Annotated in this window: 223 protein-coding genes, 1 tRNA gene and 2 pseudogenes (2 of these 226 only partly in view); 88 read left to right on the plus strand and 138 right to left on the minus strand. The window is 56.3% G+C overall.

All coding sequences use genetic code 11. The features are described 5' to 3' along the window. Together PuT2_RS05965 and PuT2_RS05970 are read left to right on the plus strand one after the other, a co-directional pair. A protein-coding gene (locus tag PuT2_RS05965) for an ABC transporter substrate-binding protein (protein WP_093970150.1) crosses the window boundary here: on the plus strand, positions 1–419 show its 3' portion. Its footprint begins 736 nt before the window's first position; 419 of the gene's 1155 nt are visible here — the last part of the coding sequence; its start codon lies beyond the left edge, outside the window; it ends in the stop codon at positions 417–419. Between the two features lie 137 nt (positions 420–556). After that, positions 557–979: a universal stress protein gene (locus PuT2_RS05970; RefSeq protein WP_093970151.1), complete on the plus strand. Its 423-nt coding sequence runs from the start codon at positions 557–559 to the stop codon at positions 977–979. A gap of 14 nt (positions 980–993) precedes the next feature. On the opposite strand, the gene fumC is transcribed toward PuT2_RS05970, so the two are convergent. From fumC to PuT2_RS05985, 3 genes are read right to left on the minus strand one after another with little or no spacing between them, the layout of a single operon-like run. Further along, complete coding sequence (fumC, locus tag PuT2_RS05975; RefSeq protein ID WP_093970152.1) at positions 994–2409, minus strand: class II fumarate hydratase; 1416 nt, start codon at positions 2407–2409, stop codon at positions 994–996. Between the two features lie 32 nt (positions 2410–2441). Continuing rightward, a complete protein-coding gene (locus PuT2_RS05980; protein ID WP_093970153.1) occupies positions 2442–3479 on the minus strand; it encodes a type I glyceraldehyde-3-phosphate dehydrogenase in 1038 nt (345 codons plus the stop codon). Between the two features lie 10 nt (positions 3480–3489). After that, positions 3490–4263 (minus strand): SDR family oxidoreductase, encoded by a 774-nt coding sequence (locus PuT2_RS05985; protein WP_093970154.1) that lies wholly within the window; start codon positions 4261–4263, stop codon positions 3490–3492. Positions 4264–4358: 95 nt separating this feature from the next. Here PuT2_RS05985 and PuT2_RS05990 point away from each other — a divergent pair, with 95 nt between their 5' ends. Continuing rightward, on the plus strand, positions 4359–4967 hold the full coding sequence (locus PuT2_RS05990) for a glutathione S-transferase family protein (RefSeq protein ID WP_093970155.1): 609 nt from the start codon (positions 4359–4361) through the stop codon (positions 4965–4967). A gap of 143 nt (positions 4968–5110) precedes the next feature. Here the strand turns inward: PuT2_RS05990 and PuT2_RS05995 are convergent, their stop codons facing one another. The 6 genes from PuT2_RS05995 to PuT2_RS06020 all read right to left on the minus strand — a co-directional run bounded on the left by PuT2_RS05995 (position 5111) and on the right by PuT2_RS06020 (position 10865). Beyond that, positions 5111–5677, minus strand: a complete 567-nt coding sequence (locus tag PuT2_RS05995) for a VUT family protein (RefSeq protein ID WP_233574916.1) — start codon at positions 5675–5677, stop codon at positions 5111–5113. After that, positions 5674–6513: a pyrroline-5-carboxylate reductase gene (gene proC, locus PuT2_RS06000; protein ID WP_093970156.1), complete on the minus strand. Its 840-nt coding sequence runs from the start codon at positions 6511–6513 to the stop codon at positions 5674–5676. The genes PuT2_RS05995 and proC overlap by 4 nt, the downstream gene beginning before the upstream one ends. A 36-nt stretch (positions 6514–6549) precedes the next feature. Continuing rightward, a complete protein-coding gene (locus PuT2_RS06005; RefSeq protein WP_093970157.1) occupies positions 6550–7506 on the minus strand; it encodes a LysR substrate-binding domain-containing protein in 957 nt (318 codons plus the stop codon). A 36-nt stretch (positions 7507–7542) separates the two neighbouring features. Continuing rightward, positions 7543–9579, minus strand: a complete 2037-nt coding sequence (gene recG / locus PuT2_RS06010) for an ATP-dependent DNA helicase RecG (protein WP_093970158.1) — start codon at positions 9577–9579, stop codon at positions 7543–7545. Between the two features lie 39 nt (positions 9580–9618). After that, positions 9619–10005 carry a Rid family detoxifying hydrolase gene (locus tag PuT2_RS06015; protein ID WP_093970159.1) on the minus strand — a complete coding sequence of 129 codons (387 nt, stop codon included), beginning with the start codon at positions 10003–10005 and terminating at the stop codon, positions 9619–9621. Positions 10006–10088: 83 nt separating this feature from the next. Further along, a complete protein-coding gene (locus PuT2_RS06020) occupies positions 10089–10865 on the minus strand; it encodes a ferredoxin--NADP reductase (protein WP_093970519.1) in 777 nt (258 codons plus the stop codon). 267 nt (positions 10866–11132) lie between these two features. Between PuT2_RS06020 and PuT2_RS06025 the strand changes: the two genes are divergently transcribed. The 3 genes from PuT2_RS06025 to PuT2_RS06035 are packed head-to-tail and all read left to right on the plus strand — an operon-like array spanning position 11133 to position 14710. Then, on the plus strand, positions 11133–12173 hold the full coding sequence (locus PuT2_RS06025; RefSeq protein WP_093970160.1) for a Fe(3+) ABC transporter substrate-binding protein: 1041 nt from the start codon (positions 11133–11135) through the stop codon (positions 12171–12173). 55 nt (positions 12174–12228) lie between these two features. Next, a complete protein-coding gene (locus PuT2_RS06030; RefSeq protein ID WP_093970161.1) occupies positions 12229–13911 on the plus strand; it encodes an iron ABC transporter permease in 1683 nt (560 codons plus the stop codon). Positions 13912–13924: 13 nt separating this feature from the next. Then, complete coding sequence (locus tag PuT2_RS06035) at positions 13925–14710, plus strand: ABC transporter ATP-binding protein (protein ID WP_093970162.1); 786 nt, start codon at positions 13925–13927, stop codon at positions 14708–14710. An 84-nt stretch (positions 14711–14794) separates the two neighbouring features. Here the strand turns inward: PuT2_RS06035 and PuT2_RS06040 are convergent, their stop codons facing one another. From PuT2_RS06040 to PuT2_RS06050, 3 genes are all read right to left on the minus strand, one after another. After that, entirely contained in the window at positions 14795–15748 is a 954-nt protein-coding gene (locus PuT2_RS06040; RefSeq protein WP_093970163.1) for an SPFH domain-containing protein, read from the minus strand. Between the two features lie 62 nt (positions 15749–15810). Next, a complete protein-coding gene (locus PuT2_RS06045) occupies positions 15811–16236 on the minus strand; it encodes an NfeD family protein (protein WP_093970164.1) in 426 nt (141 codons plus the stop codon). A gap of 122 nt (positions 16237–16358) precedes the next feature. Then, a complete protein-coding gene (locus PuT2_RS06050; protein WP_254046960.1) occupies positions 16359–16985 on the minus strand; it encodes a methylated-DNA--[protein]-cysteine S-methyltransferase in 627 nt (208 codons plus the stop codon). Positions 16986–17046: 61 nt separating this feature from the next. On the opposite strand from PuT2_RS06050, the gene PuT2_RS06055 reads away from it, so the two are divergent. After that, on the plus strand, positions 17047–17733 hold the full coding sequence (locus tag PuT2_RS06055) for a TetR/AcrR family transcriptional regulator (RefSeq protein WP_158214018.1): 687 nt from the start codon (positions 17047–17049) through the stop codon (positions 17731–17733). 43 nt (positions 17734–17776) lie between these two features. Here PuT2_RS06055 and ppsA read toward each other — a convergent pair whose 3' ends face one another. After that, on the minus strand, positions 17777–20140 hold the full coding sequence (ppsA, locus tag PuT2_RS06060) for a phosphoenolpyruvate synthase (RefSeq protein ID WP_093970165.1): 2364 nt from the start codon (positions 20138–20140) through the stop codon (positions 17777–17779). A 159-nt stretch (positions 20141–20299) separates the two neighbouring features. Between ppsA and PuT2_RS06065 the strand changes: the two genes are divergently transcribed. After that, complete coding sequence (locus tag PuT2_RS06065) at positions 20300–21133, plus strand: pyruvate, water dikinase regulatory protein (protein ID WP_093970166.1); 834 nt, start codon at positions 20300–20302, stop codon at positions 21131–21133. A gap of 49 nt (positions 21134–21182) precedes the next feature. Here the strand turns inward: PuT2_RS06065 and PuT2_RS06070 are convergent, their stop codons facing one another. The 16 genes from PuT2_RS06070 to rpsB all read right to left on the minus strand — a co-directional run bounded on the left by PuT2_RS06070 (position 21183) and on the right by rpsB (position 36717). Continuing rightward, positions 21183–21959: an RNA methyltransferase gene (locus PuT2_RS06070; protein ID WP_093970167.1), complete on the minus strand. Its 777-nt coding sequence runs from the start codon at positions 21957–21959 to the stop codon at positions 21183–21185. Next, positions 21956–22591, minus strand: a complete 636-nt coding sequence (gene rnhB, locus PuT2_RS06075) for a ribonuclease HII (RefSeq protein WP_233574915.1) — start codon at positions 22589–22591, stop codon at positions 21956–21958. The genes PuT2_RS06070 and rnhB overlap by 4 nt, the downstream gene beginning before the upstream one ends. Continuing rightward, positions 22563–23753 carry a lipid-A-disaccharide synthase gene (gene lpxB / locus PuT2_RS06080; protein ID WP_093970168.1) on the minus strand — a complete coding sequence of 397 codons (1191 nt, stop codon included), beginning with the start codon at positions 23751–23753 and terminating at the stop codon, positions 22563–22565. Before lpxB ends, rnhB begins: the two co-directional genes overlap by 29 nt. Continuing rightward, positions 23750–24544: an acyl-ACP--UDP-N-acetylglucosamine O-acyltransferase gene (lpxA, locus tag PuT2_RS06085; RefSeq protein ID WP_093970169.1), complete on the minus strand. Its 795-nt coding sequence runs from the start codon at positions 24542–24544 to the stop codon at positions 23750–23752. Before lpxA ends, lpxB begins: the two co-directional genes overlap by 4 nt. Then, on the minus strand, positions 24544–24996 hold the full coding sequence (gene fabZ / locus PuT2_RS06090; protein WP_093970170.1) for a 3-hydroxyacyl-ACP dehydratase FabZ: 453 nt from the start codon (positions 24994–24996) through the stop codon (positions 24544–24546). Before fabZ ends, lpxA begins: the two co-directional genes overlap by 1 nt. A 48-nt stretch (positions 24997–25044) precedes the next feature. Continuing rightward, complete coding sequence (gene lpxD / locus PuT2_RS06095) at positions 25045–26139, minus strand: UDP-3-O-(3-hydroxymyristoyl)glucosamine N-acyltransferase (RefSeq protein WP_093970171.1); 1095 nt, start codon at positions 26137–26139, stop codon at positions 25045–25047. 6 nt (positions 26140–26145) lie between these two features. After that, positions 26146–26706: an OmpH family outer membrane protein gene (locus tag PuT2_RS06100; RefSeq protein WP_093970172.1), complete on the minus strand. Its 561-nt coding sequence runs from the start codon at positions 26704–26706 to the stop codon at positions 26146–26148. An 83-nt stretch (positions 26707–26789) separates the two neighbouring features. Beyond that, the gene (gene bamA, locus PuT2_RS06105; RefSeq protein ID WP_093970173.1) at positions 26790–29126 is read right to left on the minus strand and encodes an outer membrane protein assembly factor BamA; all 2337 of its coding nucleotides are present in this window, start codon (positions 29124–29126) and stop codon (positions 26790–26792) included. A 52-nt stretch (positions 29127–29178) separates the two neighbouring features. Continuing rightward, positions 29179–30513, minus strand: a complete 1335-nt coding sequence (gene rseP, locus PuT2_RS06110; RefSeq protein WP_093970174.1) for an RIP metalloprotease RseP — start codon at positions 30511–30513, stop codon at positions 29179–29181. 192 nt (positions 30514–30705) lie between these two features. Beyond that, the gene (gene ispC, locus PuT2_RS06115) at positions 30706–31914 is read right to left on the minus strand and encodes a 1-deoxy-D-xylulose-5-phosphate reductoisomerase (RefSeq protein ID WP_093970175.1); all 1209 of its coding nucleotides are present in this window, start codon (positions 31912–31914) and stop codon (positions 30706–30708) included. A 4-nt stretch (positions 31915–31918) separates the two neighbouring features. Beyond that, positions 31919–32764, minus strand: coding sequence for a phosphatidate cytidylyltransferase (locus PuT2_RS06120; RefSeq protein WP_093970176.1), 846 nt, complete (start codon positions 32762–32764; stop codon positions 31919–31921). A 14-nt stretch (positions 32765–32778) separates the two neighbouring features. Then, the gene (gene uppS / locus PuT2_RS06125; protein ID WP_093970177.1) at positions 32779–33543 is read right to left on the minus strand and encodes a polyprenyl diphosphate synthase; all 765 of its coding nucleotides are present in this window, start codon (positions 33541–33543) and stop codon (positions 32779–32781) included. Positions 33544–33580: 37 nt separating this feature from the next. Continuing rightward, positions 33581–34141 (minus strand): ribosome recycling factor, encoded by a 561-nt coding sequence (gene frr, locus PuT2_RS06130; RefSeq protein WP_093970178.1) that lies wholly within the window; start codon positions 34139–34141, stop codon positions 33581–33583. 13 nt (positions 34142–34154) lie between these two features. After that, positions 34155–34871, minus strand: coding sequence for a UMP kinase (gene pyrH / locus PuT2_RS06135; RefSeq protein WP_093970179.1), 717 nt, complete (start codon positions 34869–34871; stop codon positions 34155–34157). 131 nt (positions 34872–35002) lie between these two features. Next, positions 35003–35875 carry a translation elongation factor Ts gene (tsf, locus tag PuT2_RS06140; RefSeq protein ID WP_093970180.1) on the minus strand — a complete coding sequence of 291 codons (873 nt, stop codon included), beginning with the start codon at positions 35873–35875 and terminating at the stop codon, positions 35003–35005. 89 nt (positions 35876–35964) lie between these two features. After that, the gene (gene rpsB / locus PuT2_RS06145) at positions 35965–36717 is read right to left on the minus strand and encodes a 30S ribosomal protein S2 (protein WP_093970181.1); all 753 of its coding nucleotides are present in this window, start codon (positions 36715–36717) and stop codon (positions 35965–35967) included. Between the two features lie 330 nt (positions 36718–37047). Here rpsB and map point away from each other — a divergent pair, with 330 nt between their 5' ends. The 4 genes from map to PuT2_RS06165 all read left to right on the plus strand — a co-directional run bounded on the left by map (position 37048) and on the right by PuT2_RS06165 (position 42688). After that, complete coding sequence (gene map, locus PuT2_RS06150) at positions 37048–37857, plus strand: type I methionyl aminopeptidase (RefSeq protein ID WP_093970182.1); 810 nt, start codon at positions 37048–37050, stop codon at positions 37855–37857. Positions 37858–37975: 118 nt separating this feature from the next. Then, positions 37976–40555, plus strand: a complete 2580-nt coding sequence (locus tag PuT2_RS06155) for a [protein-PII] uridylyltransferase (protein WP_093970183.1) — start codon at positions 37976–37978, stop codon at positions 40553–40555. Between the two features lie 178 nt (positions 40556–40733). After that, positions 40734–41213: a disulfide bond formation protein B gene (locus PuT2_RS06160; protein WP_093970184.1), complete on the plus strand. Its 480-nt coding sequence runs from the start codon at positions 40734–40736 to the stop codon at positions 41211–41213. A gap of 377 nt (positions 41214–41590) precedes the next feature. After that, positions 41591–42688 (plus strand): porin, encoded by a 1098-nt coding sequence (locus PuT2_RS06165; protein ID WP_093970185.1) that lies wholly within the window; start codon positions 41591–41593, stop codon positions 42686–42688. Between the two features lie 379 nt (positions 42689–43067). Here the strand turns inward: PuT2_RS06165 and PuT2_RS06170 are convergent, their stop codons facing one another. From PuT2_RS06170 to PuT2_RS06225, 12 genes are all read right to left on the minus strand, one after another. Next, positions 43068–44027 carry a VOC family protein gene (locus PuT2_RS06170; RefSeq protein ID WP_093970523.1) on the minus strand — a complete coding sequence of 320 codons (960 nt, stop codon included), beginning with the start codon at positions 44025–44027 and terminating at the stop codon, positions 43068–43070. 79 nt (positions 44028–44106) lie between these two features. Then, on the minus strand, positions 44107–45606 hold the full coding sequence (locus tag PuT2_RS06175) for an aldehyde dehydrogenase (protein WP_093970186.1): 1500 nt from the start codon (positions 45604–45606) through the stop codon (positions 44107–44109). Positions 45607–45627: 21 nt separating this feature from the next. Beyond that, complete coding sequence (locus PuT2_RS06180; RefSeq protein ID WP_093970187.1) at positions 45628–46446, minus strand: aspartate dehydrogenase; 819 nt, start codon at positions 46444–46446, stop codon at positions 45628–45630. A 9-nt stretch (positions 46447–46455) separates the two neighbouring features. After that, entirely contained in the window at positions 46456–48141 is a 1686-nt protein-coding gene (locus tag PuT2_RS06185; protein ID WP_093970188.1) for a thiamine pyrophosphate-binding protein, read from the minus strand. Further along, positions 48134–48925, minus strand: a complete 792-nt coding sequence (locus PuT2_RS06190) for an SDR family oxidoreductase (protein ID WP_093970189.1) — start codon at positions 48923–48925, stop codon at positions 48134–48136. The genes PuT2_RS06185 and PuT2_RS06190 overlap by 8 nt, the downstream gene beginning before the upstream one ends. 23 nt (positions 48926–48948) lie before the next feature. Further along, positions 48949–49926 carry an IclR family transcriptional regulator gene (locus tag PuT2_RS06195; RefSeq protein ID WP_093970190.1) on the minus strand — a complete coding sequence of 326 codons (978 nt, stop codon included), beginning with the start codon at positions 49924–49926 and terminating at the stop codon, positions 48949–48951. After that, positions 49923–50774 (minus strand): alpha/beta fold hydrolase, encoded by an 852-nt coding sequence (locus PuT2_RS06200; protein ID WP_093970191.1) that lies wholly within the window; start codon positions 50772–50774, stop codon positions 49923–49925. Before PuT2_RS06200 ends, PuT2_RS06195 begins: the two co-directional genes overlap by 4 nt. A gap of 13 nt (positions 50775–50787) precedes the next feature. After that, on the minus strand, positions 50788–51321 hold the full coding sequence (locus tag PuT2_RS06205; RefSeq protein ID WP_093970192.1) for a cupin domain-containing protein: 534 nt from the start codon (positions 51319–51321) through the stop codon (positions 50788–50790). 16 nt (positions 51322–51337) lie between these two features. After that, positions 51338–52123 (minus strand): SDR family oxidoreductase, encoded by a 786-nt coding sequence (locus tag PuT2_RS06210; protein ID WP_093970193.1) that lies wholly within the window; start codon positions 52121–52123, stop codon positions 51338–51340. A 12-nt stretch (positions 52124–52135) separates the two neighbouring features. After that, positions 52136–52912, minus strand: a complete 777-nt coding sequence (locus PuT2_RS06215) for an ABC transporter permease (RefSeq protein WP_233574914.1) — start codon at positions 52910–52912, stop codon at positions 52136–52138. A gap of 77 nt (positions 52913–52989) precedes the next feature. Beyond that, the gene (locus PuT2_RS06220) at positions 52990–53985 is read right to left on the minus strand and encodes an ABC transporter substrate-binding protein (protein ID WP_093970195.1); all 996 of its coding nucleotides are present in this window, start codon (positions 53983–53985) and stop codon (positions 52990–52992) included. Positions 53986–54068: 83 nt separating this feature from the next. Then, positions 54069–54851, minus strand: coding sequence for an ABC transporter ATP-binding protein (locus PuT2_RS06225; RefSeq protein WP_093970196.1), 783 nt, complete (start codon positions 54849–54851; stop codon positions 54069–54071). Positions 54852–55250: 399 nt separating this feature from the next. On the opposite strand from PuT2_RS06225, the gene PuT2_RS06230 reads away from it, so the two are divergent. From PuT2_RS06230 to PuT2_RS06250, 5 genes are all read left to right on the plus strand, one after another. Beyond that, positions 55251–55571, plus strand: coding sequence for a hypothetical protein (locus PuT2_RS06230; protein WP_093970197.1), 321 nt, complete (start codon positions 55251–55253; stop codon positions 55569–55571). Then, positions 55572–55808 (plus strand): recombinase-like helix-turn-helix domain-containing protein, encoded by a 237-nt coding sequence (locus tag PuT2_RS06235; protein WP_093970198.1) that lies wholly within the window; start codon positions 55572–55574, stop codon positions 55806–55808. A 19-nt stretch (positions 55809–55827) separates the two neighbouring features. Then, a complete protein-coding gene (locus tag PuT2_RS06240) occupies positions 55828–56865 on the plus strand; it encodes an aromatic ring-hydroxylating dioxygenase subunit alpha (protein ID WP_093970199.1) in 1038 nt (345 codons plus the stop codon). Continuing rightward, a complete protein-coding gene (locus PuT2_RS06245) occupies positions 56866–57300 on the plus strand; it encodes a RidA family protein (RefSeq protein WP_093970200.1) in 435 nt (144 codons plus the stop codon). A 108-nt stretch (positions 57301–57408) separates the two neighbouring features. Next, positions 57409–58227 carry an IclR family transcriptional regulator gene (locus PuT2_RS06250; RefSeq protein ID WP_093970201.1) on the plus strand — a complete coding sequence of 273 codons (819 nt, stop codon included), beginning with the start codon at positions 57409–57411 and terminating at the stop codon, positions 58225–58227. Here the strand turns inward: PuT2_RS06250 and PuT2_RS06255 are convergent. The 9 genes from PuT2_RS06255 to aceE form a co-directional block, all read right to left on the minus strand. Further along, positions 58204–58977 (minus strand): IclR family transcriptional regulator, encoded by a 774-nt coding sequence (locus PuT2_RS06255; RefSeq protein WP_093970202.1) that lies wholly within the window; start codon positions 58975–58977, stop codon positions 58204–58206. The genes PuT2_RS06250 and PuT2_RS06255 overlap by 24 nt on opposite strands. A gap of 3 nt (positions 58978–58980) precedes the next feature. Next, positions 58981–60117 carry an FAD-dependent monooxygenase gene (locus PuT2_RS06260; RefSeq protein WP_093970203.1) on the minus strand — a complete coding sequence of 379 codons (1137 nt, stop codon included), beginning with the start codon at positions 60115–60117 and terminating at the stop codon, positions 58981–58983. Between the two features lie 241 nt (positions 60118–60358). Then, positions 60359–61861 carry an amidophosphoribosyltransferase gene (gene purF / locus PuT2_RS06265; protein ID WP_093970204.1) on the minus strand — a complete coding sequence of 501 codons (1503 nt, stop codon included), beginning with the start codon at positions 61859–61861 and terminating at the stop codon, positions 60359–60361. 21 nt (positions 61862–61882) lie between these two features. Continuing rightward, positions 61883–62371 (minus strand): CvpA family protein, encoded by a 489-nt coding sequence (locus tag PuT2_RS06270; RefSeq protein ID WP_093970205.1) that lies wholly within the window; start codon positions 62369–62371, stop codon positions 61883–61885. Continuing rightward, positions 62368–63213, minus strand: coding sequence for an SPOR domain-containing protein (locus tag PuT2_RS06275; protein WP_093970206.1), 846 nt, complete (start codon positions 63211–63213; stop codon positions 62368–62370). The genes PuT2_RS06270 and PuT2_RS06275 overlap by 4 nt, the downstream gene beginning before the upstream one ends. 17 nt (positions 63214–63230) lie before the next feature. Then, positions 63231–64541: a bifunctional tetrahydrofolate synthase/dihydrofolate synthase gene (folC, locus tag PuT2_RS06280; protein ID WP_093970207.1), complete on the minus strand. Its 1311-nt coding sequence runs from the start codon at positions 64539–64541 to the stop codon at positions 63231–63233. A 30-nt stretch (positions 64542–64571) separates the two neighbouring features. Then, the gene (gene lpdA, locus PuT2_RS06285; RefSeq protein ID WP_093970208.1) at positions 64572–66383 is read right to left on the minus strand and encodes a dihydrolipoyl dehydrogenase; all 1812 of its coding nucleotides are present in this window, start codon (positions 66381–66383) and stop codon (positions 64572–64574) included. A gap of 8 nt (positions 66384–66391) precedes the next feature. Further along, positions 66392–68134 carry a dihydrolipoyllysine-residue acetyltransferase gene (gene aceF, locus PuT2_RS06290; RefSeq protein ID WP_093970209.1) on the minus strand — a complete coding sequence of 581 codons (1743 nt, stop codon included), beginning with the start codon at positions 68132–68134 and terminating at the stop codon, positions 66392–66394. A 13-nt stretch (positions 68135–68147) separates the two neighbouring features. After that, positions 68148–70859 carry a pyruvate dehydrogenase (acetyl-transferring), homodimeric type gene (aceE, locus tag PuT2_RS06295; RefSeq protein WP_093970210.1) on the minus strand — a complete coding sequence of 904 codons (2712 nt, stop codon included), beginning with the start codon at positions 70857–70859 and terminating at the stop codon, positions 68148–68150. 236 nt (positions 70860–71095) lie between these two features. Here aceE and PuT2_RS06300 point away from each other — a divergent pair, with 236 nt between their 5' ends. From PuT2_RS06300 to PuT2_RS06320, 5 genes are all read left to right on the plus strand, one after another. Then, entirely contained in the window at positions 71096–72850 is a 1755-nt protein-coding gene (locus PuT2_RS06300) for a PAS domain-containing sensor histidine kinase (protein WP_093970211.1), read from the plus strand. Further along, positions 72847–73470: a response regulator transcription factor gene (locus PuT2_RS06305; RefSeq protein ID WP_093970212.1), complete on the plus strand. Its 624-nt coding sequence runs from the start codon at positions 72847–72849 to the stop codon at positions 73468–73470. The genes PuT2_RS06300 and PuT2_RS06305 overlap by 4 nt, the downstream gene beginning before the upstream one ends. Continuing rightward, positions 73467–74327 carry a bifunctional methylenetetrahydrofolate dehydrogenase/methenyltetrahydrofolate cyclohydrolase FolD gene (folD, locus tag PuT2_RS06310; protein ID WP_093970213.1) on the plus strand — a complete coding sequence of 287 codons (861 nt, stop codon included), beginning with the start codon at positions 73467–73469 and terminating at the stop codon, positions 74325–74327. Before PuT2_RS06305 ends, folD begins: the two co-directional genes overlap by 4 nt. A 73-nt stretch (positions 74328–74400) precedes the next feature. Continuing rightward, entirely contained in the window at positions 74401–76488 is a 2088-nt protein-coding gene (locus PuT2_RS06315) for a M3 family metallopeptidase (RefSeq protein ID WP_093970524.1), read from the plus strand. Between the two features lie 53 nt (positions 76489–76541). Further along, on the plus strand, positions 76542–77213 hold the full coding sequence (locus PuT2_RS06320; protein WP_093970214.1) for an SCO family protein: 672 nt from the start codon (positions 76542–76544) through the stop codon (positions 77211–77213). Between the two features lie 114 nt (positions 77214–77327). On the opposite strand, the gene PuT2_RS06325 is transcribed toward PuT2_RS06320, so the two are convergent. From PuT2_RS06325 to xth, 11 genes are all read right to left on the minus strand, one after another. After that, positions 77328–78719, minus strand: a complete 1392-nt coding sequence (locus tag PuT2_RS06325) for a dihydrolipoyl dehydrogenase (protein WP_093970525.1) — start codon at positions 78717–78719, stop codon at positions 77328–77330. After that, on the minus strand, positions 78716–79288 hold the full coding sequence (locus PuT2_RS06330) for a nitroreductase (RefSeq protein ID WP_093970215.1): 573 nt from the start codon (positions 79286–79288) through the stop codon (positions 78716–78718). Before PuT2_RS06330 ends, PuT2_RS06325 begins: the two co-directional genes overlap by 4 nt. A gap of 17 nt (positions 79289–79305) precedes the next feature. Beyond that, positions 79306–80040 carry a pyridoxine 5'-phosphate synthase gene (locus PuT2_RS06335; RefSeq protein WP_093970216.1) on the minus strand — a complete coding sequence of 245 codons (735 nt, stop codon included), beginning with the start codon at positions 80038–80040 and terminating at the stop codon, positions 79306–79308. Beyond that, on the minus strand, positions 80037–81506 hold the full coding sequence (locus PuT2_RS06340) for an efflux transporter outer membrane subunit (protein WP_093970217.1): 1470 nt from the start codon (positions 81504–81506) through the stop codon (positions 80037–80039). The genes PuT2_RS06335 and PuT2_RS06340 overlap by 4 nt, the downstream gene beginning before the upstream one ends. Beyond that, entirely contained in the window at positions 81503–84670 is a 3168-nt protein-coding gene (locus tag PuT2_RS06345; RefSeq protein WP_093970218.1) for an efflux RND transporter permease subunit, read from the minus strand. The genes PuT2_RS06340 and PuT2_RS06345 overlap by 4 nt, the downstream gene beginning before the upstream one ends. 60 nt (positions 84671–84730) lie before the next feature. Then, positions 84731–85966, minus strand: a complete 1236-nt coding sequence (locus PuT2_RS06350; protein ID WP_093970219.1) for an efflux RND transporter periplasmic adaptor subunit — start codon at positions 85964–85966, stop codon at positions 84731–84733. A 183-nt stretch (positions 85967–86149) separates the two neighbouring features. Continuing rightward, entirely contained in the window at positions 86150–86944 is a 795-nt protein-coding gene (locus PuT2_RS06355; protein WP_093970220.1) for an ABC transporter ATP-binding protein, read from the minus strand. Between the two features lie 4 nt (positions 86945–86948). Continuing rightward, positions 86949–87839 (minus strand): ABC transporter permease, encoded by an 891-nt coding sequence (locus PuT2_RS06360; RefSeq protein WP_093970221.1) that lies wholly within the window; start codon positions 87837–87839, stop codon positions 86949–86951. Between the two features lie 39 nt (positions 87840–87878). Then, positions 87879–88844, minus strand: coding sequence for an ABC transporter substrate-binding protein (locus PuT2_RS06365; RefSeq protein ID WP_371596452.1), 966 nt, complete (start codon positions 88842–88844; stop codon positions 87879–87881). Positions 88845–88897: 53 nt separating this feature from the next. Continuing rightward, positions 88898–89668 (minus strand): spermidine synthase, encoded by a 771-nt coding sequence (locus tag PuT2_RS06370; protein ID WP_093970222.1) that lies wholly within the window; start codon positions 89666–89668, stop codon positions 88898–88900. Then, positions 89665–90456 (minus strand): exodeoxyribonuclease III, encoded by a 792-nt coding sequence (gene xth, locus PuT2_RS06375; protein WP_093970223.1) that lies wholly within the window; start codon positions 90454–90456, stop codon positions 89665–89667. Before xth ends, PuT2_RS06370 begins: the two co-directional genes overlap by 4 nt. A gap of 92 nt (positions 90457–90548) precedes the next feature. On the opposite strand from xth, the gene PuT2_RS06380 reads away from it, so the two are divergent. The 4 genes from PuT2_RS06380 to PuT2_RS06395 are packed head-to-tail and all read left to right on the plus strand — an operon-like array spanning position 90549 to position 94080. Further along, positions 90549–90872 carry a hypothetical protein gene (locus PuT2_RS06380; RefSeq protein WP_093970224.1) on the plus strand — a complete coding sequence of 108 codons (324 nt, stop codon included), beginning with the start codon at positions 90549–90551 and terminating at the stop codon, positions 90870–90872. A 38-nt stretch (positions 90873–90910) separates the two neighbouring features. Continuing rightward, complete coding sequence (gene gmk, locus PuT2_RS06385; RefSeq protein WP_093970225.1) at positions 90911–91546, plus strand: guanylate kinase; 636 nt, start codon at positions 90911–90913, stop codon at positions 91544–91546. Positions 91547–91583: 37 nt separating this feature from the next. Next, on the plus strand, positions 91584–91787 hold the full coding sequence (gene rpoZ, locus PuT2_RS06390; RefSeq protein WP_093970226.1) for a DNA-directed RNA polymerase subunit omega: 204 nt from the start codon (positions 91584–91586) through the stop codon (positions 91785–91787). A gap of 13 nt (positions 91788–91800) precedes the next feature. Then, complete coding sequence (locus tag PuT2_RS06395) at positions 91801–94080, plus strand: bifunctional (p)ppGpp synthetase/guanosine-3',5'-bis(diphosphate) 3'-pyrophosphohydrolase (RefSeq protein WP_093970227.1); 2280 nt, start codon at positions 91801–91803, stop codon at positions 94078–94080. A 13-nt stretch (positions 94081–94093) separates the two neighbouring features. On the opposite strand, the gene PuT2_RS06400 is transcribed toward PuT2_RS06395, so the two are convergent. The 3 genes from PuT2_RS06400 to PuT2_RS06410 all read right to left on the minus strand — a co-directional run bounded on the left by PuT2_RS06400 (position 94094) and on the right by PuT2_RS06410 (position 96557). Further along, positions 94094–94933, minus strand: coding sequence for a peptidoglycan DD-metalloendopeptidase family protein (locus PuT2_RS06400; RefSeq protein WP_371596455.1), 840 nt, complete (start codon positions 94931–94933; stop codon positions 94094–94096). Further along, positions 94933–95796: a DMT family transporter gene (locus tag PuT2_RS06405; RefSeq protein ID WP_093970228.1), complete on the minus strand. Its 864-nt coding sequence runs from the start codon at positions 95794–95796 to the stop codon at positions 94933–94935. The genes PuT2_RS06400 and PuT2_RS06405 overlap by 1 nt, the downstream gene beginning before the upstream one ends. An 80-nt stretch (positions 95797–95876) precedes the next feature. Continuing rightward, positions 95877–96557 carry an ABC transporter ATP-binding protein gene (locus PuT2_RS06410; protein WP_093970229.1) on the minus strand — a complete coding sequence of 227 codons (681 nt, stop codon included), beginning with the start codon at positions 96555–96557 and terminating at the stop codon, positions 95877–95879. Here PuT2_RS06410 and PuT2_RS06415 point away from each other — a divergent pair. Beyond that, positions 96556–97218, plus strand: coding sequence for an arylesterase (locus tag PuT2_RS06415; RefSeq protein ID WP_093970230.1), 663 nt, complete (start codon positions 96556–96558; stop codon positions 97216–97218). The genes PuT2_RS06410 and PuT2_RS06415 overlap by 2 nt on opposite strands. 63 nt (positions 97219–97281) lie before the next feature. Here the strand turns inward: PuT2_RS06415 and PuT2_RS06420 are convergent, their stop codons facing one another. Further along, on the minus strand, positions 97282–99246 hold the full coding sequence (locus tag PuT2_RS06420) for a SurA N-terminal domain-containing protein (protein WP_093970231.1): 1965 nt from the start codon (positions 99244–99246) through the stop codon (positions 97282–97284). Positions 99247–99381: 135 nt separating this feature from the next. Between PuT2_RS06420 and PuT2_RS06425 the strand changes: the two genes are divergently transcribed. Next, positions 99382–100269, plus strand: coding sequence for a 23S rRNA (adenine(2030)-N(6))-methyltransferase RlmJ (locus PuT2_RS06425; protein ID WP_093970232.1), 888 nt, complete (start codon positions 99382–99384; stop codon positions 100267–100269). Between the two features lie 83 nt (positions 100270–100352). Here the strand turns inward: PuT2_RS06425 and PuT2_RS06430 are convergent, their stop codons facing one another. The 6 genes from PuT2_RS06430 to PuT2_RS06455 all read right to left on the minus strand — a co-directional run bounded on the left by PuT2_RS06430 (position 100353) and on the right by PuT2_RS06455 (position 104769). Then, positions 100353–101084, minus strand: coding sequence for a pseudouridine synthase (locus PuT2_RS06430; RefSeq protein ID WP_093970528.1), 732 nt, complete (start codon positions 101082–101084; stop codon positions 100353–100355). Between the two features lie 91 nt (positions 101085–101175). Continuing rightward, entirely contained in the window at positions 101176–101910 is a 735-nt protein-coding gene (locus tag PuT2_RS06435; protein WP_093970233.1) for an amino acid ABC transporter ATP-binding protein, read from the minus strand. Between the two features lie 15 nt (positions 101911–101925). Next, a complete protein-coding gene (locus tag PuT2_RS06440) occupies positions 101926–102615 on the minus strand; it encodes an amino acid ABC transporter permease (protein WP_093970529.1) in 690 nt (229 codons plus the stop codon). 7 nt (positions 102616–102622) lie between these two features. Continuing rightward, positions 102623–103363 (minus strand): amino acid ABC transporter permease, encoded by a 741-nt coding sequence (locus tag PuT2_RS06445; protein ID WP_093970234.1) that lies wholly within the window; start codon positions 103361–103363, stop codon positions 102623–102625. 18 nt (positions 103364–103381) lie between these two features. Further along, complete coding sequence (locus PuT2_RS06450; protein ID WP_093970235.1) at positions 103382–104287, minus strand: amino acid ABC transporter substrate-binding protein; 906 nt, start codon at positions 104285–104287, stop codon at positions 103382–103384. A gap of 143 nt (positions 104288–104430) precedes the next feature. Beyond that, positions 104431–104769 (minus strand): P-II family nitrogen regulator, encoded by a 339-nt coding sequence (locus PuT2_RS06455; RefSeq protein ID WP_093970236.1) that lies wholly within the window; start codon positions 104767–104769, stop codon positions 104431–104433. 126 nt (positions 104770–104895) lie between these two features. Here PuT2_RS06455 and argH point away from each other — a divergent pair, with 126 nt between their 5' ends. Then, a complete protein-coding gene (gene argH, locus PuT2_RS06460; protein ID WP_093970237.1) occupies positions 104896–106320 on the plus strand; it encodes an argininosuccinate lyase in 1425 nt (474 codons plus the stop codon). Positions 106321–106372: 52 nt separating this feature from the next. On the opposite strand, the gene rlmD is transcribed toward argH, so the two are convergent. The 6 genes from rlmD to surE all read right to left on the minus strand — a co-directional run bounded on the left by rlmD (position 106373) and on the right by surE (position 111583). After that, positions 106373–107683, minus strand: a complete 1311-nt coding sequence (gene rlmD, locus PuT2_RS06465) for a 23S rRNA (uracil(1939)-C(5))-methyltransferase RlmD (RefSeq protein ID WP_093970238.1) — start codon at positions 107681–107683, stop codon at positions 106373–106375. A gap of 66 nt (positions 107684–107749) precedes the next feature. Next, positions 107750–108319 (minus strand): Spy/CpxP family protein refolding chaperone, encoded by a 570-nt coding sequence (locus PuT2_RS06470; RefSeq protein ID WP_093970239.1) that lies wholly within the window; start codon positions 108317–108319, stop codon positions 107750–107752. 86 nt (positions 108320–108405) lie between these two features. Next, positions 108406–109191, minus strand: a complete 786-nt coding sequence (locus PuT2_RS06475; RefSeq protein ID WP_093970240.1) for a 3'-5' exonuclease — start codon at positions 109189–109191, stop codon at positions 108406–108408. Beyond that, the gene (locus PuT2_RS06480; protein ID WP_093970241.1) at positions 109188–109985 is read right to left on the minus strand and encodes a peptidoglycan DD-metalloendopeptidase family protein; all 798 of its coding nucleotides are present in this window, start codon (positions 109983–109985) and stop codon (positions 109188–109190) included. Before PuT2_RS06480 ends, PuT2_RS06475 begins: the two co-directional genes overlap by 4 nt. A gap of 12 nt (positions 109986–109997) precedes the next feature. After that, positions 109998–110840: a protein-L-isoaspartate(D-aspartate) O-methyltransferase gene (locus PuT2_RS06485; RefSeq protein WP_093970242.1), complete on the minus strand. Its 843-nt coding sequence runs from the start codon at positions 110838–110840 to the stop codon at positions 109998–110000. Then, positions 110825–111583 carry a 5'/3'-nucleotidase SurE gene (surE, locus tag PuT2_RS06490; protein ID WP_093970243.1) on the minus strand — a complete coding sequence of 253 codons (759 nt, stop codon included), beginning with the start codon at positions 111581–111583 and terminating at the stop codon, positions 110825–110827. The genes PuT2_RS06485 and surE overlap by 16 nt, the downstream gene beginning before the upstream one ends. Before the next feature lie 120 nt (positions 111584–111703). Between surE and plsY the strand changes: the two genes are divergently transcribed. Continuing rightward, a complete protein-coding gene (plsY, locus tag PuT2_RS06495) occupies positions 111704–112357 on the plus strand; it encodes a glycerol-3-phosphate 1-O-acyltransferase PlsY (protein WP_093970244.1) in 654 nt (217 codons plus the stop codon). Positions 112358–112426: 69 nt separating this feature from the next. Here the strand turns inward: plsY and tsaD are convergent, their stop codons facing one another. Further along, positions 112427–113458: a tRNA (adenosine(37)-N6)-threonylcarbamoyltransferase complex transferase subunit TsaD gene (gene tsaD / locus PuT2_RS06500; protein WP_093970245.1), complete on the minus strand. Its 1032-nt coding sequence runs from the start codon at positions 113456–113458 to the stop codon at positions 112427–112429. A 160-nt stretch (positions 113459–113618) separates the two neighbouring features. On the opposite strand from tsaD, the gene PuT2_RS06505 reads away from it, so the two are divergent. Both PuT2_RS06505 and trxA read left to right on the plus strand, forming a co-directional pair. Continuing rightward, on the plus strand, positions 113619–114914 hold the full coding sequence (locus PuT2_RS06505) for an NCS2 family permease (RefSeq protein WP_093970246.1): 1296 nt from the start codon (positions 113619–113621) through the stop codon (positions 114912–114914). A gap of 101 nt (positions 114915–115015) precedes the next feature. Next, complete coding sequence (gene trxA, locus PuT2_RS06510) at positions 115016–115393, plus strand: thioredoxin (RefSeq protein WP_093970247.1); 378 nt, start codon at positions 115016–115018, stop codon at positions 115391–115393. Between the two features lie 132 nt (positions 115394–115525). On the opposite strand, the gene PuT2_RS06515 is transcribed toward trxA, so the two are convergent. From PuT2_RS06515 to PuT2_RS06535, 5 genes are all read right to left on the minus strand, one after another. After that, a complete protein-coding gene (locus PuT2_RS06515; protein ID WP_093970248.1) occupies positions 115526–116122 on the minus strand; it encodes a YigZ family protein in 597 nt (198 codons plus the stop codon). A gap of 9 nt (positions 116123–116131) precedes the next feature. Next, a complete protein-coding gene (locus PuT2_RS06520; RefSeq protein ID WP_093970249.1) occupies positions 116132–117733 on the minus strand; it encodes an ABC-F family ATPase in 1602 nt (533 codons plus the stop codon). Positions 117734–117831: 98 nt separating this feature from the next. Further along, positions 117832–118794 carry an LD-carboxypeptidase gene (locus PuT2_RS06525; RefSeq protein ID WP_093970250.1) on the minus strand — a complete coding sequence of 321 codons (963 nt, stop codon included), beginning with the start codon at positions 118792–118794 and terminating at the stop codon, positions 117832–117834. A 90-nt stretch (positions 118795–118884) separates the two neighbouring features. Next, positions 118885–119454 (minus strand): tRNA adenosine(34) deaminase TadA, encoded by a 570-nt coding sequence (tadA, locus tag PuT2_RS06530; protein ID WP_093970530.1) that lies wholly within the window; start codon positions 119452–119454, stop codon positions 118885–118887. 46 nt (positions 119455–119500) lie between these two features. After that, positions 119501–120349 (minus strand): HAD family hydrolase, encoded by an 849-nt coding sequence (locus PuT2_RS06535; protein ID WP_093970531.1) that lies wholly within the window; start codon positions 120347–120349, stop codon positions 119501–119503. A 119-nt stretch (positions 120350–120468) separates the two neighbouring features. Between PuT2_RS06535 and PuT2_RS06540 the strand changes: the two genes are divergently transcribed. Then, positions 120469–121299 (plus strand): universal stress protein, encoded by an 831-nt coding sequence (locus PuT2_RS06540; RefSeq protein ID WP_093970251.1) that lies wholly within the window; start codon positions 120469–120471, stop codon positions 121297–121299. Here the strand turns inward: PuT2_RS06540 and PuT2_RS06545 are convergent. Continuing rightward, on the minus strand, positions 121296–122807 hold the full coding sequence (locus PuT2_RS06545) for an NAD(P)H-hydrate dehydratase (RefSeq protein ID WP_093970252.1): 1512 nt from the start codon (positions 122805–122807) through the stop codon (positions 121296–121298). The two genes, PuT2_RS06540 and PuT2_RS06545, sit on opposite strands and share 4 nt — an antisense overlap. 77 nt (positions 122808–122884) lie before the next feature. Here PuT2_RS06545 and PuT2_RS06550 point away from each other — a divergent pair, with 77 nt between their 5' ends. Both PuT2_RS06550 and PuT2_RS06555 read left to right on the plus strand, forming a co-directional pair. After that, entirely contained in the window at positions 122885–123835 is a 951-nt protein-coding gene (locus tag PuT2_RS06550) for an ABC transporter ATP-binding protein (protein WP_370318050.1), read from the plus strand. Beyond that, positions 123832–124593 (plus strand): ABC transporter permease, encoded by a 762-nt coding sequence (locus PuT2_RS06555; RefSeq protein ID WP_093970254.1) that lies wholly within the window; start codon positions 123832–123834, stop codon positions 124591–124593. Before PuT2_RS06550 ends, PuT2_RS06555 begins: the two co-directional genes overlap by 4 nt. A 65-nt stretch (positions 124594–124658) precedes the next feature. Here PuT2_RS06555 and PuT2_RS06560 read toward each other — a convergent pair whose 3' ends face one another. The 3 genes from PuT2_RS06560 to PuT2_RS06570 are packed head-to-tail and all read right to left on the minus strand — an operon-like array spanning position 124659 to position 126234. Continuing rightward, positions 124659–125141, minus strand: a complete 483-nt coding sequence (locus tag PuT2_RS06560) for a YajQ family cyclic di-GMP-binding protein (RefSeq protein WP_093970255.1) — start codon at positions 125139–125141, stop codon at positions 124659–124661. A 17-nt stretch (positions 125142–125158) separates the two neighbouring features. Further along, positions 125159–125884 carry an LrgB family protein gene (locus PuT2_RS06565; protein ID WP_093970256.1) on the minus strand — a complete coding sequence of 242 codons (726 nt, stop codon included), beginning with the start codon at positions 125882–125884 and terminating at the stop codon, positions 125159–125161. Further along, on the minus strand, positions 125881–126234 hold the full coding sequence (locus PuT2_RS06570) for a CidA/LrgA family protein (RefSeq protein WP_093970532.1): 354 nt from the start codon (positions 126232–126234) through the stop codon (positions 125881–125883). The genes PuT2_RS06565 and PuT2_RS06570 overlap by 4 nt, the downstream gene beginning before the upstream one ends. 159 nt (positions 126235–126393) lie before the next feature. Here PuT2_RS06570 and PuT2_RS06575 point away from each other — a divergent pair, with 159 nt between their 5' ends. Next, positions 126394–127593: an MFS transporter gene (locus tag PuT2_RS06575; RefSeq protein ID WP_093970533.1), complete on the plus strand. Its 1200-nt coding sequence runs from the start codon at positions 126394–126396 to the stop codon at positions 127591–127593. A gap of 16 nt (positions 127594–127609) precedes the next feature. On the opposite strand, the gene PuT2_RS06580 is transcribed toward PuT2_RS06575, so the two are convergent. Continuing rightward, positions 127610–128995 carry a GGDEF domain-containing protein gene (locus PuT2_RS06580; protein WP_093970534.1) on the minus strand — a complete coding sequence of 462 codons (1386 nt, stop codon included), beginning with the start codon at positions 128993–128995 and terminating at the stop codon, positions 127610–127612. A gap of 210 nt (positions 128996–129205) precedes the next feature. On the opposite strand from PuT2_RS06580, the gene pyp reads away from it, so the two are divergent. Further along, positions 129206–129592, plus strand: coding sequence for a photoactive yellow protein (gene pyp / locus PuT2_RS06585; protein ID WP_093970257.1), 387 nt, complete (start codon positions 129206–129208; stop codon positions 129590–129592). An 8-nt stretch (positions 129593–129600) separates the two neighbouring features. Then, the gene (locus PuT2_RS06590; protein WP_093970258.1) at positions 129601–130827 is read left to right on the plus strand and encodes an AMP-binding protein; all 1227 of its coding nucleotides are present in this window, start codon (positions 129601–129603) and stop codon (positions 130825–130827) included. Here the strand turns inward: PuT2_RS06590 and PuT2_RS06595 are convergent. After that, positions 130820–131197 (minus strand): hypothetical protein, encoded by a 378-nt coding sequence (locus tag PuT2_RS06595; RefSeq protein ID WP_093970259.1) that lies wholly within the window; start codon positions 131195–131197, stop codon positions 130820–130822. The genes PuT2_RS06590 and PuT2_RS06595 overlap by 8 nt on opposite strands. Positions 131198–131566: 369 nt before the next feature. Between PuT2_RS06595 and PuT2_RS06600 the strand changes: the two genes are divergently transcribed. Further along, positions 131567–131821 (plus strand): hypothetical protein, encoded by a 255-nt coding sequence (locus tag PuT2_RS06600; RefSeq protein WP_143516116.1) that lies wholly within the window; start codon positions 131567–131569, stop codon positions 131819–131821. Positions 131822–131911: 90 nt separating this feature from the next. Here PuT2_RS06600 and PuT2_RS16110 read toward each other — a convergent pair. The 3 genes and pseudogenes from PuT2_RS16110 to PuT2_RS06610 all read right to left on the minus strand — a co-directional run. Further along, positions 131912–132028: pseudogene (locus tag PuT2_RS16110) on the minus strand (VapC toxin family PIN domain ribonuclease); the annotation flags it as partial. 44 nt (positions 132029–132072) lie between these two features. Beyond that, positions 132073–133143 carry a YhcG family protein gene (locus PuT2_RS06605; protein ID WP_093970261.1) on the minus strand — a complete coding sequence of 357 codons (1071 nt, stop codon included), beginning with the start codon at positions 133141–133143 and terminating at the stop codon, positions 132073–132075. 657 nt (positions 133144–133800) lie between these two features. Next, on the minus strand, positions 133801–134595 hold the full coding sequence (locus tag PuT2_RS06610) for an IclR family transcriptional regulator (RefSeq protein WP_093970262.1): 795 nt from the start codon (positions 134593–134595) through the stop codon (positions 133801–133803). Positions 134596–134767: 172 nt separating this feature from the next. Between PuT2_RS06610 and PuT2_RS06615 the strand changes: the two genes are divergently transcribed. From PuT2_RS06615 to glmM, 13 genes and pseudogenes are all read left to right on the plus strand, one after another. Beyond that, the gene (locus PuT2_RS06615) at positions 134768–135961 is read left to right on the plus strand and encodes an ABC transporter substrate-binding protein (protein WP_093970263.1); all 1194 of its coding nucleotides are present in this window, start codon (positions 134768–134770) and stop codon (positions 135959–135961) included. A 12-nt stretch (positions 135962–135973) separates the two neighbouring features. Continuing rightward, positions 135974–136837, plus strand: a complete 864-nt coding sequence (locus tag PuT2_RS06620; protein WP_093970264.1) for a branched-chain amino acid ABC transporter permease — start codon at positions 135974–135976, stop codon at positions 136835–136837. Positions 136838–136840: 3 nt separating this feature from the next. After that, positions 136841–137830, plus strand: a complete 990-nt coding sequence (locus PuT2_RS06625; RefSeq protein WP_093970265.1) for a branched-chain amino acid ABC transporter permease — start codon at positions 136841–136843, stop codon at positions 137828–137830. Further along, positions 137827–138591, plus strand: a complete 765-nt coding sequence (locus PuT2_RS06630) for an ABC transporter ATP-binding protein (protein WP_093970266.1) — start codon at positions 137827–137829, stop codon at positions 138589–138591. The genes PuT2_RS06625 and PuT2_RS06630 overlap by 4 nt, the downstream gene beginning before the upstream one ends. Then, positions 138584–139294 carry an ABC transporter ATP-binding protein gene (locus PuT2_RS06635; RefSeq protein WP_093970267.1) on the plus strand — a complete coding sequence of 237 codons (711 nt, stop codon included), beginning with the start codon at positions 138584–138586 and terminating at the stop codon, positions 139292–139294. The genes PuT2_RS06630 and PuT2_RS06635 overlap by 8 nt, the downstream gene beginning before the upstream one ends. Positions 139295–139312: 18 nt before the next feature. Next, positions 139313–140467 carry an iron-containing alcohol dehydrogenase gene (locus PuT2_RS06640; protein ID WP_093970268.1) on the plus strand — a complete coding sequence of 385 codons (1155 nt, stop codon included), beginning with the start codon at positions 139313–139315 and terminating at the stop codon, positions 140465–140467. A 2-nt stretch (positions 140468–140469) separates the two neighbouring features. Continuing rightward, entirely contained in the window at positions 140470–141966 is a 1497-nt protein-coding gene (locus tag PuT2_RS06645; protein WP_093970269.1) for an aldehyde dehydrogenase, read from the plus strand. Positions 141967–141994: 28 nt separating this feature from the next. Then, positions 141995–143200, plus strand: a complete 1206-nt coding sequence (locus tag PuT2_RS06650) for an FAD-dependent monooxygenase (RefSeq protein WP_093970270.1) — start codon at positions 141995–141997, stop codon at positions 143198–143200. Positions 143201–143225: 25 nt separating this feature from the next. Then, entirely contained in the window at positions 143226–143771 is a 546-nt protein-coding gene (locus PuT2_RS06655) for a VOC family protein (RefSeq protein WP_093970271.1), read from the plus strand. Then, entirely contained in the window at positions 143771–144787 is a 1017-nt protein-coding gene (locus PuT2_RS06660) for a fumarylacetoacetate hydrolase family protein (protein ID WP_093970272.1), read from the plus strand. Before PuT2_RS06655 ends, PuT2_RS06660 begins: the two co-directional genes overlap by 1 nt. Next, entirely contained in the window at positions 144784–145428 is a 645-nt protein-coding gene (gene maiA, locus PuT2_RS06665) for a maleylacetoacetate isomerase (RefSeq protein WP_093970273.1), read from the plus strand. Before PuT2_RS06660 ends, maiA begins: the two co-directional genes overlap by 4 nt. A 517-nt stretch (positions 145429–145945) precedes the next feature. Beyond that, positions 145946–146761: a sulfonamide-resistant dihydropteroate synthase Sul2 gene (gene sul2, locus PuT2_RS06675; protein WP_001043260.1), complete on the plus strand. Its 816-nt coding sequence runs from the start codon at positions 145946–145948 to the stop codon at positions 146759–146761. A gap of 86 nt (positions 146762–146847) precedes the next feature. Next, positions 146848–147090, plus strand: a pseudogene (glmM, locus tag PuT2_RS06680) (phosphoglucosamine mutase); the annotation flags it as partial. Between the two features lie 235 nt (positions 147091–147325). On the opposite strand, the gene PuT2_RS06690 reads toward glmM, so the two are convergent. The 3 genes from PuT2_RS06690 to PuT2_RS06700 all read right to left on the minus strand — a co-directional run bounded on the left by PuT2_RS06690 (position 147326) and on the right by PuT2_RS06700 (position 149988). Next, the gene (locus tag PuT2_RS06690) at positions 147326–148819 is read right to left on the minus strand and encodes an IS91-like element ISVsa3 family transposase (protein ID WP_001120888.1); all 1494 of its coding nucleotides are present in this window, start codon (positions 148817–148819) and stop codon (positions 147326–147328) included. A 210-nt stretch (positions 148820–149029) separates the two neighbouring features. Continuing rightward, complete coding sequence (locus PuT2_RS06695) at positions 149030–149254, minus strand: hypothetical protein (RefSeq protein WP_000743213.1); 225 nt, start codon at positions 149252–149254, stop codon at positions 149030–149032. Further along, positions 149251–149988: a recombinase family protein gene (locus PuT2_RS06700; RefSeq protein ID WP_001366550.1), complete on the minus strand. Its 738-nt coding sequence runs from the start codon at positions 149986–149988 to the stop codon at positions 149251–149253. The genes PuT2_RS06695 and PuT2_RS06700 overlap by 4 nt, the downstream gene beginning before the upstream one ends. 147 nt (positions 149989–150135) lie before the next feature. On the opposite strand from PuT2_RS06700, the gene PuT2_RS06705 reads away from it, so the two are divergent. From PuT2_RS06705 to PuT2_RS06725, 5 genes are all read left to right on the plus strand, one after another. Further along, entirely contained in the window at positions 150136–150468 is a 333-nt protein-coding gene (locus PuT2_RS06705) for a helix-turn-helix transcriptional regulator (RefSeq protein ID WP_000447876.1), read from the plus strand. Then, positions 150465–151232, plus strand: a complete 768-nt coding sequence (arsH, locus tag PuT2_RS06710) for an arsenical resistance protein ArsH (protein ID WP_001239389.1) — start codon at positions 150465–150467, stop codon at positions 151230–151232. Before PuT2_RS06705 ends, arsH begins: the two co-directional genes overlap by 4 nt. Then, on the plus strand, positions 151229–151735 hold the full coding sequence (locus tag PuT2_RS06715; RefSeq protein WP_000140066.1) for an arsenate reductase ArsC: 507 nt from the start codon (positions 151229–151231) through the stop codon (positions 151733–151735). Before arsH ends, PuT2_RS06715 begins: the two co-directional genes overlap by 4 nt. Further along, entirely contained in the window at positions 151732–152799 is a 1068-nt protein-coding gene (gene arsB / locus PuT2_RS06720; protein ID WP_001272375.1) for an ACR3 family arsenite efflux transporter, read from the plus strand. Before PuT2_RS06715 ends, arsB begins: the two co-directional genes overlap by 4 nt. Positions 152800–152913: 114 nt before the next feature. Then, positions 152914–153117, plus strand: coding sequence for a hypothetical protein (locus tag PuT2_RS06725; protein WP_000131871.1), 204 nt, complete (start codon positions 152914–152916; stop codon positions 153115–153117). Between the two features lie 36 nt (positions 153118–153153). Here PuT2_RS06725 and PuT2_RS06730 read toward each other — a convergent pair whose 3' ends face one another. The 23 genes from PuT2_RS06730 to PuT2_RS06845 form a co-directional block, all read right to left on the minus strand. Further along, positions 153154–153378, minus strand: a complete 225-nt coding sequence (locus tag PuT2_RS06730; protein WP_000211355.1) for a type I toxin-antitoxin system ptaRNA1 family toxin — start codon at positions 153376–153378, stop codon at positions 153154–153156. Between the two features lie 63 nt (positions 153379–153441). Beyond that, complete coding sequence (locus PuT2_RS06735; protein ID WP_000213809.1) at positions 153442–153690, minus strand: hypothetical protein; 249 nt, start codon at positions 153688–153690, stop codon at positions 153442–153444. A 4-nt stretch (positions 153691–153694) separates the two neighbouring features. After that, positions 153695–155122 (minus strand): P-type conjugative transfer protein TrbL, encoded by a 1428-nt coding sequence (gene trbL, locus PuT2_RS06740; protein WP_001405816.1) that lies wholly within the window; start codon positions 155120–155122, stop codon positions 153695–153697. A 10-nt stretch (positions 155123–155132) separates the two neighbouring features. Then, the gene (trbK, locus tag PuT2_RS06745; RefSeq protein ID WP_000718002.1) at positions 155133–155369 is read right to left on the minus strand and encodes an entry exclusion lipoprotein TrbK; all 237 of its coding nucleotides are present in this window, start codon (positions 155367–155369) and stop codon (positions 155133–155135) included. 12 nt (positions 155370–155381) lie between these two features. After that, the gene (trbJ, locus tag PuT2_RS06750; protein WP_000836966.1) at positions 155382–156161 is read right to left on the minus strand and encodes a P-type conjugative transfer protein TrbJ; all 780 of its coding nucleotides are present in this window, start codon (positions 156159–156161) and stop codon (positions 155382–155384) included. A 140-nt stretch (positions 156162–156301) separates the two neighbouring features. Then, entirely contained in the window at positions 156302–156490 is a 189-nt protein-coding gene (locus PuT2_RS06755; RefSeq protein WP_000024442.1) for a stabilization protein, read from the minus strand. Between the two features lie 1032 nt (positions 156491–157522). After that, positions 157523–158404, minus strand: coding sequence for a replication protein C, IncQ-type (repC, locus tag PuT2_RS06760; RefSeq protein WP_000743064.1), 882 nt, complete (start codon positions 158402–158404; stop codon positions 157523–157525). Continuing rightward, positions 158391–159218, minus strand: coding sequence for a helicase RepA family protein (locus PuT2_RS06765; RefSeq protein ID WP_001162384.1), 828 nt, complete (start codon positions 159216–159218; stop codon positions 158391–158393). Before PuT2_RS06765 ends, repC begins: the two co-directional genes overlap by 14 nt. 4 nt (positions 159219–159222) lie before the next feature. Next, on the minus strand, positions 159223–159444 hold the full coding sequence (locus tag PuT2_RS06770; RefSeq protein WP_001179606.1) for an AlpA family transcriptional regulator: 222 nt from the start codon (positions 159442–159444) through the stop codon (positions 159223–159225). Between the two features lie 147 nt (positions 159445–159591). Continuing rightward, a complete protein-coding gene (locus PuT2_RS06775; RefSeq protein WP_000954590.1) occupies positions 159592–160794 on the minus strand; it encodes a site-specific integrase in 1203 nt (400 codons plus the stop codon). 304 nt (positions 160795–161098) lie between these two features. Next, positions 161099–162685 carry a glutamine-hydrolyzing GMP synthase gene (guaA, locus tag PuT2_RS06780; protein WP_093970274.1) on the minus strand — a complete coding sequence of 529 codons (1587 nt, stop codon included), beginning with the start codon at positions 162683–162685 and terminating at the stop codon, positions 161099–161101. Between the two features lie 20 nt (positions 162686–162705). Further along, a complete protein-coding gene (gene guaB, locus PuT2_RS06785) occupies positions 162706–164166 on the minus strand; it encodes an IMP dehydrogenase (protein ID WP_093970275.1) in 1461 nt (486 codons plus the stop codon). 42 nt (positions 164167–164208) lie between these two features. Next, positions 164209–168255 carry a phosphoribosylformylglycinamidine synthase gene (gene purL, locus PuT2_RS06790; RefSeq protein WP_093970276.1) on the minus strand — a complete coding sequence of 1349 codons (4047 nt, stop codon included), beginning with the start codon at positions 168253–168255 and terminating at the stop codon, positions 164209–164211. 47 nt (positions 168256–168302) lie between these two features. Continuing rightward, positions 168303–168875, minus strand: a complete 573-nt coding sequence (gene greB / locus PuT2_RS06795) for a transcription elongation factor GreB (RefSeq protein WP_093970277.1) — start codon at positions 168873–168875, stop codon at positions 168303–168305. Positions 168876–169207: 332 nt separating this feature from the next. Beyond that, on the minus strand, positions 169208–170080 hold the full coding sequence (locus PuT2_RS06805) for a type II secretion system F family protein (RefSeq protein WP_093970279.1): 873 nt from the start codon (positions 170078–170080) through the stop codon (positions 169208–169210). A gap of 40 nt (positions 170081–170120) precedes the next feature. After that, complete coding sequence (locus PuT2_RS06810; RefSeq protein WP_093970280.1) at positions 170121–170963, minus strand: type II secretion system F family protein; 843 nt, start codon at positions 170961–170963, stop codon at positions 170121–170123. After that, positions 170963–172738, minus strand: a complete 1776-nt coding sequence (locus tag PuT2_RS06815; protein ID WP_093970281.1) for an ATPase, T2SS/T4P/T4SS family — start codon at positions 172736–172738, stop codon at positions 170963–170965. Before PuT2_RS06815 ends, PuT2_RS06810 begins: the two co-directional genes overlap by 1 nt. Beyond that, positions 172738–174204, minus strand: coding sequence for a type II and III secretion system protein family protein (locus PuT2_RS06820; protein ID WP_093970282.1), 1467 nt, complete (start codon positions 174202–174204; stop codon positions 172738–172740). The genes PuT2_RS06815 and PuT2_RS06820 overlap by 1 nt, the downstream gene beginning before the upstream one ends. Continuing rightward, positions 174201–175232: a Flp pilus assembly protein CpaB gene (gene cpaB, locus PuT2_RS06825; RefSeq protein WP_254046961.1), complete on the minus strand. Its 1032-nt coding sequence runs from the start codon at positions 175230–175232 to the stop codon at positions 174201–174203. Before cpaB ends, PuT2_RS06820 begins: the two co-directional genes overlap by 4 nt. 1 nt (position 175233) lies before the next feature. Further along, a complete protein-coding gene (locus tag PuT2_RS06830; protein WP_093970283.1) occupies positions 175234–175929 on the minus strand; it encodes a hypothetical protein in 696 nt (231 codons plus the stop codon). After that, positions 175926–176639, minus strand: coding sequence for a hypothetical protein (locus PuT2_RS06835; protein WP_093970284.1), 714 nt, complete (start codon positions 176637–176639; stop codon positions 175926–175928). Before PuT2_RS06835 ends, PuT2_RS06830 begins: the two co-directional genes overlap by 4 nt. After that, on the minus strand, positions 176636–177958 hold the full coding sequence (locus PuT2_RS06840) for a hypothetical protein (protein ID WP_254046962.1): 1323 nt from the start codon (positions 177956–177958) through the stop codon (positions 176636–176638). Before PuT2_RS06840 ends, PuT2_RS06835 begins: the two co-directional genes overlap by 4 nt. A 2-nt stretch (positions 177959–177960) precedes the next feature. Then, positions 177961–178227, minus strand: a complete 267-nt coding sequence (locus PuT2_RS06845; RefSeq protein ID WP_093970285.1) for a hypothetical protein — start codon at positions 178225–178227, stop codon at positions 177961–177963. A gap of 209 nt (positions 178228–178436) precedes the next feature. Here PuT2_RS06845 and PuT2_RS06850 point away from each other — a divergent pair, with 209 nt between their 5' ends. The 7 genes from PuT2_RS06850 to PuT2_RS06880 all read left to right on the plus strand — a co-directional run bounded on the left by PuT2_RS06850 (position 178437) and on the right by PuT2_RS06880 (position 187086). Further along, positions 178437–179150 (plus strand): TetR/AcrR family transcriptional regulator, encoded by a 714-nt coding sequence (locus tag PuT2_RS06850; protein WP_093970286.1) that lies wholly within the window; start codon positions 178437–178439, stop codon positions 179148–179150. A gap of 64 nt (positions 179151–179214) precedes the next feature. After that, positions 179215–180228 carry an aromatic ring-hydroxylating dioxygenase subunit alpha gene (locus PuT2_RS06855; protein WP_093970287.1) on the plus strand — a complete coding sequence of 338 codons (1014 nt, stop codon included), beginning with the start codon at positions 179215–179217 and terminating at the stop codon, positions 180226–180228. Further along, the gene (locus PuT2_RS06860; RefSeq protein WP_093970288.1) at positions 180221–181387 is read left to right on the plus strand and encodes an FAD-dependent oxidoreductase; all 1167 of its coding nucleotides are present in this window, start codon (positions 180221–180223) and stop codon (positions 181385–181387) included. Before PuT2_RS06855 ends, PuT2_RS06860 begins: the two co-directional genes overlap by 8 nt. A 57-nt stretch (positions 181388–181444) precedes the next feature. Beyond that, on the plus strand, positions 181445–182452 hold the full coding sequence (locus PuT2_RS06865) for an ABC transporter substrate-binding protein (protein WP_093970289.1): 1008 nt from the start codon (positions 181445–181447) through the stop codon (positions 182450–182452). Between the two features lie 248 nt (positions 182453–182700). Beyond that, positions 182701–184335, plus strand: coding sequence for a PAS domain-containing methyl-accepting chemotaxis protein (locus PuT2_RS06870; protein ID WP_093970290.1), 1635 nt, complete (start codon positions 182701–182703; stop codon positions 184333–184335). 98 nt (positions 184336–184433) lie between these two features. Beyond that, on the plus strand, positions 184434–185798 hold the full coding sequence (gene pcaB, locus PuT2_RS06875) for a 3-carboxy-cis,cis-muconate cycloisomerase (RefSeq protein WP_093970291.1): 1365 nt from the start codon (positions 184434–184436) through the stop codon (positions 185796–185798). Between the two features lie 28 nt (positions 185799–185826). Beyond that, positions 185827–187086, plus strand: coding sequence for an alpha/beta fold hydrolase (locus tag PuT2_RS06880; RefSeq protein ID WP_093970292.1), 1260 nt, complete (start codon positions 185827–185829; stop codon positions 187084–187086). A 21-nt stretch (positions 187087–187107) separates the two neighbouring features. On the opposite strand, the gene pcaQ is transcribed toward PuT2_RS06880, so the two are convergent. Continuing rightward, complete coding sequence (pcaQ, locus tag PuT2_RS06885; RefSeq protein WP_093970293.1) at positions 187108–188040, minus strand: pca operon transcription factor PcaQ; 933 nt, start codon at positions 188038–188040, stop codon at positions 187108–187110. Between the two features lie 116 nt (positions 188041–188156). Here pcaQ and pcaH point away from each other — a divergent pair, with 116 nt between their 5' ends. Together pcaH and pcaG are read left to right on the plus strand one after the other, a co-directional pair. Next, complete coding sequence (gene pcaH / locus PuT2_RS06890; protein WP_093970294.1) at positions 188157–188897, plus strand: protocatechuate 3,4-dioxygenase subunit beta; 741 nt, start codon at positions 188157–188159, stop codon at positions 188895–188897. Next, positions 188897–189529 carry a protocatechuate 3,4-dioxygenase subunit alpha gene (gene pcaG / locus PuT2_RS06895; protein ID WP_093970295.1) on the plus strand — a complete coding sequence of 211 codons (633 nt, stop codon included), beginning with the start codon at positions 188897–188899 and terminating at the stop codon, positions 189527–189529. The genes pcaH and pcaG overlap by 1 nt, the downstream gene beginning before the upstream one ends. A 93-nt stretch (positions 189530–189622) precedes the next feature. Here pcaG and PuT2_RS06900 read toward each other — a convergent pair whose 3' ends face one another. After that, positions 189623–190441 carry an IclR family transcriptional regulator C-terminal domain-containing protein gene (locus PuT2_RS06900; protein ID WP_093970296.1) on the minus strand — a complete coding sequence of 273 codons (819 nt, stop codon included), beginning with the start codon at positions 190439–190441 and terminating at the stop codon, positions 189623–189625. Between the two features lie 200 nt (positions 190442–190641). On the opposite strand from PuT2_RS06900, the gene PuT2_RS06905 reads away from it, so the two are divergent. Then, on the plus strand, positions 190642–191340 hold the full coding sequence (locus tag PuT2_RS06905; protein ID WP_093970297.1) for a 3-oxoacid CoA-transferase subunit A: 699 nt from the start codon (positions 190642–190644) through the stop codon (positions 191338–191340). An 11-nt stretch (positions 191341–191351) separates the two neighbouring features. Further along, the gene (locus PuT2_RS06910) at positions 191352–192014 is read left to right on the plus strand and encodes a 3-oxoacid CoA-transferase subunit B (protein ID WP_173862515.1); all 663 of its coding nucleotides are present in this window, start codon (positions 191352–191354) and stop codon (positions 192012–192014) included. Positions 192015–192175: 161 nt separating this feature from the next. Here PuT2_RS06910 and PuT2_RS06915 read toward each other — a convergent pair whose 3' ends face one another. After that, positions 192176–193156, minus strand: a complete 981-nt coding sequence (locus PuT2_RS06915) for a helix-turn-helix domain-containing protein (RefSeq protein ID WP_093970298.1) — start codon at positions 193154–193156, stop codon at positions 192176–192178. 206 nt (positions 193157–193362) lie between these two features. Here PuT2_RS06915 and pobA point away from each other — a divergent pair, with 206 nt between their 5' ends. Further along, positions 193363–194544, plus strand: a complete 1182-nt coding sequence (gene pobA / locus PuT2_RS06920; RefSeq protein WP_093970538.1) for a 4-hydroxybenzoate 3-monooxygenase — start codon at positions 193363–193365, stop codon at positions 194542–194544. A 144-nt stretch (positions 194545–194688) separates the two neighbouring features. Here pobA and ppa read toward each other — a convergent pair whose 3' ends face one another. From ppa to recA, 11 genes are all read right to left on the minus strand, one after another. Further along, the gene (ppa, locus tag PuT2_RS06925) at positions 194689–195222 is read right to left on the minus strand and encodes an inorganic diphosphatase (protein WP_093970299.1); all 534 of its coding nucleotides are present in this window, start codon (positions 195220–195222) and stop codon (positions 194689–194691) included. A gap of 59 nt (positions 195223–195281) precedes the next feature. Then, on the minus strand, positions 195282–196775 hold the full coding sequence (locus PuT2_RS06930) for a heme biosynthesis HemY N-terminal domain-containing protein (RefSeq protein ID WP_093970300.1): 1494 nt from the start codon (positions 196773–196775) through the stop codon (positions 195282–195284). Positions 196776–196778: 3 nt separating this feature from the next. After that, a complete protein-coding gene (locus PuT2_RS06935; protein WP_093970301.1) occupies positions 196779–198233 on the minus strand; it encodes a uroporphyrinogen-III C-methyltransferase in 1455 nt (484 codons plus the stop codon). Positions 198234–198275: 42 nt separating this feature from the next. After that, positions 198276–199172: a uroporphyrinogen-III synthase gene (locus PuT2_RS06940; protein ID WP_093970302.1), complete on the minus strand. Its 897-nt coding sequence runs from the start codon at positions 199170–199172 to the stop codon at positions 198276–198278. 8 nt (positions 199173–199180) lie between these two features. Continuing rightward, positions 199181–200131, minus strand: coding sequence for a hydroxymethylbilane synthase (gene hemC / locus PuT2_RS06945; RefSeq protein WP_093970303.1), 951 nt, complete (start codon positions 200129–200131; stop codon positions 199181–199183). Between the two features lie 110 nt (positions 200132–200241). Further along, positions 200242–200961: a TerC family protein gene (locus tag PuT2_RS06950; RefSeq protein ID WP_093970304.1), complete on the minus strand. Its 720-nt coding sequence runs from the start codon at positions 200959–200961 to the stop codon at positions 200242–200244. Between the two features lie 102 nt (positions 200962–201063). Continuing rightward, positions 201064–201945: a succinate--CoA ligase subunit alpha gene (sucD, locus tag PuT2_RS06955; protein ID WP_093970305.1), complete on the minus strand. Its 882-nt coding sequence runs from the start codon at positions 201943–201945 to the stop codon at positions 201064–201066. A 21-nt stretch (positions 201946–201966) separates the two neighbouring features. Next, positions 201967–203127, minus strand: a complete 1161-nt coding sequence (sucC, locus tag PuT2_RS06960) for an ADP-forming succinate--CoA ligase subunit beta (RefSeq protein ID WP_093970306.1) — start codon at positions 203125–203127, stop codon at positions 201967–201969. 55 nt (positions 203128–203182) lie between these two features. Next, positions 203183–203815, minus strand: coding sequence for a DUF2889 domain-containing protein (locus PuT2_RS06965; RefSeq protein WP_093970307.1), 633 nt, complete (start codon positions 203813–203815; stop codon positions 203183–203185). 75 nt (positions 203816–203890) lie between these two features. Next, on the minus strand, positions 203891–204421 hold the full coding sequence (gene recX / locus PuT2_RS06970; RefSeq protein WP_093970308.1) for a recombination regulator RecX: 531 nt from the start codon (positions 204419–204421) through the stop codon (positions 203891–203893). A gap of 25 nt (positions 204422–204446) precedes the next feature. Beyond that, positions 204447–205544, minus strand: coding sequence for a recombinase RecA (gene recA, locus PuT2_RS06975; RefSeq protein ID WP_254046963.1), 1098 nt, complete (start codon positions 205542–205544; stop codon positions 204447–204449). Between the two features lie 191 nt (positions 205545–205735). On the opposite strand from recA, the gene PuT2_RS06980 reads away from it, so the two are divergent. Next, positions 205736–206638, plus strand: coding sequence for a recombination-associated protein RdgC (locus PuT2_RS06980; RefSeq protein WP_093970309.1), 903 nt, complete (start codon positions 205736–205738; stop codon positions 206636–206638). Positions 206639–206712: 74 nt separating this feature from the next. Here the strand turns inward: PuT2_RS06980 and PuT2_RS06985 are convergent, their stop codons facing one another. Beyond that, the gene (locus PuT2_RS06985) at positions 206713–208008 is read right to left on the minus strand and encodes an aspartate carbamoyltransferase (RefSeq protein WP_093970310.1); all 1296 of its coding nucleotides are present in this window, start codon (positions 208006–208008) and stop codon (positions 206713–206715) included. A gap of 189 nt (positions 208009–208197) precedes the next feature. After that, entirely contained in the window at positions 208198–208782 is a 585-nt protein-coding gene (locus PuT2_RS06990; protein WP_173862516.1) for a hypothetical protein, read from the minus strand. Positions 208783–208929: 147 nt separating this feature from the next. Between PuT2_RS06990 and PuT2_RS15815 the strand changes: the two genes are divergently transcribed. The 3 genes from PuT2_RS15815 to PuT2_RS07000 all read left to right on the plus strand — a co-directional run bounded on the left by PuT2_RS15815 (position 208930) and on the right by PuT2_RS07000 (position 209638). Next, positions 208930–209070, plus strand: a complete 141-nt coding sequence (locus PuT2_RS15815; protein WP_158214020.1) for a hypothetical protein — start codon at positions 208930–208932, stop codon at positions 209068–209070. A 50-nt stretch (positions 209071–209120) separates the two neighbouring features. Continuing rightward, positions 209121–209199 (plus strand) — tRNA-Ile (locus tag PuT2_RS06995). A gap of 148 nt (positions 209200–209347) precedes the next feature. After that, complete coding sequence (locus tag PuT2_RS07000; protein WP_093970311.1) at positions 209348–209638, plus strand: hypothetical protein; 291 nt, start codon at positions 209348–209350, stop codon at positions 209636–209638. Positions 209639–209707: 69 nt separating this feature from the next. Here PuT2_RS07000 and PuT2_RS07005 read toward each other — a convergent pair whose 3' ends face one another. Then, positions 209708–210058 carry a hypothetical protein gene (locus tag PuT2_RS07005; RefSeq protein ID WP_093970312.1) on the minus strand — a complete coding sequence of 117 codons (351 nt, stop codon included), beginning with the start codon at positions 210056–210058 and terminating at the stop codon, positions 209708–209710. A 248-nt stretch (positions 210059–210306) separates the two neighbouring features. Here PuT2_RS07005 and PuT2_RS07010 point away from each other — a divergent pair, with 248 nt between their 5' ends. Then, on the plus strand, positions 210307–211914 hold the full coding sequence (locus PuT2_RS07010; RefSeq protein WP_093970313.1) for a methyltransferase regulatory domain-containing protein: 1608 nt from the start codon (positions 210307–210309) through the stop codon (positions 211912–211914). Positions 211915–212164: 250 nt separating this feature from the next. On the opposite strand, the gene PuT2_RS07015 is transcribed toward PuT2_RS07010, so the two are convergent. Next, the gene (locus tag PuT2_RS07015) at positions 212165–213700 is read right to left on the minus strand and encodes a flagellin (protein ID WP_093970314.1); all 1536 of its coding nucleotides are present in this window, start codon (positions 213698–213700) and stop codon (positions 212165–212167) included. Positions 213701–214114: 414 nt separating this feature from the next. Here PuT2_RS07015 and PuT2_RS07020 point away from each other — a divergent pair, with 414 nt between their 5' ends. The 7 genes from PuT2_RS07020 (at position 214115) to PuT2_RS07050 (ending at position 219485) form a co-directional block, all read left to right on the plus strand. Continuing rightward, entirely contained in the window at positions 214115–214444 is a 330-nt protein-coding gene (locus PuT2_RS07020; protein WP_093970315.1) for a type II toxin-antitoxin system RelE/ParE family toxin, read from the plus strand. Further along, entirely contained in the window at positions 214437–214715 is a 279-nt protein-coding gene (locus PuT2_RS07025; RefSeq protein WP_093970316.1) for a helix-turn-helix transcriptional regulator, read from the plus strand. The genes PuT2_RS07020 and PuT2_RS07025 overlap by 8 nt, the downstream gene beginning before the upstream one ends. 297 nt (positions 214716–215012) lie before the next feature. After that, the gene (locus PuT2_RS07030; RefSeq protein WP_093970317.1) at positions 215013–215237 is read left to right on the plus strand and encodes a hypothetical protein; all 225 of its coding nucleotides are present in this window, start codon (positions 215013–215015) and stop codon (positions 215235–215237) included. A 177-nt stretch (positions 215238–215414) separates the two neighbouring features. Then, the gene (locus PuT2_RS07035; protein WP_173862517.1) at positions 215415–215711 is read left to right on the plus strand and encodes a HigA family addiction module antitoxin; all 297 of its coding nucleotides are present in this window, start codon (positions 215415–215417) and stop codon (positions 215709–215711) included. Positions 215712–215810: 99 nt separating this feature from the next. Then, positions 215811–217577 (plus strand): Na/Pi cotransporter family protein, encoded by a 1767-nt coding sequence (locus PuT2_RS07040; protein ID WP_093970318.1) that lies wholly within the window; start codon positions 215811–215813, stop codon positions 217575–217577. A gap of 55 nt (positions 217578–217632) precedes the next feature. Continuing rightward, positions 217633–218487: a motility protein A gene (locus tag PuT2_RS07045; RefSeq protein WP_093970319.1), complete on the plus strand. Its 855-nt coding sequence runs from the start codon at positions 217633–217635 to the stop codon at positions 218485–218487. Next, positions 218487–219485 (plus strand): OmpA family protein, encoded by a 999-nt coding sequence (locus PuT2_RS07050; RefSeq protein ID WP_216820805.1) that lies wholly within the window; start codon positions 218487–218489, stop codon positions 219483–219485. Before PuT2_RS07045 ends, PuT2_RS07050 begins: the two co-directional genes overlap by 1 nt. A gap of 46 nt (positions 219486–219531) precedes the next feature. Here PuT2_RS07050 and PuT2_RS07055 read toward each other — a convergent pair whose 3' ends face one another. Both PuT2_RS07055 and PuT2_RS07060 read right to left on the minus strand, forming a co-directional pair. Further along, positions 219532–220026: a flagellar protein FlhE gene (locus PuT2_RS07055; RefSeq protein WP_093970320.1), complete on the minus strand. Its 495-nt coding sequence runs from the start codon at positions 220024–220026 to the stop codon at positions 219532–219534. Next, a complete protein-coding gene (locus PuT2_RS07060) occupies positions 220019–220405 on the minus strand; it encodes a hypothetical protein (protein ID WP_093970321.1) in 387 nt (128 codons plus the stop codon). Before PuT2_RS07060 ends, PuT2_RS07055 begins: the two co-directional genes overlap by 8 nt. A gap of 200 nt (positions 220406–220605) precedes the next feature. Between PuT2_RS07060 and soxC the strand changes: the two genes are divergently transcribed. From soxC to PuT2_RS07095, 7 genes are all read left to right on the plus strand, one after another. Further along, on the plus strand, positions 220606–222009 hold the full coding sequence (gene soxC, locus PuT2_RS07065; RefSeq protein WP_093970322.1) for a sulfite dehydrogenase: 1404 nt from the start codon (positions 220606–220608) through the stop codon (positions 222007–222009). Next, a complete protein-coding gene (locus PuT2_RS07070) occupies positions 221993–222547 on the plus strand; it encodes a c-type cytochrome (protein WP_093970323.1) in 555 nt (184 codons plus the stop codon). Before soxC ends, PuT2_RS07070 begins: the two co-directional genes overlap by 17 nt. Positions 222548–222640: 93 nt before the next feature. Next, positions 222641–224473 (plus strand): murein L,D-transpeptidase, encoded by a 1833-nt coding sequence (locus PuT2_RS07075; RefSeq protein ID WP_093970324.1) that lies wholly within the window; start codon positions 222641–222643, stop codon positions 224471–224473. An 80-nt stretch (positions 224474–224553) separates the two neighbouring features. After that, a complete protein-coding gene (locus tag PuT2_RS07080; protein ID WP_093970325.1) occupies positions 224554–225114 on the plus strand; it encodes a DUF882 domain-containing protein in 561 nt (186 codons plus the stop codon). 310 nt (positions 225115–225424) lie between these two features. Further along, positions 225425–228367: a monovalent cation/H+ antiporter subunit A gene (locus PuT2_RS07085; RefSeq protein WP_093970326.1), complete on the plus strand. Its 2943-nt coding sequence runs from the start codon at positions 225425–225427 to the stop codon at positions 228365–228367. Then, complete coding sequence (locus PuT2_RS07090; protein WP_093970327.1) at positions 228367–228711, plus strand: Na+/H+ antiporter subunit C; 345 nt, start codon at positions 228367–228369, stop codon at positions 228709–228711. Before PuT2_RS07085 ends, PuT2_RS07090 begins: the two co-directional genes overlap by 1 nt. Next, a protein-coding gene (locus PuT2_RS07095; RefSeq protein WP_093970328.1) for a monovalent cation/H+ antiporter subunit D crosses the window boundary here: on the plus strand, positions 228708–228997 show its beginning. 1345 nt of this gene lie beyond the right edge of the window; the window shows 290 of its 1635 coding nt (coding positions 1–290); the start codon lies at positions 228708–228710; its stop codon lies beyond the right edge, outside the window. Before PuT2_RS07090 ends, PuT2_RS07095 begins: the two co-directional genes overlap by 4 nt.

Here is a 228997-nt window from a genome sequence, read left to right on the forward strand (position 1 = left end):
CCAAAGAATTCATCCGGGTAGGTGGTAAAGCCGTCGAGGGCACTATTTTGCCCGTTGGTCCAGTTGTCGTCGCCAGTCAGTTGCCCGACTCGCACCCGTCCAAGCAAGCGGGTATCGACTACACCCGTCGTTACGAAGAAAAATACGGTGCGGGTTCCTTCTCTTCGTTCGGCGCGCAAATTTACGACGCCTATTTGTTGCTGGAAGCCGCCGTTCCGGTGGCACTGAAATCGGCCAAGCCAGGTACACAAGAATTCCGTGCCGCCCTGCGCGATGCGCTTGAGCAGTCAAAAGAAGTCGTCGGGCTGCATGGTGTTTTCAATATGACACCCACCGATCACTTCGGCCACGACGAGCGTGCACGCATGCTGATTCGTGTTGAAAACGGTGATTGGAAACTGATCTCCGACAACAAGTAAACTGGGCTTTTCCGCCGGCGGGCGTGCCTTCGGGTACGCCCGTTTTTATTTGGCATCCATAGGCTTGGGCAAGATAGCGTCCTTTCTGGGTAGCCCTACTATAAAATGATAGCCATCACTTATTTTCAGAGGTCAAAATGAATACGATTCTGGTGCCCGTCGACGGTTCGCAACACGCTTTACATGCCGTCAAGGCGGCCATTACTGCGGCAGGTAAAACCGGCGCCAGTCTTTACGTCATCACCGTGCAGGCACCCGTATTTACTTCAAACGTCAAACGTTTTGTAGCCCCCGAAACTATCGACGAGTACTACCACGACGAGGGTGAAAAGGCCCTGAAAGACGTGCGCGAATTGCTGAATACCGAGGGTGTGGCAGCCAGTGTCGAAATTATGGTCGGCCCGGTGGCCGAAACCGTGGTCGAATATGCGCAAAAGCACGGCTGCGACCTGATTATTATGGGCACGCGGGGTATGGGTGCAGTGTCAAACCTGGTGTTGGGTTCTGTGGCTACCAAAGTTATCAGCTTAAGCCCGGTACCGGTAATGCTGGTCAAGTAAGCCAGGTAAGCCGGCTAGCCCGCATAGCGCGTGTTTTCGGGCCCGGTCATTGCTGCCGGGTCTACCCACTGATCGTACTGGCTGGCCGTTAAGTATCCCAATGCCAATGCGGCTGCGCGTAAAGTGGTCGATTCGGCATGTGCCTTTTTCGCGATGGCGGCGGCCTTGTCGTAACCAATGTGGGGGTTAAGGGCCGTGACCAGCATTAAATTTTGCGACAGATTGTGCTCGATACGACCCATATCGGGTACAAGCCCTGCAGCGCAATGCGCATTAAACGTCTGGCACGCATCACCCAGCAATTGAACGCTTTCAAGCACGTTGTGCACCATGACTGGCTTGTACACATTAAGCTGGAAATTACCCTGTGTACCAGCAAAGGCCGTTGCCGCATCATTGCCAAACACTTGCACGCACACCATCGTCAAGGCCTCGCATTGGGTGGGGTTGACCTTGCCGGGCATAATCGAAGACCCTGGCTCATTTTCCGGGATTTGAAGTTCGCCAATGCCGCAACGCGGGCCGCTGGCCAGCCAGCGCACGTCATTGGCCATTTTCATCAGACCACCGGCCAGCGTGCGTAGCGCGGCCGATACGTCAACCAGCGCGTCGTGTGCTGCCAATGCAAAAAACTTGTTAGGTGCCGACCTGAAGGGCAACCCGGTTTCCTGGGCAATATATGCTGCGGCCCGATTGCCGAATTCGGGGTGAGCATTCAAGCCTGTACCGGTTGCTGTACCGCCAATGGCCAAATCATAAATACCTTCAAGTGCACGGCTAACCGCCGCAAGGCCGAAATCGATTTGTGTGACCCATTGGCCTACCTCTTGCCCCAAGGTAATAGGTGTGGCGTCTTGCAGGTGTGTACGGCCAGTTTTTACGATGTCTTTAAATTCGGCAGATTTTTCTGCCAGCGTATTGCGCAGGCCTTGAACCGACGGGATCAAGTGCATGGTTACTTCACACGCCACGGCAATGTGCATGGCGGTCGGAAATGTGTCGTTAGACGACTGCCCTCGATTGACGTGATCGTTAGGGTGAACGGGATGCTTGCCGCCGCGCACCGCGCCAGCAATTTCGTTGGCGCGACTGGCAATAACCTCGTTGGCATTCATATTTGATTGCGTGCCCGAGCCCGTTTGAAAAACCACCAACGGGAATTCGGCGTCGAGCCTGCCCTGCACGACCTCGTCGGCAGCCTGTACAACGAGCTGGGCAATATCAGGCGACAACTCGCCCAAGACAGCATTAGCCTGCGCTGCCGACTTCTTAAGCACACCCAGGGCGCGAATAATAGACGCCGGCCAAACAAACCGCTGCACGCCAATTGGAAAGTGTTCGATAGAGCGCTGGGTTTGTGCCCCCCAATAGTGGGCCTCAGGGACCTTGATTTCGCCCATGCTGTCGGTTTCGATGCGGTACTTGGTCATGATGCCCCCTGATGTTGAACTGCCTGCTGAGGTTACCCCGGGTTCTGCAAGCGCTTTGCCCACCATTGCAGGGTATCGAGCAAACGGTTGGCAAAGCCCCATTCATTATCAAACCACACAAACAAATTGGCAAAGCGCCCGCCATTCAGCCGGGTTTGACTGGTGTCGATAATGGCCGAATGTCGATTATGGTTGAAGTCTATAGAGGCGTGCGGATGGTTGGAACAGTCGATCAGACCCGGCAGGGTTGAGGAAAACAGCTCGAAATGCCGATTCAGTGCAGCAACGTCGGTAACCGATTGCAATGTGACCATCAAGTCGATGGCAGAGACGTTCAGCGTGGGAACCCGGATGGCTTTTGCCTGGACTTTGCCGCCGAGCTCGGGTAACAAGCGCTCTACCCCCTTGGCGAGCCCCGTAGACACAGGCACGATGGACTGCATGGCCGAACGCGTCCGTCGGAGGTCGGTATGGTGGTAGCCATCGATAAGCGGCTGATCGTTCATGACCGAATGCAGCGTAGTTAAAAATGCGTGTTCTATTCCCCAGTGCTGATCGAGTTGCTGCAATACAGGCACAATGGCGTTGGTGGTGCACGAGGCGTTAGACACCAGTTGTTCGGGCCCTTGCAACTGCTTGTGGTTCACACCGTAAACAACCGTGCAATCGACGTCGGTAGCGCTATTTGCCGGGTGCGACAACAATAAACGCGGGCAACCCGCATGTATAAAGCGCATCAGGTCGCCTCGCGTACCGTATTGCCCCGAACACTCAACAACCAGGTCAACATCGTGCGCTCGCCAATCTACGGATTCGGGCTGACGCTCGTGTGTTACGGCAATATCGGTGCCATTGACGCGTAAACCCAAGGGGCCAACATCGACCTGCCCCGGAAAAATACCGTGTGTCGAATCGTAGCGCGACAAATAAACCATACTGTCCAGATCAGACGGCTCGTTGATAAGGACGATTTGAAATATGGACTCAAGGCGCGACTCGTAAAGCGCGCGCAAAAAACTGCGACCGATCCGGCCATAGCCATTGATGGCAATGCGTAATACCTGAGACATTGAGATTCAACTAAAAAGTGACTGAAAAACCACCATCGACGACCAGCACATGGCCATTGACGTACGACGCACTTGGCGAGGCCAGGAACACCGCCGCGCCGGCGATCTCGCCGGGCTGCGCCCAGCGGCCCAACGGGTTGCGCCCCACCACAACAGGGCCCCGAACCGGGTCTGCTGCCAGTTCGCGATTGCTTTCTGTAGCAAAGGTACCCGGGGCAATGCCATTGCTGGTGACACCGTAGGGCCCGTATTCGACGGCAAGGCTATGTACCATGCCTTGCAGCCCAAGCTTGGCAATGGGGTAAATAGCGTCGCCCGGGCGCGCTAACGGGCCGGCAATAGAAGTTAACGTAATAATGCGACCGCCCTGCGCCGGCTTAGCCATCATGCCGGCGGCAGCCAGCTTCGATAAATGAATGGCCGCAACCAAATTGACTTGCATCATCTGGGCAATGTCATCAAGGGTTGAGGCCCCCAGCGACTTGCGTATGCGAATGCCAACGTTATTGACCAAAATGTCGGGCGTGCCCACCTGCACCTGCAACTGCTCGTAGGCCTGACGCTGCCCTTGCAAATCGGCAATATCTTGTACCCAGCCCTGGGCCTGAAAACCCGCACTGCGGATGCGGGCAACAGCGGCCTCGACCCGCGCAATATCACGCCCATTAATAATCACGGTTGCGCCACTGGCAGCGTATGCGCAGGCAATGGCGTAGCCCAGGCCCTGAGTAGAACCCGTAACGAGTGCAAGTTTATTGTTCAAAGAAAAGTCGGGCGCATGCATAATGTGCAAACCTGCAGAAGGTGGCCGTTTTATCGGCCAAAATTACTGTGTCACCCACAGCAAAAAACTGAATTCAACAAAATAGAAGGATACCAATGAAACTGTATTATCTGCCCGGCGCTTGCCCTCTGGCCACGCAAATTGTGCTCGAATGGATGAAACTGCCTTACGAGCTTCAGGCCGTCAGCCGCGACGAACTCAAACAACCTGCGTTTCTTGCACTCAACCCCATTGGCTCGGTGCCCGTATTTCAAGACGGCGACTTCACACTGACCCAGAGCGTCGCGATTGTTGAATACCTGACCGACCTGCACCCGGAATCGGGCTTGCATGGCAGCGATGCGCGTGAACGCGCCGAAGTGCGCCGTTGGTTGAATTTCTGCAATTCCGACCTGCACCGTACGTTCTCGCTGGTATTTGCGCCGCAAAATTTCTCGGCCGATGAGGCGGGTAAAAACGTTTTGGTCAGCAAAGCCACTGAACGCGTCCAGTTTTTGTTTGGCGTGGCCGACAAACAGCTCGAAGGTAAAGACTACCTGACTGGCAAGAAGTCAATTGCCGACCCCTACTTGTTCACGATCATGACCTGGGCCAAGTTCAAACAAGTTGATCTGAGTGCATACAAAAACCTGGCACGCTTTTTTGACGTGATGGCTAACGATCCGGCCGTTCAGCAGGCACAGAAACGCCAACAAGAAGGCTAATGCGTTATAGAGCAGAAGACGTTCGCGTCACCGCGCAAGTGCTATCTGCTTAAAAATACCGCCGTAAAATACATAAAGGGGCCGTTAAGGCCCCTTTATGTTGACGCTGCCTGGTAAGACAGCAAGTGAAAGCTTTTACCGTTTTACACCGACGCAGACACTGAACGTGACTCTGGGCGTCCCAGGTTCCACATGAGGGCGCGAAAAGGCGCCAGCAAAGCCAGGTTGACCACCAGCTTCACAGCCAGGTCGCCTACCAGCAGCGATGTCCAGTCGATGCCGGTACCGGCAAAGGCAAGGCTGAAGAACAATATGGTGTCGAGCGTTGCGCCAGCGACACCGCCAATGAAGGGTGCGCGCCACCAGGCCTGATTACGCAAACGGTCGAACACGTAAATATCTAGGAACTGGGCAAACAAAAAGGCAAGGCCCGACGCCATGGCGATACGCGGCGTGGCCACCCAGAACGAAAAAATAACCGCAATGATAAAACCAACGGCAGCAACGCGACGCGCGGCCGAAGGGCCAAAACGACGGTTGATCAGATCGGCTACCAGGAAGGCGATGGGATACGAAATGGCGCCCCAGGTTAACCACTGGTTAATGGGGTATTGCACCAGAATGTTGGAGCCGACCACCACAATGGCCATGGCAATAACGGCAATACCAATCTGGAGTGCCGACATGGGCACATTAACTTTTGAGTTCATTTGGAAAATTCGCGGGCTAGCTCGGAGGCCCGATTATACGCCGCCTGCATGGCATCGTGAACCATAGGTGTAAAACCCTGTTGTTCAAATACCGAAAGCGCAGCCGCTGTGGTGCCGCCCTTCGACGTCACGCGTTCGCGCAGAGTTGCAGGCGATTCGGGCGACAAGCCGGCCAACTGCGTGGCGCCGTTCAGCGTAGCCAGCGCCAGCATGCGTGACTGTTCAGCAGACAACCCCAGCTTTTCGCCGCCGGCAATTAGGGCTTCGAGAAACAGAAAGACATAGGCCGGCCCGCTGCCCGACAGTGCCGTCACGGCATCGAGCTGGTCGTCGTTGTCGACCCAAACGACTTCCCCCACGGCTTTAAGCAACTGTTGGGCCACATTACGGTCGGTGTCTGAAACGCCGTCAAGCGCAAGCAAGCCCGAAATACCGGCCTTGACCAGCGACGGCGTATTGGGCATACAACGTACCAGCCGCGTCCAGGGCTGGTCGGGCGTGCCCAGCCAGCGCGCCAGCGTGGCACTATCGATACCTGCGGCAATGCTGATGATCAGAGTGTCGGGCTTGAGATAGGGGCGGCACGCTGCTACCGTCTCTTTCATGACTTGGGGCTTGACCGCGAAAATCCAGACCTTTTGGCCGGCAAGCTCGGGCCCAGGCGCTGCAGCCGTACCCACCCCTTGCGCCGACCAGCGTTCGCGCGTGGCCTCGTCAATATCAATAACGTGCACATCACCGGCGCCGCAACGTTTGCCGATAAGACCGGCACCGAGCGCCGAAGCCATATTGCCGCCGCCGATAAACGCGAGCGAAAGTTCGTAATTTGAAAACATGATGAAGAGGCCTGTAAGCGTTGATTTGGCTGCTGATCAGGGGGCAAAGGATACCATGGGAGCATCGGTATCGAGATACGACACGCCCGGCAAATCGCACTGCCGAACCGCGCGGATCAAGGCTTCCATTGCTTCGCGACGCGGAAAGCTCTTGCGCCACGCGATGACGACACGGCGATCGGGGACGGGTTTGCTGAACGGAATATAAGTTAACAAGTCATTGGGGGCGCCCGAGGTGGGCAAGGAGCTGACGGGCAGCACCGTAATGCCAATACCTGCAGCCACCATATGCCGAATGGTCTCTAGCGAAGAGCCTTCGAAACTGCGCTGAATGCCGTCATTGCTGGCCGAGAAACGCGCCAGTTCAGGGCATACTTCGAGCACCTGGTCTCGAAAGCAGTGACCTGTGCCCAGCAACAGCATGGTTTCTTCTTTAAGCTCAGATGCACTAATGCTGGAACGCTTCGCCCAGGGGTGCCTCTTGGGAACGGCGACCACAAAGGGCTCGTCGTAAAGCGGCCGCACTTCAAGCCCCGTATCCGGAAACGGCAGCGCCATGATGGCGCAATCGATCTCCCCCTGGCGCAGTAGTTCGAGCAAGCGTGAGGTAAAGTTCTCTTGCAGGATCAATGGCATTTGCGGGGTGATCTCGATTTGCGCCGGCACCAGGCGGGGCAGCAAGTACGGCCCAATGGTGTAAATCACCCCCACTCGCAGCGGCCCGGCCAACGGGTCATGCCCCTGACGCGCAATCTCGCGTAAATTGGCCGTTTCTTCAAGCACGCGCTGCGCCTGCGCAATGACCCGCTCGCCAATCGGCGTCACCGACACCTCGTTGCCGCCGCGTTCGAAAAGCGTGACGCCCAGCTCTTCCTCAAGCTTGCGAATCGCCACCGAAAGCGTCGGCTGACTGACATAGCAAGCATCTGCAGCCCGACCAAAGTGACGCTCGCGGGCGACGGCGACTATGTATTTAAGTTCAGTGAGCGTCATATTCGGCTCCGTAGATAAAAACTGAATGAAAGGGCATCAGGTTCGCAGAAAGTCTTGTTTACCCCGCATCCATCGACCCAAGTGTCTATCCACCGTTTCGGGTTGGGCGGCCAATAATTCAGCGGCGAGTTGCTGCGCTTGCTCTACAAGGCCTGCGTCGGTTTCAAGGCTGGCAAATCGCAAAATCTGCGCGCCCGACTGCCGTACCCCTAAAAATTCGCCCGGCCCACGAAGATCGAGATCACGTCGGGCAATTTCGAAACCGTCCGTGGTTTCGTACATCGCGCGCAGACGTTGCCGGGCAATGGCCGAGAGCGGGTTTTGGTACAGCAGAACACAGACCGACTGAGCGCTACCCCGCCCTACCCGTCCGCGCAACTGATGCAACTGAGCCAACCCAAAACGTTCGGCATGTTCGATGACCATTAATGAGGCATTGGGCACATCGACACCGACTTCAATCACGGTTGTGGCCACCAGCACCTGAATACGTCCAGCACGAAACTCATCCATGACTTGGGCTTTCTCGGCAGGCTTCATGCGGCCGTGTACCAAGCCGACCGTCATACCCACCAGCATCTCGGACAATTGCTGGTGGGTGTCGACGGCCGTTTGCAATTGCAGGGCTTCGCTTTCTTCGACCAGCGGGCACACCCAGTACACTTGGCGCCCGCGAGCCACTTCGGCGCCGATATGCGCAGTCAGTTCATGTCGCCGGGTATCGGCCAACAGCTTGGTCACCACCTGCTGACGCCCGGGAGGCAGTTCGTCAATCACCGACACATCCAGGTCGGCAAAAAAGGTCATAGCGAGCGTTCGCGGAATAGGTGTCGCGCTCATGTTGAGCTGATGCGGTATGACATTGTCGCTGTCCACGGACAACTCGCCCTTTTTGCTGAGCGCCAAACGCTGACCCACGCCAAAGCGGTGTTGTTCATCCAAGATAATCAACCCCAGGTTGGCAAATTCAACTTTGTCCTGAATAAGCGCTTGCGTTCCTACAACCAGCTGCGCCTGTCCGCTTTTAATGGCTTGCGCAGCTTCTCGACGCGTTTTCTGGGTCAGGCTGCCGGTTAACCACACTGTGTTTATACCCAATGGCGCCAGCCAGTCGACCATCTTGTGCAAATGCTGTTCAGCCAGAATCTCGGTAGGCGCCATGATCGCTACCTGGGCGCCGGCAGAAATAGCGTGCACCGCTGCAATGGCTGCCACGACGGTTTTGCCGCTACCTACATCACCCTGCAACAAACGGTGCATAGGGTGGGCGCGTTGCAAATCGCTCAGAATTTCGTCAACCACCCTACCCTGCGCAGCCGTTAGCTTGAACGGCAAACGGGCATGTAAAGCCTTAAGTAGCTGTGTATTTTGAGGCTTAAGTAATGGCGCCCGTTGCGACAAACGCTGCGCCCGGGCGCGTGCCAGCGACAATTGCTGGGCCAGCAGCTCATCAAACTTGATGCGGCGCCAAGCGGGGTGTTCGCGTTCAAGCAAATCGGCAGCCGACACACTGGGCGGCGGATGATGCAAGGCACGAATAGCCTGCGCAAACGGAACGAGCTGGAAGCGCTCTCGAATATCGTCGGGCAAAGTATCGGACAAGTCGGCCGATTCAAGCGCTCGATCGATAAGCTTACGTAATGTGGGCTGCGATAGCCCTTCAGTGGTGGGATAAACCGGCGTTAACGCGGCAGCAAGCGCTCCACCTGCTGCAGCGACACGCGGATGTACGATTTCCGGGCCATTGAACCCGGCGCGTACTTCGCCCCTTACCCGGACCAACCGCCCCTTGAACACCTGCTTTTGCTGGCTGGGGTAAAAGTGCAGCCAGCGTAAAGACAGGCGTCCGGTATCGTCGCCCACCACGGCCACCAGTTGCCTGCGAGGCCTGAGCTGGACCTCGCTGTGTAGCACCGTACCCTCGACTTGCACCGACTGGCCGGGCTGAGCCGACCCGATAGGCACCAACTGCGTTTCGTCTTCGTAACGCAGCGGCAAGTGAACGATATAGTCTTGCGGCGTATGCAAACCAAGCCGTTGCAGACGACGCTCGGTTGCTGACGATGTAGCCACGTGGTTTAGACGGCGTCAGAAATAAGGATGCGAAAAACGCTAAATAACGATAATCGCTTCGACTTCGAATTGTGCGCCTTTGGGCAAACTAGCCACGCCGATAGTCGAACGCGCCGGGAACGGCTGCGGAATAATGTCGGCCATGATGGCGTTTGCGCTGGCAAACTTGGAGATATCGGTCAGGTACAGGGTGAGCTTGACGATAGAGGCCAGCGAGCCGCCAGCGGCCTCGATGACGGCCTGCATATTGGCAAACGCCTGACGAACTTGGCCCTCGAAGTTTTCGGAAACCAGTTCGCCGGTGGCGGGTTCGAGGCCGATTTGCCCTGACAAATAAACGGTTTTACCGCCGTCGGTGGCGATAGCCTGTGAATAGGGGCCTACTGCGGCCGGTGCAGCGTCGGTTTGAACAACGTGTTTTGCCATGATGTGTCTCTGTATAAGTCAACAAGTAACTATCAGAGTTTAAACATCTATAGACAAAATTAACAGCCCCCTACCCTTTTGACTTACTTTTCTACGAAAGCGCGTTCGATGACGTAGTCACCGGGTTCGCCCACACCGGGCGAAACCACAAAACCCCGACTATCGAGCATTTTGCACAGGTCTTCGAGCATGGCCGGGCTACCGCACATCATGGCGCGGTCGGTTTCCGGGTTGAGCGGCGGCAAGCCGGTGTCTTCAAAGAACTTCCCGCTTTCAATGACGGTTGTGATGCGACCGGTGTTACGGAACTCTTCGCGTGTGACGGTGGGGTAGTACACCAACTTTTCGCGCACCATCTCGCCAAAGAACTCGTTATTGGGCAGTTCGTTCTGGATGTAGTCAGAGTAGGCCAGTTCGCTAACCTGGCGGACACCGTGCATCAGAATGACTTTTTCAAAACGCTCGTATACTTCCGGGTCTTTGATAATGCTCATGAACGGGGCCAGACCGGTGCCCGTACCGAAGAGGTAAAGGTGCTTGCCAGGCTTCAGGTCGTCGACGACCAAGGTACCGACCGGTTTACGGCTGACCAGAACTTCATCGCCTACTTTCAGGTGCTGCAGACGCGATGTTAATGGGCCGTTGGGCACTTTAATGCTCAGAAATTCGAGGTTTTCTTCGTAGTTGGCGCTGGCAATACTATAGGCGCGCATCAGCGGCTTACCCTCGACTTCCAGGCCCAGCATAACGAAGTGGCCGTTATGAAAACGCAAGCCGGCGTCGCGCGTTGTCGTAAATGAAAACAGGGTGTCGTTCCAGTGATGAACGCTGAGGACTTTTTCGGTGTTGAAGGCGGCCATAGTGTTTGTGCTCGCTAATATATTAATAACGCGGGTGTTAGCTTTAATATTGGTGGCTGGCATGATAACGCACCGACCAAATAGCTTTTGAATAAGCATATACGAAACATAGTATTAGCGTCTACATATTAAATATAAAAACAACGCATATTTTCAAAAAATTTAAGCGTATACGCTACATATATACTGGTTTACCCCATTATATGCTAAGCTTGTTGAGAATCATTGCTATTTACAAACGCGTTCCAACCCTTACGGAGTACCTTCATGCGTCACACCCGTTCGTTCATGCCCGCACTGCGCGCCCTGGCGCTCGCCGGCCTGGCTGCCGTTTCTACAGCCGCCGCCGCCAGCGAAGTCAATTTGTACACCACGCGCGAACCTGGTCTCATCCAACCCATTCTTGACGAATTCAAGAAAGATACCGGCATTGCCGTGAACACGGTATTTGTCAAAGACGGCTTGCTTGAACGCGTCCGCGCCGAGGGCGATAAATCGCCGGCCGATGTACTGATGGTCGTCGATATCGGTAACCTGATCGATCTGGTGCAAGGCGGGATTACCCAGCCTGTACAGTCCGAAACCCTCAACGGCGTGATTCCTGCCAATTTGCGCGACCCCGCCGGCCAGTGGTATGCACTGTCGTTGCGCGACCGCGTGGCGTATGTCGCCAAAGAGCTCGACATCAACGCCCTCACCTACGAAGACTTTGCCGACCCTAAATACAAAGGCAAAGTGTGCATTCGCTCGGGCCAGCACCCCTACAACACCGGCCTGATCGCGGCCATGATTGCCCACAATGGTGAAGAAGCCACCGAAAATTGGTTGCGTGGAGTCAAGGCCAACCTGGGTCGCAAAGCAGCCGGCGGTGACCGCGACGTTGCCCGTGACATTCTGGGGGGTATTTGCGACGTGGGTATCGCCAACGCCTACTACGTCGGGCGCATGAAAAACGCCGAGCCCGGCACCGACAACTACAAATGGGGCGAAGCCATTAAAGTCGTACGCCCGACATTCGCCAACGACAAAAGCAAGGGTACGCATGTAAACGTGTCGGGTGCAGCTGTTGCCAAACACTCGCCCAACAAGGCACAGGCCGTTCAATTACTTGAATATCTTGTGTCCGAGAAGGCGCAGAACCTGTACGCTAACGCCAACTACGAGTATCCTGTGCGCGCCGGGGTTAAACTAGACCCCGTTGTGGCCAGTTTTGGCCCGTTGGTTGTCGACCCCTTGCCACTTGCCGAGATCGCAAAACATCGTCAGCAAGCCAGCAAACTGGTAGACAAAGTTGGATTCGACCAATAACACCCCTTTAACCCTATCCGGGGCTGGGCGCACCAGGGGCGCCCAGTCTGTTTATTTGCAGGAAGCCAAGCGCTTGCAGTTGCGTCGTATTTTCTGGAACTCCGATACCGGCTGGCGGCTTGGTGCGATTTTCATTGCGTTGTGCGTTGTCACGCCCATTCTTACCTTGGGCTGGCTCGCCTCGCAAGGGTCGCTCAGTCACTGGGCGCACTTGCTCAATTTCGTGATTCCCACAGCATTTGTCAATACGGTACTGTTGTTGCTGGGGGTCGGGGTTCTGGTCACGTGTCTGGGTACCGGCGCTGCATGGCTGGTCACGGCATTTTCATTTCCTACTCAACGCATGTTGTCATGGGCGCTATTGCTGCCTCTGGCAGTACCCACCTACATCGTTGCGTTTGCTTATCTCGATATTCTTCACCCCATAGGGCCGCTGCAAGGGCTCGTTCGCGACATCCTTGGCTACAGCAGCCCCCGCGAATTCCGCCTGCCCGACTTGCGCGGTCTGCCCGGCGCCATATTTTTGCTGGGCTTTGTGCTGTACCCCTACGTTTACTTGTCCACGCGCGTCATGTTTGCCACTCAGGCTGCCAGCTTGCTCGAAGCCGGTCGTATTTTGGGGCTTAGCGGGCGTGGCGTTTTTCTTAAAGTCGCCCTGCCGCTGGCACGCCCGGCTATCGCTGTAGGGGTCAGCCTGGCATTGCTCGAAACCCTTAACGACATTGGCGCGTCCGAATTCCTTGGTGTGCAAACACTCACCGTGTCGGTCTACACCACCTGGGTTACTCGGTCTGACCTGGCTGGTGCGGCGCAAATTGCGCTGGCCATGCTGGCTATCGTCGTTGCGCTCATTTTGCTTGAACGTCACGGGCGCAAGCGGCAGCGTTATGCCAACACCCAGCGCATGCGCCCTATTCAGCCCAAGCCGCTTAAAGGCGCCGCAGCACTTATTGCCATCGGCCTGGGCTGGGCGCCTATCATCATCGGCTTTGTGGCCCCGGCACTCTATCTGCTTAACCAAACCATCAAGCACCTGCACATTGCCGGCGGCGTATCCAGTCAGTTAATACAAAGCGGTCTCAATACCATTGGCATTGCGTTAGTCGCTACGCTGGTCGTGGTAGTGTGCGGTATCGTGGTCACCTGGGCAGCGCGCAGCACCCGAAACGCTTCGCCATACGCCTTCACCAAACTATGCGCTCGCGTGTCCACCGTAGGTTACGCCCTGCCGGGCACTGTGCTGGCCATCGCCTTGCTGACGCCTCTTAACCTGGTCGACGATGCCATTGCCTGGATAGCCCAGGGGCTGGGCAATACATCGCCAGGCTTGTGGTTAATGGGGTCTTCTACGGCCTTGGTCTGCGCCTATGCCATTCGCTTCATGGCCATTTCCGTCGGGGGGCTCGAATCCGGCCTCGCGCGCATCCCGCCCTCATTAGAGCAGGCATCTCGTTTGCTGGGTGAAACGGCCACCGGTACTTTACGTCGTGTTCACCTGCCATTGCTGCGACCCGCTATTGGCGCCGCTGCCCTTCTGGTGTTCGTCGACACCATGAAAGAGCTCCCGGCGACCCTGCTCTTGCGCCCGGTCAACTTCGAAACGTTGGCAACCTGGCTTTACGCCGAAGCGGCACGTGGCACCTACGAAGAAGGTGCTGTGGCAGCGCTTGCTATTGTGCTGGCGGGCTTGTTGCCAGTTATTGTGCTGGCGCGCAGTCAATTAAAATCCGGACACTAAATACGCTGCATCCATGTCAGAAGAACTATTAAAGCTTAACGATGTCTCGCTCGCCTACGACACGCCCGAAGGACTGTTGCCGGTTGTCAACCACCTATCCCTGGGGCTTGAAAAAGGTCACATTGGCTGCTTGCTAGGGGCATCGGGTTGCGGCAAGACAACGGTGTTGCGCGCTATTGCCGGGTTCGAGCCGTTACGTACTGGCACGATCGGCTTGGGAGCTATCGTCTTGTCATCGCCCGACTTCATGGTCGAACCCCAAAATCGTAACGTGGGCATGATGTTTCAAGACTATGCCCTGTTCCCCCACCTCACCATCGAAAAGAACATCGGATTTGGGCTGCAGCATCTCGAGAAGCCCGCGCGCAGCAAACGTGTCGAAGAAATGCTTGAACTTGTCGGGCTGACCGACGTGGCCCGGCGCTACCCGCACGAATTGTCGGGAGGCCAACAGCAACGCGTCGCCCTGGCGCGTGCTCTGGCGCCCGAACCCGAGCTTTTATTGCTCGATGAACCCTTCTCGAACCTCGATGTCGATACGCGCGAACGACTGGCATTTGAGGTACGCGATATTCTGAAAAGTACCGGCCATACCGCCCTACTGGTCACGCACAACCAGGCCGAAGCCTTCGCCATTGCCGACCGTATCGGCGTCATGGAGAAAGGCGTCATCGTGCAATGGGATACCCCCTACGGTTTGCATCATCAGCCAGCCAGCGCCTTCGTGTCTGATTTCATTCGCCGCGAAGCCCTGATGGCACAGCGCGCTCAGGCCTACCTGCGCGGCGAAGGCAGTTAAAAGCCCTACTGATGTGACCGTCGACAAGGGGTACCAAACGGTACTTTACGTCGTGGCGGCAGCTGAACGCACGACTAAGTCTAACTAAGCCCCCGAGCCGGAGCCGCCCTTACCGGTTTTGTTGATAATAGTCATGGCCGAAGCAATCATGCCGCCCATATCAGCTAGGTTGGCCGGCAGAATGAGGGTGTTGCCTTGTTTGGCTACATTGGCAAACGCATCAACATAACGTTCGGCCACATTCAGGTTGACGGCTTCGATCCCACCGGGTTGGTTAACGGCGTGTGCAACTTGAGTAATGGCTTTGGCCGTCGCTTCGGCCACCACCAGTACTGCGCGAGCCTCGCCTTCGGCCTTATTGATCTCGGCCTGCTTTTCGCCCTCTGAACGAGCAATAAAGGCTTCACGTTCGCCTGTGGCGATATTGATCTGCTCTTGACGACGGCCTTCGGACGCGGCAATAAGCGCCCTTTTTTCGCGTTCGGCCGTAATTTGCGCCTGCATCGCACGCAGAATTTCGGCTGGCGGGGTGAGATCTTTGATTTCGTAGCGCAACACCTTGACGCCCCAATTCAGGGCCGCTTCGTCAAGTGCGGCAACCACGGCGCTGTTGATCAGCTCGCGTTCTTCGAAGGTACGGTCGAGCTCCATTTTGCCGATGACAGAACGCAACGTAGTTTGCGCCAACTGCGTGATGGCCGAGATATAGTTGGATGACCCATACGAGGCACGCATTGGATCGGTAACTTGAAAATACAAGACGCCATCAACTTGCAGTTGGGTATTGTCTTTTGTGATGCAAATCTGGCTAGGCACATCGAGGGGGATTTCTTTGAGCGAGTGCTTGTAGGCCACTCGCTCGATGAACGGAATCACAAACCCTGCACCTGGCGACAAGGTGCGGTCGTATTTGCCCAAACGTTCGATAACCCAGGCATTTTGCTGGGGCACAATGGCAATGGCCTTGATGATGATAATGAAGGCCAGGGCGAGACCCACAATGGTCACAAAAACAGAGAAATCCGGGTCGAAGAACATTAAACCACCTTAGAAGAATAGAACGGCGTGCTTTTAGCAGGCCTGAGTTACGACCGAATGAATCAGGCCCTGTCGTCGGGCACAACGACTAGTGTTGAACCTTCGATTTCGATAATGCGGTGCTGGCCGGAAACGGGTGAAAAACCTGGGGCCAGCCGGGCAGACCACAAAGCCCCACGATACCGCACATGCGCGGTATCGTTTGCCCCCCAAGAGGTAATGCTGACGTGTGCGCCGATGTCGAGGTTGACGTCTTTGTTGCGAGCCGCGTTGACCTCGCGCTTTTTAAGTACGTGCGTCTTGCGCAGTACTAGCAAACCCAATATGGCCACTACGCCAGCCGCCACGATTTGCAGACCTAACCCCGCCCCTGCCCAGGCGGCAACCCCGCCCGCAGCGAGGCCCAATGCAATAAGCAGCAAATAAAATGTGCCGCTTAATACCTCGCCAATAAGCGCTGCCAGTGCAAAGGCAAACCAGAACCACATAAAACACTCCTTACGCTATTGAAACCAAGGTTGCATGGTACGCGGGCATCGTGCCTGTATCGTCAAACCCACTTGCCCCGATAGGCATCCAATTATGGCGTAGGCGACGGCGCCATGCATCATTACGCCAGCGCCCAGCCTTCATGCAACAACAGGCTGCATTTGCGATGCAACCCGCCGCCATAACCGGTCAGCCGACGGTTGGCCGCCACAACCCGGTGGCATGGCACGATGATGGAAACCGGGTTGCGCCCGACCGCCACGCCAACGGCCCGGCTGGCGGCTTTATCTCCCAGGGCATGCGCCAGTTCGCCGTAAGACACTAATGCACTATAGGGGATGTCGAGCAAGGCTTGCCATACTTTTTTCTGAAATGGCGTGCCTTCAAGTTGTAAGGGCACCGAAAACTGGGCAAGTGTCCCGGCAAAGTAGGCTTGCAGCTCTTGAGCAGCCAACTCAAAAATATCGCGGGCTGACGCAGTGTCAGTTGTCGGGCCCAATGCGTCGAGCACGCCAACACGAAGTTCGGCACCCAACCCTGAGTCAAAGTCAGGGCATTGCGTACCCTGACTTGTACGGCGTCCGGATATGCGGATATCGCGCAGTACCCTGCCGTTGATCTCGCCGGCGGTTGGGTCGCTGATGACGCCGGGTGCTGTTGTGTCTGACGACGATACGCGGCCTACCGGCGGGCAGTCACGCTGATCGGAAAAATACAAACCCATGAGTGCCTGACCGTTAGACGTCATGACAAGCCTTCCCAGTGAAGTGGGCAGGTGTGCGAAAAAGACCGATGATGACGCGCACTTCATGGAAATTGCCTATACTTATTACTGTACGGTTTGGTTAACCTTGTCCATACCAGCCATTATTACTACAGCGTTCATGCGAAAAAAAACCGAGGCCCGCCGCGAAGCCATTTTAACCACCGCGCTTGAAGTCTTTCGTGAAGAAGGTTTCGAAGCTGCGTCAATGTCGCAAATTGCAGCTAAAGTGGGGGGCTCTAAAGCCACGCTTTATAACTACTTTTCGTCTAAAGAAGACCTGCTGCTGGCCGCCATGCACCACTCGGCTATGGCGCTAGGCCGAGATATTATGGCACTGATCGGTTCTTCGGGCGACCTGCGTCGGCAACTCGAGCGCTTTGCGCAGTCGTTATTGTCGGTATTGGCCGACGAAGACACGCTCAAACTCATCCGTGTCGCTATTTCGGTCAGTGGCCACTCCGGTATTGGCAAACGCTTTTTCGACCTGGGCACCGAAGTCGTCTGGTGCGAAATGGCCCAGTTCATGGCACGACAAGTCGCGGCCGGCCACCTGCAGGACGAAGACCCCGAAGTGCTGGCCACACACTTACGATGCCTGTGCGATATGGACCTGATTGGCAACTTGATGCAGGCCAATAAACCGCCAACTCAAAAAGCGCTTGATGAAAAAGCCAAATTGATCGCCGACCTGTTCTTGCGCACACACGAAAAGAAGCCACAAGCCAAATAAAAAACGCCGGGGATACCCCGGCGTTTTTTTGTACCGCTAAGCCTTACTTGGCCAGACGCTGCCAGGTATCGACAACAGTGTCGGGGTTAAGCGACATTGACAAAATACCCTGATCACGCAGCCAGTCGGCCAAGTCCGGATGGTCGCTGGGGCCCTGACCGCAGATACCGACATATTTTCCTGCCTTCAGGCAAGACTGGATCGCGCGGCTGAGCATGAACTTGACGGCCTCGTCGCGCTCGTCGAAGTCTGCTGCCAAGAGCTCCATGCCCGAATCGCGGTCAAGACCCAGTGTGAGCTGTGTCATGTCGTTCGAGCCGATGGAGAAGCCGTCGAAGTGCTCGAGGAACTGATCAGCCAAAATGGCGTTAGACGGTACTTCGCACATCATGATGACGCGCAGACCATTTTTACCGCGCTCGAGGCCATGGCTGGCCAGCAAGTCGATGACTTTGCGGGCCTGGTTAACCGTACGTACAAACGGCACCATGATTTCGACGTTGGTCAGCCCCATTTCGTCGCGTACTTTCTTAAGCGCTTCGCATTCCATGCGGAAGCACTCTTCGAAGTCTTCGGCAAGGTAACGCGACGCACCACGGAAGCCCAGCATGGGGTTTTCCTCTTCGGGCTCGTAGCGCGAACCACCAACCAGCTTGCGATATTCGTTTGACTTGAAGTCGGACATACGAACAATGACTGGCTTGGGATAAAACGCTGCACCAATAGTCGCGACGCCTTCGGCGAGCTTTTCAACGAAGAAGGCACGCGGGCTGGCGTAGCCACGCGCTGCTGATTCGACGGCCTTTTTAAGCTCGCTGTCGACGTTGGGGTAGTCGAGCACAGCTTTGGGGTGCACATTGATGTTGTTATTGATGATGAACTCGAGGCGAGCAAGACCCACACCGGCGTTGGGGATTTGCGAGAAATCGAACGCCAATTGGGGGTTACCCACGTTCATCATGATTTTCACACCGATCTCGGGCATTTCGCCCCACTGGACTTGCTCGATCTCGGTTTCGATCAGACCGTCGTAGATACGACCTTCGTCGCCTTCAGCGCACGACACGGTGACCTCTTTGCCGTCAGCCAGAACGTCGGTGGCATTGGCACAACCCACAACCGCAGGGATACCGAGCTCACGGGCAATAATGGCTGCGTGGCAGGTACGACCACCGCGGTTAGTGACAATGGCCGAGGCCAATTTCATGACCGGTTCCCAGTTGGGGTCGGTCATGTCGGTAACCAGGATATCGCCGGCGCGGACCTGGTCCATTTCGGAGATATCAGCCACCACACGGACTTTACCCGAGCCGATTTTTTGGCCGATGGCACGACCGGTCACCAGTACTTCGCCAGTGGCTTTCAGGCGATAGCGCTCTTGAACGTCGTGTGCTGCCTGTTGCGACTTGACGGTTTCGGGACGTGCCTGAAGGATATAAATTTTACCGTCGATACCATCGCGACCCCATTCGATATCCATGGGGCGGCCGTAGTGCTTTTCAATGATTACGGCGTAACGCGCCAGTTCGATGACTTCTTCGTCGGTCAGAGAGTAACGGTTGCGCTCGGACACGGGGACATCGACGGTGCGAACGGCAGCGCCCGATGTACGCTCGATGTCAAATTCCATTTTAAGAAGCTTGGAACCAATACGACGGCTGATGATGGGGTAATGACCCGCAGCCAACGTAGGTTTAAACACATAGAATTCGTCAGGGTTGACGGCGCCCTGCACGACAGTTTCGCCCAGGCCGTAAGACGAGGTGATGAAGACGACATCGTCGAAACCGGATTCGGTGTCGAGTGTGAACATGACGCCGGCGCTGCCCAGGTCGGAACGCACCATGCGCTGAATGCCGGCCGACAAGGCGACTTCGGCGTGGGCATAGCCTTTGTGTACGCGATACGAAATAGCGCGATCGTTGTACAACGATGCAAAAACGTGGCGAACTTTATCGAGCACGTCGTCGATGCCGACAACGTTAAGGAAGGTTTCTTGTTGGCCGGCGAATGAAGCGTCGGGCAGGTCTTCGGCGGTAGCCGAAGAGCGTACCGCAAACGAACCCTTGCCGTCGGCGTCGAGTTTGGCGAACGATTCGCGAATGGCTTGTTCGAGTTCGGCCGGGAATGGCGTTTCGACGATCCATTGACGAATTTGCGCACCAGCATTGGCCAGTTCGCGAACATCGTCGGCATCGAGTGTAGACAGACGCTGAGCAATACGGTCGTCGAGACCGGTTTGCTTCAGGAAGCCGCGGAAAGCGTCGGACGTGGTGGCAAAGCCGCCAGGCACGCGCACGCCGGCACCAGCCAGCTGGCTGATCATTTCGCCCAGGGACGCATTTTTGCCCCCGACCGAGTCAACGTCCGTCATGCGGAGTTGCTCGAAAGGTACTACATAAGACATAAAGTCACCTTTAAACACTATAGAAGAAAGCTTGTTTGCTTATGGCATAGCGTGAATTGACTTAAAATCTACGCACTAAGCAAACCAGCCTTGCCTTCTTCAAGCCTAAGGCAACACGCAATTGTACCTTTTCCCAACTTTAATGGGCTAGCCTTTGTAATGACTTCTACCAACGTCGAACGTACCGTCTTTATCGTCTCTGACGGCACCGGCATTACCGCCGAAACCTTCAGCCATTCTGTGCTGTCGCAGTTTGAAGAGGCACAGTTTCGCTCGACGCGGCTTCCATTTATAGACAGCCGCGAAAAAGTGCAAGAAGCCGTAGCCAAAATTAACCGTTGCGCTCAAGAAACAGGCAAGCCCCCGCTCATTTTCAGCACACTGGTCAACCCCGATATGGCTGCCTTGCTAAAAGATGCAAACGGCATCTTCCTTGACCTGTTTGGCACCTTCGTCAAGCCGCTCGAAGAGGCCTTGGGCATGAAGTCCAGCCATTCCATCGGGCGCTCACACGGCAGCGGTACATCGCAAAAGTATCGTAACCGCATCGAAGCCATCAACTTCAGCTTGTCACACGACGATGGCCAGTATGTACACGGGCTCGACAAAGCCGACGTCATCCTGGTGGGGGTGTCGCGCTGCGGCAAAACACCCACCAGCCTGTATCTAGCCATGCAATACGCCATCAAGGTGGCCAACTTTCCGCTCATCCCCGAAGACTTCGAACGGGGCACGCTACCCGCCACGCTGGCGCCCTTCCGTAAAAAGCTGTTCGGTCTTTCCATTCAGCCCGAACGCCTGTCCGAAGTGCGCAACGAGCGCCGCCCGAACTCCAAATACTCCACGCTAGAGCAATGCCGCTACGAGGTTGCCGAGGCCGAACGCCTGATGCGTATCGAAAGCATCCCGTTTGTGTCAACCACAACGCGATCCATTGAAGAAATATCGACCAAAGTGCTGCAAGAGGTCGGCCTGGAAGCGCATATCTACTAAGATTGCGCGTAGCTGCACCGGGGCCGGGCAATAATGCCGCCCGGCGCCCTCAATGTGCCTGGTGTTGCCGAAGTTGCTCGTACAGGCATACCGCCGTTGCCACACCGACATTCAACGATTCAACGGCGTCGCTTTGCGGGATAAACACCCGCAGATCGGCGCGCGCCAACAGAGCCGGGTCGACCCCCTGCCCTTCATTTCCGGCCAACCAGGCGCAGGCCTTTGGCAATTCAAGGCTGTACAACATTTGACCCTGCTCTAGGGCAGTAGCTACCAGCGGCACCCGCAATCGCTCGCACAGCGCATGTAGATCGAGATGTTCATATACTTGCAGCGCAAAGTGGGCGCCCTGGGCGCTTCGCAGCACTTTGGGTGACCAGGCGGAAACCGAACCTTCAGACACAAACACCTGTTTTATGCCAACCGCAGCGGCCGTGCGTAGCAACGTACCCAGATTGCCTGGGTCTTGCACGCGATCGAGCCAGAGCACGTTGCCAGAAATAGAGGCAGGCAAGTCGGGGGACGGTCGCTTCACCACAAAACATACGCCCTGCCCTTGCCCTGCAACCTGAGACAAACGCGGATATAGCGCGGCATCGAGCGTCAACCCGACATCAGCGTCAATGTGGTTGGCCAAACGCTGAAGCGCCGCACTTTGCGCCAGCCGCTCGGCGTCGAATACCGCCCAGACTGGAAGCCCTTGATGACGCAGCCATTCTTCACACAGATGCACGCCTTCAAGCAACACCTGATCCGACACTTTGCCGGCGGACACGCGCAGCAGTTGCTTGTACTGAGGGTTGTCGCGCGACTGGAGATGCTTCACAGACACGCCCCTTCGATGGACACCATGTCGCGTACAGGCGCAAAGCTGCGGCGATGTGCCAGACAGGGCCCGTACTGCCGCAGCCGCTCAATGTGCAGGGCCGTGCCGTATCCCTTATGCTGATCAAAACCGTAAACGGGGTACAAATCGTGCAGGCGGTCGCAATCGGCGTCACGCGCTGTCTTTGCCAAAATCGATGCTGCCGAAATAGCTTTGACTTTGCTGTCGCCTTTTACGATGGCCTGTGCCGGGGCGACCAGCCCAGCAGGCACACGGTTACCGTCAATCAGTATCTGGCTTGGTCGTACCGCCAGGCCCTCGCAGGCCCGACGCATCGCCAAAAAAGTGGCCTGCAGAATGTTCAGGGCGTCAATTTCCTCGACACTGGCCTGTGCAATGCACCAGGCCACAGCGGTACGCCGAATCTCTTCGGCCAAGGCATCGCGACGTTTGGCCGTCAGCTTTTTAGAATCGTTCAAACCCTCAGGAATGCCGGTTTCGGGCAGGATGACCGCCGCCGCGTAAACCGGACCCGCCAACGGGCCCCGGCCTGCTTCGTCTACGCCAGCGATCAAGCCGGCCGGGATTGCCATATCGAATAAGTCAGCCTGCATGGCGGGTAGCCACATCATAAATAGCCCGAGCGGCCAAGGTAGGAGTATCGCAGCGAAGGGTATGATGCATGGTCAAAAACCGCTGAGCCAGTGTTTCTGCCCTTGCTTTATCGGTCAAGGCGGCCCAGGTCGCGTCGGCCAGTTTTTCTGGTGTCGCGTCGTCTTGCAGCAGCTCGGGTACCGCAAAATCATTCAACAGCACATTGGGCAAACCCACCCAAGGCACATAGGGCTTTTCTTGCCCCGACTTCCAGGCCATTAATCGGCGCATTAGGGGCGACAGCACATACGAAATAACCATGGGCCGCTTGAATAAAGCAGTTTCAAGTGTGGCGGTGCCGCTGGCAACCAAAACCGCATCGGCGGCTTCCATGGCATCCCAAGCTGCCGGCCGGCCGGCCGTGGTGCTGCGATCGATAATTTTTAAATTGCGCACTGGGTATGCCGCCAGAATGGCCTCGAATTCGGCCCGCCGCTGCGCATTGACCATGGGCACCAGCAATTGCAGCGCCGGGTCTTGGGTTTGCAAAATGCGCGCTGCCTGCAAAAACCTCGGGGCCAGCAAACGAATCTCAGAAGCGCGGCTACCAGGTAACACGGCGAGTACGCGCGCGCCGGCATCCAGGCCCAGTTGCTTGCGCATTTGGATTCGATCGGGTTCAAGCGGAATTAAATCGGCCAACGGATGGCCGACAAACGTGACCGGGATGTCTTCCTTTTCGTAGATGGCCGTTTCGAACGGGAACAGCACCAACATATGCGAGACCGATTCGCGTATCTTGTGAATACGGCTATATCGCCAGGCCCAGATCGACGGGCCTACGAAATGAACGGTGGGGACACCGGCTTGCTTAAGCTGATGCTCGAGTCGCAGATTAAAGTCAGGCGCGTCGATACCCACGAAAACATCGGGCCGTTGTTCAAGCCAATGCGATTTGACGTCGTGGTAGGTTCGCAGCAAGCCGGGCAAGCGCTTTAAGGCATCGACATAGCCAAAAACAGTCAAAGCCGCCATATCGTGCCGGCAGTCAAGACCCTGGGTGCGCATGGCCGGCCCACCAATACCGTCGAAACGAACATCAGTGGTGGCAATAGCCCCGGACTGCAGCCCCGCCATGACCCGTGCGGCCAACAGGTCGCCAGAGGGCTCGCCCGCGACCATCCCGATATGCAAGGTCATGGCCGAACGATGCCGCGACCTTCAACAGAGAGGAAGTCGATAAGCGGCTGAAGGGCTTCTGCGGCATCGGGTCGATCTTGCTGGAGCACACGCATTTGCGCAACAGCCTCGTCGACTTTAAGTTGTCGGCGAAACAACAGCTTGTAGGCTTCTTTCAGGGCGGACACAGCTTCGGGACTGTAGCCGCGACGGCTCAGGCCCTCGGTATTGACGCCAACCGGGCGAAAAGGGTCGCCAGCACCAATAACGTAAGGTGGGATGTCTTGACGGATGGCGCTGTTGCCCCCCACCATACTGTGCGCGCCGATACGAACAAATTGATGCGCCGCCGTAGAACCACCAATGATGGCCCAGTCTTGAATATGGATATGACCAGCCAACTGAACGTTATTGGCAATAATGGTGTGACTTCCCACCTGGCAATCGTGTGCAATGTGCACATAAGCCATGATCCAGTTATCGTCTCCAACGCGGGTGACGCCTACGTCTTGTACCGTGCCGGTATTAATGGTGACATACTCGCGCACCATATTGCCGTTGCCAATTTCCAGGCGGGTAGATTCGCCCTTGTACTTTTTGTCTTGCGGCATGCCGCCAATTGAACAAAAACGGTAGAACTCGTTGTTTTCGCCAATGGTCGTGTGGCCATCGATAATGCAATGCGGCCCAACGACGGTACCCGCCCCAATGAGCACGTTAGGGCCAATCAGGCTGTAAGGGCCGACCGTAACATTGGCACCCAGCTGCGCGCCGGGTGAAATGATGGCCGTAGGGTGAATTAATCCCGACATCAGTCTTCCAGCACCCGGATCGCGCACATAAGCTTGGCTTCGGCCACTTCTTGACCATCGACGGTAGCGCGGCCTGTGTACTTGCACATGGTACGGCTGATGCGGTCGGCGGTAACTTCGATGCGCAACTGGTCGCCGGGCACTACAGGACGGCGGAAACGCGCACCGTCAACACCCACCAGGTAATAGGCAATTTTCTGGTCTGCAGGGTTAACGTTAGAATCGCCTTCGAACGAAAACAAGGCCGACGCCTGAGCCATGGCTTCGATGATGAGAACACCCGGCATGACCGGGTGGTGCGGAAAGTGGCCCGTGAAGAAGGGCTCATTCATGGTCACGTTTTTAAGGGCGACAATGCTTTTGCCCGGCACCATTTCAAGCACACGATCGACGAGCAGCATCGGGTAACGATGCGGCAAACGCGCCATGATTTGTTTGATATCCAGTTCCATATCCTGTCCTACATAAGCACGCCAACGGCGCGATATTTTGTAATGATTTTATTGTTCGTTTTGAGGCGCGTTTTTTTCACACGCCCGCACACGACGACGCAGGTGGGCGAGTTGCGATACGACTGCCGCATTTTTTTGCCAATGGGTATGCTCGGCAAACGGATAGACGCCGGTATACCGGCCAGGCTCAAGCACGTTAGACGTAATGGCCGTGCCACCAGAGACATGGACATCATCACCCAACACGATATGCCCAGACAACATGGACGCCCCGCCGATGGTGCAACGCTGCCCAATGACCGTAGAGCCGGCAACGCCCACGCATGCGGCCATGGCAGTGTGATCACCGACCTTTACGTTATGAGCCAGCATGATTTGATTGTCGAGTTTTACGCCGTTACCGACAACGGTATCGTCGAGCGCACCGCGATCGACAGTGGTATTAGCGCCAATTTCGACATCGTCGCCAATACGCACGCCGCCCAGCTGGGCAATTTTGGCCCAAGCGCCCTGCCCCTTGAACGGGTCGGGTGCAAAGCCAAAGCCATCAGCGCCTAATACCACGCCGCTATGCAATATAGCCCGATGGCCCACGCTCACGCCGTGGTACAGCGTAACCCGCGCATGCAGGAGGCTGTCGTTGCCGACGGACGAACCTTGCCCGACAATACAACCGGGCCCAAGACGGGCACCGGCGCCGATAGAAGCTTCGGCTTCGATGACGCAATGTGGGCCAATACTGGCCCCCGGACCAATGCGCGCACTAGGATCGACAACGGCAGACGGATGAATGCCCGTTGGCAACTGCTCGAGACGATGCTGGTCGAACCACTGCGCCAGCAAGGCATACATTAAGTAGGGCTGGCTGCAGATAACCGCGTGGAACTGAGGGCCCGGCGCCAGAGCATCAAATACGTCTTGCGTAAGAATGACGGCCGCTGCTCGACATTGCGCCACCTGATCTTTAAGCCGCGGATTCGACAGAAAGCTGACTTCGTCGGGACCGGCAGAAAGCAACGAGCCTATACCCCTTATATGGGATGTAGGCTCGTTGATTAACCGGTAGTCTAGCCCGACCTTATTGGCACTGCGCAACAGGTCGGAAAGAGAAGGCGCCTGTTCAGGCGCTAACAACACCGGCATAACACATTAACCGCCGAGGGCCTTAAGTACCTGGTCGGTAATGTCAACTCGGGGGCTGACCGTAACGGCATCTTGAATGATCAGGTCGTAGCCCTGGCTGTCGGCGATTTGCTTGATCGCGGCGTCGGCCTTTTCAACGATAGAGGAAAACTCTTCGTTACGACGGCGATTGAAGTCTTCCTGGAATTCGCGACGCTTGCGCTGCAAATCGGCATCGATATCGGCCAATTCGCGTTGACGCTTGACCCGGTCAGACTCGGACAACACAGGTGCGTCTTTGTCGAACTGCTGCGCCTTGTTGCGCAGGCTGTTAGCCAGGTTTTGCAGCTCTTGATCGCGACGCTTGAACTCGCCTTCTATCTTGGCCTGGGCTGCCTTGGCGGGCTTGGAATCACGCAGGATGCGTTCGGTGCTCACGAAGCCGACTTTGGTGCCCTGGGCCTGGGCAGGCGCAGGCAGCGTAACCAGCGTTGCGGCGCCCAGAACAGCTGCCATAGCCAAAGCGCGTTGACCGCGAACCAGGCTACGGGTTAATGCAGAAACTTTCAAAACTAATTCAGACTTCATGAAAAATCTACCTTGCAAGTGCAGAGATAAAAAAACTATTGTGCCATTAAACGCGCCGAATTAAAAACTCGGCGCCTGATGGATTAAAAGCCTGTGCCGATCTGGAACTGGAAGGCCTGGAGATCGTCGCCGCCCTTGGCGTTAAGCGCTTTACCCCAAGAAATTTCGAGCGGGCCCATAGGAGACTCCCAGGACAAGCCCAAACCAGCCGAGTAACGCCAGCCGCACGGGTCTTCGACCTGATTACTAATGCCCGTTGCGCATGCACCGCCGCCCGTGTTGGCGATTTGACCAGCGTCGGCAAATACAAACCAGCGCAGCGTACGATCACGCGTGGCGCCAGGGAACGGCAGGTACAGCTGCGCGTTGGCAATCATGCGCCGCGAACCCCCAAGGTAGTCGCCCGTACGGACATCACGTGGGCCCAGCGATGCGCCTTCGTAGCCACGCACGGAACCCAGACCGCCAGCATACATGTTCTTGATGACCGGGAATGTTTTGCTGCCATAGCTGCGTGCCCAGTCGATCTTGGCATTTAGCGCCAGAGTAAAGCTTCGCCCTAACGGAACATAATACTGTTGCTGGCCACTGAGCATGTAGTAGCGTAAATCGGCCGTAGAGACGTCAGCGCCTAAACGAGTGTAGCTACCTTTACGCGGAGCAATGGCGCTGTCGCGAGTGTCTTTCGCCCAACCAAGGTTGAAAATGACGGCATTGGTACTGTCGCCATACTCGTTGGTGAAATCGGTGTAAGCCTGTGGGGGATCGTAGAGCTCGAGCTTGTTATGTTCGAAGGTTGCACCTGCAAACACGCGGTCGTACTCGGAAATAGGCACCCCGAAGTTCATGCCACCGCCGTAAGCCGTAACACGGTAGTCTCCACGATCACCGCTACCGGTGTCGTAAGGCGTTGTACGCCGGTAGTACAGCGACGTCGTTTTGCTGATACCCTCGGTTGTCCAGTACGGGTCGGTGTGCGCTACAACCAGGGTCCGGTTGGTTTTACTGGTATTTACTTGCAACGAAAGGCTGTTGCCACTGCCAAAGATGTTTTCTTGGCTGATACCCGCCGACAAAATAACCTTGTCGGTAGAACCGTAACCCACACCCAGGTTAATAAGACCTGTGGGCTTTTCTTTCACGTCGACGTTGATATCGACCTGGTCCACCGAACCGGGTACTGGCGCGGCATCAACGTTGAGCTCGCTGAAGTAACCGAGACGATCGATACGGTCGCGCGACTCTTTGATGCTGCTCGAGTCGTACCAAGCCGACTCTTGTTGACGCATCTCGCGACGAACAACGACATCGCGTGTACGTGTGTTACCCCCGATTTGAATGCGGCGGACATAAACACGACGACCCGGGTCGACGTAAAAGGTCAGGTCGGCTTCTTTGGTTTCGCGATCAAGCTGAGGGTTGGGGTTGACGTTGGCAAACGCATACCCCAGGCTACCGAGGTAATCGGTAATAGCTTTGACACTGGCGTTAGACACCGCGGCAGAGAACGTTTCGTTTTCTTTAACTTGAATAAGCGGACGAATCTGGTCGTCGAGCCCAAGCAATTCACCGGCCAACTTGACGCTGCGCACCTTGTAGGGCTCGCCTTCGTTAACGGTGATGGTGATGTATATGCTTTGGCGATCGGGCGAAATGGTGACTTGAGGCGGCTCCATTGTAAACTCTAGGTAGCCACGATCGAGATAATAAGACCGGATCGCTTCAAGGTCGCCTTCAAGCTTTTCGCGCGAATACTTGTTGGTACCTGTGTACCAAGTCATGATGCCGCCCGTTGTCAGGCTCATTTCATCGCGCAAGTCGCTAGCCGAAAAAGCTTTGTTGCCTACAAAGTTAATTTGGCTGATCGTAGCTACGTCACCTTCGAAAATATCGAAAGTGACGCCTACGCGGTTGCGTGGCAAGGGCGTGATGATAGGTGTAACTTCGACACCATATTTACCCTGCGACAAATACTCTTGCTTTAATTGAAATTCGGCCTGCTCGAGCGCGGCGCGGTCGAATACGCGGCCGGGGCCGAAACCTACTGACCCGAGTGCCTTGTTAAGCGCTTCGGCATCGAAAGCCCGCATACCGTTAAAAGTAACCGACGCAATAGTAGGACGTTCTTTTACAGCCACCACAATGACGTCATTTTGGGTGTCGATATTGACGTCGCTGAAGAAACCAGTAGCGTAAAGACGCTGAATGGCTTCGGCGGCTTGCTGTTCGGTAAACTCTTGCCCGACCTTGACTGGCAAATAACTGAAAATAGTACCGACATCGACGCGCTGGACACCTTCGACGCGAATATCTTTGACAACAAATGGTGTGAAGGCGTTGGCCAGGCCCGGGGCCAGAAACGCAGTCAGCACCAATGGCATGACGCGGCGGGCTAAAGAGAACTTACGACGAAACGACATCCTGGGGGATCCTTAGACGATCTGGTGGTGGTGGATTGTACGGCACAACGTGTTAACTGAAAAGACGCACAAAGTCATTAAAAAAGGCCAGACTCATGAGCGCCGCCAGTAACCCCAGGCCAATGCGCTGGCCTTGTTCAAGCCAAGCGTCGGGCACGGGCTTGCCGCGTACAATTTCAAGCAAGTAATACATTAAATGGCCGCCGTCGAGCATAGGTATGGGCAGCAAATTCAAAACGCCGATACTAACACTGATAAGCGCCAGAAAACCGATATACGCGGCCAAACCAATGCGTGCCGACTGGCCCGCGTAATCGGCAATAGTGACAGGCCCGCTGATATTACGCACCGAAACGTCGCCCGTCAGCATGCGACCCATCATTTTCAGTGAAAACCAGGCGGTCTCTGCAGTGCGTTCGAGGCCGCGCCATACGCTTTCAAAGGGCCCGTAACTGACTGACACCATGGGGAAGTCGGCCCCCAACATGACCCCTACCCGGCCCACTGTTTGCCCATCGGGGCCGGCCTCTGGACGCGGGGTGACGGTAAACGACAAAGCAACGCCATCACGCAACACCGTGACTGGCAGCGGCTGATCGGCACTGGCCTGCACCTTATCAACAAACGCTTGCGGACCGGGCTTGTCGAGTTCGCCCAAACGAATGATTTGATCTCCGTCTTTCAAGCCTGCCGCCTGGCCTGCACCGCCGTCAATCACCTGCCCCACCTTAAGCGTAGGTGCGTGCAACGCCAATCCCGCTTGCAGCAAGGGATCTTCGGTTTCGGGGGTAATATTTGCCGCCTGCAATGCCAGACTTCTTACACGTTGCGTACCTTCTGCGGTATCAACTTGAAGATCGGCTCGCCCGCCCGAGGCGACAAGGTCGAGCAACGACCAACGCGCTTCGCTCCAGGACTGCACGGCTTGGTCATTGACAGCCACAATGCGGTCGCCCTCTTTTACGCCAGCCATCGCTGCAGCGGTATTGGGGGCTGGCTCGGCCAGTATGGCGGCGGGCTCTTGGGTACCAACCATACTTAAGCCGGCGTAAAGCGCGGCAGCCAACAGCAAATTAGCTATGGGGCCAGCGGCAACAATAGCAAAACGCTGCCCTACCGGCTTTTGATTGAAGGATTCAGCCTGCTGCGCCAACGTTGCATGTTCGGGCGGGTCGTCTTGCATTTTGACGTAGCCGCCAAGCGGAATCGCCGAGAGCGCCCACTCGGTGCCATGGCGGTCGGCACGGCGCACCAAAACGCGACCAAAACCTACCGAAAACCGTAGCACCCTGACCCCACACCAACGGGCCACCCAGTAATGCCCAAGCTCGTGAAAAGTGATAAGGAGGCCTAGCGCGACAGCAAACGCCAGCAAGGTAAACAACATAAAAGCCTAGAAATAGTAGACGCAACGAAACATTTTAACCGGGTGCAAGCAGCGCCCGGTAGATATCTTGCTGGTTTATTTAATATAGCGCAACGGACTCAGGCCGATGAAGTTGCTATCGCAGAAAGACTACCGGAATACGGCGATGATTACGTGATGACTTTAGACGTGTCAGCCCCAATACCACTGCGATCATGAGTCGAGCGCAAACTGACGGCATAACGCTTCAGCCCTGGCCCGCGCAGCACGGTCAAGCGCCAGCACGTCTTCCAGCGATGCCGGTGCTTGACCAAAACTTGACGCCAGACTTTGCAGACTGGCATCGATGACCTCTGCAATGGCCATGAACGAAATGCGTCGGTCAAGAAATTGCGCAACTGCCACCTCGTTAGCAGCATTCAAGGCTATACAGGCTCCCTGCCCTGCGCGCAAGGCATCGAATGACAAACGCAAGCACGGAAAGCGATCGAAATCGGGGGCTTCGAAATCGAGACGCCCCTTCGCGGCCAAATCGAGCAACCCGACACCACTGGCAATGCGATCGGGAAAACCCAAACCATAAGCAATAGGCGTACGCATATCGGGCTGACCCAATTGCGCCAGCACCGACCCGTCGTCATATTCGACCATTGAATGCACCACGCTTTGCGGATGCACCAACACCTGAATAGCGTCGACGGGCATGGCAAACAGCCAATGAGCCTCGATGACCTCCAACCCTTTGTTAAGCATAGTGGCCGAATCGACAGAAATCTTACGGCCCATGCTCCAGTTCGGGTGAGCGCAAGCTTGCTCGGGCGTGACAGCCACCAGATCGGCTAACGGTGTATTACGGAACGGCCCACCAGACGCGGTAAGCACCAGCCGCCGTACGCCGCGCGCTGGTGCAGTCGGGGCACTGGCCCGGTCGCCGTGAGGCAAGCATTGAAAAATAGCATTGTGTTCGCTGTCGATAGGCAGCAATTCGGCGCCATTATCGCGAACCGCTTGCATAAACAGATTGCCCGCCGCCACCAGCGCTTCTTTGTTGGCTAGTAAAACACGTTTGCCAACCTGCGCAGCAGCCAGCGCAGAAGGCAAGCCAGCCGCCCCTACAATGGCTGCCATGACCGTGGTGACCGCGTCGTCCGCGGCGGTATCGACCAAGGCCTGGGCACCCACACGCACTTCAGGCATCACACCGGGGCCGCGGCCCCACACTTGAGCAAATTGCTGAGCCGCAGCGTCGTCGGGCACCACAACCACGCGAGCCCCTGTGCGTGCGGCCTGATCCGCTAATTTTTCGATGCGGCTATGCGCTGTCAGGGCATAAACAGAAAACGTGTCGGGATGCCGGGCAATAACGTCGAGCGTACTTTCGCCAATAGAACCCGTAGAACCAAGAATACATACGGACTGCATGCCACTAAACCCCTACAAGCAACAACGCCAGCGGAGCAACCGGCAATAAGGCATCGATGCGGTCGAACACGCCGCCATGTCCGGGCAAGAGACCGCTGGAGTCTTTGAACCCGGCGCGCCGCTTGAGCAAAGACTCGAACAGGTCGCCCACAATGGAAATAGCCGCCAGCAAAACTGCAAAGCCCAAGGCGGCGACAAAGGACCATTGCTGCAGCAGGTCGGCACCGAAGGTACCAGGCCAAATACTGCTGGCCATCGTCCAGGCGGTGGCGGCGATAACGCCGCCGAAAGCGCCTTCCCAGGTTTTGCCGGGGCTAACTCGCGGGGCGAGCTTGTGACGACCAAATGCCTTGCCACAAAAATAGGCGGCAATATCGGCAAACCAGATAAGCGCCAATAACGACACCAGATACCAGGGGCCTTTATGCAACAGCAAAATAATGACTGACAGCCAGGCGGCCAACAAAGCAACAACGGCCGCAAGGCTGTAGAAAACACTAGGCGCCGAACGCTGCGCATCGCCTCGTATCACAGAGGGCATGGCAACACCCAGCCAAAACAAAACGGTTAGCCACAACAGCGGCAATAACGCAACATTAGCCACGCTGATGAGCAGTTGCTGGCCGCTGGCAGTAAACAATATCGCCGAAGTCGCCACAACAAAAACAGCGCCCGCCATCCAGGCCAAGGCAGACATGCAGCGTGGCAGGGTGAGACGCAACCACTCCCAAAGCGTAGCGGCCGCAGCCAACCCTAAAATAAGGGCCAATGGCCAAATTTGTGGCGCCAGCACGGCAGCCAGCAGCACGGCTAGCATCACGACGGCGGTAACAACGCGCTGAGCCAGCATAAGCAGACTGCCCCTTAATATTTTGATTTTTTGGCCAGCTGTTCGCTGGTGCGACCGAATCGCCGCTCTCGGTGGCGATACCAGTCAAAAGCCTGCCCCAGGGCATCGGCATCGAAATCGGGCCAATAGGTCGGTGTGAAATACATTTCGGTATAGGCCAACTGCCAGATCAGGAAGTTGGATACACGCTGTTCACCACCTGTGCGAATAAACAGGTCTGGTTCAGGTGCCCAAGCCATTGTCAGACGGTCAGCCAACATCGACTCGGTGATGGCGTCTGGCGTCTGCGCCAGTTCGGGCTGATCTTTCAGCAGCTGTCGAGTAGCCTGCAAGATGTCCCACCGACCGCCATAATTGGCGGCAATTGTCAGGTGCAGAACGTCATTATGAGCGGTTCGAGCCTCGGCTACCTTGATCAGGTCTTGCAGGCGCGGCTCGAAGGCAGACAAATCGCCCACCACGCGCAGCCTTACCCCTTGATCGGCCAGCTTGCCTACTTCCTTTTCGAGCGTCTGAACGAACAGGCGCATCAGTAAAGAGACCTCTTCCTGTGGCCTGCGCCAGTTTTCAGAGCTGAACGCGAATAACGTCAGGTACTTGACGCCGGCACGGCCACAGCCTTCAATGGCGCGCCGTACCGCCTGCACACCCCGCACATGCCCTGCCGTGCGTGGCAAAAATCGCTGGGTCGCCCAACGGCCATTCCCGTCCATAATGATCACCACATGGCGAGGCGTATCGGTGGCGTCGGGAATGGACTGCGTCGAGCTGACTGACATAGGCACTGAAGATACAGGGTAATAAAACGACGGTTGACTACACCGTCATGATTTCGGCTTCTTTTTGGGCAACCAGCTTGTCGATTTCGGCAACGTGCTTGTCGGTCATTTTTTGAACCTCATCTTGCAGACGACGCTCGTCATCTTCAGAGATTTCTTTGTCTTTGACCATTTTTTTAGCCGAATCGTTGGCATCACGACGCAAATTACGAATAGCCACTTTGGCGTCTTCGCCTTCGGAACGAACCACCTTGGTCAGATCACGGCGACGTTCTTCTGTAAGCGCCGGCATCGGCACACGGATGTTGTCACCCATAGACACGGGATTTAGTCCAAGATCGGAATCGCGAATGGCTTTTTCGATAGGACCCACCATGTTTTTTTCGTAGGGCTGCACGCTAAGCGTACGGGCATCGACCACGGTAACGTTGGCGACCTGACCTACGGGTACAGGCGAACCGTAGTACTCGACCAGCACGTGATCGAGGATACCGCCATGAGCGCGGCCAGTACGGATTTTGGACAGGTTGGTCTTGAGCGCATCGACACTTTTGATCATGCGCTCTTGTGTAGATTGTTTGACTTCTGAAAGACTCATTTCCGTTCCTTTGTCAGACGTGTACCAGGGTGCCTTCGTCTTCGCCCTGAACAACGCGGGCAAGCGCGCCCGGCTTGTTGATCGAAAACACCTTGATAGGCAATTTCTGGTCGCGGCACAGCGCGAAGGCCGTGGCGTCCATGACTTCAAGACGACGCACAATGGCTTCGTCGAAACTGATGCGATTGTATCGGGTGGCGTCGGGATCCTTGTTGGGATCGGCACTGTAGATGCCATCGACCTTGGTGGCTTTGAGGACCACTTCAGCACCGATTTCGGCGCCGCGCAATGCTGCAGCAGTGTCGGTGGTAAAGAAGGGGTTACCCGTACCCGCCGCAAAAATAACGACCTTGCCCTCTTCGAGGTAACGCAAAGCTTTGGGGCGAATGTAAGGTTCGACCACCTGGTCGATATTCAGCGCCGACTGTACGCGGGCGTCAAGGCCCCGATTTTTTAAAGCGTCTTGCAAGGCCAGCGCGTTCATGACGGTGGCCATCATGCCCATGTAATCGGCCGTCGCACGGTCCATCCCTTGGGCGCCGGGCGCTACCCCACGAAAAATATTGCCGCCGCCAATAACAATGGCCAGCTCAATACCCAATTTGGCGACCTCGGCGATATCTTCGGTCATGCGCAAGATGGTACTGCGATTGATCCCGTAAGCGTCTTCACCCATCAGCGCTTCGCCAGACAGTTTAAGAAGAACACGCTTGTACGATCTGGTGGTCATAAGAATTTCCTGTAGAAACAGCCCGTAGTGTGGCCTGATGCGTGACAATGCCCAAGCACGTTTGTGCCCGGGCATTATGACACTACTTGCATGTTACGCCGAAATAGGCGCAACGCAGAAGTTGAAGACGCTTAGTTGCCGGCGGCAGCAGCTACTTCGGCTGCAAAGTCCTCTTGCTTCTTCTCGATGCCTTCACCCACCACATAAAGGGCAAAGCGAGCGATAGAAGCATTCTTTTCCTTCAGCATCTGCTCGACTGACTGCTTGTCGTTCTTCACGAAAGGCTGCGACAGCAAAGTAACTTCTTTCAGGAACTTGGCCACGGCACCTTCGACCATTTTGGTCACGATATCGGCAGGCTTACCCGACTCTTGTGCTTTCTGCTCGGCAACCGAACGCTCTGCAGCGATATCTTCGGCGGCAACGCCACTCGCGTCGAGCGCTTTAGGTTTGGTGGCTGCAATGTGCATGGCCAGGTCTTTGCCGACTTCTTCGTTGCCTGCGAAGTCAACCAGCACGCCGATGCGGCCGCCGTGAACGTAGCTGGCCAACTGATTGGTTGTTTCGAAACGCTGGAAGCGACGAACCGACATGTTTTCACCGATTTTACCGACCAATTCAGCGCGAACGGACTCAACCGTACCGGTACGGAAAGCCATTTCGGACAAAGCGGCGACGTCGGCAGGGTTCTTTTCGGTGATCAGCTGTGCCAGATCGTTGACAAACGCGATGAAGTCGTCGTTTTTGGCGACGAAGTCGGTTTCGCAATTGACTTCGACAACAGCGCCTTGCTTGCCGTCGGCAGCAATAAACAGGCCAATCAGGCCTTCGGCTGTAATGCGGCTGGCCGCTTTGCTAGCCTTGTTACCCAGTTTAATGCGCAAAATTTCTTCAGCACGGGCCATATCGCCTTCGGCTTCGGTCAATGCTTTTTTGCATTCCATCATGGGCGCGTCGGTTTTCTCGCGCAGTTCTTTAACCATCGATGCGGTAATTTGAGCCACAGTTTTCTCCAATTCAGTAAAAGACGCCCCGGGTTTACCGGGGCACGAGTCAGTAACAGCGGGGCCGCGTGTAGCGGCCACAACGGGCGTTACTCGCCGCGCTCTTCCTCGACCTCGACGAACTCTTCTTCGCCTTCAGCCACTTCTTCGACCAGGCCGTTCAGGCGCTGCTCACGACCTTCCAGGACGGCGTCGGCCATGCCACGGGCGTACAGTGCAATAGCTTTAGCAGAGTCATCGTTACCCGGAATGACGTAGTCAATACCTTCGGGCGAGTGGTTGGTATCAACAACCGCAACCACGGGGATACCCAGCGTACGTGCTTCGGCAACAGCAATTTTATGGTAGCCGACGTCGATGACAAACAGCGCATCAGGCAACGTGTTCATGTCTTTGATACCGCCAATGGCCTTGTTCAGCTTGTCGAGTTCGCGTTCGAACATGAGCGCTTCTTTTTTGCTCATTTTTTCGGTTGCGCCTTCGGCTTTCTGAGCTTCCATGTCTTTCAGACGCTTGACCGAGCTTTTAACCGTTTTGAAGTTGGTCATCATGCCGCCGAGCCAACGGCTGTCGACGTAAGGCATACCGCAACGAGCGGCTTCTTGAGCGACCAATTCGCGCGCAGCACGCTTTGTGCCGACGAACAGGACGGTACCGCCACGGGCCGCAGTTTGACGCATGAACTTCGCAGCTTCTACGTACTGGGCAACGGTTTTTTCGAGGTTGACGATGTGGATTTTGTTACGCTGACCGAAGATGAACGGAGCCATCTTGGGGTTCCAGTAACGGGTTTGGTGGCCAAAGTGCACACCAGCTTCAAGCATTTCACGCATCAAAGACATTTAAATTCTCCAAGGGTTTGGTCTTGTACCCAACCTGTATTTGCAAGCGGCCCGCAGGCCTGGACTAAACTAGCCAGACCAAGACGTTAAAAAACGCCAGTTCGGGCCCCGCGCAAACACCCTAAGGTGGCCGGGCACGCGATTTAAAATAAACAAAAGTGTTTTCCTGCTATTTACCGACCTGGTTGCCTCAGTTAAGCCAAAGGCCTACCGAGTTATTAAGCCAAAGGCCCGCCAAGATATTTAACCCCGGCCCCGCCAACCAACAGTCGCTAAATTCAGGAAAGCCTATAATTCTACTATCTTTTTACCCATAGGCTCAAGTTGCACATGACCACCCCTTTAGTCACCGACCCAATCGACCTGGATAAAATGCGCGCGGCCTGCCAAGCGGCAGCCCAAACGCTCGACTTCCTGACGCCCCACGTCAAACCGGGTGTCACCACCGGCGAACTCGATCGCTTGTGTGTCGACTTCATTACCAACGAACTAAAAGTTAAGTCGGCCACTATCGGCTATGCACCGCCGGGGTACCCGCCGTTTCCTGGCGCCATTTGCGCATCAGTCAATCATGTCATTTGCCACGGCATTCCCGGCGACAAGGTCTTAAAAAACGGCGACATCATCAATATAGACGTCACCGTAATTAAAGACGGGTGGTTTGGCGACACCAGCCGTATGTTTTTTGTAGGCGAACCTTCTATCTTGGCGCGTCGCTTGGTCGAAACCACCTACGACTGCATGTGGCTGGGTATCGAACAAGTCAAGCCCGGCAATAAACTGGGTGACATCGGGTCGGCCATCCAAAAGCATGCAGAAAAACAAGGGTTCTCGGTCGTACGAGAATACTGCGGCCATGGCGTAGGCCAGAAATTTCACCAAGACCCCCAAATTTTGCACTACGGCAAGGCAGGCACCGGCATTACACTTGAACCCGGCATGATTTTCACGGTCGAACCCATGATTAACGCCGGCCGCCGCGACATCCGTCAGTTGGCCGACGGCTGGACAGTCGTCACGCGCGACCACAGCCTGTCCGCCCAATGGGAACACAGCGTGCTCGTCACCGACACCGGATACGAAATACTCACGGCTTCGCCCGGCATGCCCGCCCCACCTGCCTTTGTGGGCCAACCCTAACGCTTGCGCCGGCACGTGCAGCATACGACATCGTTCTCGATTTTTCCTGTATTGCACTAAATACAGAGCATGTGGCGGCAGGACGGCTTAACCACCTTAATTTTTTTGCCATCAAAAAATGACCCCTGCCCGCCTGAACGACCTGCGAGAACACTACACCCAGCGGCGCAACGAGGTCATTGAGAGCTATCGAAAACACCTTCGGCCCGAAAAGCTGCTGGGCGGCTTGCGACGCGTAACCGACCAGACCCTGCGCGACATACTAAAAATTAACCCACTGCCACCAGGCGCCTGCTTGGCAGCTGTTGGCGGGTATGGCCGGGGCGAACTGTACCCTTACTCCGATATTGACCTACTGATACTGCTCGCCCGCGAGCCCGACAGCGCAGATCGGGTTCGCCTCGAAGCCCTGGTAACCGCACTTTGGGATCTGGGCTTCGACGTCGGGCATAGCGTGCGCACCCTGGCCGACTGCCAGCGCGAGGCTGCCAACGACATTACCGTTGAAACCGCACTAATGGAGGTTCGATGGCTAGCGGGCAGCAAGCCGCTCCTCGCTTCACTGCAAACGGCAATGGCCGACCAGCGCGATCCACAAGCATTTTTCCAGGCCAAACGCGCCGAAATGCAGCAGCGCCATGCGCGACACCAGGATACGCCCTATTCACTTGAGCCCAATTGCAAAGAAGCGCCCGGCGGCCTGCGCGACCTGATGGTCATATTATGGATAGCGCAGGCCTCCGGAATTGGGCAAACCTGGCAAGAAATCGGCCAGACCGACCTGCTGACCCCGGCCGAGTATCGCGCGCTGCGTCGCGCCGAGCTGGCTTTTAAACGGCTGCGCATAGAATTGCATCTGCTGGCGAGGCGTCGCGAGGACCGCCTGCTGTTTGATCTGCAACCGGCACTAGCCAAAATTTATGGCTTCGAAGCCACCAAAACACGCCGGGCCAGCGAACTGCTGATGCAGCGCTACTACTGGGCGGCACGCGTGGTTAACCAGCTAAATACCATTCTGATGCAGACATTCGAAGAGCGTTTATTTGCCTCGCCGGATGTAAAAGCAACCCCGATCGACGACGACTTCAGCGTCATTCATAACCGGCTGGATATTCGTCGCCCCGATGCGTTCGAACGCAACCCTACGCTACTGCTCAAGGCTTTTTTGGCGGTGCAAGAACGCCCCGAACTGACCGGCCTGTCGGCGCAAGTTATGCGCGCCATGTGGCATGCCCGCCGATTGATCGACACCCAGTTCCGACGCAACCCGGTCAACCGTTACCTGTTCATGCAAATATTGCAGCAGCCGCGCGGTATTGTGCACGCCCTGCGTCGCATGACCCTACTGAATATTTTGCCGCGTTACCTGCCCGAATTTCGCAAGATTGTGGGGCAGATGCAGCACGACTTGTTCCACGCCTACACGGTAGACCAACACACCTTGCGCGTTATTCGCAATTTGCGCCGGTTTACCATGCCCGAACATGCGCAAGAGTATCCGCTGGCCAGCCAGCTGATTGCCGACATGGACAGGCATTGGCTGCTATATATAGCAGCGCTTTATCACGACATTGCCAAAGGCCGGGGCGGCGACCACTCCGAGTTAGGCGCTAAAGATGTCAAACGCTTTTGTCGTCAGCATGGCGTGTCGACCGAAGACACCGACCTGGTTGTATTTTTGGTGCGTGAACACTTGACCATGTCGACGTTTGCGCAAAAGCGCGACTTGTCCGACCCGCGCACCGTTCACGAATTTGCCCGGCGCGTGAACAGCGAACGACGACTGGCCGCACTGTATCTGCTAACGGTAGCAGACATTCGTGGCACCAGCCCCAAGGTATGGAACTCTTGGAAAGGCAAACTGCTTGAAGACCTGTATCACCTGACACACGACGCACTGGGGGGCACACCCCCCGATACCGGTACTGTACTGACCCAGCGCAAAGAAGCTGCTGCAGCAGAGATCCGTTTGCTTGGGCTGCGCGACGAAGCGCGCGAAGCTTTCTGGCGGCAGCTCGACGTTGCCTATTTCTTACGTCACGATGCCGCCGAAATCGCCTGGCACACCCGCCATTTGTATCATCGGGTGGATACTGACGAACCCGTTGTCAAAGCGCGTGTCATCGGCCAAAACCAGGGGCTTCAAATCATGGTCTATATTAAAGACCGCCCCGACCTGTTCGTGGCGATATGCGGGTATTTCGACCAACATACATTAAGCATTCAAGACGCCCGTATTCACACCACACGCCACGGCTGGGCGTTGGACAGCTTTATTGTCTTGCTGCCGCAACACGACACCGATTACCGCTCGTGGGCGAGCCTGATTGAGCACGAGCTGGCCGATGCACTGAAACAAAACCAGCCGCTCCCGCCCGAGCGCCCTGCCGAAGTCTTACGCAAACGCATGTCGCGGCGGTCTCGTGTGTTTCCGATTGTCCCCAATATTGCGCTGGAGCCCGACGAAAACTCAAAGTCGTGGCGCTTGGCCATTACTTCATCTGATCGCCCTGGCTTGTTGTATAGTCTGGCCCGTGTTTTTGCGCGCCACGCCATCGACCTGAAAATGGCCAAAGTGCTTACCCTGGGCGACCGCGTCGAAGACGTATTTATTATTGAGGGCGACGTTCTTGAACACCCCCGCGCGCAATTGCAGTTTGAACGTAACTTGCTGGGGCAATTAAACGATGGCGGCTAATACCGCGTGGCAAAGCGCTGTCTGACGCGCTTTCGACACATACAGGTCCTGTCGCCGACCGTGCCTCAGTTAGTCATAGATAACGCTTGCTACACACTTTTAAATTAACGATTTCCAACGCACGTGCCGCTGCACCGAAAAGCACAGCGCACATGACCTCTTTAGAATCAGATTAAATATGCTGCCAACGTCCCGTACCATGCTTCGCCTTGTTGCCTTTCTTTCAGTGCTTGCTGTCGCCGTTGCGCTGGTGTCTCAGCATTATTTCGATATGCGCCCCTGCGCCTGGTGCGTATTCCAGCGCGTTATCTTTATTGCGATTGCTGTGGTTGCCTGGCTGGGCAGCTTGGGCAAAGGGCCTGGCGTCCTGCAAAAACTTAGCGCTTTGATCACATTACTCTTAAGTTTGGGCGGCATATTGGCAGCCTGGTATCAGTACACCGTTGCAGCCAAACTGTTCTCGTGCGATCTGACCTTTGCCGATCGCTTCATGGCCCAGTCAGGGCTAGAGGCCGCCCTGCCCTGGCTGTTTGGCATTTATGCCACATGCGCCGATGCCCGTGTTCATTTACTGGGCGTCGAATACGCCATTTGGGCTCTGGCTTTGTTCGTCGCCCTGGCGCTTGTCAGTGTTTTTGTTGTTTTACGCCGACGTTAATTTGTCGTAAAAAAACAGCAAAATAGCGTCACAATCGTGGCGCTATTCACCAAAACGTCACAATTACGTTGTTTTTACAACACATCTGTGAACAAAAAAGGGTTTACCCTTATCGTCGTCACAAACCCCTGTCCGTACACTCACTTCAACGCTCAAGAAACGTAGTGCTATCAAGCAAATACGTCATAACAAAAATAGCAGTTCAGGGGTAATTCTCATTTTTGTGCAGTCGTGTTGCCGGGTTTCTAACCCAACAGCAGCAGCTTTTCTTGGTGCGAAGTTTTTACAGTCCGTAGTAAAGTGACGCAGTTGGTTGCATTACTAAAAACAGTGCCGCCAAACGGCATACATTTTCATCAACGTTGGAGAACTAACCAATGAAGTTAAAAGCACTCACCGTGGGCCTGGCCCTCTCGTTCCCCGCACTGGTTGCCGCTCAAGGCACTAGCGTGACTCTGTACGGTACGATTGATACCGCTATCAACTACGTTAACCACATCGGTACTAATGGCGAAGACTACGTTGGTATGAACACACAAACCAACTCTTGGCCTTCAATGTGGGGCCTGCGCGGTTCCGAAAAAATCAGCGACAACCTCGAAGCTGTTTTCAAACTGGAATCGGGCTTTAACTCAGCCGTTGGTAACTCTAACCAAGGTGGCCGTTTGTTCGGTCGTGAAGCCTGGGTCGGCCTGAAAGGCGACTGGGGTCAAGTTGCATTGGGACGTCAGTACAGCATGCTGTTCTGGTCCATGCTCAATTCCGACATCATGGGCCCTAACGCTCATGGTCTGGGCGGTCTTGACTCTTACATCCCCGACCGTCGTCAAGACAACGCTATCAGCTATCGCGGTACGTTCTCGGGCGTAACCGTTGGCGCTCACTACGCTAAGGGTCGTAATGACTACAGCTCGACCGGCACAGCCTCTTGTGGCGTAGACGTCAATCAAGAAAACGCTTGCGCGTCCTACAGCGGCTTGATCGGTTACGATGCTGCTAACTGGGGTGTTAACGTTGCTTATGACGCTCTTCGTGCAGGTCAAACCGCCACTACTACACCTAGCGACGAAGATCGTCGTCTGGCATTCAACGCATGGGCTAAATTCGATGCACTGAAGCTGGGCTTGGTTTATATCAACCGCAAGAACGATATTAACCCCACAACCGCTTTGGGTGAGCGCTCGGACCTCTGGTCGCTCGGCGCCGCTTATGCGCTGACGCCTGCTGTTACTCTTGACGGCTCGGTCAACTACATCAACTTCAAGAACGCATCTGAGTCGTCCAAATCGTGGTTGTACGTTGCACGCGTCAAGTACGCCTTGTCCAAGCGCACTTCGGTTTACGCTTCGGCAGCTTATGTTAACAACCGCGGCCAGGCCGCCAGTTCTGCCAACAGCGGTGTTATTGGCACATACGCCCCTGCCGCCGGCAACAACCAAACTGCCTTCATGACTGGTGTTCGCCACAACTTCTAATCACCTTGGTGACCCGGTCGGTCGGGCTCGTTCCCGACCGGTTTCATCGGTTGATTAAGGTTTAAAACGAAGCTTTTGCTTCGTTGTAGTAACAGAAGTACCGTAGATTTGAGTTTTTAACCGGGTGATGCCGAAGGCATTTACCCGGTTTTTTTATTGCGGGCAACTTTACTGCTTAATACTTAACAAAGCGGCAATGCATTTGAATGGCGCTTTAGGTAAAAGGTGCTGTGCAGCTCTAGGGGCCATCAGGACAAGGTTTGTGCTTACCAATGCAAAAACCCCCAATGTCGGATAATGACATTGGGGGTTTTGCGTTTCAGCGTGCGGCGCGTTCTAAATTAACCTACCAACGCTGCGGTAGCGACTGCAATTACGCTTATTTGCGATCGGTTAGAAACTTGCCTTCGGGCGCAGCGACATTCTTCTGGCGACGAGTATTGCCATCCAGTCCGCCGTCAACTGCCCACTCAGCAAAGCGTGTGGGGCCGGGTTCGAATTCACGAGGCTCCCAGGCATCAGTTAATTGGTCTTCGTCGGCGTAGTATTCAATCAGCCCGCCAGCGGGGTTAACAAAGTACCAGAAATAGGCTGATGAGATGGGGTGACGGCCGGGGCCGAGCTGGGTTTTCCAGCCGCAACGATCGAAATGCAAACCACCGCCGAACACTTCATGAATGTCGCGCACGGCAAAGGCCACGTGATTCAGGCCGACCTTTTTATCTGGGGTTTGCAGCAGAAACAAGTCGTGGTGGCCGCCGTCGGCGTCGCAACGCATGAATACACCGCGACCGGGGTAGCGATCGGACGGGACAAAACCGAATTTTTCGGCGTAAAACTGCTCGACAGCCGCAACGTCGCTGACGAAGAACACAACGTGACCCACTTCAATGGGCTGGGCACGTTCGTACACCGGGCTACGCGCGTTGATACGCGGCTTACTGTTCCAGGTATTGCTTTCACCACAATCGACGCTGACGTCGTGCTTGCGCGTTTTTTGAAAGCTCACCAACATGCCGTTAGGGTCGATACAAGACACTCGACCACTGTCGTGCTTAAAGCCCGCCACGTCGGCCAGGCGACCGGCAAAGCGTTCGACAACGTCGTCAGACGACACGCCCCACACCACATGGCGCAAAGTTGGGCCGGCTTCGATAGGGGCCGGGTAGTCTGGGTCGTTGGCTTTCACGACGTTAACCAGACAACCATTCAGCGTCGAAAACACCAGTTTTTGCTCGCTATCAGACTTGAGCGTCAGGCCCCAGTCGGCAAAGAATTTGCGGCAGGTGTCAAAATCATCGGCACCATACGTAATTTCGTCGATTCCTAGTACATCCATTTCAATTCCTTCGAATAGTGCAACCCCGAACGGTTTGGGGCGCAGCAGGCCATTGCCCGACACGCCCTGCCCGTTGGTGCTATACCCCTGCCCAAGGCAACGGTTGTTCGTTCATGCCCCAGTACACGCTTTTCTGTTCCATGTACTGCAAAATACCTTGACGGCCTTTTTCGCGGCCCAGGCCGCTGTCGCGCCAACCGCCAAAAGGCGTTGAAATAGAAAACACTTTATAGGTGTTAATCCACACATTGCCGGCTTTAACTGCCTTGGCCAATGACCAGGCCTTTTTATAGTCTTGTGTCCAGATACCGGCTGCCAGCGCATAAACGCTGTCGTTCGCCTGCGCTACAAGATCGTCAATATTGTCAAAAGGCATCACCACCAACACCGGCCCGAAAATTTCTTCCTGGCAAATGGTTTTGCTGTTGTCCAGGCCTTCGATAATGGTGGGCAGGTAGTAACTGCCTTTCTCGTAAAGTTCGCCTGCGGGACGTTGGCCACCGCACAACACGCGGCCACCCTCTTCTACACCGATTTTTACGTAGCGCTCAACCGATGCACGATGGCTGTCGCTGATAAGCGGCCCCATTTGAGTGCTTTCGTCGGCTGGATCGCCTACCCGCAATTGCTTGGCCCCTGCCACCAGGCGGGACAAGAACTCGTCGTAGACCGCGCGGGCCACGAACAAACGAGAACCGGCAATACACGACTCGCCCGACGAACTGAAAATGCCATACAACACACCAGCCACCGCGTGATCCAGATCAGCATCTTCCAGCACCATTGTCGGCGACTTGCCACCCAGTTCGAGAGAGGCGGGCATGAACTTATCGGCAGCAATACCGGCAATGTGTCGGCCTACGGAGGTCCCACCGGTAAATGAAACCCGTCGTACCAGCGGATGCCGAGTGATCAGATCACCAATGACCGAGCCCTTGCCGGGCAATACGCTGACCAGCCCCTTAGGCAAACCTGCCTCGTCGCAAATACGAGCCAGTTCGAGCGCCATCAAGGGGGTAATTTCAGCCGGTTTCACAACAACCGCGTTACCGCCCGCCAAAGCAGGCGCCATCTTCTGCGCCTCGCTGGCGATGGGCGAATTCCAGGGTGTGATAGCAGCCACGACGCCCATGGGTTCGTAAACACTCATGGACATGAAGTCGCCACGCGACGGCGTGATGGTGTCCTCCAGGGTTTCGCATGCTGACGCAAAAAACTGGAATGTACCGGCAGCGCTGGCCACCAGGGCACGGGTTTCGTTGATGGGCTTGCCGTTATCCAGTCGTTGCAGCTGGGCAAGATGCTCGGCTTTCTCGCGAATAAGCTGTGCAATGCGATACAACACCGCAGCACGCTCGTGGGGTTTGCGTTGTGCCCAGCCGCTGGTTTCGAAGGCTTTCTGGGCGCCTTGAATCGCCGCCTCGACGTCGTCAGGGCTGGCCGCATTCAACGTAGCGACGACCTCGCCGGTGGCGGGGTAGTGAGTGGCGTAGGTGTTGCCCTGCCCCAAGCGCCATTCACCGGCAATGCAAATAGGCTGCGCATCAGCCCAAACGGGCAATACATCGGGTTTATTCATGACTTCCCTTTGAATACAAGGCTAAACGGCAACGGCCGCAACACGATTTTTGAGCGCACGAACGACGCTGTACACCGTAAGCGCCGAGGTTTTGGGGTTGCTGGCCAACGGCTTACCTTTTAACGTAACGCCCATAAAACCAAACGCACCCTGCGCCTCGTAGTAATGAATGTTTTCGGAAACCGTAGGGTCGGCGTACAACTGCACGGTGGTACGGTCAAGACCGATGCCCGCCAACGAGAGCGTGGCGGCTACGTTGGCGTTTTTAGGATATAAACGCGCCGCATCGCGTGCCGAGCCCTCAAAAAACAACGCTTTTTCTTTAAGGTTACGCAGATCCAGCTTGTCTTCGGCGGGTGTGCCCAGCCAACCCAAAGGCGGCTTGCGCCCAACGTACGTTACCGAGTCAAGCCCTGCAACGCGGGCGGCCGCCAACGCATCAATACCGCCAATGGCACCCGACAGCAAATGCACTTGTGTGTTGCCGGCCTTGGCGGCCGCTTCCAGCGCCTCGGGCAAGCCGGGCTCTGACAGCGCGCCAATAGAAACCACCATGCAAGGCACACCGGCCTTCAGGGCCGGCAGCACATGCGTTTCGATAGCACTGTGGCCAGCGCATTCGACCAGTAAGTCGGGGCGGTCATTAAGCAAATCTAGCGCAGCGGCGACCGTTACTTGGGCACCGCGCGCACTGTCACCCAACTTTGTACGCGCTTCGTCTTGATGACCCTCAGGCACAATAATGCGAGTCATGGCCAGGCGCGGCTCGTCGGCGATCAAATCGAACACCGACTGGCCAATCGCGCCAAAGCCCACCATGGCAATACGTTGAACAGACATAACGACCCCTTACGAACTGAGCGTGATGGGCTCGGGCTGGTTAACGGGTGGCCCTGCAAAAGCCGTTTTAAATTTGCCGATAGACAGCATGTCGATCTCGATCATGAACGGACCGGTTTGCGCATTTGCACGGCTTAATGCGGCACCAAGGTCTTCGAGCTTCGAAACCCGAACATGAGGCATGGCAATGGCTTCGCACAGCTTGGCGTAATCGGGGGTGTGCAGGTCAACATAATGACGACGACCGCCATACTGCGCATCCTGGATGTTCTTGATGACGCCATAACCTTTGTCGTTCATCAGCACGATCACCATATTGGCCTTCTCTTGCACAGCCGTAGCCATTTCACCCAGGTTAAGGATGAAGCCACCGTCGCCAGCAAGCGTCCAGGTCTTTTTACCCGATTGCGTCTGCGCGGCACCAATGGCGGCGCCGATGCCCATTGCCAAGCCCTGGCCGATACCGCCACCCAAAGCATGAACGCCGGCCTTCGCATCGTTCAGATACAGATAACGGTTACCCCAGGTACTGTTGGAAACGGTAACGTCGCGCACCCAGTTAAAGTTTTTACCGACTGCCGACTGCAGTTCGCTAACCAATTTGGCATAAGGGCCAAGGCCATCGACCAAGCCCGCTACAGCGGCCTGCTTGGCTGCGGCAAGATCAGCCTGGAACGCCGGGTCGACGGACGTCTTGCCTTCCAGACGGTTAGCCAGCCCATCGAGCACCAACAAAGCGTCACCATGCACGAAAGCATCTGTTTCGTAGCAACGGCCTTCAGACGCCGGATCGGCATCAACGCGATACAGCGGGCGCGGCAGCTTCAGCTGATACTTGAGGGTCTCGTTACCGCGCAAGCGCGAACCCACAACGACCATGGCATCGCAGGTTTGGTAAAACGCCTCGACGGGCTTGTGCAGGTTAAATGCACCCAGCGATTGAGGATGATCTTCGGGAACAATGCCGCGACCCTGTGTACTCGTAACCACACCAAAGCCGAGCGCCATCAGACGTTGCACGGCCTTGCCTGCATGACGTGCACCGCCACCCAACCACAGCAACGGGCGCTTGGCGCCGGCCAGACGTTCGGCCAAGCGGTCGAGCGCGGCCTCGGCAGGTTGATAAACCGGCACCTCAAGCGGGCGCAGGTCTGTCGGCATGGCAATCAGTGCGCCTTGAATATCGATCGGGATTTCGACACTGACCGGGCCAGTCGGCGCCGTCATGGCGATTTGTACGGCGTGCTTGATGGTGCTGAGCGCAGTCTCGGCGCTGCGCACACGAAACGCTGCTTTAGACACCGCATGCAACATCGTCAGTTGGTCGGGTGCTTCGTGAATATAAGAAAGATTCTGGTCGATGTATTGAGTTTCGATCTGGCCGGTAATGTGCAACATAGGGGTGCCCGCCGTCAGAGCTTCGACCATGGCGCCGGAAGCGTTACCGGCTGCGGTGCCTGTACTGGTCAGACACACGCCCAGTTCGCCTGTTGTACGCGCATAGGCGTCGGCCATGTTGGTACCGCCGGCTTCGCCACGAGCGGGAATGAACCGAACAACACCGCGCTCGCCGAAGGCGTCGAGAATAGGCATGTTGTGAATCGAAATCACACCGAATGCAGTCTTGACCCCGCACTCTTCCAGGAATGCAGCGATGGCTGCCCCAACGGTTACTTCTACGTTTGTTTTATGCATGGCGGGATACTCCTCCGGAAACATCGATATGGGAGCCAGTGGTATAAGAAGACAAAGGTGTAGCTAAGAACAGAATGGCGCGGGCGGCCTCTTCAGGACGACCCAGACGGCCCAATTGGATATGCTTGCGACGCGCCAGATTCAGCGACCACGTTTCCCAGCTTTCGCTCTGGTCTTCGCGGGCCTCAAAGCGCCGACGCCATTGGCCGGAATCGACCAAGCCCAGCAAAATACCATTGACGCGAATGCCTTTGGGCGCGAACTCGGTCGCCATCGAACGCACGAGGTTCATGACGCCGGCACGAGCGGCCGATGTTGCCACCATGTGCGGCTCGGGCTGCGCAGCCAACAACGAATTAACGCAGACGATCGCCGCGTCGTCGTGTTGTTCAAGGGCCGGCAAAAACGCACGCGTGGGGTTAATCACCGAGAAAAACTTCAGACGCAGCTCTTCTTCCCATGCGGCGTCGTCGGTGTCGGCAAAGGTCGACAACCGCCCTTGCCCCGCATTGTTTATCAGCATCGACACGCCACCCAACGACTCGCGCACGCTGGCTGCAAATGTGCGCACCTGATCAGCGTCGAGCACATCGCAAGCCTGCGCAAATATACGGCGACCGGGGAAGTCAGCTTTCAGCTTGGCCACCACGCTATTGAGGCGTTCGGCGCTGCGGCCACACAGCGCAACGTCAGCGCCCTGCGACAGCAACAGTCTGACCGTAGCCAGCCCGATACCGGATGATCCGCCGGTGACGACTGCGACCTTTCCTTCAAGGTTAATCATGTGTTCCTCTTGCATTGAAACCATTAATGTTGTGAGTTTGTCGCAATGACAATGTGATCTAGCAAGCCCGACAGCTCACGCGCCGCACGGCAAGCCTGGCTTGCCAGGTGCGACAGCCGCGCCGTGTCGTCGTCGGCGCTGGACACTGTAATGCCCAGCGATGCAATAATTTTTTGACCGCCACCCCATACGGGTACGGCCAACGTCGCGATTCCTGCCTCGTAGTAATCTTTATCAAAGACGTAATCGGTCTGCCTGTCGTGTTGCATCACGCGGTAAAGCTCAGCTACCGTGGCCGGTGTTTTATCTGTCACCTGATGCAAACGCTCTTCGGGGTATAAAGTTTGCAGCGCATCGAAAGACAAATCACGCAACAATACGCGACCAAACAAGGTCGCGTGGGCAGGCAAACGCGTCCCCAAATGCACTGTGTTGGCGTAAGGGCTGTGCTGGGCCACACGCCCAACGTACACCACCGAGCGGCCGTCGCGAACGACAAGATTGCAGGTGCAACCCGTGACATCGCGCAGGCGCTCAAGTATGGGGCGGGCCAACTCCGTTAAATCTTTGGTCGCCATGGGCTCGAAGCCCAATCGCAGCACCGCAGCCGTCAGACGATAGTCACGGCCTGTCTCATCGCGCTCTATAAAACCCAATTGCTCGAGTGTGGTCAGCAAACGGAATACAGTCGAGCGCGGGATACCCAGCCTGCGTGCTATTTCCGGGGCGGAAAGCACGGGTTCGTGACGACTGAACTGCGACAAGATCAGCAGGCCACGCTCCAGGCCAGGCACCGTGTATTTGTCTTTTTCTTTTTCGGCGGCATCACCTGGCGCGGGGGAAGAGATCGAAATAGACGACGCCGGTAAAGCAGTATCACCGCGCTCGTTCAACTGGGAAACAGATGCCTCATCCCAACCCGATTCCGTATTTGAATGGGCACGCGCCAAGCGATCGTGTGACGTGGCGGTTGGGGTATCGACATGCAAAGTATCGCTCATGCCCGCCCCGTCTTACTTGTTAGCGCCTGGCCAATCAGCGCAGCCACTCGGGCGGGCTGCTCGATATAGCATGCGTGACCAGCGCCTTCGACCAACCCAAAAGCAAACCCATGGGTTTGCGCATAGGCCGCCGACTGTTCTGGCGTGGTCACGATATCTTTGTCTCCGCAGTACACGCGGCAGTTTTCGGGCGTAAAGCCACTGTAGCGGTTGATGTCATCGCCACACAGCAATTCGACTGCCTGTCGATAACCCGCCTGGTTCAGACGCATAGCATTAGCGGTGACTGCCGCCCTTTGCGGCTCGTCTGCAGCGTCGGACAGCAGCCTTGCCGGCAATGCTTTGGCCATGCCAGCGATGCCCAACTGATCGAGGTTGGCCAAACGCCCCTGCCGAACTTGATCGGCACGAGGCGACCCGCCGTAACCCAAAGCTGGGCTGAACACCACATAAGCACGTGCCCTGGACGTGGGTAGGCTGCTATAGCCGGCGGCCATCAGGGCACCCAACGAATGCCCCACCAGCACACAATCGGAGATACCAAGCGCATCGAGCAAGGCATCGAGCCGGGCGGCGTAGTCGGTTGCCAAAGGCGTCGCCTGAGGTAATGGATCAGACTCGCCATATCCCGGGGCGTCCCAGGCAATGACGTGCGCACGGTCGGCCAGCAACCCTGCGCACTGCGCCCACGAGCCCGCACCAGAACTGATGCCATGCAACAGGACGATGGTGTGGGGCCCATGGCCGCACTCGCGTATGGCCACGTCGCCCAAACGCGTGCTCACCCGCCGCGCGGTAAACGCGGGCTCGGAAACAGCGGCGACGGGCGTAACGGACGAGTCGTGCATAAGAAAACCTAAACTAACCGCGCTTGATTTTCGACAGCGGGTGCTCGGGCGGATACGTAGGTGTAATGGGCTTTTTGGCACCAAGCATTACACACATCAACGCATCTTCGTCACCAATATTGATCTCTTCGCGATACACCCCGGGCGGAACCGATACCAGATCGCGATCAGTCAGAATGGTTTCGAAACGTTCGCCATCCTTTTCCAGAATCAGCTTAAGCTTGCCGCGAATGACGAAGAAGACCTCTTCGACATCGGTGTGCAAGTGCGACGGGCCTTCGTGACCAGCCGGAATCACCATGGTCGAGAACGTAAAGTTTTCGGACGGCACAGTGTTGACGTCGGCAGCCACGCCAGTACCGCCAGTACCCACGTAACGCATTTGCGCGCGACGGTACTTAGGATCGTAATCGGCCTGAAACTTAAGGGCATCCCAGTCGTACTTGCGGGTCGAGAACCGCGCAATACGCGTTGTCATCCAGTCTTCAAAGCTTGCGCCTTCCGGGCGGACCCAGGTTGGTTGATCGTTAACTGCTTGCTCGCTCATAAACTCACCTATAGATTTAATGCATGACAAAGCCGCCATTGACAGCCAGGAGTTGGCCAGTCACGAATCGCGACAGGCCCGATAAGAGAAAAGTCACCACGCCACTGACGTCGTCGGGCACCTGCTGGCGCTGAATGGCCCGCTGGTTTTCGTAAAGGTCATGACGATGCTGCGGCACGTACTCGGTGGCCTCAACCAACGTCAGGCCCGGCGCGACGGCGTTAACGGTGATGTTGTCATTGCCCAATTCGCGCGCCATAGAACGCGTCATGGCAATGACTGCACCTTTGCTCGCCACATAAGCCATCAGGTTAGGTGCGCCCCAGAGTGCAGTGTCGGAAGCCAGGTTGACCACGCTGCCTTGCCCCGATGCCCGCAGCGCCGGCAAGCAGGCCTGCGTCATCAGCCAGGTACCCCGCACATTGACTGTCATGACTTTGTCGAATACGTCGGCTTGAAGGTCGACCATATTCTTGCCGCCCGAATTGGTAATGGCCGCGTTGTTAACCAAACCGTCGAGCCCGCCGAGCAGTTCAGTCGCGCGCTCGGCGCACTGCGTAATGGACTCGGGGTTGCTTTGGTCAAACACCACGGCATGCACGTCATGGCCCTGGGCTTTGAGTGCTGCAGCCGCGGTATGCAGCTCGTCGGCCAGAATGTCGGCAATAACAACTGAAGCACCGGCCGACAATACTTGGCGGGCGAACTCGAGTCCCAGGCCACGGGCTGCGCCCGTGACCAGGACACGGCGACCTGCAAGCAGGTTGCCGGCCACATTTGAGGCGTGATTCGTTGCGCTCATGTGATGGCTTCCTTATACCGTCGTAGTGTTAACTTTGGGCACATAGTGCAGGCAACGGCGTTCAGCCCAGACCACCAGGGCGTACGCCACAATACCAATGACGGTCAGCCCGAAGATGGCGACGAACACACCTGCGGTGTTCCCCTGGCCTTCAGAGTCGACCAGCAAGAAACCAAGCCCTTTGTTGCCGCCAACCAGTTCGCCCACGGTAACGCCAATGACAGCGAGCGTTGAACCAATACGCAAACCCGAGAACAGCGCGGGCAGCGACGATGGAAACTCGACCAGACGGAAAATCTGCCAACGCGACGCATTGAGCGTGCGCACCAGATTGACCATGTCGGGATCAACCGTACGAATGGCCGACAACACGTTGATCATGATGGGGAAAAACACAATAAGAATGCCCACCAGAATCTTGGGGTAAATGGTGTAGCCCATCCACATCACAAACAGCGGAGCAAACGCTACTTTCGGCGCGATCTGCAACGCCAGAATGTAAGGGGACAAAATGGACTCGGTGGTGGGCGACAGGCCCAACACCACACCCACGAACAAGCCCAGCATGGCGCCGAGAATGAAGCCAAGAACGACCTCAAGCGCGGTGTAACCGAAGTGCTCGACCAGGTTGCCATCGTGCCACATCCGGAACCCTTCGGTGACCACCGAAGTGAACTTGGGCCAAATGTATTCAGGCGTGCCCAGCCAGCTTGGCAACCACTGCCAAGCGGCCAGCACGAGGGCCAGGACGGCCAGACTACAAGTTAACGTAAATGCATGCTTGGACATGCCTGCTCCTTTCGTAGGTGATGGATGACTGGATGCGCCTACGGGTGCGTTAACACTGGCCGCGGATGAATCCAGACTCATTGACCAGCTCCAACGAACTGGTTGGTGTAAAGGTCTTCAAGCTTCGAAGCTTTGCTGACAACACCTTCTGAAACGTAAAAGTCTTGCACTTTAGCCAGGCGGTCGACGTTCATTTGACCAGGCACTTGCTGGTTGGCATACACGTACTGATTGAACAGATCGAAAATCTGACGAACTTCGCCTTCTTTGCCCTTGAACGCAGGGTTGGCTTCAACATAAGAAGCCACGGCCTTGTCAGTGTCTTTCATGATGAGTGTCATACCCTTGAGCGTGGCACGAACCATTTTCTGGATGAGCTCAGGGTTATTCTTGATCGACTCGTCTGAGGCCAGAATGGCCTGGGCCATGCTGTCGAACAGTTCGTTGGCGGGCATTAAATCGACCTTGGTGCCTGCCGTACGAGCACTGACCACCCAGTCAGGCACACCGGCCATAGCATCGGTTTTACCCGACGAGAACAACTGCCACACACCTGCCGGGCCTGCGGCCTGGATGTTGGCGTCTTCGCGTGTCAGGCCAGCTTTACGCATCGTGCCAAGCAGCGCGTAGTAGGTGGTATCGGTATAGGCCATGACCGAAATAGTTTTGCCTTTCAGGTCAGCGGGCTTGTTGATGGGCTTGTCGGCATGTGAAGCTATCAGGGTCAACGAACCAGCACCCAGAACGGCCACGGCTTTGACCGGGATACCGTTGGCGCGAACAATAATAGGCGTATCGCCAATGGCGCCGCCAATAACGGCATTGCCAGCACCAATTTGCTTGGCCACATCAACACCACCCTTGCCCGTCACGAAGTTGACCTTCAGGCCTTCATCAGCAAAATAGCCTTCTTTTTCGGCAATCAGCCAGGGCGCAAACGAGGGCAACGTTTTTGGCGCCGGCAACAGATAGGTCACTTCCTGCAAGTTTTTGCCGGCTTCGGCAGCCAGCACTGCCGATGTCGAAAACAATGCGCAAGCGCCCAGTGCGGTCATGGCAAATAGTTTTTTCATTACTTCCTCCGGATTTTTGGGGTGTTGAGGACTGCGTGAATATAGATAGATCATGGGATGCACCCAGCGATGTATGTCTCGCTTTAGTGCAGGGCTTCTTCCTTGCCGATTTTCAGCAAGTCCATCAGGCGGCCAACCAATGGCCCGACTTCGGCCATTTTTCGACGCTCAAGCGGGTTCTCGCGCAAAGGCAAATCGATGGGAATTTCTTCGATAATTGTGCCGGGACGCTCGCTCATGACGAGCAACCGGTCGGACAGCGCAACAGCTTCGACCAGATCGTGGGTGATGAACAAAGCCGTACGTTTCTTTTCGTAGAGCATCTCGGCCAGATCTTGCTGCAGCACCATTTTGGTCTGCGCATCCAGCGCCGAGAACGGCTCGTCGAGCAGCATGACTTGAGGGTCTACCGCTAACGTGCGCGCCAGAGCCGCACGCTGGCGCATGCCGCCAGACAACTGATAGGGATAATGTTTTTCAAAACCCTTAAGGTGGCATTTGTACAGCAGCTCATGCGCCACTTTCATGCGTTCGGCGTGCGGTACACCCGCGATCTCGAGCCCCAACGCCACGTTATCTTCGATGGTGCGCCACTGCATCAACAAATCTTTTTGCAACATGAACGCCACTTCGCGCACAGGCTTGGTCACCAGCTTGCCCGCGACGTAAACCTCGCCCTCGGTCGGGGCATACAACCCCGAGCCCATATTGAGCAACGTGCTTTTGCCGCAACCCGACGGCCCGATCAACGACACGACCTCGCCCTTCTGGATGGACAACGAAACATTGGTGACCGCCGTAATGGGCTTTGAGGTTTGCTTGTCGATAAACGACTTGCGCACGTTTCGGAATTCAATTTCAACCATTAGGTCGGGCTCCTTGATAGCGCATTAAGGCGTTGAGTCAGGACTCATGACACGCGCAATGCGTTTTATATATGAACTGGCGTTTTGTGAATTGAACAAACTTTATCGCTTGAGCTCATCTTAATACATTAGGGATAACCCTTTACCAGGCAAAATAGAGCACAAAACAAACGCAAAATGTCATTAATTTTTCGATCTCAAGCAGAAAAATATTCCATTTTTTTCAGATACTTATAAATTACCGCCACCCATTTTTAGGGGTTTATACCAATAGCTCACCCAACGACACAGACCTAAACTACCTAAAAATAAAACGTCGTTTAATATATGGAACAAACGCAGAAGCCAGTCATTGTACGCAAAGATATGCTTCGTCGTTACACCTAACCGGAGTTCTTAATGTCTGCCGACACCACCCTGCTAACGGTCTTTCTAAAACACGACCAATCGCAGAATCTCGACACCATCCAAGGTAAGCTTAAAGCGGCCGAATGGTGGGATCGCTTCCCGCCCGAGGGCGTTGAAATTGTGTCCTGGACAGTCGCCATGGGCTTCGGGCAAATCGTCACGCTGCGTGTGCCGCCGCACCTGCTCCCCATCGTCAACGTCGAGCTCGAACGCTCGGCTTGGGGTGTTTTCACCACCGAATGTTTTCCCACATATGACTTTATTCCTGTGCGCGAACGGATCAAAGAACGCGTACGCAACGGAGGCCAATAAATGCTAGACCGCTACCTCACGCCTTGCTACCTGGAACCCCACCAGGCCCGCACAAAAGAGCCCACCGCCTACGAGAACTTGCTGGGCGACTCGCTCGAACGCGCCTTTGCGTCGGGCATCGACACCCTTGAGCCGCTGGTTGAATTCCTGAATGCGCAGGGCCCGCAACCGCTCACCACCGACCTCTGGACGCCCGAGGTGCTGGCTGCTGAACTCAGCCGCCTGGCCGCCGAATAATCTGCAACAGGAACGACTCATGACCACTGCTAACGCAACCAACACTGCGAACAACGAAGAGGCTATCCAGAAGATCCTGACCGATGGCCTGAAAGACCTTTGGTACGCTATCTGTCCGTCGGATTTCGTGAAAGAAACGCCCATTTCTTTGCGCCGTTTAGGTCACAAATTGGTGCTGTGGCGCGACGCCGAAGGCAATCCTCACTGTCTGGAAGACCACTGCCCGCACCGCGGCGCACCGCTGTCATTCGGTATTCCACTGGGCAATAAAATTGCCTGCGGCTACCATGGCGTCGAAGTCCGCAGCGACGGCACTGTTGTTTCGGTGCCTGGCAGCCCAGGCTGCAAGCTCGAAGGCTCCCGCCCTACGCGTGCTTTCCACCTGAAAGAAAGCAACGGCGTCATCTTCATGTTCAATTCGTCGGAAAACATCGACGAACCGCCACCGCTGGTCCTGCCAGAGCAACTCGTGTCCGACGAGTACTCGTCATTCCTGTGCTACACCGAATGGCGCGGCGACTACCGCTACGTGATTGACAACGTCATGGACCCGATGCACGGCACTTACCTGCACAAGCAATCACACAGCATGTCGGTAGGTTCGCGTTCGGCTCAGTTCCAGTTGCGCGATACTGACCACGGCGTCATCTTCGAGAAAGCCGGTCAACGCGACGTCAACTTCGACTGGTCTGAATGGGCGGACACCGGCCTGCACTGGCTGCGCCTCGAAATCCCCTACCCCAAAACCGGCGGCCCTGGCGGTAACTTCGGCATTATTGGTTGCTACACCCCCATTGCCCCCAACATTGCCGCCGTGTTTCACTGGCGCACCCGCAAGGTTTCGGGCTGGCAGCGCGATGCGTGGCGCTTCTTGTACAAAAACCGCCTCGAGGCGCGCCACTGGGCCGTGCTTGAGCAGGATCGGGTCGTGCTCGAACAAATGGAACCCGACGCCAACCAGCGCGAGCACCTGTACCAACACGACGTCGGTATTACCCGTGTCCGTCGTCAGTTGCGCAAGCTGGCCACCGAACAACTGGCACGCGGTGTGAAATAAATGACCCTTGCAGCCGCTCTCCCGGTCAGGCATGTCGTGGTGCCCGAGGCACCCGAGCCCCCGAACGCGACCTGGTCAAACTGCCTGGTCGTGGGCAATGAAGTTGTCATCTCGGGCGTCACGGCCAATCCGGCTACCGACGCCCAGGGCAACATCTTATCCACCCATGCCCAGGCTACTCGCATTATTGAAAAAATCCAGGCTATGCTGGTTGCCGCCGGCGGTAGTCTGGACAACATCTACAAACTGGTGATTTATGTCACCGATATCAACGACAAGGGCGTCGTGTCGGAAGTACGTCAGGCTTGGTTCAAGTCGCCTTTCCCCTGCTCGACCTTGGTCGAAGTCAAAGGGTTTGCGTTCCCGAACCTGACCATCGAAATAGACGCCTTCGCCCGTCTTGACGTCTTCATGAGTCAAGCAACCCGTAACTGAACCGGGTCAATAGTTTTGGCTGTGCGCCCGCTGTTCCGGGCGCGGTTGCTGGCGGCATTGTTCTATAGGACAATGCCGCTTTTTAGTTCATATATAAAACAAATAATTATGGCTGCAATAGAACCCTTGACCATCGGGCAAGCCGCGGAGACAGACAAGACCGAAAAATATTCGGTGCCCGGGCTTGAACGCGGCTTACGCATACTTGCCGAGTTTTCGCGACAAACGCCGACCCTGACAGCCCCAGACCTGGCACGCCGGCTACAGGTGCCACGCACGACCGTTTTCCGGCTGTTGGTTACCCTGGAAAACCTGGGTTTTGTCGAACGTCTGAACAACGGTAGAGACTATCAATTGGGCACCGCCGTGCTAAGACTAGGCTTCGAATATCTGGCCTCGTTGAGCATTACCGATTTAAGCCGCCCTATTCTTGAGCGCTTGCGCAACGAAACCGGTTACTCGTCGAATCTGGTAATTCGTGATGCGCGCGACATTGTCTATGTGCAAAAAGTGGCGCCATCCTCGGTATTCAGCAGCTCGGTTCACATTGGCACCCGACTGCCCGCACACGCCACGGTGCTGGGGCGGGTACTGCTTAGCCACCACACCCTCGACCAATTGCAACGGCTCTACCCTGAAGAGCGTTTGCAAGCTCACGGCCCAAACACGCCTGCGACCGTACACGACTTGTTTCGCTTGCTTCAAACTGACAAGGAACGCGGGTATGTGCTGGAAGAAGGCTTTTTCGAATCGAATATTTCGACCATTGCCGCCCCGGTATTTGATGATACCGGCAGGGTAACGGCCGCCCTTGGGCTTACCGTACCTGCTGTCCATATCCCCGACGTTGACCGCGATATTCTTATCGCCAAGGTGGTATCGGCGGCACGCGAACTATCAATGTCACTGAACGCTCGAAATATTTGAAATTGACGACAGTTGCCGAACGGACTGCATGATTTTTTGGCCCACTTGCGCCTGTACCGATGGGTCATCGAACCGAGCCGATGGCCCAGCCACACTCAGCGCGGCAACGGGTTGACCGTCAGGCCCTAAAACAGCGGCCGCGCACGCGCTAATGCCTTGCTCCAACCCCGAATGACTCCAGGCGACGCCACTGCGGGCTATGTCGTCCAGCTGCGCGGCCAACTTTTCGGGCGAGATATCTGCCGACGATGCGAGCCTGCTGACGCCGCTGCCGTCTGCTGCACGTCGGGCGGCCAGTATCGCTTGCCCCGGAGCCGCACGATGTGCCGCAACCCGACTGCCTATGGTGATGAGGCTAACCAACCCGGCCGGCGGCATTTCACGTACAACGTAAACGATATCTTGCCCATCGGGCAGGCTAAGATAGGCCGCAAGACCCAAGGTTTGACATAAATCGCGCACGACACGCCGCCCCGCCGCGACCAGATCGTGGCCCGCCAATGCCGTTGCCGACATCGTCAAGTAACGAAGCCCCACCTGGTGTCCGCCTCCGGGCAATTTTTCGATCATGCCCTCGTGCTCGAGCGTAGCCAGCAAACGCATGACGGTCACCCGGTTAACATCGATCAGACGCCCGACTTCGCTGAGATTTTGCGTATTACCGCCCTGCGCGATGTATTCGAGCAGGCGCAAGCCCCTTATTACAGGGGTGACCAGCGCATTGGTAGACGTGTCGTTATCTTCTGCCATAGTTTATGTCTGTGCGACCAAAGGTACTGACCAGGCGTCATAGGCATAGACCCAGTCTGCGTTGGTGCCTGCCTTCAGCCAATTATTGCCGCGTGAACCGATTTGTATCTGCGCGGTTCGCTCGTGACGAGCCTGTTGATAGGCCTGCAACGCCTGAGGCACGGTCGCGAACTGTGCATCATTCAGGCACCGAGCCAGCACAACGCCGTCTTCGATCGCCTGGCCTGCGCCTTGTGCCATAAAGGGCATCATGGGGTGGCAGGCATCGCCCATCAGTACGCAATGGCCATCAAACCATTTGGGCAATGGGTCGCGCACATACAAGGCCGACTTCAGCACAGTGTCGCAGGCATCAAGAAACGCGCGCGCTTGCGGATGAAAGTCCGCATACAACGATTGGAACTCGCTAACATCACCCGGCGCGGTCCATGATTCCAGATTCCAGCCTTCTTGAGGGATGGTGGCAAAAATGAACATATCTTTTCCACTATTCAGCGGGAAAGTTACGATTTGCACTTCAGGTGTGCTACCCCACCACTTGGTAAAAGCATCCAGATCGGGCAATCCGGCCAGTTTTTCGGTGGGAACAACAGCCCGATACGCGACCACGCCAGTAAATTCGGGCTGCTCGGGCCCAAACAGGGCTGTGCGTACCGATGAGTGAATGCCGTCAGCCCCGATCAGCACATCGACGGTGTCCTGACTGCCATCTTCAAAGCCGATGTGTACTTTGCCGTCGCGTTGCTCAACCGTTTTTACCCGTTTTTTGAACTGCACTGAATCGGGCTGAACCGCGTTTTCAAGGGCTGTCATCAAATCAGCCCGATGCATGGTGAGCTGGGGCGCGCCATATTTTTGCTGTGCTGCATTGGCCATTTCAATCCGTGAAGTTTCTTCGCCCGTGACACCGTCGCGACTGATACGAAACGTAGGACGTGCAGCGGTTTTACGTAAAGCATCGCCAACGCCCAGACCATCAAGGGCGCGCACGGCATTGGGCGTCAGGTTGATATCGGCCCCGACACGTGCGAATTCGCGCGCCTGTTCATACAAAACAACGGTCTTACCCATTTTTTGCAGGGCAATGGCCGCCGTTAAACCGCCAATGCCTGCCCCTGAAATACCAATACGCTGTGCCATGATTATTATCCCTTACGACGAAAAGTTCATTTATGAACAATATGTTCATATTTTATTCATCACGAAGAGAATCATCCATTAGGGTTCACCCTGATCGCAAGCAAGTAAGCATTATCCGGTGGCAATTGCCCGAAGACCGCACATGGATGGCCAAAGAAAATGCCCCAAAGAACCTGTGTTCTTGGGGGCATTAAATGACGCTTCCTAGAAATACCAAGCGCGATAATTCGATGCTATTGCCTTAACTATCGTCACTACCCGTACCCTGGTTGTCAACCGAAGGTACAGCACCGCCGCGCGTCTGACTCAAGCGCTCAAGGTAGCCAGCATCGATATCGCCAGTGATGTACTGCCCGTTAAAGCAAGATGACTCAAAGGTATGCATGGCCGGGTTCAAGTCGGACAAGGTGCTTTCAAGGTCGGACAATGCTTGATATACCAGGCCGTTGGCACCGATTTCTCGGGCGACGGCATCAGCATCGCGCTCGTGAGCAATCAGCTCGGATTGCGTGGGCATATCGATACCGTAAACATTAGGGAAACGCACAGGCGGTGCTGCAGAAGCGAAAAACACTTTGTTGGCACCGGCCTCGCGTGCCATGTCAACAATCTGGCGACTGGTGGTACCGCGCACAATCGAATCATCGACCAGCAATACATTTTTGCCCTTGAACTCCATGTCGATGGCGTTCAGCTTTTGACGCACAGACTTCTTGCGTACAGCTTGCCCCGGCATGATGAAGGTGCGGCCCACGTAGCGATTTTTGATAAAGCCTTCGCGGTAATTTAGCCCCAGGCGCGCCGCCAACTGCATCGCCGAGGGGCGTGAAGAATCGGGGATGGGCATGACAACGTCGATCTCGCCCAAACGCAACGACTTGGCGACGTTGTCGGCCAGATATTCGCCCATACGCAGGCGCGCATCGTAAATCGAGACGCCGTCCATGAGCGAATCGGGACGCGCAAAGTAGACATATTCGAACAGGCAAGGCACCAATTGCGGGTTATCGGCACACTGGCGGCTGCTTAAATTACCGTCAAGATCAATCAGTACGGCTTCACCCGGAGCAATGTCACGCACAAAGTTAAACCCACAACCCGACAACGCCACTGACTCCGACGCAATCATCCATTCGACGCCTTTGTCGGTTTCTTGAGCACCTAAACACAAGGGACGGATGCCGTACGGGTCACGAAACGCCACCATGCCAAAGCTGGCCACCTGCGCAATCACGGCATACGCACCCTTGACACGCCGATGCACTGCCGAAACCGCTTTGAACACGGCGCTTTCATCAAGAGAAGCACCCGTTGCCGCCATTTGCAGTTCGTGCGCAAACACATTCAGCAAGACTTCGGAATCGGAGTTGGTATTGATGTGGCGACGATCGATGCGAAAGAGTTCTTCGCGCAACTCGCGCCAGTTGGTCAGGTTGCCATTATGAACAAACGTAATGCCAAAGGGAGCGTTGACATAAAAGGGTTGGGCTTCGTCGACGCTGTCGCTGGAACCGGCCGTGGGGTAACGCACTTGACCCAGACCGCTGTTGCCAGGCAGCGAACGCATATTACGCGTGCGAAACACATCACGTACCAGCCCATGGGCTTTGTACATGCTGAAAAATTGATCATACGACGTGGCAATACCTGCAGCGTCTTGACCGCGGTGCTGCAGTAGCAACAGGCTGTCGTAAATGATCTGGTTCACAGGGTTACGGCCGGCAACCCCAACAATTCCGCACATGACTGATTCCTGAAATAAAACTTAGTAAGGCAACCATGCCGCCAAAGATGGCGGCAACATTTGTTTAATGGCCTGCACCCCCTGCACCACAACCGGCGACAGGCGGGCATCGCGCCACCACGGTTCTTTAGGCAGGTCGGTATAACCGCCCAAAGACACCAAAATCAATACAATCAGGGCACCACGCAAAACGCCGAACACGACACCCAGGCCGTGATCTGCCGGTGTGAGGCCGGTTTTTTTAATTAATGTGCCCAGCGTTACATTAATCAGGCCTACCAATAGCAGGACCAAAATAAAGACGGCCGCGTAAGCCACGGCAGTACGTAGCAAGTCGTTGACAATGAAAGGCGACAGCCACACCGAAGTACGCGGCCCCCACCAAATGGCCGCTAAAAAAGCGGCCAGATAGGCAATGAGAGATAGAATTTCTTTGACCAGCCCGCGCAGTAGACCCAAAAACCCCGACACAGCCAATATGGCCAACACGATGTAGTCGAAGCTGGTCACTTGCTTGAGATAAAGCCGTTGTCGTAACCCAGCGCACGCAAGCGGGTTTGTGCTGCCTGAGCCGCTTCGCGAGACGGGAACGGGCCGACGCGCAAGCGGAACGTAGGCTTGCCGCCCGCCGTAGCCGACTGAACAAACGCGTTGGTAACGCCCGCTTCAAAAAGCTTGTTTCGACGCGCGATAGCGTCTTGTTCTGTGGTGTAGGCCGCAATCTGAAGCACGAATTGGCCAGACTGCGACGGCGTTGACGACGCGGCTGCAGCAGGTTTCCTACCTTCGAGCAATGCCAGGGCAACCGCCCCGTCGTCGGTACGGCTATCGGGACGCGCGGGTGGGGTTTTTGCGGGCTCGGCGGGTTGGGTCGGCGCTGCGGTCGGTGCCGACGAAGACGTATCTGCAGGTGTTGACGCCCCGGACGCTGTCGATGCAGTGCCCGTTGAGGCACTGGCCCCTGAAGCAGATCCAGCGACCGAAGAAGACGAAGCCGTCCCTGCACTACCGGCGGTAGCTGCGGCACCTTCTTGCGGGGCTTCAGGCTCGGGAAGCTGTTCGATAGTAATTGCGCCCGGCTTACCGCCTTGTGCACCATTGGCCAGGTCAACCAAAGCCTGATCAGGCGGCGGCATGACTGCAGGCACCACAATGGGGCTGACCGGACCGCCGGGTGGCGGATCGGTATCGATGAGCATGGGCACCACAATAACTGCTGCCACAACCAGGGCCAACGCACCGACAAGGCGCCGACGCGCGCGAACGCGCATTTCGTTGGCCTGAGCTTCGGCCGGACGTACAGACGTACGACGCCCGGCGCTTGAATCAGACCCTTTAGAGAAAAACCCCATGACGACCCGTAGTGACGTTAGCTGACTTTGCGGCCAAGATGGTCTAAAACCGGTCCAACCGCATGAAACGAACCAAACACAAGAATTCTATCATTGTCGGCCGCCTGTTTTTGTGCCGCAGCAAAAGCCTGAACCGGATTGTCAAACATCGAAACAGTCACGGGCTCGTCTTTGCCTTCCTGAGGACCAATGACTTTATAAATATGCTCGGCCATCGCCTGGGCTGTAGCGGCGCGCGGGCCATCAAGGGTCGCGCAATACCAGTGATCGATACGCGGCGCCAACTTGGCCAGGGTTTCGTCAATGGCCTTGTCGGTAAACATACCCACTACCGCATGCGTGTAAGGGTAAAAGGGCATGCTGTCGAGATTTTGCGCCAGCACAGCCGCCGCATGCGGGTTATGCGCAACGTCGAGCACAACGGCCGGCGTACCGGGCAAAATTTGCATGCGTCCCGGTAAGGCGACTTGCGCCAGACCAATACGAACAGCCTGTTGCGGCACGACCAGACGGTCGCGCAGGGCTTCAAGCGCTGCCAATACAGCGCTGGCATTAAGCAACTGATTCGCGCCGCGCAACGCCGGATACGCCATACCGCTGCGCCGCTGATTACGCCCGCCATAAGCCCATTGTTGACGATCGCCCGAATAATTGAAATCGCGACCAAACAGCCATAAGTCGGCGCCAAGTTCGGTGGCGTAGTCAACCAGCGTTTGCGGAGGAACAGGGTCAGCGCAAATCGCCGGACAATCTTTACGATAGATGTGCGCCTTTTCCCAACCAATTTTTTCGCGGGTATCGCCCAGCCACTCGGTATGGTCGATATCGACGCTGGTAATGATGGCGCAATCACTGTCAATGATATTGACAGCGTCTAGTCGCCCGCCCAGGCCTACTTCCAGAATGGCGACGTCGACTTCACTGTCGGCAAATTGCAGTAAAGCGGCCAGCGTGGCGTATTCGAAATAACTTAAAGAGATGTCGCCCCGGGCCTGATTGATGCGGTCAAACTGCTGAATAATTTGTGCATCGGTGGCGCTTGCACCATTAACCCGGATGCGCTCGTTAAAGTGCACCAGATGCGGCGAGGTATACAACCCAACCTTGTAACCCGCTGCCAATAAAATGGCCTCGAGCATGGCGCAAGTTGAGCCCTTGCCGTTGGTGCCCCCCACCGTAATCTTGACAAAGCCCGGCGCATCGACGCCCATGCGCTGGGCCACCGTCTGGATGCGTGTCAGCTCCATGTCGATGGCTTTGGGGTGGGCACTTTCAAGATAAGCCAGCCAGTCGTTTAATGAACTGGCTGTGGTGGGAGTTTGCAACATAGCAGGTATTAACACCAAAAAAAACCTATTTTACCTGCGCCGAGGCGGTGGAAGATCGGTACAAGAACCATGGGCCACTTCGGCCGCCATACCAATAGACTCGCCTAGGGTGGGATGCGGATGGATGGTTTTACCGATATCGACGGCATCGGCGCCCATTTCGATGGCCAACGCAATTTCGCCGATCAGGTCACCCGCATGGGTACCCACGATACCTCCACCCACAATACGATGGGTTTCAGCATCGAACAGCAACTTGGTAAACCCTTCGTCACGCCCGTTGGCAATCGCCCGACCCGACGCCGCCCAGGGGAACAACCCCTTGGTTACGGCAATGCCCTGTTGTTTGGCATCGTCTTCGGTTAACCCAACCCATGCGACTTCAGGGTCGGTATAAGCTACCGACGGAATGACACGTGCGTCGAAGAAGCTCTTCTGGCCGGCAATAACCTCAGCCGCCACATGCCCTTCGTGCACAGCTTTGTGCGCCAGCATGGGTTGGCCGACGATGTCGCCAATCGCAAAAATATGCGGCACGTTCGTGCGCATTTGACGATCAACCGAAATGAACCCGCGATCGGACACCGCAACACCAGCATTTTCGGCACCAATAGCGCGCCCATTGGGCGTGCGCCCTACGGCTTGCAACACCAAATCGTAGCGTTGTGGTTCTTTGGGCGCGCCTTTACCTTCAAAGGTTACCCAAATACCATCATCACGCGCTTCGGCGCCCACGGTTTTGGTTTCGAGCATGATGTTGTCAAAGCGATGGGCATTCATTTTTTCCCATACTTTGACCAAGTCACGGTCGGCGCCTTGCATCAAACCGGTCTGCATCTCGACAACATCGAGACGCGCACCCAAGGCGGAATACACCGTCCCCGTTTCGAGGCCGATAATGCCACCGCCCACGATGAGCATTTTTTGAGGCACGGCGGGCAACTGCAACGCGCCCGTCGAGTCGACAATACGAGGATCTTTAGGCAGGAAAGGCAGTTTTACCGACTGACTGCCGGCCGCAATAATGGCCGAGGCAAACTTGACGACCTGAGCATTACCCTGGGCATCGGTGACCTTCAAGTGGTTGGGGTCGACAAACTGGCCGTTACCGTTCACAACCTTGACCTTACGGGCCTTGGCCATGCCAGCCAACCCACCCGTCAACTTAGACACCACACCGTCTTTATAGGCGCGCAAGGCATCAAGGTCGACTTCAGGTTTACCAAACGAAAAACCATGCGAAGCCAGCGACTGGGCCGCTTCTGCAACGCCCACCGTGTGCAGCAAGGCTTTTGAGGGAATACACCCTACATTCAGACAAACCCCACCCAAGGTGGCATAGCGCTCGACCAGTACGACGGACAGCCCCAAGTCGGCGGCACGGAAGGCCGCAGAATAACCGCCGGGGCCGGCCCCAAGCACCACGACATCGCATTGGATATCAGCGGAACCAGCATATGCAGCTGACGCAACCGACACACTCCCCGGCGTTGACGATGCCCCGGCCTGAGCTGACGCGTTTCTTTCAGCCGTTGCGCCTGTGGCTGGCGCACCAGTTTGGCCTGCGGCGGAAGCCGACGCTTTGTCAGTGTCGACGGCGCCTTGGGTGGCATCGATTTGAATCAGCGCCGCACCTTCAGCGACCTTGTCGCCCACCTTAACCAGGACCCGGGTCACAACCCCGCCCTGCTCGGCCGGAATTTCCATGGACGCTTTGTCGGACTCGACCGTGATCAGGCTTTGTTCAGCCTTGATGGTGTCACCTACATTCACCAGCACTTCGATGACTTCGACCTCGGCGAAATCGCCAATGTCGGGAACTTTCAGTTCTACGCTGCTCATGGGATCCCTTATAGCGCGATACGACGGAAATCAGCCAGCAAACTGCCCAGATACGCGTTGAAACGCGCCGCCGATGCGCCGTCGATGACCCGGTGGTCGTACGAGAGCGACAACGGCAACATCAGGCGGGGCTGGAACGCACTACCATCCCACACCGGTTGATGACTGGAGCGCGAGACACCCAGAATGGCCACTTCTGGCGCATTGATAATGGGTGTAAACGACGTACCGCCAATACCGCCGAGCGACGAAATGGAGAAGCAGCCCCCTTGCATCTGAGCGGGCGACAGCTTACCGTCGCGCGCCTGCTTGGCCAGCTCGGAGGTTTCGGCTGCAATATCGAAAATACCTTTTTTATCGGCATCACGAATTACCGGCACAACCAAACCATTGGGCGTATCGGCCGCAAAACCAATGTGGTAGTACTGCTTGAGAATCAGGTTATCGCCTTCAAGCGAGGCATTGAACTCGGGGAACTTCTTGAGCGCAGCCACACATGCCTTGATCAGGAAGGCCAGCATGGTGACTTTGACCCCCGATTTCTCATTTTCTTTATTGAGCTGAACGCGCAGAGCTTCCAGGTCGGTAATGTCGGCAAGGTCGTTATTGGTAACGTGCGGGATCATGACCCAGTTGCGGCTCAGATTCGCACCCGACAGCTTTTTAATACGCGACAGCGGACGCGATTCGATCGGACCAAATTTGGCAAAATCAACCTTGGGCCAATCGATTACGCTGAAACCGCTGCCCGAAGCCGAGCTGGTCGCCGCTGAACCACCTGCCAACGCCTGCTTGACGAAGCCGCGAACGTCATCAATGACAATACGGCCTTTCGGGCCGCTGCCACCAACGCGCGTCAGGTCAACACCCAATTCTCGCGCAAACTTGCGCACCGACGGCGACGCGTGCGGCAACTTGTTCAGTGGCCGATCATTACCGTAGGCCTCGGTTGGCGAGGGACGCACGGGAGGCTCGCCCGCGGGGCGGGCCTGATCGGGCGCAGCTACTGCGGTCGCTGTCGAGGCGCCAGAGGCCAGGGAAGCACTATTGTTCGTGTCGCTTGCCTCAGACGCGCTTGCCGCTTGCGAAGCGGCGCTGGCTGTAGCAACCGGCTCGCCCGAAGTTTTGACTTCAATCAGCGGCGAACCCTTGCTGACCTTGTCACCCACCCTTACCTTGATGGCCGTCACTACGCCCGCATGAGAAGACGGCACTTCCATGGAAGCCTTGTCGGATTCGACTGTGATCAGGCTTTGGTCAACCGCTACGGTGTCGCCCTCGGCCACCAGCACCTCAATAATCTCGACTTCGGGGAAATCGCCAATATCGGGGACTTCGACCACAACAGACCGACTTGCCGCTGCTGGCACCGAAGCTGCGGCCGGCGCAGCAGAAGCGGCCGGCGCAGCAGAAGCGGCCGGCGCAGCAGAAGCCGCCGCCGGTGCAGTCGCCTGCGTAGCACGCACGTCGTCAGCCGGTTTAGCGGCAGGGGCTGACGCAGCCCCTTGCTCGGCAGCCTCGAGCTCAAGAATCAGAGAGCCTTCTTTGACCTTGTCGCCCACGTTGACCTTAACGGACTTGACCTTGCCCGCTGCGGTTGACGGGATTTCCATCGAGGCCTTGTCGGACTCAACAGTAATGAGGCTTTGCTCTTCTTTTATGGTGTCGCCCGGGGCGACCAATACTTCAATAACTTCTACATCGTTAAAGTCGCCGATATCGGGTACCTTAACTTCGACGAGGTTGCTCATGTCGTCTCCCTGATCAGGCGTATTGTGGGTTGGCTTTGTCTGGGTTGATCCCGTATTTCTTGACCGCTTCTGCGACTTTCTCGAGCGGGATCAAACCATCGTCGGCCAACGAACGCAACGCAGCCACCGTCACGAAACGACGATCGACTTCAAAGTGTTCGCGCAGCTTGGCGCGGAAATCGGAACGGCCGAAACCATCGGTACCCAACACTGTGAAACGGCGGTTGTCGGGTACGAACGGACGGATTTGGTCGCCGAAGAGCTTGACGTAGTCCGTAGAGACCACGATGGGGCCTTTGGTACCTTGCAACTGTTGCGTAACGTAAGGTGTGGGCAGATCTTTCGCATCGGGGCGCAGCAAACGCTGGCGCTCGCAATCAAGACCGTTGCGACGCAGCTCGGTAAAGCTGGTCACGCTCCAGATGTCGGAGCTGACGCCCCAGTCTTTCTCGAGCATGTCTTGTGCGGCAATGACTTCACGCAATATGGTGCCCGAACCCATAAGCTGGACGCGCAACTTGTCGTTGTCGCTGCCATTGCTCTTGAGCTTGTACATGCCCTTGATAATGCCCTCTTCGTCGCCGGCTTTCAGGCCAGGCTGGGCATAGTTCTCGTTCATGACGGTAATGTAGTAGAAGACATTTTCCTGGTCTTCGACCATGCGCTTGAGGCCGTTTTGAATAATAACTGCCAGCTCGTGTGCGAACGTAGGGTCGTAGGACACGCAGTTAGGAATGAGCGCAGACATGATATGGCTGTGGCCATCTTCGTGCTGCAAGCCCTCGCCATTAAGCGTAGTGCGCCCTGCGGTACCCCCCAACAAGAACCCGCGTGCCTGCATATCGCCTGCCGCCCAAGCCAGGTCGCCAATACGCTGGAACCCAAACATGGAGTAGTAGATATAGAAAGGGATCATGATGCGGTTATTGCTGGCATACGACGTGGCCGCCGCGATCCAGGAGCTGAATGCACCGGCTTCGTTGATACCCTCTTGCAATAACTGACCGTCGGCAGATTCTTTGTAGTACATGACCTGGTCTTTATCGACCGGGGTGTACTTCTGACCTTCGGGAGCATAAATACCGATCTGACGGAACAACCCTTCCATACCGAACGTACGGGACTCGTCGGCCAGAATAGGCACAACGCGTGGCGCCAGCGCCTTGTCGCGAAGAATCTGGTTAAGAATGCGCACAAAACCTTGCGTAGTCGAAATTTCGCGGCCTTCGGCGGTGGGTTCGAGCACAGGCTTGAACGCCTCCAGCGCGGGGGCCTTGAACTGTTCGGTGGCCCGCGGGCGACGCTTGGGCAGGTACCCACCCAGCGCCTGACGGCGTTCGTGCAGGTATTTCATCTCGGGCGAGTCTTCAGGCGGCTTAACGTAAGGCAAAGCCTCGAGCTGGTCGTCGGGCACCGGAATATTGAAGCGGTCGCGGAACTCGCGGATGGTGTCGAGGTCGAGCTTTTTCTGCTGGTGCGAGGGGTTTTTGGCCTGGCCGACATGACCCATGCCGTAACCCTTGATGGTTTTGGCCAGAATGACGGTGGGCTGCCCTTTATGGTTGACGGCCGAACTGAAGGCCGCATAAACCTTGTGCGGGTCGTGACCGCCACGGTTCAAGCGCCAGACATCTTCGTCACTCATGCGGCTGACCAGCTCCAGCAACTTGGGGTGCTTGCCAAAGAATTTTTCGCGTACGTAGGCGCCATCGTTGGCCTTGTATGCCTGATACTCGCCGTCGACGGTTTCTTCCATGATGCGGCGCAAAATGCCTTCTTTGTCGCGCGCCAAAAGCGGGTCCCAGTAGCCGCCCCACAGCAATTTGATGACGTTCCAGCCACTGCCGCGGAAATCGCCTTCAAGCTCTTGAATAATTTTGCCGTTGCCACGCACGGGGCCGTCAAGGCGTTGCAGGTTGCAGTTAACAACAAAAATAAGGTTGTCGAGTTTTTCGCGTGCGGCCAGGCTGATGGCGCCGAGCGATTCGGGCTCGTCCATTTCGCCGTCGCCGCAGAATACCCAGACTTTGCGCTTGCTGGTGTCGGCAATGCCACGGGCATGCAGGTACTTAAGGAAGCGAGCCTGATAAATTGCCATGATGGGCCCAAGGCCCATAGACACCGTCGGGAACTGCCAGAAATCGGGCATTAGCTTGGGGTGCGGGTACGAAGACAGCCCCTTGCCGTCAACTTCCTGACGGAAGTTGTTAAGCTGATCTTCGCTTAAACGACCCTCGAGGAAAGCACGGCCATACACACCGGGCGAACTATGGCCCTGAAAATAAACCAGGTCACCGCCATGATCTTCCGTTTCAGCATGCCAGAAATGGTTTTGACCACAACCGATCATGGTAGCCAAAGAGGCGAACGAAGCGATGTGACCGCCAAGGTCACCGCCGTCAGGTGGCGAATGGCGATTGGCCTTGACCACCATCGCCATGGCGTTCCAGCGCACATACGAGCGAATCCGGGCCTCGAGGGCCAGATTGCCAGGGTGTGCAGGCTCGAGCCCGGGCGGGATGGTGTTGACGTACGCGGTATTGGGCGAAAACGGGATATGAGCGCCGGAACGGCGCGCCAGATCAATCAGGCGTTCGAGCAAAAAGTGGGCGCGTTCGGGGCCTTCTTGTTCAAGAACAGCCTGAAGCGCTTCGAGCCATTCTTGGGTTTCGACAGCGTCAATATCGGCTTGCGACGCGGCACCGACTTTTTCAAGAGAGGACATTAGAAGTCTCCTGTGTGTTGTATGTGAAACTTAGCCTGATGAAAGCCGTGAACCCGTTGTAGCACGTAATTTACACGCGCGAAAACCCGCGACCTTGGCGTAAGACTGCAGCCATTCTAGGAAAGTGTTCAGCTTTGATCAAGCAAAATTTCACTTTATGGCATGAGTTTTTATAATGTGAAAAACAAAGGATTATGCATAGGGCTAAAATAGCCGCGTCGAGTACATCTACCACTATGGCCACACCTCCCCGAAAGTCCCTCATTCCAACGACGTTTTACGAGCAGGCACAAAAGCGACGCGGCCTTTATTGGCTGACGCCTTTCATTGTCCTGATCTTGTACCTATGCGTTATGGGGGCGTTTTTCTGGATGCAGCGCATCCAGAACGACAGCGTCATGTTTGTCACTATTGACCAGGAGGTCCGCCAGCAGCGCCTGCTTATGTTGGTGGTGGCGTTATCATTGGTTATCGTGGTCAGTCTGCTGGCCTTGTGGCGCTATACCCGCTTTCGTACCCGGGCCGAAGCCGCCCTGCTGGCCGAAACCGGCTTTCGTCGCGCCATGGAAAACTCCATGTCCACCGGGATGCGCGTTTTCGACATGCAAGGCCGAATTGCATACGTCAATCCTGCGTTCTGTCGCATGATCGGCTGGAACGAAGCCGACCTGATCGGGCGCACCACGCCCTTTCCGTACTGGATCCCAGGGCGTCACGCCGAACATCAAGAAACACTTGACCTGCTGTTGTCCGGACGCACCCCAAGCAGTGGCCTTGAAATTGAAGCCCAACGGCGCGATGGCTCGCGCTTTACTGCACGCATGTATGTATCGCCTTTGCGCGACCACAACGGTGACCAGATCGGCTGGATGACGTCCATGACCGATATCACCGAGCCCAAACGCATTCGCGAGGCCCTGACGGCCGCACACGAACGCTTCATGACCGTGCTCGAGGGCCTTGACGACGCCATTTCGGTCGTAGCCGACACCCCAGACGGTCTTGAGCTTCTGTTTGCCAATCGTACCTACCGACGCTTTTTCGGTGCCCAATCGGCCGGCCATAGCGAACTGCTCGGCGGGCGCCTAGGGCGCTTCACCGACGAAACCATCGACACTTACTCCAATTCAGCGCAGCGCTGGTTCGAAGTGCAGCACCGCATGCTAGCCTGGACAGATGGCCGGCGCGTAAGGCTGCAGGTGGCCCGAGACATCACCGAACGGCGCACTCACGAAGAAGAATCCCGCATACAGCAAGAAAAGATTCAGCTCACGAGCCGCCTCACTACTATGGGTGAAATGGCATCGTCGCTGGCGCACGAACTGAACCAGCCGCTAACCGCTATTGCTAACTACAACATGGCGGCGGTGGCCATGATCAAAGCGGGCAAGGCCTCTCCCGAAACCCTGCTCGATGCCCTAGAAAAAGGCGCAAGACAGGCTGAACGAGCAGGCAAAATCATCAGCCGCATCCGCGAATTCGTCAAACGCAGCGAACCGCGCCGCCAGCGCGTCCCCGTCAACCGCATCCTCGACAACGCCATTTCGTTTGCCGAAATCGACGCCCGCAAGCGGCAGGTTGTGATCGAAAAACACCTGCCCGATGACCTGCCCGACGTTCTGGCCGACCCCATTCTTATCGAACAGGTATTATTGAACCTTTTGAAAAATGGCGTCGAGGCCATGGAGCACAGCGAATATCGCACGTTGCATGTCGTGGTATCTAATCAATCGACCATTGTCGAAGTCGCGGTCATCGACCGCGGACACGGGCTGAAAGACCCCGAGCGCCTTTTCGAACCGTTTTACAGTACCAAGTCAGAAGGTTTGGGCATGGGCTTGAACATCTGCCGTACCATCATCGAGTCGCACCACGGTCGCCTATGGGCGGTTGCCAACCCCGATGGCGGTACGATTTTCAGGTTCACCCTGCCTCGTGCCGCTCAAAACGAGCCCAACCCGCCAGAGAATCACCAGGAGTTGCAAGCATGACCACAATTGTTTCCGATACCGTTTTCATCGTCGACGACGACGAGGCCGTCCGTGACTCGTTGCGCTGGTTGCTCGAAGCCAACGGCTACCAAGTCCAGGCCTTCGAAAGCGCCGAAATCTTCCTAGACGCCTACGACCCTGATCAGGTCGGTGTGCTGATTGCCGATGTACGCATGCCCGGCATGAGCGGTCTCGAGTTGCAAGAGGCGCTGATTGCACGCAACTCGCCCCTGCCAATCGTATTCATTACAGGCCACGGCGACGTCCCCATGGCGGTGTCCACCATTAAAAAAGGCGCCGTTGACTTCCTCGAGAAGCCCTTCAACGAATCCGACCTAAGAACGATTGTTGCGCGCATGCTCGAACAAGCCACCGAGCGCGCATCTAAAGCACAAGCACAAAAGAATCATCAGGCAGTGCTTAGCCGACTGACCACGCGCGAACAACAAGTACTCGAGCGGATCGTCGCAGGCCGCCTGAACAAGCAAATTGCCGGCGACCTGAACATCAGTATCAAAACCGTCGAAGCACACCGCGCGAACATCATGGAAAAACTCCAGGTCACCACGGTTGCCGACTTAATGAAAATTGCGCTGGCCGGTGCCGAAGGAAACGTATGACGGCTCGTATTATCGATGGCAAATTGCTGTCAAACGCCATCAAAGAAGAGGTCGCCCAGCGCGTCGCTACCCTGAAGACCAATGGCCTTACCCCGGGTCTGGCGGTTGTACTTGTAGGGGAAGACCCGGCGTCCAGTGTGTATGTGCGCAATAAAGCCGCAGCATGCGAAAAGGCAGGGTTACATTCCGAAGTCATCCGTCTGCAGGCCGACATCACCGAAACCGCCCTGCTCGACGTCGTGCGCGGCTTGAACGCCAACCCGCGCATTCACGGTATTCTGGTTCAATTGCCCCTGCCCGCGCACCTCGACGCTGCCAAAGTCATTGAAACCATTGCGGCCGATAAAGACGTCGATGGCTTTCACATCAGCAACGCCGGTTTGCTCATGACAGGTCAGCCGCTGTTCCGCCCCTGCACGCCTTACGGCATCATGAAGATGCTCGAATCTGAAGGCGTCGCCTTGCGCGGCGCCGAAGCCGTTGTCGTCGGCGCCAGTAACATCGTCGGCAAACCCATGGCCATGCTCTTGCTTGCTGCAGGTGCCACGGTCACCATCTGCAATTCTAAAACGCGCGATCTGCCCGCCCAAACGCGCCGGGCCGATGTCCTGGTTGTGGCAACTGGTCGCCCCGAAATGATTACCGGCGACATGGTCAAGCCAGGCGCGGTGGTCATTGATGTCGGCATCAACCGACTACCCGACGGCCGCCTGACAGGCGACGTCGAGTTTGCATCGGCCAGCCAGGTCGCAAGCGCCATCACTCCTGTCCCAGGCGGCGTCGGCCCCATGACCATCGCCATGCTGCTCGTCAATACCCTCGAAGCCGCGGAACGTTCTGCCGGCTTGCGTGTCTAAACTGCATGTCATCTGCGTTGGTCCGCCGCTGGCGGGCTGACGCAGCCGCTGCAATCCTCTCTTCGTTGTGCTCATGAATCAAAATCCTTTGCTCGTTCCCATCGACACCCTGATCGACTACGCCGTGGTTCAACCCGCGCACATCGAGCCGGCCGTCAAGACGCTTATCGAAGAAACGCGCAATGCCATTGAACAAGCGGCATCGCCGCAAACCCCCGCCACCTGGGAATCCTTGATCGACCCGGTTGAAACCGTGTCGGGTCGCCTGTGGCGCGCTTGGTCGGTTGCAGGCCACCTGAACGCCGTTGTCAACACGCCCGAACTGCGACAAGCCTACAATCAGTGCCTGCCGTTGATCACCGAATTCTCGACCTGGATAGGCCTGCACAAAGGCTTGTACACCCAATACCAGCGCCTGCACAACAGCCCGGAATTTGCACAGTTGCCCGCCGTGCGGCAACGCATTATCGAACTGGCGCTGCGAGACTTCCGGCTAAGTGGCGTTGAACTCGAGGGCGAGGCACGCGAGCAATATGCCCAAATCTGCGATGACGAAGCCCAGGCCTCGCAAAAATTTTCTGAAAACGTACTCGACGCCATTGACCAATGGTTTTTTCTTGTCGAAGACGCCGCACGCCTTGAAGGCATCCCTGCCGATGTCTGCGATGCCGCCAAGGCCGATGCCGAAAAGAACGGCCAAACAGGCTGGCGCCTGACACTGAAAATGCCGTGCTACCTGCCAGTCATGCAGTACGCCAAAGACCGCAGCCTTCGCGAAACGCTTTACCGTGCCTACGGCACAATTGCCTCCGAGCAAGGCGATACCCGTTTCGACAACACCCCGCTCATCGAACAGTTGCTTGACTTGCGTGCCCGCGAAGCCGGGCTCCTGGGTTTTGCCAATTTCGCTCAAATGCGTCTCGAAACGCGGATGGCCGACACCGCAGACCAGGTACTCGACTTTTTGCGCGAACTGGCAGCAAAAGCCAAACCTCATGCGCAACGCGATCTGGCACAGTTGCAGGCCTTCGGACGCGAAACCCTGGGTATCGATAGGCTCGAACCCTGGGACAACGCTTATGTCTCCGAACGCTTGCGCGAAGCGCGCTATGCCTACTCCGAAGACGAAATCAAACAATACTTTACCGAGCCCAACGTCGTGGCCGGCTTGTTTGGTGTTGCCAAAACCTTGTTCGGCGTAGAAGTGCGCGATACCGGCCTGACGGCCTGGCACCCCGATGCGCGCGTGCTTGAGGTACTGCGTGATGGCGAACCCTGCGGGCACTTGATGCTCGACCTGTACGCACGCCAGGGCAAGCAAAGCGGCGCCTGGGTCGACAGCGAACGAACCCGCCGCCGTGCAAACGGGCAATTACAAACGCCTGTGGTCTACCTCACTTGCAATTTCACGCCGCCAGCCAATGGCAAGCCGGCGCTGCTTACACACGACGACGTCATCACCCTGTTCCACGAAGCCGGCCACGCCCTGCATGCCCTGCTCTCCACGGTCGATGACCCCGGCGCGTCAGCCTTCGCCAGCGTCGAATGGGATGCCATCGAACTGCCCTCGCAATTCATGGAAAACTTTTGCTGGGAATGGAAAGTCGTCACACAGATGTCATCGCATGTCAGCACTGGCGAACCCTTGCCCCGCGCCTTGTTCGACAAGCTCCTGGCTGCACGCAACTATCAAAGCGGGATGCAAACTGTCCGTCAGATTGAGTTTTCGCTGTTCGACATGCGCATCCACAATCAAGCCAACGGCTTGCCTATTGCCGACGTCATGCAAACCCTCAACGACGTACGTAACGAAGTCGCCGTGCTTTTCCCGCCAGAATGGCACCGCTTCCCGCATAATTTTTCGCACTTGTTTGCTGGCGGCTATGGCGCCGGCTACTACAGCTACAAGTGGGCCGAGGTCTTGTCAGCCGATGCCTATGCCGCATTCGAAGAAACTGCCCTGACCACCGAATCCGGCGAACCCGATACGCTCAATGCCGAAACCGGCCGCCGTTTCCGTGACGAGATACTGGCGGTTGGCGGCGCGCGTCCGGCGGCTGAATCATTCCGTGCGTTCCGTGGCCGCGATGCGCAAGTCGACGCACTACTGCGGCATAGCGGCATGTCCGAATCCGCTGCCGATAACGCACAACCGGCGTAACGACGTCGCCCCTGCGGCCGTTTTACCTCGTTTACTTGTATCAGGGTCACACCATGCAATTTTCGCTAAAAGGCAAAGTACAACGTTTTGTCTCTACCGCTATCTTTACCGTGATTGCGGCCGCCGGCCTATCGGCTACCCCCCAGGCACTGGCCAACGCTTTACCCGGCGCCCCGGCGGTAGCCGACACCCCGCGCGAAACCCAGGTACATAAAATCCGGGGTTTTTTGCCCGATTTGCGTTTTAGCTTGGTCGGCCCGGGCGAAGCGCCTGTCACGGCCGCCACCTACAAAGGCAAAGTGGTCATGATGTTCTTTGGCTATGCAAGCTGCCCTGACATCTGCCCCACGACCATGGCGCAGCTTTCCCAGGTCATGCATGGGCTTGGCGACCAAGCCGACAACGTACGAATTCTGTTCATCAGTGTCGACCCGCACCGTGATACCTCTGAAAAACTCCAGGCCTATGTACAGGCATTTGATACGCACGCTATTGGGCTAACGGGCAGCGAAAAGCAAATAGCCGAAGTTGCACGCCGCTACCGGGTGGCCTACCAAATCGAAAAGCCACGCGCCGACAACCCCGACGCCTACGAAGTGGCCCACAGCCGGGGCATTTATATTTTCGACGCCGATGGCAAGGCCTCGATTCTGGCATCGGATAGCGAATCGGTTGAAGCCCTGACAACCGCAGTACGCAGCTTGCTGCCCGTCACACAGCAATAAGACATCGAAACACCGTGCATCAGCCCACGGTTCGCATAAAAATGATGGCGGCCCATGGCCGCCATTTTTATCGAGGTAAGCATTCGGGGGATCAAAGACGACCCCGCCGTTTAATCAGGCACTGATTTGTCGATTTGCGTCTCGCAATGCAGTGCGCAAGCCTTCCTCGATCACCGGGTGATAAAACGGCATATCAAGCATTTGTGAAATCGTCATGCCTTGCTGGCAAGCCCACGACAACAAATGCCCCAGATGCTCGGCCGCCGGGCCGACCATTTCGGCCCCCAGAAACCTGCCGGTTTGCTGCTCGGCGTACACACGTAACAGGCCACGGTTCTTGAGCATAACCCGCGAACGCCCTTGGTCGGCGAAGTCGACCTCGCCAATAACAACGCCGCTGTCAGGCAACTGATTGAAGCGCAAACCAGCATGCATGACCTGAGGGTCGGTAAACACCACCGACAGCGGTGCCCGTCGCGTACCCGCCGATACTGCAGGATACGCCGCCGCATTCTGCCCGGCGATACGACCATCGTCTGCAGCTTCGTGTAGCTGTGGCCATTGCGCGTTGACATCGCCAGCCAGAAATACAGGCACACCATCAAGCTGCAGCGTTTGCCGGTTAAATGCGGGCATGCCGCGATCATCGAGTTTGGCCAGCGTGTTCTCAAGCCCAAGGCCTGCAACGTTGGGGCGACGTCCAACGGCCAACAAAACATAATCGTAATGTTCGGTGTGCTGCCCACGACGATCGCGATACTGAACACGAACCCCTTGATCGCTGCGCTCAACCGAGCTCACCTCGGCATTCAGACACAGCGGGAACTCGGCGCTGAACGCCTGAAAGGCACTGTCGCGTACGGCAGGATCGGAAATGCCCGCCAGGCCGCCGCTGCGCCCCAAGACGGTCACGCGCACGCCCAGACGAGCCAACGCCTGCCCCAGCTCAAGGCCGATCACCCCGGGGCCGACAACCAGAACACTATCGGGTAAGGTGTCCCAGGCAAATACGTCGTCGTTGATAATGGCACGATCGCCCAGGCCAGCGTACATATCGGGCACAACCGCCGAAGAGCCCGTAGCAATAACGACACGCGACGCCTCGACAACCGTGTTGTCGCCCACCTGCAACTGCGTATTTCCGATAAAACGGGCATAGCCACGCAAGCGATCTGATGTCGGGATGCCATTAACGCTGTCAAGCACAAACCCGACAAAACGGTCGCGCTCTGATTTGACACGCTCCATGACCTGATGACCGTCGATACGGATCGGACCATCGACATGAACGCCAAACGGCGCGGTATGTCGCGCATGATGCGCTGCTTCAGCGGCAGCAATAAGCAGTTTGGACGGCATACAACCCACGCGGGCGCAGGTGGTGCCATAAGGGCCACCCTCGATCAGCAACGCGCTTAGTCCTGCTGCCTTGACCGCACGATATGCGGCCATGCCTGCTGTGCCGGCACCAATAATGGCGACATCGGTACGACGGGTCTGGCTCATTTCCATTCAGTCACGAAATCTTGGTAGTCGGGACGCGCGACCGGATCAGGCGTACCGATCGGCGTACCAATAGCCAGATACCCCAAGAATAGGTAATCGAGGCCGTCGTAACCCAGCGCTTCGTTGACCTCATCTACATAAGTCCCCAGGCCAGTGCTCCAGAACGCCCCATAGCCCAACATATGCGCTGCGTTAAGCATGTTGGTGGCAGCTGCCCCAGCGGCTAGTACACGCTCGTGCTCGGGGATTTTGGTATTGCTGTGGTCGATGCGGCAAGCCATGCCCACCAATAAAGGCACCTTGGCCAGCCAACTACGAATGGAGGCTTCTTTTTCGTCGGTTAAAGGCTTGCCTGCGCGACGGGTAGCACCAATGGCCAGGTCGGCAAACTTGCCCACGGCCTGATCGCGAATCAGCGTAAAGCGCCAGGGGCGCAACTTGCCATGATCGGGCGCGCGCATGGCGGCTTTCAAAATAAGATCGAGATGCGCATCGGTAGGCCCCGGCGCTTGTACAAACTTGTTCGATTGACGTGACAACAGAAAATCAACAGCACTAACAGATGACATGCATAATCCTTAAAGTTTTAGCCCGTTTGCGCGGCCCGAATCATGAGCGCCTTCATGTCGCGAATAGCCTTTTCCCAGCCATCGAAAACAGCGCGAGCCACAATGGCATGCCCGATATTCAATTCGGACACGCCGGGTAAGGCGGCCACGTGATGCACATTACCATAGTGCAAACCATGGCCGGCGTTAACCCGTAGACCATGCGATACCCCAGCAACAATGGCAGCCCGTATACGCTCGAGTTCGCTGGCTTGCTCGGTTGACCCCTCGGCCGCTTCGGCAAACGCACCCGTATGTATTTCAATAATAGGCGCACCCGCCTCGCCGGCCGCGGCGATCTGTTCAGCGTCAGGGTCGATAAACAACGACACCCTGATGCCTGCATCGGCCAACTGCTTGACCGCCGCTTGCACCTGGCTGAAATGGCCTCGGACATCAAGCCCGCCTTCTGTGGTCAATTCGGCGCGCTTCTCCGGGACCAGACAGACGTCTTGTGGCAACACCCGACAGGCGATGTCCAGCATTTCCGTCGTAATGGCACACTCCAGATTCATACGCGTCAACAAACGCGGACGAATGGCAAACACATCGGCATCTTGGATATGCCGGCGGTCTTCGCGCAAATGCAAGGTAATGAGGTCTGCCCCGGCCTGCTCTGCGCGTACAGCCGCTTCGATAGGGTCGGGGTAGGCCGTGTGACGCTGCTGGCGCAGCGTGGCGACATGGTCGATATTGACGCCGAGCTCGATCATGATGCGTCTTTACTTGCTTCGGGGGCTGCTGCCGATGGCGCCGCCGAGTTTTCGAGCCAGCCGCCGCCTAACGCTTTGTAAAGCTCGACACGGTTCATCAGCGAGTTCAGCCCGGTATCCAGAAAGCTGCGCTGCGCGTTATACAAAGTGATTTCGGCAGCCTGCACCTGCAGGAAGCTGTCAATACCATTGTCGTAGCGCAACTGCGCAATTTTCAGGGACTCGGCCGCCGACGTTTCGAGATCGCGCAATGCGTTCAATTGTTCGGCATAGGTCGCTTCGCCCGCCAAAGCATCGGCCACTTCACGAAACGCCGTTTGAATCGACTTTTCGTATTGCGAGACGGCAATATTTTTGCGCGCTTCGGCCAGGTCGAGGTTACCCCTGACGCCGCCCGAGAAAAGCGGCATCGTCAATTGGGGTGTAAACGACCAGAAACGGTTAGCCCCGCTGAACAACCCACCCATGGCGCCACTGGCAAAACCCAGCATGCCGGTCAGTGAGATATTGGGAAAGAATGCTGCCCGCGCGGCGCCGATATTGGCGTTGGCGGCCAACAGGCCGTTTTCGGCCGCAATGATGTCGGGACGACGCGTGAGCAAATCGGACGGCAAGCCTACGGGAATTTGCGCCAACAATTGATCTTGACTAAACGCCGTTGCCTGCGGCAAGTTGGACGGTGTTGTGCCCAACACCAGTAACAAGGCGTTTTGCGCCAGTTGTTCAGCCCGACGAATTTCTTGTAGATCGGCACGTACCGAGTCTAGCTGGCTCTTGGCCTGGTACAAATCAAGCGACCCAGCAACGCCAACGTCGTACCGTTGCTTGATCAGGTCGTAAGACGACTGACGCGCCTTGAGCGTGCGCTCGACCAAAGCCCGCTGCTGCTCGATGGCGCGTAACCTGAAATAGCTTTCAGCCACTTGCGAAATGAGCGTTATATGTACCGTGCGGCGCGCCTGCTCGGAAGCCAGAAACTGCTGATACGCCGCTTCAGACAAATTACGTACCCGACCGAAGAAATCGAGCTCGAACGAGGTAATGCCTACACCGGCCTGATAGACCCGGGTAACGCTGGGCGCCGACGCCCCGCCTGCACGCAGGTCGTCGGGCATGCTTTGAATAGACGCGTTGCCGCCAACGCCGATGGTAGGCAACCGCTCGCTTTGCTGAATGCCGAACAAAGCGCGCGCCTCTTCGACTCGGTCGATAGCGATACGCAAGTCGCGGTTATTTTCAAGGGCTACCTGAATCAACGACTGCAGCTGCGGATCGCGAAAGAATTCACGCCAGCCCAGGTCGGCCGAAGCACTAACCGGCATGGCCGCCGGTGATGTCGGCGCATTGGGGAACATACCCGGCACCGGCGCGACCGGACGCTCGTACTTAGGGGCCAAAGAGCAGCCCGCGAGCACCAGACTGGCCAGCACCGGCGCCAAAACAAATTTCAATGTAGAACGTGTCATGCTTGCCCCCCATCGTTGCCGGACTGGGGTTCCTGAGTCGGTTGTGAAGGCTTGCCCAGCAGTTTAGGGCGTGTCTTGAAAATCGTCATGATGACTACAAAAAAGGTCGGCACAAAGACCATCGCCAAAGGCGTAGCGGCCAACATGCCCCCTAGTACCCCAAGACCCACCGCGTTCTGGCTGGCTGCGCCCGCCCCGGTGGCAATGGCCAATGGAACCACACCCAAAATGAAGGCGAACGACGTCATGAGGATGGGACGGAAACGCAGCTTGGCAGCCTCGATTGTCGATTCGACCAGACCCTTGCCATCGGCATAGGCATCTTTGGCAAACTCGACAATAAGAATCGCGTTTTTAGCGGCCAGACCAATTACCGTAATCATGCCAACCTGGAAGTACACGTCGTTGGACATACCCAGCGCTGAAACCAGACCGACGGCGCCCAGCATGCCCAACGGCACCATGAGCATGACCGACAACGGGATCGCCCAGCTTTCGTACAGCGCGGCCAACAACAGGAAGACCACAAGCATGGCCAGACCCATAAGAACAATGGATTGACTGCCCGCCTGGATTTCCTGGTAAGAAAGCCCCGTCCATTCGTAACCGATTCCCGGCGGCAACTCTGCAATCAGGCGTTCGATTTCGGCCATGGCTTCACCGGTGGAATAACCGGCTGCAGCGCCGCCACCAATACGAATGGATTCGTAACTGTTATAGCGAACGACCTGAACCGCGCCTTGGTCCCAGGTGGTGGACACGAAGGACGACAACGGCACCATCTTGCCTTGATTGTTGCGCACGTTCAGCTTGAGAACGTCTTCGACCGACATACGGGCCTGCGCATCAGCCTGCACCCAGACGTTCTGCATACGACCCGCGTTCGGGAACTTGGAGACGTAGGAAGAACCGAGCGACGTCGCAATCATGGTGGAGACTTCGCTGAAACTCACGCCAAGCGCAGCCGCCTTGTCACGATCGATATCGAGGCGCAGTTCGGGGCCCGCACCCAGACCCGTGATACGGGTATTGGCAAGAATGGGGCTTTGCTGTGTCAGCTGCAAGAGTTGCTGCGATGCCGCCATCAGGGCCTCGTGACCAATGCCGCCACGGTCTTGCAGGCGCAAATCGAACCCCGAGGCGTTACCCAATGAGGAAATGGCCGGCGGCACAATGGCGAACACCATGGAGTCGGGCAGACCGAACAACAAACTTTGCGTGGCCTTGCCGGCAACCGCCTGGGCGGAGTTCTCCGGGCCGGGCCGATCTTCGAAGGATTTCAGGGGGACAAAGGCCAGGGCGGCATTCAGACCATTGCCGTTAAAACTGAAGCCTTGCACCGTCACCACGTTTTCAACGCGCGGGTCATTCATAAAGAACTGTTCGACACGCTCGATGGTTTCCATGGTCCGGTTCGACGTTGCACCCGAAGGCAGCTCCATGTTGGCAATAAGGTAGCCCTGGTCTTCCTCGGGAAGAAACGACGTGGGAAGCTTGGTGTAAAAGAAACCCAATGCGCCAAGCAGCACAACGTAAATGAGCATGATCCGGCCGGTGCGCTTGAGACTGCGACCTACCCACCCCTCGTAGCGATGCGTAACGCGATCGAAGGAACGGTTAAACCAACCAAAGAAACCTTTTTTCTCGTGGTGCGCGCCCTTGGCAATAGGCTTGAGCAACGTGCCGCACAAAGCCGGCGTGAAGGTCAGCGCCAAGAAGCCCGAGAACAAAATGGATACCGCCATGGCGATCGAGAATTGGCGGTAAATAATACCCACCGAACCGCTCATGAACGCCAACGGGAAAAACACCGTGGACAGTACCAGCGTCATGCCGACCACGGCGCCGCTAATTTGCGGCATGGCAAGCTTGGTGGCCTCTTTGGGCGGCAGGCCGGTTTCCACCATGATGCGCTCGACGTTCTCGACCACCACAATGGCATCGTCAACCAAAATACCAATGGCCAGCACCATGGCAAACATGGTCAGCACGTTGATAGAGAACCCAGCGGCCAACATGACCGCAAACGCGCCCAGCACGCAAACGGGCACCACCAGCGCTGGAATCAACGTATAGCGCACGTTCTGCAAGAACACGAACATCACGATGAACACCAACACCATTGCCTCGAACAAGGTATGAACCACCTGTTCGATAGAGATTTGTACGTAAGGTGTTGTGTCGTACGGAATGGAGTATGTAACGCCGGCCGGGAAGAACTTGGCCAGCTCTTTCATTTGTTGCTTAACGCCTTCGGCTGTCGACAAGGCATTGGCATTTGTCGCCAGCGACACCGCAAAGGCTGCCGTGGTTTTGCCATTAAGACGAGCGCCGAACTGATAGTTGTCGGAGCCTACTTCGACCCGCGCAACGTCTTTGACTTTTACACTTGACCCGTCGGGATTCGCCCGGAGCACAATATTTTCAAAGTCGGAAACCGACGACAACTCACCGTTGACCACAATAGGCGCCGACACCCGCTGATCATCGGGGTTTGGCGGGGCGCCTAGAATACCGGCAGAAATCAGCGTGTTTTGCTGGGCAACTGCTGCATTGACCTCGGACATGCTGAGATTAAAACCCACCAATTTGGCCGGGTCGACCCAGATGCGCATGGCCTTGGGCGCGGCAAACAAACGGAAGTCGCCCACACCCGGCACGCGCGAAATCGGGTTCTGGACATTACGCGAGATGTAATCGGCAAGCGTGACCTGGTCCATTGAGCCGTCGTCAGACGACAGCGCAACCACCAACAAGAAGTTGGAATTGGCCTTGCTGACCCTAAGCCCTTGCTGCATGACCGCCGCAGGCAATTGAGCCGTTACGTTTGAAATGCGGTTTTGCACATCAACTTGCGCAAGTTCAGGATCAGTTCCGGGTGCAAAGGTCGCCGTGATTTGTGCGTTCCCGTATGAGTCGCTGACCGACTCGTAGTACAACAGGCCGGTTGCCCCGTTGAGCTCGTTCTCGATGACACTGGCCACCGAGTTTGCGACATCTTCTGCCGATGCGCCAGGGTAACTGGCCTGAATGGACACGGCTGGCGGCGCAACTTCGGGGTATTGCGATACCGGCATATTCGGAATCGCCAGGAGGCCGGCCAGCGTAATGGCCAAAGCAACAACCCAGGCAAAAACCGGTCTTTCGATAAAAAACTGTGGCATGTGCGCTTACTCTAGATTCGATTTAAAAGGGGCACACCCGGTGTGCCCCGACCGTCTGGATTATTCTTTGGCGGGCGCAGCGTCGGCCTGGCCGTCGCCGGCTGGCTTAGGCGCCTGCCCTTGCGGGTTTGCGCCCGAACTTTGTGCATCAGCCTTCCAGGGTTGCGGCGCAACCGGTGCGCCTGGACGGATCTTCTGGAAACCTGCAACAACCACGACATCGCCAGCCGAAACCCCTTTTGTGATCAAGTAGCTGCCGCCAACCGAAGGCCCGACCGTCACCGGCACAGTCTTGGCTACGCCCTCTTGTACGATGACCAGAGAGCTGTCTCCGTTGGTGTCGCGCTGTACCGCCTGCTGAGGCACCAGCAAGGCCTTTTCATCAACGCCCTGATCAAGCCGTACACGCACGTACATGCCCGGCAACAAAATTTGGTCTGGGTTAGGCACTTCGGCACGCAAGCTGACTTGACCGGTAGACGGATCGACAGAGACCCCGGAGAACAGCAACTTGCCGGCTTGATCGTATTCGGTGCCGTCTTCAAGCAGTACCTTGACTTGTGTGCTGCCATCTGAGGACTGCGTCAAAACGCCGCTGGCAATGGCCTTGCGCAGCTGAGCCAGCTGTGTTGTAGACTGCGTGATATCGACATAAACGTTATCAAATGACTGGACATCGGCCAGCATTGTGGCCTCGGCTGCACTGACCAGGGCCCCTTCAGTAACGTAAGCTTTGCCAATACGACCGGCGATAGGCGACGTCACTTTTGTGTACCCCAGATCGATGTCGGCAGACTGCAGGGCAGCCTTGGACGCAGCAACGGCGGCATCGGCTTGTGCGGCAGCGGCCATGGCGTTGTCATATTCTTGTTGGCTGACAGCACGATCTTTGACCAGACGCGCATACCGGTTAGCCAATAGCCTTGCGCTACGGGCATCGGCCTGGGAACGCTGCAGCTGAGCCGCCGCCTGGTCGCGCACCGCCTTGTAGGGTGCGGGGTCTATAGTGAAAAGATGCTGGCCCTCTTTAACGTTGGACCCTTGCTGAAAATTGATGGCGGTAACAATACCGGTAACCCGTGCCCTAACCTGAGCGTCTTGCAGCGCAGAGACGCGGCCGGGCAAATCGACGGTGACCGTGGCCGCCTTGGGCTCGACCGTAATGACACTGACCGGAACCTTCATGCCGCCGGGGCCCTGCGCTGGGGGATCGCCGCAAGCGACCAGGGTAAGAACTGAAAAAAGTACAGCTAGGCGTGCTTTACTCTGCAGAGCGGGCAGCAGAAGATTTGGCATGTAACGGCTCCGGCTAAAACCCGGCTGTGCGGGCGCACGCCGGGCCTGTAAGGTTTGGTAAAAAAGGCAGTATATAACGAAACCCACCAGTACAGTAATGGCGAATTTATTACAAAACTTTACTGCACACAAGCAAGTTTGACCAGACCGAAACAAGGCGCAAACGTGCGACGTACCGCTGAATTACCCTAGCAAAAGGGCGTCGTCAGACACCGTTTCACCACGCACACGCTCGAACATGGCCAGTAACTTGGGCACATCCATACCCTCGCGCTCTGTTCCGGAAACATCGAGCACAATGTTACCCTGATGCAGCATGATTGTGCGATCTCCGACATCGAGCGCTTGTCGCATACTGTGCGTGACCATCAGCGTCGTCAATTTATGCTCGTGCACAATTTTGCGGGTCAAGTCGATGACAAAGTTTGCCGTACGCGGATCAAGCGCGGCGGTATGTTCGTCGAGCAACAAAATTCGCGACGGCTGCAACGTCGCCATCAGCAAACTGACTGCCTGGCGCTGCCCGCCCGACAGCAACCCGATACGATCGGTCAGCCGATTTTCCAGCCCCAGACCCAGCGTTGCAAGGGCGGCCCGAAACTGTTCGCGTTGTGCCTTGCGCACGGCCCGCGTCAACCCGCGCCGCTGCCCCCGACAAAACGCCAGCGACATGTTCTCTTCGATCGTCAGGTCTTCGCAAGTACCCGCCATCGGGTCTTGAAATACCCGCGCCACGCGGGAAGCCCGCGCCCAGACCGGTGCGCGGGTAACCTCAGTGCCGTCGATGACGATACTGCCCGAATCAACGGACAAATCGCCCGAAATGGCGTTGAGCAACGTTGATTTGCCCGCCCCGTTGGAACCGATAACCGTAATGAACTGCCCTGTCGGAATGTCGAGCGACAAACCGCGCAGTGCACGAGTTTCGATGGGCGTTCCAGCATTAAACGTAATGTGAAGGTCTTGTGCTTTCAGCATGACATTACCCCTTGGTGCCCGAACGCAAGCGCTTTTTAAGTAGCGGGATGACCAGAGCCACCGTCACCAGCACAGCCGTAATCAAATTAAGGTCTTGCGCCTGCAAACCAATAAAGTCGGCGTTAAGGGCAAGCGCCACAAAGAACCGGTAAAGCACCGCGCCCAAAATGGCGGCCAGCGTCATGAACAGAATACGGCGCGATGACAAAACGCTTTCGCCGACAATGACAGCCGCCAGACCAATGACAATAGTACCGATACCCATGGAGATATCCGCCCCGCCCTGCGACTGTGCGAACAATGCACCGCCCAGCGCACAAAGCGCGTTGGCGATGGCCAGCCCCAGTATGACCATTGAGCCGGTGGCCACGCCCTGAGCCCGCGCCATGCGCGGGTTGGAGCCCGTAGCCCGCATGGCCAGCCCCGACTGGGTGCCCAAGTAGGCATCGAGCAGCAGCTTGACCACCAGCACGACCAGCACCATCAGCAACGGCCGGAAGACAAAGTCATCGAAGCTTTGCGGTTGCAATTCGGTAAAGACCGTAGGGTCAGTGATGAGCGGGATATTGGGCGCGCCCATGACGCGCAAATTAATCGAATACAACGCGATCATAACCAGGATGCTGGCCAGCAAATCCATAATTTTGAGCCGGATATTTAGCCACCCTGTCAGGGCGCCGGCCAGGGCGCCAGCTGCCATAGCCGCCAGAGTTGCTATGAACGGATCGACATCAGCACCGATTAGTACTGCAGCAACCGCGCCGCCCAACGGAAAGCTGCCGTCGACAGTCAGATCGGGAAAACGCAGTATGCGAAAAGAAATCAGGACGCTCAAGGCGACCAAGCCAAAAATAAGGCCGATCTCCAGCGCGCCCCACATCGAATAAATGGACATGCCAGCTCCGGGCCGGGGTTACCCCGGCCAGATGTGAATTTATTGAATAACGTTTGCCGCCGATTTGATCAGGTCGGGAGACAACGTCACCCCCTGCTTCTTGGCAGCATCCAGGTTCAAGTGCAGCTCGAGCTTTTCGCCCATTTGAGAAGGCATCTCACCGGGCTTGGCCCCTTTCAGGATCTCGACCGCCATTGCGCCAGCCTGCAACCCCAGGTCGTAGTAATTGATACCCAGCGCTGCGATTGCACCCCGCTTGACGCTGTCGGGATCGGAGGCCACCAGCGGAATCTGAGCATCGTTACCGACTTTGACCAGCGCCTCGTAGGCCGAAACCACGTTGTTGTCGGTGCTGGTGTAAATGACATCGACGCGACCGATAAGACTGCGTGCGGCGGCCCCAACGTCGACTGTACGTGGCGCACTGACTTCAGCCAGAGTCATGCCGTAATCAGGCAGCAGCTCACGCATCTGACGCACAACCACCGCAGAATTGGCCTCGCCGGGGTTGTACACCATACCCACTGTTTTGGCGTTGGGCACCACCTGTTTGATCAACTCGATTTGACGCGTCAGTTCAAGCTGATCGGAGACCCCGGTAACGTTGGTGCCCGAGGGCTCGAACGAAGGCACTAACTGAGCTTCGACGGGGTCGGTCACTGCCGCATAGACCACCGGAATGCTTTTTGTGGCCGCCACGACGGCTTGCGCCGACGGGGTGGCAATAGCAACAATGACGTCCGGCTTGTCACCGACAAACTTGCGGGCAATTTGTGCCGCGATAGCGGTATTGCCCTGCGCCGTCTGGAACTGCCACTCCAGACCTTTGTCTTCGGTGAACCCAGCCTTTTCGAGCGCCGCTTTGACGCCATCTTTCAGCGAGTCAAGCGCGGGATGCTCGACAATGGAAGTGACGGCGACCGACTGGGCCCCCGACAAGGCAGGCAACGCAAGGGCCAGGGCCATTACGGCGCCCATTACAGGTTTAATCATTGCTGACCGCATAGAGGTTCTCCTGAAGATAATGAACGCTATTTTACTGAAACCTTAAAAACAGATTAAAAGCTCGCACGGCCTGTAGACCGAGTCTGCGACAACAAAGAACGTGCCCACTGCACAGCCGGCAAACCGTAATCGCGCTCGACGACATGGGCGCGGTCAAGTAGCTCGGCCACCGAGACATCAAGCAACGGTCCTTTCAAGGCCAGTATCACCCGATTGCCTGCGTCAATTTCCGGCAACTCGATCACCCGTCCGTCAAAGGCCTCGCGAATCCGTTGGATGTTCTTTGGAAAGCTGGCATGGTCACCGAACAGGTTCACTGTCATAACGCCAACGTCATCCAGCGCGTGATAACAATCCTGATAAAACGCAAGGGAATCGCGCACAGGACCTTGCGCCTCAGCATCGTACAAGTCCACCATAAGCGCGCGAAAACGCCCGACGTTTTCGGGGCGCGCCACCCAAAGAGCGGCATCGTCATGATCAATCACCGACCGCTTTGATTCGGGCAAGCGGAAATAAGCGCGGCAGATCGCTGTAACAGCAGGATTCCATTCGGCAGTGATCAGTTGCGAAGCCGTTGTCTTGTGCGCAAAGCGCAACAACGACCCCGCGCCCAGGCCCATAAAACCCAATGTATCGGTTCGGGTCGGTTCTAAAAACAGCAACCAGCCCATCATTTGCTGCGTGTAGGCCAGCACCAGCTCGGCGGGCCGCTTGACTCGCATGGCCCCCTGCACCCACTCTGAGCCAAAGTGCAAATACCTTACGCCATCAAACTCCGATAGCGTCGGATCATCGGCAGGCCCCGGCGCCAGCTTGGTCATGACAGCCCCTTGAAATCGAGGGTAGCCACCACCGGTGTGTGATCGGACGGTTGCTCGTTGCGCCGCGGCGTCTTATCGATGATGCACGCGGCGCAGTGCGGCACCAGAGGCGCCGAAAGCAAGACGTGGTCGATACGCAAGCCGGCATTGCGCCTGAAGGCAAACTGACGGTAGTCCCACCAGCTAAATGACTTCTCTTCTTGTTCGAACAACCGGAACGCGTCGGTAAGCCCCAACGCCAGCAAGCGCTGGAACGCCTCGCGCTCGGGTTCGGACACCAGGACATCGCCCGCCCATTTGGCCGGATCATGCACATCGGCATCGGCAGGCGCAACGTTATAGTCACCCAAAATGGCGAGCCGAGGGTAGCGCTGCATCTCGTCACGCAACCAATCATGCAACGCGGCAAACCACTCAAGCTTGTAGGCGTATTTATCGCTATCTACGGCCTGCCCATTAGGGCAGTAGGCGCTGATGACACGGATATCGCCCGCAACAGATGGCAGCGTCACCGCGATCACGCGCTGTTGGGGGTCTTCGAAGTTAGGCAAGTTAACTTGCACGTCGGTGCCAGCCTCGCGCGACAGCACCGCCACCCCGTTGTAGGTTTTCTGCCCTGCCCAGCTGGCTTTGTAGCCCAGCTCGGCCAGCGCCTCAACCGGGAATTTTTCTTGCGGCAATTTCAGCTCTTGCAAGCAAAGCGCATCGACAGGGTTGGCCTCAAGCCAGGCTATTACTTGCGGCAGCCTGACCTTAAGCGAATTGACGTTCCAGGTAGCTAATTTCATTGTGGCCAAATCACGACTAGAAAAGCGCACTAGCGTAGCATTTTCAGGGGCCGCACGCGTAATGCCCCCTGCGCATCAGTTACAATCTACCAATGAAAGTATCCAGCCAGATCGTGTCCGCCCTGCCCCAGGGCCTTATCCTCGATGTCATCATCGAAGACCTGACTTTTACCGCCTATGTGGTTGTCAGCGCGCCCGACATCCACCTGGTGGCCGAATTCGTTTCTCCCGAGGCCTACCAGCAGGCCAATGACTGGCACGTCACGGCTATCGAGACCGCCGACGATGCCGAAAACCAGGTGCGCGACATCGCGTTCAACATGAACCTGAATGATGCAGCCGTTTTTCTGTGCGCCGACACCGCCGCCTACGAAGCGGCCCTCGAAGCGCTTGGTCAGACGCCGCTGGCTGGCTAATGCTATGCTCATGCCCTTCACGCTAACGTAAATCTGTCATGACGATTTCTTCCGGCTCAATATTCATGGTGGTTGCCCCCAGCGGCGCAGGTAAATCAAGCCTGGTCAACGCCCTGCTCGAGCAAGACGCCAGTATTATGCTGTCTATTTCGTGCACCACACGAGCCCCCCGCCCCGGCGAGGTCGACGAGCAACACTACCGGTTTGTCACCCAAGACGAATTTCTTGTCATGCGCGACAACAACGCACTGCTCGAATGGGCCGAAGTCCACGGCAATTTTTACGGCACCCCGCGCGACCGCATCGAAGAGGCCACTCGCGCCGGGCGTGATGTCCTCCTCGAAATCGACTGGCAGGGCGCACGCCAAATCAAAAAGCATTTTCCCGACGCCATTGGCATTTTTATTTTGCCGCCCTCTATCGAGGCGCTCGAAAGCCGCCTTAAAAAGCGCGGGCAAGATGCCCCCCATGTCATTACCAAGCGTTTACTGGCCGCAGGCAGCGAAATGTCGCACGCCTCCGAATGCCAATATGTTATTATTAATCAAGAATTTAGCGTCGCTTTAGCACAGCTTTCGCAAATTATTTCGGCAGCCCGTTTGCGCTACCCGGCACAAGCGGCACGCCACGCTCAATTATTTTCCCAATTGGGCATCAGCCCAACGGCAAATTAAGCCGTCGTAACCCATTGTTTACCAAGGACATCACACCATGGCCCGTATCACCGTAGAAGATTGCCTCGCCAAAATCCCTAATCGCTTCAACCTGGCATTGGCCGCAACTTACCGTGCGCGCGAGCTGGCCCAAGGTCACGAATCGCGCATCGAAAGCAAAGACAAACCTACAGTAACGGCACTGCGTGAAATCGCCGCCGGCGTTACCGGCGTCGAAATGCTGCGTAAAGTACCTACCTGATTCCTGAGCGTTTATGGCGTTCTCCAGTCTTCGCGATGCTTCAACAGGGTTACTTGCTGTCTTCAGAAAAGGACCCCGGCTGCGACGACGCGCCCAAAAAACAAAAGGGAGGCCGGGTACCGCACCCGAACTTGCTACACCCGCCTCGCCCACCATCGCATCGCTGGCGCCATTAACCCAGATTCTGGCGCAGTACCTCGACGAAAAAGACATCGAACGCGTCAAAGAGGCCTACCGGTTTGCCGACCAGGCCCATCTGGGGCAGTTTCGCTCCAGCGGCGAACCGTATATTTCACACCCCATCGCGGTGACTGAAATCTGCGCCGGCTGGAAACTCGACGCCGATTCGCTTATGGCAGCCTTGCTGCACGACGTCATGGAAGACCAGGACGTCCCCAAACACGAACTGGCCGAGAAATTCAGCCCCGACGTCGCCGAAATCGTTGATGGTTTATCGAAGCTTGACCGGCTTGAATTTGCCACCAAGGCAGAACAGCAGGCTGAAAGCTTTCGCAAAATGCTGCTGGCCATGTCGCGTGACGTGCGCGTCATTCTTATCAAACTGGCCGACCGTCTGCACAACATGCGAACACTGGATGCGGTCAGTGCCGAAAAGCGTCGCCGTGTGGCGCGCGAAACGATGGAGATTTACACGCCCATCGCGCATCGGCTGGGGCTTAATGCCCTCTACCGCGAATTGCAAGACTTGTGCTTTCAGGCCACTTACCCCAATCGCTACGACGTCATAAAAAAGGCAGTCATGGCGGCACGAGGGAACCGTCGCGAAGTGCTGGGTAAAATCACTGACGCGGTCAAAGTGGCCTTGCCCGCTGCTGGCATCGAAGCCGAAGTCAGCGGCCGCGAAAAATCACTGTTCGGCATCTACAAAAAGATGCTCGAACAAAAAAAATCATTCTCCGATGTGCTCGATATCTACGGGTTCCGGGTTGTGGTACATACCCTGCCCGAATGCTATCTGGCCCTAGGCACACTGCATCAGCTTTATCGCCCGGTACCTGGCAAGTTCAAAGATTACATCGCCATCCCAAAGCTCAATGGCTATCAGTCTTTGCACACCACGCTGGTTGGCCCGTATGGTACGCCCGTCGAATTCCAGTTCCGCACCCGCGACATGGATCGCGTTGCCGAAGAAGGCGTCGCGGCGCATTGGCTATACAAAAACGACGACAGCAATCTGAACGTGTTGCAAAAGCGTACACACCAGTGGCTTCAATCGTTACTCGACATTCAAAGTCAAACGGGCGACTCGGGCGAATTCCTCGAACACGTCAAGGTCGACCTGTTCCCAGACGCAGTTTATGTGTTTACGCCGCAGGGCAAGATTGTCTCGCTGCCTAGGGGTGCAACCCCTGTCGACTTCGCATACTCCATCCACACCGACGTCGGCAACCAGGCGATTGCCTCAAAAATCAACGGCGAATTCTCGCCATTGCGTACCGAGCTTAAAAGCGGTGATGCGGTCGAAATCATCACGTCGCCGGCCTCTCGCCCCAGCGCACAGTGGCTGAACTACGTGCGCACAGGCCGCGCGCGATCTGAAATCCGTCACTATCTGCGCACTGTCAAATACGAAGAGTCCGTCGCCTTCGGGCGCCGACTCCTCATGCAGGCATTCGACCAGATCGGTATCGACTACCCGGCCGACGAGGACGCCAACTGGGACAAACTCGCCAAAAGCTCGGGCGCTTCGTCTCGCGAAGAAATTTTGGCAGACATTGGGCTGGGTAAGCGCCTCGCCGCAGTGGTTGCGCGCCGTTTTGCCCCAGAAAACCCCATTTTGGCCACCACTGCTGCCGCCGTCGACGAGCTCACCTCAGCGCACGCAGCGTCTATTATTATTCATGGCAACGAAGGCCAGGCCGTGCAACTCGCCAGTTGTTGCGGCCCCTTACCCGGCGATGCCATTGTGGGCGGCATTCGGCTGGGCCATGGTCTGGTTATTCATATGGCCGACTGCCCAGTTGCGCAGCGCCAGCGCGCCAAAGAGCCCGAGCGCTGGGTATCGGTGGCCTGGGCGTCTGATACCGCACGCCACCTGAACACGCGACTTGACGTTACCGTGATAAACGAACGTGGCGTACTGGGTCGCCTGGCGGCAGAAATTACCGACGCAGGCTCGAACATCACCCACCTGACCATGCAAGACGAGGCCACAGCCACCGGCTTGCTGCATCTTACCGTGCAGGTCGACAGCCGCAAGCATCTGGCTCAGGTCATACGGGCCATACGGCATGTGCCGCAAGTACAAAAAATTGTACGGGTGAAAGGCTAGCCTTCAGCTGGGCTTATTTCTTAGCCATGAACAAGGCCGGATCAACGCGCTGATTGTTCAGGCTGACATTCCAGTGCAGATGCGGGCCCGTGGCTCGGCCGGTAGCCCCCACTTTGCCAATGACTTGCCCACGCTTGACCTGCTGCCCCACCGTCACGTTTTGTGCCGATAAATGGCAGTACATGGTCACCAGGCCCTGGCCGTGATCTATGAATACGGTTTTACCATTGAAAAAATAGTCATCGACAATGGTCACGATGCCGTCGGCTGGCGCCTTGACTGGCGTACCCGTAGGCACGGCAAAATCGAGGCCAGAATGCGGGTTACGCTCTTCGCCGTTAAAAAACCGCCGCAACCCGAAGGGACTGGACAAACGACCCTGCACAGGCGGATCGAGCAAGATATTGCTGGGGGTGTCGGGCCTGAACTGCGCATAAGCAGCCATCTGCGCGTTGTATTCACGCTCGAAACGGGCCAGCTGCTCCGGGTCGGGAGACACATGCTTTTTATTTTTTAACGTAATGTGCTGCGACTTATATTCGCGAGTACCGACATTAAAAGCAATGGCTTTGCGGCCCTGGGGCAAATCCGCCTCAACGGTTTGTTTCCCCGGCTTGACGTCAAGCCCGATACCCACCAAAGCAATGTAGCGGGCATCACTGTCTTTAACGACCATTACCGGGTGGCTTTTATACGTTACGGCCGGCGGCTGCGGCAACAGCCCCAAATCGAGTACGGCAACCCCGCCCGGAAACGGGTGGTTAAGCGTACGGGCAATATAACCTTGGGCTTGCAAAACACCCGACACCATCATCAGCAGAAAAACAGCCACAGCCCGTTGAAACAACATCATTACCCCGCTCGACGCGTATTACAAATAAGTACGCCCGACAACACCACCACAAAACCAATAAGCTGGATAGATGTCAGGCGATCGCCAAAGATGAAATAGGCCTCGATAGCGACCAGCGCGGGCGACAGAAACATCAGCGAAGACGCCGTAGCGGCCTGCCCTCGCCGAATAATGTAAATAAGCAGCATTGTGCCAATACCAGTCAGTACAAATGCAGCCCAGAACAAAGACGCCCACAGCTGAGGCGACCACTCCCAGCGGGTTTCACCCAGAATAAGGACAAACACTCCGGTAAAAAACAAAGTGCCGAAATTCTGCAACGACAGGGCGACACGAATATCGACCGCCTGAATGGATGTCTTTTGCACAATTGTGCCGAAGGTAATCGACAACACGGCCAGCACGCCGATAAAAAAGGCCCATAACGGGAACGCGCCCACCCCAGTATTCATAAGGGCCGGCTGAACCACCAGGAACACGCCGATCATGCCCATGAAAATGCCGAACCAAACACGCCGTGTTGGGATCTCTTTGAGGATGGGGATAGCCAAGACGGCCGTCAGCAGGGGCTGCACCGAACCAATAAGCGCCATAACTGCCGGCGGCACACCGCCCGCAATGGCCCAAAACACCCCGCATAAATACATGCCCTGCAGCAAAATACCCGCCAGCATATGTTTGGGTACTTCGCGTAACGGCGGCCACTGAACCTTGCCATACAGGGCAATGCCAGTGAACAGCACCGCAGCAATACAGATGCGCACAAACAGGAATAAAGTCGGGTCGGCGTACGGCACAATGGCCTTGCCTACAATAAACCCCGTTGACCAGATAAATACAAACAGTGCTGCTATAAAAAACATTTTTTATTGTGTCCCGTGTAGTCTCCCCGCCGTAACATACCACAGGGCGAACAAGACCACATACCGCAGCAGCACATAGATCAGGCCGGCAGCGCCGCTATCGATCCGGCATGTAAACGCAACTCGCGGTCGCAACGCGCGGCAACGGCAGGGTCATGGGTCACCATGACCAGCGTCGCGCCCTGCTCTTTCAGCAACTCAAACATCAGCTCGATAATTTTCTGCCCGTTTTGCTCATCCAGGCTGCCGGTGGGTTCGTCGGCAAACAACACGTCGGGCTTGACCACAAAAGCACGCGCCAACGACACGCGCTGCTGCTCACCACCCGACAATGTCCTGGGGTAATGATTGGCACGGGCCGACAAACCGACACGCTCAAGCATCTGGCGCGCCGCCTGCTCTGCCGGCCGTCCGGCCAGCTCAAGGGGCAACATCACGTTTTCGAGCGCAGTAAGGTTGGGCAGCAATTGAAACGACTGAAATACAAAGCCCACATGACGCGCACGAAGCGCAGCCCGTCCTTCTTCATCTAAATCAAATAACGACTGCCCCATCAGGCTGACCGTACCCGACGAGGGAACATCGAGGCCGGCCATGAGTCCAAGCAACGTTGACTTGCCCGACCCGGATGCCCCGGTAATGGCCAAGGCCTCGCCCGCACGGGCGGTTAGACTAACGTTATCCAGAATAGTGAGTGTCCCTGTGGCGTCGGACACACGCTGACAAAGGTTTTTAACTTCTATAGAACAAGGCAGATTCATGCGAACTCGTTGGCTGTTATGTGTAGCAACCCTATTGTGCCTGATAACCAGTACGGTGATACGGGCAGAGCCCGCGACAAACCCCGTTCAACCCCCGGGCATTCTGGTCATTGGCGACAGCCTGTCGGCCGAATACGGGATGCGCAGGGGCACAGGCTGGGTCAACCTACTTACTGACCGTCTGGCACAAGAAAAATTCAATTTTCGGGTCAATAACGCCAGCATCAGTGGCGACACAACCAGCGGAGGCAAAAGCCGTCTGCCAGCCGCACTTGAACAGTATCAACCTCATATTGTCATCATTGAACTGGGCAGCAACGATGCCTTGCGCGGGTTGTCGCTGGACATGACGCGCGACAACCTCACCGATATGATCAAGATGGCCAAGAATGCAGGCAGTGAAGTAGTGCTGGTGGGCATGCAGATCCCACCTAATTACGGGCGACAATACACCGAGGCGTTCAAAAACCTTTTTACCGAACTGGCCAAAGCGCACGACACGGCATTGGTACCGTTTTTACTCGACGGTATCGCGGCCGACCGCGCGATGTTCCAGTCGGACGGGATTCACCCAAACGAAAATGCACAGCCGATTTTGGCAAAAAACGTCTGGGGCGCGCTTGAACCGTTATTGGTAAAGCGCAAGGCGCTAAAAAATTAATACGCCGCCGCGTCAGACAAACAGCACTGTTAGGCAGGGGCGCTTAATGGCCCCAACCTGACTTTACTGTTGCTCGGTTTCGCCCTGAATAGCGGCCTGTGCATCGGGCAGAATTTTCACACCCAGGGTTGTACGCATGGCTTTAAGCACTGCACGCTCTTCGGCTCGGCCCCATAAATTGTTGAGCTCTTGAGGCAAATTGGCCAACGCCTGGCCGCCGTCGTTACCTGGCGTGACGCCTTCAAGGCGAACCAGGACATAGCCCGCCTGGCCCGACACACCTGTGTAGGCAGGCAATGTTTCGGCCGGCATGCGGAACGCAGCCTCGAGAGCCTGCGCACTCACGTTCTGCGGGCTGACGCGGCTAACCGTAAGCGAAGAACCAAAGCCTTCGGGAACGGTGCTGCCGTTGGCACCACGATACTTTTCAAGATCGGCCTCGCCGGCTTTACGGGCCAGATCGAGCGCCTGCTCTTGTACCAGGGCTTCGCGAATAAACTCTGACACCTGATCGAGGGGCTGAATGCTTGCGGGGATGACTTCATCAACGCGCACCACCACCAGGGTATCGGGGGTAATTTCGATGACACCAGAGTTTTGTTTTTCGGCCATGAGTGCGGGCGAGAACAAGGCGCGACGCACACGCGCATCTTCGAGAATAGAAGCATCGGGACCAGCTGACGCCGCCTGCCCTTGAACCTGTTGCTCGGGCAGAAGGCGGTCTTGCGCAATGCCCGTTGCGGTGCGGATCTCGACACCCAGAGCCTGAGCGGCCGGCGCGAGTGTCGTGGCATTGTCGTAGGCCAGATCGCGCAGGCTTGAGGCCATTTCGGCGAAGCGTTCGGCACCCAGTTGGCGACGGATTTCGGCCTCGACCTTGGCCTTGGCTTGTTCGAAGGTTTCACCGCGTTCGGGTTCAACTTCCGAAGCCATGAAAACGTGGAAGCCATCAGGCCCTTCAACCACACCCGATACATCACCCTGGTTCAGGGCAAAAATGGCGGTTTCCAGTTCGGCGGGCAAAATACCCCGGGTGATCCACCCCAGACGCCCGCCGTCTTTGGCCGTACCGATGTCTTGCGACTCGGCCCTGGCGACATCGGCAAACGAAGACTTGTCGGCGGCCACTTTTTCGGCCAGCGACTGTGCTTTAGCGCGTGCCGCTTCACGCTCTTGAGCGGAGGCGTCGGCGCCTGTCTTGATCAGGATATGGTTCAGCAACACACGGCCCGGCAACACATAACGCGACTTGTTCTGGTCGTAGTAGGCCTGCATTTCGGCTTCGGTAGGCGCAGGAAGCGCCTTCATGGCGGCGGCTTCATCAAGGACAAGGTACTGGGCGCGTACGTGCTCGGGAACCTTCAGACGATCTTCGTTCTTGCTGTACCAATCTTTGACTTCGGCATCAGACACTTTGACCTGATCGGTATAAGCATTGGCTTCGTATACTTTAAGGCGTAGAGTGCGTTGCTCGGTGAGAGCGTGACGCAAACCCGTGACGACCGAGGCGGGAACGCCTGCCGTAAAGCCAATAGGGCCCAAAACACGTTGCAAGGCCAGTTCGCCCCGCTGACTTTGTTCGAAATCGCGGCTGGTGATGCCCATTGAGGCCAAAACTTCGTCGTAGCGCTCGGGGGAAAACTGACCGCCGACCTGCAATTCGGGGATGGCGGCAATGGCACGACGCAAGACGTTGTCAGAAACACTAAAATGCGCTTTGGCGGCTGTTTCAATAACAACGCTACGATCAATCAGCGACTCGAGGAGATTCTCGCGGGCCTGAGGGTTGTCGAGCAAAGACGGGTCGAATGCAGCACCCATGTTGGCCTGCAATTGCTGCATCTGGTTGCGCTGTGCCGCATTGAAGTCTTCCAGGGTAACCGAGGCGTCGCCAATTTTGACCAGGTCTTTATTACCCGAGACATAATTGGTGTAGCCGCTGATGCCCACCAGCGCGAACGACGGAAAAATCAGGATGACGAGGACAAGCAGCATCAGACGCTGATGCGTACGGATAAAATCGAACATTAATTCAACCCACAGAGTCGCCCGCGCGCCATAGCGTTACGTGACGATTTATACCCAAAAAAATTACGGCTTTAATACGGTGCAGCGAGTTTACCACCGGTTCGGGCCACACCCAATTTTATAAAAGGCACGCCCTTGTTCAGTTACCGCCACGCTTTCCATGCCGGCAATCACGCCGACGTACTTAAACACAGCATTCTGGTGCAAATTCTTGATTACTTCAATCAAAAAGACACACCTTACTGGGTAATTGACACCCATGCCGGCGCCGGCATTTACGACCTGACCGACGAATGGGCGACCAAGAACGCCGAATTTACTGACGGACTGGACCGCGTTCTGGCTACTGAAAAGCGTCCGCCCATGATCGAACGCTACCTTGAAGCAGTGGGGGATTTCAACCCCGACGGCGTAGCCAACTACTACCCTGGGTCACCCTGGCTGGCCATGCAGGCGTTGCGCCAAAAAGACCGCCTGCGCCTGTTTGAGCTACACCCCAACGAAATCGCCATACTGCAAGAAAATCTGGCACAACAAGACCGAAGCGTGCAAAAAAAGGTCATGGTGTATGAGCAAGACGGATTCACCGGCCTGAAAGCCTTGTTGCCGCCGCCAACGCGCCGCTCCGTCACCATTATCGACCCGTCGTACGAAGCCAAGTCAGACTATCGGGCCACCTTGCAGTGCGTACAAGACGCCTTGCGGCGATTCCCGACCGGATGCTACGCCGTTTGGTACCCGCTGGTGCAGCGACGTGAGGTCACCGAACTTCAACGTAGCCTTGAAAAACTTAAAGATTGCAGCTGGGTCAATGCCACGCTGAGCGTGCGCAAGCCGCCCAGCGACGGCTTTGGCCTATTTGGCAGCGGTATGTTTATTATTAACCCGCCCTATACCCTGCACGATGCACTGGCCCGTGCGTTGCCGTGGCTGTCAAAAACGCTGGCGCTCGACGACCGCGCAACGTTTACGTTAAAAAAATCGGGGGCTTCGAAAGACAAACCCAAAGACAAAGGCGACTGAAGCCTGCAGGCTGGGCGGCGCTGCCAACGCGCCGCCGAACTTGGCCGCATGAACAAAAAGGCAACCGCCAAAAACCGGCTTGATTAGAACTGTTCGCCTTCGCGCAAATATCGCCACTTACCTGGGGGCAAATCGCCCAATACAATGCGCCCCATGCGCACGCGCTTCAGGCCCACGACCTTAAGCCCCACTTGCTCGCACATCCGGCGAATCTGACGTTTTTTTCCTTCCCACAAAATAAAGCGCAACTGATCTTCGTTTTGCCACGAAACCTCGGCGGGTTTGAGGGTTTGGCCATCTAGACTTAGGCCGTGGTTAAGCAACTTGAGCCCGTTACTGCTGATCTTTCCGTCGACCCGAACCAGATACTCTTTCTCGATGTCGGAATGCTCGTCGATCAATTGACGTGCGATACGGCCATCTTGGGTCAATACCAGCAGCCCTTGTGAATCGATGTCCAGACGCCCGGCCGGTGCAAGCCCGCGAAGATGGCTACGATCAAACTGGATCGTCGACTTTTCGGGGCGATACTGGGTTTTTTCTGAAATAAGCGTTGCTGCTGGCCGGTAGCCGCTTTCGGCCTGCCCCGACACATAACCCACCGGCTTGTTCAACAAGATGGTGACCCGCGCGGTCTGACGCTTCTGGGCCTGGCGATCGAGGGTGATTTTTTGCTGCGGGTAGGCCTTGCTGCCCAGTTCGGACACCACAACGCCGTCGACACGGACCCAGCCGCGCTCGATATAGCTATCGGCCTCGCGACGCGAACACATTCCGCGTTCGGCCATGAGTTTTGAAATTCTGATTTTTTCCATAGCCGCCATTGTATGCATTCCCGATGCGGCACGGTTGCCGACCGACCATTGCACCGTTCAGACGTTGTATGGCTGCGTCAAAAATAACAAACTAGTGCGCCAGAATCTTCGATAGAAAATGACGGGCGCGCTCAGAACGGGCCTCTGGATTATCAAAGAACTCCAGTTTCGGGCAATCCTCGACAATCTGACCCTGATCCATGAAGACAACGCGATCTGCGACCTTGCGCGCAAAGCCCATTTCGTGGGTCACCACCATCATGGTCATGCCTTCTTTAGCCAGATCGACCATGACATCCAGCACCTCGTTAACCATCTCCGGATCGAGCGCCGAGGTGGGTTCATCGAACAGCATGGCAACTGGGTCCATGGCCAGCGCACGCGCAATGGCAACCCGCTGCTGCTGGCCGCCTGATAGCTGGCCCGGAAATTTGTGCATGTGATCGGCCAGCCCTACCCGCGTCAAAAGCGCCCTGCCACGATCGGCAGCTTCAGTTTCAGATCGCCCACGCACCTTGACCTGAGCCAGGGTGAGATTACGCATGACCGACAAATGAGGAAACAGCTCGAAATGCTGGAACACCATCCCTATGCGCGACCGCAACTTGGGCAAGTTGGTGCCCGGCGCACCTACCGAAATGCCGTCCACCCAAACTTCGCCCTGTTGAAAAGGCTCAAGTCCGTTGGCAGTTTTAATCAGCGTGGACTTGCCCGACCCCGATGGGCCGCACACAACAACGACCTCGCCGCGACTGACTTGCGTAGTGCAGTCTTTAAGTACCTGAAAGTCGCCATACCACTTGCTTACATTTTTAAATTCGATCATGCAAAACTTACCAGATCAGCGCACCACTGCGGTTCGCAACTGAAGTCGTCGAACCAGGCGTGATGCCACATAAGAAATAACAAAATAGACAATCGCCGCGAAAATGAACATTTCTACCAAGCGGCCGTCGCGTTGCGCCACGATGTTGGCGGCGCCCAGGAAATCGGTTAACGACAGCACGTACACGAGCGAAGTGTCTTGAAACAGCACGATGACCTGAGTGAGCAATACAGGGGTCATGTTGCGAAACGCCTGCGGTAAAACAATAGTGCGCATGACGCCAAAATAATTCAGGCCCAGCGCGTACCCTGCGTCGAACTGTCCCCGGGGTACCGACTGGATGCCCGCACGCATGATTTCGCAAAAATACGCGGCTTCGAAGAGCGTAAAGGTAATCAGCGCCGAGGTGAACCCACCCACGGGCACAGGCGCACCCGCGCCCGTTAGCCAACCCACAATATAGGGCACCAGAAAATAAAACCAGAAAATAATAAGAATGAGCGGCAGTGCCCTGAAAATGTTGACATAGCCGCCGGCAAGGGCCGATACCCAACGACGTGAAGACAGACGCATCAGCGCCAGTATCGTCCCCAAAACCAGCGCCAGCAGGGTCGACATAACCGTTAGCTTCAACGTAAAAACCAGCCCGGTACCCAGCAAATAAGGCAAGGCATCGATGATGACGGCGAAATCGAAATGACCCATGCCCACCCTACTTTGCCGTACCCATGAAACCGGGTACTTGCAACCATTTTTCAAAACGCCGCATGACGACCACAATAACAATATTGATGAGCACGTACAGCAACGTCGCTGCCGCAAATGACTCGAAAATCTGGAAGCTGAACTCTTGCATCGAACGTGCCGCACCCGTAATTTCGAGCAGACCAATGGTAAACGCCACTGAAGAGTTCTTCACCAGATTGAGCGCTTCTGAGGTTAGCGGTGGCATGATCATGCGCACCGTAGCAGGCAGCAGCACATGACGGTAAACCTGCGACCGACGCAGCCCCAGGGCAGTAGCGGCCATGGCCTGCCCTGAAGGCAAAGCCTCAATGCCCGCCCGCACTTGTTCGGCCACCCGGGCCGACGTAAACAGGCCCAGACACACCACCGCCGTCCAGAAGGTGCTCAGGACCGGGTCGGACTGCTTGATGAAATCGCCCCAGGCCTGCGGCAAAAGCTCGGGCACCACGAAGTACCAGAGAAACATTTGCACAAGGAGTGGGATATTGCGAAAAAGCTCGACCCAGGCGCGACAGCAGGCCACAACGCTGCGTCGCCCGGTGGTATTGAGCACGCCCACCAGAAAACCCAACATCAGGGCCAGCACCCAAGCTGCAACAGACACGCCCAGCGTCCAGTAAAGGCCACCAATGAGCGTGTCAAGATAGGTGCCTGTCCCGTCGGGAGAAATCTCCCAGAAAACGGACCAGTTCCAGTTGTAATTCATACCGCGGCCCTGTGCGGGTTACGGCAAGACATAAGCGGCCGGATCGGGCGAATCGGTGGGGTTTTGAATGACCTTGCGCAATTCGGGGGTCATGGGCCAGTTAAGTTTGATACTTCGCGGCGGGATGGCCTGCATGAACCACTTGTCGTAAAGGGTATCAAGCCGGCCATCGCGCATCATCGCTTTAACCGCATCGTCAACCACCTTTTTGAAGGCCGGATCATCTTTGGGCAGAATGATGCCGTAGGGCTCGGTGGTATAGGCTTTTTCGCTGATCATCCAGTCTTCGGCGTTTCGCGAATTAGCCACCAGCCCCGCCAACAAAATGTCATCCATGAAAAACGCCACCGCGCGGCCACTGCTGACAGTAAGGAAAGCTTCGGAGTGGTCTTTGGCTGTGATGATCCGCATGCCCAGGTTTTGTTCAGCATTGGCCTGGGTTAGCCACCGCAAGTTGCTGGTGCCTGCCGTAGACACCACTGTTTTACCTTTGAAATCGGCCAAATCAGACAACCCGGAGGTTTTCAGGGCCGCAAACCGGGTAGCCGTCACAAACGTAGTAGGCGCAAAACTAACCTGCTCTTGACGCTGGGCGTTATTTGTCGCCGAACCGCAGGTTAGGTCGACCGTACCATTGGCGACCAGCGGAATACGCGTGGACGACGTAACCGGCACTTGCCGTACATTAAGCTGCGTCAGCCCCAGATGCTGCTTGACGGCATCGACGATGCCATGACAGATGTCCATGGAATACCCGACGGGCTTCTGCTGGCCGTCGAGGTAGGCAAAGGGTATGGAAGATTCGCGGTAACCCAGTGTGATCTGACCGCTTTCTTTGATTTTATCGAGGCGACCCTGCGCATGCACAGACGACATGCCGCCCACCGTAACGGCGGCCGCCAAAACAATAGACAATAATCTCATGACTTCTCCTGTAACCTGACACATCTTTTTTAGTATGCCCGAACTCGGTCTGGATGACCTCGTGACATACCCTAGGTTTTACAGGAATTAACGCAAGATAACGCCGCGATAAACACCACAGATAGGTTCGGCGGCGTTTAGGTTTACAAGGCTTCGGGGCCGCTTTCGCCGGTACGGATACGGATGGCTTGCTCGACGGGCATGACGAAAATCTTGCCATCGCCGATTTTTCCGGTGTGTGCCGCTTTAAGGATGGCCTCGATGGATTGCTCGACAAGGGCGTCGTCGACCACCAGATCGATACGAATTTTGGGCAGAAAGTCGACCACATACTCGGCCCCCCGATACAGTTCGGTGTGCCCTTTTTGTCGGCCAAAACCTTTGACCTCGGTAACCGTTAGGCCGCTCACGCCGATCTCGGCCAGCGCCTCGCGCACTTCGTCGAGTTTGAAGGGCTTGATGATGGCAGTGATGAGTTTCATGCGGGCTCCGGGACGTTGTTTGATATGTTTTGTGTTGGCGAACCGCCCAAACAACGCGAACCGTAAAGCCGGCGCACTGCGGGCATAACGCTAAAATTATCGCACGCTCCCTTATAATTGCGCACTATGTCAAAAAATACTCACTCCGCAAGCCAAGACCAGTTCGCCAACAAGGCCCAAGCCTGGTCTGCACGTTTTTCCGAACCTGTTTCCGACCTGGTCAAACGCTACACGGCGTCTGTCGATTTCGACAAGCGCATGGCCGCGTTCGACATCCAGGGGTCGCTGGCACACGCCGACATGCTTTCGGCCATTGGCATTATCAGTGCCGACGACTTGGCCGCCATACAAAAAGGTATGACGCAGATTTTGTCCGAGATCGACGCTGGCCAGTTCACTTGGTCGCTCGACCTCGAAGACGTACACCTGAATATTGAAAAGCGCCTGGTCGAGCTGGTGGGCGACGCCGGCAAACGCCTGCACACTGGCCGGTCGCGTAACGACCAGGTGGCCACCGACATCCGTCTTTGGCTGCGTGCCGAGATCGACATCGCCATCGACCTGTTGCGCCAGTTACGGCACAACCTGGCCGCCCTCGCCAAAACACACGCTCATACCATTTTGCCGGGCTTTACGCACCTGCAGGTGGCCCAACCCGTTACCTTTGGCCACCACTTGCTGGCCTACGCCGAGATGTTCGCGCGCGATGCCGAGCGCCTTCAAGATTGCCGCAAACGGGTTAACCGTCTGCCGCTGGGCGCGGCCGCGCTGGCGGGCACCACCTACCCTATCGACCGCGAACGCGTTGCCCGCACGCTGGGGTTCGATGACATCTGCCGCAACTCGCTCGACGCCGTCTCCGACCGCGACTTCGCCATCGAATTCTGCGCTGCCGCCGCACTCATCATGACGCATATTTCGCGCATGTCCGAAGAGCTGATCATCTGGATGAGCCCGCGTGTCGGTTTCATCGAGCTGGCCGACCGCTTCTGCACCGGCAGCTCTATCATGCCGCAAAAGAAAAACCCCGACGTACCCGAGCTGGCTCGCGGAAAAACCGGGCGGGTTAACGGCAACCTGATCGGCCTACTTACCCTGATGAAAGGCCAGCCACTGGCCTACAACAAAGACAACCAAGAAGACAAAGAAGGCCTGTTTGATTCGGCTGACACCATTCGCGACACACTGACGATTTTTGTCGATATGGTCAACGGCATCAAAGTCAAGCCCGATGCCATGCGCGCGGCCGCACTACAGGGTTTTGCCACCGCCACCGACCTGGCCGACTACCTGGTAAAAAAAGGCGTGCCCTTTCGCGACGCCCACGAAACCGTTGCCCATGCGGTACGTACCTGCGAAGAGCAAAACTGCGACCTGGCCGACCTCAGCCTTGAACAGTTGCGGGCATTTAATGCATCAATCAATGAGGACGTCTTCGACGTTCTGACACTCGAAGGTTCGGTAGCCGCTCGCAATCACGTTGGCGGTACCGCACCGCAGCGTGTACTAGTAGAAGCCGAGCGCGTGCTTAAAGACACCGCAGCAACATAATCTGCCGCGTTAAAAATGTGCAGTGTTAAAAAAGGGGCCCTCGGGCCCCTTTTTATTCGAACACGGCAATCGACTCAACGTGCCCCGTATGCGGAAACATATTAATGGCGCCGGCTGCCAGCATACTGTACCCCCCTTCGTTCACCAAAATACCGGCGTCGCGCGCCAGTGTCGCAGGGTTACAAGACACATAAACAATACGCTTGGGCCGCTCGTCAGGCGTTAGCGCAGATAACGCTCGTGCCACGGCTTCAGCCCCATCGCGCGGCGGATCGATCAGCATTCGGTCAAAGTACGCCAGGTCGCGCAACCAGGCCACATCAACCTCGAACAAATTAAGCACTGCAAAATCGGTAGTGTCGGCCAGGCCGTTAGCTGCAGCCGCTTCACGAGCACGATCAATCAGGGTTTTACTGCCCTCGATGCCCACGACTTCGCGAGCTTGGGTTGCCAAAGGCAACGTAAAGTTACCCAGACCACAGAACAAATCGGCAACGCGATCGTTAGGCTGAACATCGAGCAGCGACAGCGCCCGCGCAATCAACGTTTGGTTAATGGCGTGATTGACTTGAGTAAAGTCGCTGGGGCGATAGGCCATACGCAAACCAAATTGCGGCAACACATATGCCAGACGATCGGCATCTTCAGGCAACATGGGCTGAACGGTTTCAGGCCCTTTGGGCTGCAGCCACCAACTGACGTTATGCGCTTGCGCAAAAGCCATCAGCAACGCCTGATCAGCTTGCGTCAACGGCTCCATATGACGCAACAGCAACGCCGTGGTCTCATCACCTACCGCGACCTCGATTTGCGGGATGGCCTTGGGAATGCTGAGCCGGCCGATCAATTCGCGCAACGGCACAAGCATAGCCGACACATGAGGCGGCAGCACCAGGCACTCGGTCATGTCGGCCACATAAGCACCCCGCTTCTCGCGAAAACCAACCAGCACCCCGCCCTTTTTATGCACCAGCCTGACAGACAGACGAGCGCGGTAACGGTAGCCCCAGACGGGACCATGCATGGGCGGCAAAATACGGTGTGGATGCACTTTGCCAATATGCCAAAGCGCGTCTTCAAGCGCACGTTGCTTAACCGCAACCTGGGCGGCTGGTTCGACGTGCTGCATTGCACACCCTCCGCACACCCCGAAATTGGGGCACTTGGGCGTTACACGCTGTGAAGATGAGCGCAAGATGCGCTCGGTACGCGCTGTATCGAACGACGGCTTGCGACGAACGATGTTCGCCACAACTTGCTCGCCGGGCAAGGCGCCCTCGACGAACACAACTTTGCCGTCGTGGCGGGCGACACCCCGGGCTTCAAGGTCGAGCGACTGAATATCAAGAACTAATTCGGACATGGGCTATTAGCGTGTGCAAAAAACGGTTAGGGCCGAATTTTGACACTCTAACGCCCATAAGTCGAATCAGGATGCCGGGCCGCGCTGCATGCGTTCGCTCTTGCGCTCTTGCTTATGCTCGGCGCGCTCGGCCAGCAGTGTCGACACTTTCTGACGTTGCGTGTCATCCAGCGCGTCCCAAACTGTCAGCCATTTATCGGTAATGCTGGCGCGGGCCTGGATCATTTGCGCTTGCCGGTCGGCCATGGCTTTCGCCTGTGCGCGCGGGTCGGCTTTACCGGCCTTAAGCGCGTCAAGCTGTGCACTGCGCTGCGCCTGAATATCGGTGCGATGCGCTGACCAGGCCGCTTTTTGCGCGTCGCGCGCGTCTTTAACTAACGCCTTCTGAGCATCGGTCAGCGCAAGCGTGTCGAGTTGCTGCTGACTGATCACGCCGTATCCGGGGATCACCATCCCCTTTTGCGCATGCTCCATGCGATTGCCCTTGCGATCGTGATGGCTATGCCCGCGTTTGGCGTCCGCCGCGACGGGCGCTTGATCACCAGCGGTTGGCGCAGCGATAACGGGGGTGTGTAACGCAACACTTGCAGCGATAGCCGCCAAAGCAGATGCAACGATAGAAGATTGACGTGCCATGATGAAATTCACCTGTAATGATTAAGGAAGCTTCATTGTCAGGTGAAGTACGTTTCGAGCTTGTTTCAGTCAGGGGTGAAAGTCTTTCAACCGGTTTCGGCGTCCCAGGCGGCCAGGTATTCGCGCCAATGCTGAGCCTCGGATGCCGAAAGCGTTTGCCGGACGAGATCGACTTCGTTTTGATAGGCGACCGCATCGAGCTCGCCCTTAAGTAAACGAAACCGGCAGTAAACCAGCCAGGTGTTGACCACATCGGTTTCGCAATAGGCGCGCACCTCGTCTCGTCGACCAGATGCCCAGGCGTTCCAGACCTGACTGCCATCCATACCCAACTTGCCCGGAAAGCCACAAAGCTTGGCCAGTTCGTCGAGCGGCGCGTTGGCACGACCATTGTATTTGGCAAGCAAGTCCATCAGATCGATGTGGCGGTTGTGATAACGACTGATGTAGTTGTTGTATTTGAAGTCGCGGTCGTCTTCACCGGTGTCCCAATAGCGAGGCGCGGGTACCGCATGAATAAGGCTGCGGTAATGCAATACCGGCAGATCGAAGCCCGAACCGTTCCAGCTAATCAGCCGCGGCGTGTAGTGTTCGATGGTTTTAAAAAAACCGGCGATCAGTGCCGCCTCGGGATCATCGGGCTTACCCAGGGTTTTGACACGAAACCCCTGGGCATCACGAAATACGCAACCCACAACAGCAATTTTTTGCAGATGCAATGGCAAGAAATTGGAGCCGTGCGACTGCATGCGCGCCGCCTGCGCCGCCTCGACCACCTGTGCGTCGGTCAGATCGGCACCCCACCCGTTAAGGCGACGCAATCCCTCGACATCAGGGATGGTTTCGAGGTCGAAAACCAGGGTCGGCGTCATCGGGAAGGCAAATAAGCCAGTGGGTTTACCGGTGTACCGCTGCGACGGATCTCGAAGTGCAGTCTGGGCGAAGTGGTATCGGTCTGCCCGATCTCGGCAATTTTTGCGCCTTTGCTTACTTCTTGGCCGGTTTTAACCATGAGCTTGTGGTTGTGCGCATAAGCCGTGATAAAGCCGTTGGAATGGCCGATAAGAATCAGGTTGCCCAGTCCGCGCACACCGTTGCCGGCGTACATGACTTTGCCGGATGCCGCTGCGGTAACCGGATCGCCCACCTTACCTTCGATATCGATACCCTTGGTGTTGGCAGTAAACCCCTGGATGATTTTGCCGTTGGCAGGCCAGCCCCACGATACAAGGGCCGCATCGCTGGCACGCGAGGGTGTAGCGGATGACGTGTCGGGCGCCTTGGCAGGCGTTGTGGGCGCCGGCGCAGGGGCAGGCGCACTGGCCATATCGGCATTGCCGCTAAGCCGAAGTGTTTGCCCAACCCGCAACTGGCTGGGATCGCTAATGTTATTGAGCCGAATCAGCGTATTGACATCGACATTATGCGTTTGCGCTATTTTGTATAGCGTGTCGCCGGGGCGCACGACATAAATACCACCCGCCGCAGATACAGAACCACCGCCACTCGACATATCGCTGACAGGCGCTTGCGTTTTACGTGACGCGCAACCCGCCAGCGCCACCATCAGCAACACACCGGCGATGCGCAGCCCCCTGGCATAGCGCGCGGGCGTGTGTGATTGAGGCCGAGCAGAAGCGCCAGACGTAAACGACTCTGCGTACATAAGAAATCTCCCTTACAACTGTGTTCCCGCGCGAAGCGGAACAAAACGAACTGATTCTAAATCTTGACGGGCGAAACTGGACGGGCCCGTGCGTTCAACCAAAATAAGCCGTTGATTCGATGTGCCTTCGGGCGCAATAAGGCGCCCGCCAATAGACAACTGATCGAGCAACGCCTGCGGAATTTTTATGCCGGCCGCTGCAACCAAAATGGCATCGAAAGGCGCCGATGCCGGCAAACCGAGCATACCATCACCGAAAGACAACCTGACCCGTGTAGACAGCTTGAGCGCGCGCAGGTGCTCTCGTGCCAGGTCATAAAGCCCGCGGATACGCTCGATGGCATAAACATCGCGAACAAGTTGCGACAGCACGGCAGCCTGGTAACCACAACCTGCACCCACTTCGAGAACCCGGGACGGGACGCGACTTTCGCACACCACGGAAATCATGCGCGCCACGACCCAGGGCTGGGAAATGGTCTGACCATAGCCGATAGGCAAAGCTGCGTCTTCGTAGGCTCTGCTGGCCAACCCTTCGTCGACAAACAAGTGCCTGGGCACCGCCAGCATGGCCCCAAGCACGCGTTCGTCGGTAATGCCCTGGATACGCAGACGCTGTACCATTTGCGCCCGCAGACGATCGGAATTCAGGCCGAGATTGGCCTGAATGCGATCGACCCCGGCAACAGGCGCCGACGTTGCGGCACCAGTGATGACAGGTTTGCGCGCGGTCAAGCCCGGCGCACTGACCCGTGCATTGCTGTTGCTGACCGTCAGCCCATGCCCCAGACTGGAGCGGCCAAACCGATTGACCGTACCAGTACCAAACGGCGACCGGGTTACGGGTTTTCGCATAGCGGGCCAGCCCACCGGGTAACGGCGTCGAGCTGCTCGTGATAGGTAAGGTCAAGCCTGAGGGGCGTGACCGACACGTAGTTTTCTTCGATAGCGGCAAAGTCGGTGTTGGCCCCCGCGTCGAATACGTTGCCAACAGGGCCTATCCAGTAGACGGGCTCGCCATAGGGGGTTGCGCTTTTGATAACGGGCTCGGAGGGATGGCGCTTGCCCAGACGCGTCACCCGAGTACCAGCGAGCTGAGACGATGGCACCGCCGGAATATTGATGTTGAGCAACACTTTGCTATCGAGTGGCCGAGCAATATGATGCTCGACTACCTGACGCGCGACACGGGCAGCGTTATCGAGGTGTTGCCAGCCCCGCTCGACCAATGAAAACGCTATGGACGGAATACCGAACAGGTAGCCTTCGGTGGCGGCGGCAACCGTACCCGAATACAAGGTGTCGTCGCCCAAATTGGCGCCATTGTTAATGCCCGAAACGACCAGATCGGGGCGAAAATCGAGCAAGCCCGTTAACGCGATATGCACGCAATCGGAGGGTGTGCCATTGACGTAATAAAAGCCATTGGCGGCCTGCCGAACCGATAAAGGACGATTGAGCGTGAGTGAGTTTGACGAGCCGCTGCAATTGGTTTCGGGTGCAACGACCGTGATATCGCCCAGACCACGCAAAGCTTCGGTCAACGCCTCGATACCTGCCGCGTTGTAACCATCGTCGTTGGACACTAATATGCGCATTACGCTTCCATTTTGCTCGTATGAATGTGGCCAATTGTACCCGCTCGAAAACGACATGGGTGGCCTGTACAAGGTAGAATTGCCGCGCCTTGATTTTTAGTAAACGGAGTCGCTCCTGTCATGACTGTAATGATTGCCCTGGCTGTCAGCCTGCTTATTATCGCCGGCGCCTACGTGCTGGGCTCCATCCCGTTCGCGGTTGTCGTCAGCCGGCTCATGGGCTTGCAAGACCCCCGCACATTCGGTTCGAAGAACCCCGGCGCAACCAATGTATTGCGCACTGGCAACAAAAAAGCCGCCTTGTTGACGCTTGCGGGCGACGCGCTGAAAGGCTGGGTTGCCGTTTGGCTGGCAAAGACACTGGCCTCTGATTTTTCACTGGATACCTGGGTGATTGCGGCGGCTGCAGTGGCCGTGTTCCTGGGCCACCTTTACCCGATGTTTCTGGGTTTCAAGGGCGGCAAAGGCGTGGCGACGGCACTGGGCGTGTTGCTGGGTTTGCAGCCCCTGCTTGCGCTGGCAACCGTGGCTACGTGGCTGATTGTGGCTTATGCCAGCAAGTATTCTTCGCTGGCCGCTATTATGGCCGCCATTTTCGCGCCGCTGTATTACCTGTTTGGCGGCAATATTGCCTGGCGGCTTGAATCGAATATTGCCTTGGCCATCGTCGTCATCAGCGTCATGCTGTGCTTTCGCCACAGCGCGAATATCAGCCGCCTGATGAAAGGCACCGAACCACGCGTCGGGGCGTCAAAACAAAAAAACAAAGCCTGAACAACACGCGGCTTTTAATGCCGCGTGTATCTGAGCCTGCCACCGAGGGACACTACAGGCAGACTACGTCTAAATATCGTGCAACCCCCAACGCGGCCTGACGGTAAACGCATGAGACGAAGTCGACAAATCGACGAGACCGGCATTTACCCGCTGTGCGGCGGCAAACGCGATCATGGCGCCATTATCGGTACATAACGACAGCGGCGGGAAAAACACCTCGCCACCACGACGCGCCATTTCGCTTTCCAGACGATGCCGCAAATGCCTGTTGGCGCCCACGCCACCTGCAACCACCAAACGTTTCAGCCCGGTCTGCTTCATGGCCTTTAACGACTTGGACGCCAGCACATCAACAATAGCGGCTTCGGTGGCCGCCGCCAAATTGGCCTTGGCCGTTTCGAACGCCTCGCCGCCATTGACATCAAACGACTTCATTCGGGTCAGTACAGCTGTTTTCAGACCGCTGAAACTGAAATCAAGATCACCACTATGCAACATGGGGCGCGGCAAATCGTAGACCGTTGCGTCCCCCTGCTCGGCTAGCTTGGACAAAGCTGGCCCACCCGGGTAACCCAGGCCCATCAGCTTGGCAGACTTGTCGAAGGCTTCGCCGGCGGCGTCGTCGAGTGTTTCGCCCAGCAAGGCATAACGCCCCACCCCGTCGACCCGCATGAGCTGGGTATGCCCACCCGAAACCAGCAACGCTACAAACGGAAAATCCGGCTTAGGAGTGGCCAGTAACGGCGACAGCAAATGCCCCTCGAGGTGATGCACAGGAATAGCGGGACGACCCAACGACCAGGCAATAGACTGCGCCACGCTCGCCCCTACCAGCAAAGCGCCCGCCAACCCGGGCCCCGCCGTATAGGCAACGGCGTCAACGTCAGCCAACGTCATGCCTGCCGCCGCCAGTGTCTCGGACGTTAACGGCAATACCCTTTGAATGTGGTCGCGCGACGCCAGTTCGGGCACAACTCCGCCATACTCTTGGTGCATTTTGATTTGACTGTGCAGCGCGTGCGACAGCAAGCCGCGTTCAGTACAAACCAACGCGACACCGGTCTCGTCGCAGGAACTTTCATAACCAAGAATAATCATGTGGGCACAGTGTCGGACAAAATCGTTGGAAACCTAATAAATATGCGGGTAATTACGGTCTGAAATTAATACTGCACAGGGAAAATACGGCTTAGAATTGCACCGTCGTATTACCTAATATTCAAACTTGAAATAATTCATTGCCTAGGGAGGGCGCTGTATGCTTGAAAACCTGTTTAAGCTGCGAGAACACGGTACCAACGTACGCACCGAGATTTTAGCGGGTGTGACGACGTTTCTTACGATGGCCTACATTATCTTTGTGAACCCGGCCATTCTTTCGACCACCGGCATGGATAGCGGCGCCATTTTTGTCGCCACCTGCCTGGCTGCAGCCATCGGTACCCTGATTATGGCATTTGTTGCCAACTGGCCTGTCGGCATGGCGCCGGGCATGGGGCTTAACGCCTTCTTCGCCTTTACCGTCGTTGGTGCCATGGGCTATTCGTGGCAGCAAGCACTGGGTGCAGTGTTCATCTCCGGGATCATCTTCCTGATTCTTACCGTCACCGGCGTACGTACCTGGATTGTCGAAGGCATCCCCAAGTCGCTGCGCTCGGCTATTGTGGCCGGTATTGGCCTTTTCCTGGCCATCATCGCCCTGAAGAGCTCTGGCGTTGTTGTCGGTAACGAAGCCACGCTGGTTGCACTGGGCGATTTGACAGCCCCGTCTACCCTTTACGCCATCCTGGGCTTGTTCATCATTGCCGCCCTCGACGCCCTCAAGGTACGTGGCGCCATCCTGATCGGCATCCTGGCCATCACCATCCTGTCGATCCTCATGGGTCATCAACAGTTTGGCGGTGTGTTCTCTACCCCGCCAAGCCTGGCGCCCACCTTCATGCAACTCGACGTCATGGGTGCATTAAGCTTTGGCTTTGTTCACGTTATTCTGGTTCTGGTTTTGGTCGAAGTCTTCGACGCCACCGGCACCATGATCGGCGTTGCCAAGCGTGCCAACCTGATGCCTGAAGGCAAGCCAAACCGCCTGGGTCGCGCCCTGTTTGCCGACAGTACCGCTATTGTTGCCGGCTCTATACTTGGCACCAGCAGCACCACTGCCTACATCGAAAGCACCTCGGGTGTACAGGCCGGCGGCCGCACTGGTCTTACCGCCCTGACAGTTGCCGTGCTGTTCGTATTGGCGCTGTTCCTGGCGCCTTTGGCTGGCTCGGTACCTGCCTATGCTACTGCACCTGCCCTGCTGTACGTTGCTGGCCTGATGCTGCGCGAAGTGGCTGAAATCGACTGGCATGACGCTACCGAAGCCACACCGGCTGCCCTCACTGCCGTCGCCATGCCGTTCACCTACTCTATTGCCAACGGTCTGGCCTTCGGCTTCATCAGCTACGTTGTGCTTAAGATCATCACCGGCCGCATCAAACAAATCCACCCTGCTACCTTCATTGTGGGTGTGTTGTTCGTTATCAAATACACCTATTTCGGCGGACACTAAAGCGGCAACGTGCAATAAAAAACATAAACCAGTAAACTGGTAATCACTAGTAAAAACTAACAAGCGGCTTCACCAGCCGCTTTTTTATTTCGGGAGCCCGCATGAGCACGATCGAACTGACCAAAGACACCTTTCAGGCTGCCGTCCTCGACGACAAACCGCTTATCGTCGACTTCTGGGCCCCCTGGTGCGGCCCTTGCCGCAGCTTTTCACCGGTATTCGAAAAGGTCGCTTCGCAACACGACGACATCACCTTCGCCAAAGTCAACACCGAAGACCAAGAAGAACTGGCGGGCGCACTGGGCATCCGTTCCATCCCGACACTCATGGTGTTCCGCGAACAGGTTTTGCTGTTCAATCAGCCCGGCGCCCTGTCGGCCAGCCAGCTCGAAGAGCTGGTGACTCAGGTCAAGAGTATTGATATGGCGCAGGTTCATGCCGATATCGCTGCCCAGCAGCAGCAACAGCAAGGCGAATAAAAGCCTGCTGGGGCGGCCAACAACAAAAATGCCCCTGGCAGACCATCGCAATAAAAAACGCGCCCGCTCAACGGGCGCGTTTTTTATAAGCAAAAGGTTTAAGACTGAGGTAGCCTGCCCGGTACAGACGAGTCAGTTAGCACCGGTCGCAACATCAACGCGGCCCTGTCCACGCGTCAGGTTAGCAAACTCTGTAGTGAACGCAGCTAAGTGCTTAACGGGGATTTCCAGTTGCCAGCATACGCCTTGCGCGTTAAATGTTTCGTCAACAACTACGGCACCGTAGCCTGCCAACCTTGATTGCACCAAGGCCATATCCGAGAACCGCACTTCGCAATCGACGCGTGACTTTTCTACCCGCTGTATTTTTTCGGCCTGACGCAAACATTGGGCCGCCGCGCCGCCGTAGGCGCGAACCAACCCTCCGGTGCCCAGCTTGATGCCGCCGAACCAGCGTACAACCAGCACCGCTACTTCGTCGAGCTGCTGCCCCTCTATTGCCTGAAGGATGGGCTTACCCGCTGTGCCTGTCGGCTCGCCATCGTCGTTAAACCGGTAAGCCTGGCCCACTTTCCAGGCCCAGCAGTTATGGGTTGCCGCCGGGTCGCTGTGCGCGGCAATGAAGGCGGCTGCGTCATGTGCACTTTGCACCGGCGCAGCCCAAACCGAGAAACGACTTTTGCGTATTTCTTCTTGAAAAGAAGCCGTGGCAACTAGTGTGTACGTCACGGCAAAGCGTTAGCCCTCGATACCCCGAGACGCGAGATAGTCGTCGTAACCGCCCGCGTAGTCAACGACCTGACCGTCGTGCTGGATTTCGAGAATGCGTGTGGCCAAGCCCGACACGAACTCGCGGTCGTGCGAGACAAAGAACAGCGTACCTTCGTATTTTTCAAGGGCATACTGCAATGACTCGATCGATTCCATATCGAGGTGGTTGGTGGGCTCGTCGAGCAACATAACGTTATGACGACTCAGCATCAGGCGACCAAAACTCATTCGGTTCTTTTCGCCGCCCGACAATACCTTGACCGACTTAACGATGTCGTCGGCAGAAAACAGCAGACGCCCCAAGACTGAACGCATTGCCTGGTCGTCGTCGCCCGGCTGACGGAAATTGGCCATCCAATCGAAAAGATTATCGTCGGACTGGAACTGATCGGAAACGTCTTGGGCCATATAGCCCAAGTCGGCGTTTTCGGACCACTTGATACTGCCCGCATCGGGGGCCAAATCGCCCGCCAGCATGCGCAGCAACGTGGTTTTACCGACACCGTTGGCCCCGATAATTGCGATTTTTTCGCCAGCCTCGACCATGGCCGAATAAGGCCGGATCACAGGGTGGTCGTAGGATTTGGAAATGCCTTCGATAGTCACGGCAAGACGATGCATGACTTTCTTTTGCTCGAAGCGGATGTACGGGTTCTGACGCGAAGACGGCTTGACCTCGATGGTGTCGGCTTTGATGCGATCGATTTGCTTTAAGCGCGACGTCGCCTGACGCGATTTGGACTTGTTGGCAGCAAAACGACGCACGAAGTCTTGCAGCTCGGCGACACGCTCTTTGGCTTTAGCGTTGACGGCACTGACGCGTTCACGGGCCTGGGCTGCAGCCAACATATAGTCATCGTAGTTGCCTGGGTACACGCGCAGCTCGCGGTAATCGAGGTCGGCCATGTGCGTACATACCTGGTTCAGGAAGTGACGGTCGTGGCTGATGATGATCATCGTGCTTTGATAGCTGTTCAGCACGTTTTCCAACCAGCGAATGGTATTGATATCGAGGTTGTTGGTGGGTTCGTCGAGCAAAAGCACGTCGGGGTTTGAAAACAACGCCTGCGCCAGCAAAATACGCAGCTTCCAGCCCGGTGCGATTTCGCGCATAGGCAGATTGTGCTGTTCGACCGGGATTTCCAGACCCAACAGCAGCTCGCCTGCGCGGGCCTCGGCGGTGTAACCATCGTATTCGGCAAACTTGGCCTCGAGGTTGGCCGCTTCCATGTAATCGTCTTCAGTGGCCTCGGGGTTAGCATAAATGGCATCGCGGCGCGCCATGACATCCCACATTTCGGCGTGGCCCATCAAGACGACGTCGAGCACCCGGATATCTTCATAGGCGAACTGGTCTTGACGCAATTTACCCAGGCGTACTCCGGGTTCGAGCGATACGTTCCCCGACGAAGACTCGAGGTCTCCGCCAATGATTTTCATGAAGGTCGACTTGCCGGAACCGTTGGCCCCGATCAGACCGTAGCGGTTGCCCTCGCCAAACTTAACGCTGACGTTTTCAAATAAAGGCTTGGGACCAAACTGGATCGTAAGATTAGCGGTAGAAATCACTTAAAACGTATCACCAAAAACAGGGTTGACCGGATGGGGCACACAACGCGTAACCCACCATCACAAAACAAAAATTAAGGTTAACCCGGTAGTTTACCCTAATGCTCGTCGAGCACCAGATAAGCCATGCCTTTTTCAGTGGCGATGCCGACATGTTTACCTACCGGCAACGTGGCCTTGACCCGCACATGACCATAAGGCAAGCCGGTTACCACAGGCACTTTAACGGTTGAGCGCAACCACTTGATAACACTGGCCATGTCGAAACCATTATCGTTTTTAGCCAGCTTGTAATCGGTGAAGTGGCCCAGCACGATAGCTTTTTGACGGCCCAGAATACCCGCCTGCCATAGCTGGCTCAGCATGCGTTCGACCCGGTACGGGTGCTCGGCCACGTCTTCAAGAAACAAAATTCCACCGTCGATGTCGGGCATGTACGGCGTTCCAACCAAGGCCGCCACCATAGCCAGATTACCGCCCCACAATACGCCGCGCGCATCGACCTTGTCGGCATCAGGCGATTCAAAACTTAAAATTTCAAGCTGGCCGCTTAGGGCTTCGTTAAATAGCGCAGCGGTCAGATCGTCGAGCTTTTTGGCGCCAAAGTCGCCTACGGCCATCGGCCCCGAAAAACTTTGCGCGCCGGTTTTAGCCAATAACGCCAGGTTGAACAGCGTGAAATCGCTCAGCCCCACAAACTGCTTGCCGCTTTGCGCCACTGCCGCCCAGTCGATAAATGGCAACAGGCGGCTCAGCCCGTACCCGCCACGCGTCGCCATAACCACGGGATGCTTCTGTTTGAGCGCCCGCTGTATACCCGCCAGACGCTGCTTGTCGGTACCCGCAAAACGTTCGTGTACGGCCAGCGCGGTGCGATCGACGGCGGTTTTAAAGCCCAACGCCTGCAGGCGCTGACAAGCCAGGTCGACGGCCGCGGGGTCGGAAACTGCACCCGAAGGTGAGATCAGGTAAATACCGTCGGGTGCGGGCTGGCAGTGGTCATGATGAGAGTCGTGATCATGGTGATGATCGTGGTGCGCGGCAGAGGCTTGAACTGGCATGGATGGAGGCAAACCGAAAAAGGGCTAAAGTGACACTGCTTTGGCAGAACCAAAAGGGTAACGCAACACCAACGCAGCAAGAAAAACAGTTTATGACGAATCCTCACCCCGCAGTGGCGGGAAGGTGCCCGACTGTGGCGACGAAGCATCCGTCTGCGGCAGCGAGGCATCTGGCAAAGTCGGTATGAGATTGGCCAGTGGTGGCTTGCCCTTTTGCGCACGAATAGCGGCACGCCGCGCGCGGAAAAAGTCGGACAGCAACGTGCCGCAGGCGTCGGCCAACAAACCGCCGGCCACCTGGGTATGATGATTGATCTGATCGATAGCGGCAATATCCAGCACGCTGCCGCACGCGCCCGTTTTGGGGTCGGCTGCCCCGAAGACAACCTGGGAGACGCGCGCATGCACCATGGCGCCCATGCACATTGTGCAGGGCTCGAGCGTGACGTAAACACGGGCCCCGGGCAACCGGTAGTTGCCCAAACGCGCGGCAGCATCGCGCAATGCGACGATTTCGGCATGAGCGGTGGGATCGTGATCTGTGATGGTACGGTTGTAGCCCGTGCCAATAATGCTGCCTTCAGCATCAACAACCACGGCACCCACTGGCACCTCGCCGATTTGCGCAGCAAGCGCAGCCTGGTCCATCGCCTGCTGCATCGCCCAGTGATCAGCCGGGGTAAAGAGGTCAACAGGCATAGGTACGTCAGCCGACATACATTCGCGAATTCAATGTAATGCGCCCGGCCAGACTTTCTACGGCCTCTTCAAGCCATTGATAAAGCTCGGCATCTTCGTCGTAACGTGCCTGATTCAGATTCGACACTCGCCCCTCTTGGATAAAGCCCCAAGCCCGACTGCGCTTTTCGCGGTGTTTTCTGTCCCAGACGCCAAACGCTACGCCGCCCGACTTACGTACTAATGAGAAACACGGAATGTCGGTATAGCCGTCGCCAATAAAAATCATTTGCTGAAAGGGAATGCGCAGTTTGTCTTGATCGACTTTGCGATTGACCTCGAAAGGTTTGTTGCGCGACGCTGTGCCGACGATACCCTTTTGGATATGAAACAGATAACGCGTTTTATCGGTAAAACTGACAATGCGGCGCGGAAAATGAATTCCGCCATCGGGACCATAAATAAATTCAGAGGCCCAGATATCGGTGAACTCGTGGGCAATAGGCGTATGGCGAACGACATCGCCAATACCGCTGGAAATAAGATAAAACTCGAGCTGCACTTGCGGGTGCGCTTGCCGAACATGACGGCGCAAGCGATCGAACAGCGTAGTGACACCGTCGTGCAGCGGCAACCGCTGGCCCCATGCCTTAAGCCGCTCTTGAGTGATCAAGCCATGTTTTTGGGACTTTGACAGCTCGATCATTTCGTGAAGATACGCAGGTACCGGGTCCCAGTCATGGTGGTCGAGCAATGGGCCCACCCGGTCAGACCAGAACTGGCCGGCATCGACGCCTATTTCAGTTAGAAACCCGCTGGTACTATCGGGGGCAAGGGTATCGTCAAAATCAAAAACCAGGGCAATGACATCGGACATAGTATTTTTAGCGCTGCGAACTTTGCGTTTAATCAAGCTTATGGCCGATTTTCGTATTTAGAATCGAAACTGACGAAAACCGGAGTCCAACCCACTTTATAACCCGTCAGGAGACGCGCATGCTGGGACGTATCGCTATTGATCTTACCAAAGACAACAACCAAGTTCGCCGCCTCGAAACTACGCTGCGGCTAGCAAAAACGCACAACGCTGAAGTCGTCGGCGTCTACCCCAGCCCGGAGCCCTCCGATTATTTGCGCGACGGCAGCCTCATTCCTCGCGAAGTTAGCCAGATGATGACCGCCCATTTGGCGCAAGAACGCGACGAAATGAAATCGTTGTTCGAGGAGCAAGCCGCCGCAGCCGGTGTCAAGGCCACCTGGCGCAACCCCAAAGGCCTGTCGGAAGAAGTGCTGGCCTTGCATGCGCGATACTGCGACCTGGTCGTCATGAGCCAGACCGTCAAGCAAACTTCTAGTTTTCGCCCCAGTATCGCCGAAGCCGTAATTACGTCGGCGGGCCGGCCGGTGCTAATGGTGCCTTATATTGGCGAACAACGCCCAGTGGGTTCCCGAATTTTGGTGTGTTGGGATCACGGCCGTCGCGCCGCCCGTGCGTTTGCCGACGCCGCGCCCATTTTGGCCAACGCCAAAGAAATCGTCATCGTCAGCATCGACGAGCGATCGAACCGCCTGGTATCGCAGGATGTTCACGAAGAAGATATCGAAACCTATTGCGTTTCAAAAGGCTATGTCAAGCCTCGACGCGTACGCCTGGACAGCGCCAGCGCGGGCATTGGCAACACAATATTAAACGCCGCCAGCGACCATGGTTCTGACCTGATCGTTATGGGGGCATATAACCGTAGCCGCGCCAGCGAATGGATGCTCGGGGGAACCTCAAAAACCTTACTCGACTCGATGACGGTACCCATTCTTTTTTCGCACTAATAAGCCAGGCCCCCCGCATGCCGGCCCTCTGGGCCGGCATCGCGATACAGCTCGCGTAACACCGCCGGCACGTACCCCGGCAAATCATCAGATACCAACCCAGGGCCAAAACGGGTAGCTGCACGGGCATGAACCCATGTGGCTGCACATGCAGCCCAAAACGGGGGCATACCCTGCGCCATCAAGCCGGCAATTAAACCTGTCAAAACATCCCCCGTACCCCCTGTGGCTAAAAACGCCGGTGCATTGGTATTGACGACGGCCTGACCGTCGGGCGCAGCAATGACGGTATCGGCGCCCTTCAGCAACACCACTGCCCCTGAACGCTGCGCAGCCTCACGCGCCCGCGTCAGCTTGTCGGTGTCGGCGTCCCCGAACAGGCGCACAAACTCGCCCTCGTGCGGGGTCAACACGCACTCGTGGTGCAAAGCCGACAACAACGACTGGGGCTGCGCCGAAAATGAGGTAATGGCATCAGCATCGAGCACCAGGCGCCGACCGGTTGCCAAAGCACCCAGCACCTGTTCGCGAGTTTGCCCGCCAACGCCGGCCCCGGGGCCGATCACCAGCACGTTTTTGCGGCTGTCACTGAAAATATCGCGCAGGCTGCCCATATCGGTAAACGGCGTGACCATAATGCCTTCGAGAGCAGCGGCATATACCGGCCATGCAAACACCGGTGCAGCAACCGTCACCAACCCCGCGCCAACACGCGCCGCAGCGCGGGCCGACAAACGGGCAGCACCTGTCATGGTCTGCCCACCCACCACCAGCACATGCCCACGGTGATATTTATGCCCTTCAAGCGACGGCCAGGGAAAATGGCGCTGCCAAAGCGCGGGGCTATTTTCAAAAGTAGCCGGCGCGATAGTGTCGAGCACGTCAGGGGCAATACCAATGTCTGCCAGTTCAATTTCTCCGCACAACCCGCGACCCGGAAACAGCACATGGGCAGGCTTTTTTCGAAAAAATGTGACGGTCAGGTCGGCGCGCGCCGCCACCCCTTGCACCCGACCCGTGCGACCATCAAGCCCGCTGGGCAAGTCGACCGCGCATACGGCCAGGCCGCGATGGCGAACCGCTTCGATGAACTCGGCCGCGTCGCCGGTAACCGGCCGGCCAAGGCCTGCCCCAAACAAGGCATCAACCAATAATTCGGCCTCGTCAAGCAAGCCGATGGATAACGTTTGAACGACGCCTTCCCATAAGGCCGCATGGTGTGCGGCATCGCGGCCCGACGGCCGAGTGCCGTTGAGCGCGCCAACCTGCACCGGCCAGCCATGCGCCGCCAGATGCCGTGCCACCACATAACCGTCGCCGCCGTTATTACCGGGGCCACAAGCCACCAATACAGAGCGACGCGGCCAGCGACGCATAATGGCCTGCGCGACGGCACGCCCGGCGGCTTCCATCAGGTCAATGCCCGATACTCCTCGTGCCACGGTCGCCGCATCGGCCTGGGCCATTTCAGCGGGCGTCAATAACGCCGTTGGTTCGTGTGTGCTCATGGTAGTCTTTATACTGATACGACCTGCCGGCCAATGCATTTAATCTTAGGGCAAATCGGACCGGCTGCGTATCGGCGATTCATCAGAACGAGGGCTGTGTGGCATCACCTATTATCTCTATCCGCAACGTATCCAAGACCTACGCTTCCGGGTTTCAGGCGCTGGATAACATCAACCTGGATATTCATCGCGGCGAGATCTTTGCCCTGCTAGGCCCGAACGGCGCCGGCAAAACAACGCTTATTAATAGTATTTGCGGCCTGGTCAACTTAACCGCCGGGCAGGTGACCATTGACGGCTTCGACAACGTAAAACAATACCGGGAAGCCCGCCGCTGTATTGGCCTGGTACCGCAAGAACTTACCGCCGAAGCCTTCGAAAAAGTATGGAATACCGTCAGCTATAGTCGCGGACTGTTCGGCAAGCGCCCCAACCCTGCGCTTATCGAAAAAATCCTTAAGTCGCTGTCGCTCTGGGACAAACGCAACAACCGCATGCTGACCTTGTCTGGTGGCATGAAAAGGCGCGTTCTGATTGCCAAGGCGCTGTCACACGAACCGCCTGTATTGTTTCTTGACGAACCTACGGCCGGGGTCGACGTTGAACTGCGCAAAGGCATGTGGGACGTCATTCGCGGGCTCAAGCAAGAAGGCGTCACCATTATTTTGACTACGCATTACATTGAAGAAGCCGAAGAAATGGCTGACCGCGTCGGGGTGATACGCCAGGGGCGGCTGATTTTGGTCGAAGACAAACACACCCTGATGCGTTCGTTTGGTAAAAAGCAACTTACCCTTGAACTAAAGCAAGCGCTAACCCGCTTGCCCGATACCTTGCAAGACCCGCACATTGCGCTGTCAGCCGACGGCCGACAACTGGTTTACACCTACGACACCAAAGACGACACCGCCGACATTGCCGCCCTGATCGACCGCCTTTATCGGGCCGGTATCGTATATACCGACCTGCACACGCGCCAAAGCTCGCTTGAGGATATTTTCGTCGACCTGATCAAGGAGACGAAATGAACGTACAAGCCATCAAGGCCATTTACATGTTTGAAATGTATCGCCTGCGGCGCAACCTGTCGCAAAGCGTGCTGGCCCCTATTTTGTCGACGTCGCTTTACTTTGTGGTGTTTGGGTCGGCCATTGGCAGTCGTATGGCGGATATCGACGGGGTCAGTTACGGCGCCTTTATTGTGCCGGGCCTGATCATGCTGTCAGTCCTGACGCAAAGTATTTCCAATGCGTCTTTCAGCATCTATTTTCCGCGCTTTACAGGCACCATCTACGAGCTGCTATCGGCACCGGTTTCGTATATAGAAATTTTGATGGGCTATGTAGGAGCCGCGGCGAGCAAATCGCTGGTACTGGCCCTCATCATCATGGCGACCGCAACTTTTTTTGTGCCCTTGCGCATCGAACACCCGGTCTGGATGGTGGTGTTTTTAGTACTGACCGCCCTCACGTTCAGCTTGTTCGGATTCATTATTGGCGTGTGGGCCGACAGCTTCGAAAACCTGCAGATAGTGCCGCTGCTGATTGTGACGCCGCTCACATTTTTAGGCGGCAGCTTCTACGCCATTAGTATGCTGCCGCCGTTTTGGCAGGCCGTTAGCCTGCTTAACCCGGTGGTTTACCTGATCAGCGGATTTCGCTGGAGCTTCTACGGCGCGGCCGACATCAGCCTGCCGGTTAGCCTGGGCGTAACACTGGGCATTTTGGCTGCATGCTTGGGCATTGTGGCCTGGATATTCAAGACCGGTTACAGGCTGCGCAATTAGCCCATTGAAAACGCCGCCCTGATGGGCGGCGTTAACGTTGACGGATAGCCGCAAAAACCCGCAGTCTAATCGCGGAAGTTATTAAACTGCAACGGTAGGTCGACTTCTTGCTGGCGCAGCAAGGCAATGGCCGACTGCAGGTCATCGCGCTTTTTCCCGGTGACACGCAATTTGTCACCATTGATCTGGGTTTCGACCTTAAGCTTGGCCGCTTTAATCGCCGCAATCAGCTTTTTGGACACCGATTGTTCGATACCCTGGCGTACCGTCACTTTTTGTCGTGCGCCAGATACGTTCTCGGCAATTTCACCCTCTTCAAGACAACGCACATCAATGCCGCGTGCCGACAAGCGACCGCGCAAAATATCAAGCATCTGACGAAGCTGAAACGGGCTGGGCGCCACTTGCGTGACCACATACCCCTCAAGCTCGAAGGTGGCATTACTGCCCTTAAAGTCAAAACGGCTGACCAGTTCCCGATTGGCCTGGTCGACCGCGTTGCTTAACTCGTGTTTATCGACTTCGGAGACGACGTCAAAAGAAGGCATGACAATTTCCTTGAAAATTAAAACAAACCAAAAAGCTTGAGCACCAGCGGCACCGCCAGCGCAGTAGCGATCCCGTTAAGACACAACCCCAGCGCAGAGAATGCACCGTTGGTTTCGCCTACCTGTATCGCTTTGGCCGTACCGATGGCGTGGGCCGACAGCCCCTTGGTAAAGCCGTGAATGACCGGATCGCTGATGTGTAATACGCGCAAAATAGGGCCGGTAATAATAGCGCCTGCTATTCCGGTAATGGCTACTGCCACCGTTGTAAACGATGGCAACCCGCCGGTTAGCTGGGCCACTTCCATGGCTATGGGCATGGTGGCCGACTTGGGCGCCAATGACAATAGGGTTTCGGTAGAGGCCCCAAACAGCCAAGCAATACCCAGCGCCGAAAAAATGGCGGTAAAACAGCCAACCACTAGGGCCACGGCCAAAGGCTTCCAGATACTTTTAAGACGAGTCAGCTGGCTGTACAGCGGCACAGCCAGCGCGACGGTTGCGGGGCCGATCAGAAAGCTCATGAAGCGGGTGCCCTCTTCGTAAGCCTGAAAAGGCGTGCCAGAGACCACCAAAAGCCCAACGATGGCCACAACCGACGTCAGCACCGGCAATAAAAACGGGTGACTGCCTGAACGCTTGTAGAGCATCAGAGCCAACAAGTAAATGACGGTTGTAACGGTAACCCACACGAGCGGCGATGCCTGCAACCCCGACCATAAAGACATCAAGGCGTCGGTCATGATTGCCCCCGATTCTGGCGCTTGAGCATCCAGGACAGGGTTAGCGCCGTTACCACGATGGTAATAGCCGTACCCAAAATGCAGGCCAGCAGAAACGGCAGCCATTCGGCCGCAATGCGATCGAAGTGCAGCATAATGCCGGCCACGGCCGGAATGAATAGCAGCATCAGGTGCTGCAGCACGTGCTTGGCCGTATCGCGCAGTGCCGCTGGCAAGCGACCACGCCACACCAGGCCGGCAAACAGCAATAGCAACCCCACCAGCGCACCTGGCACTGGCAACTGCGTCAAGCGCACAAACACTTCGCCAACCAACTGCAACACAAGCAATACAGCCACTGCGGTCAACACCGGCATGTGTTTTCCCCTTTATTGATTTGTTGCACCCAGACCAGGATGACCACGCGTGGTCATCGCTTGTTCAAATGTCAGTCAGGTGCACCGTTCTACAATACACAGAACCAATGGGCACAATGCCCAACATCGCTATTTTTTCACCAAGACCTCGTCGTGCCTACCCATAATACAGAATTCAGCCTGCGCAAAATTGCGGTTGCCGCCTTTGGCCCATCGTTGCTGTTTGGTATTGGCGAAGGCGCAATTTATCCGATCATCGCACTGACTGCACGCGAGCTGGGTGCGTCGGTAGCATTGTCCGGGCTTATTGTGGCCCTGATCGGTATCGGCTCATTGCTCAACAATATCCCGGCGGCTTTGTTTATTGCCCGATTCGGCGAGCGCCTTGCCATGGTAGGCGCCTCGTTGCTGAGCCTCATCGGCTTGCTATTGTGCCTGCTGGCGCCACATGCCCTGGTGCTGGCTTTGGGCGTGCTGCTTATCGGCATGTCGAATTCAGTCTTTTTACTGGCACGGCAAACCTATCTGACCGAAGTGGTTCCCATCGGCATGCGGGCACGGGCGCTGTCCACCCTAGGTGGCGTCACGCGTATCGGACTTTTTGTCGGCCCCTTTCTTGGGGCCGGCGTCATGCATTTTACGGGGCTGTCAGGCGGCTACCTGGTGGCGCTGGCCGCTGTGGCCGCAGCCGGTGCTTTGGCTTTCACTATCCCCGATTTCGAACACAAGCCCGCTGCACAGGCCCCTGGCGACAAGCCGGCCGGCCCAAAACCTAATTTACGCAATATTGCCCGCCGTCATGCGCGCACCTACCTGACGCTGGGGCTGGGATGCGTCTGCGTCATGGCCATTCGTTCATGTCGACAGGTGATTATCCCCTTATGGGCCGCACACATCGGCGTAGACGCTACCACTACCGCTGTCGTGTATGGGCTAATGGGGGCTATCGACATGCTGCTGTTCTATCCTGCAGGCAAAGTCATGGACAAAAAAGGACGGCTTTGGGTCGCCCTGCCCTCGATGATCATCATGGGCAGCATGCTGCTCATCATGCCCTTTACCACAAGCCTGTCTGCCTTCATCGTTGTCAGCATGATTCTGGGGTTTGGCAACGGAATTGGGTCGGGGCTTATCATGACGATAGGTGCAGACGCGTCGCCGTCCGAGGGAAGACGCCAATTTTTGGGGCTGTGGCGCCTGCTATCAGATATTGGCGGCAGCACCGGGCCACTAATGCTGTCAGGCATAACCGCTTTAGTTTCGCTAGGTGCCGGCGTTGCCATGGTAGGCGGGCTGGGGTTTGCCGCGGCCTGGGTGTTCTGGCGGTGGTTGCCCAGGCCACAGCAGCACTGAGCAACAGGCGCATAGCTCACAATAAGGCGTTACCCTTGCGGTGCGCGGCCGCCAGCAGCGCCGCTTGGCAAACCTTGGCTTTTTTCTCCAGGTACATACTTTTATCGGCGAACTCAATCAATTGCGATTCATCTGTACCGTGCTCGGGGTAACGCGCAAGCCCAATACTGGAAGCAATGTTAAAGCTGTGCCCGTTCAAGACACATGGTTGGCTAAATACGTCACGGATTTTTTTAGCGATTACTTCGGCTTGCTCTGGCAATGGGCTGCGATGCAACAACACAATAAATTCATCGCCACCCACACGAGCGACGGTATCCGATTCGCGCACACACAGCTTCAGACGCCTGGCCACTTCTTTTAGTAAAAGGTCTCCGATGCCGTGGCCCAAGGTGTCGTTGACTTGCTTGAATTTATCTATATCAAGATAAAGCAATGAAAAACACGCTTGCTCTCGTCGGGCTATCGACAATGCAACCTTCAGACGGTCGTATAGCAATGCGCGGTTGGGCAGGCCAGTCAACTGATCGTACTGCGCCATTTGCTTAAGGCGCATCTGCATTTGCTGACGCTCAATGGCAGCAGCGATTTGCGTCGAGACAAACTGCAACAAAGCCTGATCTTCGTGGCTGTAGCACAACCCGCCGGGATGCCGGTTAAGCACAATGACACCGATAACTTCGTTTTGCGACTTAAGCGGCACGCCTAACCACGCCACGGGTTGCACGCTTGAAGAAACATCGAGTTCCGCAAGATATGGCCGCATTGTGTCGGGCGCCAGCAATATGGGTAGGCCCGTACGGACAATTTGACGACAGAGTGGGCCGGAAATTTCCTTGAGCAGTGCCAACCTACGGCAGCCGGCATTTTCCGGATACGGAAAACCAAGCTCGCCTGTTTCGGAGTCGATCAACGCAACCGAGAAATCATCAACCGGTAACAGCGTGCCCACAATCTGATGAAGATGCTGAAATAACGTCAACACATCATCGGCGCGGTGAGCGGCTTCGGAAATGGCGTAAAGAGCAGCCTGTAACGATTCGGCCCGCTTTCGTTCAGTAATGTCGCGCGCAACGCCAATACGTAACTGGTCGGCCGACGACCACCGCGCCGACCACATGATGTACACAACCTGCCCGTCTTTACGGACATAGCGATTCTCGAAGTGAAGCTGCGGGCAACCAGACATGACCTCTTGCACCGATGTGCGTGTGCGTTCGCGGTCTTCGGGCAGCATCAGGTCGAACATGTTTTTGCCAATCATTTCTTTTGGCGTGTAACCGAAAATACGTTCGCACGACGCGCTTGCGAAGACGATGGAGGCATCCAGGTTAACCGCAAAGACAGCGTCCATCAGAAGATCAACGAAGCTGGCCATCGGCGTGTAGGCGTTCGGTTGCATATAAAAATTATAAAGCGTGACAACCATTTTTCGCGGTATTTTTTGCCCCATCTGGAACTGCACAACACACCCAGGCATTGAACCGAATTTGTCCTAGACAAATAAAATATTTAAGCGTATCGTTTGGGCATAGTTACACGACAGTAATTAAATACATCGCTTTGTGTAAATAGAAGCCAATTTCGGCTCAAAACCCTTAAGGCCAAACGAATGAAAGAACTCGACATTATTGCTTTTGGTAAATCAGATATCGAAAACACCCTCGGGAAAATGTCTTCCGGCGAAATAGACAAGCTGGCGTTCGGTGCGATTGAGCTAGACAAAAATGGGACAATTCTGAAATACAACTCGGCTGAAGGCGCCATTACAGGGCGTAACCCTGCCGACGTGATTGGAAAGAACTTCTTTCGCGACGTTGCTCCCTGCACGTCAAAAGCCAACTTCAAGGGCGTGTTCGATGCCGGTGTCAAAACAGGCGACCTGAACACCATTTTCGAATACGTCTTTGACTACCAGATGAAGCCGACAAAGGTCAAAGTTCACATGAAACGGGCCATCAGCGGCGACACGTTCTGGATTTTTGTTAAGCGCATCTAGGCGAAAAAATGACAGGGCAATCGGCAATGTCGTTTGCGTGGTGGGAGCAGCCAGGCTTCCTGCATCGCGTCGTCTGTGACCTAGTTAACTCAGAACTGACGGCGCTGCGCCGACGACCGCTGCTGCTCCCCCTACCCTGGTCAAACGAGCGCCATCTTATTCGCGACCTGGGTGCCGATTCGCTCGAGTTAATGACGCTGGCTACCAGTCTGTCTGAACTTCTGCATATTCATGAATCGGGGATTGAAGACTACTTGTTAGCCCGGCTTGAAATACAAGATTGGGTTTCCGTTGCCTACACCAGCTTAAGGCAACATGGCGACGGCATTACCTTCAGTACATCGGGCAGCAGCGGCTCACCAAAGCGATGCCAACACAGCCTGTCGTTGCTACACCAAGAGATCGACGTCCTGCGCGCTTTGTTCAGCGGCCGTCGGCGCATACTTAGTGCCGTGCCGGCACACCACATTTACGGTTTTTTATTCACTGTTTTACTGCCGCAGGCCCTGGGGATTGCGTCGGAGAAGGTCTTTGACGTGCGGGGCAGCAGCCCGGGTGCGTTGGTATCTGCGTTGCAACCCGGCGATTTAGTTATTGGCCACCCCGATTACTGGCAAAACGTAGCGCGCCTGGCGGGCGCCTTGCCCAATGATGTTGTGGGCGTCACGTCGGGAGCCCCTTGCCCCGACGCGGTCGCCCTTGATATGCGCGCTGCAGGATTAAGCAAACTAGTGCAAATTTTTGGCAGCAGCGAAACCGCCGGTATTGGGTGGCGCGACGATGAAACTGCCCCATACACCTGCTTTGCCTACTGGCAAGCACAAGACGACGGCGCTGCACTTGCCCGGCGTATGCCAGACGGTGCAACGGCCCGATTCGCGCTGCAAGACCACCTGACCTGGCAAGATGAAAACCATTTCAGGCCAGCAGGCCGCCGTGACCAGGTCGTACAGGTGGGTGGCATTAATGTTTACCCGGCGCGAGCGGCTGAGGTCATAGCGCAGCACCCCGCAGTACAAGATGTTGTCGTCAGGCTAATGCGTGCAGACGAAGGCAACCGCCTTAAAGCATTTGTAGTGCCCCGCGCGGGCCATGAGGACGATTTGATGCTGGCCGAAACACTCGCCGAATGGGCCAGCGCCGGGTTAAATGCAGCCGAAAGGCCGGTAACCTATACCTTTGGCGCGGCATTACCCAGGCAAAGCAACGGCAAGCCTGCCGACTGGATCATTTAGACGGAGCGGATGGCAGACGTTGATGTTCTTTTGGGACGTTAACGCGCAGCGCTGCGTGTGCCACGTCGACCACATGTTGGGGTAACGCGTAGCCACCCACGATTTGCGCCACGTCGGTAAGCCCTACCCAGTCTGGTGCAACTTCGATAAGCGTAGCCGAGGGTACAACGCGCTGCACATCAGCCAATGCGCCGCGCACTGCGCTATCGGCATCTTCGGCCTCGCGCGTAAATTCGAGCGCCAGCCGCCCTGGCAACCCCATGCCGACCAAAGCATCATCACAACCCGCCTGCCCGAAGCGCTCGACCAAGTCGTCTTGGTCGCAGTCGCTGTCTGCCAGCTGGTACTTTAAGGTAAAGATGTATTCCATTTCGAAATGGCCGCTATTCGGTTGGATGGCGTGAATGCATCATCAACAGACTTCGCTGTATATGCGAACATATTGGTTGTCAATCGACAACCAATATCAAAGGGCGCTTAGCTTCGCAGTAAAAGTGTCTGCAATGTGTAGTGCAGCAAGCTGCCTAAGTGAACTGACACAACAGTGTGCCTGAAGCAGCTTCTCAAACCACCAGCAATGATCAACTTGCTCCACCACGGAAATCACCCGATGTCCTGAGGCCAGTGGCCGACGTAGAGCGCATGAAAAAGGGGTTAGTTGCCTGAACGCCTAACCCCTTTTCATGTGCCAACGGTAGTTATCGTTACGGCTGTCGCAAGGATAAAGCCCAGAATAGGAATGAAACGCGCCTTTTTACCGCTATATTCGATGTATGTATTATTTGAGGAATTACCGATGAACCGCGCTTACATCTCCTTGCGTACAAGTGATGTAGTCACGCATAGCAATGCAACGCGGCCACCTATCGCTTACCAAGCTATCTATGCGTTTTTAAAAGACTGTGGGTTCAACGACTTAGAAAATTTAAACTTTCATGCCGAACCGCAGCTTCAGCTCGTAGCGGGTTCACTGCAAGACGGCCGTTTAGTTTAGGGTGAAACCCGGGGTCTAGGTGATTGCCGGTGTCGGTACCGGAAAATGGCACCATCGTCATAATTTGTAAGGCCATATCCAACGCGGTCCTGTTGCCAGCACGGCTAATGTGTAACCATCTGGCGTCGGGAAGCCACGCCCCCCATTTCTGGCCGTCGCAGCCAAATCGGCGTAGTGTCGCGCCGCATCGGTATCAAATGGTAGTACTCAACCGCGCCTTCAGACAGCACGCTGTTTGGTCGCGCTATCAATCATGACTCATAACCGGAATTCGATGCACCGTTGCCCCTCAACTCCTGTTCGATTTGTTCGATGCTTGGCAAATCTGTCGCCAGTTCCGGCGGCAAAGATTCAATAAGCTTGTATTCCGCAACACCCAGCGGTTGCGTGTTCTGGCGTAGCGCATACTCGGCCACAACCTTGTTCTTGCTCTTGCACAACAGCAGGCCGATGGTCGGGTTGTCCTGTGCATGTTTGACCTGTTCATCCACGGCCGTCAAGTAAAAACTCAATTGGCCCAAATGCTCGGGCTTGAACTTGCCGCCCTTCAACTCGATAACCACATAGCAACGCAACTTTAGGTGGTAGAACAACAGGTCAATAAAAAACTCATCGCCACCCACATCCAGCAACACCTGCCGCCCAACAAAGGCGAAACCAGCACCTAGTTCTAACAAGAACTCGGTCACGTGCTTGACCAGCGCATTTTCCACTGCGCGCTCTTGCGCTTCATTAGACAAGCCGAGAAAATCAAAGCGATACGGGTCTTTCAGCGATTCGCGCGCCAAGTCGGACTGCGGCTTGGGTAGAGTCGCGTCGAAGTTAGTTGCGGCCGTACCGCTCCGCTCCAGCAAACGGGTCTCAATCTGCATCACCAGCACGTTGCGCGACCAGTTATGTTCGATGGCTTTGGCGGCATACCACTTGCGGGTTTGTGGGCCAGGCAGCTTGTCCAACAATGCCAACTGGTGATACCACGGCAATTGTGCAAGCACCTCTTGCACAAATTCCAGCTCCGGCCACGCCTCGGCAAAAGCGCGCATGTATTTAAGATTACGAGGCGAAAAGCCCTTCATCTCAGGGAAAGTCGAACGCAAGTCCTGCGATAGCCTCTCTATGACCTTCCCGCCCCAGCCCAGTTCGGCCTGTCGCGCCAGAATATCGCGCCCGATCTGCCAGTAAAGCAGCACCAGCTCGCGGTTGACGGCCAGTGCCGCACGTTGCTGGGCGATGTGGATACGATTTTTGAGTTCAGCCAACCAACCAGCGTAGCCGGATGGCAATTCAGTCAGCTTGACGGGCATTACACCTTCAGCACTCATACTTTCTTTTCCCACGGAACGCTCTCTGAGCCAGTTAAATACTTCGCCGTCCACCGACTGACATAGGTGTCGCCATAGCCACACAAGGTCGCGACGAGCAGCCTCAAATACTACACAAACCAAACCGACATGCCTCAAAGAAGCAATTGGCTACTTTCTTCGCACCGACCGGATGAGCCAACTCGTAGTCGATAAAGCTTAGCGTGTAACGTTAAAACCAACGCCCAGCTAAATCAACGATTTAGCTGGGCGTGCGTCACTTTTGCATAAGTAGGTATTCTATGAAAATCTATGATTCACGTTATAACCTCTACTCCCACTCAATTGTCAATAAGAACGTGAAAGCCCAGTGTTAAAAGGTTTCCAATGGACTAGATATTGAGCGATACCGGCAATTTCACCGTCAGCTTGGAATTGCCCATTACTATAGTCGTGATCCACAACAGATGGGGTGCTCGAACTAGCCGACAGAACAAATTGAATTTGACCGAAATTGACGGTAACGATAACCGCCAACTCCGCATGCTTTGACGGTAACAACAAGATGACGGTATCGACTTTTAACCCTGATTCTTAACGCCGACTCGGACGCACGCATCGTTATGAATAATAACCAGGCTAAAGAGCAAGGTCGCCGAACTGATTCGTCAACGCGCCTCACAAATCATCGTCACTAAATAAACTCGCTGGACAACCGAGCTCTAAACTAATTTTCTTGGCGGTTTCTCTCATAGCACTTTTGAGAGCGGTGTTGCTGGCAGGGTTTTCAAATGCACTAATCCCCAGAGCCGTTATTGATGCTTGAATATTCGCATCCATACCAAATATTGGGGAAGAGATCCCGAAAAAACCACTTTGAAACTTGCCTTCCGTCATCGCGAGTCGATGGCGTCTCACTTCAACTGCTCGGGAACGAGCCTCATCAAGCGCTCCTGGAGTCAATGCCTCCTCCTCCGCTACCAAATCTGCCCAGTAAGCTTCTGGCAAATAGCTAAAGAACACCATCCCGGTAGCAGACGTCAGAACTGGCAATACGAAACCAACCTTAATAGCGAAAGGCGATCTGTGCCTCCCGTCTAGTTTATAGATGATGGTCGGTCCACGGTTACCCCAAATGGCAATGCTGTAGGTCTGCTCAAAGTTTGCTTGCAAAGACTCTAAATACTCTGATGCAACCTCAACAACATTGAACTGCTCAATAGCGGCTGCACCCAACCTTATCGCGGTAGGACCCAAACCATAGTGTCCCGTCACCTTGTCTTGGACGATCAGCCCAAGGCGCATAAAGCTGACCAAATAAAGGTGCGCCTTGCTAGATGGCATACCCGCGGCTTCGGCAAGCAGCTTCAAAGGCAATTTTCGGCGCGCCTGCTGCAGCGCCTCAAGCAATGCATATCCAACCTCGATGGATTGGATGCCTCGTTTCTCAAGAATGTCTGACTTCGAATCCATAAAGAATTTCCTTTGTTTGTTGCCCAACAAAATTATACGATATACAATTTAGTTGTACTTAGTTGAATTTTATTTAAAAATAGTCAATACAGAGACTAAGTAAAAAAACGTAACAGTAGTGAAGCGTAAAAGAAACAAATTCAAGAAACAGCTATGTCATGGAGACACTTTTATGAAAGCAAAACGGCGCGCAGTAATTGGTGCAACTCTTCTGGCCGGAGCAATGATGCTCGGCACATCTCAGGCAGCCAAGGCGGCTGAACCACTCAAGCTCGGCATGATCGTGAGCTCTTCGGGACCGTCTGCCTCAAATGCAGTTCAGTTTACAGGCGCAGTCAAGGCCTTCATGGCTAAGCATGGCGACACGGTCGCGGGGCGGAAAATTGAAATCATCCAACGAGATGGTATGGGCCCTGCTCCGGATGTCAACCTGCGCCTGACCCAAGAACTTATTTCGCGGCAGGGCGTTGAGATGATTTTTGGCTTCGACTACACCCCGAACGTACTGGCTGTTAAGAAAATTTCGACGCAAGCGAAGATGCCAATTCTAATTTCGAATGCGGCAACGTCCGGGATTTTGCACGACGCCCCATACATGGTTCGCTTCGGCCTGACAACAGCACAAGTGACCAAGCCGCTCGCTGAATGGATGCCGAAGAACGGCTTGAAAAATGCTTATGTATTGTTCGCCAACTACGGCCCCGGGCTTGAGGCAAAAGCAGCATTTAAAGATGCATTTACAGCGGCAGGGGGAAACTACATGGGAGAAATTCCCGTACCAGTTTCAAACCCAGACTTTTCCGGATACTTGCAACGCATCAAAGAGGCAAAACCTGATGCTTTGTTCGTTTTTCTTCCAACCGGGGATCAACCAGGAGCATTCCTCAAGGCAGCTCGTGACTACGACCTCGCTGGTGCTGGTATAAAAATTGTAGGTACTGGTGATATTGCCTCGGAAGACGTAATCGACTCTATTGGCGACTCTATTCTCGGTGTTACAACTGCTTTTGGGTACTCAGATGTACATAACTCACCCGAAAACAAGGAGTTTGTAGAACTATTCACGAAGGCTACGGGCGGGACAGTCAGACCCAATTTCCACGCTGCAACAGTTTGGGACATCATGGGTGCGATCTACAAGGTAGTAGAAGCGCAAAACGGAAAGTTAGATCCAGAAAAGACCATTGAACTACTGAAGGGGTACAAATCCACAGGGGCACGAGGACCTATTGAGATTGACTCATCAAGTCGGGATCTGACAACCACAGTGTATCTACGCACTGCAGAAAATCAAGGCGATCGCATTGTTAATCGGGAATTTGAGGCTATCCCAAGCGTCAAGTCTCCTGCAAAAGTGGCCCACTAGGATAGACCCAGCATGGTAGACAGTCTTTCAATACTGCTATTTAACGGTATCTCTTATGGAGTCTTACTGTTCTTAATGTCAGTTGGCTTAAGCGTAACGATGGGACTTATGCGTTTTGCCAACATGGCGCACGTAGTGTTTGCCATGCTTGGGGGTTACGTCACAGTAACCCTGCTTGAGCATACCGACTTGTCATTCTATATAGCTGTTGTTCTGGCGGCCTTCGTGACTGGGCTAGGCGGTGCAGTCGCCGAGAGAATCGTATTTAGGCACTTCTATAAGGCAAGCGAACTCAGGCAGGTCTTGATGTCGATTTCGATCATTTTTATGTCGATCGGTGTCTTCACTTATTTTTGGGGCCCAAGCCAGCAATCCGTTACGGTGCCTGATGAGTTAATCGGCATGCGTCATTGGATGGGAATAAGTGTCAATGCTTATCGGCTGTTGCTAATCGCGATTGGCGCTCTCCTTATGACCGGTCTGTTTGTTGGACTTAAACGCACAAGGTTTGGCGCAATGCTGAGAGCGGCTGTCGACAATCGTCGTATGACAATCAGTTGTGGCGTTGATGTAGACAGACTGTTTTTCTGGGCATTCACGATGGGTTGCGCATTAGCCGGTTTGGGTGGTGCACTCAGCGTCAACCTGCTAGGACTTGATCCGACATTTGGTCTGCGTTACCTAGCTTATATCTTGTTCGTCGTCGTTGTCGGAGGAATGGGTTCGATCGGGGGGTCTCTGCTCGCAGCACTCCTAATTGGTTTGGTCGATGTCTCTTTCAAGTACTACTGGCCAGAAGTAGGCGGATTTGTGATCTATATCGCCGTCGCTTTGTGCCTGATTTTGCGTCCCGACGGACTGCTCAAAAAAGGTTGAACAATGAAGTCTCACAGTTCTACGATTACTCGGGGAGCATGGCGCTGGGAAGAGCCTTTGTTCTGGATTGCTATCGCCATTGCGCCCCTTGCATTCCCAAACTACCTTCCCTTGTTAAGTCAGATTCTGATCATAGGCCTATTTGCAGTCTCACTTGACTTGCTGGTTGGTTATGCAGGCATCGTCTCTTTGGGGCATGGTGCATTCTTTGGGATAGGAGCCTATACCGCAGGAATTTTGATGCAACGTGGCCTAGGAGAGCCATTCCTGGGTTTAATTTTGGCGGCATTAGTTAGCGCCTGCGTGGGGTACGTAATTAGCTTTCTTCTTCAAAAAGTGCGCGGTGTAGCGTTATTAATCGTCACACTCGGTGTAGGTCTGCTGTTCTTGGAGTTGGCTATTCACTTCAAGTCGATAACTGGCGGTGAGGACGGCATCCAGGGTATTGACGTTTGGCCATTATTCTCAGTTTTCGAGTTTGACTTCCTTGGGCGAACTAGCTTCTTCTACTCCCTCCTCGTTTGTGGTTTGCTCTACCTTGTGGTTAGGTTGATTATCCGCTCGAACTATGGCCTCTCAATTGAAGCAATTAGAGATAACGAACGGAGAGCCACAGCAATTGGAACACCCGCAATCAAGAGATTACGCACTCTTTTTACGATCGCAGCAGCGGTGGCTGGCGTTGCCGGTGCGCTTTACGCCCAAACCACGCAGTTCGTAGCACTTGAAGCAATCAGTTTGGACAGGTCAGTTTCCGCACTAGTGATGGTGACACTTGGCGGCATTGGTACGGCTATCGGCGCGATGATCGGGTCAGCCATTTTTATGACCGCTAGAGACATGTTTGCAACCATGGAACCGATTTATTGGAATTTTTGGTTCGGCTGCCTTTTATTTGTGATCGTTTGCCTTGGCCAGGATGGCGTACTCGGACTCATTGCAAAAATCACTAACAAAATAAAACCGCGCGACAAAATGGAGCCGACACCATGATCAATAGTGATATTGCTCTTGAAACCGTAAGCCTCAGCAAGAATTATGGAAGTTTGGCTGTAACCCGCGATGTAAGTATTCGACTGGAGCGCGGCGCGAGACACGCGTTGATTGGGCCAAATGGAGCCGGCAAGAGCACTCTGATACATCAACTAACCGGAGTATTAAGACCTGACGATGGTCGAGTGATGCTGAATGGACTAGACGTCACCGACCACTCAGTCGAACAAAGAGTGAAGCTCGGCTTGTCTCGAACTTTTCAAATCAACACTTTGTTCAAAGAGTTCACACCTTTGGAGTCGGTCACTCTAGCGATACTTGAAAGAACGGGTACAGCAGGTAAGCTCTTCGCCTCTGCAAGACGTGAAAGTGCCGCTATAGATGAAGCTATATCAATAGTGCGTAGCATCGGGCTGTCAGATAAAGACGCCAGAAGGCGTGTTGCCGATCTCCCGTACGGCAGGCAGCGTATGGTTGAAATCGCGCTTGCATTAGCTTCCAAACCCAAAGTTTTATTACTGGATGAGCCAGCAGCCGGCATACCAGCAGATGAAAGCGCAGACATATTTAACGTGATAGCCAACCTGCCCGAGGACGTAGCAGTTTTATTCGTGGAACACGATATGGAGCTCGTATTCCGTTTCGCGAAAAAAATTACCGTACTTGTAAGTGGAGCGCTATTTTTTGAGGGAAGTCCAGAAGCTGTGGCAGCCTCTGATGAAGTCAGAAAAATCTATCTAGGGGACAAAAGTCATGTCTGATTGGCTGATACAAGTCGAACAACTCAGAGTTGGGTATGACGAAAGTGTAGCTTTGGATGAAATTACATTCTCGTTACCCAAAGGTGGCTCTTTGGCTCTACTTGGGCGCAACGGTGTAGGAAAGTCGTCCCTTTTACTAGCGTTGATGGGGCATTTAAAAGCCCGTAAGGGGCGAATAGCTTTTGATGGCGTGGACATCACAACGAGCAAGGCCCACAAGCGAACTGCTCAAGGTATTGCTTGGGTTCCTCAAGAAAGGGAATGTTTCCCCTCACTAACTGTAGATGAGCATCTGATGATTGCAGCTCGTCCGGGACCTTGGACACAAGAGCGGCTGTATGACTATTTCCCCAATCTTGCTGCTAGAAAAAACAATCTGGGCAATGCATTGTCGGGGGGTGAACAACAAATGCTAGCGATCGCGCGCGCGTTAATCGCAAATCCTCAACTACTCCTACTGGATGAACCTCTTGAGGGATTGGCTCCCGTAATCGTTGAGGTGTTGGAAGAAACAATTCGGTCTCTGGTCTCTGAACACGGCCTAAGCATAATTTTGGTTGAGCAGCATCCGGAGTTTGCACTCAACATTTGCGACCAGTGCCTGATCCTCGAAAGGGGAAAAATTGTTCACTCATCCCCAAGTTCAGTACTTATGGCAGACACTGACACGATTGATCGCCTGGTTGGTATACGCGTTATTTGATATTAAAAGAGACTCAAAATGATTTCTATTACAGCTCCAAATATTGTCCGCATTGGTGCCAATGCTAGCCTCGAATTGGCGGATGTCTTGATGATCTTGGGTTGCGAACGACCTCTTTTGGTTGTCGACCCACATTTCAAAAACTCAGGGTTCATTAAACGTCTCGAACAGACACTAAGCGAAGCACATAAGTCTGCATCTTTTTTCTATGACGTTGTACCCGACCCAACTTCGATCTCTGTAGAAAGCGGTGTCGTTCAAGCGCATGCCCACACAGCCGATTGCATAGTCGCTATTGGCGGTGGTAGTGCAATCGATACTGCCAAAGCAATTGGTTTACTGGCAAAGCACCAACTGACACTCCGGTCCATCTCCGCGCCATACCGAGTCATAGAAAAGGGTTTGCCAGTCATCGCAATTCCAACCACTGCCGGCACCGGATCAGAGGCCACAAGGTTCTGTCTTGTTACTGATAGCGCGACCCATGACAAGCTAGTTTGTATAGGCGAAGGTTTTATGCCTACCGCCGCACTAATCGACCACACGCTCACATTTACTGTTCCAGCTAGCGTGACAGCACATACAGGCATTGATGCTTTTACCCACGCGTTGGAAGCGTACGTAGGACGTAAAGCAAACGCAATTTCAGTATTGCAAGCCGAAAAGGCCTTGAAGTTGATAGGAAAGGCTCTGCCAGCTCTGATGTCAGACCTTTCAAATGAAAGGGCCCGCGAAGACATGATGCTGGGCTCCTATCTAGCCGGTAACTCATTTTCAAACTCAGGGCTAGCACTTGCGCACGGAATGAGTGCGCCTCTGGGTGGTGCTTTCAACATACCGCACGGTTTAGCTATAGGTCTACTTATTCCTGAAACAACGCGATTTTCAATTGCACGTACGCCAAACCCCTATGCGCGTGTAGCTCATTTGCTGGAACTCAGTAAAAGTAACGATGACGCTGAAGCTGCGAAAAGCTTTATGACATGGCTCGATGAGTTGAACAAAGCCTTAGCGCTACCTACCCTATCAAAGCTAGGCATTGATCAAAAATCTTATTTCAACGCGATAGAGAAAATGGCTGAGGAAACACCTAGATCGGGTGCAGCAGCCAATAATCCTGCTATCCCCTCTTTCGAGGAAACTGTCGAACTATTTAAAAAAATCTGGAGATAATAATGACCGATAAAATTTTCGACAGCACCACACTTGAGCATGCTCTAGCATTTGCTCGGCGCGAACATAATCTTCTAATTGATGGGCAATCCAAGCCTGCCATATCGGGCGCTCGGTATGATGTTATCAACCCGGCCACCTGCGAAAAACTTGCGTCTGTCGCTCAAGCGGGAGCAGAAGATTTGGAGCTAGCAGTTCAAGCCTCCATGCAAGCATTTAACTCTCGCTGGTCAACCCTGCCCCCAAACGAACGACAACGACTACTCTGGACACTCAGTGATCTAATCGAGAAGAATGCCGACGAATTAGCTGTATTGGAAACCCTTAACAACGGTAAACCAGTTCGTGAAGCTCGATTCATGGACATAACAAATGCGGTCAATACTCTACGCTATTGCGCGGGATGGGCAACTAAGCTGAATGGCGAGACTGTTTCGGTGTCCCATCCAGGTTTTTGGCACAGCTATACAGTTCGTCAACCCTACGCTATTGCAGGCCTCATCACACCTTGGAACGCACCGATCATGATGGCGGTTGCCAAGTTAGCGCCAGCGTTAGCCGCGGGATGTTGTGCAATCCTGAAACCCGCTGAGCACACGCCATTAACCGCGCTAAGAATTGGCGAACTGGCACTCGAAGCCGGAATACCGCCCGGCGTAATAAACATCTTGCCTGGGCTAGGAAATGAAGTCGGAGAGGCGATTGTTAACCACCCTAGCATCGAGAAAATTTCATTCACAGGCTCCGGACGCGTAGGTCAACGGATTCTCGCAAATGCCTCGCAGAACCTCAAACGAGTGACGGTGGAGTTAGGGGGTAAATCCGCCAACATCATTATGCCCGACGCGGACCTCACCAAGGCCATCCCCGGATCAGCCAGAGCCATCTTTGGTAACGCTGGGCAGATATGTAATGCTGGCTCGCGTTTATACGTACATTCTTCGGTCTATGACAAGACCGTTGAAGGTATTGCTGAATTTGCTAAGTCGCTGGTGGTGGGGAATGGACTGTCACCAGACACGCAAATGGGACCTTTAATTTCTCGCCCACAACTTGAAAGAGTATGCGCATATGTAGAGTCAGGACTCAAGGATGGTGCGAGTCTAATCACTGGCGGAAAAACATTAGATCTTGGTGGGCATTTCATAGAGCCAACGATCATTTCTAATACGCGGCAATCGATGCGTATGGTTCAGGAGGAAATTTTTGGACCAGTTCTGGCAGTACAACGCTTTGATGATGCCGAAGACCTAGCGGGCATTGCCGACTTAGCAAATGGAACTCATTACGGTCTGGGAGCAATGCTCTGGACTAATGACCTCAGTAAAGCGCACAAACTTGCTGCACGCTTTAAAGCAGGTACCGTCCGCATAAACGGTGGTGGGTTAGATCCCGCTTTGCCATTTGGCGGCTTTAAACACTCTGGAATTGGACGAGAATCTGGACGCGAAGGGGTTGAGGCTTACACAGAAGAGAAATCTGTGATGATCGCCCTCTAGACCACGCATCCACTTTCCGGAGATAAAAATGAATACGAATGACAAAAACATTGCCATTGTCGGAGCTGGTATCGGAGGTTTGACGCTTGCTCTTGCCTTGTTGCAAAAAGGTTACAAAGTAAACGTATATGAGCAGGCCCATGAATTGAAAGAGTTGGGAGCCGGCATACAAATGGCTCCTAATGGTACCCGAATCTTGCGCCATCTAGGACTTGAAGAAGCTTTACTGCAAAAAGGGGCAGTCCCGGCAGCGGGAAAGGAAGTTCGACTATGGAATACAGGTCAGACATGGCCCTTATTTGATCTAGGTGCAGACTCAATTAGACGCTTTGGTACCCCGTATTGGATGGTCCATCGCGGCGACCTGCATAGTGTCCTTTTGAGCGCAGTTCAGGCATTATCAGCTGGCGCCGTTCACACCAACCACCGATTAGTCTCAATAGCACAAGACGCCTCCAATGTAACAATGCATTTTGCAAATGGAGAAGTTGCAAGCGCAAAATTTCTTATTGGGGCTGATGGTGTCCACTCCGTTGTCAGAAACCAACTATTCGACGAACACAAGTCAGAGTTCACCGGCATCGTTGCATGGCGAGGTCTTGCGCCGATGGAAGAGCTAGACGAGACATTAAAAAGAAACGTCGGAACCAATTGGATTGGACCCGGTGGCCACTGCATTACCTACCCCGTCCAAGGGGGCAAAGTACTGAATTTTGTAGGTTTGGTTGAGCGTAATGACTGGCAAAAGGAGTCGTGGACAGATGCTGGCACCACCGAGGAATGCGCTGCTGATTTTCCAGGTTGGCATCCCTTGATTCATTCAATCATTGACAAACTGGACACGCCCTTCCGCTGGGCTTTACTGAAGCGAGCTCCGCTTAAGAGATGGACGTCAGGCAGGGTGACACTGCTGGGAGATGCTTGTCACCCTACCCTTCCATTTTTAGCACAGGGTGCAATCATGGCGCTTGAGGACAGCATTGTCTTGGCACGCTGCCTAGAGACATACGGCGAAGATTTTGCTGGTGCATTTGCCCGTTATGAAGAGCTTCGCATACCTCGAACGTCTGCCATTGTGAATGGGTCTAGCGCAAATATAAGCCGATTCCACAATCCGATCTTGGCTGAAGCTGACAAAGCAGCAGCATACGTAACCCGCGAGTGGGACCCAGAGCAAGTTCGACAACGCTATGACTGGCTATTTGAATACGATGCAGTTGAACTAGCCATTTAACCGACGGAATCTACTGGAGACATCTATGTTAGTTCAACGAATACACCACGTAGCTTATCGGTGCAAAGACGCCAAAGAAACAGTTGAGTGGTACGTAAAGTATCTAAAAATGAACTTCATTCTGGCTATCTCTGAGAATGAAGTTCCCTCCACGAAAGAACCGGACCCATACATGCATGTCTTTTTAGATGCAGGTATGGGCAGCATTCTTGCGTTTTTTGAGTTGCCCAATAATGCTTCTATGGGACGTGATCCGAATACCCCCTTATGGACCCAGCACCTTGCTTTGAAAGTCAACTCGATGGACGACCTCATGGAAACAAAGGCGAAACTCGAGGCTGATGGCATCAACGTCATTGGGCCGACAGATCACACTATATTCAAATCCATCTATTTCTTTGATCCAAACGGTCACCGCCTCGAGCTGTGTGTCGATACTGCGACTCCAAAAATGAACAAGATGCTTGATGCCGTTAAATGGGACATGCTTAATGAATGGGCAGTAACCCGAAAAGCGCCTCAGCATGCTCGCTGGATGCACGATGGAAGTTTTCAGGAGACCGATAAATAATGAAACTTGCGACTTTAAAGCGGGGGGGCCGTGACGGCACTCTGGTGGTGGTCAATAAGGAATTGACTCAATACACTGAGGTACCTGATATCGCGACAACACTCCAGCGTGCGCTAGATAGTTGGGAAAAAACGGAGCCGCGTTTGCGGCAAGTGTACGACGACCTGAATGCGGGTAAGGTGGCAAACGCATTCGACTTCAATCCAGGCTTATGTAATTCCCCGTTACCACGGGCATACCAGTGGGCGGATGGATCGGCTTACGTGAATCACGTTGAGCTGGTTCGTCGCGCCAGAGGGGCAGAATTACCCCCGTCCTTTTGGCATGATCCTCTGATGTATCAGGGCGGATCTGATTCTTTTATAGGGCCAACTGATCCTATCTACGCAACCTCGGAAGATTTGGGCATAGACCTCGAAGCGGAAGTTGCTGTGATCACAGGAGATTTAAAAATTGGGGCTAGTGCAGAAGAGGCCTCGTCAGCAATCCGTTTGCTGATGCTGGTCAACGACGTATCTTTAAGAAATTTAATTCCTAACGAGTTAGCCAAGGGGTTTGGCTTTTTTCAATCAAAACCAGCATCAGCCTTTAGTCCGGTCGCGGTTACTACGGACGAGCTCGGCAGCGATTGGATTGAAGGTCGCGTGAATCGCCCCTTAATCGTACACATCAACGGTAAGCTGTTCGGCAAGCCGAATGCTGCGACTGATATGACCTTCAGTTTTCCACAACTTGTTGCTCACGTCACTAAGACTCGTGAAGTTGAAGCTGGTTCGATTATCGGCTCCGGGACTGTGTCAAACAAACAGGGCGACCTTCACGGTTCGTCAATTGATAACGGTGGCGTCGGATACTGCTGTCTCGCTGAAGTTCGTATGTATGAAACTATTGAAACTGGCAAGCCACAATCTAGCTTTCTAAAGTTTGGCGATACGGTTCGGATCGAAATGTTCGACTGCGAAGGTAAAAGCATCTTTGGGGCAATTAATCAGCAAGTCAAGCGCTATCCTGCATGAAGCTTTACACCTACTTTCGTAGTTCCGCAGCCTACAGAGTTCGTATTGCGTTAAATCTCAAAGGCCTCGCCTTTGAGACCTCAGCGGTGCATCTCCTTCGTGCGGGTGGAGAACAGAAAACACCAGAATATCGCGCAATTAATCCATTGGGGGTCGTGCCCTCTATTGAAATTGACAATGGAGTAATCACCCAGTCTCTCGCCATCATAGAATGGCTAGAAGAAAGCTATCCACGCGTGCCCTTGTTGCCCACTGATGCTGCTGGGAGGGCTCGGGTAAGAGCGATTGCTCAGACGATAGCATGTGAAATACACCCTCTTAATAATTTGCGTGTTCTTAAGTATCTTACGGACAATTTAGGCGTCACCGAACAACAAAAAAAACAGTGGTACCAACACTGGGTTAGGGAGGGATTGTTAGCCGTAGAAAATATGTTGGCTACCGATAATGCTACCGGAACATTCTGCCATGGCGAGACCCCTGGAATCGCAGACTGTTGTCTGGTTCCTCAAATATTCAATGCTCGTCGTTTCGGATGCGAATTGTTAGAATTTCCCACCATCACTCGCATTGTAGAGGCCTGTGAGAGTCTGGCACAGTTCAATGATGCCTCTCCTGAACGACAGCCAGATGCAGAGTAATGTGCCGCGATTATCCTCCATCACGTCTAGCATGAGGGACTAAGAGAAATACGATGTTAGGACTTATTGGAGTTTAAACGACGGTAGTTATGCGCAAATTTACGCGTAACTTTAAAGCCAACGCCCAACTAAATCAATGGCTTAGCTGGGCGTGTGATAGTTTTGTATAACTAGAGATTCTTTACAAATCAATGACTTACGTTAGAATTTCTATTCCCACTCTATTGTAAACAAGACATTTTTATCTTTTATATTCAATGGCTTATTTTCCTGCTAATTGGTAATACCATGAAAAATACCATGCTCAGAAAAGGCTTAACAATATTTTGAAAAATTGCCTACTGAGCGCTGCCGCACAGCTCCATAGGCCGCTTTCCTGGCTTTGCTTCCAGATGTATGCTCTTCTGCTCCTGCAGCTAATGGATCACCGCAAACAGGTTACTCGCCTGGGGATTCCCTTTCGACCCGAGCATCCGTATGAGACTCATGCTCGATTATTATTATTATAGAAGCCCCCATGAATAAATCGCTCATCATTTTCGGCATCGTCAACATAACCTCGGACAGTTTCTCCGATGGAGGCCGGTATCTGGCGCCAGACGCAGCCATTGCGCAGGCGCGTAAGCTGATGGCCGAGGGGGCAGATGTGATCGACCTCGGTCCGGCATCCAGCAATCCCGACGCCGCGCCTGTTTCGTCCGACACAGAAATCGCGCGTATCGCGCCGGTGCTGGACGCGCTCAAGGCAGATGGCATTCCCGTCTCGCTCGACAGTTATCAACCCGCGACGCAAGCCTATGCCTTGTCGCGTGGTGTGGCCTATCTCAATGATATTCGCGGTTTTCCAGACGCTGCGTTCTATCCGCAATTGGCGAAATCATCTGCCAAACTCGTCGTTATGCATTCGGTGCAAGACGGGCAGGCAGATCGGCGCGAGGCACCCGCTGGCGACATCATGGATCACATTGCGGCGTTCTTTGACGCGCGCATCGCGGCGCTGACGGGTGCCGGTATCAAACGCAACCGCCTTGTCCTTGATCCCGGCATGGGGTTTTTTCTGGGGGCTGCTCCCGAAACCTCGCTCTCGGTGCTGGCGCGGTTCGATGAATTGCGGCTGCGCTTCGATTTGCCGGTGCTTCTGTCTGTTTCGCGCAAATCCTTTCTGCGCGCGCTCACAGGCCGTGGTCCGGGGGATGTCGGGGCCGCGACACTCGCTGCAGAGCTTGCCGCCGCCGCAGGTGGAGCTGACTTCATCCGCACACACGAGCCGCGCCCCTTGCGCGACGGGCTGGCGGTATTGGCGGCGCTGAAAGAAACCGCAAGAATTCGTTAACTGCACATTCGGGATATTTCTCTATATTCGCGGTTCAGCAGGCATGTCCCCTTTGAGGGCGACCCGACGACAGGATAATCGACCTTATGGTGCGCAAATATTTCGGCACAGACGGTATTCGTGGCAAAGCCAACGAAGGCGCGATGACGGCGGAAACCGCCTTGCGCGTCGGCATGGCGGCTGGCCGTGTCTTTCGTCGCGGTGACCACCGCCATCGTGTCGTGATCGGCAAGGATACGCGCCTGTCGGGCTATATGCTTGAACCCGCGCTCACAGCCGGTTTCACCTCGATGGGCATGGACGTATTCCTTTTTGGCCCGCTGCCGACAACGTATAGGAAGAATAAACGCCCTTTTCACCCAAGTCCAACAGCTTTGGACCGCAGTTGACTCTTTCGACACCCCTGCGATGCAACCCAATCCGGCTGACGGGGAGCCAGCAACGCTGAAAATTTACCCTCCTCTTTCCCACTAGCGGCTCCTTTTCCGACAACCAGCACGGCGGATCCCTGCCGCGGCGCTGTGAACGCAGCATTTTGATTGGTATCGTTGGCCTTCAGGCTCGTCAGTCAAACAGACCCAGGAGCAGCTCAGCCGGTGGCGCCCGGCTTTCGGGTAACGCCCTGGTCCCGCTGGTTTCGGCTTTGTGCTTCAGGTGATCAAGGATCTGCTTGATCACTATAGGGTCTTCAATGCAGGCGATGACTTTCATGGCGCCGCCGCAGCCGCTGCAGGTCTCGATGTCGATATTGAAAACACGCTTGAGCCGTTGCGCCCATGTCATCGACGCTCGCCGTTGTGCTGGTGTTGCCGGTTCATCAGCCACCCTGACCTTGTTGCCCCTGCCCCGTTTTGCCGGCGTGACCAACGCCCGGTGCCGACTGTTGGGTGCGAACACCCCGTGGAAGCGGGTTAGGTTGACTCTGGGCTTCGGTACCAGGGCGGCCAGCCTTGCAATGAAATCCAATGGTTCGAAAATGACGTGCGTGGTGCCGTCCCGGTACGGCGTCTTGAGCTGGTAGCGCACGTTGCCGCCTCGTGTTAACGACAGCCGCTTCTCGGATACCGCCGGGCGGCTGATGTACCGGCACAGCCGTTCGAGCTTCTTGCGTTCATCGGCCCTGGCCGCCACGCCGGCGTGCAGGCTGGACCCGGCTACCTTGCCAATCCCGTCACCGAACGGATCACCACTGGTCGGCAGAGTTTGCAAAGTGAACACCTTTCGCCCCGCCTGTGAACCGACAGCGATACGGTAAGTGATCGAGTGCCCCAGCAGGGGTGTCATCGGGTCGTCATCCACCGCATCCGAGGCCAGATAGCTGTTTTCGACATCCCGTTCCAGCAGGCCTTGCCGTTCCAGATAGCGACCCACCCGGTGGGCGATGGTGTGCGTCAGCTGGGTGAGCTCTGGGCTGGTCGGCGCCTTGACCCAGCGGAAACGCGCTGAGCCGTGGGATTGCTCGACATACACACCGTCGAGAAACAGCATGTGGAAGTGAACATTCAGATTGAGCGCCGATCCAAAACGCTGGATCAGGGTGACCGCGCCCGTCTTGGCCACTTGGTGGGTATGGCCCGCTTTCTTGACCAGGTGCGTGGCAATGACGCGGTAAACGATGCCCAGCACCCACCCCATGATCTCGGGCCGGCTGGCAAACAGGAAACGCAGCTGAAACGGGAAGCTCAACACCCACTGACGCATGGGTTGTTCAGGCAGTACTTCATCAACCAGCAAGGCGGCACTTTCGGCCATCCGCCGCGCCCCACAGCTCGGGCAGAAACCGCGACGCTTACAGCTGAAAGCGACCAGGTGCTCGGCGTGGCAAGACTCGCAGCGAACCCGTAGAAAGCCATGCTCCAGCCGCCCGCATTGGAGAAATTCTTCAAATTCCCGTTGCACATAGCCCGGCAATTCCTTTCCCTGCTCTGCCATAAGCGCAGCGAATGCCGGGTAATACTCGTCAACGATCTGATAGAGAAGGGTTTGCTCGGGTCGGTGGCTCTGGTAACGACCAGTATCCCGATCCCGGCTGGCCGTCCTGGCCGCCACATGAGGCATGTTCCGCGTCCTTGCAATACTGTGTTTACATACAGTCTATCGCTTAGCGGAAAGTTCTTTTACCCTCAGCCGAAATGCCTGCCGTTGCTAGACATTGCCAGCCAGTGCCCGTCACTCCCACTCGATTGTAAACAAGCACACAAAACCCTTTAGTGACAACAATTTGCAAGAACTATCAGGCTCAGTGCCATGAAAAATACCATGACCAGATCATGAGGTTGAACACGGCTTGCGCCGGCAGCGTTCACGCTCCTGGTCGGCGATCTCGCCCGGCTGCAATGCTAGCTCAGCATCGGTCATGCGCTCCAGCACGTCGCGTAGGCGGATGGTGCAAGGAATGGGCGGCAGCTCGAACTCATAGCCGCCGGCGATCATTTCGGCCGCAATCTCCTCGGTGATGAAAAACGGCTCGTCGTCTTGGTTCGGCTTCTTCATGCCCTTTCCTCCTGGCGCTCATCCTGGCCGACAGCGGCCAGGGCATCGGCTTCCGTCAATGCGTCCTCCACGAACGCGCCGTGCTGCTTCGCTTCGGCCTGGCTGACCTCGGCCCATATCCGTTTCACCTGGGCCGCACTGTACCCGGCCAGCTCGGCGGTCTTGTTGATGCTGTAGCCGGACTTGCGCAGCGCGACAACTTGGGCGCGGCGCTTCGGATCAGCACGGCGGCCCTTGTACCGCCCGGCCTGGCGGGCCAACTCAATGCCTTGGCGCTGGCGTTCGCGCCTGTCCTCGTAGTCGTCGCGGGCCATCTGCAAGGCCAGGCGAAAAAGCATGATCTGCACGGCTTCCAGCACGATCTTGGCGACGCCCTGGGCCTCGGCCGCCAGGTCGGATAGATCGACCACGCCAGGGACGGCCAGGCGTGCGCCTTTGGCCTGTATCGAGGCCACCAGGCGCTCGGCCTCGGGCAAAGGTAGGCGGCTGATGCGGTCGATCTTCTCGGCAATGACCACCTCGCCGGGCTGTAGGTCGCCGATCATGCGCAGCAGCTCAGGCCGGTCGGCGCGTGCGCCGGATGCCTTCTCACGGTAGATGCCGGCGACGTAGTAGCCGGCGGCCTTCGCGGCCGTAGTGATCGCCTCTTGGCGTTCCAAGTCCTGCGCGTCGGTGCTGACGCGCAGATAGACCCGCGCCACCATCGGCGCGGCTACTGGCTTCGTCCTGCGCATACTTGCGGGCTCCTTTGGGCATACTCAAATGCACCCATCTTAAACTGGCAGGCCAATTTATCACATATCGATCTAAATGCGCCTAGCTCATTTTTACAGCTTAAATGAGCTATTGAGCACACTCCATATTTCGACTATTATTGAAACATGGAAACGATAAATGCTGTAGCCGCCCTGGCGGCCATCGCTCAAGAATCGCGCCTCGCGGTGTTCCGGCTTCTCGTCCAGGCCGGCCCCGCCGGCATGGCCGCCGGAAAAATCAGCGAAGCGGCCGGCATCCCGCCGTCTTCGCTATCCTTCCACCTGAAAGAGCTGGCACACGCCGGCATGGTCACGTCGCGGCAAGAAGGCCGATTTGTGATCTACGAGGCGAACTTTTCGACGGCCACTAACCTGGTGGCCTTTCTCACGGAAAACTGCTGCGGCGGCCAGGTGTGCAACCTGTCTTGCACCACGGAAGCCGGGAAGGTGTTGGCATGAGACTTCGCCATCTTTCCGACCCCGATTCTTTGCCCGCTTTGGACAAATCCTTTGCCATCGAGCGCCCGGCGCTCGGGCTGGCACCCGACGCCCCGCCGGTGCGTATCCTGCTGCTGTATGGCTCGCTGCGCGCCCGCTCGTTCTCACGGCTGGCCGTCGAGGAAGCGGCCCGGCTGCTGCAATTCTTTGGCGCAGAAACACGCATCTTCGACCCGTCCGATTTGCCGTTGCCCGATCAAGTGCAAAGCGACGATCACCCGGCCGTCAAGGAGCTGCGCGCCCTGTCCGAGTGGTCAGAGGGACAAGTCTGGTGCAGCCCGGAACGCCACGGTCAGATTACCAGTGTCATGAAGGCGCAGATTGACCATCTGCCGCTTGAAATGGCCGGCATCCGGCCGACCCAAGGCCGCACCCTGGCCGTGATGCAGGTATCCGGCGGCTCGCAGAGCTTCAACGCCGTGAACACCTTGCGTCTGCTCGGCCGCTGGATGCGAATGTTCACCATTCCGAACCAGTCGAGTATCGCCAAAGCGTTCCAAGAGTTCGACGCGGCGGGCCGCATGAAGCCCTCGCCGTACTACGACCGAATAGCCGATGTGATGGAAGAACTGGTGCGCTTCACGGCGCTGGTACGGCCGCACCGTGAAGCACTGACAGACCGCTATTCCGAACGGAAAGCGGCCGGCCACGTCATCGACGAGGCCACCGATCTTTCATCCATCGCCATTGCTCCCCAGCCACTACCAGAAAGCGAAACATCATGACCGAAAGAATCTATAACGTCCTCATCCTCTGCACCGGCAATTCGGCGCGCAGCATCATGGCCGAAGCTCTCATCAACACGATGGGGCAAGGGCGCTTCCGCGCCTACAGCGCCGGCAGTCACCCAACCGGCAAGGTCAATCCCTTCGCCGTCGAAAAGGTGGAGTCGGTGAATTACCCGACCGAGAATCTGCGCAGCAAGAGCTGGGACGAGTACGCCACGCCCGACGCACCGAAGATGGACTTCATCATCACCGTCTGCGACAACGCCGCCGGCGAAATGTGTCCGGTGTGGCCTGGTCAGCCGATCTCGGCGCATTGGGGATTTGAAGACCCGGCCGCCGTCGAAGGCACTGACGCCGAGAAGCGCCGGGCCTTCGAACAAACCTTCCGGCACATGATGAACCGCGTCCGCCTGTTCGTGAATCTGCCTCTCAAAATGCTTGACCAGACGGCCATCAAGCGCGAGCTGGCGAACATCGGCAAGACCGAGCAGGAAGCATGAGCGCCGGCGCACAGGCCATCGCCGCGAAGCCGCGCCAGGCCCCGATGAGCGGCTTCGAGCGTTACCTGACGCTGTGGGTGGCCCTGTGCATCGTCGCCGGTGTTGCGCTCGGCCAGGGCCTTCCTGACGTGTTCCAGGCCATAGGCCGCATGGAAGTGGCCCAGGTCAATTTGCCGGTGGGCCTGCTGATTTGGGTAATGATCGTCCCGATGCTGGTCAAGATCGACTTCGGGGCGCTGCACCAGGTCAAAGAGCATTGGCGCGGCATCGGCGTCACGCTGTTCGTGAATTGGGCCGTCAAGCCATTCTCGATGGCCCTGCTGGGGTGGCTGTTCATCCGACAAGTGTTCGCTCCGTTCCTGCCGGCCGATCAACTGGACAGCTACATCGCGGGCTTGATCTTGCTGGCCGCCGCGCCCTGCACGGCAATGGTGTTCGTGTGGAGCCGCCTTACCAACGGCGACCCGCTTTTCACGCTCTCGCAAGTGGCTCTGAACGACGCCATCATGATCGTGGCCTTCGCGCCCATCGTCGGCCTGCTGCTGGGCATGTCCTCGATCTCGGTGCCTTGGGACACGCTGCTGATTTCGGTCGTGCTCTACATCATCGTGCCGGTGATCCTGGCGCAGCTCTTGCGGCGGCATCTGCTCAAGCAAGGACAGGCCGCCTTTGAACGGGCCATGCAGAAGATCGGGCCGTGGTCGATGGCCGCGCTGCTGCTGACGTTGGTTCTACTGTTCGCCTTCCAGGGCGAGGCCATCATCCGGCAGCCGTTAGTGATCGCCATGCTAGCCGTGCCGATCTTGATTCAAGTGTTCTTCAATTCCGGGTTAGCCTACTGGCTGAACAAGCGGGCGGGGGAAAAGCACTCTGTCGCCTGTCCTTCGGCCCTGATCGGTGCCAGCAACTTCTTCGAGCTGGCCGTGGCGGCCGCCATCAGCTTGTTCGGTCTGCACTCCGGCGCTGCATTGGCAACCGTGGTCGGCGTCCTGGTCGAAGTGCCGGTGATGCTGCTGGTCGTGCGCGTGGTGAATCGCTCGAAGAGCTGGTACGAACGAGGTTGAACATGAGTAGGAAAAAACTGAGGAAATGATTGCAGATTGCCGCGCCGGCCGCTTCCTGGCGCATTCGATCACTGACCTGGAACACCTAGTATCCATGCTTGCTGAGGTCGCCCGATGACAGACCCAAAGAACCTAGAGAACAGGCTGCATGAGAAGGCCGACCCGGCCCGCGCCGTTTCCACTGGTCGGGTGCGCTACACACTGGCCGAACTACTGGCCGACGCGGAAGCATCCGGGGCTTACCCGCTGCCGCCGGAGGAACGCGAATGGATGGATGCGCCGTCTGTGGGTCGGGAATGGCCAAACAGTGAAGATTGAAAAAGGCGGCCAGTTCGAGTGGCCGCCCTTTCGTCATTAGCTGCACGCTTGGCGCAAGGCGTTCATTGCTTCTTGAAAATCAGCCTGTGTCGCCCGGCCCGTTTCAGCTTGGTAGTACACCACCATAAAAGCATTAGCGACGGCTTCGGCCAATGGCCCAAGGCTCCGCGCTTCCGCTTGGTTGATGTACTCCAAAGAAGAAAGAATAGCCGCTGCTTGATGCACTGCTTGCCCTGGTTCGATAATATGTTGTGTTGTCATAATTCACCTCTCCAGTAGGTGTTGATTGAAAGTGCCGGGCTGGTTGTGGCCAGCCCGGTGCGCCTACAGGTACAGCCCCGCCGCCTCCGCGAATGCTGACCGCTCATTCCTGCCGCCATTAACCTCAATACTTATCGGCTTAGTTTCGCTCTCTCTCATAGGGTCTGGCCGTGATACAAAAGCGGCTGTTTCTGTCTCTGCATCGACCTCGGTCGATTGATCACCCAGCGGCGAAATAAATACCTGGCTGACTTCTTCCCTTGGCGCTTCATCCAGGGCCGCCAATGCGGCCATGTATGTTGATGTCGTCATCGTGCTAACTCCTGACTTCGTTACTATCTGGGCCAGAATCGGCGCCCAAGCTATTGCCCTCGAACTGGCCAGATTGGCTTGCTTCTTTCGGCTCCATGCTTTCGCGTATCGAAGCAGCCAGTTTTCCGCCTGTGGTTTCGCTCACTCGCTCCTGGAATCCCTGCTTCACTTGAGAGCCGACACCCTTGGCTAACTCGGAGGCCGTGCCTGTGGCCAGCTTCGCGGCCTTGGCAAAGCCGCCACCGCTTGAGCTACTGCCGCTGTCACCAAAGCCAGCCGCTTGGGCGAATGGGCTACTGCCAGCAGTACCCGCTTCACCACCACCGTTTCCGCCACTGCTGACAACTGACCCCATGCTGGACATGTCACCGCCGGTTTCCATACTCGCTGATGCTTTCTGAAAAGCCGCTTGGAGTGCACTTGCACCTCCGGCTGCACCGGCTGCGGCACCCATAACCGCTTTACCTGCCAGGGCAGCGCCGCCAGTTGCCATACTGGCCGCCGTCACCGCCGCCCCAACTGCCGCACCCGCACCGAAGTTTCCAATTCCACCGGCTGCGCCAATACCACCACCAGACACAAGACCAGAAATCATCGGCGGAACTTTGTTGACCAAGAAAAGCAAGATGACCGATATAACCAACATCACGGCCAGTTCCTGGGATGCCATGTTCTCGCTGATTTGCGTGTAGTAGTGATTGATGAACTCTTTGCCAATCGCAACCAGAAGCACCATTGCCATAAGCTGTGCGGCCAGGCCCAGCACGGTCTTGTAGTAATTGATCGCCATGTCGGAAGTCCAACGACTTCCACCAAAGCCAAGGAAGAACACACCGGCATACAACAGAATCCAGGCTGATGCGAGCAACAGCAACAGGTTGACCGCAATCAACGCCAGGACAAACAAAACAGCCAGGGCCATTAGCTCCATGACCAGAGCAGTTGCCATCTGCCGCCATCCCAGCTCCGAGGTGGCCTGTACTGTGCGGTTGTATAACTCGAAACCAAGATCAAGGATGCTGGAGGGCCCAAGATTGCTATTGGAAAGTCCCCCCGCCTGCGCGCCCAGAGTTTGCAATGACTGAACAATCGTACCGGCGATATTCATGCCCTGGTTCGCATTCGTCAGCAACCACCAGAAAAAGCCGGTGAAGATCGTGAAGCGAACGAACTCCGCGAAGAACTCGCCAATGTCGGCCTTGCGCAAAGCCATCATGCCGAATGTCCAGACCATCGAAATCACAACCAGCGTCCAGAACAAACGCGATGCAGCGGACTCAATAGCTGGCCCCCATGTTGCGGCAGCATCATGAAAACGCTTGAGCACATCATTCATAACACCGCTGCTACTTAGCTCCTGCGCCATTGCAGGTTCAGCCAGCACCATTGTGGCGACCATCATCAAGCCACCTAGAGCAATTTTCTTTCTCATGGCGACCACCTCAATAATCATCTTTAGGGCTGGGCTTGAACTCCCACTGACGCATCTGCTTGGCCTTCTGGAATGCTCTGCATTCCTCGGTAAAGGCCTCTCGGTTCGCTTCGCTGCGCATTTCATTCAGTGCTGCCTGGAACGCATCGGGGGCACACGTCGCCGCATTTGGTTCGGGCATCCTTTCCTGTTCACATCCAGCCAACAACAGCAACGTAGCCGCGGTAGTAAAAAAGATTTTTTTCATCTCACCGCCTCCCTAGTAGTTGTCTGCCGGACTCGGGCGAAACGTCCAGGTACGCATTTGCTCGGCCCTGGCATCACCTCGCGCCTCGGCATCGAGTTCTGCTGCAATCCGGGCTGCCTCCGCGTTGTGTTGGGCGGTCAACATGGTGCGAATCTGCAAGAGCTGATTGGCCTGCTGGCTGGCGAGCTGGTTGGCGTAGCCGATGGCCTGTAGCTGGCCAGTTGCACCCTGGGCCGCGCCTTGCAGCCGCTCCAGGGTACGGGCGTCATCCTTCAAAGCCTTTTGCTGGTCGGCAACGGTCTGGAACAGGGCATCGTTGGCCTTCTTTTGCGACTCTGACGCCAGGCGGCGGTTCTCTTCCATCGCTGCCTTTTCGGCCGGCGTGCATCCGCCGCTGCCGTTGAAGCATGGCGAGCTGCGGTAATAGGCCACGTCCTGAAACTTGGCCAGGTAACGATCCAGGCTGCCTAGCTGGTTCTCGTAATAGGCCAGCGTGTTTTGCGCGGCAATCAGCCGGTTGATCGTAGTCTGCGCCTGATCCCAGATATACGCGGCTGGGGCCATCGTGTTCTGGAGCTGATTTTCGTACTGCTGCAACTGGGTCTGGTACTGCTCAATCTGCTTGAGCGTCTGCGCCACCGACTCGATGGCCGTCATGATGTTCTGGGCCAGGTTGCCGCCGTCGATGACGGGGATACCAGCTTGCACAGGGGCGGTGGTAGTGGTGATAAAGCCGGTTGCGAGTGCAACGGCTAGAGCGGTTTTTTTAGCCGCTAAAATTTTGGACTTCATGGTCGTACTCCGTCGATGAAAAGAAGGCATTGCCTTGACCAAGCGTTGTGCTTGTTCTCGGCAACGTTTCATCGAAGAGCTACGCCACTAGCTGATCGGTATTGCCCTTGGCGCTGAGGCCCGGACTTACAAACGTAAAACTACTCTGTTTTTTTATCGCTTTCGGACAAGCCAACTTCCCGGCCAATCTCTTCAAGCTCTAGCGGCTGTACTGCCGCCGTCAGTATTTCGCGTATTTCCGCGTCGGTGCTCCTATCGTTGAGCGCTGCTCGAACTTTCAACGCACGGTGCACCTCGGCGGGTAAATTCCTGATAAGCACATTTGCCATATCAATACCCTTTTGGTGTACCCGACAACCATGCTATCAAAGATATTAAAAATAGCAAGACCTATACTCTTGCAACCGGCGGTAGCCGATCAGCCCCGCAGGGCAGGATTCCCGTTGAGTGCCCCCGGCGCGAATAAGGGACAGTGAAGATAGATAACCGGCTTGCCGGTTAGCTAACTTCACCCATCCTGCCCGCATTTCACCCACTATTGAAAATCTAGCGCATATCGAACGTAAAGCGTTTTATCGTCAAACAAACACCGATTCTTGGCAACATAACCGTAATCGTCACCAAATCGGCCTGCAATCGACATAGTCGCTTCAAAATCGCTGCTCAATCGGCTTTAAATCGGAACCTAAAATGCCAACAATCGACACAAACCATTCGCCCCGATGGGGCGAGTTGGACGCCAAAAAAGAAGGGCATAACCCGCCCCTCAAGTGTCAATGAACACAAGAAATTTGCCTCCCCTCCCGTCATACCACTAAGGCGACGTATTGATACTTGAGGGGCAACCTTTCCTGATGTTGACACCTTCACGCAGGTTACTGGTTATGGGCGTCCAACACACACGGCTCATTCCTGCTTGGTAATAATAAGAATAATAATCTTCTTATTATTCTTACCGAACGAATGGGCACTGCTTAGCCATTTCACGTTTCGAGCCAAGGTTTCAGTACAGATAACTACAAGTGCACACAGCGGCCCTCCAGCACCGTTAGACGCAGATTCTGCTTCAGCTCATGGAATAAGGGACTCCGGGTTGTTTTCCCCTCTCACAAGGCGTTTCAGCGGCCACTGAAGCCGCCTTCTCTTCTTGGCGTTAAACCATCGGCCTATGGCCGATTGATAAAGCCCGCCAGGGCTTTATTGGCAAGGTCAGAACGCGCCCTCAAGGCGCGAGCTGCACCGCGCATGATGGATTATCTTTAGATAATCTTGGATGGATTTCCCAAACTGCCCGCAAAGCAGCGCACCGTCTGGGTTTTCCAAATTGGGACGGGGAACGTTACGACGGCAGAAGGGGAGCGTTACGACGGTAACAAGGGAACGTTACGACGGTAAACGGGTGCAGTTGCCGTGGGGCCAGGCCTCTTGATCTCCCATTTTCCCTTGGCGTATTCGTTCACTACCCAACCCACGGCGGCAAGTTCGGCCAGTGCCTTCCGGGCAGTCTGACGGCGTTTTTTCATAGCTTCGGCATTGGCTTCATCTGGCCAGACATAGCCGCAAAGCGTGTCCAGTTCCACGCGCCCGGATTTGCCGGGGTCGATCCAGCCGCATAGCCGTTGGTGCATCAGCCGTGCCGGATCAGTCTGTAGCACCCGCACTTCCGCCATGTCGATACGGGCATATGGACGATGCCCCAGGATCGCTTCGGCAATACGCGGATTCAGGGCAACCCATAGCCTGCCGTCCGTCTCGTCAAAAGCATGACTCATCAGGTGGAACGCGGCTTGCCGCCGTCCCTTCGTCACAAGGATGGTGACGTTCGACATGCGCAGCAGGCTGGCTTTGAGCGCCTTGATGTTGTCGCCGCTATCCGTCATGCCCGTTTCTGAGAGCAGTTTGGTCAGGCTCTCACGAACCACCAAGCCGTCTTGCTCAATGGCTTCGAAACGGGGTTCAAGGAATAGCCGTAGCTGTCGCCCCGTCTCACTGGTCGGTTCCGGGGTTAGCAAGATGCCGTTCGGGCCGCCAAGGGCCACGATGCCTTGCAAAAGACGCATATCATCGGCCCCGAGAGGTTCGAATCCGACGAAACGCATGGATTCGTCCTCGCCAAAGGTGTAGGTCACGTCCAGCTTGCAGCGTTTGCGATCGCCACGCTTGAGGCTGCGGAACAGGCCAGGTGCCAAACAGTGCGCGGGATCATGTCGGACGTGGGTCAGGTCATGCTTAGGCTTCTTCACGCTGTCTCCTTTTCACCTTGCACTGCCGCTCCAGTACAGCAGGCTTCAACACGCCGCCGTCGTGCCGTCTAAACCAGAGTTCTTGAAAAGGTGCGCCATAGTTGGCCTTGCTGACGCCAAAGCGGACAAAATACCCACGCTGACAATCATCGACCCCCAGTATCTCGGCCTCGCCTTGCGTCATGCCGGATAGGTACGATTGCCAACGGATGTTATCAACCAGTACGGACGATCCACGACTGGCCTGCTGTTGATCGCCCGACCCCATCATGGCTGCGCTTTTACTCGCGTGGTGCAGAAACACAATGGAGCAGCCTGTATCAGCGGCTATGGCCTCCATGTGCCCAACAACCTGCGCCATCGGCCCGCTAGCGTTCTCCTCCTCAATGTGGAAGCGCCGCAAAGTGTCCAAGATCATCAAGCGACGACCTTCAGCGGCTCGTTTGAGAGCATCGAACCAGCTAGCAGCCATGATGTTTGGGCATTTACCGATCAAGGGTTCAATGAGCAAACCATCAGCCACGGCTTGCCGTTCCGCTGCGCTGAGGTGTGCCCCAAGGGCGTGCAGACGATGGTGAATAGCGGCCGGTGGATCTTCAGCAGGCAGATAGACCACTTGCCCGGTGGGAAACTCGCCTATTTCAAGTAAATCAGGCCCGCCTGCAATCTGTGCAGCCAATTGAAGGGCCAACATGGATTTACCAGCCCCACCAGGCGACACAAGAGCACCAACAGTGCCAGCAACCATATTAGGCAGAACATAATCAATGGGTGGCGGCAATTCCGTGAAAGCCGCCATAAGATCAAGAGCCATATAACTAGCCCTCTATAGGGCCAGGTCGCGCAGCTTGATCACCCGATGATTTACGTGCCTCAATCCACTCTTCGACCTCTGACAAATCCCAGGCGACATTTCTACTGGTTAACGCGATACGGCGTGGAAAATCCCCTCGCTGCTCCAGGTTATAAATTGTTCGTGTCGAAAGCGGGATCATCTCCAGGAGCTTCTTCCTGTTGATGAGGGTCTTTATATTTTGCATGGGTCAATACCTCTCAAATGAATAGTTGCTATTCATCGAGTAGCTGCGCGAAGCAGCTAATCGGTAATTGACCTGCCCGATGCCAATGGCGGCCTTATTTATAAATTCACGGCATCAACTTCAATGCTATCAAAGATAGCAAAAACATCAACCCTTACTGCCTCCCGAAGTCCACTCATCAATCATATCGGCCCAATCCTGCAACATCGCCGCCCGCTGCTCGCGGTACTCAGCCTTGTTGTAGACAGCCCTCACGCCCTTCTGCTCGTGCGCCAGGCACTTCTCGATCCAGTCGGTGTTGTAGCCGGCCTCATGCAACAGCGTGCTGGCTGTGCGCCGCAAATCATGCGGTCCGAACTTGGTAAGTGACTTCCCATCTTTCTGCGCCGCCTTGTAAGTCAGCGTCAGCACCTGGTTAAGTGTGGCAGCGCTCATCGGCGCATCCGAGTCGTACCGTGATGGCAAAACGAAGTCGGAACCACCGGCAAAGGTTTTCATGGCAATGAAAATATCCAGAGCCTGCTGGGACAGAAATACCAGGTGCGGGTTACGGCGTTTCATCCGCTCCTTTGGAATCGTCCACAACGCTTCGCTGAAATTGATCTCGCTCCAGGTCGCATTGGTCAGCTCGCTCTTGCGCACCATCGTCAGCAATAACAGCTTGGCCGCCGCACGGTTTGTTGGGCTTGTGCCCACTCGCTCCATGTACTGGTACATCAGCCCAATTTCTTCTGGCGTCAACGCTCGGTCACGTGGCTCGAATCGAGCGATGCTTGTTGGGCGCACCAGTTCTGCCGGGTTTTCGACCTTCTGCCCACGCTCGATGGCCCAGCGAAATACCTGCAACACGATTTCACGCACATGAACGGCGGTGGCCGGTGCGCCTCGCTCAACAATGGCATCAGCCAGCGCCCGCAAGTCTTCGTGGGTGATCTCCACCAGCTTCTGATTGCTGAATTTCGGCTTCAGCTCACGCTCATAAACCGAGCGGCGCATATCGCGGGTGGAGTCGGCCATCTGGTAGCCACGCAGCCACTTCTCCGCCCAGGCACCGAACGTCTCTGCATCTTTCACCCGCGCCTTGTCTCGGGCTTTCTCCTTGGCCGGCGACTTGCCCGCCGCAACCATCTTCTTGGCGTCACCCAACAGCTCGCGGGCTTCGGCCAGGGTGATGCCACCGACACCATAACGCCCAAAGGTGATGGTCTCCTGCCGACCGTTGATTGAGTAGTTGTAACGGAACGAGATGGAGCCGGCTGGAGTCACTGCCACATAGAGACCTTCCCGGTCATTCACTTTGTAGAGTTTGTCCCTGGGCTTGAGATTGCGCAGCTTGGTATCGGTCAGCATGTACCTTGTCCTTCTTCGTCTCCGATACCATGCTGAAAAAATCTCGAATTTATCGTATTTTTTCTTACGAAACAGTAACTTATAGAATATTAATACCATGAACACACAAAAGAACGCAGCATGGTATCGGCATCAATCATGGCATCGCCAAACCATAATACCAGCTTTAATGCCATGCTCAAACGGTGCTTGGCGCTTCCTCCCGTTGCCAGATCGTGCCAAACACAAACAAAAAAAAGCCCGCAATTACGCGGGCTTAGCGGCATTTCATGCCATCAGGTGCCTGGCTGTGCCAGACGCGGAATCATTCCCACTCGATCGTCGCCGGTGGTTTGCTAGAGACGTCGTAGGTTACCCGGTTAATGCCACGCACTTCGTTGATGATGCGACTGGATACTTTTTTAAGCAGCGCATAGGGCAGCTCGGCCCAATCGGCGGTCATGAAGTCGGAGGTTTGTACGGCGCGCAGGGCAACGACGTAGTCGTAGGTGCGGCCGTCGCCCATAACGCCAACCGACTTGACCGGCAAGAAAACAGCAAAAGCTTGCGAGGTGAGGTCGTACCAGTTTTGGCCACTGATCGGGTCTTCGGTCTTGCGCAGCTCTTCGATGAAGATGGCGTCGGCACGACGCAGTAAGTCGGCGTACTCTTTTTTGACTTCGCCCAAAATGCGTACACCCAGGCCCGGGCCAGGGAACGGATGACGATACACCATAGCGGGCGGCAAGCCCAGGGCAACGCCCAACTTGCGCACTTCGTCTTTGAACAGTTCACGCAGGGGTTCGAGCAGCTTCAGGTTAAGCGTTTCGGGCAAGCCACCCACGTTGTGGTGCGACTTGATGGCAACGGCTTTGCCTGTTTTGGCACCGGCCGATTCAATGACGTCGGGGTAAATGGTGCCCTGGGCGAGCCAGCGTGCATTGCTGAGCTTGGCGGCCTCGACCTGGAACACTTCAACGAATTCTTTACCGATGATTTTGCGTTTAGCTTCTGGGTCGGACACGCCGGCCAGCTTGCCCATGAATTGTTCGGTAGCATCGACATGAATGATTTTCATGCCGAAATGTTCGCCGAACGTTTGCATGACCTGCTGACCTTCATTCAGGCGCAACAAGCCGTGGTCGACGAACACACAGGTGAGCTGGTCGCCAATGGCCTTATGAATAAGGGCCGCGGCGACAGACGAGTCAACCCCGCCCGACAAACCCAAAATAACTTCGTCGGACCCGACCTGGTCACGAATGGCCTGGACCGCTTCTTGTACATAGTCGGGCATGTTCCAGTCGCCTTCACAACCGCAAATTTCGCGCACAAAGCGCGACAACATGGCCGGGCCTTGCGTGGTGTGAGTGACTTCGGGGTGGAACTGGACCGCATAAAAATTGCGAGCTTCGTCAGCCATACCTGCAATGGGACATGACTCGGTAGAAGCCATTAGTTTGAACCCAGGCGGCAATTCGGTGACCTTGTCGCCATGGCTCATCCAGACCTTGAGCATGCCATGCCCTTCGGGCGTGGTGAAGTCTTCAAGGCCATCAAGCAGACGCGTGTGGCCCCGAGCCCGTACTTCGGCGTAACCGAATTCGCGATGATCGGAGAACTCGACTTTGCCACCCAGTTGCAAGGCCATGGCCTGCATACCGTAGCAAATACCCAGCACAGGCACCCCCATTTCGAATGCGGCCGCAGGTACTTTAAGGGACTCTTCGTGATAGGCCGAAGCATGGCTGCCCGACAAAATAATGCCTTTAAGACCTGGCTGCGACTTCAGGAAGGCGTCATCGACGTCGCCTGAATGAATTTCGCAGTAAACACCCGCTTCGCGCACACGACGTGCGATAAGCTGAGTAACTTGTGAACCGTAATCGAGAATGAGGATACGCTGATGCATGATGGGATATTTAAGGCCGCTTAGTCGGCGCGGTAGTTAGGCGCTTCTTTGGTAATTTGAACGTCGTGGACGTGGGACTCGCGCACACCGGCCGACGTGATTTCGACGAACTCGGCTTTTTCGTGCATGTTCGGGATTGACGCGCAACCCACATAGCCCATAGACGCCCGGATCCCGCCTACCAATTGGTAAATGATGGCGATGACGCTGCCCTTGTAGGGAACACGACCTTCGATGCCTTCGGGGACGAGTTTGTCGGCATTATTGGATGGGTCTTGGAAGTAGCGGTCGGCCGAACCATCGGTCATGGCCCCAACGCTGCCCATACCGCGATACGACTTATACGAGCGGCCCTGGAACAAAACGACTTCGCCAGGGGCTTCTTCTGTACCGGCAAACATGCCGCCCATCATGCAAGCCGAAGCGCCCGCTGCCAAAGCTTTGGCAACGTCACCCGAGTAACGGATACCGCCGTCTGCAATGAGTGGAATACCCGAACCTTTAAGGGCGTCGGCAACATCGGCAATAGCCGTAATTTGAGGCACACCGACACCTGCCACGATACGCGTCGTGCAGATTGAGCCTGGGCCAATACCGACCTTCACTGCGTCGGCGCCGGCTTCGGCCAGCGCTAATGCGGCTGCAGCAGTGGCAATGTTGCCGCCCACCACCTGAATTTTGGGGTAGTTCTTTTTAACCCAGCGCACGCGCTCGATGACGCCGGCCGAGTGGCCGTGGGCCGTGTCAACGACGATGACGTCGACACCAGCCGCTGCCAGCTTTTCGACACGCTCTTCGGTACCCTCGCCCACGCCTACCGCAGCACCAACGCGCAACTGCCCTTGGCTGTCTTTGCAGGCATACGGATGTTCGGTATTCTTGACGATGTCTTTAACCGTGGCCAACCCGCGCAACTGGAAGTTTTCGTTGACGATAAGCACGCGCTCGAGGCGGTGCTTGTGCATCAGCGACTGGGCTTCTTCAAGCGTGGCGCCTTCTTTCATGGTGACCAGGCGTTCTTGAGGCGTCATGATGTCGCGCAGCGGGACGTCGAGGCGATCTTCGAAGCGCAGGTCGCGATTGGTGACGATGCCGACCACTTTACCGCCCTCGACAACAGGCAGACCCGAAATGCCATGTTGGCGCTGCAACGCAATGGCGTCGCGCACTTTCATGGTGGGTGTGACCGTGACCGGGTCAATAACAATACCGAACTCGTGGCGCTTGACGCGGGCCACTTCCTGGGCCTGACGGTCGGCCGTGAGGTTTTTATGGATGATGCCGATGCCGCCTTCCTGGGCCATGGCAATGGCCAGGCGCGACTCGGTTACGGTATCCATGGCAGCAGACACCAGCGGGATGTTCAGGCTGATGTCGCGCGTGAATTGGGTGGCAAGGGAAGTATCGCGAGGCAGGACCTGTGAAAAGGCCGGGACTAACAACACATCGTCGAAGGTTAGCGCTTTTTTGATGAGACGCATTCAATTACTCCGTGTGCAAAGCAAGATTATACGATGTAAGCCTTAGCCCAACCAAACGCGGGCATTGCGGAACATATGCAACCAGGGGCTGAACTCGCCGCCCGCATCGGCCTGCCCCCAGCGCTCGGGCGCCCACGACATCATGACATTGCGCGTAACCCGCTCGGGGTGCGGCATCATGATGGTGAAGCGGCCATCGGCCGTGGTGACGCCGGTCAAGCCGTTGGCGCTGCCGTTGGGGTTGTACGGGTAGGTTTCAGTCGGCTTACCGGTGTTATCGACATAGCGCATGGCCGCGATTACCTGGGCGGCGTCGCCTTGTGCGGCAAAATTGGCAAAGCCTTCGCCGTGCGCCACAGCAATTGGCGCCTGCATGCCGGCCATGCCCTTAAAGAACAACGACGGCGAATCGGGGATCTCGACCATGGACAAACGGGCTTCGTATTTTTCGGACTGGTTGCGCGTAAAACGCGGCCAATGCTGGGCGCCTGGAATCATGCTGGCCAAAGCCGCCATCATCTGACAACCATTGCACACACCTAATGCAAAGGTATCGTTGCGGCCGAAGAACGCCGCAAACTGGTCAGCCAGCTGCGCATTGAAACGAATCGTGCGCGCCCAGCCTTCGCCGGCACCCAATACGTCGCCGTAACTAAAGCCGCCTACGGCAACCAGACCCTGCACGTCGTCAAGACGCACGCGTCCCGACAGCAGGTCGGTCATGTGAACGTCCCAAGCTTCGAAACCGGCCTTGTCAAACGCCCAGGCCATTTCCACCTGACTGTTGCAACCCTGTTCACGCAAAATAGCCATACGCGGGCGTGCACCCTTGGCAATAAAGGGCGCAGCAATATCTTCTTGCGGGTTAAAGCCCACTTTAGGCGTGAAGCCTGGGTCTTGCGTGTTGGTCCAGACATCGTACTCGGCTTGCGCACATGCGGGGTTGTCGCGGCGCGCCATAATGCGACGGCTGACTTCGCTCCATTGCTGGGCCAATTCGCGCCATGGGCGCTGATACACGCACTTGCCGTCACGGAACACCTGAATTTCTTCTTGGGTGTTAAGCGAACCCACGACATGCGAATGCGCCGACAAGCCTTTCTCGCGCAGAGCTTGCAACACGGCGTTGCGCTGCTCGAGCGGAACTTGAATAACTGCACCGGCTTCTTCGTTGAACAACGCCTTGAGGGTGATTTCATCGCGCTGCACAGCCATTTGCTCGGGGCGAATTTTGTAATCACCCCAGTCGGCAGCCACCGGATCGATGGTCAGCATGTCGAGGTTGATCGAGACCCCGGTGTGGCCAGCGAAGGCCATTTCGCAAACAGTGGCCAAAAGCCCGCCATCGGAACGATCGTGATAAGCCAGAATGTGACCCGCATCGGCCAGCTCGCGAATCGCCTCGAAGAACGCGCGAACGGCGGCTGGATCTTCGACGTCGGGCGTACTGTCGCCCACCTGATTGAACGCATGTGCAAGCACCGACCCGCCCATACGCTGACGCCCCTGCCCCAGATCGATAAGAATCAAGGCCGTCGCGCCGACATCGGTACGCAACTGCGGCGTTAGTGTTTTGCGCACATCAGCCACGGGAGCAAAACCCGTCACAATAAGAGATACCGGCGAAATCACTTCGCGCGAAGCACCATTTTCGGACCAGGTGGTGCGCATGGACAACGAATCTTTACCCACAGGAATAGACAAGTCGAGCTGCTGACACCACTGGCTGACGGCCGACACCGTGTCGTACAGCGCCGCATCTTGCCCGGGCACACCGCAAGCGGCCATCCAGTTGGCCGACAATTTAATGTCTTTCAGTGACCGCACATCAGCCGCCACCAGATTGGTTAGCGCTTCGGTAATGGCCATACGGCCCGATGCGGCGGGGTCGATCATGGCCAGCGGCGTACGCTCGCCCATGGCCATCGCTTGCCCGTCGGTTGATTCGAAATCGGTCAAGGTAACAGCGCAATCGGCCACCGGCACCTGCCACGGGCCCACCATCTGGTCGCGGCTGTTCAGCCCGCCGACACTGCGGTCACCGATGGTGATAAGAAATGTTTTGTTGGCCACCGTAGGGTGGCGTAATACGCGTTCGATCGCCTCGGGCAAGGCAATCAGCGGCAAATCTACGGGCTCGGCAACGCCGTCAAGGCGCTGCACATCGCGCGTCATGCGGGGAGGCTTACCCAAAATAACGTCAATAGGCACGTCGACCGGGCGTGTTTCGTCTTTAGGTGTCAGGTCGGTAACCCCTGGCAGACCTTCACCCAGCGTGACACGCAATTGGCGTTCTTCAGTAGCCACACCCACAACCGCGTAGGGGCAACGTTCACGGCGAGCGATGACATCGAAACGGGCCAGGTCTTGCGGCAAAATCGCCAGCACATAGCGTTCTTGTGCTTCGTTGCTCCAGATTTCAGCGGCCGACAGCCCCGACTCTTCGAGATGAACCTGAGTAAGTTCAAAAATAGCGCCGCGACCCGCGTCGTTGACGAGTTCGGGGAATGCATTGGATAACCCGCCAGCGCCCACGTCGTGAATGGCCAGAACAGGATTTTGCGCGCCCTGTTGCCAGCACCGGTCAATGACCTCTTGGACGCGACGTTCAATTTCGGGGTTACCCCGCTGGACCGAATCAAAATCGAGCTCGGCGGTATTGGTGCCCACGCTCATGCTGGAAGCTGCGCTACCCCCCATACCAATACGCATGCCCGGGCCGCCCAACTGAATGAGCAATGCCCCGGGCGGGATCGGATCTTTATGTGTCAGGCCGTCTTCGATGCTGCCCAAACCACCCGCAATCATGATGGGCTTGTGATAACCCCAACGCGTGCCACCAGCAGTTTGTTCGAACGTACGGAAATAACCCGCCAGATTGGGGCGACCAAATTCGTTATTGAATGCAGCGCCGCCCAGCGGGCCTTCGACCATGATGTCGAGCGGGCTGGCGATGCGATCGGGCATACCGTGGGAATCGACTTCCCAGGGCTCGAGCGCATCGTCGAAACGCAAATTAGACACGGTAAAACCGGTCAAACCGGCTTTGGGCTTGGAGCCCCGGCCCGTGGCCCCTTCGTCGCGGATCTCGCCCCCTGCCCCGGTAGACGCCCCGGGGAACGGCGCAATCGCCGTCGGGTGGTTGTGCGTTTCAACCTTCATGAGGGTGTGCACGGTAGCCTGATGATGGCCGTAGGCCGTAGCCCCCGCTTGCGAGGGCTCGGTGCCAAACTGCCCAGCGTAGAACAACGTGGCCGGCCCACCCGTCATAATGGCGGCATTGTCGGAATAAGCCACCACCGTGCCTTGGGGCTGGGCGGCGTGGGTAGCGCGAATCATGCCGAACAGCGTATTGGGCTGCGCCTGACCGTCGATTACCCATTGGGCATTGAAAATTTTATGGCGGCAGTGCTCGCTGTTGGCCTGCGCGAACATCATCAGTTCGACGTCGGTGGGGTTGCGCCCCAAACCGGTAAACGACTGTTCAAGGTATTCGATTTCGTCTTCGGACAACGCCAAACCCAACTGCTGGTTAGCGGCTTCAAGTGCCGCGCGGCCCTGACCGATGACATCGATCGTTTGCATGGGCTTGCCAGGCAAAGACGCGAACAACGCCTGGCCGTCGAAGGTGGCGTCGACTACGGTTTCGGTCATGCGATCGTGCAGGCAAGCTGCAATTTGCGCCAACTGTTCGGGTGAAACAGAGGCCGTCCCCAGCAAACCTCGCGACGGTTGAACGGTATAACGAACCCCGCGCTCGACACGACGCACGGCCGTCAGGCCACAATTGTGAGCGATGTCGGTGGCCTTACTGGCCCAAGGCGAAACCGTACCCAGACGAGGAATAACGCGAAGCACCAGCGTGTGCTTGTCTTCTTTGGCGGCCGGCGCGGCTGTGCCGTAATCGAGCAATTGGGCTAAGCGATCGGCATCGGGCTGCGAGAACCCCGCTTCGGTCCAGACAAAATGCTCGTAGCGGCCCTGAATATCGGCCACAGGCAATTTGAGCTGGGAAAATTTCTGGAGCAGGCGCTCGCGACGGAAAGCAGACAGAACAGAGGAGCCGAGGAAATGCTGGATAGAGTTCACGGTGGGACGCGCTAAATGATGGGGAGACAATCCATCATTTTAGCCTTTTAAACCGTACCCTGGCCCGGCTCTGGGTAAGACACCTCGATAATGTCCAGCTCGTCGATGCCAGCCGGGGTGCGCAGCGTAATGGTGTCGCCCTCGCGCGCCTTGATCAGCGCCCGCGCAACAGGCGAAATCCAGCTGATTTTGCCCTGTAAAGGTTCGGCCTCGTCAACGCCCACAATGGTGACCCGGTGGTCTTCGCCAGCTTTGTCGCAATACAGCACCGTCGCCCCAAAAAACACCTGATCGCGGTTCGGCTGCAAAGACGGGTCGACCACTTCAGCCTGTTCAAGCCGCTTGGTTAAAAACCGCATGCGGCGATCGATTTCGCGCAGACGCTTTTTACCGTACAAATAGTCGCCGTTTTCAGAGCGGTCGCCATTGGACGCAGCCCACGACACGACCTGCACCACTTCTGGCCGTTCGACCGTCATTAAGTGGGCAAGCTCGGCACGCAGACGCTCGTACCCTTGCACCGTCATGTAATTTTTGGTGCCCTTGGGCAACGGCACGGCCTCGGGGCCAAGGTCGTCATCGTCGTCGTTGTCGGTTTCTTTGGTGAAGGCTTTGCTCATGGGTGGCCAAAGGCATAAAGGAGTTACTGCACCCGGTTATTGTAAACACGAACGACGCGCCCGCTGTAAGGTGCCGGCGGGTAATTCGAGCACGGACCGCGCCTGCAGACACAGACTGACGCGCCAAGGTTTTAAGCCCTGCACATACTTTACCGGCCGCATTTCATTGTCGAAATAAACGATATCGATAGCACTGGGTAAGCCAAAGGTATGAACTGAACAACAGGGGTAAAGCCATAATGCCCGCCCCCGCGTCGGAATACCGCAACGCCACACCCCCAACAGGCGCGCTGACCAGGAGGTTGCAAGATCAACAACCATTGTGCTCCACATTAAAAATCAGCAGACAACAACTTGATAACAATAGGAAATGCAATCACAAGAAATGTGCATGGAAAAATACACACCACCATAGGAAAAAGCATTTTTACCGGCGCCTGCAAAGCCAGTTTTTCGGCGCGTAAAAAGCGCTCATTACGTCGTTGTTCAGACTGCGCACGCAAAATAGGCCCCAAGCTCATGCCCAGGCTATCGGCCTGTTCCATGGCCATCACCCACTGCTGGACTTCGGCCAGACCCGTGCGTACCGCAAATAATTTCAGCGCGGCAATGCGCGGCATCCCCGCGCGCATGTCGGTTTGCGCGCGGCGCAACTCTGACATCAGCGCACCTTGCGGGCCATGCGTTGCGGCCTGAATCAACGCGCCTTGCAAATTCAGGCCGGCCTCGACACACAGCGTGGTCATATCCAGCATAAAGGGGAACTCGCGCAACATGGCAAGCTGCCGTTCTTTGGCACGACGACGCAAGTGTTGAACAGGCAAACAGGCAAGCACGCTGCCGGCGACCAAACCTGCGCCCAGCAGCGCGGGCAATCCAGGCTTTGCGTATTGAAAAAGTGCCCCTATGGACAACACCGCGCCGAGAATGAAACATAACAACTGTAATGCCACGACATGTTCGGGCCGCCAGTCTTCAGGCCAGGCAGACAGGCTCAAAAGCTGGCCCAGGCGTCGACGCCGCGCCCAGCTAATGAAAGGCTTACACACCTGCGAAAGCGCCTGAACCCAAGGCCAAACAAAACGCAGCACGCCACGGTTCTGTTGCGATGAGGTAGCGGAGCAAGATTGCGCCCAAGGTTGAAATACCAGCCACAACAGGCACGACAGGCAGATACCCGCTGCCATTATGCTCAACCAGAACATGCTTCCCCCAATAGCGCCCCCGGGCCGGAGACAGGATCGACTACACCTCGATATTGACGATACGGCGAATCAAAAGCACACCGGCTACTTCAAGTACAAGAACAGTAGCGATCAGCGTCCAACCCAGAGCGCTTTCCCAAAGCTGCGCCATGGCCTGCGGCTCAAGATAATGCAGCGCCACGGCCAACAGCAGCGGCAACCCGGCCATCACCCAGGCTTGCATACGCCCCTGTGCGGTCAACGCATCAATTCGCCCCAACAAATGCAAACGCGATCTCAGGGTGAAGGCAATACGCTCAAGTGTTTCGGCAAGATTGCCGCCGTTATGCGTAGCGATGGTCAGCGCAGACACCACCAGGCGGGTACTTTCGGTGGGCATGCGCATCGACAAGCCCGACAACGCCTCGTCAAAAGCACGCCCCATGCGTTGCTCGCGCAGCATCAACCCAAGCTCTTGCGACAAAGGCGGCGCAAACCCTGAAACGACTTGCCGCAACGCTGTTTGCATGCCAGAACCCGCCCGCAGCGCCCCGGCCAACGCCAACAGCAAATCGGGCAACTGTGCATCGAACTTGGCCAGCCTGCGTTGGCGAGTACGCCTGGCCAGTAACGGCGGCACCCCTAGTGCCCCCAGACCCAACATCAAGGCCAACACCACATTTGCAGACATCAAACCAACAAGCAGCACAACAGCAGCACAAAAAGCCACATTGAGAGCCCATAACTGGCGAGCGTCGAGGAACAAAAACACTTCGGCCAACCGGACATCGGCCTGATCGGTAAAGATGGCACGATAACGACCGTAAGCCACAGCCAACGCCTGTTGAGCCAATCGCGCAAGCAAGACAACGGCCAACATTGTGAAGACAAATGACCAAAGCATCACATCACCGTATCCGGGGCGGCCCCACCATTCAACACTGCCGCACGTTCCAGGGCGAACGCCGCCGATGACGGCTGCCACGGCGTGCGCTGGCCGAAGGTGTCGGGCCCCAGCCCGGCCTGCACCAACACCGGCAACGCCAAAGATTCTGGCAAAACGCCACAGCCCCGAAAGCAGGCCGTGCCTTCAGGTTCAAACTGAAACAGCGTCTGAGACAAAATACGTCCGCTCTCGGTGCCCCCTATTTCAACAATAGACGTAATCAATCGTTGACCCGAAGCCAGCCGTGCCTGTTGGACAATTAAATCGATACTTGCAGCGATATGCTCCCTGACTGCAATCAGGGGCAAGTCCATGCCGGCCATCAAGATCATCGTTTCAAGACGGGCCAGGGCGTCGCGCGGGCTATTGGCATGAAGCGTGGTTAAAGAGCCTTCGTGACCCGTATTCATGGCAGCCAACATGTCGAATGCTTCTGCCCCCCGGCACTCGCCCACCACAATGCGGTCGGGCCGCATACGCAACGCATTACGCACGAGGTCTCGAATATCAATGCGCCCCCTGCCCTCAAGGTTCGCCGGCCGTGCCTCGAGGGTGACCCGATGCGGATGGGTTAATTGCAACTCGGCAGCATCTTCAATAGTGACGACACGCTCACCTTCAGGAATGCAGTTCGACAGCACATTCAACAATGTCGTCTTGCCCGATCCTGTCCCACCTGACACCAGAATATTTTTTCGATGCTCGACGCACACAGCAAGAAATGCGGCCATATGCGGGTCAAGCGCCCCCACATCCAGCAAGTCGGACATAGTTGGCCGCCGTGCGGGAAATTTGCGTATGGTCAGACTTGCACCCCGCAAGGCCACGGGCGGAATCACCGCATTGACACGCGAACCGTCTTTAAGCCGGGCATCAACCATCGGCGCGCTTTCATCCACGCGCCGGCCCAACGGCGCCACAATGCGGTCAATGACCTCGAGCACCGCCTGCTCGCTACTGAATATGGCCGGGTGCCGCCTCAATTGCCCGGCCGACTCGGTATAAATCTCATCGAACCGGTTCACCATAATTTCGGTAATAGTGTCGTCAGCCAAGAGTGGCTCCAGCGGCCCCAGGCCAACGGCCTCGTTGACCACCTCGGTAATCAACGCTGCGCTATCCACCCAATCGGGAAGGCGCTCGTCATCGTGCACCAGTCGATGCACGACACGTCGAGCCTCAGCGCGTAAATCATCATCGCTTAACGCAGCAATATCGCGACGACGAAGATCAAACTCTTTGATCAGAGCTTGGTGAAACCCCACTCTTAAAGACAGTACCTTGGCCCGCTGGGCGACATTAAGCGACGTATCGTCATTGCGTTCAGGAGTGCCGGCGTTCACGCGGCCTAGCGAAGTTGTTAGGCCTGACGCTAAAGCCGTCACCGGATCAATGGTGACGCCCGCCCCATCTTCAGGAGCGCCTAACCCATGGGTGTCGTCAAGCACATCGCCTTGAATCCTGATAAGGCAGGGGCCGACGACTAACTCGTCACCCGCAGCCAGCGCCGTATGCTGAATGACTCGCCGACCATTCAAGGCCGTACCCGCCAGCGAGCCCAAATCTTCAAGAAACAACTTGCCTGCCCGCATTTCGATGCGTGCATGCCTCTTGGCCACACGCCATGCTTTGATACGCAGACCGCAGTCGGCATCACGCCCTATCGCCAGCGGCAAAGCAAATTGCTCAATAGCCGTCTGCCCGTCTTCGTATTGCAACGACAATGTCAACATTACGGCTCCTTTTTATCAAGCGTCGCGCCCGTTGTTGCGCCCGACCATTGGGACCCCGGGCCTTCGTGTGGCCGCCAGGTCTGACGCCCACCACCGTCAACTGCCCCAGGTAAAGAAACGAGGGGACGAACGGGTGTATTGATACGCGGCCCGGCATCAAATGCGGCATCAAGTGCCACCGACGAGCGCCGGATACGATCAGCCAGATCAGGGTTTTCGGCGTCTACCACGACCGGCGTCACAAATATCGCAAGCTCGGTCTCCTGGCGCTGAAAGCGCTCGGATTTAAACAGTTCACCCAACACAGGTATGTCGCCCAGCCCGGGAACCTTGCTGACGTTGCTCGAGAGTTCTCTGGAAATAAAACCCGCAAGAACAAGGGTCTGCCCGGAACGCACATTGAATTCGGTCGACGCTCGGCGCGTTTTAAGCGACGGGCCTGTGGGGATCGACAATGCGGTGTCTATGGAACTGACCTCGACCTCCATCCGGGACCGGATCGCCCCATTGGCCTCGACTTGAGGCGTAATACGCAATGAAACGCCATAAGGCTTGAAAGACGTATTGGTATTGCCGCGAGCGTCGACGGTGGAATACGGCACTTCGCCGCCCGCCAGGAATTCGGCCGTTGCACCACTGCGCGCCAGCAACTGTGGCTGCGCAAGCACGACGGCATCGCCGGTTTGCACCAGCAACTTGATTTTTGCCGACAACAACGCATTAGCGCCAAAATAGCCCGCAGCAATTCCGGCCGGGAATGGCAGGGCTAACGGTGCTTCGGCGGGCCGCATTTCAATGCCGCGCGATGCCCCCTCCCAGGCGGCACCCATCCCGACACCACCAACCGATTCGCTGTCCCATCTGACGCCCAACTCGGTTAGCTGGCTTTTGGGCACTTCAACCACCTGCACATCGAGCAGCACCATACGATCCCAACCGACACTACTTGTGAAATCGACGAGTTGTGGATAGCGCTTCGTTAATGTCTCGACGCGCTTTCGATCTGCATCCGACAAATCGCTGCCTTCGACAAGCAGTTTGTCTCCAACCACTGAAACTTTTGCGTTCGGAATCCTTTGAAGCACTGACTTAAGCTCTGCCTGGGTCTGTCGGGCCCCCTCAGGGGCCACCTCGACCTGATATCGGTATCTCAGACCTTGAGACGTCCATATCTGCACGGCGCTAGAGCCCTCGTTGCGCGCAAAAACAATGACTTCCTTTTCTTCGGTCGTGACGGCGTTGACCACATGGCCATCACCGACCGCTACCCTTGCCACGTCGGGTATGGCCAGTACCCTAACCTCGCCGGCCTGCATCTGCAGTAGCTGCTCGGCTTGCGCCTGTGCAGGATTTGCCACCGACCATAGACAAGCCGCAACCAAGACCGGCACACCGCATTGCGATCGGTGCAATTTAAGAAAACGGATACAACCCGCATATAGCAAGGCCTTGGAATGAGAACTCATGGAGCCTCTCCCTCTGCGGTTTGGGTGTCGTCAGAATCAACTGCAACTCCGTGAATACCCCCGCCAAGGCCGGTCGGGACATCGTTGTGTAATGCGACATCTGTCGGCCCCCCTGAGCCCACACGCACCAGACGAGGTTGATCGGGAAGATCAAACACCCCACTTTCGTGGCGAACGGTGGGCACTGTCGGATTCAGTCCCGGCAAGGCCTGCTTTCCGGTACTGCCATAAATGACCGGCGCACGCTTAGGGTAAGAACTCTGGGGTGCAGGTCGAGCCACACCCAATAAACTGGCCAGATCACCTCGCACGGCTTTTCGGCTGGAATCAGCATCGTCAGAACGGCGCAGAACCGATGTAATCACACCGCCCTGACGCGCGGCCACCAGCTTGACGGCATCTTCAGGGGACGTGTCGAGCGTGACCGTACCGAAACTACCCGACCCCACCCGATCAGAGTGGCCGTCGGTCGCAATGGTGTCGAGCCCCGTCGCCAGCACCTGGACGCCTTGCAGCAAGGGCGCGGTAATACGCCGGCGCTGGTAATCGAACGAAACATACAAATCAATCAGATCACCCGGTTTGAGCAAACCGGCGACAGCATTAATGGCATCGACCGGCATGGTGATTGCCCGGCGCCCTGCCCCAAGCTGATTCGAAAACGGAGCAGGACCCGCCCCGCGTGTGTGGGCTGCCCCAATGGCATCGCCTGCCTTGAGCGGAACCTTCAAGATCTGACCCACCACGTAAGTGACCTGCTCGGGAGGCATGGAATCACTGGAAACAAGTGAGCGAGGATATTGGCGCGTGGCAAGATGGCTGGTGTCGAGCAAAGTGCCTGCGGGCAAATCGAATGCCGCCACGATACGAGCTACCGTCGGAACCGAGGCTGCAGCCTCGAGCTGACGCACTTTCTGATCGAGATGACGCTGTGCTGCCAAAGCTGCAAAAACCCCAGAAGCCAACGCCACCCCCCACACCACAAGCGTGCGCCCGGCAACCGGCAAACGGTGCATGAATAACTGCATGTCAGCCGCCCCCAACTCGCAACGGCTCGGCCGCATGCAAGAAAAGCGTTGTGCCGTCACCAACCTGATATGCCGAGAACACTAGTTTGACGCTTTGTTTGCCCCACTGCTCCAAACTTCCGGTCGAGCTATCAGACAACGCCGTCCAGCCTTCCTTAAGCAAATTTTCTTGAATAAGACGACGCAGCGTGGCTGGTGGCAGCGACGCGCTGTGCACCTCGTGCGTTGTTGTAGCCATGGACGAATGCGTGGTTTGCCGGTAACGCGACTGTGCCCATTGCGATAACCAGGGCAACACGGCCGCACGCTCTTGAGTCGAGGACTGCCCCGAAAGCAGCATCATGGACAGCACCCCTTTGACGCCCTCGGACGTTGCAGTCAGATCAGCAACCCAATGTTTGCGGCCTGCTACACCGGACAAGACCACCTTGTTACGCAAGACCAACGCCCGCTGAAACACATTGGGAAACTGACTCATACGCGCCGCCGTTGCCATCAGCGGACCGGCATCAGAAAACATCCGCCAATACACTGGCTGACCACCCAGGGTTGCCTGCTCGATAGGTTCCCACACCATATCGGGCGCAGCCAGACGCTCAAATACCCGCATGATGTCGGCACCGGCCTGCACCGGCGACGTCGCCCACAACATGCAGCCAGCAAACGCCCATCGCATAAAAAGACGTGTAGAGTTCATCCGGGGCTCCCGCCAGAAGACTTGAGGTGCAAGGCGGGCACGTCAGCCTGCCAGGGTGAAAGCCAGTCGAAATCGGGCACAGCGCGAGACCACCCCCGATCGAGGGGCTCTAGAACCGATGCAAGCGCTTGACCCGTCGACACCGAGCTAGCGGTTGCAACTGACCAGGCCGCCACCGATGAACCCACGCGTTGAACGACATCGGCATCATCGATGGCATGGCCAGCCCCCACCAAAATGGATTGCCTGCCGATCAACAACGGGGCAGTCCCCGTGTCCAGAGCTCGTGGCTGCAACCGGACGACGGCCTCAGTCAGCAGACTATCCCCAACACCCAATGATGAGGCCAGCACTGCGGCGCCATGCGCCCCAGCCCCGGGTTGAGCGTATGGCGAAAGCGCAGGCAATGTGCCGATATCAACCGATAACTCGGGGCGCCCCGCACGCAGCCACGACTCACCGGCGCGGGTACGCCACTGATGCGACGGGCCGGAAAAATAACGCTCTCGTACCAGATCAGTAGCCGCCGACAAACTGCCACCACGCGTGGCAGCAAAGGCAACAGAACGACTGGCATGCAAAACCTGCAAGTCCATATCTTGCAGTCGAAATAACCAGGTTGATGCCGCCCACAAGCCGCACAGCACGACCAGCACCACCACCCCTTCGGCAAGCGCCTGACCTCGCGCCTGTGTTGGCAGCCGTATCATGCCCCCACCTTCATGCTATGACGTAGTGCCGGGCTGATTGCCAACCGCGCCTGCCAATAAGGGTTAAACAAATTTTGGCGCTCGAGCCTGCGATCGGCACGCGCCTGCGGCCGCTGAAAGTACGTTTCGGCTGCACTATAAGTGTGGACGCGCTCACCCGAGGCAATAGCGCGAACAAGGTGGGCCGAAAAATACAATGGCTTGGCCTGACCAGCCTGACGGACGTCAAAATACCTTGGCAACCCACGCATGGACCATAGCGGACGCTGCGCCACGGCCCTTGAATTTGCCAACGGGTTGGCCGAACCCGAAAAAATATCCCAATCGGTATGCGCATGGACCCATCGCCAGAAATCTTGCGCGGCAAAGTTGTCGGGAGGATTCTGCACGTGGGGCATATCGTTGCCTGTCGCGTGCTGACCCGCAATCCAGCCCCACCCCATCGCATATTCCCGGTAATAACAACCTATCCATTTGTTCGATCTCAACGCATGGTAAGACTGCGTATCTGTCGATGACCAACGCCCGTCCGATTCGAGCCGGGTGTCGCCCCTGCGACGCAGCTCGTGACGCATATGAGGGCAACGAGGATTGACCATCCAGGCATTTCGCATTGTCTCGTTACGCGGCGCAAGAAAAACAAATCTGGCAACAACGTCGGTTATGAAGCCCGAAAGTGACAGCCCGCCATGCTGGGCCAGGTAATCGTCCAGACCGTCATCAGACACCTTCAGCGAATAGTTTTCGTCGGGATAGCTTCGATTGAGCACCAGGGTCATGGCCTCGTCACGTGATTGACGCAAGTTCGTCACGATGTCTTGCTGGGCCTTGAACAAAGTATCGTGCACCAGCCGATCGTGGCCGGCATACGCTTGTGCCAAGGCCCCAAAGCCTGCGGCGGCCGTTTCGCGCCCGGCAGCCCTAGCGGCCGACGCATACGCCGCCCCATGCGATGCGCCAAACATCATGGCAATAAGATAGGCCGGCGGGTTCCCCTGAACGAGTTGCCTGGCCTCGTGCCCGCCAAACAAGGCCCACGCCCCCAACGTAGTCAAATGCGCCATGGCGACCTGATGCCCTACCTGCGCCCTATTGATAAATGACAGCAGATTCAGGGCACGCGCCTGTACCAGCGCACCGCTGTAGGCCGCCGCATCGAGCGCGTGGGTTTGATCGGCCCGCGCGCCCAACACCTGCCCGACGCCAAAGTACCGAATCATCGCCAATGCCGCCACGCCAACCAGCAGCAACCCCAACACCATGGATTGCCCGTGCTGGCGCGCCGGGCCGCGCGATACGGAATGAGCAGCGCGCAACACCTTTACTGCCCGCCGCCGGCGTTGCCTGTAAACGACTTGAGACTTTTGGCAGCCGTTTGCGCTGCCGCTGCCTGCGCGGCCGTTTGTGCCATTTGCGACTCGGCCGTGCCGTCTTCGCCGGCAAGCTCTTTTGCCATTGCCGCCGTTTGCGACCTGACCACTTGGCCAAACGTTTGATAGACGGCAATAGCCGCAACGGCAACCAGCGCCACGATAATGATGTACTCCGTCATGCCCTGGCCCGCCTGTTTATGCATCCGCATTGTCATAACGCCCCCTTTGATCAGATGGCTCTTAGTGTGGCCAATAGATACGGGCACAACAATTCGCAGATGCCGAGCCGGCGAAAAGTATCCGGCCAACGACTACGGCCAACACATCACCGGAAAAAATACAAACAGATGGCCATACTTAGGCCCACAGCGATTTACACCAACCTTAATTCACGCTTAAGATAATTAATAACCGGCTGCACCTGATGCCTAGTATCCAAGTCAACACCACAAACACCCAAACCATGACCTCAAAACCTGCAAAACCTCGCAAGCCCCGCGCCAAAGGCCGCCCCGACGCCGTCGATGGGGTTGGCCCGGAAGCCCTGGTGCAAGCTGCTATTGAAGAACTAAAGCACAGCACACCGCAGGCCTTGACGCTTGCAGCGGTGGCCCAACGCGCCGGGGTGCACCCTGCGCTTATTCGCTATTACTTTGGCACCAAAGACGGTTTACTGACGGCAGCCACCCAGCAACTGGTCGAGGGCGAGCACGACACCGTACGGCCGTCAGTGCAAAGCAATGCGCCGCTGGGCGACAAACTATCGGCGCGGCTGCGCGGCATGATCGAATTGATTGAAGCCAACCCGCATTTTCACCGGCTGGTCATGGACCAGATCTACCAGAAGTCGGCCGAAGACAAAGGTAAAGCCTTGTTAGGCCGGGTCACATCGCGCGGCCTGCAACTCACGGTGTCTATGTTGCACGACAACCCTCAAGCCCCCATCCGCGCTATTGACCCGCGTTTTCTGCATATCGCCTTAATCGGCCTGACAGAATTTTTTACGGCAGCCGGCCCGCTGCTGTCCGAGCTGTTCGGCGACGATGCCGACCCAGCCGAGCTGAAGACACGCTACGTCAACTTTCTGACTGACCTGATTCTGCATGGTCTGGAACAACCTATCGCTAACCCTGATTGACCCGGTATCGCTAGTCGGCCAATAATTCACGCTAACGTTAATTAATTTAAATGCGTGAATTCAAATGCTTAAGAACTTTTGGTACGTTGCCTGCACCAGTGCCGAACTGGCCCAACAACCGCTTGGCCGTATTATTTGCAACGAACCGGTCGTTATTTACCGGCAGGCCGACGGCGCCCCCGCCATTCTTAAAAACGTGTGCCCGCACCGGCAAGCGCCCCTATCTATGGGGGTGGTCGAGGGCAACACGCTACGCTGCATCTACCACGGTATGACGTTCGATGCCGGCGGCAAGTGCGTGCATATCCCCTCTCAAGACGTGATCCCGCCGCGGTCGCACATTCGTAGTTATCCGGCGCAAGAACGCTATGGTTTGGTATGGATTTTTACAGGCAAGCCCGAACTGGCCGACAGCACGCCGCTACCCGCCCGGCCGTGGCGCGAGTCGGCGCAATGGAACACCGAAGTCGTCCAGTATTTTCATGTTGATGCCGCAGCCGAACTGATGAACGACAACCTGCTCGACTTGTCGCATGTGGCGTTTCTACATGCCTCGACAATTGGGTTTGATGCGCGTCGTCTTGAAAAAGACCCATTGCAAATTGACGTTGACGAGGGGTGCATTCGTACCACCCGAGTATTCAAAAACACCACGCAAGCGCCGGCCCATAAAGCCTGGCATACCTTGGCCGAGCCTGTCGATCGCACCCAGCTGGCCGAATGGACGGCTCCGTACAACGTAACCGTGCTGGTGCGCAACGAAAACGATCAAGAACAAATAGATTTGCGCGCCGACCATTTCATCACGCCCGAAACTGACACCTCGCATCACTACTACATTGCCTTGTCGCGCAACTTTCGTACCGACGATGCCGAGTTCTCGCAAAAGCTCGACGCCGACACCCGCCGTGTTCATACCGAAGACGTCGATATCGCGCAGGCCCAACAGGCGATGAAACCCTGGGTGGCCAACGAGCCGCAAATGGCGCTAAAGGCGGACAAGGCCGTTACCGCAGCACACCGCATGCTGGCGGCGCTGGCCGAAAAAGAAACCGCAACAGAGGCCGCCCATGGCTGAGATTAAACACGTACTCATCGTGGGCGCCGGCATCGCCGGGTGCTCGGCCGCCATTGTGCTGGCCAATCGGGGAATCCGCGTCACACTCATCGAGAAACAAGCCGAATGGCGCTTTCAGAGTTCGGGCATTTTTGTGTACAGCAACGGCTTGGCTGCACTGCAGCGGGTGGGTGTACTGCCCGACATTCTGGCGGCCGGCTTTGCGATTGACGACGGCAAAAACATTTACCTTGACCACTTGGGCAACCCCATTACCGACGTGTACTACCCTACGGTAGATCCGGCTATCCCGCCCATTCTGGGCATCAAACGCAGCGAAATTCATCGGGTACTGGCCGGCCGCCTGGGCGCGCTGGGCGTCGATATACGGCTGGCGACAACGGTCGTACAAATCGATAAGAACACCGACGCTGGCGCGACGGTAACGTTGTCAGACGGCAGCCAAACCCCATACGACCTGGTGTTGGCCTGCGACGGCATCCGCTCTCAAGTGCGTCAAATGGCCTTCCCCGAAATCGCACCGCGCAGCACCCATTTTGGCGTGTGGCGCAGCGTTCATCAGCGCCCGTCCTGGCTTAACAAAAAGTATATGTTGATGGGCGTGGGCAAGCGCCTGGGCATTATGCCCATCAGCCACGACAAACTCTACATTTTTGGCACCATCAGCGAGCCCGACAGCCCCTGGTTCGATCCAAGTCACTGGCCGGCGCTCATGCGCGAAAAATTTGCCGAATTTCAAGGCCCAGTAAAACAATTTCTGGACGAAGTGTCGGATCAGACCGAAGTGCTTTACACCCTGGTCGAAGAAATTGTGGCGCCCCTGCCCTGGCATCGCGGCAGCATTTTGCTTATAGGCGACGCGGCACACGCATCAACCCCATTTATGGGCCAGGGTGGTGCCATGGCGATTGAAGATGCGGTTGTCTTGGGCGACTTGCTAGATAAGCATGGCCACGACACTCGCGTACTGGAACACTTCGGGCGTACACGACTACCGGTATGCCAGTTTGTGCAAGACGCTTCGCGCCGCGTCGGCGAAGCCGGCGCCGTCGAAGATGCCCAGAGCTGCATGACGCGCAATGAAGCCATGAAAACCAACGCACAACATCAAGTGGAGCAGTTTTACGCCCGGTTGGGCGATCTGCGACACACTCATTAATTTTCAAACCCGCAACACAAACTTTCTGCCTCAGGCAGTTAACCAAGGAGACTCAAGATGATTCGAACGCTATCTAAATGGCGCACCAACGCGTCGGTGGCATGCCTGGCCCTGGCCACCGCACTGGGCGCTGGCCCAACGCAAGCGGCGGAGCCCCTGACCGAAATTACCTACCTGCTGCCTGCACCAGCGGGCGTGATTGCCTTTGCCCCTTTCATGCTGGCCCAAAACAAAAATTACTATGCCCAACAAGGCCTGAAAGTAAATTTCGTGACAGCCAAAGGCGGCGCCGATGTAGGCAAGCAACTGGGTGCAGGTAACGCACCATTGGGCGGTGCCTTGGGCGACACGCCCATTATTCTTCGTCAGAATGGCATCCCCGTTAAGGGCGTGGCGCTGCTGGGTGGCCAAGCCCTGCACCAGATCATGATGCGCGCCGACGCCAACATTAAGTCTCCGGCCGACCTGAAAGGCAAAACCTTTACGGTGATGTCTTACCAAGACACCTCGTTTTACGCCACGCTGGCCGTGCTGTCACAAGGCGGTCTAAAACGCGACGACACCGATGTGCAAGCGGCCGGCCCGGTCGGTATCTGGCAATTGGTGGGTACCGGCAAAGCCATTGGCATGATCGGCGCCCCCGAGAACGGTTTCATGGTTGAGGACGGCGGCGTGGCCATGACATATGAGTCGACAGGCAAATACTTCCCCGGCATGGCGCAGGCCATTATGGCGTCTGAAAAAATGATTGCCGAAAAGCCCGAAATTATTCAGAAGTTCTTGAACGCCACCCTGAAAGCCTTTGCCGAAGTCCGTGACAACCCGGCGCAGGCCACTGCCGAATACGTGTCGTTCATGCCCTCGTACAAAGGCCGTGAAAAGTTTGTAGAGCAAGTACTGACGTATTACGCGAAAAACGTGTATTCGGGCCAGGAACGCACCGGCAGTTTCGACCCCAAACGCGTATCGGCGCTGCAAGACTTTTACCTCAAAGAAGGCATTATTCGCGACCGAATCGATCTGAACGATCTGTTTACCAACCAGTTCATCCAAGTGGCCAAATAAGCCAAAACGTAACCAAGCTGGGCGGCGCTTGATTTTGGTCAACTAAACAACCGGGCGTCGCCGTCGTTAATCCCCCTGTCAGGTTACGATCTGGCAGGGGTTTTTACTGTCAATCACATAAGCAAGGGGCAATTTCCCCGGCTAATTTGGGGTAGCAGGCAGTTTCACCCACTTACAATCGCGGGTTAGACGTTGCTCAGACATAACCTCGCACATCTTGTAGCGAAAAAACGGAACCCACTCTCTGTATGCGTAAAAACCTGCCCGTCACTAACATCGAAACTGTTGTTCGCGAAGACCAGTACCTGATTTCTAAAACCGACATGAAAGGTCGGATCATTTATGCCAACCCGGCATTTATCGAAGTCAGCGGCTTTACGCGCGACGAGTTGCTGGGCAAACCGCATAACCTGATCCGCCACCCCGATATGCCCCCCGAGGCCTTTGCCGACCTATGGGACACCCTGAAGGACGGCAAGCCGTGGTTGGGCATTGTAAAAAACCGGCGCAAAGACGGTAGCTATTACTGGGTACTGGCCAACGCCTACCCGGTCGTTGAAAACGGCGAAGTCACCTGCTATGCCTCGGTCCGGGTCAAACCCACCGAAGAACAAGTCAAAGCCGCAGAAGCTTTCTACCAGGACATCAACGAAGGCAAGGTGCGTTGGCACACCGTCAAGGCTGGGCAAAAAGTCCGTAAAGGGCTACTGCGCGTGCTCGACTACGCGGCCATGCCCTTTAACAACAGCCTGCGCTCAAGCCTGCTGCGCATGTCCGCCATGGGCCTGGGTGCCATTGGCATTGCCAGCTGGTTCGCCGCGCAAGGCGGTGTCCCGTCGGGTCAGGCATGGTACGTATGGCCTGCAGTTGGCGTGCTGACGGCAGGTATGCTGGGCTATGGTTGGCTGGTAGCGCAACGCGCCATTACGTCGCTGGCCGACGCGGCCCGCGTAGCACGACAGATTTCAGCGGGTAATCTGACGCTTGCGCTGCAAGAAGGCAAAAGTGACGAAGTCAACAACCTGAATTTCTACCTCGACATCATGCGCAAGAGCCTGATCAGTATCGCGCACGATGTCGAAGTCGGCGTGCATTCAACCGCCCACACGGCCCAGGTTTTGTATGCCAACAACACGCATTTGTCGGCACGCACCGAAGACAACGCGGCATCGCTGCAAGAAACGGCCGCCGCCATGGAAGAGCTGACGGTAACCGTCAAACAAAACACCGACAACGCCCATCTGGCCAGCCGTCTGGCCGACGAAAGCATGAAAATCGCGCAACGAGGCGGTGAGGTAGTCGGCGAAGTGGTTCACACCATGGATGGCATCAGCGAAAGCTCGCGCAAGATTGCAGACATCGTCACCCTCATTGAAGGCATTGCGTTCCAGACCAATATTCTGGCGCTTAACGCAGCCGTCGAATCAGCCCGTGCCGGCGAAGCCGGCAAGAGCTTTGCCGTTGTCGCAGGCGAAGTACGCAACCTGGCCCTGAAAAGCTCGCAAGCGGCCAAAGAAGTCAAAAACCTTATCGACGATTCGAATTCGCGCATTACTGCCGGGTCTGAGCAAGTGTCTCGCGCTGGCGCCACAATGCAGGAAATCGTCGACTCCGTTCGCCGTGTTACCGACGTGATGGCCGAAATCTCGACCGCGTCGGTCGAACAAACTACCGGCTTGACCGAAATCAACCAGGCGGTCTCGCTGATGGACACCGTCACCCAGCAAAACGCCAACATGGTTCACGACCTGGGGCAAACCGTTCGGCACTTGTCGGCCGAAGCCGAAAATCTGGGCGTGGCCATTGCAGTCTTGAATACAGGTGTCGGTCAAAAAGGCCGCCCTGCACAGGTCGGCTCCGACGAGCCGAAACTGGTCGGCTAACCCGGCCTGAGGCCAGGGCTGCCCTGGCCGCCGGTTACACGGGGCTACAATAACGGGGCCAACCGCAGGGTTGGCCCCGTTTTATTTCCGGAGACACCGTGAGCGTACCAATTTTTGACAGCTTCCTGACCACCACCGACATCATCGACGTTTTCGACGATATGGCGGTAAGTCAAGGCATGCTTGATTTTGAAGCCGCGCTGGCACGCGCCCAGGCCGCCGAGGGCCTGATTCCGGCCCAGACCGCGCGCATCATCGAAAAACACTGCGTGGCCGACGCATTCGACCTGCCTGCCATCATTGTGGCTGCGCGCCGCGCAGGCAGCATGGCTATACCCCTGGTCAAGGCGCTGACGCAAAAGGTCGCCACCGAAGACCCCGAGGCCGCGACGAAAGTGCATTGGGGCAGCACCAGCCAAGACGTGATCGACACTGCGGCTGTACTGGTAACCCGCAAGGCGCTGGCCTTGATCGACGGCGAATTAAACAGCCTGGCGGCCCGTTTGCTCACCCTGGCACAAACGCACACACAAACACCGGTACTGGCTCGCACACTCATGCAACCGGCGCAAGTCACCAGCCTGGGCTTCAAATTCGCCAATTGGGCAGCGCCGCTGGTACGCAGCCGCACGCAGCTTAAGACGCTGGCCAATCAGGCCCTGCAGCTGCAGCTGGGCGGTGCAGTAGGCACGTTGGCCGTCATGGGCGAGAAAGGCCCAGCCGTAGCCCAGCGCGTTGCTGCCGACCTGGGGCTGGCCAACCCCCTGGGCAACTGGCATACGCAACGCGATGAATGGGTTCGCCTGGGGCTTGAGGTTGCCGTGCTGACAGGTAGCCTGGGCAAAATCGCCACCGACCTGAGCTTGATGGCCCAGGGTGAAATCGCCGAACTGGCCGAGCCTTCGGGCCAGGGGCGTGGCGGCTCGTCGGCCATGCCCCACAAACGCAACCCGGTCTCTTCCATGATTGCGCTGGCCGCCGCGGGCCGCACGCCGCATCGGGCCGCTGCACTGCTGGCCAACATGCCACAAGAACACGAACGCGGGCTGGGCAACTGGCAGGCCGAATTGGCCGAATGGCCCGGTCTGTTTTTAAGTGCCCACGGTGCGCTGACGGCATTGCGTGAGGCTATGGATGGTCTGGTTATCGACGCGGCACGCATGCGACAAAACATCGATGCCCTGCAAGGGTTGATATTCGCAGAAGCGGTGTCCATTTACCTGGCCGGCGTCATCGGACGCCCAGCTGCCCACCATTTGATGGAAACCTTGACCGCACGCGCCGTCACCGAAAAAGCCCATTTGTCAGATGTGGTACGCGCGGCCGTTAACGCCGACGAAGCCCTGCGTACCCAGCTTGATCTCTCGGCGCTCGACGCCCTTTTCGACCCGGTCAATGCTACCCACAGCGGCGCCGCCATGGCCCGTACGATTATTCCCCAATTGCTTGCCCAACTGGCTTAACACATACACTTGAACCGCAGGAATCACCATGACTTTTGATGCCACCAATCACGACTTTGAACGCGGCCTGAAAAATCGCCGTGAAATTCTGGGCGACGCCTGGGTCGACCGCTCGCTCGAGCGCGCCACCAACTTCAATGCCGAATTCCAGGAACTGATTACCCGTTTTGCCTGGAATGAAATCTGGGGTCGCCCCGGACTAGAAAAGAAAACCCGCCGCGCCATGGTACTGGCCATTACCATGGCTCTAGGCCGCTGGGAAGAGTTCGAACTGCATGTACGTGCCGGCTTGGTCGGGGGCACACCCGAAACCCGCCTGACCCCCGACGAGCTGAAAGAAATCATCATCCAGACCGCCATTTATGCAGGCGTACCCGCCGCCAACACCGGCTTTACCCACGCCCAGGCCATCTTGAAAGAAATCGGCGAAGAAATCGGCTACACCCTCACACCACTTAACCCGGCCGACACTTGCCACCCTGGCATTGGTCACGAACACGTTACCCAAAGCAAACCGGCACTGCACTACACCCGTCGCCCGGCCCGCAACGGTCAACCGCGTCAAACCGTTATCCTCAGCCATGCACTAGGTTGCGACCTGACCATGTGGGACCGCCTGGCCAACGTGTTGGCGGCCGAATACGACGTCGTCTGCTACGACCATCGCGGCCACGGCTCGTCCGACGCACCGGCCAGTTTGTACACAATGGAAGCGCTGGCTGATGACGCCGCTCGCCTGATTGGCGAACTCGGTTGCGGCCCGGTGATCTGGATTGGCCTTTCGATGGGCGGTATGGTGGGGCAAGAACTGGCTATCCGCCGCCCCGAACTGGTGTCGAAACTGGTGATTGCCAACTCGACGTCAGCCTACCCCGATGCGGTACGCGACGTATGGCAACAACGCATTGCCACCGTCAAAGCCCAAGGCATCGAAGTCATCGCCGACGCGGTAATGGAGCGCTACTTCCATGCGGGCTTCCGTGCCGAACGCGCAGCGACAGTGGCGTCGTACCGCCGACGTTTGGTAACGACCGACGCCGAAGGCTATATCGGCTGCTGCAATGCGGTTGGCACCGTCAATACCACCGATCGCCTGCCCCAGGTCAAGGCAGCCACGTTGGTCATTGCCGGTGAACTGGACCAAGGCGCGCCGGTATCGATGTCTGAAACTATGGCTAACCAGATTCCTGGCGCCAAGCTGGTCGTCCTTAAAGACGCCTCGCACCTGGCCGTCGCCGAACAGCCCCAGGCCTTTATTGACGCCGTCCAGGCATTTTTGAACGCCTGAAACCCTAGTGCAGATCGAGCACTATTCGTTTGATGCTCGACGACTGACCCCCCGCAGGATTTTCATTAAAGCCTGCGCGGGGGGACTAAGTACCGCATCAGAACGATGCAACAGCCCCACCGGCTCTTCGGTGCCCTCAAACGCCAGCGGCAACCGGGCGAGCAACCCACGCGAAATATCATCACGCACCGCACCAGCAGACGCAAACCAGACTGCGTCGGACTGCAGCACAACCAGACGGGCAACGGATACCGACAGGGTTTCTAGACAGTTGTTGGGCAGCTTGAGCCCGCGGGCGGCCAGGTAGTTTTCGGTGTTATGGCGCGGTACCGTACCCGGCGGCGACACCACCAACGGACACGCAATTAGTTGCGACAACGACAAGCCCCCTTGCAACAGAGGATGCCCCTCTCGTACCACGGCAATCAGGGGTTCGACATACAGCAACTCGAACGACAACCCCACCATCATTTGCGGGTCGGCCATGCGCCCCACCGCCACATCGGATTCACCGGCCTTGAGCTTTTCGAGCAAGGCACTGTTGGTGGCCACTAGCACCTCGACCCGAACCTGAGGATACTGCTGCCGGAATTGCGTCAGGGTAATCGGCAAAATATCGGGAGCCACAGTGGGCAATGCCCCCACGATCACCGTTTCTTGGGCAGCGCTGCCGCCTTTGCCCACAGCACGAGCTGCACCGTCCAGGGCCTCGAGCACCGATAATGCGTGCGCCAGGAAATGTTCACCCTCGGGTGTCAGGCGAGCGCCAAAACGCCCACGACGCAACAGCGCGACACCCACCATCTGCTCAAGCTCGACCAGCGTCTTGGAAACCGCCGGCTGGCTAAGGTTAAGCCGCTCGGCCGCCTTACCCAGATTTTGCTCTTGAGCAACGGTGACAAAGCACTGCAAATGGCGCAGCCTTACCCGGTGAAGAAATCGGTCATTTTCCATAACCTGAGGTTATCAAATATTCGCCATTAATTCAATTTACATCACCCATAGCCCGCATTATGATGGCCCCACTGAGCTGCACGTCAGACCAGACAGAACAACCAGGAGAGCCCTCAATGACGACCCCTATCGACCAATTCGGCGAATTTCTGCAACGTGACCGCACGTGGCACCCGCCTGCCTATACCCCCGGTTATAAAACCAGCGTATTGCGGTCGCCGCAAAAATCGCTCATTTCCATCGAAAACGATCTGTCCGACATCACCGGCCCTCTGTTTTCGCGCGATGAACTGGGCGCCCTTGATAACGACCTGATCATGAACTACGCCAAGTCGGGCTTGCCCATTGGCGAGCGCATTCTGGTGCACGGCTACCTGCGCGACGAAAACGGTCGCCCCGTTCCCAACGCCCTGATCGAAGTCTGGCAAGCCAATGCTTCGGGCCGCTATCGCCACAAAAACGACAAATACATTGCCCCTATCGACCCCAACTTCGGCGGCTGTGGTCGCGTCATCACTGACGAAAACGGGTACTACTTTTACCGCACCATCAAGCCCGGCCCATACCCATGGCGCAACGGCATCAACGACTGGCGTCCGGCCCACATCCACTACTCAATTTTTGGTACCGGTTTTGCCCAGCGCCTGATCACGCAAATGTACTTCGAAGGCGACCCGCTCATCCCCGGCTGCCCCATCGTTCGCGCCATTCCCAACGAAGACGCCGTACGTGGCTTGATCGCACAAATGGATCGCGGCGCGTTTGTGGCCCTCGACAGCATGGCCTACCGCTTCGACATCACTATTCGCGGCTCGCGCGCCACCTTGTTCGAAAACCACATCCAGGGAGCCAAATAATGAACCCGAACACGCCTGTTTACCTGAAAGAAACCGCGTCGCAAACGGCAGGTCCGTACGTTCACATTGGCCTGGCCCCCAAGCAAGCCGGCTTCGATATCTTCGAAAATAACTTTGGCAACGTGCTGGTTAAGCCCGAAACCAAGGGCGAGCGCATTCGTGTCGAAGGCCGTGTATTTGACGGCAGCGGCCACATCATCAAAGACGTGCTTATCGAATGCTGGCAAGCCAATGCGGCTGGCCGGTACAACCACCCTGCCGACAAGCAAACCGACAAGCCCGTCGACCCAAGTTTCCGGGGTTGGGGCCGTACCACGTCCGATTTCGAAAGCGGCGTGTACGCATTCGAAACCATCAAACCCGGTTCGGTCACCGGTCGTCATGGCAAACCCATGGCACCGCACATCAACCTCTGGATTGTCGCTCGCGGTATCAATATCGGTCTGCAAACCCGCATGTACTTCTCTGACGAAGAAGCCGCCAATGCCGCCGACCCGGTGCTGAACGGGATCGAATGGGCAGGTCGTCGCAAGACACTGGTCGCTCAAAAGTCCGAGAAAGACGGCCAAGTCGTTTACACGTTCGACATCTACCTGCAAGGGCCAGACGAAACTGTGTTCTTCGACGCCTGATTTAACGGCGTTATCGGGCCTTAGCCCGTAAAGTCAAAGCGGTACGTGGTCTTCTTCAGACCCGTACCGCTTTTTTACTGACACACCCCATTCTTACTGGGCCGCGCCCAACAACATATTGATTTTGGCGGCTGCCGCCAGCAAGCGCGGCAAACACACCTCAAGCAAATAATGGGCGTCGGCTTTGTCGGCCGACCCGCTCACATTAATTGCCGCCACTACTTTGCCGCTCATATCGCGGATGGGTGCCGCCATCGACACCAGCCCCGGTTCCAACTCTTCGCGCACCAGACTCCACCCCTGTGCCCTGACCTGCAGCAAGGTCTCGTACAACTGTTCACGGTCGACAACCGTATGCGGCGTATAGGTCGTCAGCGTCATTTGCGCCAGCCGTGCCTTAAGCACGTCATCGGGCAAGGCTGCAAGCAACACCCGGCCCATCGACGAGCAATACGCCGGCAAACGACTGCCCACCCCCAGATTAATAGACATGATTTTGTGGGCCGGCACACGCAGCACATAAACCACCTCATCGCCATCGAGCACAGCGGCCGAGCTGGACTGACGCAACTGCTCAACCAGCGCCTCCATGACCGGTTGCGCACGTGTCCAGACGGGCAACGAGGTCAGATACGCGAACCCCAGTTCAAGCACCTTGGGTGTCAAACGGAACAAGCGCCCCTCGTTGGTGACGTAGCCCAAGGCGAGTAGCGTCAACAGAATACGGCGAGCGCCAGCCCGCGTCAGGCCCGTATTTTGCGCAACCTCGGACAGCGTCTGCGCCGGCGCATTGGCGCCAAAACTGCGCAGCACCGCCAGCCCCCGCGCAAACGACTGAACATAGCTGTCGCCTGGTCGCACCGCGCCGGCCGCCGATACCTCGCTATCGATAAGTAATGAAGCTTCTGACATAAAAAACCTGATTGAAATACCCGTCGCTGCCACGACAACACAATGACCGGCACTGTTGCGCTCAAGCGCCCGCGACCCGAGCTGACATTGACAACCCGGGCACGTCTGATTAAGCTAGACGAAGTTAGTTCTATATACGAATATTTGTTCAATATACGAACATATTCAGAAATTTTCAACACAATGTTCGCAGGGAAAACATGATCAATAAAATTTCTCCCTCTGTCGAAGCCGCATTGGCTTCGGTACACGACGGCGCCACCATCATGATTGGCGGCTTCGGCGGTGCCGGCCAACCTGCCGAGCTTATCGACGGCCTTATCGCACACGGCGCCAAAGACCTGGTCATTGTCAATAACAATGCCGGTAATGGCGACGTCGGCCTGGCCGCACTGCTGAAAACCGGCCGTGTGCGCAAAATCATTTGCTCGTTCCCGCGTCAGGCCGATTCTTACGTCTTCGACGAGCTCTACCACAGCGGCAAGATCGAGCTCGAACTCGTGCCCCAAGGCAACCTGGCCGAACGCATCCGCGCTGCAGGTGCGGGTATCGGGGCGTTCTTCACCCCCACCGGTTTTGGTACCGAACTGGCCCAGGGCAAAGAAACCCGCGAAATCAACGGGCGCAATTACGTGCTCGAACACCCTATTTTTGCTGACTTTGCCCTTATCAAGGCCGAAGTGGGCGACCGCTGGGGCAACCTGACTTACCGCAAGACCGCGCGTAACTTCGGCCCCATCATGGCAACCGCGGCCAAATGCACGATCGCCTCGGTTCACGAAATCGCCGAACTGGGCTCACTTGACCCCGAAACCGTCGTCACCCCCGGCCTTTTCGTCAAACACATCGTAAAAGTCCCCCGCACGGCTACCGGCCCGGCCGGCTTCAAAACGGCTTAAGGAATTCTGACATGAGCGAACAACAAACCATTCCTTCCTGGACACGTGACCAGATCGCCGCTCGTGTAGCGGTCGATATCCCCGACGGCGCTGTCGTCAACCTGGGAATCGGCCTGCCCACCAAAGTGGCCAACCACCTGCCCGCCGACCGCGAAGTCATCTTGCACAGCGAAAACGGTGTTATTGGCATGGGCCCCGCCCCGGCCAAAGGTGAAGAAGACTACGACCTGATCAACGCGGGTAAACAGCCGGTTACCCTGCTGCCGGGCGGCTGCTTTTTCCACCACGCCGACAGCTTTGCCATGATGCGTGGCGGTCACCTCGACGTATGCGTACTCGGTGCTTTCCAGGTATCGGTTAGCGGCGACCTGGCCAACTGGAGTACTGGCGCGCCCGACGCCATTCCGGCAGTCGGCGGTGCGATGGACCTGGCCATCGGTGCCAAAAAAACCTATGTCATGATGGAGCTGCGCACTAAAACCGGTGAATCAAAACTGGTCGATTCGTGCACTTACCCATTAACCGGCATTGGTTGCGTCAGCCGCGTTTACACCGACGTGGCTGTGTTCGACTTGGGCGCCGAAGGCGCACGTGTCATTGACATCGTCGAAGGTCTGAGCTTCGACGAACTACAAGCCCTCACGCCCGTCAAACTGGTCGACGCCCGCGTCTGACGCGCCTGTCGCCAACTTGCAGTACGCAGCGCCGCCCCGAAACGGGCGGCGTTTTTAATGAGCGTTACCTACACTTCGACCGCTGCGCAGCCCTGAGTCAATGCCCGGGCGGTTGCAGAAGCCGGACTTTAACTAGCCGCCTACGCTCCACCTTGCGGCCTTCAACGGCCCGCGAGTTCGAGCATGCTGGTGGCTTGCTGCCTGAATGCTTTGGGCGACACGCCCACGTGTCGTTTGAAAAAGCGCGTGAAATAGGCTGGGTCGGTAAAACCAAGGGCATACGACACCACACTGACCGTCATAGTGGTGTAAACAAGGTCGCGCTTGGCGGCCAGAATAATGCGCTGATGCACAAGCGCCAAGGCCGATTGGCCAACCCATTGTCGACACAGCAAATTAAGGTAGGCTGCTGTAATGCCAATGGCCTGCGCATATTGCTCTACAGACCAGCCTTCAGCGTAATGGCGCTCTATCAACGCCCCGAACTGCCTGAAATACTCACGCCCACGATCTTCAGGACGCGCCTGGCCAACCCGGTTGTTGGCCGTTTGCCGGCTGATCCAGATAAAAATGCCCTGCAGCAACGACTCCATCAGGCGTTCACGGTGCAATGCGGCGCCACGGTACTCGCGATCCAGCAATGAGAAAGCCTGGTCTACTGAGGCGTCGACCTCCACGTCGAGCGGGTAAATTTCCGGGACCAGCAAGCCACTGTCGACCGCACCCAACGTTGACAGCAGCGTGTCGACCAAGGGGTGAGCCATAGTCACGACATGCCCCTGGGCATTGGGCGCAAAACGAAACCCATGCACACACATTTGCGGCACCAACACCACATGGCCCGGCTGCATATCGTGCACATGATCATCCAGACCAACACGGGCCGTCCCGCCCTTCAGGTACAGCAACTGCACCAGCCCATGATGCTGGTGCAGCTTGATCTCCCAGTCGTGCAGGCGGCTGCGGTCAGCGATCAGCTCGCAATGCACCATGTCCGGCATCAGCCACTGGTCGCTTTCGCCATACAACTTGTAAACCGGCACACGAGACGTTGCCAACGGTGTGGATGCCGGTGGCAGCGTAAGCGTTGCCGTCGGTGTCTGTGCCACAGACTGTGATGAAACCGGGATATTTTGCGTCATTAATACAAGCAGCTAGCTAGGGTTCACCCTAGCATTCCTTATTTTTCAGTATGTTGAACCAAAATTACCAATATTTATTTTCGAAAAGTGCAATTATTATAGGCAAATATCCATTCACTTCCTGGCCCATAAGGCGCAAGATAGTGCCATTCCAGTAACCACCACAGGTTTGTACTGGGGCACTCTCAGGAGCCATCATGAAAAAAATGAAAACACAAGTCGCCATTATTGGGGCGGGTCCGTCCGGCCTGCTGCTGGGCCATCTGCTGCATTTGCAGGGCATCGACACCGTCATTCTCGAGCGCAAGTCTCCCGAATACGTCCTTAGCCGTATCCGCGCCGGTGTGCTCGAACAAGGCCTGGTCGACCTGCTACGCGAAGCCAAGGTCAACGAGCGCATGGATCGTGAAGGTATGGTTCACGAAGGCGTCTCGTTCAGCTTCAACGGCGAACAGCGTCGTATCGACTTCAAAAAGTATGCCGATGGCAAAACGGTCATGGTGTATGGCCAAACGGAAGTCACCCACGACCTGATGGAAGCACGCAAGCAAAGCGGCGCGCTATCTATCTACGAAGCCGATGACGTCCAACCGCATGACTTTTACACCGACAAGCCGCGCATTACGTTTGTCAAAGACGGCGAAACCGTCGAGCTCGAATGCGACTATATCGCCGGCTGCGACGGCTACCATGGCGTCGCCCGCCAATCGGTACCTGCCGACAAAATCAAAACCTTTGAACGCGTCTACCCCTTCGGGTGGCTGGGCATCTTGTCGCGCACACCGCCCGTCGACCACGAACTGATTTACGCCAATCACGAAAACGGTTTTGCCCTGTGCAGCCAGCGCAATGCCATGCTCAGTCGCTACTACGTTCAGGTATCGCTCGACGACAAAATCGAAGACTGGTCCGACGATCGCTTCTGGGGCGAACTTAAAACACGCCTGCCCGAGCAAGTCGCCGATCGCCTGGTCACTGGCCCGTCTATCGAGAAAAGCATCGCCCCGTTGCGCAGCTTTGTGGCCGAGCCCATGACATTCGGGCGCCTGTTTTTGGTCGGCGACGCTGCACACATCGTGCCGCCCACCGGCGCCAAGGGCCTGAACCTGGCCGCCAGCGACGTATCCACCTTGTATCGTATTTTGACCAAGGTCTACAAAGAAGGTCGTGCTGACTTGACGGCCAAGTACTCGGAAATCGCCCTTCGTCGTATCTGGAAGGCTGAGCGGTTCTCGTGGTGGATGACGTCGATGCTGCACAAGTTTTCCGACGACGCCTTCGGCAAGCGCATGCAACTGGCCGAACTTGAGTACTACACCACGTCGGATGCCGGCTTGCGCAATATTGCCGAAAACTACGTCGGCCTGCCCTACGAGCCTATCGAGTAAAGCCATGCGCGGTGCCGCCGGCAAGGGGCGCCGCAAAAGCGCGACGTGCACGGCTTAGCCGCAAGCAGACCGTGCACAAAAACGCCTGGGCCCCGTTGCAATTTAGTATTTGCAACGGGGCCCAGGCGTTTTACGTATTAACGATTACTTCTGTGCGGCGTAACGCGCAGCGCTGTCGGTAATCTCTTTGCGGGCGGCTTCGGCGCCGTCCCAGCCCTTGACCTTGACCCACTTGCCTTTCTCGAGGTCTTTATAGTGCTCGAAGAAGTGCTGGATACGGGCCAGATCTTCTGCAGGAAGATCTTCGGGCGTCTGGATATGACGGTAAGGCGGGTAAAGCTTGTCGACCGGGACAGCCAGTAACTTGGCATCACCACCCGCTTCGTCGTCCATGTTCAGAACACCGATGGCACGGCAGCGAATGACTGCACCGATCTGGATGGGGAACGGAGCAACAACCAACACATCAACCGGGTCGCCATCGTCGGAGATGGTTTCTGGAATATAGCCATAGTTGGCCGGATAGTGCATGGCGGTCAACATGAAGCGGTCGACAAACACAGCGCCCGAATCTTTATCGACCTCGTATTTGACCGGGTCGGCGTTCATGGGAATTTCGATAATGACGTTGAATTCGTCAGGCAATTTCGAGCCCGCAGGCACGCGATCTAAACTCATGATTTCAAACCTTAAACAATAAGAAATACGCTAACAAAAATCTGTTTTGAACAAACCGCCTAGCGGTGCTCGCCACCTTTGGGACGGTCGGAAGTTTGCGACACATCGACCCCGGGTATCGGCGCACTGTCAAAGTACTCGTCAAAATCCCCCACAGGGTTTTGAGCGTAGCGCGACGACTTGCCCGCTTCGGCTGGCTGCGTGACTGTCGCAGCCGTATCGTCGAAATAATCAGCCGCACTGGCTGCAACAGGCGGCGCATCAGACACAGCAGGCTCGATGGACTCGAGGTTATCGACGTCGACCAATGACGGGTCGGCGCGCGTATCGGCCGGCGGCAACACAGTACTGGCCTGCAAAGGCGGCAAGGCACCTGCTACGCCTGAAGCTTGGCGCCAGTGCGTCATGGCATCGTCGGTGCGGCCTAAACGGTCGTACAAGCTGCCCAACAAGGCATGAATACGCGCATCGCTGCGGATCGACATGCTGCGTTGCAGGTAGCGCTCGCCGGGGCCCCACAGCTGACCGGTCAGGCACAACTGCCCCAACGTCGTCAGCAAGGCAGCATCGTCAGGGTTGGTTTTCAGCCAGACCTCGGCTTTATTGATGCGACGGCTGACCAGTTCAGGCGAACATTGCGCATATGCAGCCAGCAAGCGCGCGTCAAGTTGAACCGACAGGGCCGACTCAAGAATTTTCCCGGCTTCTTCGTCGTGCCCGCCCAATTGACGGACGTGCGCGGCAGCCAAAGCAATTTCAGGCAAGGTTTTTTCGTCACCTTTAAGTTCGCCCCAAATGGTGCGAAAGCCATCCGGACCTGCAGCACGCAGGCGCTCGGACGCTGAAAGCGCGATAAGGGGCATAGCCTGCGCGCGATCAATCGCCCCACGACGCATCAGTTGACGGGTCAGCTCGAACACTTGATCGAAATTGCCCAATTGCTGATGCGCTTTAAGCAGCAAACGGGTCGCATTGACGTGCTTGGCACTACCATCGTGCAAGGGCTGCAACAGGCCCAGCGCCTCTTGGGCACGATTCTGGTCAAGATACATTTCGGCCGCAGCCGTAGCCCAGGCTTCTTTCAGGCGGCCATCTTTGGCGGCTGCCGCTTGCGCCAGCCCCAACGCCTCATCACGACGAGCAATCTCGCCCTCGTGGTGGCAGGCACGAGCCAGCGCCAAACCTGCCAATACACGCGTATTGACGGAACGCGTACGTGCCAGCAAGCGCGATAACTCTTGTTCGGCTTGCGCGTAGCGGCCCTCTAGCACCAGCAACCAGCCTTTTTCAAGCTGTTCGTGATCGCGTTTACGTGCGCGCGAACCACGCCACGAACGAAAGCGTTCGGGGCCTGACGAAAACCAGGCCAGAACACGCAACACAATATAAAAAACGACAAACGCGGCAACCAGCAGCAAAACGGCCAGCGTCAGCGAGAGTTCGATGCGCCAAGGCTGCGCAACGATAAGAACGTTGCCACTATGCTCTTTAAGCACAACGCCAAGCGCCACGGCCAGCGCCAGAACAATCAGAGTCCAGAACCAGGTTCTCATGCCTTACCCCTGAACAACGGCCAAAGCCGAACGGATCGCAGATACGGATGCCCCATCGGCAGGTTGAACCGCAGCGGCGGGTGCAGACGGCGTCTGTACGGGACCTGACGCTGGCTCAGGCGCTTGGCCGGATGCTGACGGAGCAGCTGGCACCGCGTTGTCACCGGTTTGCGCCGGTGCAGACGCGTCAGGCGAACGCGCTTCGGCAGGTGAAGGTACAGATTCGGCTTCCGGTGCCTCGAGGGATGAGGGGCTGCGACGACGCTCAAGAGCCTGCGCGCTTTCCTGGCGGAGGGTTTCAAGCACTTGCAGGGTTTGCGCCGGTGCAGGCAGCTTAGTGTCGACGGGAGTATCGACCAGACGTGACGCCAGCAAAGCGGCACGCTGTGTCAGCGGTGATTGCTTGTCGAAATGCGATTGCAGTGCCTGGCCAACAGCCTGCATCTCGGTCTTCCAGACCTCGGGCTGACGCATCATGAGTGCAAGCTGCGCCGTCATAAGGCGCAGACGAAGCGTGAGGCGCAACTGATCGGCCTGATCGGGCGAAATGAGTAGAGCCGATTCGTTATCGACACGGCGAACACTAATAAAACCGGCCAGGTCGTGCCGTACCACACCCCAGGCCTGATTGGCCCAGTGCGCGCCGGCGTCGAGGCCATTACGCCACCAAGGCGCGTTGGGGTCAGACTGGAATTCGGGCGACGCCTGAGACGGCTTTAGCGCGGCGTCACGTTCGGTAGTGTCGATTTCCGGAGCGGCGTCGTCGGGAACCAACAACGGGGCCTGACTGAGTAGCCCGCCCAATTGCTCGAGCTGGCGCGACACCGACGCAACGTCAACGGTCGCCGCTGCACGCAGGCGCTCAAGATCGCCATTAAGTGTTTGCTGTAAAGAAGCCAGCGCTGGGCGGTTGGCGCGCGCCAAACGAGCCTGGGCAGTTTCAAGTGCAACAACCGCATTAGCCACATTGCCGCCCAACAAAATTTGTTGATTGGCAATAGAAACCAAATGGTCGATATCGTTCAGCAGGACCAGATCGGAACCGCTGTCGGTGAGTACCTGAAACGCCTGATCGAGACTGCCGATTTGTGATTGCAGTTCACCGACCTGCGATTGAAGTTGAGCCAATTGCGCAGCTTGAGCATCGGCCACGGCTTGCGCCTGACGTGCCAGCTGATCGGCCTGCCCGGCCGCCGCCTTGCTTTGGGCAAGCTGCAGCGTAATGTTTTGATGGGCTTGCTGCCATGAGTGGTACTGAAACCAGGCAACACCCGCAAGCACCACAACCAGCACCAGCAATACCACCACGACCATTGCGCCGCCCGAGCCCTTGCGCCCTTTGGACGCCTGCGGCGTGGAGGCTGCCTTGGCAGCATTGGCCTTTGCAGTATTTTTATTCTCTTGGGCTTTATCGCCAGGGGCCTGGTCGGTAGATGAAGAAGCTTTAGGTTCAGTCATGGCTAAATTCTAATCGTTAGCGCCTTTGAAACCGGCGCGGTCTTATCGGGCCACTGCGACCAAGGCATCGGCCATGGACGCATTGTCTGTAGCACATAGTGTAACCGCTGGCTGGGCGTCAGCGCCGCAACACACCGTAATTTGCGATTTTAAACGTTGGGCAATGCGGTCATGGATAGCCACAAAACGTGCATTGGCCATCACCTTCAATAACTGATGCCGATGCAGCTGATCGAAAATGGCATCGACACCGTGCACACTGGTCAGCAGCCATACTGTGGGCAGCCCCCGATCGGTAATTGCAGCCAGCTGCAATACTTGCTCGGACGTCCAGACGGCAGGCAACCGCGCATAGCTGGCATGACGCACGACCTGAACACCGGCACGCACAAGCTGTTCGCCCAGCCAATCGCGGCCCGCCTGACCTCGCACAATCAGAGCATTGTTAATTTCTGGCAGATACGGCTGCAGCACCTGCCACAAACCTTCGGAGTCGTGCGATGCCCCCTGCGGCGGGGCCAGTACCTGCGCGGTTAACGCCTGATCGAACCTGGCCAACGCCTCTGCCGTTGACGGGCCGACAGCAGCCAGGTATTTGGGGCGGTGGCCCTGCGACCGAGGCGGTTCGGACGACATCTGTAGTGGTGTTCGAGTGGAAGCTTGACCTAATACTGCCGTGCCCTTGCCACCCGTCGCAGATGCGCCCAAAAGCTGCGCGTGTTGCCACTGATACGACGTAAGCGCGATGCGGCTAACAAAAACCACCAAATCAAAATCTTCGAGCGCATAAAACCCGACCGGATCGGGCTGAGCCGGGTGTATCTGCAGGGCGGGAAGATCGAGCACCATCAAGCCCTTGGCTTGAAGCACCGCGGCCAACGGTGCATTCTTGCCTTCAGGCCGGGTTAACACAACCAAGGGCGAATCAAGTCCCCTCATGCGAAGCGCTAGTTAGACGGTGGCTGCGCTTGCTGCAGCCGATCGAGAATCGGCTGTGCTCCCTTTTGCAATAACTCGCGCGCAACCTGCTCGCCCAGTTGCAGCGCCTGAGCCACAGGGGCACGTCCTTGCGCACTGATGACCTGGCTGCCATCGGGTTCGGCCACCAGCGCATCGACGCGAATGATATCGCCTTCGAGCTGAGCAAATGCGGCCAGAGGCACCTGGCATGAGCCCCCCAAAACGCGCGACACCGCGCGCTCGGCCTGTGCCCGGGCAGCCGACTGGGCGCACTGCAACGGCGCCAGCCATTGCGCCAGGTCGGCCCGGTCGGCCATAATTTCGATGCCCAATGCGCCCTGCCCTGCGGCCGGCAAACTTTGCTCGGGCTCGATACACGACCGGATCCGGCTTTCGAGGCCCAAGCGGCGCAATCCGACGGCGGCCAAAATAATGGCGTCGAACTCGCCCTTGTCGAGCTTGCCCAGACGGGTGTCGAGATTGCCACGCAGCGGCTTGACCTGCAGATGCGGATAAGCCGCACGAATTTGCGATTCACGCCGCAAGCTGGACGTACCCACGACAGCACCGGCCGGCATATCGGCCAGACTGGCGTACTGGTTTGACACAAAGGCGTCGCGCGGATCATCACGTTCGAGAATGACGGCCAGCGAAAACGGCAGGGTCAATTCAACGGGCACGTCTTTGAGCGAGTGCACAGCCAAATCGGCACGGCCGTCGAGCAAGGCGTTTTCAAGCTCTTTGACAAACAACCCCTTGCCGCCCACCTTAGACAACGAACGATCGAGAATCTGATCGCCACGGGTCGTCATTTCGAGCAGACTGACATCGCAATCGGGGTATAACTTTAGAAGAAGGTCGCGCACATGATAGGCCTGCCACAAAGCCAGCCGGCTGGCCCGAGTCGCAATCACCAGTTTGCGAGGAGATGCTGTCATATGCTGATTAACCTGCGAAATAAGACAATGCAATGTAGGCAACAATACCTATCAGCGCCAAAATACCCAGCCCCTGCAACAGGGTCAGTCCTTTGTCACCTTCTTTTTGTTTAAACAGGCCCATGTGATTTCCCCTGAGTAGCCACTTTACGTGACGCAATAAATTTACCTACCAAAACAACGGCCAGCGCGCCGACGATTTCGGCACTGTACTTAACCAACGACGTTGGTTGACCGAACTGATCGGTAAGAATGACGTCGGTTACCAGCATGCCGCCGGCAATCCAGCCCAGCAGCGCCGCACCCAGCGTAATGACCAGCGGAAAGCGATCGATAAGCTTGAGCACCAAGGTACTGCCCCAGATAATAATGGGCACGCTGAGCAACAAACCAAAAATAACATAGCCCATTTGGTGATCGGCCGCTGTGTTCTGGGCCGCACCGGCAATGGCAATGACGTTGTCCAGACTCATGACAAAGTCGGCGACCAAAATAGTTTTGACTGCCGCCCATACCGACTGACTGGCGGTGATGTTGCCATGTTGATCTTCATCGGGAATGAGCAACTTGACACCGATCCAGACCAACAAAATGGCGCCGGCCAACTTCAGGAACGGAATACCGAGCAGCGTGAGCGCAAAGAAAATCAGCACAACGCGAAGGAAAATCGCACCTGCGGTGCCCCACAAGATACCTTGCAAGCGCTGACGCGCCTCGAGCTTGCGACACGCCAGTGCAATAACGACGGCGTTGTCCCCCCCGAGCAAGATATCGATCATCACGATCTGGAACAATACACCCCAGTGCAGCGATTCGAAAAACTCGACCATTTGACGTCCTGATTACCCGACAAAGCGGGCAAAGTAAAACCTTGAAAATATACCCACCAAAAAAAGGCCCGCCGGAGCGAGCCTTTTCCGGAGTGCCGGGTATTACAGCACCGATTTGAGCAACTTGCCCATTTCGGAGGGGTCGCGCGTGGTACGAATACCGCAAGCTTCCATCACTTCGAGTTTAGCGTCGGCCGTGTCGGCACCGCCCGAAATGAGCGCGCCCGCGTGACCCATGCGCTTTCCGGGAGGGGCTGTAACACCAGCAATAAAGCCGACAACAGGTTTCTTCATGTTGTCTTTGGCCCAAAGTGCAGCGTTGACTTCGTCAGGGCCACCGATTTCACCGATCATGATGACGGCATCGGTGTCGGGGTCGTCGTTGAACATTTTCAGAACGTCAACGTGCTTCAGACCATTGATGGGGTCACCACCAATACCCACGGCAGTCGACTGGCCCAGACCGAGTTCGGTCAGCTGTGCAACCGCTTCGTAGGTCAGCGTGCCGGAACGGCTGACCACGCCAATACGACCCTTGCGCGAAATGTGGCCGGGCATAATGCCGATTTTCAGTTCGTCGGGGGTGATGAGGCCGGGGCAGTTCGGGCCAAGAACCAAAGAGGTCTTGTTCTGATCGCGCATGCGGTTACGCAGTTCGAGCATGTCGCGTACGGGGATACCTTCGGTAATGCAGATCACCAGGTCAAGGTCGGCGTCGACGGCTTCCCAGATGGCTTCGGCTGCACCTGCGGGGGGTACATAAATAACCGAAACGGTTGCACCGGTTTCAGCTTTGGCTTCTTTGACCGAAGCGTAAATAGGCACGCCTTCGAAGTTCTCGCCGGCTTTCTTGGGGTGTACACCGGCCACAAACGCGTTCTTGCCGTTTGCGTATTCGCGGCACATGCGGGTATGGAACTGACCGGTTTTGCCGGTCATACCCTGGGTAATGACTTTTGTGTCTTTGTTGATCAAGATCGACATTTACAAATCCTCGACTAATTCTTATTTCGTGGCGGCAACGACTTTGGTCGCGGCTTCGGCCATGGTGTCAGCACTAATGATGGGCAAACCGGACTCGGCCAGCAGCTTCTTGCCCAGCTCTTCGTTGGTACCCTTCATGCGCACGACCAGCGGCACATTGAGGTTAACGGCCTTGCATGCGGCAATAACGCCTTCGGCGATAACGTCGCAGCGCATGATGCCACCGAAGATGTTGACCAGGATGGCCTTGACGCCTTCGTTTTTGAGCATGATCTTGAAAGCTTCGGTGACTTTCTCGGCGGTTGCACCACCACCAACGTCGAGGAAGTTGGCAGGTTCGCCGCCAAACAGCTTGATGGTGTCCATGGTGGCCATGGCCAGACCAGCGCCGTTAACCAGGCAGCCGATGTTGCCGTCGAGCTGGATATAGGCCAGGTCGAACTTGCTGGCTTCAACTTCGGCGGGATCTTCTTCGTCGAGGTCGCGATAGGCCACGATATCGGGGTGGCGGAACAACGCGTTGGAGTCGAAGTTGAACTTGGCGTCGAGCGCGATGATGTCGCCCGAACCGGTCAGGATGAGCGGGTTGATTTCGGCCAACGAAGAGTCGGTATCCCAGTAGGCTTTGTAAAGCTTCTGGAACTCGGCGGCAGCTTTGGCAACCGATGTCTCGGGCACGCCAATACCACGGGCCAGTTCAGCAGCCTCGGCGTCGGTCAGACCAGTTTTCGGGTCGACAAACACTTTGAGGATTTTCTCGGGGCTGTGCTCGGCCACTTCTTCGATGTCCATACCGCCTTCGCTGGACGCCATGACGCAAACGCGCTGCGTGCCACGGTCGGTAACGATACCAACGTAGTATTCTTTCTTGATGTCGGCGCCTTCTTCAATGAGCAGGCGGCGCACTTTTTGGCCTTCGGGGCCGGTTTGGTGCGTAACGAGCTGCATGCCCAGAATTTCGGACGACAATTGGCGAACTTCGTCGATCGAGCGTGCCAGCTTGACGCCGCCGCCCTTACCGCGGCCACCCGCGTGAATTTGCGCCTTGACGACCCACACAGGGCCACCGAGCTTTTCAGCAGCGGCAACGGCTTCGTCAACGGAGAAAGCAGGAATCCCGCGCGGCACTGTAACGCCAAATTTCTTCAGCAGTTCCTTGCCTTGATACTCGTGAATTTTCATTTGTTACCTGTCAGAACGTAAAAATAAGAAAAAAACTTGCCTGTGATGACACCGGCTAGCCGGCAGAGGTTGCGCCCCCTGGCTCCGTCGTGCCGGGCTCGGTATCGGACCCGGGCTTGACGTACCACTGGGGATAAAACTTCAGGGTCATGGGGCTATCGACCCGAAGGGCGTGACACCCTTCTATATGAAACGGACGCCGGGCCGGCTTATCGCCCTGTTCGGCCTGGGATGCATCGGACTCAGCCTGCTTGCGACGGCGTCCGGCCATGGTTTGAACGGCCGCCGTAGGCAAAATGTAAGACAACTCGGATAAATGCGTACAGCCTTCGGTACGAGCGAACCGCGCCTTGACTGCCTGACGAAACCCACGCAGCAGGTTCATGCCGACCATATCTTTGTAGTCGGGCGCGATGGACGAACAGTATTCGTTGTACGGGGCTGCATCGTAGGCCGCAACCGCATCGGTGATGGTGAAATCTTCGGTGATGGTGAGACGAAGATGCATGTGATGCACAGGCTGCCCGGCCTTGTGAATGGTGCCACCCGATTTGGGGAAATCGTAACCTTTAACGTCGATAAGTTCGGCTTCGAGATCCCACTGGCCGTCGTCTCGGGCGTATGCGTTGACACGCATTGAGCGTGTATGCACGTGCTCGCGAGCAACAGATGATGGTGGCAAAGGCATGAAAGTGAGTTAATGCTTTAGGGCGATAAACTCTTCAAGTATAACGCACTGCCCGGCGCTTGGCATAACCGGGCGCTATTCGAGAAAGTCGTCGAGATCACCCAGAATTTGTCGCAAAATGGCGGGTGAAAACCCGCGCGACGCCAAAAAACGCATTTGACGGGCATATTCTTTTGAGTCGGCCGGCGGCGCGCCAAACTTGCGTAGCCACACTGCTTTGGCGCGATCGTATTCGGTAGCCCTGAGCTGGTCGTGGATGGCAGCGACATCATCGTCGGCCACACCATGACGACGCAGTTCTTGAACAACCACGGCCGCACCCTTTTTGGGCGCCCGACGATGCACCAGACTTTGCGCAAAACGCTGATTGGACTGCCATTTTTCACGCTCGAGCTCGTCGAGCACGCGGGTGAGTTCGTCGGGGTCATCGGGGTTGGTATGCGGCGCAAGCTTGCGCTGGAGCTCGGCCCGGGAATGCTCGCGCCGCGACAAATAGCCGATGGCCCGCGCCTTAAGCGAAGGCCCCGTACGTGAAAAACCCCGGCGCTGACCGTCCGCTGCGTCGGGCGCAAGCTGCTCGAAGTCGTCGTCGGTGGAACCGGCCATGAGACGTAAACGCTAAGGCTGCTGCTTAGTCTTCAGGCTTGCCTTCGAGGTCTTCGCCGGGAGCAGGAGAGTCACCCGATTCGGCGTAGGCCTTGGCTTGGGCTCGCGCCACGATACCCATTTGATCACGCACGCGGTTTTCGATTTCGAAAGCCATTTCGGGGTGCTCTTTCAGGTATTCGCGCACGTTATCTTTACCTTGACCGATGCGTGTGCCGCTATAGCTGAACCAGGCGCCGGCTTTGTCGACAATACCTGCTTGTACGCCCAAGTCGATGATTTCGCCCTCGCGCGAGATGCCCGCCCCGTACATGATGTCGAATTCGGCCTGCTTGAACGGCGGCGCCACCTTGTTTTTGACGACTTTGACGCGTGTTTCGTTACCCACGACCTCGTCGCCCTTTTTGATTGAGCCAATACGGCGGATATCGAGGCGGACGGACGAGTAGAACTTGAGCGCATTACCGCCGGTGGTGGTTTCGGGGTTGCCGAACATGACGCCGATTTTCATGCGGATTTGGTTAATGAAAATAACCATACAGTTGGCACGCTTGATATTTGCCGTCAGTTTGCGCAAGGCCTGGCTCATGAGGCGGGCTTGCAAACCGGGGAGAGAATCGCCCATGTCGCCTTCGATTTCGGCTTTGGGCACCAACGCCGCGACCGAGTCGATAACGATAAGATCGACACCGCCCGAGCGAACCAGCGCGTCGGTGATTTCAAGGGCTTGTTCACCCGTGTCGGGCTGGGAAATAAGCAAGTCGGACAGATTGACACCAAGGCGCGAGGCATACTGCACGTCGAGCGCGTGTTCGGCATCGATAAACGCACATGTGCCGCCAATTTTTTGCATTTCGGCAATGACTTGCAGCGTAAGCGTGGTTTTACCGGAGGATTCAGGGCCGTAGATTTCGACGACGCGACCACGCGGCAAACCACCGACGCCCAAAGCAATGTCGAGCCCCAACGAACCTGTAGAGACCACCTGGATGTCGTGTTCGACCTGGTTGTCGCCATAACGCATTACCGAGCCCTTACCAAACTGCTTTTCGATTTGCGACAGGGCCGCCGAGAGCGCTTTGGCGCGTTCTGCGGAAGCGGTTTTGCTTTGTTTAGCGTCCATGCTGGTTCCTTGGGGAAAAAATTGAATTATTGCATCAAATTATACTGTATAAAAATACAGATAAACAACTGTACAATGGGTTTATTGCCATCTACCCGAGTGTCGCCCGGGTAGATCTACGGGTGGATCATTCCGGTTTTTTTGGCCTTACAATCACCCGCTTTCTTTCTTCTTGTTCAGGCAGCTACCCTATGTGGTTCAAAAATCTCAAAGTCTTTCGTCTTGCCCCCACCTGGTCGCTTTCGGTTAACGCCATCGAAGAAGCCCTTGAAAAAATGGCGTTTCGCCCCGGCAGCAGCCAAGACATGCAAAGCCTGGGTTGGGTACCACCGGCCGAAGGCCTGGGGCTGGTCCACGCCTTAAACGGCCAACTCCTGTTCAGCCTGCGCGCCGACAAAAAACTGTTGCCCAGCACGGTGGTCAGTCAGGTGGCCCGCGCTCGCGCCCAAGACATCGAAGAGCAGCAAGGCTACAAGCCTGGCCGCAAACAAATGAAAGAAATCAAAGAACGGGTCACTGAAGAACTGCTGCCCAAAGCGTTCAGCGTGTACCGCGACACCCGCGTCTGGGTCGACACCCGCAACCATTGGTTGGTTATCGACGCGGCGGCCAGCGCCAAAAGCGATGAAGTCCTGGGCATGCTGGCCAAGGTATTTGACCCGTTCCCCGTTAGCCCGCTGTACACCGAAATGTCCCCTGCTTCAGCCATGACAAGCTGGTTGGTCGACGACGAGGCCCCGGGCGGCTTCAGCATCGACCAAGACACCGAACTGCGCTCAACCAGCGAAAGCGGTGCAGCGGTTCGCTATGTGCGCCACTCGCTCGAGTCTGCCGAAGTGCGTAAACACGTCGAGAATGGCAAGCAATGTACGCGCCTGGCGCTTACCTGGGCCGACCGCATCTCGTTTGTACTCACCGACGGGCTCGACATCAAGCGCGTCGCCCCGCTCGACGTCATCAAAGAGAACCCCGATGTCACCGGCGCCAACGACGCCGACGCCTTCGACACCGACTTTGCGCTTATGACAGGCGAATTGTCCAAATTGCTCGACGACCTCATCAACGCGCTGGGCGGCGAGAAAGCCGTTCGGTAGTAACTCGCAGGTAGCCGTAAAAAAAATCCGGCGCAATTGCCTGCGCCGGATTTTTTTTGGGGAACACAACCTGGTTAATCAATCCCATGGAAAATACTGTCGTCAGGCCCGATATGCGACGGCGGGCTCCAGGTCACATCGCGCAACGAATGCTGCACCAAGCCCTCGACCCCCAGTAACACCGCAAAAATAGCCATCCGCACAGGGATACCGTTGTCGGTTTGACGGAAAATGGCCAGTCGCGGATCATCATTCAGGTCAACGCTCAGGTCATTGGCACCTTCACGGCTATCACGCGGCAAGGGGTGCATGACAATGACATCGGGGCCGCAACACTGGTCGACAATGGCTTTGTTGACCTGGAAGTCGGCGCTGTAGCCCTCCAAGTCTTCGCCGGAAAAGCGCTCTTTTTGCACGCGGGTGGCATAGATCACATCGGCCCCAACCAGGCCCTCTTCCAACGAATGCGTTTGCTCGATCACATGGCCACCATGACGGCCGACCTGCTCAAGAATATAGTCGGGCATTTCCAGGCCCTTGGGCGCCACCAAAGTAAATTTCAGGCCGCGGTACAAGGCCAGCAGCTTGATCAATGAGTGCACGGTACGGCCATACTTCAGGTCGCCCACCAGGGCAATATGCGCGCCGTCGAGCAACTTACCCAAGCGCGAGAACTCAGTCAGAATGGTGTACAAGTCAAGCAAGGCCTGACTGGGGTGTTCGCCTGGGCCGTCGCCACCATTCACCACCGGGATATTCGTCGCCCGGGCAAATTCAGCCACCGAACCCTGATCGGGGTGGCGGATAACCATGGCATCGACATAGCCGCTAAGTACGCGGCTGGTATCGTAAATAGACTCGCCCTTGGCCATCGAGGAAAAGGTAAAACCCGTGGTGTCGCACACCGACCCACCCAGGCGACAAAACGCCGCACCAAAACTTACGCGAGTACGCGTACTGGCTTCGAAGAACAGGTTGCCGAGTACTGCGCCTTCAAGCACGCGCGAGACCTTCTGCCGACGCGCAATGGGCTGCATCAGGTCCGCAATGCGGAACAGCTCTTCAACGGATTCGCGTGAGAACTGATCGACGGACAACAACTGGTGCTTGCCGTCAACGGCAATACGTTGACGCAGCGGGCCCGATTGCGCGCTTTGCGCATACTTTTGCAGCAACGATTCGTTTTCAACGATTTCGGTAACGAACCGCCCCACGACTTCAGGCATATTGCGGGCTTCTTGCGACCCCTCGGGGAGCAACCATGTGTCGAGGGCGCGACGCTTGACGCCAATACGCGCAGCAAAAACGTCACGCGTGAGATTGAGGCGGCGCATAGCATCGCGCAAAAAAACTTGTTGAGAGACCGACATGAGAAACCTCTTAATGTACGCAGTGCGTATATTTTATTTTGCGCGACGCGCAAAGACGAGGTTTATATACGCAGTTTTGACAAAAAACAACGCCCGCTCCCTAAAAAGGTGAGCGGGCGTTATTTTGCATGGGTACGACGGAAAAACAGAGTGGCTTAACCTACGATTTGCGTCGCCGCATACAACCAATTAATTGCCAGCTGCGCCGCCACCTGTAGCGGCAGGCTCGGGGGGCACGCCGGCAATGGCCCGCGCGGCTGCTGTCGCGTTGGCTTCGGTACCTACGCCAAACACCAGTTGACTGGTTGAAACGGCTGTCGTGTAGCCCGGCGCCGCCATCATCGTCCGCCCCACCACAAGGGCCAGACGCATATTTGGGTTGGCCGCCGTAATATCTTCTACCTTCTTCTTACCCAGTTCGGTCAGACCCAATGCCAACAAGCCTTCGCCCTGAGCACTGGTGCCGGCACGAACGTCGTCAAGGTCGTCGCGGGTAATGATGGGCTGAGGGTTGAGATAAATGGTACCGGCCTGAATTTGCACTGCACGCCAGCCCGCGTGATTCTCGGTGTCGGCCAGGAAAACAGCCACGGGCGCACCCTGACGCGTCGCCTGAACCGTTTCAGCCGGTTTGGACTGTTCGGTTGCGGCTTGCGGCGCAGGCGCAGCCGAGCCCTGCTGCTGACCTTGCCCCACAGGAACGGTTTGACAAGCCGCCAGCGCCAAAAGCCCTAGCGGCAACAAGAAACGACCGACGTGATGAACTGTTTTCATGATGCCCCTTCCTTTGCTTCAAATTTGATATCTGATTTTAGCAGGCCTGTTTTTACGTGCTTTGCGACGATGATGTCGCAAATATGTCGTTATAATGCCGCCTTTAATATGCATTGCGCAATCAACACTAATTTACGGAGGCCCCACATGGCTAATGACAAACCCAAGTTTTCCGCAGGCCTGGTCACGGTAATCATTACGCTGGTTTTCGTTGCCTTGTTCGGCTTTTTCGTCATGGAAGGCGCAGCAGGCATCAACCAGCACGCTGCACTGGTGCAGGGTAACTAAGTATTTGACACATTAGCCGCGGTGTAAGCGGCTGGTGCGTAACCTTTTAAGGGCCTCTAGCTCATGCCTGGTTAGAGCAGCGGACTCATAATCCGTTGGTGCCGAGTTCGACTCTCGGGGGGCCCACCAATATCTACGCGGTTCTTGAAATATTTTTAAGTATCGCCGCTTCGCTTAAGCTCGTTCGCTTAGCAAGCAAAAAATTAGCCCGCCACGTGCGGGTTTTTTTTATGCTAAAAATACTGTATATTTAACCAGTTAATTACAAGACTGAACCATGTACACCATTACCCTTCAAGACCCCCCTTCAGATATCCCAGAACGCGCCCTTAACGACGCCCAGAACAGATTTCAGAAAACGCTTGAACGCGCTTTGGGTGGCCCGGAAAATGTCATTGCAGCATACCGCGCTTGGCAAACAGCTGAAGAAACATCCGAGACCGAAATGTCAGACGAAGATATTGCAATGGCCAAGAAATGGCTGGTTGCCGCATCGCGCGCAAGAAACGATGGCCTACGAGATCTGGGCGAGACAGAAGCTTGGTTTGAGGTCAAGCTAGTACGCTAACCCCTTAGCCGCTTACATACCGGCAAAGCCTTACTCATTAGTTGCAGGCAAATTTTGAATTTCCGGTACTCAGGCCTCGTCATCATCAAGATGAAACACGTGAAGTATCCTGTGCATGATCGGGGCCATCACCAGACCTAAAACAGCAACAAACACAACACTGATGTACGCACTGTAAAGGGCGAGAAAAATCTTGCCCTGCACGGTGGCGGGCAACATAGTCGGCCCTATGCCACTTGCGATCATCGCCATGTTCAGCGCCGCATCATGCCAATGCACGCCGTCCTCGAACCACATGTAGCCCATCATGCTGCACAGCAGCGACACCAGTATGAAAGCAAGCGCCAAAAGCAGATGCTTGAGCATCCGAATTGCAAACTGGCGCTTGCTAATCACCTGCTCAATACGCGACTCGTACACCCTCAACTCCCCTTGCAAATGTTTGGCGCCATCCTACAACAGTTTTTGTTGATGCTCGACCGAGTCCAACGCTTGGGAAGCACCAGATAGCACAATATAAACAAGGGGGCTGCCGAACAAAGCGCCCCAAATGAACCGGCAAATTCCGCAACACCCCTGAATTCTGGCCTTAATCGGCAATTTGCCAACACCCTGTTTTTGCTACGCTGACGGGCTAACCACATAGTTAACACCGGAGCCCGTGCACCATGAATATGCCGCCAGAAGACGTCAACCAACAAATTGCCGACCACTACGACCGGTCGCAATACACGTCTAATGCGTTTTACTACGCCTCGCCCGCGCACATTCGCGCATCGGCGTTTTTATATGGCGTTGACACCATCCCGGTAGAAAAGGCGCGCGTGCTTGAATTGGGTTGCGCATCGGGCGGCAATTTATTGCCGTTTGCCCTGGCCTACCCCGAAGCACAAGTCGTCGGCGTCGACCTGTCATCGGCACAAATTGCGCAAGGCCAACGCGTTATTAACGAGCTAAACGTTAAAAACCTGACGCTGCACGCAATGAGCCTGACCGACATCACAAAAGACTTCGGCCAGTTTGATTACATCATTGCGCATGGCGTTTTTAGTTGGGTGCCGCACGATGTACAGCAAGCCATAATGCGCCTCTGCAAAAAAAACCTGTCGCCCAAAGGCGTGGCTTACATCAGCTACAACACCTACCCAGGCTGGAAGGCGGGCGACATTGTGCGCGACGCCATGATGCTGAACAGCTTTGGTTCCGAAAACGATGAAGACAAGCTGTCGCGTGCTAAAGCCATGCTGACTTTGCTGTCTGACGGCCTGGCAGTCTCGAACCCCTTGGCCCCATCGCTACGCGGTGCGGTCAACCAGCTACGGCGGTTTTCAGACTACTACATTACCCACGAATACCTCGAAACGTTCAATACGCCCTGCTATTTCGTTGAGTTCGTTAACGTAGCCGACCAAAACGGCCTGGCCTATGTGGGCGATGCCGAACCGCAAAGCGAGCTGTCGGCCAGCTTTGGACAAAACGTACAGCTTACGCACAGCATGATTGCGCTGGGCCAGCCCAAAGCCCTGCGTCAACAGTATCTTGACTTTGCTGTGGGTCGAAATTTCCGTAAAAGCCTGCTGACCGCACCCGAGAACGCCCAAAATGTCGCCAGCGAGCCCAACCTGGACCAGCTTCAGGCCCTGCGCTGGGCCGGCTTTTTTCAAAACGCCAACAACGACAACACGCCCGCCGGCGCACAGGCCTACACCAACCAGGCCGGCCGTAACGTCACCACCAAAGATACGGTGGTCGTTGCTTTGATCAGTACCTTGTCAGAGGCTTGGCCACGGTCGCTGTCATTCGATGATCTTTGCAATGCAGAAGCCATTAAAGCCGCGGCACAGGCTGATACGGCTGCCGCGCTGCTCAAAGCACTGCAAACCATGTTCAAGCTAGGCATGCTGCGTTATTGCCTGGAACCTGGCCCCTACGACCAACCGACCACATCGGCCAGCCTGACCCCCGGCTTTGCCAAACTGACCGCCCTGCTGCAAGAAAACACCGACCTGCCGCTAGGCCGCTTTAACCTGTGGCACAGCGTCATCAACCCGACATTCAACGAACCCGAGCAGTTTTTGCTGACGCAAATGGAGAAAGGCGGCACAGAGAACCAATGGGCCAGCGCCCTACGCGACGCCTGGACGGGGGGCAAAGTCAACGATGCCAATGGCCAAAGCCTAAAGGGCCAACGCAACCTGGACGCAAAAGCATTGCTAGTGGTGTCACGCCTGAAAGACCTGCTGCGCCGCCAAGGTGTTTGGCTGTCAAAAAACTAATCGGAATTAAACGGGTACTAACTACTTGAAAACCGCCGGCAAGGTTTGGGCGCTCAACACATTGAGGGCCCAGCGTTGCAAGTTGCCAATAGCAGCCTGGTGAATTAGGTCGGTTGCCCGGTCGGCAGCGTGTGGATTTGCTTTTACCGGCCACGCCCACCGCACTCACCCGAAACTTCATACACCGCACTAACGCAAAAACGGGGCCGAAGCCCCGTTTTCATACTGCTTACTGCAAAACCAACTTAGATTAACGCAGGAGCGACAGAACGCCCTGAGGAATCTGGTTAGCCTGAGCCAGAACCGAAGTACCAGCCTGCTGCAGAATCTGCGCACGAGTCATGTTCGCAACTTCAACCGAGTAGTCGGCGTCTTGAATACGCGACTGAGCGGATGCCAGGTTGTTCGATGTTGTTTGCAGATTGGTGATCGCCGATTCGAAACGATTTTGAATCGCACCGAGGTCAGAGCGGAGTGCATCAACCAAGCCAAGGGCTGCATCAAGCTTCTCAAGAGGGTTACGAGACGCTTCTACAGCGTCATCTTGAGAAATAAGCTTTTGACTGGCCTGACCAGCATTTTTAACGTAAATTACGTCGCCCACATCAACCGAACCGTTCAAGGAACTGCCAGCATCGATTGTAGTTGCTGTAATTACTCCGCCGGTATCAACCGCAAACTCATCAGCTCCCAAGGTCAATGTCGATCCAGTATATGCGGCCCCTGCGGCTTTCAAATCTACCTCACGGGCTGCTTCATTGGTGCCATAGGTAGTGAATTTGGTAGTGCCTGCAGCAAATGTGGCTTCATCCATGAAAAGATTACCTTGACTGACATTAAGCGTGGCTGTGGTGTCAGCGTCGGCGATAGTAACCTTAACTACTTGCCCTTCAAGAGTCGCAGTGTAAGTGCCATTACCATCAGCATCTGCACCTGCAGTTTCACGCGTCCAAGTGACGCCGCCAATCGTCGCCGTGTCACCCTGGTTTTTCGTTGCAAATGACGTCGCAAATTCGTCAGCTTGTGTGGAGGCCACAGCACTAGCAACAGCCGTATTAGTCGCTTCAGTTGTAATACGTCCCGTTGTTTGGCTTACGTACAAGGGCGTTGTACCATCGGATGTGACCGAGCCATTAACGATATCTACCTTTGCGGCGGTACCAACGACAGCGCCAGCATCATCATAAACATCTACCGTGAAGTTTGATGTTCCGGCAGCACCGAAACCTCTCATATCTTCAATAGTCGCCGCCTTATCACCGCTTACTGTGAATTTATTCAAACCCAAGGTGGTTGCGTCAATTTTTTGCAGGTCAATGTTAATGACTTCGCTATCATTCGCGCCAACCTGGATTCGCAAGGAGCTATCTTCTTGCAAAACTTTTACACCGTTGAATTCGGTTTGACTAGAAACGCGATTGATTTCTTCCAAACGTTGACCAATTTCGTTTTGAATGGAAGTCAAGTCGTCTTGACTGTTTGTGCCGTTGGCCGCCTGAACGGTCAAAACACGAATGCGCTGCAGGTTGTCGTTGATCTGGTTCAACGCGCCTTCAGTTGTTTGGGCGGCAGAGATACCGTCGTTAGCGTTACGAGCAGCTTGGTTCAGACCGTTGATCTGAGCGCCCATACGGTTGGCAATAGCTTGGCCGGCGGCGTCGTCTTTAGCGCTGTTAATACGCAGACCGGACGACAGACGCTCAATGGCTGTGCCCAGAGCCGATTGCGACTTCTGCAGGTTGTTTTGGGCAACCAGTGACAGATAGTTGGTGTTGATTACTGACATGAGTAACTCCTGGTAGTGTAATTGGCGAGAGATTCGCCCGGTTGCCAAGAAGATTAGAGCTTGATACTGCGTGCCGCTGTTGCGGTATTAAGCTGAAACCAACCCTAAAGTCTTCCTGTTCATAGGCATTAACGACGGGTGGGAAATGAACTTTAGGGTGTGTGCTTAAAAATTTTTGGTTTTTGCGCCCTAGCGGGTCAGGAGTGAACCTGGGTGTACGGCTTTCACGCAATGGGGATTGTCACGCGGGCGTTGTGGTTAGCATTCGCAGGCGCCAGCAACCGGCTAGTCAGTGCACCGACTACACCGCAAGCCATTTTCATCCCGCGTACATTTGCGAATACCCCGAGTTGAGCGACATCTATAAAGTCAAGTCACATCGACAGCCCAATCTAATAGCAAAAATGAGATAAAATGTCGCCTTGGCATGTAACTTTATTACCTGCAGCGGAAGCCGAACTACTACGCATTCCCAACGACATGCAAGCACGGTTCGTTCATATCTGCGAGCTACTGGAATCATTTGGTCCACATAACGTCGGGTTACCTCATATCCGCCACTTAAAGGACAAACTATGGGAAATACGCATTACCGGTCGAGATGGCATTGCGCGGGCAATATATGTAGCAAGCGGCGAAAAAACACTCACCATACCGCATGTGTTTATCAAGAAAACACAAAAGACACCACAAAAAAACATGGCCATCGCCCAGAAACGACTGCAGAGCCTTCATCATGGCTGACTTAAGCACATTAAAAAACCGGCTGCTCTCGAACCGACAAACAAGGGCAGAGTACGATGCCCAGGCCCCCGAGTTCGCGATTGCTCGCGAGCTCATCGCTGCGCGTGTCCGGGCCGGCCTGACGCAAACTGAGATCGCGCGGCGTATGAGCACAACCCAATCAACAATCGCCAGACTAGAAAGCGGCCGAAGCCTCCCCTCATTGCGCACGCTTGCACGCTACGCCGAGGCCACCGGGTCTCGCACGGTAATCAAACTTGTGGCGCCTTGAGGCGCAGCCCACTCGGATCTTTGAGCTGAGCTAACTGCCCAAGCCGATGCGGGGTGTGGTACCGGGCGGGCTTTGAGCGTGCCGGCGGCCGGGCCTTGGACGTGGGTGCAAGGGCGCGGCTGTTCGAGCGAAGCGCTTTCGACCAGCTGGGGGCTGGTCGATCTCGCGAGTTCCGCGCCCGCCACAGCCAAGGTTCGGACGCCGGGCAGCCCCGCAGGGGCCGCGCGATGCCCGCCCGGTACCACACCCCGCATCGGCATGCGCTAACATCACCCAAAGCCAATACAAATACACCTCATGCAAGAATCCGATTACCGCAAGCTCATTGACGAACTGCAAACTGTCATCCGCAACACCCTAAAACTGCTCGACGCCTTCGAAGACTCCGGCATGAACGAGCACATGATCGACGACTACGAGCGGTTGCACAGCATATTGAACACCGCCATCGCCGACCAGCGCCGCTACCACGCCGAACTTCTCGACATGCTCAAGCAAAACAACCCAACCCCACCCAAGTAATATTGCGACTACCCCGCGACAGGCCTTAGCCCTAAAGTAAGACATCCGCGCAACGGCATCAGCTCACCCAAAAAGCACAACACCGCACGTCTTGCTGTTTGACACCCAAGGGGTTACACTTCGCATGATTAAAACTTTTGCGCACAAGGGCCTGGAAAAGTTTTACCAAACCCGACTATGAACACAATGCACAACCCACCCCACCCCGGTGAGCTGCTACACGATTTATGGCTTGAACCCATGGGGCTTTCGATCACTGCGGCAGCCAAACACCTACATGTGTCGCGCAAAACATTGTCCGAAATCGTCAACGGCAAAGCTGCAATTTCATCCGAAATGGCCGTGCGCCTTGAGTTGGCATTCGGTAAAAGCGCAGCCAGCTGGCTGGCCCATCAAGCCGAATACGACTTGTGGCAACTAAAATCGAAACGCCAAGACCTCGACATTACCCGGCTTGCACCGGTGGCAGCCTAAAGCACTACGCGCCACTGCGGCGCAGTTAAGCACAACCCACCCCTCGGCGGGTAAACTCCCCCCTTACCCGCAACACAACGCCAAGTACCCCAAAACCCAATGTCAGACATCCTGTTCCCATTTATCGGTGGCATCGGCCTGTTTCTTATCGGCATGATGCTGTTGTCCGAAGGTTTGGTCTCGTTTGCCGGCCCCGCCCTGCGCAGCGCCCTCATCCGCTTTACCGGCACCCCCTTCAAAGCCTTCCTCTCGGGAACCCTCACCACCGCACTGGTTCAATCATCCAGCGCCACCACCGTCACCATTATCGGGTTTGTCAGTGCCGGGCTAATCACCTTTACCCAGGCCGTCGGCTTCGTCATCGGTACCAGCCTAGGCAACACCGCCACCGGCTGGATCGTCGCTGTCATTGGCCTGAAAATCAAATTTGGCTTTTACACCCTGCCCCTCATCGGCATCGGCGCGCTGCTTAAACTGCTGGGCCGCGGCCGTGTACGTGACTTGGGCGTCGCCCTTGCGGGTTTCGGCATGCTCTTCCTGGGCCTTACGACCCTGCAAGACAGCATGAGCGAACTCTCTTCATTGGTCGACTTCGCCTCGTTGCCGGCCGGCGGTTTCTGGGCTCACGTCATCGTCATGCTGTTCGGCCTTATTCTTACTATCATCCTGCAGTCATCGTCGGCCGCCATCGCCACCACCCTTACCGCGCTGTACACCCAAACCATCAACTTCGAACAAGCCGGCGCGCTGGTCATCGGCGCGTCTATTGGCACCACGGTTACCGGCATCCTGGTTACCATTGGTGCCACTGTTGCCGCCAAACGCACCGCCGTCGCCAACATCCTCTTCAACCTAGTTGCCGGCATCATCGCCATCGTCCTCTTCCCAGGCCTGCTTGCCGTCACCAAGTTTTTAAGCCAGAACGTCGAGATTGAACCCGGCACCATCGGCCTGGTCATGTTCCACACCCTGTTCATTAGCCTGGGCGTCGTTCTGTTCATGCCATTTAACACGCGCTTCGCCAAGTTTGTAGAACGCCTGCTGCCCGAAAAAGAAGAAGAGATTGCCGGCAACCTCGACAACAGTACCCTGGGGGTTCCCGAAGTTGCATTAGAAGCGTCGCAGCGCGCGCTGGAAAAAATCGCAACGCTCCTGTTTTCATCGTACGAAGAAGCTTGCAAACAGCCCGGTACGGCCATCGACGTCACACTGCTCGATCACACACGGGTTGCGCTTGACCGGGCTTACGACTTCATCAGCCGTGTGCCCCTTGAAAGCGACCAGAACAAACTGGCAGGGCAACGTATTGCGCAATTGCATGCGGCCGACCATCTCATCCGCTTTCGACAGCGCCTGTTCGAGTTGACCACACAACCCATTGACTTTGCCGGCCCCGACTACCAATGGGCGCTTAACCACAACCTGCGCATGCTGGAACTGGCCCTTGCCAGCACGCAGCGCGAAGCCACCCAAGACACCATCGAAGAAATCGGCCGTGAGGCGGGCACCCTGGAAGGCCTGTCGCGTCAGTTGCGGCACGACATCCTTCAAGGTAATGGGCGCAACCATACCGCTGCGGCCCAGTTGCTGCACACCACCGACGCCATCCGCTGGCTTGAGCGCAGCGGACACCATATATGGCGCGTGTGCCACTACCTGACCGAAAGCCGGGTCAACGGGCATCCGGTTGCCGAACCGGTTATTGAAGAGCGTCAAGCCGCCGAGATGCAAGACCATGCAAGCGCTGAACCCGCGGCAGACGAACAACAACCGGCGTCCGAGCCCACTGCAAACAACAACGACGCACCGCCCCTTTCGCCGGAAAGCGGCGAGGCCCCACCCAAAACTGAAACACTGCAACGTTAAATTCTGCCGCACAACCGTCGTTAACCCGGTAAGTACATTTATTTAAAAGCCGCGCATGAATCCGTCTACCCTTATCGGCATCGTCGCCAGCATTCTGTTGCTGGGGGTTGTGTTGTTCTTCTCGGCCGACGACCCGAGCCTGTTCATCGACCTGCCCGGCCTGGGCGTTGTGCTTATTGGCACGCTGGCCGCTACGTTCATCAGTTACCCGCTGCGCGAAGTCGTTCGCATCTTCGGTCTGATCGGCACCGTCATGCGCAACGAACGCCTGTACACCCAAGACGACATCGAAGAGCTGGTCGCTATCTCCAAACTATGGATGTCCGGCAATATCCGCCAAGTAGAACAGGCCCTGGAAAAAGTCCATAACCCGTTCCTGAAAACCGGCGTTCAACTTATTATTGACCATACGCCTGAAGAAGACATCATCAAGCTCATGCACTGGCGCATCTCGCGCCTGCGCGCAAAAGAACACGCCGAAGCGCAATTGTTTCGTACCATGGCGGCCTTTGCCCCGGCCTTCGGCATGATCGGCACGCTCATCGGCCTGGTCAACCTCATGTTCATGATTGGCGACGGCGACATGGCGTCTATCGGCCAGCAAATGTCGCTGGCGCTCATGACAACCTTCTATGGCATTTTGCTTGCCAACCTGATTTTCAAGCCCGTCGCCGTCAAGCTCGAGCGCCGTACAGAACAGCGCGTAGCGCTGATGAACATGGTCATGCAGGGCATATCCATGATGAGCCAGAAACGTCGACCTGCCTTCATGCGCGAAACGCTGAATACCTTCATGGCCGAGTACGACGACGAACTGAACGATGACGAAAGCCGTCGTCTGTTCGGCGAGCACAACAAAGCCGCCGACAAGGCTGAAGACAACCAGCCGGTAAGCCAGGCGGGGTCGTAATGCCGCCGCGCAGCACCAGCAACCTTACCCTGGAAGAAATCGCCAAACTGCGGCGACGCGAGTTTCAGCGCCAGCAGGCGGCAGGGTCTTACGGCGTAGCCAACGGTCCGCCCACCGCCGAGCCCGGCTCATACATGTCTACCGGTGCTTCGCCTTATGGCCCCAGGGCAGGCCTGTCGCCAAACTTACGCGCCCCGGCAACGGCCGGCGCCATGGCGGCCGCACAAGCAGCACAAACGGCACCTGCCGTCGCCAACCCCCAGCGCTTCGACAAATGGTACTTTGAACCACAGTCTGAGGAAGAAACAGACAGCTGGCTGATCACTTACCTGGACACCATCACCCTATTGCTGGTGTTCATGCTGGTCATGCTTATGCTGGCCGGCAAGGGTGAAGGCGTTAATGTCCGCGAAGGCATCATGCCGGGCAACTTGGGCATTTTTGCGCGTGAACGCAGCACGCCATCGCCAGACACCGCTGCGTCGACAGCAGGTAAAGCGCCCGTCGCGCAAGCCGGCGGCTCAAGCCCCCTACCACTGCAACCCTCGGCCGACGACGGCACTCGCCCCGACCCACTTAAAGGCCTGAACCTGGCCGATCTGGGCAGTGACATTGATGTCGTCATCAACGAAAAATCCGTCAGCTTCCGTATTAATAGTGAAATTTTGTTCAGTTCCGGCCAAGCCGAACTCAGCCGCGACGGCCTGGCCGTTTTACAACGCCTGATCAAAGTGCTTAAAGAGAGCCCTCACAAGGTCACCATCGAGGGCCACACCGACGCGATTCCGATACGCAGCGCCCGTTTTCCGTCAAACTGGGAGCTGTCCAGCGCCCGGGCCGGCAGCGTGGTGCGCTACTTCGAGGCCAACGGCATTGCCAGCACACGACTGCGCGCTATCGGCTATGCCGACACCAAGCCCCTGGCTACCAACGATACCCCCGAAAACCGGGCGCTTAACCGACGTGTTGAGTTGCTGATGGAAACAGTAGAAGAATGAGGGCTGGCCGCGAAGCCTGCATGAATTGGCCAGCAGGCCTGCGCAGCTAAGGGGTGTCTGGGGTTGCAGATTTTCCGCGCTGACCTTGCAAGCTCGGGCCGACCGAATACCAAACGCTCAACCCCGACCTGACAAATGCCGGAGGCGTTTGCGGCCCATGACCCACCAGGGTGTGCGTTAAGTAAAACGTCTGATCAGCCGGCAAGCCGTTAAAGGCCTGAGTTGAGGTATAGCTGCCAAACAGTACGACGCAACGGCCAGCGCCCGGCGCTGTACACAGCACACTGCCCAGTTGCCCTAACGTACGCGTTTGACGCTGCACCCGAACCGACGTAATGACAGCCTGCGGGTGCACAGGCTGGGGCGCGGAAAAGGTTTGCGTTACCGACAACCCTTTTTGGTTAATGGCCGGGCTCACGGCTTCTTGTGACCAGACCTGATCACCCTGCGCAGACACATTGCCTGCCGCCACGGCAAGCATAAACCCTATCAGCGACGCGGCAAAGATACGCCGCGAGCCTACGTCATGACCATCAGGCATCGGTATACATCGGCTTATTGTCGGCCAGGCGCAACCAGCCCTTAACAATACGGTAAATAAACCAGACGACTACGCCCGCCAACACCAAGTACCCGACAAGCACAAACGTGAGCAAAAAGCCCACGACACACCACAAAATGCCATACCAGAACGTACGAATTTGCCACCTGAAGTGCGACTCGAGCCAGGTGCCCTTGGTGTCGGACAACTTGACGTAATTAATGATGATGGCTACCAGACTGGTAATGCCCACAAAAAAAGACAGTGCCTGCAACGCATAAATGACCGTGGTGATCGTTTTAAGTGACGCAACCTTTTCAGGGTTACTGCCGTTACCGGGCTGCAAAGTGTTGCCGGGGTTCGTGAAATCTACAGTCATTGAAGCTTCCTAAAGGTTTGCGTTTGCGACGGGTTTTGCGATTGTTACGGCTGACCTACCCGTTTGACCGTTGACGCCCGGGTACCGTAGGCCTATGCTGGCCGTCAGGGTGTAAATACCTGAGCCCTATTGTAAACAGCAATAGCGGTGGTTTTTCAGTGATCGCAACACCTTGCAATACCAGCAAACGGAGTGCACATATGAAAACAAGACCTTTACCCGAGCTTCCTGCGGGCACCACAGCCTTGCATCAGAAGCTACAAACTCAAGAAGCGCTCTTTCTTGAGAACGAAAGACGCAACCCCGAATCTCCCTATTACCATGGCGACGCCGATCCTGCCCGACAGCGACGGCGTTTTTTATTGGGCAGTGTTGCCGCGCTGGGCGCAGCCGCGCTGGCCAAAACAGGGGCAGCCCAGGCCAAGGCTCCCCCCGGCGCCATCGAACGCACCGTCTTTCCCGACCCGACCAAAGCGCAAGGCGTAGGCGTTGGCGTAGACGATGGCGGCTATGGCTTCCGGTCGCAGTTTGAAACCGAAGTGCGCTGGCGCTTCGGTACCAAAACTACCGAATCCTCCTGGAGCATGACGCCGCTTGAAAAGAGTCAGGGCATCATCACCCCCTCGGGCCTGCACTACGAAAGGCACCACGGCGGTATCGCCACCATCGACCCCACCAAACACATGCTGTATGTCCACGGCATGGTCGACGAGGCCAAGAAATTCAACATGCAAGACATCCGGCGCTTCCCGTTTATGTCGCGCATCTGCTTTCTTGAATGCTCCGGCAATGGCCTGACCGAGTGGATCAAGCCCACACTCAAAACGGTTCAGGGCACTCACGGGCTGACGTCCACGTCCGAATGGACCGGAGTTCCGCTGTCGACCTTGCTTAACGAAGTAGGCGTCAAATCCGGTGCCAAGTGGCTGCTGGCCGAAGGGGGCGATGCCGCCGTCATGACGCGCAGTATCCCGCTTGAAAAGGCCATGGCCGACTGCTTCCTGGCCTACGGCCAGAATGGCGAAGCCATACGCCCGGAACAAGGCTACCCGTTGCGGCTGGTTGTTCCTGGCTACGAGGGCAATATGTGCATCAAATGGCTACGGCGTATCGAAATCTCCGACACCCCGTTCATGACGCGTGAAGAGACCTCAAAATACACCGACCTGATGCCCGATGGCAGTGCACTGCAATTCTCGTTTGTCATGGAGGCCAAATCGGTCATCACCTACCCGTCCGGCGAAATGCTGCTTCAACGCCCGGGGTTCTACGAAATCACAGGCCTGGCGTGGTCGGGCAAAGGCCTGGTCAAAAAAGTCGAGGTCTCAGTTGATGGCGGCAAGACCTGGCACGAAGCCAAACTGCACGGGCCAATTTTGCCCATGTGTCACACGCGCTTTTCCATCCCCTGGGAATGGGACGGCAAAGAAGCTATTTTGCAAAGCCGCTGCACCGACGAAACCGGCTACGTACAACCCACCATCAAAGACCTGGTTGCCCAGCGCGGCACCAACGGGCCGCTGGCGTCCATTTACCATCTGAACGGCATCCAGAGCTGGAAAGTCGCCGCTACGGGGGAGGTGTCAAATGTCCATCACTACTAAATATGTACTGGGTGGGGTCGGCGGCATCGCGCTGGCACTTGGCCTTGCCGGTGGCGCCATGGCCGACAATCACGGCAAGAAGTTTGGCTTTGGCCACACAGCCACCCCCGAAGAGCTATCACAGTTTGTCTCGCCGCTGCCCGACGGGCGTGGCTTGCCCAAAGGGTCGGGTACCGTCATGCAAGGCGAAAAGGTGTACACCCAGCACTGCCTGGCCTGTCATGGCGCGAACCTTGAAGGCGGGATTGGCGACCGCCTGACCGGGGGGCGCGGCACACTGGTCAATAACGACCCCACCAAGGCGCCCGTTAAAACCGTCGAAAGCTACTGGCCCTACGCCACCACCCTGTTCGACTATATCAAACGGTCAATGCCCTTTACCCAACCCGGCAGCTTAAGCAACGACGACGTCTACGCCGTATCGGCCTACATTTTGCACAAGGCAAATATTGTCGATGCCAACGCCGAACTGAACCAAGACAACTTGGCCAAGGTCGACATGCCCAACAAAAACGGCTTCAAACCTGCGGGGCGTTAACAACACCCTTGCAAATGGGCGGCGAACGGGCTTGTGATGGGCCGATGAACCATGGCACTATGGTCATCATCTTGTTACAAGCCCAAAGTCGTTATGGCCAAACTCAATACATCAGCCTCACCCTCGGCCAAACACGCCGACACACAACAACCCTCGTTTTTTAGTACCAGCCACAACTGGCTTCGTGCCGGTCTGTGCAGAAGCCAGCTTGCCGCCTGTTGTATTGCACTGCTGGTAGCTGCAGCCCTACCGGGCCAGACAAGCGCCCAGGCCACTGCGCCAAACGTAGCCCGCGCGCAAGCCGACCTAACGACGACACCGGTGTCAAACACCCAAAGCGCCGTACCGGCCCCCAGTGCATCGTTAACCATCAGCGCCGACCCCGTCTGGTTTACCGCCGACGGCCGGCCGCACCCACAAGTGGCCGAGGCGCTGCAGGTATTGGCTGCAGCCGATACCCAAGGGCTTAACCCTCAAGCCTACGAAGCAACCACGCTTATCGAGCAATTTGCGCGCCTGGCCCAGCCCGATGCACCGCTGGCCACGCCGCAGCAACGCACCGACCTGAATGCCCGGCTAAACCAGAACCTGGTGCAGTATTTAAGCGACCTGCGCGACGGCCGGGTCGACCCGCACCAGGTACACCAAAAATTCGACATCCCCCCAAAACCCGCTTTTGATGCCCGGCAGTATTTATTTAGTGCCTTGCAAAACAACGCGGTGGCCAAAGCGTTGCACGACGCCCGCCCACGCGTACCCATGTACGATGCCGTCGTCAAGGCCATGGCCCAGTATCGCCAGTTGGAAAGTAACCCGGCCTGGGCCAGCCCACTGCCGGCGCTGCCAGGGCGCAAACTCGAAGTCGGCCAACCTTGGGCCGGCGCCCCGCTATTGGCCCAACGTTTAACGATACTGGGCGACATGCCTGCGAGCAACACCGCCGCAGCGCAAGCGCCTCAAGCCATAAGTAACGCGTCGGCCTCCAACGCGTTGCCAGGCTCGGGCCCGACAACCACCAGCCCAAATACACCCGCTTTATACGACGCTGCGCTTGCAGCCGGGGTCAAAGCCTTTCAGAAGCGTCATGGCCTGACTGAAGACGGCATCATTGGGCCGGCAACATTGGCCCAGCTTAACGTCACACCCGCCCAACGCGTCAAACAAATGGCGCTGACGCTAGAACGACTGCGCTGGACACCGCTGGTCAGCGCGCCACGCATGATCGTGGTCAACATCCCCGAATTCATGCTGCGCGCGTACGACGTCATGCCGGACGGCAATATCGATATCAGCTTGCAAATGCGCGTCATCGTGGGTCGCGCCCTTGACACCAGTACCCCGCTGTTCGACGAGAACATGCGGTTTATTGAATTCAGCCCGTACTGGAACATACCGCCGTCGATTGCGCGTGGCGAAACACTGCCGCGCCTGCGTCGCGACCCAGCCTATTTCGACCGCCAGGGTTTTGAGTTTGTCTTGAAAGACGGTTCTGTATCTACCCAGCTTACGCCGGCCAACCTCGAAGCCGTGCAAAAAGGCGCTGCGCGCATTCGACAGCGCCCTGGCCCGCAAAATGCACTGGGCGACATCAAGTTCATCTTCCCCAATAACACCAACATCTATCTGCATCACACGCCATCGCCGCAATTATTTGAACGTAGCCGACGCGATTTCAGCCACGGCTGTATTCGTGTCGAAGCCCCGGTGGCGCTGGCGCAGTTTGTGCTTAAAAATGAGCCCCAATGGACGCAATCGCGCATAGAAGCAGCCATGACCGCCGGAAAATCGCAAACCATCCGGCTGGCTGCTCCCATTCCTGTGGTGCTGGCCTACAGTACTGTCGTCGTGCTTGACGGCACGGTCTATTTTTATGACGATCTTTACGGACACGACAAGACGCTGGCAAAAGCACTGAAAATGGGGTAAAAATACCGCCACGTTTAACGCTTTTAAACGAAATTTTCTTATAGGCCGTATTCCTACGGCCCAGTTTCAGGTTTTTGCCTATGACCGCACCACCACAGCCCGCGCGCCGCAGTTTTTTGCGTCGTGCGGCATCAATCGCCTTGGCCACCGGCCTGCCCGCTTTATCTGCACCCGCACTGGCCGGCATCCGTATCTACCCCCGCCACGTCGCTTTTAACCATACCCACCGCGACGACCGTCTGTCGCTGGTATATGCCAACGGCGACCGCTACCTGCCCCCCGCCCTTGAGCGCCTGAACGTATTTTTGCGCGACCACTATACGCAGGCGGTTGGCACGATGGACCCGCTGCTGTACGACCAGCTTGACCGCATCCGTAAGCTGCTGAACACCGACATCCCTTACGATGTGATTTCCGCCTACCGCGACCCGCAAACCAACGAGCGCTTGCGCACGACGCGGGGCGGCGGCGTGGCCAAGCGCAGTCTGCACATGGACGGCAAGGCTATCGACATCCGTCTACCCGGCATTCCACTGGCCGAGGTGCGCGACGCCGCGCTGTCGCTCAACGCAGGCGGTGTAGGCTTCTATCCGCGCGACCAATTCGTCCATATCGACACGGGTCGGGTTCGAAGCTGGTAATAAGTCGTCGACAGCAAGCCGCGGCACAGCACGCAACACTCTTCAAATACAGATCTAGCCGCCTGATTTATTTAAGGTTTTTGTCAGGTTAGGCCTGTGCAACCACCCCAGACCCGGTTCGCTAGCCGCGAACCGGCGTACAAAATCATCGCCTGCGGTCAGCTGCCATGATTTAAAAATCTGGCCTACCCTGTTCATTTTTTTACACAAAAAAGCGGCTAAGTTCGGCCTTTTTTGCGTTTCTGTCCCAAAAAGCGACACAAAGTATCGTATTATTTAATGCAATAAAACAACACTTTGGCCAGACTTGATGTCGCTTCTCCTGATCCTAGCCCTGCCGTTTCTTGGAAGCATTGTTGCAGCACTGCTGCCTAGTAACGCGCGTAACCTTGAAGCCTGGCTGGCCGGGCTGGTTGCGCTTGGCTGTGCCGTCATGCTGGCGTCGTACTACCCCGCCATCAGTTCGGGGCTGGTCATCAAAGAAGTCATGCCCTGGATCCCAGCGGCCATGGAAATCGACTTCACCTTGCGTATCGACGGCTATGCTTGGTTGTTTGCCATGCTGGTGTCCGTCATGGGCGCTCTGGTCGTGCTGTACGCCCGGTACTACATGTCACCCGAAGACCCGGTACCACGCTTTTTCTCGTTCTTCCAACTCTTCATGGGCTCGATGCTCGGCGTCGTCATGTCGGGCAACCTGGTGCAACTGGTCGTTTTCTGGGAATTGACCAGCTTGTCCTCGTTCATGCTCATTGCATACTGGAACCACCGACTCGACGCACGGCGAGGCGCGCGCATGGCCTTTACCATTACGGGGGCGGGTGGCCTGTGCTTGCTGGCGGGCATGCTCATGATGGGCCACATTGCCGGCAGCTACGATATCGACGATGTTTTGCACTCGGGTGAAATCATTCGCAATCACCCGTGGTACACCGCAACGCTGGTGCTTATCGCCTTGGGGGCGCTGACCAAAAGCGCGCAGTTCCCCTTCCATATCTGGCTCCCCAACGCCATGGCGGCGCCAACGCCCGTATCGGCTTACCTGCATTCGGCCACGATGGTCAAGGCCGGCGTGTTCTTACTGGCACGCTTCTGGCCCGTGCTGGCCGGCACCGAAGAATGGTTCTGGATCATCAGCTCGGCCGGCCTTATCACCCTGCTACTTGGCTCATACGCAGCCATTTTTCAGCAAGATCTCAAAGGTGTCTTGGCCTACTCCACCATCGGTCACCTCGGCCTGATCACGCTGCTGCTGGGCATGAACAGCGCACTGGCGCTCGTGGCTGCCGTGTTTCACATGATGAACCACGCCACGTTCAAGGCTTCGCTGTTCATGGCGGCGGGTATTGTCGACCACGAAACCGGCACACGCGACATGAGCCGGCTGTCGGGGTTGCGGCACGCCATGCCCATCACCACCACGCTGGCTATAGTCGCAGCGGCCTCGATGGCCGGCGTACCGCTGCTTAACGGCTTTTTGTCCAAAGAAATGTTCTTTGCCGAGGCCGTTGTGGCCGACCAGGATCGCTTTGTCGAAATTGTGTTGCCATTGGCCGCCGTCATGGCCGGCGCATTGGCGGTCGCTTATTCGCTACGGCTGGTCATGACCGTATTTTTCGGGCCGCCAGCTACCGACTTGCCTCAAAAGCCCCACGAGCCGCCGTTCTGGATGCTGGTGCCCAGCGGCTTGCTGGTACTCACGTGCTTGGTCGTCGGCATTTTCCCGCGCTACACCCTAGGCCCGCTGCTGCACTCGGCCAGCTTGTCTTTATTGGGGCCCAATAACCCCGAATACAGTCTGAAAATCTGGCACGGGTTCAACATGCCCCTAGTCATGAGCCTGGTGGCACTGGCCGGCGGCGTCTTGCTATGGCATTTGCTCGGGCCCAACCACAACAAGCCGGTCGACCCCGACACCATAGAAGAAAAACCGCTGATTTTCCGGCTTAATGGTCGTCACACCTTCGAGACCTTGCTCGAAAAACTGGATGCCGGCGCGTCGTATGTCATGGAATGGATAGCGACGACCCGATTACAACTTCAGATGCTGCTGATAGTAGCTGTATCGATTGCAGTTGCCGCCCTGCCCTTAATGGCGCCGGGCTGGTTCGACCCGCAGTTGTCGACCCCGCTCAACCTGTTCTTCCTGATGCTTTGGGTAGCAGGTGGAGCTTGTGCCATTGGCACGGCCATTCAGGCAAAGTATCACCGGCCAGCCGCACTGGCCATGTCGGGCGGCGCCGGGCTGACAACCGCCATGACCTTTGCTTGGTTCTCTGCACCCGATCTGGCCTTAACCCAACTGGCTGTCGAAGTCGTCACTGTCGTGCTTATTCTGCTGGGCCTGCGCTGGCTGCCACCACGCATCCGGGCCGAAGAAAACTACGTCATCGACAAGTTCAAAGCCACGACACGACGCGCACGAGACTTGATCGTTGCCGTGTTGGGCGGATTGGGCATGACGGCGCTGTCATACGCCGTCATGACGCGCGGTTTCGACAACGAAATTGCGCGCTTCTTCGTTGAGAACGCCCTGCCGGAAGGCGACGGCAGCAACGTGGTAAACGTCATTCTGGTCGACTTCCGGGCCTTCGACACGATGGGCGAAGTCGTGGTGCTGGGCATCGTGGCACTGACTGTATTTGCCTTGCTCCGGCGCTTCCGTCCGCCACCAGAAACCATCAAAGACGGCCCGCTGCGTCGACAAAAAGGGGCCGGCCCGAACATCCCTGCCGACGTCGAACAGCCCGACCCCAAGACAGCGCTGGTGCCCACCGGGGCCTTAAAAGTACCCGCCGTACTGGCACGCCTGCTGCTTCCCATGGCCGCGCTGGTATCCGTCTTCTTCTTGCTGCGCGGCCACAACCTGCCGGGCGGGGGCTTTATCGCAGGGCTTATTTTTGCCACGGCCATTATTTTGCAATACGTCGTCGGCGGCGTCTTGTGGGTCGAAGCGCGCCAAAATATCAAGCCCCAGTACTGGTTGGCCTTGGGCATGCTTATCGCCGGCGGCGCAGCACTGTCCGCCTGGTGGATGTCGCGCCCCTTCTTGGCCGCCTTCAAGTTTGAAGTCGCCCTGCCTTTATTGGGCACGATCAAACTGTCTACCGTCCTGATTTTCGATATTGGCGTTTACATGCTGGTTATTGGCTCAACCGTTCTGATTCTGGTCGCGCTGGCTCACCAATCGCTGCGCTTCCGTCGCAAACCGGCAGCGCAACGCACTGAACCCGCCACCGAAGGAGCTCTCTGATGGAAATCGTGTTGTCTCTGGCCATCGGCGTACTGGCAGGCTCCGGCATCTGGCTGCTGCTACGTCCACGCACCTTCCAGGTCATCATGGGCTTGTCGTTACTGGCATATGCCGTCAATTTGTTTATTTTTTCCATGGGACGTCTGACCATCGGTGCTCCACCGGTCATCGACGCGGCCAAAGGCTCCGACCCATCGCTTTACGCCGATCCAGTCCCGCAAGCATTGGTGCTTACCGCTATTGTCATCAGTTTTGCCACTACAGCGCTCTTTCTGGTCGTTTTATTGGCGTCACGCGGCCTGGCCGGCAATGACCACGTCGATGGGCGGGAGGCCGACCTGTGATTGACTGGATGGTCCACCTCCCTATTTTGCCGGTCGTCATTCCGCTGTTCGCGGGCGGCCTGCTCATTCTCATCAAAGAATCGCATCGCCGCCTCAGGCTGACCATCGCGTTCGCCTCTGTCTTGTTGCAACTGTTCGTCGCCATCAAATTGTTGTCGGTAACGGCCGGCGCCGAACCCGATCTCTGGCCCAACCAGATTGCCGTTTACCTGCTGGGCGACTGGCCGGCGCCCTTTGGCATCGTCGCGGTAGCCGATCGACTGTCGGCCATCATGCTCACGCTCAG

Source organism: Pusillimonas sp. T2, assembly GCF_002236805.1.
Classification (GTDB): domain Bacteria; phylum Pseudomonadota; class Gammaproteobacteria; order Burkholderiales; family Burkholderiaceae_B; genus Neopusillimonas.

Coding starts and splice junctions, on each gene's coding strand:
- PuT2_RS06120 (WP_093970176.1), bottom strand. CDS start 32,764: ATGCTGGCTCAGCGCGTTGTTACCGCCGTCGTGATGCTAGCCGTGCTG.
- map (WP_093970182.1), top strand. CDS start 37,048: ATGACCACCCCTTTAGTCACCGACCCAATCGACCTGGATAAAATGCGC.
- guaA (WP_093970274.1), bottom strand. CDS start 162,685: ATGCATCAGCGTATCCTCATTCTCGATTACGGTTCACAAGTTACTCAG.
- trbJ (WP_000836966.1), bottom strand. CDS start 156,161: ATGAAGTCCAAAATTTTAGCGGCTAAAAAAACCGCTCTAGCCGTTGCA.
- PuT2_RS06365 (WP_371596452.1), bottom strand. CDS start 88,844: ATGCGGTCAGCAATGATTAAACCTGTAATGGGCGCCGTAATGGCCCTG.
- PuT2_RS06830 (WP_093970283.1), bottom strand. CDS start 175,929: ATGAACTCTACACGTCTTTTTATGCGATGGGCGTTTGCTGGCTGCATG.
- ppa (WP_093970299.1), bottom strand. CDS start 195,222: ATGAGTTTAGATCGCGTGCCTGCGGGCTCGAAATTGCCTGACGAATTC.
- PuT2_RS06590 (WP_093970258.1), top strand. CDS start 129,601: ATGACAGGGCAATCGGCAATGTCGTTTGCGTGGTGGGAGCAGCCAGGC.
- PuT2_RS06930 (WP_093970300.1), bottom strand. CDS start 196,775: ATGAGAACCTGGTTCTGGACTCTGATTGTTCTGGCGCTGGCCGTGGCG.
- PuT2_RS06700 (WP_001366550.1), bottom strand. CDS start 149,988: ATGCGCAGGACGAAGCCAGTAGCCGCGCCGATGGTGGCGCGGGTCTAT.
- PuT2_RS06730 (WP_000211355.1), bottom strand. CDS start 153,378: ATGACAACACAACATATTATCGAACCAGGGCAAGCAGTGCATCAAGCA.
- PuT2_RS06430 (WP_093970528.1), bottom strand. CDS start 101,084: ATGGAAAAAATCAGAATTTCAAAACTCATGGCCGAACGCGGAATGTGT.
- PuT2_RS06625 (WP_093970265.1), top strand. CDS start 136,841: ATGAAGTCTCACAGTTCTACGATTACTCGGGGAGCATGGCGCTGGGAA.
- fabZ (WP_093970170.1), bottom strand. CDS start 24,996: ATGGAACTGGATATCAAACAAATCATGGCGCGTTTGCCGCATCGTTAC.
- guaB (WP_093970275.1), bottom strand. CDS start 164,166: ATGCGTCTCATCAAAAAAGCGCTAACCTTCGACGATGTGTTGTTAGTC.
- PuT2_RS06320 (WP_093970214.1), top strand. CDS start 76,542: ATGCAATTTTCGCTAAAAGGCAAAGTACAACGTTTTGTCTCTACCGCT.
- greB (WP_093970277.1), bottom strand. CDS start 168,875: ATGAGCAAAGCCTTCACCAAAGAAACCGACAACGACGACGATGACGAC.
- PuT2_RS06165 (WP_093970185.1), top strand. CDS start 41,591: ATGAAGTTAAAAGCACTCACCGTGGGCCTGGCCCTCTCGTTCCCCGCA.
- PuT2_RS07055 (WP_093970320.1), bottom strand. CDS start 220,026: ATGCCTGATGGTCATGACGTAGGCTCGCGGCGTATCTTTGCCGCGTCG.
- ispC (WP_093970175.1), bottom strand. CDS start 31,914: ATGCAGTCCGTATGTATTCTTGGTTCTACGGGTTCTATTGGCGAAAGT.
- PuT2_RS06415 (WP_093970230.1), top strand. CDS start 96,556: ATGCGAACTCGTTGGCTGTTATGTGTAGCAACCCTATTGTGCCTGATA.
- frr (WP_093970178.1), bottom strand. CDS start 34,141: ATGAGTCTTTCAGAAGTCAAACAATCTACACAAGAGCGCATGATCAAA.
- PuT2_RS06350 (WP_093970219.1), bottom strand. CDS start 85,966: ATGCCAAATCTTCTGCTGCCCGCTCTGCAGAGTAAAGCACGCCTAGCT.
- PuT2_RS06635 (WP_093970267.1), top strand. CDS start 138,584: ATGTCTGATTGGCTGATACAAGTCGAACAACTCAGAGTTGGGTATGAC.
- rnhB (WP_233574915.1), bottom strand. CDS start 22,591: ATGATGTGGCTACCCGCCATGCAGGCTGACTTATTCGATATGGCAATC.
- purF (WP_093970204.1), bottom strand. CDS start 61,861: ATGTGCGGAATTGTTGGGGTTGCCGGCCGTAACCCTGTGAACCAGATC.
- PuT2_RS06005 (WP_093970157.1), bottom strand. CDS start 7,506: ATGACGCTCACTGAACTTAAATACATAGTCGCCGTCGCCCGCGAGCGT.
- PuT2_RS06860 (WP_093970288.1), top strand. CDS start 180,221: ATGGCTGAGATTAAACACGTACTCATCGTGGGCGCCGGCATCGCCGGG.
- PuT2_RS06470 (WP_093970239.1), bottom strand. CDS start 108,319: ATGGCACGTCAATCTTCTATCGTTGCATCTGCTTTGGCGGCTATCGCT.
- PuT2_RS07015 (WP_093970314.1), bottom strand. CDS start 213,700: ATGTCAGTAATCAACACCAACTATCTGTCACTGGTTGCCCAAAACAAC.
- PuT2_RS06815 (WP_093970281.1), bottom strand. CDS start 172,738: ATGTTGACATTGTCGTTGCAATACGAAGACGGGCAGACGGCTATTGAG.
- PuT2_RS06805 (WP_093970279.1), bottom strand. CDS start 170,080: ATGTTCTGGTTGAGCATAATGGCAGCGGGTATCTGCCTGTCGTGCCTG.
- gmk (WP_093970225.1), top strand. CDS start 90,911: ATGACGATTTCTTCCGGCTCAATATTCATGGTGGTTGCCCCCAGCGGC.
- lpdA (WP_093970208.1), bottom strand. CDS start 66,383: ATGAGCAGCGTAGAACTGAAAGTTCCCGACATTGGCGATTTCGCCGAG.
- PuT2_RS06370 (WP_093970222.1), bottom strand. CDS start 89,668: ATGACCAAGCTGGCGCCGGGGCCTGCCGATGATCCGACGCTATCGGAG.
- PuT2_RS06440 (WP_093970529.1), bottom strand. CDS start 102,615: ATGGGTCATTTCGATTTCGCCGTCATCATCGATGCCTTGCCTTATTTG.
- PuT2_RS06645 (WP_093970269.1), top strand. CDS start 140,470: ATGACCGATAAAATTTTCGACAGCACCACACTTGAGCATGCTCTAGCA.
- PuT2_RS07010 (WP_093970313.1), top strand. CDS start 210,307: ATGAATATGCCGCCAGAAGACGTCAACCAACAAATTGCCGACCACTAC.
- PuT2_RS06395 (WP_093970227.1), top strand. CDS start 91,801: ATGGCGTTCTCCAGTCTTCGCGATGCTTCAACAGGGTTACTTGCTGTC.
- PuT2_RS07080 (WP_093970325.1), top strand. CDS start 224,554: ATGACCGCACCACCACAGCCCGCGCGCCGCAGTTTTTTGCGTCGTGCG.
- ppsA (WP_093970165.1), bottom strand. CDS start 20,140: ATGTCTTATGTAGTACCTTTCGAGCAACTCCGCATGACGGACGTTGAC.
- PuT2_RS06980 (WP_093970309.1), top strand. CDS start 205,736: ATGTGGTTCAAAAATCTCAAAGTCTTTCGTCTTGCCCCCACCTGGTCG.
- soxC (WP_093970322.1), top strand. CDS start 220,606: ATGAAAACAAGACCTTTACCCGAGCTTCCTGCGGGCACCACAGCCTTG.
- lpxB (WP_093970168.1), bottom strand. CDS start 23,753: ATGACCTTGCATATCGGGATGGTCGCGGGCGAGCCCTCTGGCGACCTG.
- PuT2_RS06315 (WP_093970524.1), top strand. CDS start 74,401: ATGAATCAAAATCCTTTGCTCGTTCCCATCGACACCCTGATCGACTAC.
- PuT2_RS06820 (WP_093970282.1), bottom strand. CDS start 174,204: ATGAGTTCTCATTCCAAGGCCTTGCTATATGCGGGTTGTATCCGTTTT.
- PuT2_RS07035 (WP_173862517.1), top strand. CDS start 215,415: ATGAACACAATGCACAACCCACCCCACCCCGGTGAGCTGCTACACGAT.
- sucC (WP_093970306.1), bottom strand. CDS start 203,127: ATGAAAATTCACGAGTATCAAGGCAAGGAACTGCTGAAGAAATTTGGC.
- PuT2_RS06765 (WP_001162384.1), bottom strand. CDS start 159,218: ATGGCTCTTGATCTTATGGCGGCTTTCACGGAATTGCCGCCACCCATT.
- PuT2_RS06630 (WP_093970266.1), top strand. CDS start 137,827: ATGATCAATAGTGATATTGCTCTTGAAACCGTAAGCCTCAGCAAGAAT.
- PuT2_RS06985 (WP_093970310.1), bottom strand. CDS start 208,008: ATGTCGGTCTCTCAACAAGTTTTTTTGCGCGATGCTATGCGCCGCCTC.
- PuT2_RS06545 (WP_093970252.1), bottom strand. CDS start 122,807: ATGAGCACACACGAACCAACGGCGTTATTGACGCCCGCTGAAATGGCC.
- sucD (WP_093970305.1), bottom strand. CDS start 201,945: ATGTCGATCTTGATCAACAAAGACACAAAAGTCATTACCCAGGGTATG.
- trbL (WP_001405816.1), bottom strand. CDS start 155,122: ATGAGAAAGAAAATTGCTCTAGGTGGCTTGATGATGGTCGCCACAATG.
- PuT2_RS06610 (WP_093970262.1), bottom strand. CDS start 134,595: ATGGATTCGAAGTCAGACATTCTTGAGAAACGAGGCATCCAATCCATC.
- trxA (WP_093970247.1), top strand. CDS start 115,016: ATGAGCACGATCGAACTGACCAAAGACACCTTTCAGGCTGCCGTCCTC.
- recX (WP_093970308.1), bottom strand. CDS start 204,421: ATGGCCGGTTCCACCGACGACGACTTCGAGCAGCTTGCGCCCGACGCA.
- PuT2_RS06180 (WP_093970187.1), bottom strand. CDS start 46,446: ATGTCTGTTCAACGTATTGCCATGGTGGGCTTTGGCGCGATTGGCCAG.
- argH (WP_093970237.1), top strand. CDS start 104,896: ATGTCAAAAAATACTCACTCCGCAAGCCAAGACCAGTTCGCCAACAAG.
- PuT2_RS06565 (WP_093970256.1), bottom strand. CDS start 125,884: ATGACCGACGCCTTGATGTCTTTATGGTCGGGGTTGCAGGCATCGCCG.
- PuT2_RS06560 (WP_093970255.1), bottom strand. CDS start 125,141: ATGCCTTCTTTTGACGTCGTCTCCGAAGTCGATAAACACGAGTTAAGC.
- PuT2_RS06410 (WP_093970229.1), bottom strand. CDS start 96,557: ATGAATCTGCCTTGTTCTATAGAAGTTAAAAACCTTTGTCAGCGTGTG.
- PuT2_RS06880 (WP_093970292.1), top strand. CDS start 185,827: ATGACTTTTGATGCCACCAATCACGACTTTGAACGCGGCCTGAAAAAT.
- PuT2_RS06230 (WP_093970197.1), top strand. CDS start 55,251: ATGTCTGCCGACACCACCCTGCTAACGGTCTTTCTAAAACACGACCAA.
- PuT2_RS06200 (WP_093970191.1), bottom strand. CDS start 50,774: ATGCACGACTCGTCCGTTACGCCCGTCGCCGCTGTTTCCGAGCCCGCG.
- pyp (WP_093970257.1), top strand. CDS start 129,206: ATGAAAGAACTCGACATTATTGCTTTTGGTAAATCAGATATCGAAAAC.
- PuT2_RS06595 (WP_093970259.1), bottom strand. CDS start 131,197: ATGGAATACATCTTTACCTTAAAGTACCAGCTGGCAGACAGCGACTGC.
- PuT2_RS06865 (WP_093970289.1), top strand. CDS start 181,445: ATGATTCGAACGCTATCTAAATGGCGCACCAACGCGTCGGTGGCATGC.
- PuT2_RS06855 (WP_093970287.1), top strand. CDS start 179,215: ATGCTTAAGAACTTTTGGTACGTTGCCTGCACCAGTGCCGAACTGGCC.
- PuT2_RS06205 (WP_093970192.1), bottom strand. CDS start 51,321: ATGAGCGAGCAAGCAGTTAACGATCAACCAACCTGGGTCCGCCCGGAA.
- PuT2_RS06040 (WP_093970163.1), bottom strand. CDS start 15,748: ATGTTCTTCGACCCGGATTTCTCTGTTTTTGTGACCATTGTGGGTCTC.
- PuT2_RS07060 (WP_093970321.1), bottom strand. CDS start 220,405: ATGACTGTAGATTTCACGAACCCCGGCAACACTTTGCAGCCCGGTAAC.
- xth (WP_093970223.1), bottom strand. CDS start 90,456: ATGAAATTAGCTACCTGGAACGTCAATTCGCTTAAGGTCAGGCTGCCG.
- rlmD (WP_093970238.1), bottom strand. CDS start 107,683: ATGTCCGAATTAGTTCTTGATATTCAGTCGCTCGACCTTGAAGCCCGG.
- PuT2_RS06405 (WP_093970228.1), bottom strand. CDS start 95,796: ATGTTTTTTATAGCAGCACTGTTTGTATTTATCTGGTCAACGGGGTTT.
- PuT2_RS06540 (WP_093970251.1), top strand. CDS start 120,469: ATGCTGGGACGTATCGCTATTGATCTTACCAAAGACAACAACCAAGTT.
- PuT2_RS07000 (WP_093970311.1), top strand. CDS start 209,348: ATGTACACCATTACCCTTCAAGACCCCCCTTCAGATATCCCAGAACGC.
- hemC (WP_093970303.1), bottom strand. CDS start 200,131: ATGACAGCATCTCCTCGCAAACTGGTGATTGCGACTCGGGCCAGCCGG.
- recA (WP_254046963.1), bottom strand. CDS start 205,544: ATGGACGCTAAACAAAGCAAAACCGCTTCCGCAGAACGCGCCAAAGCG.
- PuT2_RS06175 (WP_093970186.1), bottom strand. CDS start 45,606: ATGAATAAACCCGATGTATTGCCCGTTTGGGCTGATGCGCAGCCTATT.
- PuT2_RS06770 (WP_001179606.1), bottom strand. CDS start 159,444: ATGCAAAATATAAAGACCCTCATCAACAGGAAGAAGCTCCTGGAGATG.
- PuT2_RS06245 (WP_093970200.1), top strand. CDS start 56,866: ATGACCCTTGCAGCCGCTCTCCCGGTCAGGCATGTCGTGGTGCCCGAG.
- pcaH (WP_093970294.1), top strand. CDS start 188,157: ATGACGACCCCTATCGACCAATTCGGCGAATTTCTGCAACGTGACCGC.
- PuT2_RS06535 (WP_093970531.1), bottom strand. CDS start 120,349: ATGTCCGATGTCATTGCCCTGGTTTTTGATTTTGACGATACCCTTGCC.
- PuT2_RS07090 (WP_093970327.1), top strand. CDS start 228,367: ATGGAAATCGTGTTGTCTCTGGCCATCGGCGTACTGGCAGGCTCCGGC.
- uppS (WP_093970177.1), bottom strand. CDS start 33,543: ATGTCAGTCAGCTCGACGCAGTCCATTCCCGACGCCACCGATACGCCT.
- PuT2_RS06435 (WP_093970233.1), bottom strand. CDS start 101,910: ATGATCGAATTTAAAAATGTAAGCAAGTGGTATGGCGACTTTCAGGTA.
- PuT2_RS06220 (WP_093970195.1), bottom strand. CDS start 53,985: ATGAAAAAACTATTTGCCATGACCGCACTGGGCGCTTGCGCATTGTTT.
- lpxA (WP_093970169.1), bottom strand. CDS start 24,544: ATGTCGGGATTAATTCACCCTACGGCCATCATTTCACCCGGCGCGCAG.
- PuT2_RS06755 (WP_000024442.1), bottom strand. CDS start 156,490: ATGGCAAATGTGCTTATCAGGAATTTACCCGCCGAGGTGCACCGTGCG.
- PuT2_RS06850 (WP_093970286.1), top strand. CDS start 178,437: ATGCCTAGTATCCAAGTCAACACCACAAACACCCAAACCATGACCTCA.
- PuT2_RS07045 (WP_093970319.1), top strand. CDS start 217,633: ATGAATCCGTCTACCCTTATCGGCATCGTCGCCAGCATTCTGTTGCTG.
- PuT2_RS06160 (WP_093970184.1), top strand. CDS start 40,734: ATGCTGCCAACGTCCCGTACCATGCTTCGCCTTGTTGCCTTTCTTTCA.
- fumC (WP_093970152.1), bottom strand. CDS start 2,409: ATGACCAAGTACCGCATCGAAACCGACAGCATGGGCGAAATCAAGGTC.
- PuT2_RS15815 (WP_158214020.1), top strand. CDS start 208,930: ATGGCTAATGACAAACCCAAGTTTTCCGCAGGCCTGGTCACGGTAATC.
- sul2 (WP_001043260.1), top strand. CDS start 145,946: ATGAATAAATCGCTCATCATTTTCGGCATCGTCAACATAACCTCGGAC.
- proC (WP_093970156.1), bottom strand. CDS start 6,513: ATGTTTTCAAATTACGAACTTTCGCTCGCGTTTATCGGCGGCGGCAAT.
- PuT2_RS07075 (WP_093970324.1), top strand. CDS start 222,641: ATGGCCAAACTCAATACATCAGCCTCACCCTCGGCCAAACACGCCGAC.
- PuT2_RS06215 (WP_233574914.1), bottom strand. CDS start 52,912: ATGTCCAAGCATGCATTTACGTTAACTTGTAGTCTGGCCGTCCTGGCC.
- PuT2_RS06965 (WP_093970307.1), bottom strand. CDS start 203,815: ATGCCTTTGCCACCATCATCTGTTGCTCGCGAGCACGTGCATACACGC.
- bamA (WP_093970173.1), bottom strand. CDS start 29,126: ATGTCGTTTCGTCGTAAGTTCTCTTTAGCCCGCCGCGTCATGCCATTG.
- PuT2_RS06735 (WP_000213809.1), bottom strand. CDS start 153,690: ATGACGACATCAACATACATGGCCGCATTGGCGGCCCTGGATGAAGCG.
- PuT2_RS06100 (WP_093970172.1), bottom strand. CDS start 26,706: ATGAAGTCTGAATTAGTTTTGAAAGTTTCTGCATTAACCCGTAGCCTG.
- PuT2_RS06580 (WP_093970534.1), bottom strand. CDS start 128,995: ATGCAACCGAACGCCTACACGCCGATGGCCAGCTTCGTTGATCTTCTG.
- PuT2_RS06445 (WP_093970234.1), bottom strand. CDS start 103,363: ATGAATTACAACTGGAACTGGTCCGTTTTCTGGGAGATTTCTCCCGAC.
- PuT2_RS06655 (WP_093970271.1), top strand. CDS start 143,226: ATGTTAGTTCAACGAATACACCACGTAGCTTATCGGTGCAAAGACGCC.
- PuT2_RS06190 (WP_093970189.1), bottom strand. CDS start 48,925: ATGATTAACCTTGAAGGAAAGGTCGCAGTCGTCACCGGCGGATCATCC.
- PuT2_RS06690 (WP_001120888.1), bottom strand. CDS start 148,819: ATGCCTCATGTGGCGGCCAGGACGGCCAGCCGGGATCGGGATACTGGT.
- PuT2_RS06650 (WP_093970270.1), top strand. CDS start 141,995: ATGAATACGAATGACAAAAACATTGCCATTGTCGGAGCTGGTATCGGA.
- PuT2_RS06775 (WP_000954590.1), bottom strand. CDS start 160,794: ATGCTGACCGATACCAAGCTGCGCAATCTCAAGCCCAGGGACAAACTC.
- PuT2_RS06620 (WP_093970264.1), top strand. CDS start 135,974: ATGGTAGACAGTCTTTCAATACTGCTATTTAACGGTATCTCTTATGGA.
- PuT2_RS06170 (WP_093970523.1), bottom strand. CDS start 44,027: ATGGATGTACTAGGAATCGACGAAATTACGTATGGTGCCGATGATTTT.
- PuT2_RS06335 (WP_093970216.1), bottom strand. CDS start 80,040: ATGATCGAGCTCGGCGTCAATATCGACCATGTCGCCACGCTGCGCCAG.
- cpaB (WP_254046961.1), bottom strand. CDS start 175,232: ATGCAGTTATTCATGCACCGTTTGCCGGTTGCCGGGCGCACGCTTGTG.
- PuT2_RS05980 (WP_093970153.1), bottom strand. CDS start 3,479: ATGTCTCAGGTATTACGCATTGCCATCAATGGCTATGGCCGGATCGGT.
- PuT2_RS05970 (WP_093970151.1), top strand. CDS start 557: ATGAATACGATTCTGGTGCCCGTCGACGGTTCGCAACACGCTTTACAT.
- PuT2_RS06705 (WP_000447876.1), top strand. CDS start 150,136: ATGGAAACGATAAATGCTGTAGCCGCCCTGGCGGCCATCGCTCAAGAA.
- PuT2_RS06600 (WP_143516116.1), top strand. CDS start 131,567: ATGAAACGCGCCTTTTTACCGCTATATTCGATGTATGTATTATTTGAG.
- PuT2_RS07050 (WP_216820805.1), top strand. CDS start 218,487: ATGCCGCCGCGCAGCACCAGCAACCTTACCCTGGAAGAAATCGCCAAA.
- PuT2_RS06455 (WP_093970236.1), bottom strand. CDS start 104,769: ATGAAACTCATCACTGCCATCATCAAGCCCTTCAAACTCGACGAAGTG.
- PuT2_RS06450 (WP_093970235.1), bottom strand. CDS start 104,287: ATGAGATTATTGTCTATTGTTTTGGCGGCCGCCGTTACGGTGGGCGGC.
- PuT2_RS06910 (WP_173862515.1), top strand. CDS start 191,352: ATGAGCGAACAACAAACCATTCCTTCCTGGACACGTGACCAGATCGCC.
- PuT2_RS05990 (WP_093970155.1), top strand. CDS start 4,359: ATGAAACTGTATTATCTGCCCGGCGCTTGCCCTCTGGCCACGCAAATT.
- PuT2_RS06810 (WP_093970280.1), bottom strand. CDS start 170,963: ATGCTTTGGTCATTTGTCTTCACAATGTTGGCCGTTGTCTTGCTTGCG.
- pcaQ (WP_093970293.1), bottom strand. CDS start 188,040: ATGGAAAATGACCGATTTCTTCACCGGGTAAGGCTGCGCCATTTGCAG.
- PuT2_RS06185 (WP_093970188.1), bottom strand. CDS start 48,141: ATGCATAAAACAAACGTAGAAGTAACCGTTGGGGCAGCCATCGCTGCA.
- PuT2_RS06990 (WP_173862516.1), bottom strand. CDS start 208,782: ATGAAAACAGTTCATCACGTCGGTCGTTTCTTGTTGCCGCTAGGGCTT.
- PuT2_RS05985 (WP_093970154.1), bottom strand. CDS start 4,263: ATGCATGCGCCCGACTTTTCTTTGAACAATAAACTTGCACTCGTTACG.
- PuT2_RS07070 (WP_093970323.1), top strand. CDS start 221,993: ATGTCCATCACTACTAAATATGTACTGGGTGGGGTCGGCGGCATCGCG.
- tsaD (WP_093970245.1), bottom strand. CDS start 113,458: ATGATTATTCTTGGTTATGAAAGTTCCTGCGACGAGACCGGTGTCGCG.
- PuT2_RS06260 (WP_093970203.1), bottom strand. CDS start 60,117: ATGGCACAGCGTATTGGTATTTCAGGGGCAGGCATTGGCGGTTTAACG.
- PuT2_RS06905 (WP_093970297.1), top strand. CDS start 190,642: ATGATCAATAAAATTTCTCCCTCTGTCGAAGCCGCATTGGCTTCGGTA.
- PuT2_RS06025 (WP_093970160.1), top strand. CDS start 11,133: ATGCGTCACACCCGTTCGTTCATGCCCGCACTGCGCGCCCTGGCGCTC.
- PuT2_RS07040 (WP_093970318.1), top strand. CDS start 215,811: ATGTCAGACATCCTGTTCCCATTTATCGGTGGCATCGGCCTGTTTCTT.
- PuT2_RS06605 (WP_093970261.1), bottom strand. CDS start 133,143: ATGAGTGCTGAAGGTGTAATGCCCGTCAAGCTGACTGAATTGCCATCC.
- PuT2_RS06420 (WP_093970231.1), bottom strand. CDS start 99,246: ATGTTCGATTTTATCCGTACGCATCAGCGTCTGATGCTGCTTGTCCTC.
- PuT2_RS06340 (WP_093970217.1), bottom strand. CDS start 81,506: ATGACACGTTCTACATTGAAATTTGTTTTGGCGCCGGTGCTGGCCAGT.
- PuT2_RS06035 (WP_093970162.1), top strand. CDS start 13,925: ATGTCAGAAGAACTATTAAAGCTTAACGATGTCTCGCTCGCCTACGAC.
- PuT2_RS06155 (WP_093970183.1), top strand. CDS start 37,976: ATGACCCCTGCCCGCCTGAACGACCTGCGAGAACACTACACCCAGCGG.
- PuT2_RS06480 (WP_093970241.1), bottom strand. CDS start 109,985: ATGTACGCAGAGTCGTTTACGTCTGGCGCTTCTGCTCGGCCTCAATCA.
- PuT2_RS06555 (WP_093970254.1), top strand. CDS start 123,832: ATGAACGTACAAGCCATCAAGGCCATTTACATGTTTGAAATGTATCGC.
- rpsB (WP_093970181.1), bottom strand. CDS start 36,717: ATGTCTTTGATGCGTGAAATGCTTGAAGCTGGTGTGCACTTTGGCCAC.
- maiA (WP_093970273.1), top strand. CDS start 144,784: ATGAAGCTTTACACCTACTTTCGTAGTTCCGCAGCCTACAGAGTTCGT.
- PuT2_RS06870 (WP_093970290.1), top strand. CDS start 182,701: ATGCGTAAAAACCTGCCCGTCACTAACATCGAAACTGTTGTTCGCGAA.
- trbK (WP_000718002.1), bottom strand. CDS start 155,369: ATGAAAAAAATCTTTTTTACTACCGCGGCTACGTTGCTGTTGTTGGCT.
- PuT2_RS06355 (WP_093970220.1), bottom strand. CDS start 86,944: ATGCTGAAAGCACAAGACCTTCACATTACGTTTAATGCTGGAACGCCC.
- PuT2_RS05995 (WP_233574916.1), bottom strand. CDS start 5,677: ATGAACTCAAAAGTTAATGTGCCCATGTCGGCACTCCAGATTGGTATT.
- PuT2_RS06660 (WP_093970272.1), top strand. CDS start 143,771: ATGAAACTTGCGACTTTAAAGCGGGGGGGCCGTGACGGCACTCTGGTG.
- PuT2_RS06380 (WP_093970224.1), top strand. CDS start 90,549: ATGAAAGTATCCAGCCAGATCGTGTCCGCCCTGCCCCAGGGCCTTATC.
- PuT2_RS06055 (WP_158214018.1), top strand. CDS start 17,047: ATGGAAATTGCCTATACTTATTACTGTACGGTTTGGTTAACCTTGTCC.
- PuT2_RS07020 (WP_093970315.1), top strand. CDS start 214,115: ATGTCGCCTTGGCATGTAACTTTATTACCTGCAGCGGAAGCCGAACTA.
- PuT2_RS07085 (WP_093970326.1), top strand. CDS start 225,425: ATGTCGCTTCTCCTGATCCTAGCCCTGCCGTTTCTTGGAAGCATTGTT.
- arsH (WP_001239389.1), top strand. CDS start 150,465: ATGAGACTTCGCCATCTTTCCGACCCCGATTCTTTGCCCGCTTTGGAC.
- PuT2_RS06305 (WP_093970212.1), top strand. CDS start 72,847: ATGACCACAATTGTTTCCGATACCGTTTTCATCGTCGACGACGACGAG.
- PuT2_RS06020 (WP_093970519.1), bottom strand. CDS start 10,865: ATGGCCGCCTTCAACACCGAAAAAGTCCTCAGCGTTCATCACTGGAAC.
- PuT2_RS06250 (WP_093970201.1), top strand. CDS start 57,409: ATGGCTGCAATAGAACCCTTGACCATCGGGCAAGCCGCGGAGACAGAC.
- PuT2_RS06640 (WP_093970268.1), top strand. CDS start 139,313: ATGATTTCTATTACAGCTCCAAATATTGTCCGCATTGGTGCCAATGCT.
- pobA (WP_093970538.1), top strand. CDS start 193,363: ATGAAAACACAAGTCGCCATTATTGGGGCGGGTCCGTCCGGCCTGCTG.
- PuT2_RS06400 (WP_371596455.1), bottom strand. CDS start 94,933: ATGATGTTGTTTCAACGGGCTGTGGCTGTTTTTCTGCTGATGATGGTG.
- PuT2_RS06235 (WP_093970198.1), top strand. CDS start 55,572: ATGCTAGACCGCTACCTCACGCCTTGCTACCTGGAACCCCACCAGGCC.
- arsB (WP_001272375.1), top strand. CDS start 151,732: ATGAGCGCCGGCGCACAGGCCATCGCCGCGAAGCCGCGCCAGGCCCCG.
- PuT2_RS06935 (WP_093970301.1), bottom strand. CDS start 198,233: ATGACTGAACCTAAAGCTTCTTCATCTACCGACCAGGCCCCTGGCGAT.
- PuT2_RS06015 (WP_093970159.1), bottom strand. CDS start 10,005: ATGGCAAAACACGTTGTTCAAACCGACGCTGCACCGGCCGCAGTAGGC.
- PuT2_RS07025 (WP_093970316.1), top strand. CDS start 214,437: ATGGCTGACTTAAGCACATTAAAAAACCGGCTGCTCTCGAACCGACAA.
- PuT2_RS06475 (WP_093970240.1), bottom strand. CDS start 109,191: ATGACGCCGACCCTGGTTTTCGACCTCGAAACCATCCCTGATGTCGAG.
- PuT2_RS06525 (WP_093970250.1), bottom strand. CDS start 118,794: ATGCCAGTTCAAGCCTCTGCCGCGCACCACGATCATCACCATGATCAC.
- PuT2_RS06950 (WP_093970304.1), bottom strand. CDS start 200,961: ATGGTCGAGTTTTTCGAATCGCTGCACTGGGGTGTATTGTTCCAGATC.
- aceE (WP_093970210.1), bottom strand. CDS start 70,859: ATGTCCTCTCTTGAAAAAGTCGGTGCCGCGTCGCAAGCCGATATTGAC.
- PuT2_RS06725 (WP_000131871.1), top strand. CDS start 152,914: ATGACAGACCCAAAGAACCTAGAGAACAGGCTGCATGAGAAGGCCGAC.
- pcaG (WP_093970295.1), top strand. CDS start 188,897: ATGAACCCGAACACGCCTGTTTACCTGAAAGAAACCGCGTCGCAAACG.
- pyrH (WP_093970179.1), bottom strand. CDS start 34,871: ATGACCACCAGATCGTACAAGCGTGTTCTTCTTAAACTGTCTGGCGAA.
- PuT2_RS06195 (WP_093970190.1), bottom strand. CDS start 49,926: ATGAGCGATACTTTGCATGTCGATACCCCAACCGCCACGTCACACGAT.
- folC (WP_093970207.1), bottom strand. CDS start 64,541: ATGTTGCAAACTCCCACCACAGCCAGTTCATTAAACGACTGGCTGGCT.
- folD (WP_093970213.1), top strand. CDS start 73,467: ATGACGGCTCGTATTATCGATGGCAAATTGCTGTCAAACGCCATCAAA.
- PuT2_RS07030 (WP_093970317.1), top strand. CDS start 215,013: ATGCAAGAATCCGATTACCGCAAGCTCATTGACGAACTGCAAACTGTC.
- lpxD (WP_093970171.1), bottom strand. CDS start 26,139: ATGCCGGTGTTGTTAGCGCCTGAACAGGCGCCTTCTCTTTCCGACCTG.
- PuT2_RS06045 (WP_093970164.1), bottom strand. CDS start 16,236: ATGTGGTTCTGGTTTGCCTTTGCACTGGCAGCGCTTATTGGCGAGGTA.
- PuT2_RS06330 (WP_093970215.1), bottom strand. CDS start 79,288: ATGTCATCTGTTAGTGCTGTTGATTTTCTGTTGTCACGTCAATCGAAC.
- tadA (WP_093970530.1), bottom strand. CDS start 119,454: ATGCAGCAGGCGATGGACCAGGCTGCGCTTGCTGCGCAAATCGGCGAG.
- PuT2_RS06485 (WP_093970242.1), bottom strand. CDS start 110,840: ATGCGAAAACCCGTAACCCGGTCGCCGTTTGGTACTGGTACGGTCAAT.
- PuT2_RS06210 (WP_093970193.1), bottom strand. CDS start 52,123: ATGAGCGCAACGAATCACGCCTCAAATGTGGCCGGCAACCTGCTTGCA.
- PuT2_RS06300 (WP_093970211.1), top strand. CDS start 71,096: ATGGCCACACCTCCCCGAAAGTCCCTCATTCCAACGACGTTTTACGAG.
- PuT2_RS06225 (WP_093970196.1), bottom strand. CDS start 54,851: ATGGTTGAAATTGAATTCCGAAACGTGCGCAAGTCGTTTATCGACAAG.
- PuT2_RS06360 (WP_093970221.1), bottom strand. CDS start 87,839: ATGTCCATTTATTCGATGTGGGGCGCGCTGGAGATCGGCCTTATTTTT.
- PuT2_RS06255 (WP_093970202.1), bottom strand. CDS start 58,977: ATGGCAGAAGATAACGACACGTCTACCAATGCGCTGGTCACCCCTGTA.
- PuT2_RS06915 (WP_093970298.1), bottom strand. CDS start 193,156: ATGACGCAAAATATCCCGGTTTCATCACAGTCTGTGGCACAGACACCG.
- PuT2_RS06505 (WP_093970246.1), top strand. CDS start 113,619: ATGCTTGAAAACCTGTTTAAGCTGCGAGAACACGGTACCAACGTACGC.
- PuT2_RS06275 (WP_093970206.1), bottom strand. CDS start 63,213: ATGGGGTTTTTCTCTAAAGGGTCTGATTCAAGCGCCGGGCGTCGTACG.
- PuT2_RS06345 (WP_093970218.1), bottom strand. CDS start 84,670: ATGCCACAGTTTTTTATCGAAAGACCGGTTTTTGCCTGGGTTGTTGCT.
- rseP (WP_093970174.1), bottom strand. CDS start 30,513: ATGTTGTTTACCTTGCTGGCGTTTGCTGTCGCGCTAGGCCTCCTTATC.
- PuT2_RS06240 (WP_093970199.1), top strand. CDS start 55,828: ATGACCACTGCTAACGCAACCAACACTGCGAACAACGAAGAGGCTATC.
- PuT2_RS06845 (WP_093970285.1), bottom strand. CDS start 178,227: ATGACAATGCGGATGCATAAACAGGCGGGCCAGGGCATGACGGAGTAC.
- PuT2_RS06900 (WP_093970296.1), bottom strand. CDS start 190,441: ATGTCAGAAGCTTCATTACTTATCGATAGCGAGGTATCGGCGGCCGGC.
- aceF (WP_093970209.1), bottom strand. CDS start 68,134: ATGAGCAACCTCGTCGAAGTTAAGGTACCCGATATCGGCGACTTTAAC.
- PuT2_RS06695 (WP_000743213.1), bottom strand. CDS start 149,254: ATGAAGAAGCCGAACCAAGACGACGAGCCGTTTTTCATCACCGAGGAG.
- PuT2_RS06325 (WP_093970525.1), bottom strand. CDS start 78,719: ATGAGCCAGACCCGTCGTACCGATGTCGCCATTATTGGTGCCGGCACA.
- PuT2_RS06835 (WP_093970284.1), bottom strand. CDS start 176,639: ATGATACGGCTGCCAACACAGGCGCGAGGTCAGGCGCTTGCCGAAGGG.
- PuT2_RS06940 (WP_093970302.1), bottom strand. CDS start 199,172: ATGAGGGGACTTGATTCGCCCTTGGTTGTGTTAACCCGGCCTGAAGGC.
- PuT2_RS06050 (WP_254046960.1), bottom strand. CDS start 16,985: ATGACGTCTAACGGTCAGGCACTCATGGGTTTGTATTTTTCCGATCAG.
- PuT2_RS06615 (WP_093970263.1), top strand. CDS start 134,768: ATGAAAGCAAAACGGCGCGCAGTAATTGGTGCAACTCTTCTGGCCGGA.
- rpoZ (WP_093970226.1), top strand. CDS start 91,584: ATGGCCCGTATCACCGTAGAAGATTGCCTCGCCAAAATCCCTAATCGC.
- plsY (WP_093970244.1), top strand. CDS start 111,704: ATGACTGTAATGATTGCCCTGGCTGTCAGCCTGCTTATTATCGCCGGC.
- PuT2_RS06715 (WP_000140066.1), top strand. CDS start 151,229: ATGACCGAAAGAATCTATAACGTCCTCATCCTCTGCACCGGCAATTCG.
- PuT2_RS06065 (WP_093970166.1), top strand. CDS start 20,300: ATGACTTCTACCAACGTCGAACGTACCGTCTTTATCGTCTCTGACGGC.
- surE (WP_093970243.1), bottom strand. CDS start 111,583: ATGCGCATATTAGTGTCCAACGACGATGGTTACAACGCGGCAGGTATC.